221 protein-coding genes, 3 tRNA genes and 6 pseudogenes (2 of these 230 only partly in view) are annotated in these 225186 nt (G+C 64.1%); 114 read left to right on the forward strand and 116 right to left on the reverse strand.

The window, feature by feature from the left end; all coding sequences use genetic code 11:
• Positions 1-68, reverse strand: partial view of a hypothetical protein gene (locus SG26_RS21535; RefSeq protein WP_004590504.1) — the start only. 76 nt of this gene lie to the left of the window's left edge; 68 of the gene's 144 nt are visible here — the first part of the coding sequence; its start codon is at positions 66-68; its stop codon lies beyond the left edge, outside the window.
• Positions 69-202: 134 nt separating this feature from the next.
• On the opposite strand from SG26_RS21535, the gene mutL reads away from it, so the two are divergent.
• The 3 genes from mutL (at position 203) to SG26_RS07240 (ending at position 4678) form a co-directional block, all read left to right on the forward strand.
• Entirely contained in the window at positions 203-2353 is a 2151-nt protein-coding gene (gene mutL / locus SG26_RS07230; RefSeq protein ID WP_050037215.1) for a DNA mismatch repair endonuclease MutL, read from the forward strand.
• 74 nt (positions 2354-2427) lie between these two features.
• Positions 2428-3372 (forward strand): sugar kinase, encoded by a 945-nt coding sequence (locus SG26_RS07235; RefSeq protein ID WP_008307326.1) that lies wholly within the window; start codon positions 2428-2430, stop codon positions 3370-3372.
• Between the two features lie 220 nt (positions 3373-3592).
• Positions 3593-4678 (forward strand): aminomethyltransferase family protein, encoded by a 1086-nt coding sequence (locus SG26_RS07240; protein WP_050037216.1) that lies wholly within the window; start codon positions 3593-3595, stop codon positions 4676-4678.
• Between the two features lie 6 nt (positions 4679-4684).
• Here SG26_RS07240 and SG26_RS07245 read toward each other — a convergent pair whose 3' ends face one another.
• The 5 genes from SG26_RS07245 to SG26_RS07265 form a co-directional block, all read right to left on the reverse strand.
• Complete coding sequence (locus SG26_RS07245) at positions 4685-5287, reverse strand: YigZ family protein (protein ID WP_014041592.1); 603 nt, start codon at positions 5285-5287, stop codon at positions 4685-4687.
• Positions 5288-5345: 58 nt separating this feature from the next.
• A complete protein-coding gene (locus SG26_RS07250) occupies positions 5346-5681 on the reverse strand; it encodes a 2Fe-2S iron-sulfur cluster binding domain-containing protein (protein ID WP_014041593.1) in 336 nt (111 codons plus the stop codon).
• On the reverse strand, positions 5681-6184 hold the full coding sequence (locus SG26_RS07255; RefSeq protein ID WP_005536977.1) for an ACT domain-containing protein: 504 nt from the start codon (positions 6182-6184) through the stop codon (positions 5681-5683). Before SG26_RS07255 ends, SG26_RS07250 begins: the two co-directional genes overlap by 1 nt.
• A gap of 75 nt (positions 6185-6259) precedes the next feature.
• On the reverse strand, positions 6260-6847 hold the full coding sequence (gene hisB / locus SG26_RS07260) for an imidazoleglycerol-phosphate dehydratase HisB (RefSeq protein WP_014041595.1): 588 nt from the start codon (positions 6845-6847) through the stop codon (positions 6260-6262).
• A 58-nt stretch (positions 6848-6905) separates the two neighbouring features.
• Complete coding sequence (locus SG26_RS07265; protein WP_050037217.1) at positions 6906-7667, reverse strand: alpha/beta fold hydrolase; 762 nt, start codon at positions 7665-7667, stop codon at positions 6906-6908.
• Between the two features lie 82 nt (positions 7668-7749).
• Between SG26_RS07265 and SG26_RS07270 the strand changes: the two genes are divergently transcribed.
• Positions 7750-9612, forward strand: coding sequence for a cation:proton antiporter (locus SG26_RS07270; RefSeq protein ID WP_050037218.1), 1863 nt, complete (start codon positions 7750-7752; stop codon positions 9610-9612).
• A 17-nt stretch (positions 9613-9629) separates the two neighbouring features.
• Here SG26_RS07270 and SG26_RS07275 read toward each other — a convergent pair whose 3' ends face one another.
• From SG26_RS07275 to SG26_RS07290, 4 genes are all read right to left on the reverse strand, one after another.
• Complete coding sequence (locus SG26_RS07275) at positions 9630-9821, reverse strand: hypothetical protein (protein WP_050037219.1); 192 nt, start codon at positions 9819-9821, stop codon at positions 9630-9632.
• 429 nt (positions 9822-10250) lie between these two features.
• Positions 10251-13034: an alanine--tRNA ligase gene (gene alaS / locus SG26_RS07280; protein WP_050037220.1), complete on the reverse strand. Its 2784-nt coding sequence runs from the start codon at positions 13032-13034 to the stop codon at positions 10251-10253.
• A gap of 64 nt (positions 13035-13098) precedes the next feature.
• Positions 13099-13728 carry an archaellin/type IV pilin N-terminal domain-containing protein gene (locus SG26_RS07285; protein ID WP_008307313.1) on the reverse strand — a complete coding sequence of 210 codons (630 nt, stop codon included), beginning with the start codon at positions 13726-13728 and terminating at the stop codon, positions 13099-13101.
• Between the two features lie 92 nt (positions 13729-13820).
• A complete protein-coding gene (locus SG26_RS07290) occupies positions 13821-14798 on the reverse strand; it encodes a replication factor C small subunit (protein ID WP_044952085.1) in 978 nt (325 codons plus the stop codon).
• Between the two features lie 78 nt (positions 14799-14876).
• Here SG26_RS07290 and SG26_RS07295 point away from each other — a divergent pair, with 78 nt between their 5' ends.
• The 3 genes from SG26_RS07295 (at position 14877) to SG26_RS07305 (ending at position 16147) form a co-directional block, all read left to right on the forward strand.
• Entirely contained in the window at positions 14877-15077 is a 201-nt protein-coding gene (locus SG26_RS07295) for a ubiquitin-like small modifier protein 2 (protein WP_044952087.1), read from the forward strand.
• Between the two features lie 27 nt (positions 15078-15104).
• Positions 15105-15485 carry a GNAT family N-acetyltransferase gene (locus SG26_RS07300; RefSeq protein ID WP_014041601.1) on the forward strand — a complete coding sequence of 127 codons (381 nt, stop codon included), beginning with the start codon at positions 15105-15107 and terminating at the stop codon, positions 15483-15485.
• A gap of 86 nt (positions 15486-15571) precedes the next feature.
• The gene (locus SG26_RS07305; protein WP_014041602.1) at positions 15572-16147 is read left to right on the forward strand and encodes an RDD family protein; all 576 of its coding nucleotides are present in this window, start codon (positions 15572-15574) and stop codon (positions 16145-16147) included.
• A 2-nt stretch (positions 16148-16149) separates the two neighbouring features.
• Here the strand turns inward: SG26_RS07305 and SG26_RS07310 are convergent, their stop codons facing one another.
• The 3 genes from SG26_RS07310 to larB all read right to left on the reverse strand — a co-directional run bounded on the left by SG26_RS07310 (position 16150) and on the right by larB (position 19014).
• Complete coding sequence (locus SG26_RS07310; protein WP_050037221.1) at positions 16150-17547, reverse strand: phosphoglucomutase/phosphomannomutase family protein; 1398 nt, start codon at positions 17545-17547, stop codon at positions 16150-16152.
• A gap of 138 nt (positions 17548-17685) precedes the next feature.
• Positions 17686-17970 (reverse strand): GIY-YIG nuclease family protein, encoded by a 285-nt coding sequence (locus tag SG26_RS07315; RefSeq protein WP_050007393.1) that lies wholly within the window; start codon positions 17968-17970, stop codon positions 17686-17688.
• Positions 17971-18249: 279 nt separating this feature from the next.
• On the reverse strand, positions 18250-19014 hold the full coding sequence (gene larB / locus SG26_RS07320) for a nickel pincer cofactor biosynthesis protein LarB (RefSeq protein WP_050037222.1): 765 nt from the start codon (positions 19012-19014) through the stop codon (positions 18250-18252).
• A gap of 288 nt (positions 19015-19302) precedes the next feature.
• Here larB and SG26_RS07325 point away from each other — a divergent pair, with 288 nt between their 5' ends.
• Complete coding sequence (locus SG26_RS07325; RefSeq protein ID WP_004517708.1) at positions 19303-19470, forward strand: hypothetical protein; 168 nt, start codon at positions 19303-19305, stop codon at positions 19468-19470.
• 47 nt (positions 19471-19517) lie between these two features.
• Here SG26_RS07325 and rpiA read toward each other — a convergent pair whose 3' ends face one another.
• Complete coding sequence (rpiA, locus tag SG26_RS07330; protein WP_050037223.1) at positions 19518-20204, reverse strand: ribose-5-phosphate isomerase RpiA; 687 nt, start codon at positions 20202-20204, stop codon at positions 19518-19520.
• 58 nt (positions 20205-20262) lie between these two features.
• Here rpiA and SG26_RS07335 point away from each other — a divergent pair, with 58 nt between their 5' ends.
• Positions 20263-20439 (forward strand): hypothetical protein, encoded by a 177-nt coding sequence (locus SG26_RS07335; protein ID WP_228841576.1) that lies wholly within the window; start codon positions 20263-20265, stop codon positions 20437-20439.
• A 118-nt stretch (positions 20440-20557) separates the two neighbouring features.
• Complete coding sequence (gene glmM, locus SG26_RS07340; RefSeq protein ID WP_050037224.1) at positions 20558-21874, forward strand: phosphoglucosamine mutase; 1317 nt, start codon at positions 20558-20560, stop codon at positions 21872-21874.
• Between the two features lie 468 nt (positions 21875-22342).
• Here the strand turns inward: glmM and SG26_RS07345 are convergent, their stop codons facing one another.
• The 7 genes and pseudogenes from SG26_RS07345 to SG26_RS07375 all read right to left on the reverse strand — a co-directional run bounded on the left by SG26_RS07345 (position 22343) and on the right by SG26_RS07375 (position 29688).
• A complete protein-coding gene (locus SG26_RS07345; protein WP_008307296.1) occupies positions 22343-22927 on the reverse strand; it encodes a hypothetical protein in 585 nt (194 codons plus the stop codon).
• A 46-nt stretch (positions 22928-22973) separates the two neighbouring features.
• A pseudogene (locus tag SG26_RS07350) lies at positions 22974-23410 on the reverse strand (DUF2391 domain-containing protein).
• A 264-nt stretch (positions 23411-23674) separates the two neighbouring features.
• Positions 23675-24352: a uracil phosphoribosyltransferase gene (gene upp / locus SG26_RS07355; protein WP_014041610.1), complete on the reverse strand. Its 678-nt coding sequence runs from the start codon at positions 24350-24352 to the stop codon at positions 23675-23677.
• A 40-nt stretch (positions 24353-24392) separates the two neighbouring features.
• On the reverse strand, positions 24393-27212 hold the full coding sequence (locus tag SG26_RS07360) for a TRAP transporter fused permease subunit (RefSeq protein WP_050037225.1): 2820 nt from the start codon (positions 27210-27212) through the stop codon (positions 24393-24395).
• Positions 27209-27697, reverse strand: a complete 489-nt coding sequence (locus SG26_RS07365; protein WP_050037226.1) for a DUF1850 domain-containing protein — start codon at positions 27695-27697, stop codon at positions 27209-27211. Before SG26_RS07365 ends, SG26_RS07360 begins: the two co-directional genes overlap by 4 nt.
• 58 nt (positions 27698-27755) lie before the next feature.
• Positions 27756-28796: a TAXI family TRAP transporter solute-binding subunit gene (locus tag SG26_RS07370; protein WP_050037227.1), complete on the reverse strand. Its 1041-nt coding sequence runs from the start codon at positions 28794-28796 to the stop codon at positions 27756-27758.
• Between the two features lie 199 nt (positions 28797-28995).
• Entirely contained in the window at positions 28996-29688 is a 693-nt protein-coding gene (locus tag SG26_RS07375) for a type 1 glutamine amidotransferase domain-containing protein (RefSeq protein ID WP_014041614.1), read from the reverse strand.
• A 258-nt stretch (positions 29689-29946) separates the two neighbouring features.
• Between SG26_RS07375 and SG26_RS07380 the strand changes: the two genes are divergently transcribed.
• Complete coding sequence (locus tag SG26_RS07380) at positions 29947-30645, forward strand: DUF5828 family protein (RefSeq protein ID WP_014041615.1); 699 nt, start codon at positions 29947-29949, stop codon at positions 30643-30645.
• An 80-nt stretch (positions 30646-30725) separates the two neighbouring features.
• Here SG26_RS07380 and SG26_RS07385 read toward each other — a convergent pair whose 3' ends face one another.
• A complete protein-coding gene (locus SG26_RS07385; protein ID WP_014041616.1) occupies positions 30726-31007 on the reverse strand; it encodes a hypothetical protein in 282 nt (93 codons plus the stop codon).
• Between the two features lie 126 nt (positions 31008-31133).
• On the opposite strand from SG26_RS07385, the gene SG26_RS07390 reads away from it, so the two are divergent.
• The gene (locus tag SG26_RS07390) at positions 31134-32333 is read left to right on the forward strand and encodes an inorganic phosphate transporter (protein ID WP_050037228.1); all 1200 of its coding nucleotides are present in this window, start codon (positions 31134-31136) and stop codon (positions 32331-32333) included.
• 5 nt (positions 32334-32338) lie between these two features.
• Here SG26_RS07390 and SG26_RS07395 read toward each other — a convergent pair whose 3' ends face one another.
• The gene (locus SG26_RS07395; protein ID WP_050007752.1) at positions 32339-32554 is read right to left on the reverse strand and encodes a hypothetical protein; all 216 of its coding nucleotides are present in this window, start codon (positions 32552-32554) and stop codon (positions 32339-32341) included.
• Between the two features lie 176 nt (positions 32555-32730).
• Here SG26_RS07395 and SG26_RS07400 point away from each other — a divergent pair, with 176 nt between their 5' ends.
• Positions 32731-33414, forward strand: a complete 684-nt coding sequence (locus SG26_RS07400) for a hypothetical protein (protein WP_050038255.1) — start codon at positions 32731-32733, stop codon at positions 33412-33414.
• A 55-nt stretch (positions 33415-33469) separates the two neighbouring features.
• Here SG26_RS07400 and SG26_RS07405 read toward each other — a convergent pair whose 3' ends face one another.
• The 3 genes from SG26_RS07405 to SG26_RS07415 all read right to left on the reverse strand — a co-directional run bounded on the left by SG26_RS07405 (position 33470) and on the right by SG26_RS07415 (position 36780).
• A complete protein-coding gene (locus SG26_RS07405) occupies positions 33470-35335 on the reverse strand; it encodes a carbon starvation protein A (protein WP_050037229.1) in 1866 nt (621 codons plus the stop codon).
• Positions 35336-35509: 174 nt separating this feature from the next.
• A complete protein-coding gene (locus SG26_RS07410) occupies positions 35510-36484 on the reverse strand; it encodes a TRC40/GET3/ArsA family transport-energizing ATPase (RefSeq protein ID WP_050037230.1) in 975 nt (324 codons plus the stop codon).
• Positions 36484-36780 (reverse strand): hypothetical protein, encoded by a 297-nt coding sequence (locus tag SG26_RS07415; protein WP_004959670.1) that lies wholly within the window; start codon positions 36778-36780, stop codon positions 36484-36486. The genes SG26_RS07410 and SG26_RS07415 overlap by 1 nt, the downstream gene beginning before the upstream one ends.
• Before the next feature lie 145 nt (positions 36781-36925).
• Here SG26_RS07415 and SG26_RS07420 point away from each other — a divergent pair, with 145 nt between their 5' ends.
• The gene (locus SG26_RS07420) at positions 36926-38212 is read left to right on the forward strand and encodes a GTP-binding protein (protein ID WP_050037231.1); all 1287 of its coding nucleotides are present in this window, start codon (positions 36926-36928) and stop codon (positions 38210-38212) included.
• On the opposite strand, the gene SG26_RS07425 is transcribed toward SG26_RS07420, so the two are convergent.
• From SG26_RS07425 to SG26_RS07435, 3 genes are all read right to left on the reverse strand, one after another.
• The gene (locus tag SG26_RS07425) at positions 38209-38415 is read right to left on the reverse strand and encodes a hypothetical protein (protein WP_014041623.1); all 207 of its coding nucleotides are present in this window, start codon (positions 38413-38415) and stop codon (positions 38209-38211) included. The genes SG26_RS07420 and SG26_RS07425 overlap by 4 nt on opposite strands.
• Before the next feature lie 99 nt (positions 38416-38514).
• Positions 38515-38928, reverse strand: coding sequence for a polyketide cyclase (locus SG26_RS07430; protein ID WP_050007750.1), 414 nt, complete (start codon positions 38926-38928; stop codon positions 38515-38517).
• A 30-nt stretch (positions 38929-38958) separates the two neighbouring features.
• A complete protein-coding gene (locus SG26_RS07435; protein WP_050037232.1) occupies positions 38959-39273 on the reverse strand; it encodes a hypothetical protein in 315 nt (104 codons plus the stop codon).
• Positions 39274-39393: 120 nt separating this feature from the next.
• Here SG26_RS07435 and SG26_RS07440 point away from each other — a divergent pair, with 120 nt between their 5' ends.
• A complete protein-coding gene (locus SG26_RS07440) occupies positions 39394-39606 on the forward strand; it encodes a hypothetical protein (protein WP_050037233.1) in 213 nt (70 codons plus the stop codon).
• 28 nt (positions 39607-39634) lie between these two features.
• On the opposite strand, the gene SG26_RS07445 is transcribed toward SG26_RS07440, so the two are convergent.
• Together SG26_RS07445 and SG26_RS07450 are read right to left on the reverse strand one after the other, a co-directional pair.
• Complete coding sequence (locus SG26_RS07445) at positions 39635-40006, reverse strand: cupin domain-containing protein (RefSeq protein ID WP_050037234.1); 372 nt, start codon at positions 40004-40006, stop codon at positions 39635-39637.
• Positions 40007-40056: 50 nt separating this feature from the next.
• Positions 40057-41445, reverse strand: coding sequence for a hemolysin family protein (locus tag SG26_RS07450; protein WP_014041627.1), 1389 nt, complete (start codon positions 41443-41445; stop codon positions 40057-40059).
• Positions 41446-41543: 98 nt separating this feature from the next.
• Here SG26_RS07450 and SG26_RS07455 point away from each other — a divergent pair, with 98 nt between their 5' ends.
• Genes SG26_RS07455 through SG26_RS07465 form a run of 3 tightly spaced genes read left to right on the forward strand, consistent with a single transcriptional unit; the run spans position 41544 to position 42918 of the window.
• On the forward strand, positions 41544-41822 hold the full coding sequence (locus SG26_RS07455; protein ID WP_014041628.1) for a glutathione S-transferase N-terminal domain-containing protein: 279 nt from the start codon (positions 41544-41546) through the stop codon (positions 41820-41822).
• Positions 41822-42331, forward strand: a complete 510-nt coding sequence (locus SG26_RS07460) for a redoxin domain-containing protein (RefSeq protein WP_050037235.1) — start codon at positions 41822-41824, stop codon at positions 42329-42331. The genes SG26_RS07455 and SG26_RS07460 overlap by 1 nt, the downstream gene beginning before the upstream one ends.
• 2 nt (positions 42332-42333) lie before the next feature.
• On the forward strand, positions 42334-42918 hold the full coding sequence (locus tag SG26_RS07465; RefSeq protein WP_050037236.1) for an L-threonylcarbamoyladenylate synthase: 585 nt from the start codon (positions 42334-42336) through the stop codon (positions 42916-42918).
• A gap of 30 nt (positions 42919-42948) precedes the next feature.
• Here the strand turns inward: SG26_RS07465 and SG26_RS07470 are convergent, their stop codons facing one another.
• Positions 42949-43611: a hypothetical protein gene (locus SG26_RS07470; RefSeq protein ID WP_014041631.1), complete on the reverse strand. Its 663-nt coding sequence runs from the start codon at positions 43609-43611 to the stop codon at positions 42949-42951.
• Between the two features lie 118 nt (positions 43612-43729).
• The gene (locus SG26_RS07475) at positions 43730-44350 is read right to left on the reverse strand and encodes a hypothetical protein (protein WP_050037237.1); all 621 of its coding nucleotides are present in this window, start codon (positions 44348-44350) and stop codon (positions 43730-43732) included.
• Positions 44351-44493: 143 nt separating this feature from the next.
• On the opposite strand from SG26_RS07475, the gene SG26_RS07480 reads away from it, so the two are divergent.
• Together SG26_RS07480 and SG26_RS07485 are read left to right on the forward strand one after the other, a co-directional pair.
• Entirely contained in the window at positions 44494-46581 is a 2088-nt protein-coding gene (locus tag SG26_RS07480; protein ID WP_050037238.1) for a (Fe-S)-binding protein, read from the forward strand.
• 46 nt (positions 46582-46627) lie between these two features.
• Entirely contained in the window at positions 46628-46831 is a 204-nt protein-coding gene (locus SG26_RS07485) for a hypothetical protein (protein WP_023843459.1), read from the forward strand.
• Positions 46832-46845: 14 nt separating this feature from the next.
• Here SG26_RS07485 and SG26_RS07490 read toward each other — a convergent pair whose 3' ends face one another.
• A complete protein-coding gene (locus tag SG26_RS07490; RefSeq protein WP_014041634.1) occupies positions 46846-47592 on the reverse strand; it encodes a TrkA family potassium uptake protein in 747 nt (248 codons plus the stop codon).
• A 399-nt stretch (positions 47593-47991) separates the two neighbouring features.
• Here SG26_RS07490 and SG26_RS07495 point away from each other — a divergent pair, with 399 nt between their 5' ends.
• From SG26_RS07495 to SG26_RS07520, 6 genes are all read left to right on the forward strand, one after another.
• On the forward strand, positions 47992-48729 hold the full coding sequence (locus SG26_RS07495; RefSeq protein WP_050037239.1) for a molybdopterin-binding protein: 738 nt from the start codon (positions 47992-47994) through the stop codon (positions 48727-48729).
• 909 nt (positions 48730-49638) lie between these two features.
• Positions 49639-50631 (forward strand): porphobilinogen synthase, encoded by a 993-nt coding sequence (hemB, locus tag SG26_RS07500; RefSeq protein ID WP_050037240.1) that lies wholly within the window; start codon positions 49639-49641, stop codon positions 50629-50631.
• Between the two features lie 170 nt (positions 50632-50801).
• The gene (locus tag SG26_RS07505; protein WP_050037241.1) at positions 50802-51515 is read left to right on the forward strand and encodes a DUF4129 domain-containing protein; all 714 of its coding nucleotides are present in this window, start codon (positions 50802-50804) and stop codon (positions 51513-51515) included.
• Complete coding sequence (locus SG26_RS07510) at positions 51512-52039, forward strand: hypothetical protein (RefSeq protein WP_023843462.1); 528 nt, start codon at positions 51512-51514, stop codon at positions 52037-52039. The genes SG26_RS07505 and SG26_RS07510 overlap by 4 nt, the downstream gene beginning before the upstream one ends.
• Positions 52036-53292, forward strand: coding sequence for a DUF58 domain-containing protein (locus SG26_RS07515; protein WP_050037242.1), 1257 nt, complete (start codon positions 52036-52038; stop codon positions 53290-53292). The genes SG26_RS07510 and SG26_RS07515 overlap by 4 nt, the downstream gene beginning before the upstream one ends.
• Positions 53289-53771, forward strand: coding sequence for a hypothetical protein (locus tag SG26_RS07520; protein ID WP_050037243.1), 483 nt, complete (start codon positions 53289-53291; stop codon positions 53769-53771). The genes SG26_RS07515 and SG26_RS07520 overlap by 4 nt, the downstream gene beginning before the upstream one ends.
• A gap of 23 nt (positions 53772-53794) precedes the next feature.
• Here SG26_RS07520 and SG26_RS07525 read toward each other — a convergent pair whose 3' ends face one another.
• Positions 53795-55141: an ATP-binding protein gene (locus SG26_RS07525; protein ID WP_050037244.1), complete on the reverse strand. Its 1347-nt coding sequence runs from the start codon at positions 55139-55141 to the stop codon at positions 53795-53797.
• Complete coding sequence (locus SG26_RS07530) at positions 55141-56751, reverse strand: methyl-accepting chemotaxis protein (RefSeq protein WP_050037245.1); 1611 nt, start codon at positions 56749-56751, stop codon at positions 55141-55143. The genes SG26_RS07525 and SG26_RS07530 overlap by 1 nt, the downstream gene beginning before the upstream one ends.
• Positions 56752-57215: 464 nt before the next feature.
• On the opposite strand from SG26_RS07530, the gene SG26_RS07535 reads away from it, so the two are divergent.
• The 6 genes from SG26_RS07535 (at position 57216) to SG26_RS07560 (ending at position 63057) form a co-directional block, all read left to right on the forward strand.
• A complete protein-coding gene (locus SG26_RS07535; protein WP_014041644.1) occupies positions 57216-58544 on the forward strand; it encodes an ammonium transporter in 1329 nt (442 codons plus the stop codon).
• Positions 58537-58902, forward strand: coding sequence for a P-II family nitrogen regulator (locus SG26_RS07540; protein ID WP_004517663.1), 366 nt, complete (start codon positions 58537-58539; stop codon positions 58900-58902). The genes SG26_RS07535 and SG26_RS07540 overlap by 8 nt, the downstream gene beginning before the upstream one ends.
• Positions 58903-58911: 9 nt before the next feature.
• Complete coding sequence (gene lrp, locus SG26_RS07545; RefSeq protein ID WP_050037246.1) at positions 58912-59370, forward strand: HTH-type transcriptional regulator Lrp; 459 nt, start codon at positions 58912-58914, stop codon at positions 59368-59370.
• 119 nt (positions 59371-59489) lie between these two features.
• The gene (locus tag SG26_RS07550) at positions 59490-60848 is read left to right on the forward strand and encodes a substrate-binding protein (RefSeq protein ID WP_050037247.1); all 1359 of its coding nucleotides are present in this window, start codon (positions 59490-59492) and stop codon (positions 60846-60848) included.
• A gap of 40 nt (positions 60849-60888) precedes the next feature.
• Positions 60889-61533: a chemotaxis protein CheC gene (locus tag SG26_RS07555; RefSeq protein WP_014041647.1), complete on the forward strand. Its 645-nt coding sequence runs from the start codon at positions 60889-60891 to the stop codon at positions 61531-61533.
• Between the two features lie 171 nt (positions 61534-61704).
• Complete coding sequence (locus tag SG26_RS07560) at positions 61705-63057, forward strand: substrate-binding protein (RefSeq protein ID WP_050037248.1); 1353 nt, start codon at positions 61705-61707, stop codon at positions 63055-63057.
• A gap of 262 nt (positions 63058-63319) precedes the next feature.
• On the opposite strand, the gene SG26_RS07565 is transcribed toward SG26_RS07560, so the two are convergent.
• The 3 genes from SG26_RS07565 to nasA all read right to left on the reverse strand — a co-directional run bounded on the left by SG26_RS07565 (position 63320) and on the right by nasA (position 69263).
• Positions 63320-65086, reverse strand: a complete 1767-nt coding sequence (locus SG26_RS07565; RefSeq protein WP_050037249.1) for a nitrite/sulfite reductase — start codon at positions 65084-65086, stop codon at positions 63320-63322.
• 428 nt (positions 65087-65514) lie between these two features.
• Complete coding sequence (locus SG26_RS07570; RefSeq protein ID WP_050037250.1) at positions 65515-66837, reverse strand: MFS transporter; 1323 nt, start codon at positions 66835-66837, stop codon at positions 65515-65517.
• Positions 66838-67157: 320 nt separating this feature from the next.
• On the reverse strand, positions 67158-69263 hold the full coding sequence (gene nasA / locus SG26_RS07575) for an assimilatory nitrate reductase NasA (RefSeq protein WP_079980812.1): 2106 nt from the start codon (positions 69261-69263) through the stop codon (positions 67158-67160).
• Positions 69264-69440: 177 nt separating this feature from the next.
• Here nasA and SG26_RS07580 point away from each other — a divergent pair, with 177 nt between their 5' ends.
• Positions 69441-70778 (forward strand): glutamate-1-semialdehyde 2,1-aminomutase, encoded by a 1338-nt coding sequence (locus SG26_RS07580; RefSeq protein WP_014041652.1) that lies wholly within the window; start codon positions 69441-69443, stop codon positions 70776-70778.
• A gap of 1 nt (position 70779) precedes the next feature.
• Positions 70780-71595, forward strand: a complete 816-nt coding sequence (locus SG26_RS07585) for a hypothetical protein (RefSeq protein WP_050037251.1) — start codon at positions 70780-70782, stop codon at positions 71593-71595.
• Positions 71596-71681: 86 nt separating this feature from the next.
• On the opposite strand, the gene SG26_RS07590 is transcribed toward SG26_RS07585, so the two are convergent.
• Positions 71682-72791 (reverse strand): PAS domain S-box protein, encoded by a 1110-nt coding sequence (locus tag SG26_RS07590; protein WP_050037252.1) that lies wholly within the window; start codon positions 72789-72791, stop codon positions 71682-71684.
• A gap of 238 nt (positions 72792-73029) precedes the next feature.
• On the opposite strand from SG26_RS07590, the gene SG26_RS07595 reads away from it, so the two are divergent.
• A complete protein-coding gene (locus SG26_RS07595; RefSeq protein WP_050037253.1) occupies positions 73030-73884 on the forward strand; it encodes a ribose-phosphate diphosphokinase in 855 nt (284 codons plus the stop codon).
• 63 nt (positions 73885-73947) lie between these two features.
• On the opposite strand, the gene ileS is transcribed toward SG26_RS07595, so the two are convergent.
• Positions 73948-77205, reverse strand: coding sequence for an isoleucine--tRNA ligase (gene ileS, locus SG26_RS07600; RefSeq protein ID WP_050037254.1), 3258 nt, complete (start codon positions 77203-77205; stop codon positions 73948-73950).
• A gap of 52 nt (positions 77206-77257) precedes the next feature.
• Complete coding sequence (locus SG26_RS07605) at positions 77258-77449, reverse strand: hypothetical protein (RefSeq protein ID WP_023843467.1); 192 nt, start codon at positions 77447-77449, stop codon at positions 77258-77260.
• 84 nt (positions 77450-77533) lie between these two features.
• On the opposite strand from SG26_RS07605, the gene SG26_RS07610 reads away from it, so the two are divergent.
• From SG26_RS07610 to SG26_RS07620, 3 genes and pseudogenes are all read left to right on the forward strand, one after another.
• Positions 77534-78157 (forward strand): uracil-DNA glycosylase family protein, encoded by a 624-nt coding sequence (locus tag SG26_RS07610; protein ID WP_044952092.1) that lies wholly within the window; start codon positions 77534-77536, stop codon positions 78155-78157.
• A gap of 34 nt (positions 78158-78191) precedes the next feature.
• Positions 78192-78619: pseudogene (locus tag SG26_RS07615) on the forward strand (HIT family protein).
• A 42-nt stretch (positions 78620-78661) separates the two neighbouring features.
• Complete coding sequence (locus SG26_RS07620) at positions 78662-79390, forward strand: ParA family protein (protein WP_050037255.1); 729 nt, start codon at positions 78662-78664, stop codon at positions 79388-79390.
• Here the strand turns inward: SG26_RS07620 and SG26_RS07625 are convergent.
• Entirely contained in the window at positions 79387-79761 is a 375-nt protein-coding gene (locus SG26_RS07625) for a universal stress protein (RefSeq protein WP_050037256.1), read from the reverse strand. The two genes, SG26_RS07620 and SG26_RS07625, sit on opposite strands and share 4 nt — an antisense overlap.
• Positions 79762-80152: 391 nt before the next feature.
• Here SG26_RS07625 and SG26_RS07630 point away from each other — a divergent pair, with 391 nt between their 5' ends.
• Positions 80153-80890: a ribonuclease H-like domain-containing protein gene (locus tag SG26_RS07630; RefSeq protein ID WP_014041661.1), complete on the forward strand. Its 738-nt coding sequence runs from the start codon at positions 80153-80155 to the stop codon at positions 80888-80890.
• 100 nt (positions 80891-80990) lie between these two features.
• Here the strand turns inward: SG26_RS07630 and SG26_RS07635 are convergent, their stop codons facing one another.
• From SG26_RS07635 to SG26_RS07640, 3 genes are all read right to left on the reverse strand, one after another.
• On the reverse strand, positions 80991-81296 hold the full coding sequence (locus SG26_RS07635; RefSeq protein WP_228841578.1) for a hypothetical protein: 306 nt from the start codon (positions 81294-81296) through the stop codon (positions 80991-80993).
• A gap of 149 nt (positions 81297-81445) precedes the next feature.
• The gene (locus tag SG26_RS21540) at positions 81446-81613 is read right to left on the reverse strand and encodes a hypothetical protein (RefSeq protein ID WP_014041663.1); all 168 of its coding nucleotides are present in this window, start codon (positions 81611-81613) and stop codon (positions 81446-81448) included.
• A gap of 120 nt (positions 81614-81733) precedes the next feature.
• Positions 81734-82366 (reverse strand): rhomboid family intramembrane serine protease, encoded by a 633-nt coding sequence (locus SG26_RS07640; protein WP_050037258.1) that lies wholly within the window; start codon positions 82364-82366, stop codon positions 81734-81736.
• 90 nt (positions 82367-82456) lie between these two features.
• Here SG26_RS07640 and SG26_RS07645 point away from each other — a divergent pair, with 90 nt between their 5' ends.
• A complete protein-coding gene (locus SG26_RS07645) occupies positions 82457-82747 on the forward strand; it encodes a hypothetical protein (protein WP_023843470.1) in 291 nt (96 codons plus the stop codon).
• A 6-nt stretch (positions 82748-82753) separates the two neighbouring features.
• On the forward strand, positions 82754-83203 hold the full coding sequence (locus tag SG26_RS07650; protein WP_050037259.1) for a DUF123 domain-containing protein: 450 nt from the start codon (positions 82754-82756) through the stop codon (positions 83201-83203).
• On the opposite strand, the gene leuS is transcribed toward SG26_RS07650, so the two are convergent.
• The 5 genes from leuS to SG26_RS07675 form a co-directional block, all read right to left on the reverse strand.
• On the reverse strand, positions 83204-85879 hold the full coding sequence (gene leuS, locus SG26_RS07655; protein WP_050037260.1) for a leucine--tRNA ligase: 2676 nt from the start codon (positions 85877-85879) through the stop codon (positions 83204-83206).
• A 498-nt stretch (positions 85880-86377) separates the two neighbouring features.
• A complete protein-coding gene (locus SG26_RS07660; RefSeq protein ID WP_050038257.1) occupies positions 86378-87424 on the reverse strand; it encodes an ABC transporter permease in 1047 nt (348 codons plus the stop codon).
• 10 nt (positions 87425-87434) lie between these two features.
• The gene (locus SG26_RS07665) at positions 87435-88715 is read right to left on the reverse strand and encodes an ABC transporter permease (protein WP_050037261.1); all 1281 of its coding nucleotides are present in this window, start codon (positions 88713-88715) and stop codon (positions 87435-87437) included.
• Positions 88712-90268, reverse strand: coding sequence for an ABC transporter ATP-binding protein (locus SG26_RS07670; RefSeq protein WP_008307228.1), 1557 nt, complete (start codon positions 90266-90268; stop codon positions 88712-88714). Before SG26_RS07670 ends, SG26_RS07665 begins: the two co-directional genes overlap by 4 nt.
• Before the next feature lie 174 nt (positions 90269-90442).
• Complete coding sequence (locus SG26_RS07675) at positions 90443-91609, reverse strand: BMP family protein (protein WP_050037262.1); 1167 nt, start codon at positions 91607-91609, stop codon at positions 90443-90445.
• Between the two features lie 157 nt (positions 91610-91766).
• On the opposite strand from SG26_RS07675, the gene SG26_RS07680 reads away from it, so the two are divergent.
• Positions 91767-92960: an inorganic phosphate transporter gene (locus SG26_RS07680; RefSeq protein WP_050037263.1), complete on the forward strand. Its 1194-nt coding sequence runs from the start codon at positions 91767-91769 to the stop codon at positions 92958-92960.
• 30 nt (positions 92961-92990) lie between these two features.
• On the opposite strand, the gene SG26_RS07685 is transcribed toward SG26_RS07680, so the two are convergent.
• Positions 92991-93422, reverse strand: a complete 432-nt coding sequence (locus SG26_RS07685) for a universal stress protein (RefSeq protein WP_014041672.1) — start codon at positions 93420-93422, stop codon at positions 92991-92993.
• A 505-nt stretch (positions 93423-93927) separates the two neighbouring features.
• Here SG26_RS07685 and SG26_RS07695 point away from each other — a divergent pair.
• The 3 genes and pseudogenes from SG26_RS07695 to fer all read left to right on the forward strand — a co-directional run bounded on the left by SG26_RS07695 (position 93928) and on the right by fer (position 96069).
• Positions 93928-94536 carry an IMP cyclohydrolase gene (locus SG26_RS07695; RefSeq protein WP_008307224.1) on the forward strand — a complete coding sequence of 203 codons (609 nt, stop codon included), beginning with the start codon at positions 93928-93930 and terminating at the stop codon, positions 94534-94536.
• Between the two features lie 76 nt (positions 94537-94612).
• Positions 94613-95310: pseudogene (locus SG26_RS07700) on the forward strand (metallophosphoesterase family protein).
• A gap of 90 nt (positions 95311-95400) precedes the next feature.
• Positions 95401-96069 (forward strand): ferredoxin Fer, encoded by a 669-nt coding sequence (fer, locus tag SG26_RS07705; protein ID WP_050037264.1) that lies wholly within the window; start codon positions 95401-95403, stop codon positions 96067-96069.
• A gap of 14 nt (positions 96070-96083) precedes the next feature.
• On the opposite strand, the gene SG26_RS07710 is transcribed toward fer, so the two are convergent.
• Complete coding sequence (locus tag SG26_RS07710) at positions 96084-97259, reverse strand: aspartate kinase (protein ID WP_014041676.1); 1176 nt, start codon at positions 97257-97259, stop codon at positions 96084-96086.
• 201 nt (positions 97260-97460) lie between these two features.
• On the opposite strand from SG26_RS07710, the gene SG26_RS07715 reads away from it, so the two are divergent.
• Entirely contained in the window at positions 97461-97859 is a 399-nt protein-coding gene (locus SG26_RS07715) for a hypothetical protein (RefSeq protein ID WP_050037265.1), read from the forward strand.
• 6 nt (positions 97860-97865) lie between these two features.
• On the opposite strand, the gene SG26_RS07720 is transcribed toward SG26_RS07715, so the two are convergent.
• The 4 genes from SG26_RS07720 to SG26_RS07735 form a co-directional block, all read right to left on the reverse strand.
• Entirely contained in the window at positions 97866-98840 is a 975-nt protein-coding gene (locus SG26_RS07720; RefSeq protein WP_050037266.1) for a YndJ family protein, read from the reverse strand.
• Positions 98837-99511 (reverse strand): DUF4166 domain-containing protein, encoded by a 675-nt coding sequence (locus SG26_RS07725; RefSeq protein WP_050037267.1) that lies wholly within the window; start codon positions 99509-99511, stop codon positions 98837-98839. The genes SG26_RS07720 and SG26_RS07725 overlap by 4 nt, the downstream gene beginning before the upstream one ends.
• A 224-nt stretch (positions 99512-99735) precedes the next feature.
• A complete protein-coding gene (thrC, locus tag SG26_RS07730) occupies positions 99736-101127 on the reverse strand; it encodes a threonine synthase (RefSeq protein ID WP_050037268.1) in 1392 nt (463 codons plus the stop codon).
• Between the two features lie 65 nt (positions 101128-101192).
• Positions 101193-101582 (reverse strand): helix-turn-helix domain-containing protein, encoded by a 390-nt coding sequence (locus tag SG26_RS07735; protein ID WP_004959860.1) that lies wholly within the window; start codon positions 101580-101582, stop codon positions 101193-101195.
• Between the two features lie 443 nt (positions 101583-102025).
• Between SG26_RS07735 and SG26_RS07740 the strand changes: the two genes are divergently transcribed.
• A complete protein-coding gene (locus SG26_RS07740) occupies positions 102026-103003 on the forward strand; it encodes an orotate phosphoribosyltransferase (RefSeq protein WP_050037269.1) in 978 nt (325 codons plus the stop codon).
• Positions 103004-103029: 26 nt separating this feature from the next.
• On the opposite strand, the gene argF is transcribed toward SG26_RS07740, so the two are convergent.
• From argF to SG26_RS07795, 11 genes and pseudogenes are all read right to left on the reverse strand, one after another.
• Positions 103030-103926: an ornithine carbamoyltransferase gene (gene argF, locus SG26_RS07745; protein WP_050037270.1), complete on the reverse strand. Its 897-nt coding sequence runs from the start codon at positions 103924-103926 to the stop codon at positions 103030-103032.
• Between the two features lies 1 nt (position 103927).
• Entirely contained in the window at positions 103928-104989 is a 1062-nt protein-coding gene (locus SG26_RS07750) for a [LysW]-lysine hydrolase (RefSeq protein ID WP_050037271.1), read from the reverse strand.
• A complete protein-coding gene (locus tag SG26_RS07755; RefSeq protein WP_014041685.1) occupies positions 104986-106113 on the reverse strand; it encodes an aspartate aminotransferase family protein in 1128 nt (375 codons plus the stop codon). Before SG26_RS07755 ends, SG26_RS07750 begins: the two co-directional genes overlap by 4 nt.
• Positions 106110-106970, reverse strand: coding sequence for an acetylglutamate/acetylaminoadipate kinase (locus SG26_RS07760; RefSeq protein WP_050037272.1), 861 nt, complete (start codon positions 106968-106970; stop codon positions 106110-106112). Before SG26_RS07760 ends, SG26_RS07755 begins: the two co-directional genes overlap by 4 nt.
• An 18-nt stretch (positions 106971-106988) precedes the next feature.
• Positions 106989-108026, reverse strand: coding sequence for an N-acetyl-gamma-glutamyl-phosphate reductase (argC, locus tag SG26_RS07765; protein ID WP_050037273.1), 1038 nt, complete (start codon positions 108024-108026; stop codon positions 106989-106991).
• A complete protein-coding gene (locus SG26_RS07770; protein WP_004959885.1) occupies positions 108023-109003 on the reverse strand; it encodes a RimK family alpha-L-glutamate ligase in 981 nt (326 codons plus the stop codon). Before SG26_RS07770 ends, argC begins: the two co-directional genes overlap by 4 nt.
• Positions 109004-109087: 84 nt before the next feature.
• Positions 109088-109252 (reverse strand): lysine biosynthesis protein LysW, encoded by a 165-nt coding sequence (gene lysW, locus SG26_RS07775; RefSeq protein WP_004959888.1) that lies wholly within the window; start codon positions 109250-109252, stop codon positions 109088-109090.
• Positions 109253-109417: 165 nt separating this feature from the next.
• Positions 109418-110944, reverse strand: a complete 1527-nt coding sequence (gene argH, locus SG26_RS07780) for an argininosuccinate lyase (RefSeq protein ID WP_050037274.1) — start codon at positions 110942-110944, stop codon at positions 109418-109420.
• 4 nt (positions 110945-110948) lie between these two features.
• Positions 110949-112217, reverse strand: coding sequence for an argininosuccinate synthase (locus SG26_RS07785; protein ID WP_050037275.1), 1269 nt, complete (start codon positions 112215-112217; stop codon positions 110949-110951).
• 397 nt (positions 112218-112614) lie between these two features.
• Positions 112615-113402: pseudogene (locus tag SG26_RS07790) on the reverse strand (hypothetical protein).
• A gap of 137 nt (positions 113403-113539) precedes the next feature.
• The gene (locus SG26_RS07795) at positions 113540-114634 is read right to left on the reverse strand and encodes a hypothetical protein (protein ID WP_050037276.1); all 1095 of its coding nucleotides are present in this window, start codon (positions 114632-114634) and stop codon (positions 113540-113542) included.
• A 157-nt stretch (positions 114635-114791) separates the two neighbouring features.
• Here SG26_RS07795 and SG26_RS07800 point away from each other — a divergent pair, with 157 nt between their 5' ends.
• The 5 genes from SG26_RS07800 (at position 114792) to SG26_RS07820 (ending at position 120643) form a co-directional block, all read left to right on the forward strand.
• Positions 114792-114980 carry a hypothetical protein gene (locus tag SG26_RS07800; protein ID WP_014041693.1) on the forward strand — a complete coding sequence of 63 codons (189 nt, stop codon included), beginning with the start codon at positions 114792-114794 and terminating at the stop codon, positions 114978-114980.
• A 39-nt stretch (positions 114981-115019) separates the two neighbouring features.
• On the forward strand, positions 115020-115529 hold the full coding sequence (locus SG26_RS07805) for a 2'-5' RNA ligase family protein (RefSeq protein ID WP_050037277.1): 510 nt from the start codon (positions 115020-115022) through the stop codon (positions 115527-115529).
• A 188-nt stretch (positions 115530-115717) separates the two neighbouring features.
• On the forward strand, positions 115718-116140 hold the full coding sequence (locus SG26_RS07810; RefSeq protein ID WP_014041695.1) for a PPC domain-containing DNA-binding protein: 423 nt from the start codon (positions 115718-115720) through the stop codon (positions 116138-116140).
• 1 nt (position 116141) lies between these two features.
• Positions 116142-120335, forward strand: a complete 4194-nt coding sequence (locus SG26_RS07815; protein ID WP_050037278.1) for a DNA-directed DNA polymerase II large subunit — start codon at positions 116142-116144, stop codon at positions 120333-120335.
• A gap of 92 nt (positions 120336-120427) precedes the next feature.
• Positions 120428-120643, forward strand: a complete 216-nt coding sequence (locus SG26_RS07820) for a hypothetical protein (RefSeq protein ID WP_050037279.1) — start codon at positions 120428-120430, stop codon at positions 120641-120643.
• A gap of 33 nt (positions 120644-120676) precedes the next feature.
• On the opposite strand, the gene serA is transcribed toward SG26_RS07820, so the two are convergent.
• Together serA and SG26_RS21545 are read right to left on the reverse strand one after the other, a co-directional pair.
• Complete coding sequence (serA, locus tag SG26_RS07825) at positions 120677-122263, reverse strand: phosphoglycerate dehydrogenase (RefSeq protein WP_050037280.1); 1587 nt, start codon at positions 122261-122263, stop codon at positions 120677-120679.
• Positions 122264-122411: 148 nt separating this feature from the next.
• The gene (locus SG26_RS21545; protein WP_014041699.1) at positions 122412-122579 is read right to left on the reverse strand and encodes a hypothetical protein; all 168 of its coding nucleotides are present in this window, start codon (positions 122577-122579) and stop codon (positions 122412-122414) included.
• A gap of 373 nt (positions 122580-122952) precedes the next feature.
• On the opposite strand from SG26_RS21545, the gene SG26_RS07830 reads away from it, so the two are divergent.
• The 4 genes from SG26_RS07830 (at position 122953) to SG26_RS07845 (ending at position 128735) form a co-directional block, all read left to right on the forward strand.
• Positions 122953-123798: a CBS domain-containing protein gene (locus SG26_RS07830; RefSeq protein WP_014041700.1), complete on the forward strand. Its 846-nt coding sequence runs from the start codon at positions 122953-122955 to the stop codon at positions 123796-123798.
• Positions 123795-125531, forward strand: coding sequence for a glycine--tRNA ligase (gene glyS, locus SG26_RS07835; protein WP_050037281.1), 1737 nt, complete (start codon positions 123795-123797; stop codon positions 125529-125531). The genes SG26_RS07830 and glyS overlap by 4 nt, the downstream gene beginning before the upstream one ends.
• Positions 125532-126131 carry a dolichol kinase gene (locus SG26_RS07840; protein ID WP_014041702.1) on the forward strand — a complete coding sequence of 200 codons (600 nt, stop codon included), beginning with the start codon at positions 125532-125534 and terminating at the stop codon, positions 126129-126131. It abuts the gene before it with no gap.
• Positions 126132-126197: 66 nt separating this feature from the next.
• On the forward strand, positions 126198-128735 hold the full coding sequence (locus SG26_RS07845) for a DEAD/DEAH box helicase (protein WP_050037282.1): 2538 nt from the start codon (positions 126198-126200) through the stop codon (positions 128733-128735).
• 6 nt (positions 128736-128741) lie between these two features.
• Here the strand turns inward: SG26_RS07845 and SG26_RS07850 are convergent, their stop codons facing one another.
• Positions 128742-129551, reverse strand: coding sequence for an Sjogren's syndrome/scleroderma autoantigen 1 family protein (locus tag SG26_RS07850; RefSeq protein WP_014041704.1), 810 nt, complete (start codon positions 129549-129551; stop codon positions 128742-128744).
• Positions 129552-129678: 127 nt separating this feature from the next.
• Between SG26_RS07850 and mdh the strand changes: the two genes are divergently transcribed.
• Both mdh and SG26_RS07860 read left to right on the forward strand, forming a co-directional pair.
• Positions 129679-130593, forward strand: coding sequence for a malate dehydrogenase (gene mdh / locus SG26_RS07855; RefSeq protein WP_014041705.1), 915 nt, complete (start codon positions 129679-129681; stop codon positions 130591-130593).
• Positions 130594-130867: 274 nt separating this feature from the next.
• Positions 130868-132130 carry an RNA-guided endonuclease TnpB family protein gene (locus tag SG26_RS07860; RefSeq protein ID WP_050037283.1) on the forward strand — a complete coding sequence of 421 codons (1263 nt, stop codon included), beginning with the start codon at positions 130868-130870 and terminating at the stop codon, positions 132128-132130.
• Positions 132131-132185: 55 nt separating this feature from the next.
• On the opposite strand, the gene SG26_RS21930 is transcribed toward SG26_RS07860, so the two are convergent.
• The 4 genes from SG26_RS21930 to SG26_RS07875 all read right to left on the reverse strand — a co-directional run bounded on the left by SG26_RS21930 (position 132186) and on the right by SG26_RS07875 (position 134159).
• Entirely contained in the window at positions 132186-132311 is a 126-nt protein-coding gene (locus SG26_RS21930; protein ID WP_014041706.1) for a hypothetical protein, read from the reverse strand.
• A 132-nt stretch (positions 132312-132443) separates the two neighbouring features.
• On the reverse strand, positions 132444-133130 hold the full coding sequence (locus SG26_RS07865) for a Zn-ribbon containing protein (protein ID WP_014041707.1): 687 nt from the start codon (positions 133128-133130) through the stop codon (positions 132444-132446).
• Complete coding sequence (locus tag SG26_RS07870) at positions 133130-133513, reverse strand: DUF2073 domain-containing protein (protein ID WP_004517591.1); 384 nt, start codon at positions 133511-133513, stop codon at positions 133130-133132. Before SG26_RS07870 ends, SG26_RS07865 begins: the two co-directional genes overlap by 1 nt.
• A gap of 4 nt (positions 133514-133517) precedes the next feature.
• Complete coding sequence (locus SG26_RS07875; RefSeq protein WP_004590329.1) at positions 133518-134159, reverse strand: Era-like GTP-binding protein; 642 nt, start codon at positions 134157-134159, stop codon at positions 133518-133520.
• A gap of 932 nt (positions 134160-135091) precedes the next feature.
• Here SG26_RS07875 and SG26_RS07880 point away from each other — a divergent pair.
• Entirely contained in the window at positions 135092-136666 is a 1575-nt protein-coding gene (locus tag SG26_RS07880; protein ID WP_050037284.1) for a Cdc6/Cdc18 family protein, read from the forward strand.
• Positions 136667-136735: 69 nt separating this feature from the next.
• Here SG26_RS07880 and SG26_RS07885 read toward each other — a convergent pair whose 3' ends face one another.
• Both SG26_RS07885 and SG26_RS07890 read right to left on the reverse strand, forming a co-directional pair.
• Positions 136736-137389 carry a S26 family signal peptidase gene (locus SG26_RS07885; RefSeq protein WP_050037285.1) on the reverse strand — a complete coding sequence of 218 codons (654 nt, stop codon included), beginning with the start codon at positions 137387-137389 and terminating at the stop codon, positions 136736-136738.
• 128 nt (positions 137390-137517) lie between these two features.
• Positions 137518-138227, reverse strand: a pseudogene (locus SG26_RS07890) (S26 family signal peptidase).
• Between the two features lie 88 nt (positions 138228-138315).
• On the opposite strand from SG26_RS07890, the gene SG26_RS07895 reads away from it, so the two are divergent.
• Positions 138316-139884: a DNA-directed DNA polymerase II small subunit gene (locus SG26_RS07895; protein ID WP_050037286.1), complete on the forward strand. Its 1569-nt coding sequence runs from the start codon at positions 138316-138318 to the stop codon at positions 139882-139884.
• A 380-nt stretch (positions 139885-140264) separates the two neighbouring features.
• Positions 140265-141563, forward strand: coding sequence for an O-acetylhomoserine aminocarboxypropyltransferase/cysteine synthase family protein (locus tag SG26_RS07900; protein ID WP_050037287.1), 1299 nt, complete (start codon positions 140265-140267; stop codon positions 141561-141563).
• Positions 141564-141851: 288 nt separating this feature from the next.
• On the opposite strand, the gene serB is transcribed toward SG26_RS07900, so the two are convergent.
• From serB to SG26_RS07915, 3 genes are all read right to left on the reverse strand, one after another.
• Positions 141852-142484 carry a phosphoserine phosphatase SerB gene (gene serB, locus SG26_RS07905; protein ID WP_014039045.1) on the reverse strand — a complete coding sequence of 211 codons (633 nt, stop codon included), beginning with the start codon at positions 142482-142484 and terminating at the stop codon, positions 141852-141854.
• A 234-nt stretch (positions 142485-142718) separates the two neighbouring features.
• A complete protein-coding gene (locus tag SG26_RS07910; protein WP_050037288.1) occupies positions 142719-144128 on the reverse strand; it encodes an erythromycin esterase family protein in 1410 nt (469 codons plus the stop codon).
• Between the two features lie 212 nt (positions 144129-144340).
• A complete protein-coding gene (locus SG26_RS07915; protein WP_050037289.1) occupies positions 144341-146518 on the reverse strand; it encodes an ATP-dependent DNA helicase in 2178 nt (725 codons plus the stop codon).
• 77 nt (positions 146519-146595) lie between these two features.
• On the opposite strand from SG26_RS07915, the gene SG26_RS07920 reads away from it, so the two are divergent.
• On the forward strand, positions 146596-147348 hold the full coding sequence (locus SG26_RS07920) for a hypothetical protein (protein ID WP_050037290.1): 753 nt from the start codon (positions 146596-146598) through the stop codon (positions 147346-147348).
• Here the strand turns inward: SG26_RS07920 and SG26_RS07925 are convergent.
• On the reverse strand, positions 147327-148298 hold the full coding sequence (locus tag SG26_RS07925) for a cation diffusion facilitator family transporter (RefSeq protein WP_014039049.1): 972 nt from the start codon (positions 148296-148298) through the stop codon (positions 147327-147329). The genes SG26_RS07920 and SG26_RS07925 overlap by 22 nt on opposite strands.
• A gap of 66 nt (positions 148299-148364) precedes the next feature.
• Here SG26_RS07925 and SG26_RS07930 point away from each other — a divergent pair, with 66 nt between their 5' ends.
• Positions 148365-148874, forward strand: a complete 510-nt coding sequence (locus SG26_RS07930; protein ID WP_014039050.1) for a metallophosphoesterase — start codon at positions 148365-148367, stop codon at positions 148872-148874.
• Positions 148875-148932: 58 nt separating this feature from the next.
• On the opposite strand, the gene SG26_RS07935 is transcribed toward SG26_RS07930, so the two are convergent.
• Positions 148933-149616 carry a helix-turn-helix domain-containing protein gene (locus SG26_RS07935; protein ID WP_050037291.1) on the reverse strand — a complete coding sequence of 228 codons (684 nt, stop codon included), beginning with the start codon at positions 149614-149616 and terminating at the stop codon, positions 148933-148935.
• Positions 149617-149775: 159 nt separating this feature from the next.
• On the opposite strand from SG26_RS07935, the gene SG26_RS21935 reads away from it, so the two are divergent.
• The 3 genes from SG26_RS21935 to SG26_RS07945 all read left to right on the forward strand — a co-directional run bounded on the left by SG26_RS21935 (position 149776) and on the right by SG26_RS07945 (position 151500).
• Positions 149776-149901, forward strand: a complete 126-nt coding sequence (locus SG26_RS21935; protein ID WP_004959992.1) for a hypothetical protein — start codon at positions 149776-149778, stop codon at positions 149899-149901.
• A gap of 43 nt (positions 149902-149944) precedes the next feature.
• On the forward strand, positions 149945-151036 hold the full coding sequence (locus tag SG26_RS07940) for an aminopeptidase (protein WP_044951539.1): 1092 nt from the start codon (positions 149945-149947) through the stop codon (positions 151034-151036).
• 89 nt (positions 151037-151125) lie between these two features.
• Positions 151126-151500 (forward strand): YccF domain-containing protein, encoded by a 375-nt coding sequence (locus tag SG26_RS07945; RefSeq protein ID WP_008307173.1) that lies wholly within the window; start codon positions 151126-151128, stop codon positions 151498-151500.
• A gap of 3 nt (positions 151501-151503) precedes the next feature.
• On the opposite strand, the gene SG26_RS07950 is transcribed toward SG26_RS07945, so the two are convergent.
• On the reverse strand, positions 151504-152019 hold the full coding sequence (locus SG26_RS07950; RefSeq protein WP_014039053.1) for a CNNM domain-containing protein: 516 nt from the start codon (positions 152017-152019) through the stop codon (positions 151504-151506).
• Between the two features lie 107 nt (positions 152020-152126).
• Here SG26_RS07950 and SG26_RS07955 point away from each other — a divergent pair, with 107 nt between their 5' ends.
• Complete coding sequence (locus SG26_RS07955; protein ID WP_050037292.1) at positions 152127-152447, forward strand: hypothetical protein; 321 nt, start codon at positions 152127-152129, stop codon at positions 152445-152447.
• Here SG26_RS07955 and SG26_RS07960 read toward each other — a convergent pair whose 3' ends face one another.
• Both SG26_RS07960 and SG26_RS07965 read right to left on the reverse strand, forming a co-directional pair.
• On the reverse strand, positions 152448-153284 hold the full coding sequence (locus SG26_RS07960; RefSeq protein WP_014039055.1) for a hypothetical protein: 837 nt from the start codon (positions 153282-153284) through the stop codon (positions 152448-152450).
• Positions 153285-153385: 101 nt separating this feature from the next.
• Positions 153386-154414, reverse strand: a complete 1029-nt coding sequence (locus SG26_RS07965; protein WP_050037293.1) for a radical SAM protein — start codon at positions 154412-154414, stop codon at positions 153386-153388.
• Positions 154415-154549: 135 nt separating this feature from the next.
• Between SG26_RS07965 and SG26_RS07970 the strand changes: the two genes are divergently transcribed.
• The gene (locus tag SG26_RS07970; protein WP_050037294.1) at positions 154550-155890 is read left to right on the forward strand and encodes an MFS transporter; all 1341 of its coding nucleotides are present in this window, start codon (positions 154550-154552) and stop codon (positions 155888-155890) included.
• Between the two features lie 50 nt (positions 155891-155940).
• Here SG26_RS07970 and SG26_RS07975 read toward each other — a convergent pair.
• Positions 155941-156333 (reverse strand): annotated as a pseudogene (locus tag SG26_RS07975) (zinc ribbon domain-containing protein); the annotation flags it as partial.
• 126 nt (positions 156334-156459) lie between these two features.
• On the opposite strand from SG26_RS07975, the gene SG26_RS07980 reads away from it, so the two are divergent.
• From SG26_RS07980 to SG26_RS08035, 13 genes are all read left to right on the forward strand, one after another.
• Entirely contained in the window at positions 156460-156960 is a 501-nt protein-coding gene (locus SG26_RS07980) for a phosphate-starvation-inducible PsiE family protein (RefSeq protein WP_014039058.1), read from the forward strand.
• 45 nt (positions 156961-157005) lie between these two features.
• Entirely contained in the window at positions 157006-158103 is a 1098-nt protein-coding gene (locus SG26_RS07985; RefSeq protein ID WP_014039059.1) for a DUF373 family protein, read from the forward strand.
• A complete protein-coding gene (locus SG26_RS07990; RefSeq protein ID WP_014039060.1) occupies positions 158103-158399 on the forward strand; it encodes a hypothetical protein in 297 nt (98 codons plus the stop codon). Before SG26_RS07985 ends, SG26_RS07990 begins: the two co-directional genes overlap by 1 nt.
• A 54-nt stretch (positions 158400-158453) precedes the next feature.
• Positions 158454-158558: transfer RNA gene (locus SG26_RS07995), tRNA-Arg, on the forward strand.
• A gap of 794 nt (positions 158559-159352) precedes the next feature.
• The gene (locus SG26_RS20725) at positions 159353-161494 is read left to right on the forward strand and encodes a hypothetical protein (protein ID WP_175055146.1); all 2142 of its coding nucleotides are present in this window, start codon (positions 159353-159355) and stop codon (positions 161492-161494) included.
• A 93-nt stretch (positions 161495-161587) separates the two neighbouring features.
• Positions 161588-161917 carry a hypothetical protein gene (locus SG26_RS08005; RefSeq protein WP_050037296.1) on the forward strand — a complete coding sequence of 110 codons (330 nt, stop codon included), beginning with the start codon at positions 161588-161590 and terminating at the stop codon, positions 161915-161917.
• On the forward strand, positions 161914-162312 hold the full coding sequence (locus SG26_RS08010; protein WP_050037297.1) for a hypothetical protein: 399 nt from the start codon (positions 161914-161916) through the stop codon (positions 162310-162312). Before SG26_RS08005 ends, SG26_RS08010 begins: the two co-directional genes overlap by 4 nt.
• A gap of 39 nt (positions 162313-162351) precedes the next feature.
• Positions 162352-164184 (forward strand): hypothetical protein, encoded by a 1833-nt coding sequence (locus SG26_RS21100; RefSeq protein WP_050037298.1) that lies wholly within the window; start codon positions 162352-162354, stop codon positions 164182-164184.
• Complete coding sequence (locus SG26_RS21105) at positions 164184-164345, forward strand: hypothetical protein (protein ID WP_023843035.1); 162 nt, start codon at positions 164184-164186, stop codon at positions 164343-164345. The genes SG26_RS21100 and SG26_RS21105 overlap by 1 nt, the downstream gene beginning before the upstream one ends.
• 19 nt (positions 164346-164364) lie before the next feature.
• The gene (locus SG26_RS08020; protein ID WP_050037299.1) at positions 164365-164919 is read left to right on the forward strand and encodes a hypothetical protein; all 555 of its coding nucleotides are present in this window, start codon (positions 164365-164367) and stop codon (positions 164917-164919) included.
• Entirely contained in the window at positions 164916-165749 is an 834-nt protein-coding gene (locus SG26_RS08025) for a hypothetical protein (protein ID WP_050037300.1), read from the forward strand. Before SG26_RS08020 ends, SG26_RS08025 begins: the two co-directional genes overlap by 4 nt.
• Positions 165742-166038, forward strand: coding sequence for a hypothetical protein (locus tag SG26_RS08030; RefSeq protein ID WP_050037301.1), 297 nt, complete (start codon positions 165742-165744; stop codon positions 166036-166038). Before SG26_RS08025 ends, SG26_RS08030 begins: the two co-directional genes overlap by 8 nt.
• A complete protein-coding gene (locus SG26_RS08035) occupies positions 166031-167020 on the forward strand; it encodes a hypothetical protein (RefSeq protein ID WP_050037302.1) in 990 nt (329 codons plus the stop codon). The genes SG26_RS08030 and SG26_RS08035 overlap by 8 nt, the downstream gene beginning before the upstream one ends.
• Before the next feature lie 218 nt (positions 167021-167238).
• On the opposite strand, the gene SG26_RS08040 is transcribed toward SG26_RS08035, so the two are convergent.
• Positions 167239-168123 (reverse strand): IS1595-like element ISHja1 family transposase, encoded by an 885-nt coding sequence (locus tag SG26_RS08040; RefSeq protein WP_050038241.1) that lies wholly within the window; start codon positions 168121-168123, stop codon positions 167239-167241.
• Between the two features lie 221 nt (positions 168124-168344).
• On the opposite strand from SG26_RS08040, the gene SG26_RS08045 reads away from it, so the two are divergent.
• The 5 genes from SG26_RS08045 (at position 168345) to SG26_RS21120 (ending at position 171449) form a co-directional block, all read left to right on the forward strand.
• Entirely contained in the window at positions 168345-168806 is a 462-nt protein-coding gene (locus SG26_RS08045; protein WP_050037303.1) for a type IV pilin, read from the forward strand.
• A gap of 129 nt (positions 168807-168935) precedes the next feature.
• The gene (locus SG26_RS08050) at positions 168936-169643 is read left to right on the forward strand and encodes a hypothetical protein (RefSeq protein ID WP_050037304.1); all 708 of its coding nucleotides are present in this window, start codon (positions 168936-168938) and stop codon (positions 169641-169643) included.
• 171 nt (positions 169644-169814) lie between these two features.
• Positions 169815-170486: a hypothetical protein gene (locus SG26_RS21110; RefSeq protein ID WP_154020790.1), complete on the forward strand. Its 672-nt coding sequence runs from the start codon at positions 169815-169817 to the stop codon at positions 170484-170486.
• A gap of 2 nt (positions 170487-170488) precedes the next feature.
• Positions 170489-171127, forward strand: a complete 639-nt coding sequence (locus tag SG26_RS21115) for a hypothetical protein (RefSeq protein ID WP_154020791.1) — start codon at positions 170489-170491, stop codon at positions 171125-171127.
• The gene (locus tag SG26_RS21120; RefSeq protein ID WP_154020792.1) at positions 171117-171449 is read left to right on the forward strand and encodes a hypothetical protein; all 333 of its coding nucleotides are present in this window, start codon (positions 171117-171119) and stop codon (positions 171447-171449) included. Before SG26_RS21115 ends, SG26_RS21120 begins: the two co-directional genes overlap by 11 nt.
• A gap of 37 nt (positions 171450-171486) precedes the next feature.
• Here the strand turns inward: SG26_RS21120 and SG26_RS08055 are convergent, their stop codons facing one another.
• Both SG26_RS08055 and SG26_RS08060 read right to left on the reverse strand, forming a co-directional pair.
• A complete protein-coding gene (locus SG26_RS08055) occupies positions 171487-171780 on the reverse strand; it encodes a hypothetical protein (protein WP_050037305.1) in 294 nt (97 codons plus the stop codon).
• A gap of 12 nt (positions 171781-171792) precedes the next feature.
• Positions 171793-172113 carry a helix-turn-helix transcriptional regulator gene (locus SG26_RS08060; protein ID WP_050037306.1) on the reverse strand — a complete coding sequence of 107 codons (321 nt, stop codon included), beginning with the start codon at positions 172111-172113 and terminating at the stop codon, positions 171793-171795.
• A gap of 342 nt (positions 172114-172455) precedes the next feature.
• Here SG26_RS08060 and SG26_RS08065 point away from each other — a divergent pair, with 342 nt between their 5' ends.
• The gene (locus tag SG26_RS08065; protein ID WP_050038258.1) at positions 172456-173463 is read left to right on the forward strand and encodes a site-specific integrase; all 1008 of its coding nucleotides are present in this window, start codon (positions 172456-172458) and stop codon (positions 173461-173463) included.
• Positions 173464-174117: 654 nt separating this feature from the next.
• Here the strand turns inward: SG26_RS08065 and SG26_RS08070 are convergent.
• Together SG26_RS08070 and SG26_RS08075 are read right to left on the reverse strand one after the other, a co-directional pair.
• Positions 174118-174480: a group 1 truncated hemoglobin gene (locus SG26_RS08070; RefSeq protein ID WP_050037307.1), complete on the reverse strand. Its 363-nt coding sequence runs from the start codon at positions 174478-174480 to the stop codon at positions 174118-174120.
• Positions 174481-174613: 133 nt separating this feature from the next.
• Positions 174614-176077 carry a hypothetical protein gene (locus tag SG26_RS08075; RefSeq protein WP_050037308.1) on the reverse strand — a complete coding sequence of 488 codons (1464 nt, stop codon included), beginning with the start codon at positions 176075-176077 and terminating at the stop codon, positions 174614-174616.
• A 145-nt stretch (positions 176078-176222) separates the two neighbouring features.
• Here SG26_RS08075 and SG26_RS08080 point away from each other — a divergent pair, with 145 nt between their 5' ends.
• On the forward strand, positions 176223-176672 hold the full coding sequence (locus SG26_RS08080; protein ID WP_050037309.1) for a TRAM domain-containing protein: 450 nt from the start codon (positions 176223-176225) through the stop codon (positions 176670-176672).
• A 76-nt stretch (positions 176673-176748) separates the two neighbouring features.
• The gene (locus SG26_RS08085; protein ID WP_050037310.1) at positions 176749-177531 is read left to right on the forward strand and encodes an SDR family oxidoreductase; all 783 of its coding nucleotides are present in this window, start codon (positions 176749-176751) and stop codon (positions 177529-177531) included.
• A gap of 21 nt (positions 177532-177552) precedes the next feature.
• Here SG26_RS08085 and SG26_RS08090 read toward each other — a convergent pair whose 3' ends face one another.
• Together SG26_RS08090 and SG26_RS08095 are read right to left on the reverse strand one after the other, a co-directional pair.
• Entirely contained in the window at positions 177553-178548 is a 996-nt protein-coding gene (locus SG26_RS08090; RefSeq protein ID WP_050037311.1) for a mannose-1-phosphate guanylyltransferase, read from the reverse strand.
• Positions 178549-178630: 82 nt separating this feature from the next.
• On the reverse strand, positions 178631-178915 hold the full coding sequence (locus SG26_RS08095; protein WP_004960042.1) for a hypothetical protein: 285 nt from the start codon (positions 178913-178915) through the stop codon (positions 178631-178633).
• 172 nt (positions 178916-179087) lie between these two features.
• Here SG26_RS08095 and SG26_RS08100 point away from each other — a divergent pair, with 172 nt between their 5' ends.
• Both SG26_RS08100 and SG26_RS08105 read left to right on the forward strand, forming a co-directional pair.
• Positions 179088-180032, forward strand: coding sequence for a replication factor A (locus SG26_RS08100; RefSeq protein WP_050037312.1), 945 nt, complete (start codon positions 179088-179090; stop codon positions 180030-180032).
• Positions 180033-180647 carry an RPA family protein gene (locus SG26_RS08105; RefSeq protein ID WP_014039067.1) on the forward strand — a complete coding sequence of 205 codons (615 nt, stop codon included), beginning with the start codon at positions 180033-180035 and terminating at the stop codon, positions 180645-180647.
• A 46-nt stretch (positions 180648-180693) separates the two neighbouring features.
• Here SG26_RS08105 and SG26_RS08110 read toward each other — a convergent pair whose 3' ends face one another.
• The gene (locus SG26_RS08110) at positions 180694-181122 is read right to left on the reverse strand and encodes a VOC family protein (protein WP_014039068.1); all 429 of its coding nucleotides are present in this window, start codon (positions 181120-181122) and stop codon (positions 180694-180696) included.
• Between the two features lie 133 nt (positions 181123-181255).
• Between SG26_RS08110 and SG26_RS08115 the strand changes: the two genes are divergently transcribed.
• A complete protein-coding gene (locus SG26_RS08115) occupies positions 181256-181690 on the forward strand; it encodes a CopG family transcriptional regulator (protein WP_004515935.1) in 435 nt (144 codons plus the stop codon).
• On the opposite strand, the gene SG26_RS08120 is transcribed toward SG26_RS08115, so the two are convergent.
• A complete protein-coding gene (locus SG26_RS08120) occupies positions 181682-182134 on the reverse strand; it encodes a DUF5814 domain-containing protein (RefSeq protein WP_004590290.1) in 453 nt (150 codons plus the stop codon). The genes SG26_RS08115 and SG26_RS08120 overlap by 9 nt on opposite strands.
• Before the next feature lie 261 nt (positions 182135-182395).
• Here SG26_RS08120 and SG26_RS08125 point away from each other — a divergent pair.
• From SG26_RS08125 to SG26_RS08140, 4 genes are all read left to right on the forward strand, one after another.
• A tRNA-His gene (locus SG26_RS08125) sits at positions 182396-182466 on the forward strand.
• Between the two features lie 106 nt (positions 182467-182572).
• Positions 182573-183421 carry an HNH endonuclease gene (locus SG26_RS20735; RefSeq protein ID WP_079980815.1) on the forward strand — a complete coding sequence of 283 codons (849 nt, stop codon included), beginning with the start codon at positions 182573-182575 and terminating at the stop codon, positions 183419-183421.
• A gap of 43 nt (positions 183422-183464) precedes the next feature.
• Positions 183465-183743: a hypothetical protein gene (locus tag SG26_RS08135; protein ID WP_014039070.1), complete on the forward strand. Its 279-nt coding sequence runs from the start codon at positions 183465-183467 to the stop codon at positions 183741-183743.
• Between the two features lie 82 nt (positions 183744-183825).
• Entirely contained in the window at positions 183826-184473 is a 648-nt protein-coding gene (locus tag SG26_RS08140) for a phosphoribosyltransferase (RefSeq protein ID WP_044951553.1), read from the forward strand.
• 3 nt (positions 184474-184476) lie between these two features.
• On the opposite strand, the gene SG26_RS08145 is transcribed toward SG26_RS08140, so the two are convergent.
• Positions 184477-185682 (reverse strand): CBS domain-containing protein, encoded by a 1206-nt coding sequence (locus SG26_RS08145; RefSeq protein WP_014039072.1) that lies wholly within the window; start codon positions 185680-185682, stop codon positions 184477-184479.
• Positions 185683-185782: 100 nt separating this feature from the next.
• Between SG26_RS08145 and SG26_RS08150 the strand changes: the two genes are divergently transcribed.
• The 3 genes from SG26_RS08150 to SG26_RS08160 all read left to right on the forward strand — a co-directional run bounded on the left by SG26_RS08150 (position 185783) and on the right by SG26_RS08160 (position 190737).
• Positions 185783-186148 carry a cupin domain-containing protein gene (locus tag SG26_RS08150; protein ID WP_050037314.1) on the forward strand — a complete coding sequence of 122 codons (366 nt, stop codon included), beginning with the start codon at positions 185783-185785 and terminating at the stop codon, positions 186146-186148.
• A gap of 286 nt (positions 186149-186434) precedes the next feature.
• Positions 186435-188480 carry a DEAD/DEAH box helicase gene (locus SG26_RS08155; protein ID WP_050037315.1) on the forward strand — a complete coding sequence of 682 codons (2046 nt, stop codon included), beginning with the start codon at positions 186435-186437 and terminating at the stop codon, positions 188478-188480.
• A 79-nt stretch (positions 188481-188559) separates the two neighbouring features.
• Positions 188560-190737, forward strand: a complete 2178-nt coding sequence (locus SG26_RS08160; RefSeq protein ID WP_050037316.1) for a hypothetical protein — start codon at positions 188560-188562, stop codon at positions 190735-190737.
• 36 nt (positions 190738-190773) lie between these two features.
• Here the strand turns inward: SG26_RS08160 and SG26_RS21550 are convergent, their stop codons facing one another.
• A complete protein-coding gene (locus SG26_RS21550) occupies positions 190774-190947 on the reverse strand; it encodes a hypothetical protein (protein ID WP_014039076.1) in 174 nt (57 codons plus the stop codon).
• Positions 190948-191089: 142 nt separating this feature from the next.
• Here SG26_RS21550 and SG26_RS08165 point away from each other — a divergent pair, with 142 nt between their 5' ends.
• Complete coding sequence (locus tag SG26_RS08165; RefSeq protein WP_014039077.1) at positions 191090-192964, forward strand: SLC13 family permease; 1875 nt, start codon at positions 191090-191092, stop codon at positions 192962-192964.
• Between the two features lie 55 nt (positions 192965-193019).
• A tRNA-Pro gene (locus SG26_RS08170) sits at positions 193020-193092 on the forward strand.
• A gap of 184 nt (positions 193093-193276) precedes the next feature.
• Here SG26_RS08170 and SG26_RS08175 read toward each other — a convergent pair.
• A complete protein-coding gene (locus SG26_RS08175) occupies positions 193277-195649 on the reverse strand; it encodes a methyl-accepting chemotaxis protein (RefSeq protein WP_050037317.1) in 2373 nt (790 codons plus the stop codon).
• Positions 195649-196794, reverse strand: a complete 1146-nt coding sequence (locus SG26_RS08180; RefSeq protein ID WP_014039079.1) for a BMP family protein — start codon at positions 196792-196794, stop codon at positions 195649-195651. Before SG26_RS08180 ends, SG26_RS08175 begins: the two co-directional genes overlap by 1 nt.
• 156 nt (positions 196795-196950) lie before the next feature.
• Here SG26_RS08180 and SG26_RS08185 point away from each other — a divergent pair, with 156 nt between their 5' ends.
• From SG26_RS08185 to SG26_RS08210, 6 genes are all read left to right on the forward strand, one after another.
• Positions 196951-200478 carry an LAGLIDADG family homing endonuclease gene (locus SG26_RS08185; protein ID WP_014039080.1) on the forward strand — a complete coding sequence of 1176 codons (3528 nt, stop codon included), beginning with the start codon at positions 196951-196953 and terminating at the stop codon, positions 200476-200478.
• Position 200479: 1 nt separating this feature from the next.
• Positions 200480-200752 carry a hypothetical protein gene (locus tag SG26_RS08190; protein WP_014039081.1) on the forward strand — a complete coding sequence of 91 codons (273 nt, stop codon included), beginning with the start codon at positions 200480-200482 and terminating at the stop codon, positions 200750-200752.
• Positions 200753-200921: 169 nt separating this feature from the next.
• Positions 200922-201257, forward strand: coding sequence for a hypothetical protein (locus tag SG26_RS08195; RefSeq protein WP_008307136.1), 336 nt, complete (start codon positions 200922-200924; stop codon positions 201255-201257).
• The gene (locus SG26_RS08200) at positions 201254-202063 is read left to right on the forward strand and encodes a hypothetical protein (RefSeq protein ID WP_050037318.1); all 810 of its coding nucleotides are present in this window, start codon (positions 201254-201256) and stop codon (positions 202061-202063) included. Before SG26_RS08195 ends, SG26_RS08200 begins: the two co-directional genes overlap by 4 nt.
• Before the next feature lie 32 nt (positions 202064-202095).
• Positions 202096-202863 (forward strand): hypothetical protein, encoded by a 768-nt coding sequence (locus tag SG26_RS08205; RefSeq protein WP_014039083.1) that lies wholly within the window; start codon positions 202096-202098, stop codon positions 202861-202863.
• Positions 202860-203576, forward strand: coding sequence for an AAA family ATPase (locus SG26_RS08210; RefSeq protein WP_050037319.1), 717 nt, complete (start codon positions 202860-202862; stop codon positions 203574-203576). The genes SG26_RS08205 and SG26_RS08210 overlap by 4 nt, the downstream gene beginning before the upstream one ends.
• Here the strand turns inward: SG26_RS08210 and SG26_RS08215 are convergent.
• Entirely contained in the window at positions 203555-204415 is an 861-nt protein-coding gene (locus SG26_RS08215; protein WP_050037320.1) for a transcription initiation factor IIB family protein, read from the reverse strand. The two genes, SG26_RS08210 and SG26_RS08215, sit on opposite strands and share 22 nt — an antisense overlap.
• 170 nt (positions 204416-204585) lie before the next feature.
• On the opposite strand from SG26_RS08215, the gene SG26_RS08220 reads away from it, so the two are divergent.
• Together SG26_RS08220 and SG26_RS08225 are read left to right on the forward strand one after the other, a co-directional pair.
• On the forward strand, positions 204586-205080 hold the full coding sequence (locus SG26_RS08220) for a hypothetical protein (protein WP_014039086.1): 495 nt from the start codon (positions 204586-204588) through the stop codon (positions 205078-205080).
• 254 nt (positions 205081-205334) lie between these two features.
• On the forward strand, positions 205335-206855 hold the full coding sequence (locus tag SG26_RS08225; RefSeq protein WP_014039087.1) for a hypothetical protein: 1521 nt from the start codon (positions 205335-205337) through the stop codon (positions 206853-206855).
• Between the two features lie 82 nt (positions 206856-206937).
• Here the strand turns inward: SG26_RS08225 and SG26_RS08230 are convergent, their stop codons facing one another.
• Both SG26_RS08230 and SG26_RS08235 read right to left on the reverse strand, forming a co-directional pair.
• Positions 206938-207522 (reverse strand): NADPH-dependent FMN reductase, encoded by a 585-nt coding sequence (locus SG26_RS08230; RefSeq protein WP_014039088.1) that lies wholly within the window; start codon positions 207520-207522, stop codon positions 206938-206940.
• A 262-nt stretch (positions 207523-207784) separates the two neighbouring features.
• On the reverse strand, positions 207785-208045 hold the full coding sequence (locus tag SG26_RS08235; RefSeq protein ID WP_023843050.1) for a hypothetical protein: 261 nt from the start codon (positions 208043-208045) through the stop codon (positions 207785-207787).
• A 97-nt stretch (positions 208046-208142) separates the two neighbouring features.
• Between SG26_RS08235 and SG26_RS08240 the strand changes: the two genes are divergently transcribed.
• Positions 208143-208679, forward strand: coding sequence for a Rieske (2Fe-2S) protein (locus SG26_RS08240; protein WP_050037321.1), 537 nt, complete (start codon positions 208143-208145; stop codon positions 208677-208679).
• Between the two features lie 42 nt (positions 208680-208721).
• Here the strand turns inward: SG26_RS08240 and SG26_RS08245 are convergent, their stop codons facing one another.
• From SG26_RS08245 to lrp (SG26_RS08255), 3 genes are all read right to left on the reverse strand, one after another.
• Entirely contained in the window at positions 208722-210209 is a 1488-nt protein-coding gene (locus SG26_RS08245; protein ID WP_050037322.1) for an MATE family efflux transporter, read from the reverse strand.
• Positions 210206-210802: a TetR/AcrR family transcriptional regulator gene (locus SG26_RS08250; RefSeq protein ID WP_014039092.1), complete on the reverse strand. Its 597-nt coding sequence runs from the start codon at positions 210800-210802 to the stop codon at positions 210206-210208. Before SG26_RS08250 ends, SG26_RS08245 begins: the two co-directional genes overlap by 4 nt.
• 140 nt (positions 210803-210942) lie before the next feature.
• Positions 210943-211401, reverse strand: coding sequence for an HTH-type transcriptional regulator Lrp (gene lrp / locus SG26_RS08255; RefSeq protein WP_005536716.1), 459 nt, complete (start codon positions 211399-211401; stop codon positions 210943-210945).
• A 126-nt stretch (positions 211402-211527) separates the two neighbouring features.
• Between lrp (SG26_RS08255) and glnA the strand changes: the two genes are divergently transcribed.
• Positions 211528-212883 carry a type I glutamate--ammonia ligase gene (glnA, locus tag SG26_RS08260; RefSeq protein WP_050037323.1) on the forward strand — a complete coding sequence of 452 codons (1356 nt, stop codon included), beginning with the start codon at positions 211528-211530 and terminating at the stop codon, positions 212881-212883.
• 10 nt (positions 212884-212893) lie between these two features.
• Here glnA and SG26_RS08265 read toward each other — a convergent pair whose 3' ends face one another.
• The 3 genes from SG26_RS08265 to SG26_RS08275 form a co-directional block, all read right to left on the reverse strand.
• Positions 212894-213787, reverse strand: a complete 894-nt coding sequence (locus SG26_RS08265) for a phosphatase PAP2 family protein (RefSeq protein WP_050037324.1) — start codon at positions 213785-213787, stop codon at positions 212894-212896.
• Positions 213784-215019, reverse strand: a complete 1236-nt coding sequence (locus SG26_RS08270) for a YihY/virulence factor BrkB family protein (RefSeq protein WP_050037325.1) — start codon at positions 215017-215019, stop codon at positions 213784-213786. The genes SG26_RS08265 and SG26_RS08270 overlap by 4 nt, the downstream gene beginning before the upstream one ends.
• 78 nt (positions 215020-215097) lie before the next feature.
• Complete coding sequence (locus SG26_RS08275; protein WP_050037326.1) at positions 215098-216534, reverse strand: MATE family efflux transporter; 1437 nt, start codon at positions 216532-216534, stop codon at positions 215098-215100.
• A 94-nt stretch (positions 216535-216628) separates the two neighbouring features.
• Between SG26_RS08275 and SG26_RS08280 the strand changes: the two genes are divergently transcribed.
• Positions 216629-217045 (forward strand): hypothetical protein, encoded by a 417-nt coding sequence (locus SG26_RS08280; protein WP_050037327.1) that lies wholly within the window; start codon positions 216629-216631, stop codon positions 217043-217045.
• A 115-nt stretch (positions 217046-217160) separates the two neighbouring features.
• Here the strand turns inward: SG26_RS08280 and SG26_RS08285 are convergent, their stop codons facing one another.
• Positions 217161-218264, reverse strand: a complete 1104-nt coding sequence (locus SG26_RS08285; protein ID WP_050037328.1) for a tRNA (guanine(26)-N(2))-dimethyltransferase — start codon at positions 218262-218264, stop codon at positions 217161-217163.
• A gap of 48 nt (positions 218265-218312) precedes the next feature.
• A complete protein-coding gene (locus tag SG26_RS08290) occupies positions 218313-219995 on the reverse strand; it encodes a histidine kinase N-terminal 7TM domain-containing protein (protein ID WP_050037329.1) in 1683 nt (560 codons plus the stop codon).
• A 133-nt stretch (positions 219996-220128) separates the two neighbouring features.
• Between SG26_RS08290 and SG26_RS08295 the strand changes: the two genes are divergently transcribed.
• Entirely contained in the window at positions 220129-220482 is a 354-nt protein-coding gene (locus SG26_RS08295; RefSeq protein ID WP_014039100.1) for a hypothetical protein, read from the forward strand.
• A 214-nt stretch (positions 220483-220696) separates the two neighbouring features.
• Here SG26_RS08295 and SG26_RS08300 read toward each other — a convergent pair whose 3' ends face one another.
• From SG26_RS08300 to hisH, 3 genes are read right to left on the reverse strand one after another with little or no spacing between them, the layout of a single operon-like run.
• Positions 220697-221431, reverse strand: a complete 735-nt coding sequence (locus SG26_RS08300; RefSeq protein WP_050037330.1) for an acetoacetate decarboxylase family protein — start codon at positions 221429-221431, stop codon at positions 220697-220699.
• Positions 221428-222273, reverse strand: a complete 846-nt coding sequence (locus SG26_RS08305) for an SDR family oxidoreductase (RefSeq protein ID WP_050037331.1) — start codon at positions 222271-222273, stop codon at positions 221428-221430. The genes SG26_RS08300 and SG26_RS08305 overlap by 4 nt, the downstream gene beginning before the upstream one ends.
• Before the next feature lie 24 nt (positions 222274-222297).
• Positions 222298-222945, reverse strand: a complete 648-nt coding sequence (hisH, locus tag SG26_RS08310) for an imidazole glycerol phosphate synthase subunit HisH (protein WP_008307104.1) — start codon at positions 222943-222945, stop codon at positions 222298-222300.
• 171 nt (positions 222946-223116) lie between these two features.
• Between hisH and SG26_RS08315 the strand changes: the two genes are divergently transcribed.
• Positions 223117-223482 carry a hypothetical protein gene (locus tag SG26_RS08315; protein ID WP_014039103.1) on the forward strand — a complete coding sequence of 122 codons (366 nt, stop codon included), beginning with the start codon at positions 223117-223119 and terminating at the stop codon, positions 223480-223482.
• A 28-nt stretch (positions 223483-223510) separates the two neighbouring features.
• On the opposite strand, the gene SG26_RS08320 is transcribed toward SG26_RS08315, so the two are convergent.
• From SG26_RS08320 to SG26_RS08330, 3 genes are all read right to left on the reverse strand, one after another.
• Positions 223511-224098: a uracil-DNA glycosylase family protein gene (locus tag SG26_RS08320; RefSeq protein WP_050037332.1), complete on the reverse strand. Its 588-nt coding sequence runs from the start codon at positions 224096-224098 to the stop codon at positions 223511-223513.
• A gap of 112 nt (positions 224099-224210) precedes the next feature.
• On the reverse strand, positions 224211-224654 hold the full coding sequence (locus SG26_RS08325; protein WP_079980816.1) for a RidA family protein: 444 nt from the start codon (positions 224652-224654) through the stop codon (positions 224211-224213).
• Positions 224655-224878: 224 nt separating this feature from the next.
• On the reverse strand, positions 224879-225186 hold the 3' portion of the coding sequence (locus tag SG26_RS08330; RefSeq protein ID WP_023843053.1) for a DUF99 family protein. Its footprint extends 244 nt past the window's final position; 308 of the gene's 552 nt are visible here — the last part of the coding sequence; the start codon falls outside the window, past its right edge — the gene reads right to left on this strand; its stop codon occupies positions 224879-224881.

The following is a 225186-nucleotide window of genomic DNA, read 5'->3' on the forward strand; positions in this document are numbered from 1 at the left end:
TCGTCCTCGTCAGTTGCCTCGTCGTCCGCCGTCGCTTCGGTCCAGGAGCGTTCTCTGTGGTGGCACATAGGTCGTCACCATGGGAGGTTCAGGACTGTTTTGTGTTAACTATTTTCATGACAATGCTGATAGGCACGGCGAAGGCAGACAGTATCAAGTCGCTTCGCCCGTTAGCCGGTGGCAATCACATGCGGAGGCACGTATGACCGATATCCAGCGACTCGACGACCGGACCGTCGAACGCATCGCGGCCGGCGAGGTGGTCGAGCGACCGGCCTCCGTCGTCAAGGAACTGGTCGAGAACGCCATCGACGCCGACGCGAGCCGGGTCGACGTGGTTGTGGAAGCTGGCGGAACCGACGGGATTCGCGTCACGGACGACGGCATCGGGATGGACCGAGAAGCCGTCGAAACGGCCGTCGAGGAGCACACCACGTCGAAAATCCGCGACATTGCAGATCTGGAGGGTGGCGTGGGAACACTCGGGTTCCGCGGCGAGGCGCTGCACGCGATCGGGGCGGTCTCACGGCTGACGATCCGGACCAGACCCCGCGGCGGCGACGTGGGAACCGAACTGGTGCTCGAAGGCGGTGACGTCACGTCAGTCAGCCCCGCCGGCTGTCCGGAGGGGACAACGATGGCGGTAGAAGACCTCTTCTATAACGTCCCAGCCCGCCGGAAGTACCTCAAACAAGAGTCGACGGAGTTCGCACACGTCAACACCGTCGTCGCCAGCTACGCGCTGGCTAACCCGGACGTGGCCGTCTCGCTGACCCACGGCGACCGCGAAACGTTTTCGACGACCGGCCAAGGCGACCTGCGCGAGACGGTGATGTCCGTCTACGGCCGGGAAGTCGCCGAGTCGATGATCTCGGTCGGAGCAGGTTCGGAAGCGAACGCGGATGGCGACGAGAGTGATAGTTTCCCTGACGGGCCGCTCGACGGCGTCCACGGCCTCGTCTCGCACCCCGAGACGAACCGCGCCGGCCGCGAGTACCTCTCGACGTACGTCAACGGCCGCTATGTCCGGGCCGGTACCGTTCGCGACGCCGTCGTCGACGCCTACGGGACCCAGATCGCGCCGGACCGCTACCCCTTCGCCGTCCTCTTTCTGGACGTGCCCGCGGGCGACGTGGACGTGAACGTCCATCCCCGCAAAATGGAGGTCCGCTTCGCCGACGACGAGGGTGTTCGCGAGCAGGTCCGGACTGCCGTCGAGGACGCGTTGTTGCGGGAAGGGCTACTGCGCTCGACAGCACCGCGTGGCCGGTCGGCACCCGAGCAGACAGAGATAACGCCGGAATCGAACGGGACGAGCGACAGCGAGCGCGAGCGGTCGAGTCCGGACGGCCGGGACACCGGAGACGAAGCAGCAACGCCGGGACGGACGGATACCACCGCAACGGGCAGCGCTGATGCAACAGCACAGGAGCCGGATACCGAGCCCACAGACCGACCGGACAGCACGCAGACCGAGACAGCGGGTAGCCAGTCCTCCGGCACAGCCCAATCCATTCAATCAGCCGACACGAAACGGCCCTCCGCGACCGGCCCAACGGACGATGCGTCGGGCGAATCCGGGGTGCGCGATCCAGAGGGTAGTGTTTCGAGTGGAAATAGCAATGGTGAGCGCCGTGACGCGTCCGCGGCGGGACGGACAGCCACGGAGAGCGAGGGGCGGAAGTTCACCGGCGGGCAGGAGCAGGCGCGCCTCGGCGACGACCCGGAAGCAACCCACGAGTCGCTGCCCTCGATGCGGATTCTCGGACAGTTAGCCGACACCTACGTCGTCGCGGAGACGGACGACGGCCTCGTGCTGGTCGACCAGCACGCGGCGGACGAGCGGGTCAACTACGAACGGCTGAAGGCCAAGTTCGAGGGCGAAACGACGACGCAGGCACTTGCTAACCCTGTCGAACTGGAACTAACCGCGCGCGAGGCCGAGGTGTTCGACCGGCGCAGCGACGCGCTGGCGAGTCTGGGGTTCCACACGGCGCGCACGGGTGAGCGAAGCGTCGAGGTCCGGACCCTTCCGGGCGTCATCGCCGATGCGGCCGGCCCGGACATCGTCAGGGACGTACTCGGTGCGTTCGTCGCCGGCGACGACGAAGCGGCGGCGACGGTCGAAGCGGCGGCCGACGAACTGCTCGGTGATCTGGCGTGTTACCCCTCGGTGACCGGGAACACATCGCTGACCGAAGGCTCCGTCCGGGAGCTACTCGCCGCGCTGGACGAGTGTGAGAACCCCTACGCGTGTCCCCACGGACGACCGACGGTCATCCACATCGACCGGCAGGAACTGGAAGACCGATTCGAGCGGGATTACCCCGGACACGGCGGTCGGCGGCGATAGCCTGAGAGGGCGGCACCGACACAACAATCGATACAGCCGATTGAACTAAACCTCCGTCTCCCGATGCACGCGGTATGTCACTCGTAACGTTCGGTGAGACCGCTCTGAGATTTGCACCCCCTGACGGACAGCGATTCGAGACGGCCCGCGAGGCGTCGATTCGCGTCGACGGAACCGCGAGCGGCGTTGCGGCAACGGCCGGCCGACTCGGGGCTGACGCACGGTGGCTCTCGAAGATCCCGGACACACCACTCGGGCGGCGCGTCGTCGCGGAACTCCACGAGTTCGGGCTGGAAACGGACATCGTCTGGGCAGACCCGGACGCTGGACGGCAAGGGCTCACGTTCCACGAGGACGCCGACCCGCCCCGTGCCGAGCGGCTGCTACAGGACCGCGGTAACACCGCAATGGCGACGCTGACGCCCGGTGAACTTCCGATGGGCGAGATACAGAACGCCGACGTGGTGTTCACCTCTGGCGCAACCCTCTCACTTTCTGACACAGCCGCCGACACGACCGGGGCGTTACTCAGAGCGGCCGCAGGAATGCGAGCATTCGATCTCGATTTCCATCCGGGGCTATGGGACGCCGAGGACGCCCGCGACGCGCTTGCAGACCTGCTACCGGCCGTCGATACCCTCTTTGCGGCCGAAGAGCAGGTTTCCGCGGTGTTTGACACGACGGGGAGTCCGCGCGAAGTCGTTCACACGCTCGCGACGGAGTACGATCTCACCCGCGTGATTCTCACACGGAGCGAGTACGGCGCGGTGGCCTACCACGACGGCGTCATTCACGAGCAGGATGCCATCGAGACGACCGCCGTCGACGAGTCGGGACAACACGAGGCCTTCATCGGCGCGACGCTCCAGCAACTGGCCGCCGGCGCTGACACGGACGAAGCGCTGCTCCACGGTGTCGCAGCAGCAGCCCTCTCCCGGACACTGTCTGGACCGTTGACACCGCTCGAACCGTCCGAAGTTGAGCGCCTCGTCGATTCACAGCAGTCCAGACGGCCGTAGGTGGCACGTACCGGCCGGCCGTACCGATCTCTGTTTACTCCGCTATTAGCCAGGGACGTCCGCCGTGACGCGGTGACAATTAGACCGTGGACGCGACAGACGGCAGCGGTCAGCGCGTCACCGCCGCCGTGACGATGGCCGCACGGCTTGTAGCCCCTTCCCGCACACACCGACGGCGCTAACGGGACGTTTTTCCCCACGAGGGCCGCATGCCCGTACAATGACTGTTCTCGAGTCCGTTCACGAGGCCCACGGAGCGACATTCAGGGAGGTCGGTGGTCGGCGCGTCGTCGACAACTACGGGCGACCGGAGCGGACCCACCGCGCAGTTCGGAACGTCGTCGGGGCGATGGAGTACGGCTACGGCGTGATTGTCGTCACCGGCGAGGACCGCGTCGACTACGTCGACAACGCCGTCTCGAACCGCGTGCCAGACGATGACGGCGCGGGCTGTTACGCGCTCCTGCTCGACCCCGACGGCCGCGTCGACACGGACATGTACGTGTACAACGCCGGCGAGCGCCTGCTCGTGTTCACACCGCCCCAGAAAGCCGAGGACCTTGCCGCAGAGTGGGCGGACAAGACGTTCATTCAGGACGTCGAGTTCGAGGAGGCGACCGACGACTTCGCCGTCTTCGGCGTCCACGGGCCGAAAGCGACAGAGAAAATCGCCAGCGTTCTCCACCAGACCGGGACCCCGCCCGCGCCGCTGACCTTCGAGCGGGGCGAACTCGGCGACGCCGGCGTCTCCGTCATCCGGACGGACAACCTCGCCGGCGAGGAGAGCTACGACGTGGTCTGTAGCGCTGACGACGCCGAGGCTGTCTTCGACACGCTGGTCAACCGGGGGCTCAACGCCGTCCCCTTCGGCTACCGGACCTGGGAGACGCTGACGTTAGAGGCCGGGACGCCGCTGTTCGACACCGAAATCGAGGGCGCGCTCCCGAACGATCTTGGCCTGCGGAACGCCCTGGACTTCGAGAAGGGCTGTTACGTCGGTCAGGAGGTCGTCTCGCGAATCGAGAACCGCGGCCACCCCACGCAACGTCTGGTCGGCCTCGCCGTCGAGGAATGCCCCGAGTCCGGTGCCGCAGTGTTCGCCGGCGACGAGCACGTCGGCGACGTGACCCGTGCCGGCCAGAGCCCGATGCGGGAAGCCCCGATTGCGCTGGCGAATCTCAGTTGGGAACGGCCCGAAGACGCGCTGACCATCCGCATCGACGGTGAACCGGTCAGCGCACAGCAGGTCGACCTGCCCTTTATCGACGGCTCGGCGCAGTCGGCGCGGTTGCCGACCTACGAGTAGCGGGGGTCACGCCAGTTCGATAGCCGCCCGCCCGCTGGTCGCGCTCCGGATTCGGTCCCGCAGGTCGCTCCCCTCAGCCGTAGGCACCCGAACCTCGAAGACGACTTCGGCCTCGTAGTCAGCTGCAAACTCGACGCCTGCTGATTCAAGCAGGCTCCGAACGCTGCCGGAGTCGTCGTAGGCGACGGTTACGGTGAACTGCTCGTGGGGCACCTCCTCGACCACGCCTGCGTCGTCAACGCCCTCTTTCACCGCTCTGGAGTAGGCACTGGCGAGGCCGCCGACGCCGAGGTTCGTCCCGCCGTAGTAGCGCGTGACGACGGCGACGGCGTTCTCGATATCGCGTTGCTGGAGAACGTTCAGCGCGGGGTCGCCGGCGCTGCCGCTCGGTTCGCCGTCGTCGCTCGAATACTCCCGAAAGGGATCGGATCGCACGCGGTAGGCGGGGACGTTGTGGGTCGCGTCAGCGTACTCCTCGCTGACGGCGTCGACGAACGCCTCGGCGGCTTCGACGGTCGCCGCCGGCGCGACGTGACCGATGAACTCCGAGCCGCGCACTTCGAAGCGCGCCTCGCCGCGGCCCGGAACGGTCAGGTAGCTGTCCGTCACGGCCCGGCGTAGGCCCGGCGGCGGAATAGCGTTTGTCGTTCGCGCTCCCAGCAGTGAGTCAGTCCGTCCTGCCGTCCGGTTGCCGCGACCCCCAGACCCGCTTGTCAAGCAGTTCGACTCTCATTCCGTCCCGAACCCGGAGCTGACAGGAGAGCCGGGGATAGCTAAACCGGTCGGCGAGGTCGTCGTGCCAGTGGTCGGGGTCGGGCGGCTCAGCGAGACGGACGCCGCAGGTGGCACAGATGCCGCGGCCGCCGCAGTTGACCCGTTTCGCGTAGCGACCGTGTGGCGAGAGGTCGGCATCGAGAAGCACGTCCCGGAGGACGGCCCCGCGTTCGGCGGTGAGTTCGTGGGTTTCCCCTCCGGGCGTCTCGACGGTGAGCGTCGCCGGCATCAGGCCAGTTCGATGGTCCGGACGAACGCCAGGCGACGGATTTCGTTGATGAGGTCGCCGGGCAGTTCCTCGTCAGTGATGACGTACAGTTTCGGTTCGTCGGTGAACTCGGGGTCTTCGCTCAGGACCTGGCGGATAGAGATGCCGTGGTCGGCGATAGCCGACGTGACCGTCGAGACGATGCCGGACTCGTCGGCGGCGCGGACGGTGACAGTCACTGCGTGCAGATCGAGCACCGGGGCGAGATCGAGCAGGCTCGGCACGGAGGAGATGTTGCGGAAGATGCGCCGCAGGTCGTCGTCGTCGAGAATCGCGTCCGTCGTCGCGTTGACCACGCGGCGGTCAACGTCGGCCTCGCGGGCGATACCCGTGTTCGGGATTTCGATACCGCCCGAGACGACGCGGCCGTCCTCGTTGACGGAGAACCCTCGCTCCAGCAGCAAACGGATGACATCCTGCTGGCCCGGGGAGTCCTCGAATTTCTGCATAATCTCGTCGAACATACGGAGTGGTGGACGTGGGGCCACTAATCGGTGCCGCCAGCAGCCGAAACGGCGACGGCTTCGCACCGCCGTCGACTACAGCTCGCCTTTCGTGCTCGCCACGTCGGAGCGGCGCTCGTCGATGCGGGTCGCGTCGTCGAGTGCTCGTGCCAGCCCCTTGAACAGCGCCTCGATTTCGTGGTGGGCGTTCTCGCCCTCGACGCCGCAGTGCAGCGTCAGCCCGGCGTTCATCGACAGTGAGCGACAGAAATGCTTCGCCATGTGGCTGGTCATCCCGCCGACCGAACCCTGCGAAAAGTCACCGTCGAACGCGAAGTACGGCCGGCCGGAGATGTCGACGACGACGCTCGCGACGGCCTCGTCCAGCGGGACCTTGCGGTCGGCGAACCGGCGGATGCCGCGCTTGTCGTCCAGCGCCTCGGTGAACGCCTCGCCGAGCGTGATGGCGACGTCCTCGACGGTGTGATGGTCGTCGATGTCTAGATCGCCGTCGCACTGCACGGTCAGGTCGAACAGCCCGTGGGTCGAGAACGAATCGAGCATGTGGTCGAAGAAGCCGATGCCGGTATCGATGGTGCTGTCGCCGTCGCCGTCGACGTCGAGCGTGACCTCGATGTCCGTCTCGGCCGTGGTCCGCGTGACGGCCGCCGTCCGGTCGGTCATACGTATCACCTATCAGGCCGCGTATTTGTGGATTGCGTCCGGCCATCCGGTCCAATAGTTACTCTGTCTGCTCGTCCAGTAGCGCCAGCAATCGGTCGGTCACCGCCGGCGCGTGTTCGACGAAACAGCAGTGGCGACCCTCGACGGCCTCCCCGGTCCCGCGGGGGAGGTCGGCCGCCAGCGACTGCGCGGCGTCCGGCGACACGACGGGGTCGTCCAGCCCGTAGTACACCTCAGCGGGCTGGGTGATCTCGTACAGCGGCGGCGAGTCGAAAGCCGTCATTGCGTTGGCCTGCGCGTCGCGGGCCGCGCCAGTAGCGTCCTCGTCAGCGCGCCAGCCTGCGATCCGCTCCATGAGGTCCGGGTCGTGTTCGCGGAATGCCGGCGAAAACGCTCCTGCAAGCGACGATGGGGCGTCCAGCGCGAGCGCGTCCAGTTCCGCCCGATCCACCGCATCGCCAGATCCCACCGTACAGTACAGCGTCAGCGAGCGGGCGCGGCTGTACTGGTGAGCGTATTCGAGCGCGACCATGCCGCCGAGGCCGGCCCCGACGAGGTGGGCGCTCCCGACGCCGTGGTCGGCCAGCACGGCTTCGAGGTCAGCCGCCAGCGTGTCCGCGTCGTACGGTCCCGCCGGCGCGTCCGACCGGCCGGTTCCGCGGAGGTCCCACACCACCGTCTCGTAGGGACCGGCGACGGCGTCGTAGTGCCAGCCCCAGAGCCACGCCCCGTACCCCACGTCGTTGATGAACACGACGGTGGGGCCGTCGCCGTCGGCTTCGTAGTAGAGGGACACGTCGCGGTTGCGTGCGGTCGGCATTGGCTGTCGGTTCCTTCGCCGGTGGTGTGTCTCTTTCGGTGAGTAGGTCTTTAGCGCTGGCTGTCGAAGGGCCGCCAGTCCCGTGTCAGGAGCAGCATCACTTATCGGCGCTGTCGTGTTGGTCGTGAGTCTGGGTGTCGCCGCGCAACTGGTCGCCGACTGGCTCCAGATCCCGAGCGTCGCGTTCCTGCTGGTCGCCGGCGTCTTCGTCGGCCCGCAGGCCCTCGACCTCGTCGACCCCGCGATATTCGGACAGGCCGGGCTGCAGGCTATCGTCGGCCTCAGCGTCGGTATCATCGTCTTCGAGGGGGCGTTCCACCTTACCGTCGAGCGAGTCCGTGAAGCGTCCAGGGAGGCGCTTGGACTGGTGACAATCGGCGCGTTCGTCTCGCTCGTCGGAACCGCCGTCGCCGTCAAGGTCGTGTTCGGGACGACGTGGCCAGTCGCCGTCCTCGTCGGGAGCCTGCTGATCGCCACCGGGCCGACGGTCATCACGCCGATCATGCAAGTGGTCCCGGTCAGGGACCGGGTCGCCGCCGCCCTGGAGACAGAGGGCATCATCAACGACGTGACCGCAGCCATCCTCGCGGTGGCGACGTTCGAGTTCGTCATCGCGAGCCAGTCCTCGCCGGTAGTCGTCGTCGAGGCGTTCGTCGCCCGGCTGGTCGTGGGCCACATCGTCGGTATCACCGTCGGCGGCGGTATCGCACTCCTGCTCCAGCGGTGGCACCTTTCGGCGGACAACGCCATGCAAAACGCCCGGGCGGTGGTCCTGACCGCAGCGCTGCTGGCGTACGCGCTGGGAAGCATATGGCTCTCGGAGGCCGGCATCGCGGCCGCCGCCGTTGCCGGTATCGTACTGGGGAACGCCGACCTCCCCCACGAAGAGGAGATCGCCGAGTTCAAGGGCGGTATCACGCTGTTTGTCCTCTCGTTCGTCTTCATCGTGTTGGCCGCCCAGCTATCGCTCGGTGACCTGCGTGCACTCGGGATCGGCGGACTCGTCGTCGTCATCGTCGTCGTCACGCTCGTCCGCCCGCTCGGCGTGTTCCTCTCGACGCTGGGTGGCCGACTGACAGTTCGAGAGCGGATGTTCGTCGGCGCGATGGGGCCGCGCGGTATCGTCCCAGCCAGCGTCGCCACGCTGTTCGCCATCGAACTGCGTCCCGAGAACCCGGATGCTGCGACGGTCCTCGTCGGGACTGTCTTTCTCGTCATCTTCGCGACCGTCATGTTTCAAGGCGGGCTGGCCCGTCACTTCGCGCAAGCGCTCGACATCCTTCCCATGCAAACACTCATCGTCGGTGGCGGTCGCGTCGGCCGGGAACTGGCAGTACGATACGAATCACGCGGCGAGGAGGTCGTCCTCATCGACAGCGACGAGGACACGGTCGAGCGGACGCGGGCCGACGGCCATCGCGTCGTCCACGGGGACGCGACGAACGCGCACGTCCTCGAAGAAGCAGGGGCGAACCGGGCGTCCGTTGTCGTCGCTGCGACCGCAGACGACGACGTGAATTTGCTCGTGGCACAGCTGGCGACGACCCGGTTCGACGTCGACACCGTGGTCGCCAGAGCGAACCAGCCGGACAACGTCGAGGCCTTCGAGGACCTTGACGTCGAGACGATATCCGCCGGCTTCGCCGTCGCCGACGCAATCGACGACGCGGTCGAGCGACCAGCGCTGGCCCACTGGCTGTCGGACTCCGGCCGAACAGGGGACGTACTGGAAGTCGAACTCAGCAACGACTCACTGGTCGACCGGACCATAGAGGAAACCGCGGAGAAGCTTCCGAACGGCTGTCTGGTCGCAATGGTAAGCCGTAACGGAACAGACAGAGTCCCCGACAGCGATTTCCGCCTTGCAAGCGGCGATCACCTGACGCTCGTCTGCGAGACCAACGAGGCGATGCGGGACGCCAGACGGCTGTGTCAGGGCGAATAGCGGGCAGCACGTACCGCTCAGCGCAGTTCGTCGAGCGAGACGGTCGCCGAACGGTCCGCGGTAACCCACTCTGTCACGGACTGCTGGCGGTCCGAGGGGAAAATCGTCAGCTCCGAGGGGTTCTCAGGGTCGTCGTACAGGCAGTCCAGTTCGAACTCCGGCGCTTCGTCGAGGTCAGTGTCCGACGGGGGCGTCGTGGTCGTACTCATGGGTCAGGTAGCACGGGTGGCACTGCAGTTTTCACACAGTTCATCGGTAGTACGGCCGCTAGCAGCGGGGACACTGGTCCCACATCGCCAACACGTCCGTTGTGACCGAACGTACTCGGTGTGAGTCCGAATGTGTGCGATGTCACGTTCTCCGCTCATATCTGCTATAGATGGGCAGTTGCTAAAAATACTTTTGGAAACTCATCCAGGTACACCTAATACAACTAAATGTAATTGTATCTCTTGAGCGTATTCGGACCGTTCGGGCAGAATATCGAGCCTTAATCGGACAACTGTCCGAGGTAACCGAGCGTAGAACGGAACCAGCGGCGAGAAAGAACGGGGACGGTTCAGGCGGACGCCGTCCCTGGTTCCCGTGATAGTCGCCGTCCGCAGGTGGTCGATGCGGAAATGATGCAGCAGCCCGTCTCAGACGTTCGCCACAGTTCGCAGTATCTCAGGTGCGTCCTCAAGCGCCTCGTCCAGCGCGTCCGCGTCTGGGCCGCCGCCCTGTGCGAAGTCCGGTGGGCCGCCGCCGCCGCCGCCGACGCGACCGGCGAGTTCGCCGACGACCTCGCCGGCGTCGACGTCGACGCCGTCGGGCACGGAGACGACGAACTGCGCGCCGTCGAGGCCCGATCCGAGCACCGCGATGTTGCCCTGCTCGACGACCGCGTTCGCCTGGGCGCGGAGCTCTTCCATGTCGGCGTCGATGCGCTGGACGACGGCGGTCGCCTCGCCCACGTCAACTTCCTCGCTGTCGCCGCCGCCGCTGGCGCGGGCCTCGGCGAGCTGTTCCTTGAGCTGTTCGATCTCCTTACCGCGGGCCTTCCACTCGTCGAAGAACCGCTCGGCAGTCTCCGGGACGGCATCGGGCGCAACGTCAAGGATATCCGCGGCTTCGGTGAGCGCGTCTTCGGTGCGCTGGGTGGCCTCGATGGCCGCGTTGCCCGCGGCGAAGGTCAGGCGGATGACGCCGTCCTGAATCCGCTCGGTGTTCAGGAGCTTGACAGCCCCGATGTCACCGGTTCGGGCGACGTGGGTGCCACCGCAGGCCTGCACGTCGTCGCCGACGGTGATGAGCCGGATCTGCTCGCCGGCCGGGATGCCGCCCTGGTAGAGGTCGAAGCCGTGGCGCTCCTCGGCCTCGTTGCGGTCGGGCCACTCCTGAGAGACGGCGATGTTGTCCTGTATGATGTCGTTGGCGAGGCGTTCGATCTCCTTGACCTCCTCGCGGCTCACCGACTCGTAGTGGCGGATGTCGATGCGGGCGGAGTCAGTGCCCTTCTGGGCACCGGCCTGTCTGACGTGCTCGCCGAGTACCTGCCGGGCGCTGTGGATGACGATGTGGGTCGCGGTGTGGTGTTGCATCAGGCGCTGGCGGCGGCTCGCATTGACCTGTCCGCGGACGAACTCGCCCTTGCCGGGGTCGTCGTCGCAGGTGTGGACGATGACGTCGCCGTACTGCTGGACGTCGGTCACCTCGGCGGAGACGTCGTCGGTCGACAGCGTCCCCTCGTCCGGCGGCTGGCCGCCGCCTTCGGGGTAGAACATGGTCTGGTCGAGCACCACGTCGTAGTTGTCGTCGTCGCGGTCGAACACCTCAAGCACGACGGCCTCGAACTCGGTCCGCTGCTGGTCTTCGTAGTAGAGCCGGTCGGTCTCGGGCAGTTCTTCGAGCCGGTCCTCGTAGGGCGTCTGTGATTCCTCGGTGGCGGTGTCGTCGCCGCCGTGTCGCTGGGCGACGACCGCGTAGAAGTCGTCGGGCACGTCGACCGCGACGCCTTTCTCGGCGGCGATTTCCTCGACCATGTCCGGCTGAATCCCGTGGGAGTCGTACAGTTCGACCAGTTCCTCGGTCGGGATCGGCTCGCCCTTTTCGGCGTACTCGTCGGCCAGCTGGCGGACGCGCCGGCCACCGCGGTCCAGCGTCTCGCGGTACTTCTCGACCTCGGTGCGGACGATGTCGCGGATGGTGTCGCGGTTCTCGTAGCCCAGCCGCTCGGCCTGCATGTCGACGAGTTCGTCCAGCGGCGCGTCGACGCCGACGCCGTCGACCAGTCGCTTCGTCCGGCGCAGCACCATCCGTGCCAGATAGCCCGTGCCGACGTTCGAGGGGACGATGCCGTCGCCGAGCATGTACGCGAGCGTTCGGCAGTGGTCGGCGATGGCGTAGATGTCCTCGAGCGGTGCCATCAGGTCCCGCATCTCCGCGACCTCGACGCCGACCTCGGCGGCGATGGTGTCGCGTTCGGCCTCGATGTCTTCGGCCTCGTCGATGTCCATCCGGCCCGCGAGCTTCGCGGCTTCGTGGACGATGCGTTCCTCCTCCTCGGTGAGTTCGATGCCGGCGTTGTCCTTGAGGAAGGCGATCATGTCGGGATAGACGGCCTCGTACACCGTCGGTGTCCCCTGGCTCATCCAGGTCCAGCGTTCGAGCCCGTAGCCGGTGTCGACGATGTAGGTGTCCATCGGCGAGTACCGGTTGCCGTCTTTCATCTCGTACTCGCCCTCTGGGTCCTGCTCCATGGACATGAAGACGAGCGTGGCGAGTTCGGCCCCGCGGTAGATGACCTCGATGGCCGGGCCGGCGTTGCCGCCGCCGACCCACGGGTCCTCGATGTAGACGATCTCGTCTAAGTTCGCGCCCATCTCCTCGAACAGTTCGTCGCAGTACCGGACCGTCTCGTCTTTCCAGTACACCTCGCCCTCGTAGGCGTACTGCTCGGGGTCTTCGATGTCCTCGCGCGCGTTGAACGCGTGGTGGGCCATCATCTCGAAGGCCATCGTGTGCCGGCCCGTCTTCCCGACGTTGTCGATGTCCTGCATCCGGATGCAGGGCTGGCTGATGCACAGCGGGTTCGCCGGCGGCGGCGTCGTCCCCGAGGTGACCAGCGGCTGGAAGTCGTAAATCGACGCCTGCGTGAGGAGGACATCGTCGCGCCAGCGGTTGGCTGCCACCGGGTACGGGTCGATGCGCTCGTGGTCACGGTCCTCGAAGAAAGAGAGGAACGCCTCGCGCATCTCCGTCAGCGAGTGGGACTCGTCGAACCCGGGGTTGTCGATGAAGTCGTACTCCGCACACGGCGGCTCGCCGCAGGTCTCGCGCTCGATGCGGGACCAGAACATATCGCCACAGGAGACACACTCCTGGCGGTGGAAGCCCTCCTCTTCGAAGTAATCGAGTTGGTAGGCCTCGTCGAGGTCGCTCATTGGTGTTCAGTTGGCCCACGTTCGCCTAAAACTGTTCCGAAGGGGCCGGCGGTATCCCTGGCCGTCAGAGCGTGACAGAGGATTCCCCGGAGAGCGTCTTCGGCGCGACGACTTCCTCGGTCGTCATCCCGCCGGCTGGCGAGGTAATGCGCAGCGTCGCAGTCTCTCCTTCGGGCAGTTCCTCACCGAATGGCTCAGCGCCAACGGAATTATCGGTCCCCAGGTCGAGCGTGATTCTGAACCGGTCTTCAACGTCGTTCAGCACCGGCTGGGAGCCGTCGTTGTCCTGCACGGTAGAGATAGCGAACCGCCCATCGGGGTTGCCGTCTGCGCCGCCAGCCGCGAGCTGGTAGTACGACCCGCTCGGACCGATCCACTGGACGGTCGTCTTGTCAAGGTCGACGTTGCCTGCCCCCGGTGCCCGCCTGACGACGATGTCAACCACGCCGATCTCGCTGTTGTCGGTGAAGTGGTCCCCGGTAATCCCCACAACCTGAATGCGGTTGGTCGTCGAATCACTGGACTGTTGCCCCGTCGCCTGGGCGGAACTCTGCAGGAACCCCGCAGTATTGATAAGCACGCCCGCCGCGATTGCCGCGACCAGCACCATCGCGATAAACACGATGAGCGTCCCGATCCCGACCTGACCGCGGTCCTCACCCGTCCCCTCCGTAGATGGTCGTAAACGTTGCATTTCAGTTGTTGATACTCTTACTTTCCTTTCATCATAAAGCTCACCCGCCAGTTATCAGGTGTGAAAAGCCGGATCGTAGCGGTAGTACGGCCTTACTCGCCCTGGGCGAGCGAGGCCAGCATCGCTTCGAGTTGCACGCGCTCGTTCGCACCGCGGGTGATCCGGTAGTCGGTTTCGCCGATGCGTTCGAGCACTCGGACTGCCGCTTCGTCGTCGATATCGAACTCCCAGATGGAGCGGTGGAGTTGGTCGATGATGTCACCGCCAGCGATGCCTTCCTCGGTCAGCAGTCTATCGAGGGTCGCCCGCGAGGCGGTGAAGTCGCCGTCCAGCGCCGACTGGACCATCGTCCGGATCTCTTCCGGGCGGGCCGTCGAGGTGATCGCGTACACCGCCGACTCGTCGACCGTGTCGCCGCTGACCGACGCGGCCTGCAGGCCGTTGATGGCTTTCCGCATATCCCCGTCGGCGGCGTAGACGAGCGCGTCCAGTCCGTCCTCGGTCAGTTCGATGTCCTCTTCGGCGGCGATGTTTCGGATTTCCTCGGCGACGGCGTCGTCGGCCAGCGGCGAGAACCGGAAGACCGCACAGCGGGACTGGATGGGGTCGATGATCTGGCTGGAGTAGTTACACGAGAGAATGAATCGGACGTTGTTCGAGAACTGCTCCATCGTCCGGCGCAGCGCCGACTGGGCGTCGCTGGTCAGCGCGTCGGCCTCGTCGAGGAAGATAATGCGGTACTCGACGCCGCCGAAGCTCGTTCGGGCGAAGTTCTTGATTCGGTCCCGGACCACGTCGATACCGCGCTCGTCGGAGGCGTTCAGTTCGAGGAAGTGCTCGCGCCAGTCCTCGCCGTACAGTTCACGGGCGATAGCCGTCGCACACGTCGTCTTCCCCGTCCCCGCGGGGCCGGAAAACAGCATGTGGCTCAGGTCGTTGCGCGAGACGTAGCTTTTGAGTCGCCCGACGATGTTCTCGTGGCCCATCACGTCGTCGAGCGTCTGCGGGCGGTACTTCTCGATCCAGACCTCCTCGCGTCCCGCCCGCGACTCGGACTCGGCCTCACTCATGGACGATGGGAAGCGTGGGCCGGTCTTAAACCCCGCGAGAGTCGACAGTCTCAGGTGCGTCGGCGGAGTAGTCGGTGTATGTACGTCACCGTCGAGATCGCCGGCGAGGACACCCACGAACTGGAGGTGGACGCGGATGCGACCTACGCCGACCTGCTTTCGCCGGTCGACCTGAGCCCCCACGAGGTGTCGGTCCTCGTCGACGGCGAGCACGTTCCGACGGATCAGCCCGTCGAGCACGACCACGTTCGGGTCGTCAGGCTCATCAAAGGCGGCTGAACCGCCAAGCAGCGGCCTCTAACAGATATGCACGTCCGCACAGCGACCGCCGACGAAGTGCCGGCGGTGATGAACGTCCTCGACGGAGCGGTCCTCTCGATAGCCGTGGAAACCGTTCGGGCGGGTGCTGAAGACGACGGTACGCTCGTCGCAGTGTCCGACGATGACCCGGCGGCTGAGCGCGTTCTCGGCGCACTCGTACTCGACGACACTCACATCGAGGCCGTCGCTGTCCGTCGGCGTCGTCGTGGGCAGGGTATCGGGACGGCGCTCGTCGAGGCCGCGCTCGACCGGCGAGATTGTGTCACCGCCGAGTTCGACGCTGACGTTCGGCCGTTCTACGAGGCGCTGGGGTTCACCATCGAGCCGCTGGGCGAACCCGACCGTTTCCGGGGCGAGCGTGCGTAGGCGCGGCAATCGTTCGGCGCGAGATCACAACCGTTGGCACAGCGTCGTAACATTTTTCATATGGTTTCGAGAATGATTTTAAAACGATGTCAGCAACTGTCCCTGAAAACGCGGTCGAAGCGCGGGACGACCGCGTCGTCGCGTACCTCATCGACTTCGCCATTCTGAGCGCTGTCGCGTTCGGACTGTGGCTCGTAACGTTCGTTCTCAATACGGTCCTCTCTGTCGGGGCGATGGCCGCCGCCTCGCCCGAGAGTCCGGGCGCGATGGGCGGCGGCTCGGTGCTGGCTGCGGGACTGCTGGGCATCGTTATCAACTTCGCCCTGTGGCTCGCCATCGGTGCGGTGCTCGTCTATTACTTCGGCTACTACGCCGAGTCCAATGAGACGGTCGGGAAGCGGTCCCAGAACGTCGCGGTCGTCGACGAAAACGGCGCGCCGCCGACCCAGCGTGACCGACTGGTCCGAACGGCCGTGCTGCTGGCTCCGTTCCCGATCATGCTCCTTTTGGGCGGCATTTTCGGCGGATTCGGGTTCCTCTTCGCGCTCGTTCTCATGGGCGGCTGGCTCCTCGTTGAGGCGGCCGTCATGTTCGTCAGCGACGACGCCCAGCGCCTCGGCGACCGCGTGGCCGGCACGTACGTCGTCAGCGCAAGCAAGTGAGGTCAGACCAGCGGTTCGACCAGGTCCCGGCCCGCCTCTAACAGGTCCTCGACGCGCTCCGCACTCGACGCCTCGGCGTAGACGCGGAGCTTCGGCTCCGTTCCGGACGGGCGGACCAGCACCCACGTCCCGTCTTCGAGCCGGATTTTGAACCCGTCGACGGTGTTAATGCCGTCGACAGCGACTCCCGCCAGCGTGTCTGGAAGTGCGGTTTCGAGGTCGGCGAGGACGGACTCCTTGCGGTCGTCCGGACAGTCGACGCTGATACGGTCCTGGTGGATTTCGCCGTGTTCGTCCAGCAATCGGTCGACACGAGCGTCAAGCGGTTCCTCGCGTTCGGCTGCGGCGGCGACCAGCGCCACCAGCACGCCGTCCTTGTTCCGCAGGTGGTCCGGCAGGCCGAAGCCGCCGGACTCCTCGCCGCCGAACAGCGCGTCGTGCTCGGCCATCGCCTCGGCGACCCACTTGAAGCCGACGGCGACCTCGTGGACGGACTGACCGTGGGCCTCGGCGACGCGGTCGACGATGCTGGACGTCGAGACCGTCCGAACCACGTCGCCTGTCCCGTCTTCGAGCAGGAAGTCGTACATCGCGGCGAAAAACAGGTTGGGGTCCAGATAGCCCCGCTCGGGCGTGACGACGCCGATGCGGTCGGCGTCGCCGTCGTTGATGATTCCCAGCGCAGCGTCGCCGTCGCTGACTTCCGCCACCAGTCCCTCGGCGTTCTCCGCCGACGGTTCGGGCGACCCGCCGCCAAAGTCGGGGTCCTGTTCGCAGTTGAGTCGGGTCACGTCAGCGCCGGCGTCGGCGAGGAGGGCGTCGGTGACGCCGCGGCCGCTCCCGTACAGCGCGTCGTAGGCGACCGGGAGGCCGTCGAGGTCGGCGTCGACGAACGACAGCGCGTGCTCGTGGTACGGCCCGATCAGGTCCTCCTCCGTTCGCTCGCCCCACTCGTCCTCGGGCAGCGGGTCGAGCACGGCGAGGTTCTCCTCGAAGGCGGCCGTCCAGTCCGGCAGCGCCGGCGACCCGTCGCCGGGAATGAACTTCACGCCGTTGTACTCCGGGGGATTGTGGCTGGCCGTAATCTGGAGCGCCCCTGCGAGGTCGCGGTCTTTCACCGTCCAGGCGACAATCGGCGTCGGCGTGTCCCGGTCCGGCAAGAGCACGTCGAAGCCGTTCGCGCGCAGGACGTGTGCGAGTTCGTCAGCGAACCCGGGCGAGGTCTCGCGGGCGTCGTATCCGATGGCGACGGTCCCGGTCGCCCCGCGTTCCTGCAGGGTGGTGGCGACGGCCTGTCCCACCATCCGGACCCGCGGCTTCGTGAACACGTCCAGCGTCGCCCGCCAGCCGTCCGTCCCGAAGGCGATCGCACCTGCGTCGACATCCGCGTCGTTGTCCATATCTCGCGGTTCTCAGCCCCTCGACAAAAAATCACGCCCCATCGCAAAACTGTCACTTCACGGCTACCGACGGGAAGAGGTGAGCCTCGGCATCTGAGGCGGTAGCGCTGCTAATTCTTCAGTTGTATCGATAGCGGTTCAGATATCGAAGTCCGCTTCGGCGTCGCTGGATTCGACAAGCCGTTCCTTCTTTGCTCTGGTGTACTGCTTGATCTCGTACTCACGGCTCATCGCTTCGGACTGTGAGTCGAACGACTCGACGTGGATCAGTTCGACCGGGGTTCGGCCGCGCGTGTACTTCGCGCCGTCGCCGGCGTCGTGTTCGCGGACGCGGCGCTCCACATCGGTCGTATAGCCGGTGTAAAACGTGTTGTCGCTACAGCGGAGGACGTACACATGGTAAGGGCTCCGCGCGGTAGTCATCGCACGATGCTGGTGGCCCAGCGGGCCTCACACTTTTTGGGCGCGCTCTCTCGATACCTCGGCAATGCCAGCGTTCGCCGAGCAGTTCGGACACGCCCGGATGTGTCCGCGTTCGTCCGCGAACACTCGGGCGAACTGGTCTGAGACGTGCGCGCCGCAATGATCACATTCAGGCATCGTGTTCGTCGGCGACACCACCGCCGACGTATACGCGTACGCACGTTGTTCCCATAGCTCTTTACCCAAATACTTGGGTATGTCTGCAGTTGGCGTAGATATCTACGTCCGTGCATCGTCGAGCTGTCTGGCGATTAGGCCGGCCTGCGTCCCGGCGGTGAAGCCGGCGTCGATGTTCACGACGGAGAGGGCAGTGCAGGACTGGAGCAACCCCGAGAGGGCCGCCTCGCCCTCACCGCCGTGGCCGTAGCCGGTCGAGACGGGCAATCCGATGACCGGCACGTCCACGAGCCCGGCGATGACCGTCGGGAGCGCGCCTTCGCGACCCGCCGCGACGATGAGCACGTCATGGTCCCGGAACCTATCGACCGCGTCTATCGTCCGGGCGAGGCTCGCGACGCCGACGTCGTCGATACGGGCCACGGTCGCGCCCATCTCCTCGGCGATGAGCGCGGCCTCACCGGCCGGAACGGCGTCGGAGGTCCCGGCCGTGACGATGCCGACTGACGCGTCCAGCGACGGGCGCTCAAAGGCGGGCGTCGTCGCCACCAGCCAGTTCGAGCGGTCGTCCCAGCGAACTGTCGCATCTGGGGCGGTTTCGTCCAACCGCTCCCGAACGGTCGTCGCAGTTGCCGTGTCGAGCCGCGTCACGATAGCCCGCCCCGTCGTTTCGATAGCTGTCACCGCAAGCTCCGCTACTTCCGCCGGCGTCTTCCCATCTGCAAGGACAGCCTCGGGAACACCGGCACGGTCCTCCCGAGAGGCGTCGAACCGACCGGCCCCGCTGGTCGCGTAGCCCGCAAGCGCCGCCTCGGCCTCTACCGGGGAGAGGTCACCCGCCGCAACCGAATCGAGTATGTCGCGCATAGGACCCATTCAGTGATACGGCCACTCCTATCCGTCGGTCCGAGGCGAACGTATCGCCCGTTTCAGGGCCGACCTGTGCGAGCGCGCGTGAGCGACGCTCGGCCGGAGTAACGCAACAATAGCCGTCTAGCACAGCCGAAAGCACGGATTCTGATGGATTACAGAGGACACAAATGCGAATTTATAAGGGGTTATGTGTCGTATAATGCCTCAAACTGCCGGTAATAGGGTCGAGAGCGAACTAATTGGAGAAAGTATATAAGTAACCCCCGTCGATACCTCGTCTGTATGGCAGACCTAATCGTCAAAGCCGCCGTTAAGGAAGAGCTCAACGACATGAACGTAGCGTCCGACTTCTACGACGCACTCGACGAGGAAGTCGAAGAGCTGCTCCAGGACGCAGCCCGCCGAGCCGACGAGAACGACCGGAAGACGGTCCAGCCGCGCGACCTGTAAGGTCGTTTCAAGCAGCGCATTTTTTGACGCACGCCGATCAGCGACAGCTATTCCGATAGCGCTCGGACGGTGACGCCGTCAGTAGTGCCGACGTGGATTTCGTCGGCCATGTCGACGAACAGCCCGTGCTCGACGACGCCGGGGAGTGCGGCGAGGTCGCTGGCGAGCGCGGCGGGGTCGTCGATGGGGCCGAAGTCACAGTCGAGCACGAGGTTCCCGTTGTCGGTGACGACGGGGCCGTCCTTGCGCTCTGCACGGCGAAGTGTCGGGTCGCCACCTAGATCATCGACTGCTCCGGCGACCGTCGAGCGGGCCATCGGAAGTACCTCGACCGGCACCGGCACCGAGAGCGACTCGGCCTCTTTGGTCGGGTCGGCGACGACGAGGAAGCGGTCAGCGCTCGCGTCGACGATCTTCTCCCGGGCGTGGGCTGCTCCGCCACCTTTGACGAGGTTGCCGCCGGCCACCTCGTCGGCCCCGTCGATAGCGAGGTCGACCGACACGTCGTCGAGGTCCGCCAGCGGGATGCCACAGTCCCGGGCCAGCTGACGGGACTGAAATGACGTCGGGACGCCGACGACATCGAGTCCTGCGTCGACCGCTCGCCCGATAGCACGGATAGCGTGGGCCGCTGTCGACCCCGTGCCAAGGCCGACGGCCATGCCGTCCTCGACTGCCTCGGCCGCCGATTCCCCCGCTGCCTGTTTCGCCGCGTCAGAGCCGCCCTGTTTCATGTGCGGTGGGTCGACAGACGCGGACAAAACGTTTGTTCTCCCGGCCGCAAGCGTCAGTATGGCCGACTGCACGTACTGCGGCTGTTCCGTCGAGGCCCACGACCCCGTCTACATCAGCGAGACACCCGACGGGAAGCCGACAACGCAGTTCTGCAACTACGGCTGCCTCTCGGCTCACATCGACGAAGCGGGGCTGACGACCGGGACGGCCTGCGAGTGGGCGCCGACGCAGTAGCGGCGCGGTCTGTGGGTGGTCACCGACACAGCGACGGAGCGAGCGTCAGCACCATCGGTCCACAGTACCTGTCCGATGCCGGATGGATTTTAGGGGCGGCCCGCCCCAGAGAGCAGTAATGACACAGTTCGGAACGAGCGGGATTCGGGGTCCCGTCGGCGAGACAGTCACGGCCGAGGTGGCGCTTTCGGTGGGGCGGGCGCTTGGCATCGACTGCGAGCGGGTGGTCGTGGGCCGGGACCCGCGAGCGAGCGGCGAGTACCTGCAGGCGGCGCTGGTGGCCGGGCTCCGAGAGAGCGGCGTCGACGTGGTCGACCTCGGCGGTGCGGCGACGCCGACTATCGGACGGGCGGTGGCATGGCAGGACGCCGACGCCGGGGTTGCAGTGACGGCGAGCCACAACCCGCCCCAGGACAACGGTATCAAGCTCTGGCAGCCCAGCGGGCAAGCCTTCGACGCGGACCTGCGGGAGACGATTGAACAGCGACTGGACGAGGATGCGTTCCAGCCAGCGGCGTGGGACGAGAGCGGCGACATCGAGTCCCGGGATGCCAGCCAGCGCCACGTCGAGGCGCTGGTCGCGGAAATCGGCGAACTGGACCTCGACAGCCACGTCGTCGTCGATCTGGGCAACGGCGCGGGTCGAGTCAGCGTCGACGCGCTTTCGGCGCTGGGCTGCTCCGTCGAGACGCTCAACGGTCAGCCCGACGGCGCGTTCCCGGGTCGGCCCTCGGAGCCGAAAGCCGAGAACTGCGAGTCACTGGCGACGCTAGTGGCCGAATCAGACGCCGACCTCGGGATCGCACACGACGGCGACGCCGACCGGATGCGGGCGGTTTCGGCCGACGGGACCTTCCTCTCGGGCGACGTGTTGCTGGCCGTGTTCGCCCGTACTGCGGCGTCACCGGGCGAGCGGGTCGCCGTCCCGGTTGATACAAGCCTCGCCGTCGAGGACCACCTCAGCGATATCGACGTGGCCGTCGAGTACACCCCGGTCGGGGACGTGTATGTCGCCGAGGCCGCGAGCGAGGACGGGGTCGCTTTCGGCGGCGAGCCGAGCGGCGCGTGGATCTGGCCCGAGCGAACGCTGTGTCCGGACGGGCCGCTGGCGGCCTGTACCGCCGCAACGCTGGACAGCGAGCGCCCGCTGGGCGACCGCGCCGCCGATGTGCCGGAGTACCCCATCCGCCGGGACAGCGTCGAAACCGCTCAGAAGGAAACGGTGATGGACCGCGTTCGAGAGACGGTGACTGACGCCTACGACGACGTGACGACGCTCGACGGGGTCCGGGTCGACCTCGGCGACGCGTGGTTCCTCCTGCGGGCCAGCGGGACCCAGCCGCTCGTTCGGATCACCGCCGAAGCCCGTGACGCGGACCGTGCTGACGCGGTGTTCGAGGAGGCACGGACACGCCTGACAGATGCATTAGCATAGCCCCTGAAACGCCTGTGCAGTAAAACAGCGGTTGGTAGCGAGTGCAGCCGGCGAGGAAAACGTCCCCGCAACCGTCAGGTCACAGGGCGGCAGTTCCTGACCGGTTCTATCCGCGACGTGTGGACCGGGCCTCACGGACGTCTGCCCCGTCGCGAATCTTGTCCTCGCACTGCGGACAGACCCTGGGCTTTTCGACCCCGTTCGGCGTGAACACACGCGCGTAGTCAGCCGTTACAAAATTACCGCAGTTCTGGCATTCCGGCATACAACCCTGTATGTGGGTCATACCCTCTTAATTGTTGTTGGTCTGGTAAGAGTTGACATACGGGGTGTTGGCGTCGCTGCCGGGTGAAAACACCGTTTCATTCGAGAGGGAGGACGCCATCGGGGTGTTCGATGGGCGAAGTAGTGTCGGCCGGCTGCCACAATTTCATCGAAGGAGCGGCGGATTCAGGAGCGCGTGTCCGGTTACTCCTCGAAGGAACTGGTAATGGTTCCGTCCTCGGACAGTTCGATGACACCGTCGAAGAGTTCCCGGAACGCCGCGACCGTCTCCTCGTCGTGGACCTCGTCGGCGAGGTGGAACATCCCGACAGCGTCGTACTCCGCAAGCAGGTCGAGGATGTCTTCGACGGCCGAGAGCGCGCCGTCCTCGTCGGCGTAGTAGATGAGTTCCGTCAGGGAGTCGAACGTTACGCGGAGTTTCCCGTCGTGTTCCTGCAGGAACGTCTCGGTCTCCGAGACGATGCCGGACAGGTCGTCCGGGGCAGAAACGTACCGAACCCCCTCGGAGCGGCGACGGGTATAGCCGCGTTCGACCGACAGCGTGTCGAGGATGGTCGCCTTCGACTCGTCAACCTCGTAGTACTCCAGTTTCTGCTTGACCTCTCGGGCGGTGGTCCGGGTCGAGATGACGAGCATCGAATCCGTGTCGGTTGCGAGGAAATCCGTGTCGAGTCGGTCCGTCTCGCCGGTACTCGGATGCAGGAGCAGTACCCCCGTGCCACCCGGAACGGTTTCCGGTGCGTTGTCGATAGCCAGCGTATACTCCATATGCACATCAAGGAGAGTGGCACCCAATTAAGTGTGCGGGTCGCGGTCAGAACACGCTGTCCGCCGTCGCAGCCCCGACGACGCTGAAAATCGCACCGACGATGATCGCCTTCAGGGTCGTCAGAGTGACGGCCATCGGCGTCGGGTCCGCCAGAATCCCGCCGTCGACGAGAAACGTGTCCGGGGCGGTCAAAGCTGTCGCGAGGATGGCGACCGAACCGAACGCTACAATCATCAGCGAGACGAACCGGACTGGAATACCGGCCACCTCCGCCTCGGTGTCGATGTCTCGGCCGGCGTCGGCCTTGTACAGCGCCCCGTAGCCGATAGCGAACACGATACCGACGACGACTACCGCGTGATACCAGGACATATTCTCGGCCAGCACCCACACCTCCTCAGTCACGACGAACGGCCCCGCGAGCAGGAACCCCCGACGAGCTGCTGGGCAGTGTCCGCAACGCGGTATCGTCGTCGAACCATACGGGGTTGCCGTGCCGTCAGTACGAAAGCCTCCCGGTCCAGTACCGTCCGACAGGAGCCACGCCCGGTCACCGCGGGGCGGTTCACGGCCGTCACTCTCGTTTCAACTGGACCAAAATTACGCTGCCGTCTGTCGGTTTCCATGTGAAGGAAGGGGGTACAGCAGCTGGGTACAGACGGAAAATCGCGACATCATCGGCTGATTCGGGCCACAGATAAAAACGTTTCGTCCCTCAACCGATAGGTCGAGCGGGCCGCGACCGCTTACGTCGTCCGGAAAGCCCGGTCACCGGCGTCGCCGAGTCCCGGAACGATGAACCCGTCCTCGTCGAGTTCGTCGTCGATAGCGACGCTGATGATGTCTGCGTCCGACTGGGACTCCGAGACGCGGACGATACCCTCCGGCGCGGAAACCGCAGCCAGAACGAGCAGGTTCTCCGGTTCGGTCTTCTCTGAGGTGATGTAGTCGAGCACCGTCGTCATCGTCGACCCGGTCGCAAGCATCGGGTCCGCGATGATGACGGTGTCATCCTCGGTGATTTCGGGCAGTTTGACGTAGTCGACCGAGATGGGGAACTCGCCGTCGTCGTTCATCCCGGCTTCCTCGTCGCGGCTGGCAGAAATGACGCCCTGCCTGGCGCGGGGGAACGCCTTGAGCAGTCCCTCGACGAACGGCGTCGCCGCACGAAGGACGTTGACGATGACCACGTCATCGAGTCCCTTGACGCGTTCGCCCATCATCGTAGTCAGCGGCGTCTGGACCTCCGTGTACTCGGTCTCCATCCGACCGTCGATGATCTCGTAGCCACAGATGCGGCCGAGACGGACCAGTCCCTTCCGGAACGCGACCTGTTCGGTCTCGACGTTTCGTATCCGTGTCAGTTCATCTCGCGCCAGCGCGTGCGTGACGACGGAGGCGTCGCCGCGCTGTTCGATTGGCATATCGTGCCCGTTGACCCCCGATGGGTTAAACGGTTCTCACTCACGCCGGCTCAGCCGTGCCGGACCGTACCGCAGGGTCACCGCCGCGCTGGCGGTTCTTCGCCATGAGGAAGAGGAACAGGGCGAGGCCGACGCCGCGGAGTACAACGTCGAGCAGGACCGTCATCTCGCCGCCGACGATGCCGACGAGTCCGAGGAGGTCGTACACCCCGGACACAGCGAGCGCAGGAGCCATCAACAGGAGCGAACTGAACGCGAACGCTGCCCGCTCGCCACGGGAGACCGGCGCGTACGCGAACCCGATGACTGTCGCGGCCAGTGCGACGACGCCGAGGAAGACGCCGATCACGGGGATGAGAATCTCGGGGATCGCGTAGCCGACATCGAGGAGGTCCGCGGTCCCGACGACCCGGTATTTGTCCCCGATGTCGAGGGTGGCAGCGTCAGGGTTGCGCCGCAACAGGATGATGCCCGGCGTGACGATGAACGCGAACGGGACGATGGCCTTGTTGAGCGACAGCGAGAACGCCTCGATACCGGTCTCGAAGGCATCGGACTTCGCGACGCCCGAGGCAGCGTAGGCGGCCACCGCGACCGGCGGCGTGATGTCGGCGATGACGCCGAAGTAGAGGATAAACAGATGCGCCGCGAGCAGCGGAACGCCGAACTCGGTCAGCGCCGGCGCGAGCAGAGAGACGAGGATGATGTAGGTCACCGTCGTCGGCATCCCCATCCCGAGGATAATCGACGAGAACGCGGTGACGAGCAACAGCAAGACGAGCGACCCGCCGGCGACAGCCGTGATGAGCGAGACGAGGTTCGGACCGAGGCCGGAGACGCTGATGACACCCGGGATGATGCCGGCAGCGGCGACGGCGATAACGACTGGAACGGCGGTTCTGGCCCCGCTCTCCATAGATTTCCCGAGGAAAACACCGAGCTTGTACAGTCCGTTCGAAGCCAACTCTGGACGGCCGATAGCATCGGACGTCGTTTCGGCGGCATCGTCGACGGCATTGTCGAACGACAGCAGCGGCGAGTCGAGTCTGGGCCGGGTAATCAGCGTCAGGACGCCGGCGAGGATGATCAACGTGCCGACATTGCCGAGCGCCGCGGAAAACGCGGCACCAAGCGGTTGTGGGCCGGGCAGTGCAAGCGCCCCTTCCGCTGCCAGGTCTGCCGCGACGAGGCCATCGATGCGGTTGAACAGCGGCGGGAATGCCGTAGTGGCCTGTACGAACCGATTGAACAGGTATCCGAAAATGCCTTGCCCAGTGAAGTACTGCGTGAGCGTCGTCAGCCCGAAGAGGGACGCAAGTGTAATGCCGAGTCGGGCCCGCGTCTCGTCGCTGTAGGCCGCCACAAGTGCGATGAGGGCTCCGATTGCGATGAGCGTAAACCACGCCGAGCGGGCGACAGACAGCCGCTCGATGATGAGGTAGTACAGCAAAAGAACGAGCGGGACGAGGTAGAACCAGCCGCTCCGGAGGTGGCTACGGATGTTCACCAGTTCCGAAGAGTCGAGGCCGCCGATATCCTCCTTGACCGCCTCGAAGTGGACCATCACCCAGACGCCGAAGAAGAAGACGATGGCGGGAATCGTCGCGACGACGATGACGTCGGCGAACGGCGTCGCCGTGTACTGGACGATGAGGAACGCGGCGGCCCCCATCACCGGAGGGAGGATCTGGCCGCCCGAGGAGGCAGAGGCCTCCACGCCCCCGGAGAACTCCGGCGAGTAGCCCGACCGCTTCATCAGCGGAATCGTGAACGCACCGGTCGTCACCGTGTTCGCAATCGAGGACCCGGAGATGGTTCCCATAAATCCGCTGGCGAGAATGGACGCCTTCGCCGGGCCGCCCTTTCGCGTCCCCGTTGCGCCGTACGCGAGGTCGATGAACCACTTCCCCGCGCCGGACATTTCGAGGAACGCGCCAAACAGGATGAAGATGTAGATGAACTGCACGGAGACGGTGACCGGAATCCCGAACACCCCGTTTTCGGTGTTGTACCAGAGGTTCTGGATGATAGAGGCCCAGGACAGTTCCGGGATGGAGAGCACGCCGACGTAGGCTGCGTTCTGTGGAATGAGTACGCCAAAGCGGGCGTAAACGACAAAGGCCGCGACGATGACCATCAGCCAGAGGCTGATGGCCCGGCGGGTCGCTTCGAGGACGAGCAGGACGCCAAGCACACCCAGCACGAACGCGTAGGAGGTATCGGCAAGTGGCCCGAGCAGGCCTGCTATCGGTTCCAGAAAGGTGAACACTTCCTGAATCGGTCGGCCGCGTTCAAGTCCCAGCGCACGCATGCGCTGGATCTCGTCGAAGTCGGTGATGAAGTACGCGGCCGACAGCACCGACAGCGCGATGAAAACGAAATCAGAGGGCGTCACGCGGTCCATCTCGGCGTCCAGAAACGCCCAGGCGAGCGCGTCGCCGATAGCGTGAACGACGCGAGACACCGGATGCTCCGCGCCGAATTTCTCGTCGACCAGCGTCCCGAGCGCGATACAGCGCCGGGAGAGCGGGCCGTCGCCGGTGCTGCCGGGATACAGCAGGAAGGTCAGGATGAGGCCGAAGGAGACGTGGACGGCGTTTATCTGGAGCAGTTGCAGCGACGCGAACACGACCTCGGGGACTTGGTCCGGGTCGCCGACACCCGGAAGCGAAATCGAGAGGTTGAACCCTTTCGCCGCGAGCCACATCTGAAACACCGAAAACGAGATGCCGATGAGCGCGACGAGGACGAGCGCCCAGCCTCTGAGCGAGCGTTTTCGCTCAATCTCCTGCAGTACTTCGTCGACTTCCTCGTCCGATACGGCCTCCCCGCCGTCGTCAGGTCGTGTGTCGTCAGTCATGTGTTGAGCTGGTCTTTCGCAGCACCGAACGCCGAACGCTGGGTCACGTAGAGATGGACCGAGCGGCCGTTGGTGCGGGCTACCAAATCGTAGGTTTCGGCTCCGACGTGAAGTTTATGCCCTGCAACATCACCGGGAGAGACTGTCACACGCGTGTAGTTGCCCGGTGGGTCGAAGACGTACACCCCGTCTTCCCGGGTGACGTTGGCCCCGCTCGGAAGCCCCCAGCCGAACGATTCGAACTCCATGCGGGTCATTTCGAGATGGTCGCCACGGACCGTGTACTCGTCGTAGACGCGCGTTTTTTCAACACTGTGCATATATTCCAGCGCCACGGTCGTCCCGTCCTCGACCGGGACCGTCAGATACTGGTCGCCGGTCTCGGCGTCCGCAACGACCAGTGCACGGCCGCCGGGTAGCGCCGCTACAGTCCCGATGAGGAGGAGGGAAACGAGCACCGCGGTGGCGACGTATCGTCGTCTCATTCCGGTTGCTGGGTAATAGAAGACGGGTAGTGAACGATGCGGATGACGTCAGTCGGCGTTACGCGTCGAAGTAGGTCGCCGCGCCGGGGTGGAGTTCGATGGACATCCCGTCCTGTGCGGAGTCCTTGCTGATGAAGTCCGTCTTGATGGACAGGTCGTCGACGTTGTCGAAGATGGCCGCGGTGACCGCTTCGACCGTCCCTTCGGGCTGCTCAGCGTTCGTCGCAATCATCGCCTGGACGGCGATCGTTTCGACGTCCTCGTCGACACCGGTGTAGGTGCCGCCGGGGATGGTGTCGTCGGCGAACCAGGACGCGTCCTCTTTCGCTGCGTCTCGGTTGTCACCGGAGATAGGGACGATGACGAGGTCGTTCGTGTTCGCGAGGTCCTCGATAGCGCCGACCGGCCAGCCACCGACGACGAACGCGGCGTCGATGTCGCCGTTCCGGAGCTGGTCGGCGGCCTGGGAGAACGAGGCGTTCTGCTCGGTGAAGTCGGAGATGCCGACCGACTCCAGAATCTGGAGCGCGTTGACCTGGGTCCCGCTCCCGAGGTCGCCGGTGTTGATCGTCGCGCCTTCGAGGTCGGAGAGCTGCGTGATGCCCGTGTCCGCGAGGGTGACGACTGTGATCGTTTCGGGGTACAGGGTCGCAACGCCACGGAGGTTCTCGATGGCGTTGTCCTGGAACGCATCGATGCCGGTCCCGTTCTTCGCGAACGAGGCGATGTCGTTCTGGATGAGCGCGAAGTCGGCGTCACCGCTTGCGAGGTTGCCGACGTTTTCGACGCTTGCACCGGTCGACTGGACGTTCAGCGTGAAGTCCGTGTTGTCCTCTACGACCGTCTTGAACTCGTTCGAGAGCGGGAAGTAGGTCCCACCGGTCCCACCGGCGTGCCACGAGAGGCGTGTCTCCGTGTCACCGCCGTCGCCTTCGGTCATGTCGTCGCCCTCAGTCGTCCCACCGTCGCCGTCAGTCATCTCGCCATCGCCTTCGGTCGACCCGCCGTCGCCACCGTCGCCGCCACAACCGGCGAGTGCCGCGACACCTGCAACGCCTGCTGTCTTGAGGAACCGCCTGCGCGTGGAGTTGTTAGTCATACGTATGTCTACGTTGCACGGGGCCTTCAAGAAGGTTAGCTAGTACACAGTCGTTATTTGACTATATCGTGCGATACCGTATGACAACGTATTCTCGGGGACGACGACCGGACGGGATAACTCGACCGGGCGAGATGTCCTTTGTTCGGAGAAATTCGGATTCTTTGACGTGTGTCAGTAGCTGACGTTCCGGACCCCGTTACGCGGACGTCTCGATACCGAGTTCGTCGAGGAGCGTCCGGGCGGCCGCAGCCGACGACGGCGGGCCACGAGCCGTGATGAGGTCGCCGTCGACCGTGACGCTGGTGTCGGCGTCGAGTTCGGCGTCCCAGTCAGCGCCGACAGCCTTCACTTCGTCTTCGACCCAGTACGGGAGCTTCCGGCCGTCGGGGAGCAGGTCGTTCTCGTCGACGATGCCTTCCTCCCAGGCGTTCGGGAAGCCGGTGACCGAGCGGCCGTCGGCGAGGAACTCGCCGTCAGCGTTTCTGGTGAACGCCAGAATCCCGACCGTGTGACAGACGACGAGCGCCTTGCCGTCGTCGCCGGCGACGCTCTCGCGCAGCAGTTCGCGGGCGTGGACGTCCTGCGTGATATCCCACTCCGCGCCGTGGCCGCCGGGGAACACGACGGTGTCGTAGTCCTCGGCGTCAGCCTGGGCCAGCGGAATCGGGTTGTTCAGGCGCTCATCGGTCTCGTGGACCTCCCGAACGTGCTCTGAGAGGTCCTCGCCGACTTCTTCCGGGTCGACGGAGCGCTCGTCAAGCACCGGCGGCTCGCCGGTCGGTGTCGCCACCGTGATATCCAGACCGGCGTCCGAGAGTGTTGTCAGCGGCTCGATACATTCTTCGCCCCAGTACCCGTGTTCGCTTACGACGAATAGTGCGGATGACATCAAACTACCATTCGCGTGCAATCCTTATAAGCAGCCGTTCGGTGTTGAGCGAAGCGGGCCGAGCGGGCGGGTCGCTATGCAGTGGCAGCACGCCGTCTGCGTGCCGATGTCGAGGGCTGGGGAGGAGTAGGGCGGGTAAGTATCATGTCTACCGCCATGGCGGAAACGTTTAACCCTACTGAGCAGCAATCCGCTGTGTACAGATGGACAGCCCACTGCAGCAGGTCCCGCGGCTGTCATAGACCGATCTATTATACCATGGCAGACATCGAAGAGAGCGTTTCAGGATTCAAGACGAAGGGCGGCTGGGTCGACATCGTCGAGCACGGCGAGCGCATCACGCAGGCGCTGAAAGACATCGCTTCGGACGAGGATGTCGACAACGACGCCCTCAGTGAGTTCGACGAGTGGCGACCGAAAAGCCACGAGCGACTGGACGAGGACGTCAACGAGAAAACCGCCGACCAGGCGAGCGTCGACGAAGGCAAAGGAGAGCAAGCGGGGAAAGGCCCCGATGAGGACCTCCAGACCGCCGGGGAAAAGCTCAGCGAGTCCTACGAAAACCTCGACGAGCCCGACGAGGCGATGGAGCGATGGAGCGAGTCCGTCGACTACGTGGCCCGCGCGGCCGACTCCGCCAGCCGGAAGGCCCTGCGGAAGGTCGAGGACACCGTCTACCGCAACGTGATGACACAGATCGCGCCCTACTACTTCGACAACGACCTCATCAGCGCGAACCTCCGCCGCGTCGGCGACGGCGACCGCCCCGAGTACGTCTTCGAGGTCAACGTCAACGACGACGACCTGAAGATGCGCGTCTCCAACAAGCTCGCCGACTTCGAGCAGGCCGTCGACCGCTGGCACGTCGACACCGAGAAGGTCACCGAAGCTGTGGAGGCTGCCGAAGGTGTGGATGCGACAGAGCCGGGCGAGGAGACCGATGCGAAGACGAACTGAGCTCGCCGCCGGGCGAGCGGCACCGGTTTTGGGTCCGAGAGGCGAAAACGAACGAAGCGCAAGCGTGGCCACACAGACGGTCAGATAGCGTCGTCGGGGTCGTGTTTCTCGGCCATCCGCGTCGCTTCGGCCGCGTACTGCGCCCGAAGGTCCTCGTCCTCGACGGAGCCGAGGTTGTCCGGGTCGGCGTCGACGGCGGCCGTCGTCTCCCGCACATCTGAAAACGAGGTCAAAGCGCGCTCCTTGCGGAAGTACTGTTCGCCGTCGGGCGTCGCGTACGTGAGGATGATGAGGTTCTGTTCGTCGTCGGAGTAGGTTCGTTCGACCAGCCAGACGCGAACAGTCTCTTCAGTGGCGGACATACGGGACCGAACCACGCGCTGGCACCTGAACGTTTGCCCGTGACGACCGCGTCGGTGTCGGCAGTCGGCCTCGCGAAGGCGCGCGAACGGTAGGCTCATTGCAGGCCGGGGCAAACGCCGTGACAGATGGTCGCGACGAGTACGATTGCGACGCTTGTTGTCGCGTCAGCCGCGAGTCTGTTCATGGCCTGGGCTATCGGTGCCGGGTCGTCCGGGTCCACTCCGTTCGCGCCGGCCGTCGGAGCGAACGCGATTTCGGTGATGCGGGCCGGGTTTTTCGTCGGCATCCTCGGGCTGGCCGGCGCGGTCCTGCAGGGGGCCAACGTCACGGAGGCTGTCGGGAGCGAACTCGTTCTGTTCCCGAGCGGCGGCGGCCTCTCGGCTATCGCCGCTATCGTCGCCCTCATCACCGCGGCGGTGCTGGTCGCCATCGGGATTTTCACTGGGTACCCCATCGCGACGGCGTTCACCGTCACCGGTGCGGTGGTCGGCGTCGGACTGGCGATGGGCGGCCAGCCGGCGACGGCCAAGTACCTCGAAATCGTCTCGCTGTGGGTCCTGACGCCCTTCGTCGGCGGCGGCATCGCCTTCGGGACGGCGTGGTCGCTCCGACACGAGGCCACGACCGAGGAACGGCTCGTACCGCTGCTGGGCGGGCTGGTCGGTGTGATTCTGGCGAACATCGAGTTCGTGCTCCTCGCGCCGGGCAGCGGGCAGGCGTCGGTCGCCCGCGCCGTCGCACGAGCGGCCGGGACGCCAATATTTCCGTCGATGGTCGTCGTGTCGCTCCTTGCCGGGGTGCTTGCCGGGGGACTGCTGTATCTGGACATCAGAGCGGACGCAGCCGCCGGGCAGCGGCACTTCTTGCTGGTGATGGGTGGACTGGTGGCCTTCTCCGCCGGCGGGAGCCAGGTCGGCCTGGCGCTGGGGCCGCTGGTCCCGCTACTCGGGGAAGGGCCGACGGCAGCCATCCCCATCACCGGAGTCCTGTTGTTCGGCGGACTCGGCCTCCTCATCGGGTCCTGGACGGGCGCGCCGCGGATGATCAAAGCGCTGGCACAGGACTACTCCTCGCTCGGCCCGCGCCGGTCTATCGGCGCGCTGATTCCGAGCTTCATCATCGCGCAGGCAGCCGTCTTCTTCGGTATTCCGGTGTCGTTCAACGAGATTATCGTCTCCGCTATCGTCGGCTCCGGCGCGGCCGCCGGCGGCGGCGAAGTCAGTCGAGAAAAGATGGGCAAGACGGTGCTGGCCTGGATCGGGTCGCTCGCGCTGGCGTTCGGACTGAGCTACGGCCTCTTCTGGATTATCGACGCACTCCTCTGACTCGCTTAGCGACCCCAGACGTAGCGACTCACGGCCTCGTTGACGCGGGTCGAGAGCCGGCCCATCCAGGCCTCAGGCGAGACGCGCTCGATATCCCGCTGGTCGACTTCGATGCGGTCGTCGCCGAAGGGGTCGTGGGGCTGTTCGTCCGCAGTTTCGTCGACGGCGTCGACGACGACGGTCATCGAGCAGCGGCCGCAGGCCTCGGTGTCTTTCGCCATGATTGTTAGTGATTAATTCGGAGGCCAGCGTCAAAAACCTGCCGCGGCGGTCGTGTACGGCCCGTGAACGACCGTCGACTGACCGATGCGCTTAAGACTCCGACACGGTATCGGCATGGTATGAGCTACCGCGGCATGGGATCGGTGCGAACTGAATGCCCACGCGACTCGATACGATGAGCGAAGACTCCGAGTCCGGGTCAGTCAAGGGGCCCCCGAATTACGGTGCGGACGACTGGGAGGACCCCGTCACTGGGGCGGTCCCGAAATCGGAGCTGCCCGACGAAATCATCGAGGAGGTCCCACACTGGACGGACGACCCGTACTTCGACCGGGTGAGCGACCGCCTGATGTACAACTACACGCTGGAGCGGGACCACCGGCTCCGCGGCGAGCGCTGGGGCCTCTACGGCGAGATGCGGATCCTCAATCAGAAACAGTTCTTCCACCCGGCGCTGTCCTACGGCGACCACGAATCAGAGGAGTTCCTCTACGCCCGCCGCGTCGACCGGCCGACGGTCGGCGAACTGAAGCGGCTGGTCGAACTCGGCCACGACCTGGCCGACAAACGGGTCACGCCGAACGAGGAGCACTACCGCACCGACTTCACGTTCGTCCTCGTCGCCGACGAACTGCCCGAGGAAGTCCGGTCGTTCGTCGATGGCCAGCGCGAGCGCACGCTGTTGAAATACGGCTACTACGGCCACTACGAGGTCAACCTTGGCGTCGTCGTTCCGGACGAGCAGGAAGCCGTCGCCGGCGAGGCCGCCGATGTGGTCGAGGCGTTCGTCCTCTGGGAGGACGTGACCCAGCCCGAGGAAGGAGTTCTCTCGCGGCTCGCCAAGCGGTTCTGGAAATGACGCTCGGGTAGCAGTCGCTGTCAGCGCCGAAAAAACGGAGAAGAGATCGGTTGCGTCAGTCGTCGCTCGGTTCGACGGCACCGCCGCCGTAGCTCTCGCGGACGGTGCTGATGTTGTCGTACCCCTTCTTGACCAGCGCCAGAGCGAGGCCGATGAGGGTCAGTGCCAGAAGCGTCTGGATAATCGTTGCGAACAGTTGCACACCGCTCGCACCGCCCACGATAATCGTCTGGTAGATGTTCTGGTAGAACGCGAGCCAGCCGAGGCCGAGCACGGTTATCGCCACCATGACGGCCATCGGTACGCCCGTGGAGTACAGCTGTTTGCTCTTGTCCCAGTTAGCCAGCCAGACCGTCGCGGTCAGCAGTGCGAGCGCGGCCAGCAGCTGGTTCGCACCGCCGAACAGCGCCCACAGGACGACCCACTGGCCGGAGATGACCATCACGTACGCGAGGCCACACTGGATGATCGGGTTCGTGTACCGACCGCGGCCGAGTTCGCCCAGCGTCGAACGGATGCCACCGCCCACGTCGAGGCCAGTCGATGTCTGGCCGGCCGACAGACCGACGATCTCTTCCATCATGTAGCGGCCGAGCCGGACAGCCGTGTCAGTAGACGTAAGCAGGAAGCTCACGAGAACGAGCGCCATGAACGGCGCGCCGAAGGACTGTGGGAGGCCGAGGCTCGTCAGGATGATGCCACCACCCGTCGCGAAGTTCGGCAGCGCCGCGCCAATACCGCCCGCAGGGTCGGGGAAGCCGGCGACCGCGAGCGTCGACAGCGCGACGGCCGCGAGCAGCCCCTCACCGAGCATCCCGCCGTAGCCGATCAGGCGGGCGTCGGTCTCCTTATCGAGTTGCTTCGCCGTCGTCCCGGAGGAGACCAGCGAGTGGAAGCCGCTGATGGTTCCACAGGCGATGGTAATGAAAAGCAGCGGGAACAGCGGGTACAGACCCGCACCCTCGACGCCCCAGAAGCCGTTGAAGGCACCCAGCGAGCTGTCGATGACCAGCGGCTGGCTCGACGAGCCGAGGATGGTCCCGACGATAATGGCGAGCAGCGCGCCGCCGACACCGGTGTACAGCAGGAACGAGGAGAGGTAGTCACGCGGCTGGAGCAACACCCACACCGGGAGCGCGCTGGCGACGGCGGCGTAGGCCATGATGACCGGTATCCACGCCGCAGTGTTGCCGCCCAGCGCGCTCGCGCCAGGCACCCAGGAACCGCTCCCGCCGAGCAACACGATGACGGACATCTCCGCGGTCCGTTCGGCCGTCGGTTCGAACAGGGCAATCGGGAACTGAATCCCAGCGAAGACGCCGGCGAAAACGCCTGCGACGAACAGGACTGTGCCGGGGATGAACGGCCCGTTGAGCTGGTAGAGGTACACGCCGAACGCCAGCGCGAGGGCGATGTAGACCAGCGACGCCGTCACCACCTCGGGATAGGCGTTGAACACGATCCCGACCACCAGCGCGAACACTGCGACGACGAGGATAATCGTCAGGAACGCGAACCACAGCAGCATGTTCTTTCCGCCCTCGCCGACGTACTCACCGACGATGTAGCCGATGGACTTCCCCTCGTGTCGGAGCGAGCCCGACAGCGAGACGAAGTCGTGGACGCTACCCATCAGTGGGTTGCCGATAGCGATCCACAGTAGTGCGGGAACCCACCCCCAGATGGCCCCCGCAGTAATCGGTCCGACAATCGGTGCCCCACCCGCGATACTGGAGTAGTGGTGACCCAGCAATACCGGTTTCTTCGACGGGACGTATTCCTGCCCGTCTTCGTACTTGTGTGCCGGTGTTTCGTTGGCGTTGTCGAGTTCGAGGAACCGCGCGAGGTACTTCGAATACCCCAGGTACCCCACGCTGAACGTCACCAGTACTGCCAGGACGATCCAGATTACCTGTGTCATGTATGTGCATGAATGGTAACCAACATCAAGCTATTAATAGTTATTATATTTTTCTTATATATCTCAAATCCGTCAGAATCCGCTCGGTCACACGGCTTCGACTATCAACGAAAAATCTAATATCTGATTACTTATCGGTTATGCGCGGCCCGCACATGAGCGGCGGCCGGTGGCTCAGACGAACGTCGGTGCCTCGGCGTCCGTCTCGACGTCGAATTCGGCGGCGACATCGTCGAGCAGGTCGCCTTTCACCTCCGCCGTGCGGGTCGTGATTTCCGCGACCAGCGGCGGGTCGAGCGTCTCTCGGACCTCCTGTAGCCGTTCGTTCTCAGTCGCGACGCGGTCTCGGAGATACCGGGCCCCGCGGCCGTCCTCGTCGGGGTCCGGCTCGGGCGTGAGTTTGTTGGCGACGAGGCCCCGAACCGAGAGGTCACGCTCCCGCATCTCGGCGATGGCGCGCCGCGTCTCGTTGACCGAGAGCTGGTCGGGGTTGAGCACGAGGAAGAAGGCGGCGTCGGACTGCAACGCGCCGCCGGCGAACTCGAAGAACTCCTTGCGGTCCTGCAGGCGGGCCAGCACCGGGTCGCCGTCCATCACGCGCCGGGGCTCGTTGCTGCCGATTGCGGCCTTCTCGAAGAGGTCGATGCTCTTCTCGCGTTTGTGCATCAGCCGGTCGATCCACCCTTCGAGGAACTCCGGCAGGCCGAGCAGCCGGAGCGTGCTGCCGGTCGGCGACGTGTCGAAGACGACCCGGTCGTACGGGTCGGCGTTGCGCATCACGTCGACGAAGCGGTCGAACAGCGCCGACTCGTAGGCCCCCGGCGTCTGATGGGCCATCTCTAGCTGTTGGTTGATCTCGTTGACCATCGCCGCCGACACCTGCTCGGAGAGGTCGTTACGGATGCCGTCGAGGTGGCGCTGGGCCTCGGTCTCGGGGTCGATCTCCATCGCGTCGAGACCGTCGATACCCTCGACGGATTCGGGGTCGTCGCTGAAGGGCTGGTCGAACACGTCGGTCACCGAGTGGGCTGGGTCCGTCGAGACGACGAGCGTGTCGAGGCCCGCTCGCGCGGATTTGACGCCGTAGGCACAGGAGACCGTGGTCTTGCCGACCCCGCCCTTGCCGCCGAAGAAGACGAACGGTTCCATCAGAAGTGGTACTGCTGGCCCTTGCGTTCGATGTAGGACCCGCGGTCCCACAGCCGTCGCTCCCAGGCCTCGAAGGTGTCTTCGAGGTACGGCAGCAGTTCGGCGGTGTAGTACGACACCGGCGACGGGATGCCGAAGGCGTCGGGGAAACAGGCCAGCATGAACGCGTCCTCGATGTCCTCGGCCTCCTTCTCGATTTTCTCGTAGGCCGGGTGCGTTATCATGCCGTGGTACAGGCCGCGGGCCCACTCCCGCAGCGTCCGGCGAAAGCGCTCGATTCGGTCGGCCAGTTCCATCGTGGGTCGTGTGTGCGAGAGGCACGGAGTAAAAGCTGTCGCAGTTACCCGTCGATAGTGCCCACGCGCTCTGGCGGGACAGCGGTCGTGTTCGGCTCCCGGAAACGAGGCGCGATTTGAAGGGAGGCGGCCCACAACGGGAGGTATGCGCGACACAATTCCCGTCACGATTCTCTCCGGAAGCCTCGGGGCCGGGAAGACGACACTGCTGAACCACCTGCTGACCGAGGCCGGCGACCGCGACATCGCCGTCCTCGTCAACGACATGGGAACCGTCAACGTCGACGCGGAACTGATCGCCGAGGGATCCGAACTGGACGTCGACGACGGCGTCGCGGAGCTTTCGAACGGCTGTATCTGCTGTGAACTGCAGGACGATCTCGAAACGGCAGTCGTCCGGCTGGCGAACAATCGGGACTTCGACGCGCTGGTCGTCGAGTCCTCTGGCATCTCCGAGCCAGCGCCCGTCGCGCGGCTGTTCACAACCGAATCGCGCGTGGCCGCGCTCTATCGCGTCGACACGCTCGTGACCGTGCTGGATACCCGACTGTTCCTCGACGCATTCGCCGGCGAGACGCCGGCGCGTCGCGGTACTGTAGAAGCGAACGCCGACGGAGATGGCGACGGCGCAGCGGCCGACGACGCCGACCGCCCCCTCTCTGACCTCATGGTCGAACAGGTCGAACTGTCGAACCTCGTTGTGATGAACAAGACGGACCTCTGTACGGACGCGGAGCTCGACGAGGCCGAAGAGTTGGTGCGGGCGCTCCAGCCAGACGCCGAGACTATCCGAACGACCTTCTCACAGGTCGACCCCGACCGGCTGTTTGACCGCGGGCTGTTCGACCAGCACGAAATCAACGACCTGCCGGGCTGGAAGCGGGCGCTGGCCGAGGCCGGGCACAGCCACGGCGGAGATGGCCACGACCACGGTGCCGAGGGCGATGCGGACGACGCCGGCCACGGACACGCCGACCACAAGCACCCCGAGGAGGTGTACGGCGTCACCTCCTTCACCTACCGCCGCCGCCGGCCGTTCCACCCCGACCGACTCGCCGACGCGTTGCGGGACCTCCCGTCAGGTGTCGTCCGCTCGAAGGGCACCGTCTGGCTGGCGGGCACCGAGCGCCGCGTCGTCATCGGCCAGGCCGGCCCTTCGATACGGGCCGAGGCACAGGGACCCTGGATTGCGAGCCTCCCCGAAGTCGAGCGGGACATGTACCGCTCGAACCGGCCGGAACTCGACTGGCACGACGAGCACGGCGACCGACGGACGGAACTGGTGTTCATCGGGACGGACTACGACGAGGACGCCCTTCGGACGGCGCTCGACGACGCGCTGGTGACGGACGAAGAATGGACCGAAAGCGACCCACCCGCGGGTCCATTCCCGTCAGAACAGGGGGATGAAACGGTTATCCGGAGCCCTTAGCAGGCACAGTCACGACCGGCCGCACGCTCGAAGCGCATCTCCTCGCCGCAGTCCGGACAGACCGGTTCGCCCTCCAGTTCGACGTCTCTGATGCGAACGCTGCAGTCGTCACACCAGTACGCCCCCTTGGACCCGTCGTCGGGGCGGGACTTCGCGTCCGACTCTGACGTGAGTGCCTCCTTGACGCTGTCGAGGATGCTCATGATCGTATATTGAAATTACGGCTACTAAACGTACCGTGGTTGTGTGCAGTCGTCTCACGACCAGCGACAATCGTGACGTTCAGTGCTTTTGCAGCCGATTCACGCCCCGGGCACGTCCGCCGCCAGGTCTTCGATGGCCCGCTCCAGCTCGTTGCCGCGCTTCCAGGCGGCGATGCGGTCGGCGAAGGGCAGCGGCAGGTTCAGCGAGACGGTCGACCGCATCGTGAGGCGGGACCCGTTTTCCTCCGGTGTAACGATGACTTGGGTCTCCAGATGGTCGAACGGGCCGACCTCGCCCTCGGCAGTGTACCGGAGGCCGTCCTCCCGGGACTCGAAGCGTAGCGGGACCGACATTCCCGGGCCGGCGGCGGTGACGAGCGTGCCCGTGTCTGTCTCTTCGACGGCCGTTACGGTAAACGTCCCCTCCGCCGCGACGACCGCCTCCGGCGAGAGCGTGCGGTGGACAGCCGGCGGCCGCGCCATCACGAACCGAGAGCGTTCGACCTCGCGCATACCAGTCCACAGACACACCGGGGTAGTAAATCACAGGGCCAGCGGGGCGGAGACGCCGACCAGCAAGACAGCGAAGCCGAGACCGATGTAGATGAGCCGCTGAAATCGGAGTTCCGGGGCTATCTGGACCCAGGGCGGCGGGGCAGTCCAGACAAGCCGGTGATACGCGACGGCGGCGACAGCGACGGTCCCGGCTGTGGCAACGGTCAGGCCGGCCCACACTGGCAGCCCGTACGCGAGGCCATACAGCGGGCCGACGGAGAACAGCAGCATCACCGCCGTCATGGTGCAGACGAGAAACGGGACCGGGTCGACCGGGTCCCCATGACGGTTTTGAACGTTCATACGCCCGTCTTGGGCGCCGAGCGTGTTTAGTTGCGCGACTCGGCCGCCGCCGGCTAGAGCGTGTCGAACTCGCCGGGCACTGCCAAAGAGCTAAGGGGCGTCCCGTCCGTGTTCGTGGGCATGAGCGACGCGAACGGGTTCGAGGAGGGGGCGAGCGGGTCGCAGGGTGACCCGCGGGTACTCATCGCGATGAACGTCGTGCTCTCGACGGTGTTTGCGGCCACTATTGTCTGGGGGCTGAGCGTCATCGGCGCGGCGGAACTCACGGCTATCAACGTCGCGACCGGCGCGATACTGCTGTTCGCACTGACCTACGCTATTACGCTCCAGTAGCCCTCGCAGAGCGACCGCGACGCTCGGCTTACTCGGGGTCGTAGGGATGTACGTCGTCCACCGCGGGCGCGCCGACGACGATCGTCCGCACCGGTTCGGCCGCCGATTCGGGGTTGTGCGCTCGCTGGGGGCTGTCCGGTTCGACGACGAACACCTCGTCTTCGCTGACCTCGTAGGTCTGCTCCGGCGTCTCGACGGCGAGCGTGCCCGAGAGGACGTAGAACAGCTCTTCCTGGTCGTCGTGGTAGTGGTACGCGAGCGGGATGTCCTCGCCGGGGGCGACCTCGTAGACGTTCACGGCCGCGTTTTCGAGGCCGGCCGCGTCACTGATGGAGCGCTGGACACTGGGTCGGTCCGGTGTCGGCTCGATATCGTCGACTGCGAGGTGGTGATAACCCATGTCATCCCTGTCAACAGCGACCGACGTAAAACGACTGCTCCCGCAAGTGCTCAGTCCGTGACCTCTTCGGCGTCGACCGACTCGGTTTCGTCGGTTTCGAGGCGGACAACGCGAGCTTTCATGATACGCGTGTTTTCGACCTGTTCGACGCGGATCTCGACGCCGTCGTAGGTGATGGTCTCACCCTCTTCGACCAGTCGGCCAGCCCGGTTGAAGATGAAGCCGGCGATGGTCTCGAACTCCTCGCCTTCGGGCAGGTCAAGGTCCAGCGCCTCGTTGACCTCCTCGATGTTGACCTCGCCTTTGACCGTGACCGTGTCGTCGTCGACGTACTCGATGGGTTCCTCCTCTTCGCCTTCGAGTATCTCGCCGACAATCTCCTCGGTCAGGTCCTCCATCGTCACCAGCCCCTCGGTGGTGCCGAACTCGTCGATGACGATGACCATGTGGAGGCGCTCGGCCCGCATCTCGGTCAACAGGTCGTCGACGTTCTTCGATTCGGGGACGTGCAGGGTCGGCTCGATGAGGTCTTCGAGGTCCATGTTGCGGGCCACCGCCTCGCCGTAGTTGAGGTCCCGAACGAGGTCCCGGATGTGGATGACGCCGATGACGTTGTCCAGGCTCCCCTCGTAGACGGGGATGCGGGCGTGGCCGCTCTGGATGCACGTCTCCAGGGCTTCCTCGGCAGAAGCCTCCTTGGCGACCGCGGTCATGTCCAGGCGCGGCGTCATCACTTCCTTGGCAATAGTGTCGTTGAACCGCAGCGTGCGCTGGAGCATCTCGCGTTCGTCCTCGTCGAGGACGCCCTCGCGCTCGCCCGTCTCGATGATGTCCTGTATCTCCTCGCGGGTGACGTAGGAGGTCTCGATGGCGGAGCGGCCCCCGGTGATTTTGTTGACGACGCGCGTGAGGTAGTCGAACAGCAGGATAAGCGGGAGCAGCACCTTCTCGGCAGCCTTGAGCGGTTTGGAGATGCGCAGCGCCCACGATTCGGTGTTCTCCACCGCGTAGCTCTTTGGCGCGCTCTCGCCGAACAGCAAAACGACGGCGGTAACGCCAAACGTCGCGATGGCGACAGCCAGCCCCTGACTATCGACGTACATCGCAAGGAGTCCAGTAGCGATGGAAGACATCGCGATATTGACGAGGTTGTTGCCGACGAGAATCGTTACCAGCAGGCGGTGGGGGTCTGATTTGAGTTGTTTGAGCGTCTTCGCACCCGGGACAGCGTCCTCGACGAGCGCTTCCGTCCGGTGTGCAGGCAGCGAGAACATCGCAATTTCTGAGGACGAGAAGAACGCCGAGAGGACGACCAGTGCGACGAGCGTGACAATACCAGCGACGAGCACCGCGTCTTTTGGTATTGGGACGCCGACGATTTCGACGCCCTGCAACATCGCTGTAGACAGCTCAAACGGCGCAGGTGGATCCAGGGCCATCAACGGTCGAAGTTGTAATGGGTGCGGATTAAGGCTTGTCATGAAGGGGTTGTCAGCGAAGCCCTTACCCGGCTTTCACGCGTATCACTCCACAGAGTATGAGCGAGTCCGATATCACGCTGTACCGGTTGCAGGCGTGTCCGTTCTGTGAGCGCGTCGTCCGGAAGCTGGACGCCTACGACCTCGACTACCAGTCGCGGTTCGTCGAGCCGATGCACGCCGACCGCGACGTTGTCAAGCGATTGTCCGGCAAGCGGACCGTGCCGGCTATCGTCGACGAGAACACCGGCGTCACGATGTCCGAGAGCGCGAACATCGTCGCGTATCTGGAGCGGACATACGGCGAGGGTGAGGAGACCGCAGGGGGTGTGGCCTGATGGACCTCGACTTCGATGTCGTCGACCTCGACCCGGTTGACCATCCCGACGAGGGCGACACCGCGCCGGATTTCACACGCCCGCTCGTCAACGACGAGTTCTGGGAGGACGAGTCGCTCTCGTCGCTGTGTGCCGACAGCGACCGGGTCGTCCTCGTGTTCCACGCGATGGACGGCGCGTTCCCGGCGACGTACATCTGGAACGAGATACGCGACCGCGCGTGGCACGAGCAGGCCACCGTCGTCGGCGTCTCCATCTCGACGCCGTACGAGCACAAGCAGTTGCTCGAAGAGCGGGATATCGAGGGGGACTACCGGCTGTTCTCGGACCCGGCCAACGGCGTCGCAGAGCAGTACGACATCGACATGGACCTCGACGGGATGGCCGGAATCGAGGAACCGCGCCCGTCGGTGTTCGTCCTCGATAGCGACCGGACCATCGAATACGCCTGGGTGGCCCAGGAGTGGCCCGACTTCCCCGACTACGACGACGTCGAAGCCCAGCTCTAACGATGGCGACAGTCGACGACGCCGCGGCAGCGGTCCGCGACGGAGAGCTGGTCGTCTATCCCACGGAGACGGTGTACGGCCTCGGCGCGGACGCGCTCAATGCTAATGCCGTCGAGCGTGTGTTCGAGGCGAAAGGTCGCGAGCGCGACAAGCCGGTGTCGATGGCCGTCCCCGATGTCGAGTCCGCCCGCGAGTACACGCACCCAAGCGACCGCGAACTGGCGTTCATGCGCGAGTTCCTCCCCGGCCCGGTCACCGTCGTCGTCGAGCGCCGCGACGCAGTGCCGGACGTGCTGGTCGCCGGCCGGGACCGCGTCGGGGTTCGGGTCCCCGACCACGACCTCGCGCTCGAACTGCTCGCCGAGACCGGGCCGCTAACCGCCACCAGCGCCAACATCTCCGGCAACCCAAGCGCCCGCTCCGTCGACGACCTCGACGCCATCCGGGAGCGCGCCGCCGTCGTGCTCGACGCCGGCGAAACCGACGGCGGGACCGGCTCGACGGTGGTGAACGTCGACACCGGAACGATACACCGCCGCGGCGCACACGCTGACGCCGTCGAGTCGTGGCTCGAAGCCCAAGGCTGACACTCACCGCTGTCCGGGCGATTATCTGCCCTATCGTAGCATCGACCGTAGCGACCGCGTCTTCACCCCGCAGTCGTCGCTGAACTCACAGGGCTCGCACTTCGCGTCGTTGTGTACCCGTCCGGGCGGGCCGTCGATGCTGTCGGCAGTCCGAACCGCCCGACGGTAGACGCCGGCCCGCCGTGCGTTCACCTCGATGCGCCGGATGACGCCGTATGCCGGATACTCGGCGTAGGCGATGTCGATGTCACGCTCGCGCTCCCAAGAGAGCGCCTTCGCGGCGGCGACCAACCGCACGGTCTGGGGCTCCCAGACACCGTCCTCGGGCGGCCGACCGGCGAAGACGAGCGACGGGACCGGACCGTCCCGCCCGGCGACGACCTTGTGTGCGATACCGCGGGCGTCCTTCCCTTCGAGATACGCGTCGGTCGCCGCCGGGGCGACCAGCGCGTCCCAGTCGGCCAGGCGCTCTCGAAGCCCTCTGAGCCGGTCGCGGTACTCGTCCGGACCCACTTCGATGGGGGCTGCCAGCAGGGCGGCGTCGTCGGTCAGCAGCCGCTCGTAATCACGGGCGAGCCGGCGAACCGACTCAATCTCGTCGGGGATTTCGCTCGCCCCGTCGCGGCGGCGGTAGTAGAGCTTCCGGGGGCAGTAGGCGGCCGTTTCTAGCTCTCGGAACGTGTGGGTCGGCATGGCTCTGCGTGGTCGTGTTCCACTACAAGAATGTTCGGCGGGACGGAACGGTCGTGTTTCGGACAGCCAGAAAACCCTGCCATCTCAGCCGACAGCTAGTGTAAAAGAATGCCCAGAGTTACATCGACACGTCAGCGCCGGAATCCAGCGAGTCAATGTCCTCAGTGGCTTCGTCGAGACCGTCTTCGCGGAGGCCGGCAGCGTGCTGTGTCGACAGCCCGGCGTCGGTGAGCACGTCCTCGAACTCGCTCTGGAACCGGTGGGAGACCCGGCGCGCGGCGTCCTGTGCGGCGACGACGCGACGGTAGTGGGCGGCCCAGGACTCGTCGATATCGAACTCGGCCGCGAGTTCGGTGACAGCGGGGTCGGCGTCGGCGACGCGGCGGCGGAACTCGGCCAGGTCGAACGGTGCCTCTGTGTCCTCGTCGCGGAGGAGATGCAGGTCCAGCCGCGCCTCCACCACGTCAGGCTCGTCCGCGCCGATTTCGGCCGCGATGGTCGCGTCGTCGCTCCCCTCGTAGAACAGTCGGACCACTGTTACCAGGGATTCGTCGGCGAGGTCGGTTCGGAACTCGTACCGCTCGCGCATCCGCGCGATGACATCACCGAGTCGGTCCGCGACACCGGCCTCGTCAGTATCGGCCAGGGACCCTCTCGACGCTTCCTGAGACTCCGTCACAGCCCCCTCGTCGGAGACGTCCATGAAGATGTCACGGAGTTCTTCGGTCTTCTCGTCCATCGAACATGAAACTACTTCTCGGGAGTCATATATCTGTCGGATGAGCAACGTAACACGGGGAAACTTTCAACAGGTCACTAATTCTCGCAGGACTGCGGCGGGGCGTGGCAAGATTTAAGCGGACACAAATCGCGTGTTACCGTATGTCATCTATACTCCAGACGACCACGCGCCCGACGTTCTGGCGTATCGGCGACGTGGGGAAAGCGCTGTTCTACTATCTGGCAGCGCTCGCCATCATCGTCTTTCTGTACGGTGTGTACAACCGCGTCACCCGCTATGCCCAGGGCAGCGACGACCCCTTCGACCGCCTGGACGAGTTGCCCCAGCGGACCCTCGCGGCGGCGCAGTTGGCGCTGTCGAACCGGAAGCAGTTGGACCGCGACACCGTCGCCGGCGTGATGCACGCGTTCATCGTCTGGGGCTTTCTGACGCTGCTCATCGGGACGACGATTCTGGGTATCGACATGGACCTCTATCGGCCGCTGACCGGTGAATCCTTCTTCGTCGGCCAGTTCTACCTCTCCTATTCGTTCGTCATGGACGCGATGGGGCTGCTGTTCGTCGTCGGCGTCGGCGTCGCGCTGTGGCGGCGCTACGGCCGCAAGCTCGACCGCCTCCACGACCGCCACACCTCCCGCGAAGACGACCTGTTTCTGGGCGCGCTGTTCGTGCTGGGCGTCGGCGGCTACCTCACCGAGGGCATCCGTATTCTCGGTACCTCGACGGTGCGTGACGTCTCCTTCGAGACGGTGAGCTTCGTCGGCTGGTCGGTCAAGGAAGTGCTCGTCATGGCCGGGATGACACCGGAAATGGCAGCGGGTGCGTACCCGTTCGTCTGGTGGAGCCACTCGCTGGTCGCGCTGTGGTTCGTCGCCTGGATACCCTACGCGAAGCCGTTCCACATGCTCTCGTCGTTTGCCAACCTCGTCGCCCGCGACGAGAAAGCCGGCGTGCGACTACCCGGCGTCCCGGCCGACGCTGACCCCGACGATATCGGACCCAGCGACATCGACGACTTCTCCTGGAAGCAACTGCTCGACCACGACGCCTGTACCAAGTGCGGCCGGTGCTCGTCGGTCTGTCCGGCAAAAGCGTCCGGGCGGCCGCTGGACCCGCGGAACGTCATCCTCGACCTGAAACGCTACCGCGAGGAGCGCGACGCCGGCGGCGAGGACGTGCCTATCATCGCCGACGGCGGCACCTCGGTCATCGACGCCCACACGATGGAGTCCTGCATGTCCTGTATGGCCTGCATGGACGCCTGTCCGGTCGACATCGAACACGTCACGCAGTTCACTGAGATGAACCGCCGGCTCACCGAGGCCGGCGAGATGGATGAACACGTCCAGGACGCGATGATGAACGTGTTCCAGCACGGCAACACCTTCGGCGACCCCGAGCGCGCCCGGCCGGACTGGACCGAGGACCTCGACTTCGAGGTGCCGGACGCCCGCGACGAACCGGTGGAGTACCTCTGGTACGTCGGCGACTACCCGAGCTACGACGAGCGCAACCAGAAGATTGCGCAGGCGCTCGCCACCGTCTTCGAGGCCGCCGACGTGGACTACGGCATCCTCTACGAGGCCGAACAGACCGACGGCAACGACGTGCGCCGCGTCGGCGAGGAAGGGCTCTACGAGATGCTCGTCGAGGACAACGCCGAGGCAATACTGGACTGTGAGTTCCAGTCCATCGTCACGACGGACCCCCACGCCTACAACACGTTCATGAACGAGTACCCCGAGTTCGAGGCCTGTGAGTGGGGCGAAGACGACGTGTTCCACTACACGCAGGTCGTCGCCGACCTCGCAGATGCGGGCGCGCTCGGCCTCTCCGGGACCGAACTGGACTACACTGTCACCTACCACGACCCCTGCCACCTCGGGCGGTACAACGGCGAGTTCGAAGCGCCGCGGGACCTCATCCACGCGACCGGAGCCGACCTCCACGAGATGCCCCGCAACAGGGACGACTCCTTCTGCTGTGGCGGTGGCGGCGGCGGCCTCTGGATGGACCTCGAAGAGGAGAGCAAACCCAGCGAGGAACGCCTGCGCGAGGCCCTCGAAGACACCGAGGCGGGCGCGGCCGTCGAGAAGTTCGTCGTTGCCTGCCCGATGTGCATGACGATGTACGAGGACGGGCGCAAAACCGGCGGCTACGAGGAGGACCTTGAAATCGTCGGGGTCACGGAGCTACTCGCTGAAGCGGTCGGGGAAGCGGGAGTCTGATCGCTCAGATGTGAGTTTTCAAGTAGCTGAAACGAAAAGGCTCACCATGGCCCTCCTCCAGATACCGGGACTACCCGGCGCAACAGAACTTATCCTCATGGTACTCGTACTGGCGGTGTACATCGGACTACCAGCCGCTGGCATGGTACTCGTCTACAACTTTCTCGACGGTAAACGCGGCTACGAGAAGCGGGTTTCCGAACTCGAACGCCGGGTCGAGACACTGGAATCCGAACTATCCGAGGAGTAACGTCTGACCCGTGGTCACAGCCGCTCACACACCTGTTTTCCGCTGACGACTTCGGGGATTATCACTTCATCCGCGCCCACGCGGCGGGCCACGGTCTCGTCCTGTCGGTCGCCGGCCCGAACGATGAGCTGGACAGTGGGCGCAAGCTGGCTCGCCAGCACCGCAATCTGAATATTTGCGTTCGTGTCGTCAATCGCCCCGATGACCGTGTCGGCTCGCTTGATGCCCGCGTCCGTCAGCGCGCCCTCGCGGCTCGCGTCGGCCTCCAGCGCGAGATGGCCGTCGTCGAGCGCCCGTTCGTACTGTTCTGTCTGTTTCTCGATGACGACCACCTGTGCGTCCGTGCCGCCTATCTGCTCCGCGACAGTCTGTCCGAACGTCCCGTAGCCACAGACGACGATGTGGTCGTCCAGTTCCTGAAGTCGTTGCGAAATCTGCATACGTGTAAGTTCCTGCTGAATCTGGCCGCCGAAGGCTGCCGACAGCACTGTTTCACCTATCCACAGTCCAGCGACGACGAGACCGGTCAGCACCACGATGGCGTAGCCTTTGACCAGCGTCGCGGGCCCCTCGTGGGTCTGGAAGTGGAGTTCGATGCTCGTGGGGTCAAGCAGCCAGAACAGGGCGTTGACGACGCCGACGCCACCGAACGTGACGAATCCGAACACACCGGCGGCGACGAGTCCAACGAACGCGAGAACCGGTCTGGAAAGCCGACGGAGCAGCGAGCGGTCCGGCCCTGTGCTATCGCTGTGTTCCATTGCTGTAGCTACCTGCCAAGAGTTGCCGTTACGACACACCGCGACGAGCCCGATAGCGCGACGACGCGGTGTGCTGCCAGCAGCGTCAGTCTGTCAGCGTTCCAGCGGATGTTGTGGACGCTTCGTCGACCGGGCCAGCGCTGTCGCGGTCCGTACTCGGCACGCGACTTCGGTTCGGGTACACCCGTTTGACGCAATCAGCACAATTGGTGACAAGTACCATGATTTTGAATTGCCGGACCCAGTATATGTATGTTACCGAAATATGGCTAGACTAGATATAATGCCATTATACACTATCCATATTCATTCGGTCCGCAGCGGGCCGACGACACCTGAGTCTGTGTCCACCTGCGTCCAGCCAAACGCTTAACGCCGCCAGACACTCACAGCGAGATGATGGAGGTCGCACTGCTCACCGTCGGTGACGAACTGCTCGCTGGCGACACGGAGAACACGAACGCGTCGTGGCTGGGCCGCCAGCTCACGGCCGCCGGCGCAAGCGTCACCCGAGTCCTGACTGTGCCCGACGACGAGGCGGTCATCGCCGACGCCGTGGCGCGGTATCACGACGCTTTCGACGCGGTCATCGTCACCGGTGGCATCGGCGGGACACCCGACGACATAACCAAAGCCGCCGTGGCGCGGGCGTTCGGCCGCGACCTCGTCGTTCCCGACGACGTGCGGGCACACCTCGAAGCGAAGGCCGAGCGGTTCGCTGATGACAACCCCGAGATGGTGGACCGCTACGACATGGACCTGGACCTCGACGCGTGGGCGTCGATCCCCGAGGGCGGGCAGGCGCTGCTGACCGACGAGAGCTTCGCCGCCGGCTGTGTCATCGACCGCGTGTACGTCCTGCCGGGTATCCCCGAGGAACTGAAAGCGATGTACGAGACCGTTGCCGACGAGTTCGACGGCGACCGGACGACGGAGACGATTCACACGCCTGCACCCGAAGGCGCACTGGTCACCCACATCACGGCGGCCCGCGAGCAGTTCGCGGTTGCCGTCGGGAGCTATCCCCGCAAGGACGATGCACCGGGGCGGGTGAAGATTACCGGTGACGACCCGGCAACCGTTGCCGACGCGGCGGCGTGGCTCCGCGAGCGAATCGAGGTCGTCGACATCGAGTGAACTGCTTTCCGGAGATTCCCTCGAAGGCGTCACAGGCTCCTGCTATCTGGTGACTGTCCAGACCGGTGCACGAGGACCCAGTATCTGGTAGCTACTCCTGCGGGTACAGCTGAAGCGGCAATAGATGACACGTCATAAGATGGGATTTCCCACAAGGCATTTGTCAGTTATAAATTATTTCTCTGTATGTACGATCAAAGGGCTCTACTTCTCGCTATTGTCTGTAGCCTTGTGCTCACGGGATGTTCTACACTTTCCGACGGCCCAGCAACGCCGAAATCGGCCGTAGACAGTGGTCAGGAAACCCCAACCATTGGCGCACAAATAAACGTCTCTGAAGCCAAAGAACGCGCACTAAACTCGGAAACGGACTATGTGACTGCTCGGCTTCAGAATGCGAGTTGTCTTGATAGCTGGGATGTCGGTTCATTCACTGTTGGTCCAAAGGTGACCGTCGTAAACCGATCAGATCGTGGTCTCACTGTTCGGGTTAGACGACCATATTCGACGGCAAAGGGCGAAGCAGTGTATGACGCTGAGCACTATGCCCGCTATCTCGTAACCAAAACAGGGACTGAAAGACTGTCCGGTGATACCGTCGCTCCTTGCTGAGTTGCGTATTCTGCACCTATTGGGCGTCAATGCTACCGGTAAGAAATGGATCGGGACAAGCCAGTGTGTGGATGGGAGAGCTTCGCTCAGATTCGTGTGCAGTGCGTGTCCTGACTGTCCAGACTAGCCGGAATATTCAGTTACAGCCTATAATACGGCCAGTTCACCGATGTATTCGTAAATCGGGCCCCGACGACAGAGCGACTACCCCGATATAGGCTTCCGTCTGTCAAAAAAGTGGTTGCGTTTAAGCACACAAACGGTGGGTTCATGCCGGCCACGGTCTGAAATGGCAGTATGAACCTGACACAGCGCCCGCGCCGCCTGCGAACCGACGGCGTGCGACCGCTGGTACGCGAAACGGAGCTCTCTGCGTCGGACCTCATCGCGCCGGTGTTCGTCGACGCGACGACCGACGAGCGAGTCCCAATCGAGACGATGCCGGGTCACGAACGGGTCCCGGTCGGCGAGGCGGTTGAGCGCGTCGAGGAGGTCCTCGAAACCGGCGTCGAAGCGGTGATGCTGTTCGGCGTCCCCGAGTCGAAAGACGAGCGCGGGAGCCGCGCCTGGGCCGAAGACGGCGTCGTGCAGGAAGCCACGCGCCGCATCACGAGTGAGACGGACGCCTACATCATCACGGACGTCTGTCTCTGTGAGTACACCGACCACGGCCACTGCGGTGTCCTCGAAGATGACGCTGCCGAGAACCCGCGGCTGACGGTACGTAACGACGAGACGCTCGATTTGCTGGGGAAAATCGCCGCGAGCCACGCCGCGGCCGGGGCCGACATGGTCGCCCCGTCGGGCATGATCGACGGGATGGTCGGGGCGATTCGGGAGGCGCTGGACGCCCAAGGCGACACCGACGTGCCCGTCATGAGCTACGCCGCGAAGTACGAGTCGGCCTTCTACGGCCCGTTCCGGGACGCCGCGGACGGCGCGCCGGCCTTCGGCGACCGGCGGCACTACCAGATGGACCCCGCGAACGCACGCGAGGCCAGCCGCGAGGTCGACCTCGACGTCGAGCAGGGCGCAGACGTGCTGATGGTCAAGCCCGCCCTGCCGTATCTGGACATCGTCAAGGAGATCCGGGAGTCTTACGACCACCCCGTCGCCGCCTACAACGTCTCCGGCGAGTACGCGATGCTCCACGCCGCCGCCGAGAAGGGCTGGCTCGACCTCGAAGCGGTCGCCTACGAGTCGTTGCTGTCCATCAAACGCGCCGGCGCGGACCTCATTCTGACCTACTTCGCCGAGGACCTCGCTGACGAACTCTATAGTAACAATTGAAACGATTTACACACTGATCGCACTGCAGTCGTGCGATCAGGTGTGCATTGATTTTCAATGGCTACTATAGGCGGGAACAGTCCCCGTGTGTACCCGTTCGAACCGCGCCCATGGGTTCCAGCGAACGGCAGGTCCCTAACCTATTCATGTGACAGGGGCGGAGTGGCCGTATGCAGCGACAGTCCCTCCTCGTGGCGGTTGTCGCCGCGATTGCGCTGCTGTCGTTCAGCGTCGGCGCCGCGAGCCTCGACGCCGCCACCGGGTCCGACCAGGCGGAGATGACCCGTGACGACAGCGAGATCGACAACCCCGACGGACAGGGCCTCAGCGACCCGCCGGGTAGCATCGACCCACCCGAAAGCGAAAACGGCGCTCGCGCGCTGCTGCCGAGTGTCCCCGCCCCGGCAGTCGGTGCGCTCGCCGTCGGCCTCGCAGTGGGTCTGGTCGTCCTCTGGCGGCTGGCCGGTCAGAGCCGGACCATCGACGAGACGGGCGGCGAAACGCCAGCCGTCGCAACAGCGGAGTCCGCGAAGGCCCCCTCGCATAGCGCGGCTGCAATCGACGTACCCCTGACCAACGACGTGTACCGCGCGTGGGCCGCCCTCGAAGATGCGGTGACCGTGGACGACGATGCATCGTCCCCGCAGGACATCGAGGCGGACGCGACGGCTGCCGGTGCCGACCCCGACGCTGTCGCCTCGCTCAGGTCGGTGTTCGAGCGGGTTCGCTACGGCCGAGACCGGCCGGACGCAGATCTGGAATCGCAGGCCCGCGAGGCGCTGGAACGAGCGACCGACGACACGGACGACATCGTGGCGAATCCCGACGAGATGCCTTCTGCGGACAAAGACGCCGACGGGTCCGCCGGGGAGGGCAAGGCGTGACACTGCGCCGGCTCCCGTTGGCACTTGGCCTCGTCGCGACAGCCATCGGCCTCGGCCTCGCCGCGCTCGGCGCGCCGCTGTTGCCCTCGGGCGCTGTCTCGGATCTCCCGATACTCGCGGTGGCCGTCTTCGCTGGCGGTGTCGCGCTCCTCGCGCTCCTGGTTCGCTCCCTCGACAGCGAACGCGGGATGGCGCTGCCGGACACAGACAGCCAGTACGTCACGGTCCCCGGCGACGATATCGACGAGGCGCTTGCTGCTGGAGCCGGACAGGAAGCGATCCGGCGGCGCGTCGAGGGGGTCGCTGTCACCGTCCTCCAGCGCGACGGGCTCTCTCCCGACGAGGCAGCGGACGCGCTCCGGTCCGGCGCGTGGACGGACAGGGAGCCGGCTCGGAAACTGTTCGACGGGACACCGATATCGCTCCGGGCGCGGCTGTCCGGGTGGCTCTCGGGTATCCGTCCGTTCCAGCGGCGCGTCGCCCACGCGACGGCGGAACTCCGACGGCGCGACGAGGAGCGATGAGCGAGGTCCACCGCACCGGCCGCTGGTTCGGGCTGGCCGGGGCCGCACTGGTCGCCGTCGGCGTCGGACTGGTGGGGCAAGTCCCCGCGCTCGTGTTGCTGGGCGGGCTCGGCGTCACGCTGAGCGCGTACGACCGGGTCGCTGTCCCGCCAGCGGCGGACGTGTCGATACAGCGGTCCATCACACCGACAGAACCCGCACTCGGCGAGCGGGTCACCGTGGCGCTCACCGTCCGCAACGACGGATCACGGACGATTCCGGACCTCCGGCTCGCCGACGGCGTGCCGGATTCTGTCCGCGTCGTTGACGGGTCGGCGTCGCTGGGGACGGCGCTGCGGCCCGGCGCATCGACGACGATTACCTACGAGATTACTGGCGGGACCGACCGCTGCGTGTTCGACCCGGCGACGGTCGTCGTCAGGGACGTGGTCGGCGTCGTCGCCCGACGAACGTCCGTCACGACCGAACCCGACACCGTCACCTGGGAACAGCCGACCAGTTCGGCGCTGTTGCCGCTGGTCCCCGCAGTGGCCCGCCGACCCGGGACGGTGCCCGTCGACGAGGGCGGCGAAGGGGTCTCCTTCTACGCGGTCAGGGAGCACCGGTCGAACGACCCGCTCTCCCGCGTCGACTGGAATCAGTACGCCCGCACCGGCGACCTGCGGACCGTCGAGTTCCGCCGCGAGCAATCCGCGACGGTCGTGGTGGTCGTCGACGCCAGAGCAGCCGCCGCGCTCGCGCCGCGTCCGGACGCCGAGACAGCCATCGAGCGGTCGACGATGGCTGCCGTCGCCCTCGTCGAGGGGCTCCCCGAGGACGGCCACGAGGTCGGCGTCGCGGCGTACTCGCCACACGGAGCGTGGCTCGCACCGGGCACGAGCGCCGCGCACCAGCAACAGGCCCGGGACCTGCTCAGGACCGACCGCGCGTTCGCCGCGACATCGGTCACCCGAACACCGGACACAACGAAGCTCATCGCACAACTGCCGACAGCGGCGAACGTCGTCTTCCTCGGGCCGCTGTGTGACGACGACAGCGAGGCGCTGGTCCGTCGACTCGCCGCCAGCGGCCACCCGGTGACGGTCCTGAGTCCCGACCCGACCGCGACGGACACGGCGGGCCACCGGCTGGCACGGCTCGAACGCCGTGAGCGGCTCCGTCGGTTGCGAGCCGCCGGCATCGCCGTCCACGACTGGCCCGCAACTGAGCCGCTGGAACAGGTAACCGAACGGGCCTGGCGGGGTGGCCAATGATACCGCGAACCGGAGCCGTCTGTGGCGGTGCGGCGCTGACGGCGGGCGTCGTGACGCTTTTCGTCGCCGGCATTAGCGCGGTCTCGACCGCTGCCGCCCTCGTCGGCGTTGTGCTGCTCGCCGGCGGGCAACTGATTCAGTCCGGCCGGCTCATCGACGTCGCCAGCGCGTCACTGTTCCTGGCGCTGCTGGTGGCCGCCCTTCAGGGGGCAACGACGACCACGGTGCTGGTCGCCGGCGGCGCGACGGTGCTGGCCTGGACGTTCGCACACGCGGCTATCGACCTCTACGCGGACCTCGGAACAGCGCCCGGAACGCCCGTGGAACTCACCCATGTCGCGGGAACGACAGGGCTTGTCGGGGCGAGCGTCGTGGTGACGACGCTGCTCTTTCAGCTCGACGTGCCGCCGCTGTCACCGCTGGCGCTGGCGAGCGTCGTGCTGGGCGCAATCGCGCTGACCGCGGCGCTCAGGCGCTAGCGTCACAGCGGACGGGACAGCGCTCACTTCCGCGTCGGTGTAACCTCGGATTCCGCGGTGTCAGCCAGTGTGAGAACGTCATCGGCATCGGAGAGCGGGAGCCTGAGCGAGACGGTCGTCCACCCGTCGGCTCGTTCGTACTCGATGCCGCCGCCGGCCGCCTCGGCGACCCACCGAGCGAGCCAGATACCGAGGCCGCTCCCGTGCTGGAGATTGGTGATATCCGCGTCCTCGAACACGACGGCCCGTTCGACGGCGGGGATACCGGGGCCGTCGTCGCGAACGCGGACGAACGCGTCTCCACCGGTCCGCTCGGCCGTAATTCGAACGGCTGTGCCCTCTGGTGTGTGGCTCACCGCGTTCTCGACGAGGTTGTCGAGCGCGTCGTAGACGGCCGTCCCGCCGGTGACAGGGAGTGTCTCGGGGAGTGCTGTTTCGACCGGTGTCTCGGGGCGATAACTGTCGGCGACGGACCGAGCCAGCGCCGCCGCGTCGACCGACTGATCGGATTCGCCGTCGAGCGCGGTCTCGACGCTTCGGGCCTTTTCGCTGACGGCGGCGAGGCGGTCGGCCGCATCGAGGGCGCGAGACGCGGCCAACGAGACGGACGAGTCAGCTGCGTGGGCTCGGACGTATTCAGCCGTCCCGAGCACGACAGAGAGTTCGTTGCGGAGATTGTGCCGCAGGACGCGGTGGAGAACGCGGAGTCGCCGCTTTTGCCGCCGGCTGTCAGTCACATCCGTGTACATCGCGAACCCGCAGCGACGGCCGTCGGTCGTGTCGTACGGGACGCCGCGGTAGATGAACTCGCGGCAGCCGTCGGCTGTTTTCCGGGAGACGACGGCGTAGTTGATTTCGCCCGAGGCCGTCCGCTGGTCGTAGTTAACCGCCTCTTCGACGCGGTCGCCGGGAACGATGTACTCGTTGAGCGGTTCGCCGACGATTTCCTCGCGGTCGTAGCCGAAGGTGTCGACGAACGCGGGGTTGACCGTGCGGACAATCGGGACGAAATTGACGATTTCGAAGCCGACGACCGCGTCCTGGATGAGGTCGAACAAGTACTGAAAGGGGTCGGCCGTCTCGGCCGTTCGACAGAGCGAGCCGACGACGGACCCGTCGGCCGCCGTCGTGAGCTCAACCGGAACTGGACCAGGAAGATCGCTTTGCGGGAGCGTAACCTGGCAGGTTCTGGTCAGCCGGCCCGGCGCGCTGCTGACGGCCTGTCTCGCTGTGGCCAGTGGCTCACGGTCCTCGGCTGCGACCACCGCCTCGACAGGTGTTCCAACAAGTTCGGCAGGCGTCCGCCCAAGCAATGCGGCGAATTCGTCCGTCGCGAACGTGAACCGACCAGTGTCGTCGATGCAGAACATCAGTTGTCTCTGATTCGGAGGAAGGGTGGGCTCGACAGCTGTGAGACCGGTTGTTTCTCACCCACAGTACCACGCGGCGAGGCCGTGAGCGTCAGGTACTCGCGGCCGTCAGTCCGTGCCAGCGTGAGTTCCTGGTCGGCAGCGCCCGAGTAGAACGCCCCGAGCGTGGCCGGGACCGCGTCGTCGTTGATGACGTTGACTACTGTGTCGTGAGGGTCGAAGACGCCGTCGTCGTTCTCGTACCGGGCTTCCCTGGCCGCCTGTTCGCCCATCATCCGTATCTCGCCCTGAATGTTTCCGACGATGACCAGCGGGGCGTCCCGTCTGGTGGCCGTCGTCTCGTTGGCGGCAGCCAGCGAGGTCCGTTCGAGGTCGAACACGTTGTACCGGGCGTCCCAGTTCCCGAACGCATCGAGGATGAACAGGGCGTCGTCGTCGAGTGCGTCCGTGAGCGAGCGGTCGGTCGCCGCGAACGCAGCGGCCAGCGTCGACCGGTCAAGCGACGGGGGCGGCGTCAGCGAGACCGCCCGGCCGGCGGCGACGGCCGTCGCGCACAACTGAGCGATAGCGCCGTCGACCTGCGTCCCGTCAGAGTACCGGAAGACAGCCTGGCCCCCCATGACGAGCCCGCCGCCACAGAGGTCGTCGATACCGTCGATACCGGTCGAGACTGTCGGTGCGTCCGCCAGACGGTCCTGCCGGTCAGCCTCTGCAGCGGCGAGTACGTCGTCAATCTCGTCCAGCATCGCGGTCTGCTCGGAGCGGGCGGCGCGTATCTCCGAGAGGTCGTCTTCGATGGCGGCGGCGCGGTCCGAGACCGTCTCACACCGCTCGGCGACCGCTTCGCTCGTCGTCGCCTGCTCGTCGGTCGCCGCCGAGACAGACGCGATGCCGTCGGCCGTCTCCGCGACGGTATCGGCCACGTCGTCGAGCCGCGCCATCGCCGTGGTGACCTGCTCGGCCCCAGTGTCGATTCCGTCGATGGCCTCGTTGAGCTGTGCAACGGTGTCGTCTGTGGCTTCGCGAACCGCAGCCAGCGTCGTTTCGATTTCCGCAGCCTGCTGCTGGGACTCCTCGGCGAGCCCCTTGATTTCGTCTGCAACGACGGCGAACCCGTCTGTGTCGGTGGTGTCGCTCGCCCGCGCCGCCTCTATCGAGGCGTTCAGCGCGAGCATATTCGTCTGGTCGGCGATACGGTCGATGCCGGCCAGTGCATCGGCAATACGGTCGACCCGGTCCTCCAGGGCGGCCACCTCCGCGGCAACTGCCTGCCCCAGTTCGCGGACCTCGTCCATCGACTCGATGGCGTCGGATGCGGCCTCCCGGCCGTCGTTTGCCGCATCCGTCGCCCGCTGGCTCTGCTCGCTGACCTCGGTCGCGGTCGCAGCGATCTCCTCGATTGTGGCGGAAAGCGACGAGACGTCGTCGGCGATCTGCTGTGCGTCGGTCGCCTGTGCCGTTGCGCGGTCGTCAATCGCCGCGAGTTGCTCGCCGACGGTCGCCGACGCCGCCTGAACGACATCAAGTGCGCCCTGTGCGTTTGCGACCGCTCGCTCCTCTGTCACGGCCGTCGACTGGTCCGGAACGGAGGGATAGTGGTCTGAAGCCATAATCAGCTACTGTCCCTCCGATTCATAGTCGAGTTGTACAGTTTCTCGGGACGTTGTGCCACGAAACGCCACTGTTTTCCGGACATTTATACTGAATCAGAATCTGTATTCGCGAGATATAACCCTGTTGTCGCTGGCAACACCCGCCAGACGGGAGCGCGCGCAAGGGAAAACGGCCTATTTGGCCCCCTCTGGCCGGAACTGGGGGCAACAAACGTCCAAAATTCCAGTGTGCATATACGGACTTTCTTGACGGAGAACAACCTTATATCCATAATATCATACCCTAATCTGGACGGTCGTCTACCATATCCCCTCTAATTTCCGTGTTCATAAAGGCAAACCTTATGTAGTGTTGTTACCAGAGCCTTTCTCGTGAAAGAGTTGAAGAAGTTGAGCCAAAGTGGGGCAAAGTTGGACATGCAGACGGCTGTCGATACGAAAACGAAACAGGTGAGCTAGAAATGAGCTACACTGCACTACAGGTAGATCCGAGCGTACTCGCAGAGGGGGTTAACCTGCTGTGGGTACTGGTGGTATCGTTCCTGATTTTCTTCATGCACGCGGGCTTCGCCATGCTGGAGGCGGGCCAGGTGCGCTCGAAGAACGTCGCGAACCAGCTAACGAAGAACCTCCTGACCTGGTCGGTCGGCGTGACGGTGTTCTTCCTGATCGGCTCGGGGATCAGTGCCCTGGTCGGCGGGAGCGGCTTCTCGCCCGCCTTCGGCGCAGGGGCCGCAAACGACTACGTCGGCTGGCTGTTCGGTGCCGTCTTCGCGATGACGGCGGCGACCATCGTCTCCGGCGCGGTCGCTGGACGGGCCAAGCTCCGTGCGTACATCACGTACACGTTCCTGCTGGCGGCGGTCATCTACCCAGTCGTCACCGGGATCACGTGGGCCGGCGCGTACATCAGCTTCGGCGGCGAGGCGTTCCACGACTTCGCCGGCGGGATGATCGTCCACGGCATGGGCGGCATCGCGGGCCTCACGGCGGCGTACGTCCTCGGCCCACGCATGGGCCGGTACAACGAGGACGGCTCCGCGAACGTCATTCCGGGCCACTCCCTGACGTTCGCCGTTCTGGGAACGCTCATCCTCGCGTTCGGCTGGTACGGCTTCAACGTCGGGACGGCGGCGACCGTCTTCGTCGTTGAGGACGGATCGCTCGCCCTCGGCGCGTTCGCGACGGTCGGCCGCGTCGCGATGACGACGACCATCGCGATGGCCTGCGGTGCGATGGGTGCCGGACTGGTCGCGTGGCTGAAGACCGGGAAGGTCGACACCCTGTACGTGGCAAACGGGCTGCTCGCCGGGCTGGTCGGCATCACGGCGATCCCCGACACCACGACGTGGTGGGGCGCAATCGTCGTCGGCGGCCTCGCGGGCGGACAGCTGCCGGTCGTGTTCAGCTTCATCGAGAACCGGATGAAAATCGACGACGTCTGTGCCGTCTTCCCGGTCCACGGGAGCGCCGGCGTGCTCGGCACGCTGCTGTTCCCGTTCGTCGCCACGTCCGGCACGGTCGGGTCGGTCGTTAACGCCTTTATCGCACAGCTGATCGGCGTCGCCGCCATCGCGGGCTGGACGATTGTCGCAACCGGGGTCGTCTGGTACGCCCTCAAGGCGGCCGGCCAGGCGCGGGTCACGCCCGAACACGAGCAGGAAGGGCTGGACGTCAGCGAACACGGCGTCGAGACCTACCCCGAGTTCGGTGGTGGCGAGAGCGTCGTCGCCGATGGTGGTAAAGTGAGCCCGAGCATGCGTACTGACGGAGGTTCCCAAGATGACTGACGAAACCGACGACTCTGAAATCAAGATGGTAGTCGCAATGGTTCGACCGGACAAACTCGGCGACGTGAAGAAGGCGCTCGCCGAGGTCGGCGCGCCCTCGCTGACAGTGACGAACGTCTCCGGTCGCGGCTCACAGCCCGCAAAGAAGGGGCAGTGGCGCGGCGAGGAGTACGTCGTCGACCTGCACCAGAAGGTCAAAGTCGAGACGGTGGTCGCGGACATCCCCGCGGAGGATGTCGTCGACGCCATCGCCGACGGTGCCCACACCGGCGAGAAAGGTGACGGCAAGATATTCGTCCTCCCCGTGGACAACGCCTACCAGGTCCGAACCGGTAAAGAAGGCCCAGAGGCAGTCTGAGCGGACGAAATGGTCGATGATACCGACAGACAGGTAGTGAACGCACTGCTTCAGGACGGCCGGGCGAGCGCCCGTGACGTCGCCGCCGCGACCGGTATCGCGGCGACCACGGTGTCTCGCCGGATGGACGACCTGGAGGCGACCGGTGTGATCGACGAATACACCGTCGACATCGATTACGGGGCGCTGGGCTACGACGTGACCGCCGTGTTCCAGCTCTCCGTCGAGGGCGACGGGCTCGGACGGGTGGTGGACCGGTTACGGGATCGACGCGAGATGATCGCGGTCTACGAAGTGACCGGCGACCACGACATCGTGGCCGTCGGGAAGTTCACCGACACGCAGTCGATGAACGAGCGGATAAAGACGCTGCTGACCGACGAGGACATCCGGTCTGCCTCGACATCAGTCGTGCTGAACACGGTGTGTGAGCACGAGCAGTTCCCGGTCGACGGAACTGACGCCTGAGGACGACGCCTGTTTTCCGACTGGCAACCACAGCAGTGAGTAGCGTCCCGTATCGGTTTGGAGACCTATTGAGCGATGAAGGAAGGTTTAATTACAGCAGTAGTAATATATTTTTCATCATGGATTGGGATGCTCGGGGGTCAACGGTGACGCGACGGGAGCTACTCGGAGCCGTCGGAGCGAGTTCGCTCGCCGGACTTGCTGGCTGTGGCGGGGGCAGTCGCGCCACGACGCCGACAAGCAGTGCCACAGCGTACGCGAACCAGCCGGTCGACGACGACCAGGTGACGCTTGGCCTCACAGTCCCGCAGTCGGGGTCGTTCTCGCCGCTTGGGACCGGCCAGCAGCGCGGGTTCGAACTGGCCATCGACCACCTCAACGAGGGCGGCGGCTGGGTCGACACCGACGCGTGGCAGGCGCTGTCCGGGGACGGCATTCTCGGCCGGACGGTCGAGAGCGTCATAGCTGACACGGAGTCCAGTTCGAAAACGGCCCGTGACGTGGCAGAGACGCTGGTCGAGCAGGACGGTGCCGTGATGGTCGCCGGCGGCGGGTCGACGAACACAGCCCGGGAGTTGCTCAAGTACTGTCCGACCCGCGGCGTGGTCCACATGCTCGGGTTCGCGCCGGGGACGAACGTTACGGGGATCGGCTGCTCGCGGTACGGGTTTCAGGAGATGCACAACGGTCGGATGGCCGCCAACGCGCTGGCTCCGGTGTTGACCGAGCGGTTCGACGGGCGAACGGAGTTCTACCAGTTGCACGCCAGCTCGGATTTCGGTTTCACGCAGTCCGAGCAGTTCAAGCGCCGGTTCCAGTCGGAGAACTGGAGCGAGATGGGCGCGACGAAGACGCGGGTCGGAACGGAGAACTTCAGGCCGCAGTTGCAGGAGGCCGTGGACACTGACGTCGACGCCATCGTGTTGTCCTACCGCGGGCGCGACGCAGTCACCGCGCTGAACCAGGCGACGGATATAGTCCCGGAAGAGATGGACATCGTCATGCCGATCGTGAGTCGGCAACTGGCCCGCGATGTCGGCGCCGACATGGCCGGTATCGTCGGCACTATTTCGTGGGATTACAGCATCGAGACACCGCTCTCGACGGCGTTCACGGAGGCGTTCGATGCGGCGTACGCCGACGATCAGGTCCGGGTCCCGTCAGACCAGGCTCGACTGGCCTACGCGCAGACGCTCCAGTACGCCGCGGCCGTCGAGCGGGCCGGGACGTTCGAACCGCCGGCCGTCATCCGTGAACTCGAAGGCACCACGTACCAAGCCGGACGCGGCGAGGCGACGTTACGGGCATGCGATCACCAGTCGGTGGGACCTGTTCCCGTCGTCGAAGGATCCAGTCAGGGCCCCGAGGTACTCGACGTCATTCAGCTTTCGACTGACGTCGCGTACGGCTGCGAGGAGTATCCCGCAAGCGAGTGTACTGACCTGGGGCCGTACGAACCCGAGACGGCCGACAGTTGAGGGGCGGTGGCGTTAAGCCGCTCGCGCCGCTCCAGAAGATATGGGCTTGAAAGTGGACGTGCGGAAGCTGGACCTTTTCAATCAGATGGCAAAGGAGGGGTCTGGGACAGTCGCGGAGAACCTCGGGCAGCTGACCGGGCTCGACGCGACAGTTCGGACCTCACAGATCAATTTTCTCGACATTGCGGACGTCAAAACACACATCGGCGACGACAAGGGCGTCGGCATCTACGTCGAACTGAACGAACCGCCCTACGGCTACGTCCTGTTTCTGCTCGAACCAGACGACAGCAAGCAGATGGCCAGCGCGATGATGGGTGGAATGGGTGAGCCAAGCGAGGGCGAGGGGTTCTCCGACATGGAACGGTCGGCGATGCAGGAGATCGGCAACATCATGACCTCCGCGTTCATCGACGGGTGGGCCAACGTGCTGGAGACGACCATCGACATGGGGACACCGAACTTCGTGTTCGGGCCGGCCGACGGCATCGTCGACGAGATGGGCGGCTGGCCGGACTCCGACCTGGTGTTCGTCGTCGACTCGCGTATCACCGTCGACGACGGCGACCTCGGGATGACCGTGTACACGTTCCCCGAACTGGAGGACCTCGTCGCGCTCATCCAGGATATCGACCTCGATACCGACGTCGCAGTAGACACCGAAGCCAGCGACATTCTCGACTGACATCGGTCCCCTATCTCTTCTCCCCCTTTTCCTCGCACGGCCAGGGTGGATGTAATCACCGAGAAGACAGTCTGAAGGCCGTCACTACCAGATACCAGCGCCTTCTATGCTAATTGTTCACTCATTCCTATTGAAAAAAGTATTATATATATTTACCATCAAAAAGCTGGTATGGGATCGGAAAGAGGGGGAGCAGTTGACAGGCGGTCCGTACTACAGATCGCCGGTGGGGTCGGTACCGCAGGGCTCGCCGGGCTGGCAGGGTGCCAGGGCGGGGGGTCGAGAGCCGAAAACACACCGGAGCACCCACCGCTCGGGAACTATCCGGTCGACGGCGATGCGGTCACACTCGGCTTCAACGTGCCACAGTCAGGGACGTACGCCGCCGAAGGGCGCGACGAACTCCGGGGATATGAGCTCGCTGTCACACACCTCAACGAGGGCGGCGGCTGGGTTGGACAGCGCTCCTTTGACGTACTCAGCGGCGACGGCGTGCTCGGAAAGACCGTCGAGTACGTCACTGCAGACACGGAAACGAAGCCGGATGTTGCGACAGCCAACGCAAAGGAAATGATCAAGCAGGACGACGTCATCATGTTCTCCGGTGGCTCGTCCAGTTCCGTTGCTATCGCCCAGCAGGAGGTCGCACAGGCCCAGAAGGTCCCATATATGTGCTGTCTGACCCACTCGAACGACACGACGGGGACGGACTGTGTCCGCTACAGCTTTCGGGAGATGTTCAACGCGTACATGACCGCACAGGCGCTGCTTCCGGTACTCAAGGAACGGTTCGGCCGGGAGGCCCAGTACGTCCAGATCTACGCGGACTACAACTGGGGGCAAACGATGGAGTCGTCGATCCGTGATTTCTTCACCTCAAGTGGCTGGGTCGAACTCACGAGCATCCCGACGCGTCTCGGGACGACGAACTACGAGGAACCGCTCAAACAGGCCCGGGACGCCGGTGCGGAGGTCGTCTTCCTCGACCACTACGGACTCGACGCCGCGAACTCGCTGACAACGGCCCAGGAAATTCTCCCTGACGAGGTGGGGATTGTGGTGCCGCTGTACAACCGCATCGTGGCACAGAACGCCTCGACGGCGCTCGGCGGTGTCGTCGGGACGGTCGCGTGGGACACCAGCGTCTCGTCTGACCTTTCCAATGCGTTCAAGAACGCCTTCACCGCGGAGCACGGGAACGCACAGCGACCCTCCGGCGTGGCCCATCTGGCCTACGCACAGACGCTCCAGTACGCCGCGGCCGTCGAGCGGGCCGGCACGTTCTACCCGCCGTCGGTCATCCGCGAACTGGAGAACCGCGAGTACACCGTCGGGATGGGCAGCCAGACGATGCGGCGCTGTGACCATCAGGCCCAGCGTGGCGTGCCAGTGGTCGAAGGGCTTCCCGAGTCCGAGCAGTCCCTCGGTCGGTTCTACGACCTGCTCAGGGTTACGAAAGCGGTCGGGTACGACTGTGACGGCGGCCCGGCCGCCGAGTGCGAACTCGGAGACTACGGGGACTAGAGCCAGCGCACAGCGACTACTGCGAAACGGAAAATACGGAAAACGGAGAACCGAGCGGGGACTGGACACAAGCAGTCCCCAACTGTCAGAGGCAGACGGACGCGCCCTGAAACGGACACGTCACGTCGGCACATCCGGCTGTTCGGAGCCGGGCCGCGTTACTCCAGTAGCTCCGGTGCCGCGTCGTATGCCACCCCCTTGACCGCGGATTCCGACGGGTCGTCACCGTCGTTGTCGGTCGGGCAGTCTGTCTCAGCCATGGTCAGTCGTCCGCCGAAATCGGCTGGCCCTCGGCGTCGGTCGGGGCGGGGCTCTCGCCGTCGTCGAAGGGATACCACGATTGCTTGCCGTCGGCCAGACACGGGTCGGTGTACCCCTCGACTTCCTCTGGTTCGGCCAGCTCGACGATTGTTTCGTGGCCGGTGGCGTCGACCCACTCCCGGAAGGTCTGCCCCTCCGAGCGAAGCGCGGCGTATGCCTCAACGATGTTGGCGATCATGCCCGGCACCTCGTCAGCAGGGACGCGCTGGCGGACCCACTCGATGAACGTCGGCTCCGCGCCGATACCGCCGCCGACACCGATATCGACGGCTTCGACCATCTGGCCGTCCTTGCGGGCGCGCATCCCCTGTAAGCCGATGTCGGCTGTCATCGCTTGACCGCAGTCAGCCGTACAGCCCGAGAAGTGCATTTTGATGCGGTCAACATCATCGGGCACATCGACGTTGTCACCGAGCCAGCGGAGCAGGCGAGCCATCCGCGCCTTTGTCTCGGTGAGCGCGAGTGAACAGAACTCCGTTCCGGTACAGGCCATCGCCCCCTGAACAAACGGGTTCGGCTCGGGCGAGTGTTTGTCCAGTAGCGGCTCGTTGAGGAGATTCGAAATGTTCCCGTCGGGGACGTCCATGATGAGCGGGTTCTGCCGGCGGGTCAGTCGCACCTCGCCGGAGCCGTAGGCGTCGGCGAGATCCGCGAGTTCGATGGCGTCCTCGGCGGAGAGTCGGCCGACCGGCACCGAGAGGCCGACGTAGTTCTTGTCGTCTTTCTGGTCGTAGACGCCGACGTGGTCGTGGGCACCGTGTTCAGCAGACTTGCCGGCGTTGTACGTGTACTCCCCGCGGAAGTCGGTCCCGGCGGTTTCGAACTCGAAATCAAGCCGTTCGTCGAGTTCCTCCCGGATGGCGTCGGTACCGTGTTCGTCGACGAAAAACCGGGCGCGGTTCTTCGAGCGGTTCGTCCGGTTGCCAACCTCGTGGTAGAACTCGACGAAGGCACGGACCGTCTCGACGGCGTGTTCGGGCCGGATGAACAGGTCGAGCGGACGGGCTTCGCGCGGTTCGCGGCCGCCGAGGCCGCCGCCGACGCGGACGTTGAACCCCTCGACTTCCTCGCCAGCAATGAACTTGTGGGCCGGCTCCAGCCCGATGTCGTTGATGCTGTCCTGGGCACACCCCTGCTTGCACCCCGTCACCGAGATATTGAACTTCCGGGGCATGTTGGCCAGGTCGTTATCGTCGCGGATGGTCTCCTGAATCTCGTCCAGAATCGGGCGGGACTCGACGTACTCCTCGGCCTTGCCGGCGACCGGGCAGCCGGAGATGTTCCGCATCGTGTCCCCGCCCGCCGAGCGCGAGGAGACGCCGACGGCTTCGAGTTTCTCCCAGATCTCCGGGATGTCTTCGAGCTTGAGCCAGTGCAACTGGATGGACTGTCGCGTCGTGAGGTCGATCCAGCCGTTCCCGAACTCGGGGTTCTCGGCCGGTCCCTTCGCGTAGTCCCGAGCGACCTCGCCGATGGCCCGAAGCTGGTCGGGCTCCAGGACGCCGCCGCAGTTGGTCAGCCGCATCATGAAATACGACTCCTGGCCGCCGCGGTGGTGGAACACCCCCCAGAACTTGAACCGCGAGAACCACTTCTCGCGTTCGTCCTCGGGAATCGACTCCCAGCCCTTCTCGGCGAACTCCTCTAACTTCTCCCGTACCTCGTCGCCGTACAGCTCCGCCTTGTACTCCTCCTTTTTATGTGCCATCTTCGCGCGCCCCCGTTCTTAATGGATGTAGTTTTTTATCTCTCATATCTATCTGAATGTCCGCTAATTCACGTCTAAGTACTGAGTTCGATTCCTTATAACGCTATTCGTTAAAGAAATAAAGAATAATAGAGCGTTAGAAAATGGCCGTCCAGAATTATACCGTCTGAGAGGTGTTTAAAGAGGTTATACACTGCCCCGTCGACAGAGATGAAACCGCAGGACGGCAATCGGTTGTCCGGTCGAGTTCGGGACTGTGCGTCGGGGACGCTCCGCGGGCGTGATTCGCCCGACCGGAGCGCGACCCCGTAGAACTGAGGTGTCAGTCGCGCGCGAGCCGAACCGACGAGGGACGCGACACACCGGCCTGTTCAGTGCGTCACGCGTGCGGAAAAGAGAAAGAACGGCTCGTTTGAGAGCGATGAGCGTCAGTCGTCGCCGGAGGCGACGGTGGTGCCTTCCTGCGTGCTTCCGACGAACCCAGCCGTGTTAGCGACTTTCGCGATTTCCGGCTGGAACACCCATGCAGACAGCAACACAATCGGAATCATGGTAACGGCGGCCACGGAGTACCCCAGGTGGAGGTTCGCCAGCCACGGCGCGGAGTAAAACAGCGGGTAGACGATGCCGCCGACGGTGCCGACGCCGCCGACGACGCCCGCGACCGAACCCGAGTCGTTCGGGAACATCGCGGGCACCTGCGCGAAGATAGCGCCCTCGGCCCAGGCACAGCCCGTGCCCACGAGGAAGCCGATGACGACGGCGTTCATCAGGACCCCGGAGAGGCCGGCCAGCGTCATGGCGAACATCATCACCACGATGAAACAGAGCCCGAGGAACGTCCACTGTTCGCGGTACTGGCCCTCGAAAAAGGGCAGGAGGTTCTTCTCCTTGCGGGCCAGCAGGTCGCTGCCGTAGCCGCCAAAGGGCCGGAGCAGGCCGGCGGCAATTGAGAACGTCGCCGCGAAGGTGCTCGCGATGACGAGGTTGTCCTGGTTGAACGCTTCGCGGTAGTAGGTGGCGAGCCACCCGTTCATCGACAGTTCGAGGCCGAAGGACATGATGTACGCGGCGGCGAGGACGACGGTGCCGTAGCGCGTGGCCGTGTGTAGCCAGCCCTTGAAGTTGGTGTCCTCCTTGGTCGCCTGGCGTTTCGCCTCGCTTTTCGCGGCCTCGCCCAGCGTGTAGTAGGCGATTGCGAGGAGGATGGAGACGATGCCGGTGTAGAAGAAGGCGGCCCGCCAGTTCGTCGAGAACAGCGGCCCGTTCCAGCCGGACCCGAACACACGGGGCAGGATGAGCGCCCCGCCGGCGGCACCGGCGTTCCCGACGCCGGCGTAGATGCCCTCCGCCAGGCCGAGGTTCTCCTCTTCGAACCACTCGGCGACGTGCTGGATGCCGATGACGAACGTGATGCCGGCCGTCGCCACGATGAGTCGCAACACGAAGAACACGGAGTAGTCCTGTGCGAAGGCGCTCCCTATCGAGAACACGCCGACGTAGGCCAGTACGATGGCGAAGATGGCCGGCGCACCGAACTTATCCGAGAGCCAGCCGGTGAGCATCCGGCCGAACGGTGCCATCCAGATGGCCGAACTGGCGAGAATACCGATTTCCGCGGTCGAGAGCCCGAACTCCTCTGCCATCGGGCCGGTGAACGGCGCAAAGGAGAACCAGATGAGAAACGAGAAATTGAACCCGATAGTCGCCAGCAACAGCGTCCGGTACTTCGTCATCTTGATCAGTCCCATGCCGACACCTCGGTTACGGACGCGGTATTGTTCACGGTCGATAACGAGACTTTGTTCACCAATCCGCCTTTATTTTGGATGTGTGCCCACATCAGTACATGAAGTCCGAAAGTCCCACCATTTAATAACAGTAACCGTTTACAGAACGGCTATTCTACCCAGCCTGAGTGGATAGACCGCAAATATATCATCGGATATCCCCTGTTTAAGGACATTGAACGCCCAGCGGACGGGGGAATAATTGGACATATTTAGATTACTTCGGACGGCGATGGAGAAGCGCGTGTCGACGAACCGTCGGGGCCGCGCCCGATATCGGCTCAGTCGGCCGTGGCGGGCGGGAGTTCAGCCTCGGCGGCGACGAGGCGGGCGGCACACTGCTTGAAGTTCGGTTCGTCGGACTGGGGGTCGCGGTCCGAAAGCGTCAGCCGGTTCGTTGCCGGGTGGTGAATGGGGAGCCACACCATCCCCTCGGGGACGCCCTCGTCGCGGTCGATGGCGACCGTCGCGGAGCCACGGCGGGTCTCGACGGTCAGCCGGTCGTCGGTAACGAGGCCGCTGTGTTCCTCGACGGTCTCGGGGTGGATGCGGGCCACCAGCGGACCGGCCTCACCCCCGCGGGACCGGACGCCGGTGTTATACCCGTCGGCCTCGCGGGCCGTGGTCAGCGTCAGCGGGTAGTCGTCGTCGGTCGGCTCCGGGAGCGACTCCTGGCGGCCCGTCGAGAACTGTGCGCGGCCGGAGGCGGTGGGGAACGACCACGACTCGTCGTCGTAGTAGCGGTAGCCGCCCGAACTCACCCCGTCGGGCGCGGGCCACCTGACGGCGTGGCTGTCGTCGAGGCGTTCGTAGGTGATGCCCGAGCAGTCGGCGACTGTCCCCTCGGTGAGGGCGGTGAACTCGTCGAAGACGTCCGAGGGGTCCGGCGACGTGCTCTCGAACAGGCCGGGGAACAGCCGCGAGCCGATGGTGGCGATGATGTCCAGATCCGGCCTGACGCCGCTTGGCAGGTCAGTCGCCGACCGGACCCGGGAGATGGTCCGCTCCATGTTCGTCGTCGTCCCGTCGCTCTCGCCCCACGTCGCGGCGGGCAGGACCACGTCGGCAATCTCCGTCGTTTCGGTGTGGAAGGCGTCCTGTACGACGACGAAGGCGTCTTCCAGTGTCTCGCGGACGCTCTCGGCCTCGGGCATCCCGGCAACGGGATTGGTGGCGACGGCCCAGACGGCGTCTGGCTCGCCTTCGAGCATCCCGACAGGGCCGGGGCCGGTGTCGTCGGGGAGGCGGTCGACCGGTACGCCCCAGTGGTCGGCAACGAGGCGGCGGTGGTCCGGATCCTCGAAGGCCCGCTGGCCGGGCCAGGACCCCTTCGAGGAGCAGATGCGGGTCCCCATCGAGTTGGCCTGGCCGGTCAGCGAGAACGGGCCACCACCGGGCCGGAGGTTCCCCGTCGCCAGCGTCAGGTCGATGAGCGCCCGGGCGGTCTCGGTCCCCTGGACGTGCTGATTGATGCCCATGCCCCAGTAGACCAGCGCTTGCTGGTCCATCGCGTCGGCCAGCAGGTCCACCTGGGCCATCTCGACACCGGCCTCGGCTGCCGCGTCGGCGGCGTCGGGCAGGGTCGCGAGCAGGTCGTCGAATCCCTCGGTTGCTGCGTCGACGAACTCGCGGTCGACCCGCCCCGTTTCGACGATGCGGGCGAGGACGGCCCGGGCCAGCGCGAGGTCCTTCCCCGGGTCGGGCGCGACGTGGTGCTCGGAGTTCTCTGCGGTCTCGGAGCGGACGGGGTCGACGACGATGATTTCGACGCCATCCTCGTCAGCAGACTGCTGAATCCAGCGGAACATCACGGGGTGGGCGACCGCCGGGTTCGCCCCCCAGACGACGTGTCGGTCGGCGTCGCTGATGTCGGCGTAGGTACACGGCGGCGCGTCGCTGCCGAAGGCCTGGTAGTAGGCGGTGACGGCGCTCGCCATACACAGCGTCGTGTTGGCGTCGTAGTTCGTCGTGCCGAAGCCCCCGCGGGCGACCTTCCCCAAGGCGTAGGCGGCCTCGTTGGTCTGCTGGCCGCTGCCCAGCACGGCGACGGAGTCGGGGTCCTGCTGGTGGACGGCCTGAAGCCCCTCGACGGCGCGGGCCAGCGCGACGTCCCACTGTGTCTGGCGGAGTTCGCCGTCGCTGCGGACCATCGGCCGGGTGAGCCACTCCCCGTCGGGGGCCTTGCTCTCCCGGAGGCCACGCGCACAGGCGAGTCCCTGACTGACCGGATGGGCGGCGTCGCCACGAACAGCGTCGATACCGTACCCTTCGTCGGCGCCCTGGTGCATGTGGCCACAGCCAACGGCACACCGCATACACGTCGTCGGTACCCAGTCGCTCACAGCCGCCCACGCGCCGTCAAGACGCCCATTTGTCCAGTTTGGCATGATATCGCAGTACGTTCGGATGTCATTATCGTAATTATATAGACGAATACGCACCGTATAACAGTGACTCTTTACGAAATATTTATTTTACCGGTGAACGCATGACATCCGTCCACTAGGTCGGTGGGACCGCGAGCTAACAACAGTTTCTTTCTGACAGCGGTCAAACGGCAGCGTATGAACCACGAGCAGTCGCGAGCGCTGTATGACCGCGCCCTGTCGGTGCTGTCTGGCGGCGTCAACTCCTCCGTGCGAGCGACACGGCCCTACCCGTTCTTCGTCGAGAAAGGGGACGGCGGGCACGTCATCGACGCCGACGGGAACCGATACATCGATTTCGTCATGGGCTATGGTCCGCTGCTGCTGGGCCACAGCCTGCCCGAGCAGGTCCAGTCAGCCATCCAGCGACACGCCGCTGAGGGGCCGATGTACGGCGCGCCCACCGAAGTCGAGGTCGAGCTGGCCGAGTTCGTCACCCGACACGTCCCCAGCGTCGAGATGCTCCGGTTCGTCAACAGCGGGACCGAGGCGACGGTCTCGGCAGTCCGACTGGCTCGTGGCTACACCGGACGGGACAAGATCGTCGTGATGCAGAGTGGCTACCACGGGGCACAGGAGTCCACGCTGGTCGAGGGCGAGGGCGACCACACGGCCCCGTCCAGCCCCGGCATCCCCGAGAGCTTCGCTGAGCACACCCTGACCGTGCCGTTCAACGACGAGGAAGCCGCCCACGAGGTGTTCGAGGAACACGGCGACGACATCGCCGCGGTGCTCACCGAACCTATCCTCGGGAACTACGGCATCGTCCACCCGGTCGAGGGCTACCACGACACGCTCCGGGAACTGTGTGACGACCACGGCTCCCTGCTTATTTTCGACGAGGTCATCACCGGCTTCCGCGTCGGCGGCCTCCAGTGTGCCCAAGGCGCGTTCGACATCGACCCCGACATCACCACGTTCGGGAAGATTGTCGGCGGTGGCTTCCCGGTCGGGGCCATCGGCGGCAAAAGCGAAATCATCGAGCAGTTCACCCCCGCTGGCGATGTGTTCCAGTCCGGAACGTTCTCTGGCCACCCCGTGACGATGGCGGCCGGCCTGGAGACGCTGCGGTATGCGGCTGAACACGACGTATACGACCACGTCAACGAGCTCGGCGACCGGCTCCGAGCGGGACTGCAGGACATCCTCGAAGACCAGGCCCCCGAGTACACCGTCGTCGGCCGGGACTCGATGTTCAAGGTCATCTTCACCCGCGACGGGCCTGATTCCTTCGACGGACATTGCGAGGCTGGCTGCCGGCAGCGGGAGTCCTGTCCACGCTTCGACTACTGTCCGAAGACCGGCCACGACGTGACACAGGCCGAGACCGAGCGGTGGGAGCGCCTGTTCTGGCCTGCGATGAAAGACCAGGGCGTGTTCCTCACGGCGAACCAGTTCGAGTCACAGTTCATCTGTGATGCCCACACAGGTGAAGACATAGAGAATGCGCTCGAAGCATACAAAGAGGCGATATGAGGTGAGCGACGACGACATCGCACTGTCCGAGAAGCGAATGTACGGGGCGAAACGTCCGGAGACCCACGCGTACGTCGCGTCGGGACTGGGCGTCACCCGCGTCGAGACGGCCGGCGGCCAGATCGGGCGGTTCAGCCTGAGCGAACGGTGCAATGCCCGTGATGTGGCCGGCGCAAGCGGCGAAGTCGCGGTCGCCACCGACGAGGACGTGCTCGTGTTGACCGACGACGGCTTCGTTCCGACTGGGTTCGGGCCAGCCACCGCCGTCGGCTACGACGGCGACGGACTGCTCGCAGCCGGCGACGGCCGCGTCGCTCGGTACAGCGGGGAGTGGCGAGATATCGGCGAGGTCGCGGACGTCCGTGCCATCGACGGCGACCGCCTCGCCGCGGCCGAGGGCGTGTACGCCCTCCCGTCGCTCGACCGACTCGGCCTGGTGGACGTGGTCGACATGGCCGGTGACTACGCCGCGACCGAGAGCGGGCTGTACCGCTACGAAGGCGGGAGCACCGACAGCGACGGCGAGTGGACCGAGGTCCGGTCGGGCCGACACTTGGCAGTTGCAAGCGACGGTGAGCAGGTCCATGCCGCCGCGGCGGACGGCCTGTACGAACTGACAGCCGGCGCGTGGGAGCCCTGCACGTTGCCAGCGACCGAGCGCGTCGTCGACGTGACCTACGGCGACGACACCTACGCGATCACCGAGAACGGGACCTTCCTCGTCGCAACCGCGGCCGAGGCGACCGCCGACGGACAGGGCGGCTGGCGACAGCGCTCGCTGGGCGTCCCCGACGTCGTTGGCGTCGCTGTGGCCTGATTCGATCAGTAGTATCTAAGCGGGACTTCGCGGTTCTATCCGGCCTTCATGGCAATAAATCAGTATCGACCGGCGTCCATGCACTCTTACTGCGGTATTTGCTGTCTGTCGGCCTCTTTCAAAATAATGCCGTAGCCACGGAGCGCTCCGGACTCGTCAAAGCTCGCAGAGAGCGTCATGTCTGTCCAGCAGCGCGTGCCGTCCTGACGGATCTGTAACCCTTCGTGGGAGACGGTCCCGTCTGTTTTCGCGGTATCGAGGAGTTGCTCGGGAAGGCCGTTCGCCAGATCAGACTCCTCGAAGAACGTCGAAACGTGCGCTCCGATGATTTCCTCCGCGTTATAGCCAGTGAATTGTTGAGCACCGTCGTTCCAGCGAGTGACGTAGCCCTCATGGTCGAGGGTGAAAAAGGCGTGGTCGTCCATGGCATCGATAAGAACGTCGAACTGAGTGCTCTGTTCCACCAACTGCGTCCGTTCGGGGGTGATGTCCCGCGCCGTACACACGAGTACCCCGTCGTCAGCGTGAGCCAGGCGATGGTTCGTAACGAGCCTGTCGCCGTCTTTCATCAGTCGAACTGTTTCACCCGACCAGTACTCGTTTTCTTTGACCGCTGGGATGATGTCGTTCTCTAGCCGGTCCGCTTCATCGTCGTGGTACAGAATTGTCCAGGGCTCGCCGGCCAGTTCATCCTGCTCGTATCCAAATAGGTCCGCAAAGGCAGGGTTCACATACGAAAACGTCCCGTCCGGGTCGATGAGGCTGATCCCTTCGCTGGCAGTCTTCATCGCCCTGTAGCTACGGTCGATTGTACGGACGGCACGGTAGCGTTCGACAAGGTTCGTGATTCGATTGGCCAGGATCGCGTACTGGTCAGTCCCATGCTCTTTCTGGATGTACTCCGTCACGCCGGCCGTGATAGCTTCGCTCGCGATCTCTTCGCTCCCTTTGCCAGTAAAAAGGATGAACGGCAGGTCAGGAGACTGTTCGCGGACTGCAGCCAGGAACTCCAGCCCGTCCATTACTGGCATATCATAGTCCGAGACGATACAATCGATGTTCTCCGCCCGAAGAATCGCAAGACCGTCAGTACCGTTCGTTGCCGTTTGAACTTCGAGCCGTTCGTTTTCCCGTTCGAGGAACTGGGCGGTCAAATCCGCAAAATCAGGTTCGTCATCTAAATGTAATACCTTCATGATTTTGGAGGGACTGCGCTGTTCGTACTTTGGAATCGAGCAGAGATAAATACCTCATCTAGTTGTAAATAATATTATGAAAATATATCATTGTATCGGAAAATAGGCATGATCACACAAGTTACGTGAGTGTTGTCGCTATGGGTGTCAATTACAATGCACAGTTGTCTGAAGGGAGAGTCAGCCACGATGTCGGGGAATCGAAAAGAGGTTTAGCCCGGACAGCCACCCACCGCACATGATTATCCCCGGGGCGGACACGCAGGCGTTCGCGGCGACCCTCGCCGAGGCGACGGGCGAGCGGCTTGGACGGGTCGAGTACGAACGGTTCCCCGATGGTGAGCACGTCGTCCGGGTCCCCGAAGCAGTCGCTGGCGAGCGTGCCGTCGTCGTCGCATCCACTGTCGACAGCGACGCGCACCTCCAGTTGCTCCAGTTGCAGGACGCGGCCCGCGAAAGCGGCGCGAGTGAGGTCATCACCGTCATCCCGTACATGGGCTACGCCCGTCAGGACGAGGCATTCAAGCCTGGCGAACCGGTCTCCTCGCGGGCGATGGCCCGCGCCATTTCGACGGGAACCGACCGTGTACTGACCGTAAATCCCCACGAACCGGCCGTCTGTGATTTCTTCGACGTGCCAGCCACCAACGTCGACGCGGCGAGTGTTCTCGCCGACCCGCTGCCTGCGGACCTGACGAACCCCCTCTTTCTCTCGCCCGACGAAGGCGCAATCGCCCTCGCGACGACGGTCCGGGACGCGTACGGCGAGGGTGAGACGGACTTCTTCGAGAAGGATCGTGACTACGACACCGGCGACATCGAGATCAGCCCCAGCGACGCGCCGGTCGAGGGCCGTGATGTGGTGCTGGTCGATGATATCATCGCCACGGGGTCGACGATGAGCGAGTCCGTTGGCGTCCTCGACGACCGCGACGCCGAACGGGTGTTCGTCACCTGTATCCACCCGATGCTCGCCAGCAACGCCCTGACGAAGCTCAACAGCGCCGGCGTCGAAGCCGTCTACGGCACGGACACGCTTGAACGCGCCGTCAGCGAGGTCAGCGCCGCACCGGTCGTCGCCGAAGAGCTGTAGACACCGGTGCTGAAACACGAGGGGCAAAAAAACCCCGCTCGTTGTAACGCGACTGCGTGCCGCTTAATCCGACGCCTCAGCCGCGGCGACCGGTGCTATCGCGATTTCCATCTCAATCCCTTCGACGTCCCACGTTTTTCGATGGCCGTCCTCGACGCCGCCGAGTTCGTCAGCCCGAACCTCCTCTTTGATGAGCGCCTCGTGCTCGCGGACCAGCGAATCCACGCGCTCGTCGTCGATTGCCAGGTCCACGACGATGCGCTCCTCGATATCGAGTTCGAGGTCCTTTCGCATCTCTTGCACGCGGCGGATGACCTCGCGGGCGTACCCCTCGCTCTCGATGTCTTCGGTGAGCGCCGTGTCGACGTAGACGACGCCGCCGCCATCGAGCGCAGCGAACTCCGTCCCGGTGACGCCCTCGGGCGTCTCGCGGCGGAACGCGACCATCTCCTCGGTGAGGTCGACGTCCTCACCGAGCGCCTCGCGTACTGTACCTTCGAGGGTATCGAGTGACTGCTCGGCGACGCGGGCCTCGTTGAGCGCGTTCATGACGCGGCCGGCGTCGTCGCCGAAGGCCGGGCCGAGTTCGCTCATGTCGGCCTCGGCGGAGTACTGGAGTTCGCCCCACTCCTCGTCAGCGCCGACGACCTCGACAGCGCGGGCGTTGAGCCGGTCGGCGATGATAGCTTCCTGCGCGCGGACCGCGTCGGCCACGTCGTCGCTGTCCACGTCGACGACGACGCGGGTGACGGGCCACCGGAGCTTGCGCTCGGCCTGCTGGCGGGCGTTCGAGCCCGCCTCCTCGACCTCGCGGACGACCTCGATCTCGCGTTCGAGCGCGGGGTCGTGCAGGTCGGCGTCGACCTCGGGCCAGTCGCACATGTGGACCGTCGGGTGCCCCGAATCACCGGTGAGCGCACCGTACACCTGCTCGGCGACGAAGGGCGTAAACGGGGCGAACAGCGCGGCCACCGATTCCAGCACGCGATAGAGGGTGGCGTAGGCGGCCTGCTTCGAGGCGCTGTCCTCTTCTTCCCACATCCGCTCGCGGACGACCTGAATGTAGAAGCGAGAGACGTCTTCGACGACGAATTCGAGCAGTTCGTCGACCGCCTTGTCGTTCTCGAAGTCGTCCATCGAGTCGGTCATCGCCTCGGTCACGGTCTGAAGCCTGGAGAGGACCCACTCGTCGACGAGTTCGAGGTCATCCCGGACATCCTCGACTGTGGTTTCCTCCGGGTTGAAATCATCCGCACGCATGTACGGCAGCGGGAAGCGCGCGACGTTCCAGAGGATGTTGAGCCGCCGTTGCATCTCGGCGGTCTCCTCCCAGGAGAAGTTCATGTCCTCGCCCTGGGCAGTCACCGACAGCAGGAACAGCCGCATCGGGTCGCGGCCGTGCTTCTCGATGACCTCGTGGGGATCGATGAGGACGCCCTTGGACTTGGACATGCCGCGGCCGTCGGGCATGTTGGCGTAGCCGTGCATCAGCACCTGCTTGTACGGAATCTCACCGGTGGCGGCGGTGCTCATGCCCAGTTGCGACCAGAACCAGCCGCGGGTCTGGTCGTGGGCCTCCATGATGAGGTCGGCGGGCCACAGCTCCTCGAAGTCCTCAGTCTGTTCGGGGTAGTCGACGGTCCCCCACGTCGCCACGGAGGAGTCGAGCCAGACGTCGAACACGTCGCCGACGCGGGTGTAGGTCGTGCCGTCCTCGGTGATGGTGAGGTCGTCGACCGTGCCCTTGTGGAGGTCGACGTTTTCGGGGTCGATGTCCTGGTCGACCCGCTCGGCGAGTTCCTCGCGGTCGCCGACGACGATGGCGTCGTCCATGTCACCGGACCAGTCTTCAGGGAGCCAGATGGGGATCGGGATGCCCCAGTAGCGCTGCCGCGAGACGTTCCAGTCCGGCGCGTCCTCAACGAAGTCCCGGAAGCGGTTGTCTCGCGCCCACTGCGGGTACCACTCGCTGTCCTCGATATTCGCAAGCAGTTCGTCCTTGATGTCGGTCACCGTGATGAACCACTGGTCGGTAACGATACGGACGATGTCGGTGTCACAGCGCCAGCACTGCCCTTCGCGGACGGTGTGGCCAGATTCACTGGAGAGCAGGACGCCGTTCTCGTCGAGGTCGTCGATGACCTCGTCGTTGGCGTCGCGGACGAACGTCCCTGCGTACTTGCCCGCGTCGTCGGTGTAGACGCCGTCGCTCCCGACCGGACAGAAGATTTCGAGGTCGAGTTCCTGTCCGCGCTCGAAGTCCTCCTCACCGTGGCCGGGCGCGGAGTGGACGAGGCCCGTGCGGTCGGCCTCGACGTAGTCGGCGGTGTACACCTGCCCGGAGCCCTCACCCTGCGCGTGGTCCGGCACTTCCTCGGCCAGCGGGTGCTCGTACGCCCAGCCGACCATCTCCTCGCCGGTGAGTTCCTCGACGACCTCGTAGTCGTCGTAGCGGCCGGCCTTCAGCACGTCCTCGACGCAGGCCTCGGCGACGTAGAGCCGTTCGGTGTCACCGTCTTTCTCAGCGTCGACGCCCACGTAGTCGAGGTCACCGTCGACGGCGACGAAGGTGTTGGCGACGATTGTCCAGGGCGTCGTCGTCCAGATGACCAGACTGCCCTCGCGGCTCGCGGTTTCACCGCTCGCTCGTTCCGAGGTCTCGCTCCGCTCGCCCTCGCGGTCCGCCAGAGGGAATTTCACATAAATCGACGGCTTGCCAACGTCGTGGTACTCGACCTCGTTGTTGGCGATGCCGGTCTCACACCGCGGGCACTGATTGATGGAGCGCTGGCCCTGCTCGACCAGCCCGCGCTCGTGGGCCTGCTGGAAGCCCCACCAGGCGGCCTCCATGTACTCGGGGTTGACCGTCTTGTAGGGGTCGTCCCAGTCCATCCAGACGCCGAAGTCCTGAAAGTCCGTCTGGAGGCCTTCGAGTTGCTCCTCGGCGAAGTCTTTGCACTCCTCGATGAAGTTCTCCTCACCGAACTGCTCGATGTCTTTCTTGTTCTCGAAGTCGAGGCGCTCCTCGACTTTCGTCTCGATGGGGAGGCCGTGCATGTCATAGCCCGGCCGGTCAGTGACGTTGTAGCCCTGCATCCGCAGGTAGCGGATGTAACAGTCCTTCAGGGTCTTGTTCCACGTCGTCCCCATGTGGGCCGCGCCGGAGGTGTAGGGCGGCCCGTCAACGAAGAAGTAGTCCTCGCCGTCGGCCCGGTGGGCCTTCGTCTGCTCGTAGGCGTCGACGTCGTCCCAGTACTCGAAGACCCCGTCCTCGACGGCGTCGGGGTTGTACTGGTCGTCGACAGCGGCGAAACGTTCCATACCGGCACATTCGCCGCCTCCAATAAAGGACAATCGGTTGTATGTGTGCTGTTCAGGGCTCGCGCTCACGCTGGAGGAGCAAGCTGACCGTCTCGCCGGTCTTGTCTGTGAGCGGAGCGGCGACATGCCACCCCTCGGCTCCGAGTTCGTTCAGTTGTTCGACCGGCGGCGTGACCTCGCCGCCGAGTCCGGCGATCATGACATCACTGTCAACCTCGATAGTGCGGTACTCGTAGGAGGGCATACAGATGCTGGAGCGGCCACCGGCGATAAACGTCTTGTGGTGGCGACCGCCACGGCTTTGCCGCCGACGGCCGTGCCAGCGCATGTGCCAGCGTTCCCGACCGACGAGCAGCAAAACGCCCTCACAGAGGACTGCCGACGCTGCCCGGAACTCGCCGAGAGCCGGACCTGTATCTCGTGGGGCAACGGCCCGCCGTCGGCCGACCTCGTGGTCATCGGCGAAGCACCGGCTGACGGCGACCCGGAAGCCGAGCAGTGGCGGGGCGGCAACCTGACCGGGATGGCCTACACCTCGCGGCGCTCCGGCCGGAAAATCCGGCAGGTGCTCGCCGACGCCGGGTTCGGCCACGACGACTGCTACTACACCAACGCCGTGAAGTGCCATCCGCCGGAGAACCGCGACCCGACCGACGCGGAGTTGGCGAACTGCCGCCCCTACCTCGTCGAGGAAGTCGAAGCAATCGAGCCAGCGGCGGTGCTGACCACCGGCAAGCACGCGACGAAGACCGTGCTGGCGCTGGACGACGACAGCCTCGACGGGTTTCTCGACAGCGTGCTCGACCCGCTGCAGAGCGAGGCGCTGAGCGTTCCCGTGGTCCCGCTGCTCCACCCCTCGTATCAGGAGGTCTGGCTCTCGCGGCTGGGCTACAGTTACGACGAGTACACGGCGGCCATCGCCGACACGGTCACCAGTGTCGATGACACCTAGAACCTTCTTGTGACCGCCGGACACAGGGACGACCATGAGCGAGGACTGCATCTTCTGCCAGATTGTCGCCGGTGACATCCCGAGCCGAACCGTCTACGAGGACGACACCGTGTTCGCGTTCCTCGATGCAAATCCCCTCTCGCCGGGGCACACGCTCGTCATCCCGAAGGCCCACCACGAACGGCTGAACGACACGCCCGCCGACGTGGCCGGCGAGGTGCTGTCGACCCTGCACGAACTCGTCCCCGCCGTCGAGGCGGCCGTCGACGCCCCGCCAGCACGGTCGCGTTCAACAACGGCGAGGCGGCCGGCCAGGAAGTCCCGCACGTCCACGGCCACATCATCCCGCGGTTCGAAGACGACGGCGGCCGGCCGATCCACGCGCTGGTCAACGACCGTCCTGACCTCTCCGACGACGAACTAGACGACATCGAGGACGATATCGTGGCCGAACAGGCGTAAAATTCCGTATCTTTTTATCGAAAGATAATCCAACAGCGACGCATGGGGGTTCCGACGCTCGCGTTCATAGGGTGTACCGGTGGGGCTGGAACGACCAGGCTGACAGTCGAGACGGCGGCGACGCTGGCCCGGGGTGGGCGGTCCGTCGCCGTCGTCGACGCGGCCTTCGGCACGCAGGGGCTGGCAACGTACGTCGACGGGCGGCTCGACGCCGACGTGACTGCGGTGGCCGTCGGCGACGTGCCGGTCGACAGCGCGCTGTTCGAGTGGGATATCGACGCCGACGGGCGGGTTGCGCTCTGTCCGGCCCACGCGCCGTTCGAGCGCCTCGCGCGAGCGAAGTCAGCCGAGAGCGCACAGACGCTCGAACGGGCTATCGAAGAGGTGGCCGGCCGGTTCGACCACGTCCTGCTCGACGTGCCGCCGATTGCGTCGAATCAGGCCGTCGCCGCTGCCACGACCGCACAGCGGCGGGCGCTCGTGGTGCCGGCCAGCCGGCGCGGCGGCGACCTCCTTCCGAGACAGCAGGGCCGGCTTCGAGACATCGGTGCGCCGGCCACAGCCGTCGTCGCGACGCGTGTCCACGGCGATGACAGCGAACCCGTCGAGGACGCCGCACACACGGTTCCGCACATCGGCGCGGGCGCGCCCAGACCACTTGCGACGGACCCCAACTCCGATGTCGCACCGACCGTCGCCGCGATGGCCGAGGACCTGCTCGATGTCGACCTCGGTCTGACCTTCGAGGACGATGGCCTGTTCTCTCGCTAGGGAAGCGGGAGGACGATGACTGGGCGGTCGACCCGAGCCAGGATTTCCTGGGCCGTCGACCCGACGCCCTCGCTGTCGTCGGTTCCGCGATGGGGACCGATGAGGAGTTCGTCCGGGTCGTGCTCGTCAATAGCCGCCAGTATCTCCGTTACTGGCTCTCCGTCCTTTGTTTCTGTTGCGGGCATGAACGATGCAAGCCGCGACCGGGCGACATTGACTGCGTCGCCCGCGTCGCGCGACGGTGCATCGGGGTCGCGGACGGCGACCACGATGACGTCGTCATCAGCTGCCGGGTCGAGGCGCTTCTGGAGGTAGTCAGCGGCGGCCGCAGTGACGTGGACCGAGTTGGTGGCGAGCAGAAACGTCGTCATGGGCTACTCTGTGGCGTCGCTCGGCTTCGTGCTTTCGCTCGTCAGCAGCGCCCACAACGAAGGGCAACTATACAGGTAGCAATAGAATCGGGGGCGTAGCATACACATAGCGGCTGGCTACTCATATACGGGACTCCTTGCGAAGCCATGCCCCTATCCGAAACCCCGGACCCGGTACGGTTCGTCTGTCCGTTCTGTGAGCGGACGTTCGGCCGGCCCCAGTCAGTGTGTGATAGCTGCGATAGCACAGTCGTCGTCTCCGTGGAAAGTCAATCAGTGTACAACAGCATCCTTCCGATGTGTGGACATTAGGCGGGGTCGGACATGACGCTCCGGTGGCCTGTCACGCGCACCGACGGGCTTACATACAGCCCAACCTGTACCCGAGAGCGTGCGCGTCGAGAACAGTTTCATCGGAACCGACGGCGTCGGGGAGAAGACCGAGCGGTCCATCTGGGAGCAGGGCGTGACTCACTGGGACGAGTTCGAACCGTCCGTCGTCGGCGGCCAGCGCGGCGACCGAATCCAACAGTTCATTGACGAGGGGCGGGACCGCGTGGCCGAGACCGACGTGTCCTACTTCGACCACGCGTTTCCCAGCAGCGAGCGCTGGCGACTGTACGAGACCTTCCGCGAGCGGGCCTGTTTCTTCGACATCGAGACGACCGGACTCGATCAGGACCGCAATCAGGTGACGACGGTGAGCCTCCATCAGGACGGGGAGACGCAGACGCTCATCGCCGGTGACGACCTGACCGCCGAGAACCTCCGGGCCGCCTTCGACGGCGCGGACCTGCTGGTGACGTTCAACGGCAAGCGATTCGACGTGCCCTTCCTCGAAGCGAACTTCGATGTCAATCTCGACCGCCCACATCTGGACCTGATGTACACCTGCAAGAAAATCGGGCTCTCCGGCGGCCTCAAGCAGGTCGAGCAGGACATCGGCATCGAACGGGACCGACCGGACATCTCTGGCCGGGACGCGGTGCGGCTCTGGCGGGAACACGAACAGGGCCGAGACGGTGCACTCGAAACGCTGGTGTCGTACAACCGGGAGGATACAGTGAACCTCAAGACGCTGGCCGAGACAGCCACCGAGCGGCTTGACGAGCAGGTTTTCGTTGGTTGACAAACCGGTCGTGAACCGTCACCATACCCCCATTGTTTCGAGTGGAGTGTGGAAGTGTGACGGAATATCAAATGATCCTGGTGAACCCAGGCGTATCGAGTTATCGACTCCAGAAGGGCGTATGCCCGTGTCCGAGAACGATAGAAGCGACGTGCCAGGCAACAAGTTCGAGGAACAGCGCCGTATCCTGTCCGGTGCCGACGCCGTAGAGCGACGGGAGATACAACAGCGGCAGTAGTACGGCTCCCCAGAACGCGAACGGTCGGACACCGACGAGCGTCACGGTCCAGACTCCGCGGACCGCAAACACGAGCGTGTCGAGGTATCGGCCGGCGTCCGTCGGTCGTAATCTATCGGTGTCGCTCCGTTGGGGCAGCGGGGGGCTATCGCTGCTCGATGACCCCACTGTCACTCACCCTGTCTGGCCTTGGTATCATTGGTCGAAACAACAGTATACCGCACCTAATCGGTGGTTGTTACACATATAGGCGGCCGCTTCGGCGTGTCTATGTATATTCACGTCCACGGTTTCTGTCATGTCTGTTCCAGCAGGAATCACACCGGATTCACCGCGCCCTCACAATCCGGACACGTCGCGAGCATCCGCGGCCAGTCGCCGGCCGTGTCGTACGCGATGACGAGATTCGCTGCGGGAATCCTCACGTCACAGACCGGACACCTCCCCAGCGGTGGGTCGGCCGTTTCTATGTCACTGTCCCACATACACTGCGCTACGCACTCAGTACATATTGTTACCAGGCACCTACGAAGTGTGGGGCCAGTTGTATCAGCAGCGTCCTATCAGAACGGGCGTGGCGAAGCTGTCTCGGAACGACGTGCTGCTCAGTAGTTGGCGGCCTCGGGCGTCTGTGACGAGTCCGTCGGCCGCAGCAGGTGGACGCGCCCGGCAAGGAACCCTAGCAAAAGGCCGGTGAAGTGTGCGATGAGCGCGACGCCAGGGTTTGCGGTCGCGAGGGTGATCGCGGCGGCAACAATGCCGGCCAGCGCCAACTGGACGCGCGGCGCGAGTTCGAAGCCCCCGATGACAGTGTCGGTCAGGCGGTTGGCAGCGAGCAGGTAGCCGAAGAGGGCAAACACCGCGCCGCTGGCCCCGAGCACGGAGACGTGGCTGACCATCCCGGGGACCAGCGGGCCGACGAGACTGGTAATCGAAACCTGTGAGACGCCGGCGAGCGCGCCGGTCGAGACAAAGAAGGCGTGGAACCGGAGCGGCGACGTCCGGCGTTCGAGGACGACACCGGCGAGCGCCACTCCGACGGCGTTTGCGATGAGATGCGACAGGCCAGCATGTGCGTACACGCTGGTGACGAGTGTCCAGGGACGACTGAACAGCGGGGGCGAGAGGGCGAACAGGCTCCGCGGGGCGGTCACCACGCCGACGGCCTGCTGTGCGAGGAACACAGCACCGATGACCGCCAGCGTGACCACGGTTGGGCTTTGTCGCAACGGCTTCATTGTGCCGATATTGTCGCTCTCAACACAAGAAACGCTCGGACAGCCCTCTGTTTCAGAACGCATAGGTGGCATCGTCGCGTTATGTCGCGTATGTCCGAACTGACCGACGCCCTCACCGCGGCGTTCGCAGACGAGACCGATGACGAAATCGCACAGACGGCCGCCGAGAACATCGCCGACTTCGCCGAGGAGTACGACGAGGAGCTGACGAGCGACCGCGTCACCGACCTGCTCGCGGACGCGCCTTACGACGGGTTCGACCGCCAGTTCAACTGGGTCATCGGCGAACTCGCCGCTGAAAATGAGGACTGCACCGACTCCCGGCCGTTCCGTATCGACGGGTTCGGCGAACTCGCCGCTGACCCCGATATCGGGACCTGAGGGGACATGCCTGGCGGAACCTACACGCTGGTTCTCGAACGGGACACCAGCAGGCCAATCGAGGTCGGCGCGCTGGGCGAAATCGAGTTCCCGGCGGGCTGGTACGCCTACACCGGGAGTGCGCTGGGCAGCGGCGGCTTCGGCCGCATTGACCGCCACCGCGCCGTCGCCGCCGGCGACAACGACACCCGGCACTGGCACATCGACTACCTGCTGGGCGACGCGGCGACGACCGTCGACCGGGTCGTCACGACCGAGGCCGACGTCGAGTGCGCCGTCGCCAAACGGGTCGACGGGCCGGCGGCAAAAGGGTTCGACCGCGTCGACGCCTTCGGCTGCTCGGACTGTGACTGCCGCTCGCACCTGATACACCACGAACAGCGGGAGAAGTTGGTCGACGCAGTGACCGGCGCCCACGAGGCCGCCCAGGCGGAAACGGCGGCCGCGACCGAGTAGTCAGGAGATGTGGATCGCGGGCTTGTTTGGTCGCGCCTTGGCCGCGAGGTCGTCGTCGGGTGCGGCCCGCCGGACGACAACGTCACAGCCGAACTCGTCTTCGAACAGCCACGCGGCCTGCTGGAGCGTGTCGAGTTCGCGTTCGCCGTCGATAATCGGTTCCAGTCCCGCGCCGCGGTCGGCCAGCCGGTCGGCGAACTCGGCGGCCGCGTCACCGTGCTGTTTGATGTCGTCGTCGGCCATGATCTCGCCAACGATGGCGTCGCCGGGGTCGGACTCGCGGGCGATCTCGTAGGCGCGGTACTTCCAGTCGGCGGCGACGACGAGTTCGATCTCGTTCGGCGCCTCGATGTCGACGACCTCCGTGATTTCGCGCACGTCGTCGAGGGTCTGCCGGACGACCTGGCGCTCGATGCGGTAGTCGTCCACGTCACGGAGCGGTTCTGGCCACCGGCTCTCGGCGACGAGGCCGTCCTCGTCGAGCAGCTGCCACATCTCCTCGGCGAGGAAGGGGGCGATAGGCGCGACGAGGCCGGCGAGCACCCGCAGGCCGCGACCGTAGGCGAACTGGTAGGGCCGGTCGTAGCCCGCGTAGCGCCCCAGCAGCCGGGCGAACCGCTGTAGCTCGCCGATGACGCGGTGGAACCGGAACCGGTCGTACTCTTCGGTGACGGCCGCGATAGTCCGGTCGATTTCCCGCTCCAGGTACGCGTCGTGGTCGGTGCTTTCGGTCCGTGTCTCGGTTCTGTCAGTGTACTCCGTGACAAGTCGGTACAGCGTCTGCTGGAAGTCGTAGGCCGTCGAGACGTCCTTGACGGTCCACTCGAAGTCCTGGGAGGGGTGGGCCGCCGAGAGGACAAACAGCCGCGTCGTCTCGGCCCCGTACTCGTGGGGCGCGATGTCGTTGCCCTTCGATTTGGACATCTTCTCGCCGCTGTGAAGCACCGTCCCCTGATTGATGAGCCGCTCGACCGGTTCTTCCCGGTCCAGCAGGCCGATGTCCGACAGCGCGCGGGTGAAAAAGCGTATATAGAGGAGGTGCAGCACTGCGTGTTCCTCGCCGCCGACGTACACGTCGACCGGGAGCCACTCGTCGGCGGTTTCCTGGTCGAAGGGGGCATCTTCGAAATGCGGCGACAAGTATCGCAGGAAGTACCACGAGGAGTCGACGAACGTGTCCATCGTGTCCGTCTCTCGCACCGCGTCGGCCCCGCAGTCGGGACACGTCGTCTGCTTCCACTCCTCAGCCGCATCGAGGGGATTGCCGGTCGTCTGGACGTAGTCGGGCAGTTCCACCGGCAGGTCGTCTTCCGGAACCGGGACGTGGCCGCAGTCGTCGCAGTGAACGATGGGAATCGGCGTCCCCCAGTAGCGCTGGCGGGAGATGAGCCAGTCCCGCAGGCGGTAGGTCACTGCGGACTCGGCGGCCTCGTGTTGGCACAGGCGCTCGCGGGCGGCGGAACTGGCGAGACCGTCGTACTCGCCGCTGTCCGTGAGCATCCCGTCACCGGTGTACGGCGCGTGCGGGAGGTCCGTTCCGCTTCCGTCGACCGGTTCGACAGCCTGCTCGACGGGCAGGTCGTGTTCGTCGGCGAAGGCGTGGTCCTGCTCGTTGTGAGCGGGGACGCCCATCACCGTGCCCGTACCCACGTCGTCCAGCACGTACGCCGCGACGTACACCGGCAGTTCCTCGCCGGTGTAGGGGTGGGTCGCGGTGAGGTCCGTCTCGACGCCGCTCATCCCGGCGTCATCCGTGCTCGCCACTGATTCCACGTAGTCGGCGACGGCGTCGTCCGTCTCGGCCAGCGCTCGCGCGAGGTCGTGGCCCGGCGACAGCGCCAGATACGTCGCGCCGTACGCCGTGTCGAGTCGCGTCGTGAACGCCTCGACAGTGTCGTGGTCGTCGTGGTCGACCGAAAAGGCGACGCGAGCACCTTCTTGTCGACCGATCCAGTTGCGCTGGCTGTCCCGAACGCCGTCGGGCCATCCCTCCAGGTCATCCAACCCGCGATACAGCTCCTCGGCGTAGTCGGTGATGGCGAAGAACCACTGGTCGAGGTCGCGTTGCTCGACGCCGGTCCCGCAGCGCCAGCAGACGCCGCCGTGGGTGTGGCTGTGGCCAGTGCCGGCAGTCGTTTCGCCTTCATCAGCTTCCGGCGGCGTTTCGACCTGCGCGTCAGCAAGCACTGTCTCACAGTCCGGACACCAGTTCACCGTCGCCGCGCCGTAGTCGACCAGTCCCTCGTCGTAGAACTGGGTGAACAGCCACTGGTTCCACTGGTAGTACTCGGGGTCACAGGTGGTGACTTCCCGGGACCAGTCGTAGCCAAAGCCCATCTCCCGGAGGTCGGCTTTCATCTGGTCGATACACGTCCGAGTCCAGGACTCGGGGTCCGTGTCCCGCTCGTAGGCCGCGTTCTCCGCCGGCAGGCCGAACGCGTCCCACCCCATCGGGTGAAGCACGTCGTCGCCGGCCATCCGCCGGTACCGAGCAGACGCGTCCGTGATGGCGTAGTTCCGGATGTGTCCCATATGCAACGAGCCAGAGGTATAAGGGAACATCCCCAGCACGTACGTCGGGTCCTCGGCGTCAGTGGGGCATTCAAACACTCCGTCTCGCTCCCAAGCCTGCTGCCAGTACTCTTGAACCCGGGCGTGGTCATATCGGCGCGACATTTGCTACCTCGTCCTGTGCCTGCCGCGCACATGAGTGTTCGGCTAGGATTGGACTATTCTCTTCCAGTGGCTACCAGAAAGTCCCGAGGCGCTGGGCTCCTGCGACTCGCTGCGCTCTCTGCTCACGGCGCGGAACGCCGTTCGCACGTTCCGAGGGACCGCAGGTCCCTCGCTCCTCACTTCGTTGCGGTGCTTGTGTCGTGGTCCGAGAGAGCAGAGCTCTCTCATCATCCCGAAAATCGAAGATTTTCGGACGATCTCGAACGCCCAGCGCCTCGCCCCTTTCATCCCCACCCATAGCCGGTTGGCCAATCCACGCTGGGCGGGACTGAAAGGGGCCGCACCATCGGCGAACCCCGGCGCAGCAAGCACTGGCGCGAACGCAGTGAGTGAAGGGCGCAGCAAGCCGCGGGAGTCGATAGTGCGGGGGCTTTCTGGCTGTTCGCATTTGATCAACTGCTGCGGGCAGAAACAAGTCCAGAGAAGGTTGTGTCTAGCTCATTCCTCGCCGGACTCGTAGTGCTCGCCAGCGGCTTCTGGCAGGCGGGTTTTGCCCACCAAGGCGAGGACGACGATGACGGCGACGAACGGAATGGCCTGGACCAGTGAATCGGGGACGGCGATGACATCGGCTGTCTGGAGGCGCAACTGGACGGCGTCGAGGCCGGCAAACAGCGTCGTCGACAGCAGCGCGCCGACCGGGTTGTAGTTGCCGAACAGATAGGCGACGATGGCGATGAACCCCTTGCCGTTGACCATCGTCGGGCCGTTGCCGGTGAACTGGCCGATGTTGATGGCCAGCGCGGCCCCGCCCATCCCCGAGAGGACGCCGGAGAGGAGGACGGCTGCGTAGCGGACGCGGGACACGTCGACGCCGGCGGTGTCCAGCGCCTTCGGGTTCTCGCCGGCGGCCCGGACCCAGCGGCCGAAGGTGGTGCGGTTCAGCACGTACCACGACGCCGCCACGGCGAGGAACATGATGTACACCGCGGGCGAGGCGTCGAACAGCGCGCCGAAGAACGGGATGTCGGCCAGCGCCGGGACTGTTATCGTATCGAAGGTGCCGACGTTGCTGGTGTTCGGCCCGCCGTAGAACACCTGCGAGGCGAACGGCGCGAGGCCGAGCGCGATGAGCCAGACGGCCAGGCCGGCGATGATCTGGTCGGCGCGGAACTCGATACAGACGACGGCGAACACGGCAGCGAGCAGCGTCGACGCGACGATGCCGATGAGGAACCCGAGCCACAGCGAGCCGGTGGCGTCGGCCCCGAAGATGGCTGCGAAGGCCGAGATGATGAGCAGGCCTTCGAGCCCGATGTTGATGATACCGCTCTTCTCGGCGAAGATGCCGCCAAGCGCGGCCAGCACGATCGGGACCGAGAGCCGTAGCGTCGAGGACAGCGTCGATTTCGAGGCCAGTACCCAGAATATCTGACCGGGCGTCGACGCCGGCGCAAGGAGGCCGAATCCGGCGAGGACGGCCAGTAGGAGGAACGCCGCGGCGGCGATGAACAGCCGGCCTGACATCGACGAGAGTCGCTCCATGGCGCTGTCGTTAGTCATCGGCACCACCTCCCGCGGTCGCGGTGGCCTGTCTGTCGCGCTGTCCCCTTGCGAGCCGCCGACCGATGATACGGAAGAACTCCGGCATCGCGACGAACAGGATGATGAGCCCGCGCAGGACACCGACCAGCTGTGGCGGCACGTTAGTCGCGAACGCCACCACGTTCGAACCGGACTTGAGGACGCCGAACAGGAGCGCGGCGAAGACGGCCCCGATGGGGTTGTTGCCGGCGAGGATGGAGACGGTGATCCCGTCGAAGCCGTAGCTCGGGATGCCAGTCTGGAACTTCCCGAGCGTCATCATCACGAACACGGCCCCGCCGATACCACCGAGTGCACCGGACAGCGTCAGCGACGTCAGGATGGTCCGTGCGGAGTCGACACCGCCGTACTCCGCGGCCGCGGGCTGGATGCCGGCGGTCCGCAGGTCGTAGCCGAAGGCCGTGTGTTCGAGCAGGTAGTAGACGCCGCCGACGAACAGGAGCGCAATCAGGAGCGCGAGCAGCGAGAAGTCCGTCCGCGGGTCGAACAGGATCGAGGGGAACTGTCCCTCGACGGGCAGTGTTCGGGTCTGTGTCGCCTGGCTCGTCGGGTCGGCGAAGTGGTTCCGGACGAGATACAGCGAGACCCGGACAGCGACGAAGTTGAGCATGATAGTGGTAATTACCTCGTTCGCGTCGGCGTAAGCTTTCAACGCGCCGGGTATCGCACCGTAGAGGCCGCCACCGATTGCGCCGGCGAGCAGCCCGAGCGGGATGAACAGAACGAGGGCGATTGTTCCGGAGACCAGCGAGCCGGCCCACAACACCGTCAGTGCGGCCGCCAGCGCGCCGATGATGAGCTGGCCCTGCGTCCCGATGTTGAAGATGCCCGCACGGAAGGCTAAGGCGACCGAGAGTCCGGTGAACACCAGAATCGTCGTCTCCCGAAGCGTCGCCGCGAACTGCGCGTTCAGCGGCGACCAGCCGCCCGTGAAGGGGTCACCCAATGCGCCGAGGAACAGGCGGTTGAACACGTAGAACGGGTCGTAGCACAGCGTCGTGGAACCGAAGGTAAGGACCGGCGACCGGCACGTCGCCATCAGTCCCGCAGCGGTGACGATAATCGTCCCGACGACGAGAGAGAGCAACAGCGCCGAGACGGCGATGAGAATCCGCTCGCCGACGGAAGTCTGGCCCAGCCTGATGAGTCGCTGCCGGTACTGTGACCATCGGTCGTCCGAGGCCGGTGCCGGCGGGTCGTCGCCGTTCCGCGACGGGCCGTCGTCGCTCATTGGTGACCCTCCCCGTTCGCCGCAATGGTCGGGACGGCGTCAGGTTGCTGCCCGGCCATCAGCAGTCCGAGCTGTTCCTCGGTCACGCGCTCGGGGTCGACGATGTCGACGATCTCGCCCTCGTAGACGACGGCGAGACGGTCCGAGAGCGACTGGACCTCGTCGAGGTTCGAGGAGATGAGCAACACGGCCCGTCCTGCTTCGCGGAGCGCGTTGATCTGATCGTGGATGAACTCCATCGACCCTACGTCCACGCCACGGGTGGGGTGGGAGGCGACGACGAGACGCGGGTCCCGGGCGAACTCCCGGCCGACGACGAACTTCTGCTGGTTCCCGCCGGAGAGGGACTTGGCGTGGGCGTTGGCATCCGGCGGCCGAACGTCGTACTCTTCGATTATCTCCTCCGCGTGGTCGCGCGTGTGGTTCCAGTCGATGCGCCCCTTCGAGGTGTAGTCGGCCGCGTGCTGGCTCCCCAGCAGGCCGTTCTCGACGAGGTCGAAGTCCATCACCAGTCCCCGCTCCTGTCGGTCTTCCGGGATGTAGGCCAGCCCGGCCTCGATGCGCTCCCGACGGCTGTCGGTGGTCCGGTCGACGTCGTCGTACGTTATCGTCCCCTCGTCAGGCATCTGGAGCCCGGTGATCGCTTCGACCAGTTCCGACTGGCCGTTCCCGTCGACGCCAGCGATACCGAGTACCTCGCCGGCCCGGACCTCGAGCGAAATCCCGTCGACCGCGCGGACGCCCCGGTCGTCCTCCACGACGAGGTCATCGACGTCGAGGATAGACCGGCCCGGCTCGGCGGGCTCCCGGTCGAGATCCAGCAGCACCTCCCGGCCGACCATCATCTCGGCCAGTTCCTCCCGAGTAATATCGTCGGCGGGTACCGTCCCGACGTTTTTCCCCTCGCGCAGGACGGTGATTTCGTCGGCAGCCTCCATCGCCTCGCCGAGCTTGTGCGTGATGAAGATAATCGTCTTGCCCTGGTCGGTCAGCTCTTCGAGCACGCGAAAGAGGTCCTCGACTTCCTGTGGCGTGAGTACTGCCGTCGGTTCGTCCAGAATCAGGACGTCTGCGCCGCGGTAGAGCGCTTTGAGGATCTCGACGCGCTGCTGGACGCCGACGCCGACGTCTTCGATGCGAGCGTCGGGGTCCACGTCGAACCCGTACCGCTCGGACAGTTCACGGACCTGTTCTCGGGACTGTTCACTGTCAACCGTGAGTCCAAGCCACTTGCGGGGCTCGTTCCCAAGCGTGATGTTTTCGGTGACGGTCATCGGATCGACCAGCATGAAGTGCTGGTGGATCATACCGACACCCTCGTCGATGGCGTCGCGCGGCGAGTCGAACTGCTGTGTCTCGCCGTGCACGTTGACCGTCCCCTCGGTGGGCTGGTAGAGCCCGTAGAGGACGTTCATCAGGGTGGTTTTTCCCGCACCGTTCTCGCCGAGCAGTGCGTGAACCGTCCCCTTCTCAACCGCCAGATCGACGTCGTCATTCGCGACTACCCCCGGAAACCGCTTTGTAATACCATCGAGGTGGACGGCCTGTTCCATACTCTGAGCCGTTACCTTCCCGTTGTTTTAACTTCACGGTTCCACATGTCTGGCAAAAATATGCGGCAACCGCGTGTGTGGCCACGGTGACTCGGACGGATTGTTGTATATTATTTTCGGATAATTCCGACCGCGGGGGCGGAACAGATCGGCAAATCGCTTTAACGATCCGTCTCAGGCGTTGTCGGGGTCAGTCGGAACGCTGATGTCGCCGTCGATGATACTCTGGCGGACCTCGGACACCTCGTCTTTGACGCCCTGTGGGATCTCCGAGCCGAGCTGCTGGCCGTACACCGCTTCGACACCGTTCTGTTCGAGACCGAGCGTGTTCACGGCACCGCCCTCGAAGTTGTCGTTGACGACGGATTCGACCGACGTGTACACCGCGTTGTCGACGCGTTTGACCATACTCGCGAGGATGACGTCACTGAAGTTCTCTTTCGTGACTGACTGATCGCGGTCGACGCCGACTGCGAAGCGCCCCGCCTCCTGCGCCGCACGGAACACGCCGGTTCCGGTGTTGCCGGCCGCGTGGAAGACGATGTCCGCGCCGGATTCGTACATCGAGAGGGCCGCCTCCTGTCCGCCGGAAGGGTCGTTGAAGTCGCCGACGTAGGCCGACTGTACCTCGACGTCCTCCTCCGCGTGCTTGACGCCGGCTTTGTAGCCGGCCTCGAAGCGACCGATGAGGTCACCCTCGACGCCGCCGACGAAACCGACGCTCGCGGAGTCACCCTGCGTGGATCCGGCTCCAGCCGAGAAGTCCTGGCTGGTCAGCTTCGCGGCCATCAGTCCGATGAGGAACGAGCCCTGATGCTCACCGAACACGTACGAGCCGACGTTGTCCGCCTCGACGACGGAGTCGACGATCATGAAGTTCTGGTCCGGGTATTGTTCGGCGGTTTCTGTAAGGGCGTCCGCCTGCAGGAAGCCGATACAGCAGACGAGGTCGTAGTCCGGGTTCGAGGACTGCGCGTACTGCTGCTGGAGGCTGCCGAAGTCCTGTACCGCTTCCGGCTGAGACTCGTCGTATTCGATACTCAGCTCGTCTGCCGCTCGGATAGCGCCGGTCTGAGCCTGGTCGTTGAACGACCCGTCACCGAGCCCGCCCGTCGCGTACACCATTCCGACACGAGCGGCCGGGCCGCTGTCGCCGCCGTCCCCGCCGTCGCTGTCGGTGTCCCCGCCGTCGCCTCCGTCACCGTCCCCGCCATCGCCACCGAGGCATCCGGCTAACCCGATTGCAGTTGCGGTACCAACACTACTGATGAACGTGCGTCTCCGCTGTGACATGTCCCACCAGCGGTGTCGATAGGCGTTAAAGACTTCGGTGTCGCACATTAGCCACATCGGCGACAAATCATGGCAAGGCGGGCCGATCGGCTGTCGATACCGACGCCGCGGACATTTTATGTACTGGGTGTGAACGGCTGGCAATGACAATCTGGTCGCGTTCACACAGCAGCAACTGGCAGGCCCTGACGGGGCCCAGCACGCGGTGACTACCGTCGTCTTCGGGGCGCTGGTCGCCCTCGCGACGCTCACCGGGCTGGTGACGGCCTGGACACTCGGTGCGAACAGCAACTCACCGCCCTTCGCCCCGGCTATCGGCGCGAACGCCATTTCGACGATGCGCGCCGCCTTCATGATCGGCATCCTCGCCGCGCTGGGCGCACTGACCCAGGGTGGGAGTATCTCCGAGACAGTCGGAGCCGGCCTCATCGACGGTGTCGCCATCACATCGCTCGCAGCCATTGCCGGCCTGTTGACCGCGACGGGGTTCATGGCGTTCGGGATCTACTCGGGCTACCCCGTTCCAGCGGCGTTCGCGACGACGGGCGCGATGGTCGGCGTCGGGCTCTCGCTGGGCGGTCAGCCGGTCTTCGACACCTACCGCCGCATCATCACGTTCTGGCTGCTCGTCCCGCCAGTGTCGGGGAGCCTGGCCTATCTCACCGCGACCGTGTTGCGCCGGGACGACATCCCCGAGACGGTCGGCGTCCCGTTACTCGCCGGCGTCGTCGGCGGTATCGTCGCCAACGTCCAGTTGAGTATCATCCCGTCGCCGACCGGCACTGACCAGGGCTCGCTGGCCGGCTTCGCCGCGATGGCCGCCGGAACGGACATCGCGGCTGTCGCCGCGACGCTACTGGTCGCCGCCGGGAGCTTCTACTACATCCGCCGGCAGACCCAGGCCTCCGTCGACAAGGGCATCAAGACCTTTCTCGTCGTTCTCGGCAGCGTCGTCGCCTTCTCCAGTGGCGGCAGTCAGGTCGGCCTCGCGACCGGCCCGCTGGAGAACCTCTACGGCACCGAACTCGGCCTGCCCGGGTTCGTGTTGCTGGCACTCGGTGCGGTGGGCATCCTCGGCGGGGCGTGGATGGGCGCGCCTCGCCTGCTACAGGCGACCTCCCGCGAGTACGCACAGCTGGGCGTCCGGCGCTCAATCGCCGCACTGGTTCCCGGGTTCATCATCGCACAGGCCGCCATCGCGCTGGGCATCCCCATCTCGTTCAACAACATCATCATCTCCGGGGTCATCGGCGGCGGCCTGGCTGGCGGCTCCGCCGGCGTCTCGCGCCGGAAAATTGGCGTGACTGTCGGGTTCTGGCTCATCACACTCGTCACCAGCGTCGTGCTCGGCTACGGCGTGTATCAGGTTCTGGAAGCGGCCCTCGGCAGCCAAGCGTGAAAAGCTCCCGCGTGCTGTCCGGGTCGACGACTACCGGACGACCGTCACCGTCACCGGGGCTTCGCTGACGACCGCCGTCGCAACGGTCCCGAGCAACCGCCTGGCGATCTCGTTTCGCGTCTCGCTGTGACCACCCATCACTACCTGGTCCACGTCGACCTCCTCGACGTAGTCCAGAATCGTTTCGGCTGGATCACCGGTCTCGACGGCTGTCTCGACCTGCCGGCCGACTTCGTTGGCCTGCTGTGACGCCCGGTCGACGAGATTCGCGGCCCGCTCGTCGGCCGCCGCCCGGCGGTCCTCGTCCGGTTCGAGCATCCCGCCTTCGCTCATCCCGGTATCGAGCGGCGCGACGACGTTCAGGACCGTAATCCGACAGTCGAACGTCTCCAGCGCGTACGTCAGCGCCTCGTCAGCCAGCGGTGAGCCGTCCAGCGGGACGAGGACGTGCGTCGGTGCCATATGTTCTCTCTGGCAGGAAGCTACAAGTAGCCACGGGCAAGCCGGCGCTTGCCAGATGTGTGTCAAGCCCGTCCCACATGAGTTCGAACCAGTGGAAGACTCGAGTCCACTAATCACGACGCTGTCGCTCACGGGTTGTTCGCGACAAGAATAGTCCATCCTGGATTCGAACCAGAACCAGACGTGCTCGCTTCGCTGTGCGCGACTGGCGGGGTTCGAATCAGTAATTACGATTTCGCGGCTCGCGAGTTTGCTCGCCACAGAAATAGTCCATCCTGGATTCGAACCAGGGTCGAAGCCCCCAGAAGGCTTCAGGATTGGCCTCTACCCCAATGGACTGTGTGCACTCTACAGTATCGGGTGCCCCTTTGTAAGCGTTGCGCGATTCATCGCCGTATGGCGTATGCCACCAGCCCTCAAATCTGCTCCCCACTCTCACTTCAGGTGGAACCCCGCGGAGCCGAACATCGACAGCGCTTTTTCGGGGTGCCGTGCACACTCGCGTATGTACGTCGGACGATTCGTCGTCGTCAGTCCCGAGGTCGGCGCGTACCGCGTCTCCTCGCGCTCGTTCCCCAACCGCCAGACAGTACAGCGCGACGGCACGGTGACCGTCGAGCCGACGCCGGACGCCCCGGAGACGGACAACCCATACATCTCCTACAACGGCGTCCGCGTCACCGAGCGCGGCGCGGTCGTCGGGAACGGTTCCCACGTCGACCCAATCGCGGAGAAGCTCGAACTCGGCTATCCGGCACGGGACGCTATCGCGGAGCCGCTCCTCTCGCTCGACTTCGAGAAGGACGACTACGACACGCCACGGGTCGCCGGCATCGTCGGCGTCGACGGGGCGGACCCGACGACCAACGCCGACGGGCCGGGAGCGGTCATCGGGACCGTCCGCCGAGACGCGCTGCTGGTCGAGGAGGTCACCGAGCCGACGCTGGTGGCGACCTACGAGGAGAACAGCCCGACGGCGTTCGACCTGGCTGCGACCGAGGCCGGCGAGGTGGCCCGCGAGGTGTACGACCACGAGTACGAGCACGCCGTCTGTTCGGCCGGCGTCGCGGGGTCGGCGGGCGAGTTCGACGTGGCAGTGTACAACGGGGAGTGAGCAGATGGCCACGCAGCGGACACAGATACTGAGCCAGGACCGACACTCAAGACCCCACAGGGGGTAGACACTAGCAATGGAACTCGGCATCCTCTCTGATATCCACGGCAATCGGGTGGCGCTAGCGGCGGTGCTTGCGGATATGCCGCCGGTTGACGGGCTGGTCTGTGCGGGCGACGTGGTCGGCTACAACCCCTGGCACGCCGACTGTGTCGACGCGATGCGGGGGCACACTGACGGGCTCCCCGCAGACGTTCCCTGGCCGACCGAAGAAGTCCCGACGGTGATGGGCAACCACGACAGGGCGGTCGCCGCCGAGACGCCGTTCGCGTTCAACGGGATGGCCCAGGCCGGCGTCGAACACGCCACGGAGCAGTTATCCGACGAGCAGATCGAGTGGCTGGCGGCGCTGCCCGACGAGCGCCGCGTGTGTGACGGCCGGGTAAAACTCGTCCACGGCCACCCGGACGACCCGGACCACTATACGTTCCCCGAGGAATTCGGCCCGGACCTGCTGGGCGACGAGGACGTACTCGTGATGGGGCACACACACCATCAGCACCACGAGGTGTACGAGGACGGCATCGTGATGAACCCCGGAAGCGTGGGCCAGCCCGCGACAAGGACCACCGGGCAGCCTACGCCGTGCTCGACCTCGCGGACCTGACTGTCGAGGAGCACCGCGTGGCCTACGACACGAGCGAGGTCATCGACGCGGTTACCGACGCTGACCTGCCGCGGCAAATCGGCTTCCGGTTGACGCAGGGCCGGTAGCCACAGGGAGTGGACGTCGCCTGTCGCCGGCAGCCTGCAGAAACTGCAGCGGGAGGAGGGAATTTATGTCCGTGACCGCTACCGTGTGGTGTGGAGTCCCCATTCGAGGTCCTCGGAATTCCGCCGGACGCGGACGACGGGGAGATCGTCGATGCGTACCGCGAGCGGGTGAAGGAAGCCCACCCGGACCAGGGCGGCTCGACGGAGGAGTTCCAGGCGGTCAAAGACGCCTACGAGCGACTGCAGAACGGCTACGAGCCCGGGGACCCGCTACCGGACGAGTCACCGACGGGCGAACCCGGGTCCGAGACCGAGCAAGCCCCGCCGGAACCGGACGACCCGCTGGTGGAGTTTCTCAACTTCGAGGTGCTGGAGGACCACGGCTGGGCGCTCGAAGACGAGGATCTGTTCGAGAAAGCCGCCGACGCGAACTTGCGGTCGTCTGATTTCGGGCGGTTCTACGTCGATCCGAACGACACGTTGCTGGAAGCGGCCGAGAAGAACGGCTTTGCGTGGCCCTTTGCTTGCCGCGGCGGCGCGTGTACGAACTGCGCCGTCGCGGTCGTCGAAGGCGAGATGCCGTCGCCGGCGAGCCACATTCTCCCGCCGGACCTCACCGAGAAGGGGATTCGGCTCTCGTGTATCGCCGCACCGGTGTCTGACGACGCGAAAATCGTCTACAACCTGAAACACCTGCCCGAAGTCAGCGAACTCCTGCTGCCCGCGAGCCGGTTCGAGCAGGCCTCCTCAACCGACTAACAAGTACCCAGCGATCAGAATACGTCCTGTACGAGCGAGAGGGCCTGTTCGCGGTCCTCCCACGGGACGAACACGGAGACCGACGTCGCGGACGTAATCACGTCGTAGAGGTGGATGTGCGCGTCGGCCAGCGGTTCGACGACCTGATGGGCGAGCGCCGACTGGCTCGGATCGCCGCCGGTGACACGGATGACGGCGATATCGTCCTCGACGGTGACCGACGAGAGCGTCTCGTCGTCGACGATACGGGCGTGCAGCAGCGCCTCGGCTTCCTCGGCGTCGTCTTCGTCGACGTAGAACGTCAGCGAGTCCATCCCCGAGGAGTTGGCCTCGATATTTATCTCCTCGTCGGCGATAGCGCCTGACAGGTCCGCGAGGATGCCCGGGCTGTTCCGGATAGCGCGGCCGGCAACGGTGACGCAGGCGATTGGCTGTTCCTGCAGGTCGATGAGGTTCTGGAACTCGCCCTCGATGGACGTGCCACCGGAGAGCAGGTCGCCGTGCTGGTAGTGGACGACGCGAACGCCGAGGTCGTCGCTCTTGTATGATAGCGCCGACGGCGCGACCACCTCGGCCCCGCGGAAGGACAGCGAACGGAGCTCGTCGACGGAGATTTTGCCGACGTTCCGAGCGCCTTCGACGACACGCGGGTCCCCGGTCATGACACCCTCGACGTCGGTGACGATGACGACTTCGTCGGCGTCCATGTAGTCGCCCATCATCACGGCGCTCGTGTCGGAGCCGCCGCGGCCGAGCGTCGTCACGTTGCCCTGATAATCTTCGGCGAGGAAGCCGGTGATGACCGGGACGACGTCCTTGAGCTGGCCGGCCAGCGCGTGGGCACGCTTCTGTGTCTCCTCGACGTCGACCTCGCCGTACTCGTCGGTGATGATCGGCCAGTCCTCGCTGCCGGGTTCGAGGAAGACGGCCTCGATACCGCGGGCGGCGAGTGCGCCCTTGAGCATCCGAACGGAGGTCCGTTCGCCCATCGAGACGATTTCGGCGCGGTCCGCGGAGTCGGCGTCGTAGTTGATCTCGTCGAGCAGTTCGTCGGTCGTGTTGCCCATCGCCGAGGCGACGACCGCGACCTCGTGGCCCTGCTGGACGGCCGCAGCAATCGAGTCAGCGGCCCGGTTGATGCGGTCGCCGCTCCCGAGGCTCGTCCCACCGAACTTGGCGACTACGCGCATGCTACCACCGTGTCCATGTGTACGTGAGTCATTGCCCTCGCGTTATCCGTCGCTCGGGATAACTGTGTCCATCTGTTTCCACACCGCACTGTCGGCAGGACCCGACAGAGTCCGTCGCGTGACGACCTATTGCTACGGAAGCGAACGCGACCCGAAGCGTCCGACACACCGTTTATTTGCGTGGGGTTCCCACACATATGCATGGATATCCGCGACGCTATCGAGGACGACGCCGAGCGACTGGCCACCCTCGCTGACGGGCCGCCGGACGTGATGCAGAACCTCGTTCACGACCGCACCGTCCGCGTGGCCGAAGAGGACGACGACATCGTGGGGTTCGTGAGCTTCGACGCCGAGCGTGGGACCGTCCACGTAACGCAACTGGCCGGGTCGAGCGACGCCTGCGAAGTACTCCTGACCGACCCTATCGAGTTCGCGCGCCGGGAACACATGTCCGTGGAGCTACTGCTGCCGGAAGACGAATCAGAAGTCCGGGCCGCCGTCGAGGCGGTTGGGTTCACCTCGACCGGAAACGGCCCCCTGTTCGACGGACAGGAGACGACGCGCTACCGGTTAGAGCCGGAGCGAGCGGAGCACTGACCGGCGTCACTGGACCGAGAGCCGCCACCCGAGCGTCGCACACAGCCCGAACCCGAAGGCGTTGAGCGAGCCGTGGAGCGCGACCATCGTCGAAATCGTCAGACCCAGCGAGCGGCCGGTGAACGTCGACACCCCGTAGCCGAGCGCAAGCGCCATCGAGATCGGGAGCGCCACGGCCGAAATGCCGAGCAAGAGCCCCTGCAGTTGGGGACAGGTGGGGACGACGCGACGCAGGACCACGACGCCGAAGGCCGCGACGGCGACGGTGAAGAGACTCACTGCGACGACCTCCACCAGCGGCGAGAAGGCGATGCCGACCGCGATGAGTGCCGGGCCGACGAGGATGACACCCGCAACGGTTCGGAATCCCCGCGAGCGGTCACCGAGGTGTCGGCCGGTCAGTCCCGCCGCGACCGGGAGGACGAACCCGGCGTAGTGGAAATGGACCGCCGTCAGCCGAATGATGACGCGGTCGAACCAGAACGTCAGGTCGAGATGGGCCAGCAGGAGCGCGATTGCACCAACTGAGACGTAGGCGAAGCCGGCGTCGATAGCCGTCTCCGGGAGCGTCAGGCCGCTTCGAACCCGGGTCCGTGCGAGCGCGGCGAGTCCGAGGAGGCCGGTGACCGCAAGCCACGGCGTTGCGAGCGCGGCGGCCAGCAGTGCTGGTGACGGAACGACCAGCGATACCGCAAACAGGAGTGCACCGACCGACTGGAGCCAGATGGCTGTGGTCGTGAGCCGATTCGCAGGCCCCTGAAACCCCCCGGTCACTGCCGTTCGGAGCGCGAGCGGGACCAGCACGAGCGGTGCGAGTGCAAGCGCCCGCTCGATAGCGGCCAGTTCGCCTGTGACCGTCATCGCCAGCCAGACCACCGCACCAAGCACCGCGCTCAGGTCCGCCACGGCGATGCCCCGGATAGACGGCTTGGCGACACTGCCGAGTGCTGGCTGCCGGGACCCGCCGGCGCGGTCGCTCATCGCGGCGGGAGCCGGTCGAGCCCGCGGACGATGCGTAGCTCGTCGGGCGTCCCGTCGCTGGCAGTCTGGTCCTGCGTGAACGTCCCCCGATAGCCGAGCATGTGACCCACGAGGTCGTTCTCGACGGTCGCGGTGACGTGGTAGCGTTCATCATCCTCGTCGTAGCGGTCACGTACCTCGACATCGGCGGCAAGCGGTCCCGGCAGGGGAACGTAGTGGTTGCCCAGGCGGGCCCACTGTCGGCCGCCGGCGACCACGAGCGCCCCGTCCTCGACCCGCGGGTGGAGTTCGCTGGCGATCCGGCCGTGTGTCCCCAGAAAGTCGAGCAGTCGCTCGGCCTCGGCGTCCCAGACGGTCAGCGAGTCGAACAGGCGGGTGGTGTCGCCGAAGTCGAAGGCGCGGCGGGTCGTCATCGCCTCGTGACCGCCGTCCGTCGTGTAGGCCACCGTCGTCACCGAGAACGGCACGTCCTCGCCGGCTTCGGGAAACAGCATGTTCTGGGTCGTCATCGCGTACAGCGCCGGGAGGACCAGCGTCCCGCGGGTGATGTCCATCTCGCCGCGGCCGACACAGACCGTCCCGTCGTCGGGGCCGAGGCTGTACCGGTCGCGGACCTTCGGATGGAGGTCGGCCGCGGCCTCGCCCAGCGCCCGCTCGTAGACGCCCGTCACAGTCTCACCCGCGCTGGTGGCATCCGCAACGCAATCGACGGTTCGACGGCAGTGCTCAGTCGTACTGCACTTCGCGTCTGTGCGTCCATTGGTTGGCTGTTCCCGGGGAAGATAGATATTTCTACTGGGTAGAAGACGGAAAATACTGAGTAAAGAGCCAGCGCAGTCAGTTTTCGACCAGAAAGTCGGGCAGGGCCTCGCCGTTGGCGGCCCGTTCGCCGACGTTACTTCTTCGAGCGGAGTTTGCGGTAGAGATACGCGACACCGAGACCGCTGGCGACCAGCGCCGGGACCAGCGGCGCGTCGGCGGCCTTCGACGCCTGTCGCCGAACCGTCTGGGCGACCGACGACGGTTCTTCGATGAGGTCCAGCACGGCTTCGGTGCTGTTTTCGACCGGCTCCGGCTCGTTCCCGGCCTCAGCGGCCGCCTCGGGGTCTTTGAGCAGGTGGCCCGTGGTCAGGCAGACGACCGACTCGTCGCTATCGACCTCGCCCTCGCGCCGGAGTTTCCGGAGGCCGGCGACGGAGGCCGCGGAAGCCGGTTCGACGCCGACGCCTTCCCCGGCGATGTCGCGCTGCGCTTCGGTGATCTCTTCGTCAGAGACAGCGACGGCGGTGCCGCCGGTCTCCCGGATGCCCGGCAGCGCCTTCGGCGCGTTGACCGGATTGCCGATGCGGATGGCGGTCGCGCGGGTCTCGACGTCCTCCCAGCGGCGGGTGTCCTCGTATCCATTCTCGATAGCCTCGACCATCGGAGCGGCACCCTCTGCCTGCACGCCGGTGAGTTTGGGCACCTGCTCCTCGGTGATTGCGCCGGCCTTGACGAGTTCGCGGAAGCACTTGTACAGCGCCGCGGTGTTGCCGGCGTTGCCGACCGGCAGGACGATGCGGTCCGGGTACTCGCCGTGGTCGGCGTAGAACTCCTCCATGATCTCCAGCCCGATGGTCTTCTGGCCTTCCAGGCGGAAGGGGTTCAGGGAGTTCAGCAGGTACGCCTCACCGCGCTGTGCGAGGTCCTGCACGATGTCGAGACACTGGTCGAAGTTGCCGTCGACTTCGAGGATGCGCGCGCGATGGAGGCTCGCCTGTGCGATTTTGCCGGCTGCGACCTTCCCGGCAGGCAGGAGCACGAGCGTCTCCATCCCGCCGCGGGCACCATAGGCCGCAAGCGCAGCGGAGGTGTTGCCCGTCGAGGCACAGGCCAGTCGGTCGACGCCGACCTCTTGGGCGACCCGGACACCGACGGTCATGCCGCGGTCCTTGAACGAGCCAGTGGGGTTCATCCCCTCGTGTTTCACGCGGAGCGCGTCCACGCCGATGTCGTCTTTCAGGCGCGGCATCTCGTGCAGCGGCGTGTCACCCTCGGGGAGCGTGACACCCTCTTCGAAGGGCAGGGCAGCGTTGTACCGCCAGACCCCCGAGCCATCGAACTCGTCGAAGGTCGGCAGGTCGTCGTAGCGGACTTCAAGCAGGCCGTCACAGTCGTCGCAGGTGTAGCGAATCTCGTCGAAGGGAGCGAACGTCTCACCACACTCGATGCAGGCCAGCCAGACGCCGTCATCGGCAACCGGCGGCACGTCGTCGGTGAGTTGCAGGTCAGCCATTGTCGGGACCATGCTCCCAGTGGGCAAAAGTCGGACGGTTGTCGGCTATACTGCCAGCGTTCACGGCGCGGCAGCTATCACTCGCTGGGCCTGGCGTCGAACTCGTCGATACGGTGATGAACCGCGACAGTCCACTCGTCGAGGGTCTCGTGCATCAGTTCGCGGGCCTCCGACAGCGGTGTCGCGGTGTACTGGTACACATGGCCGCCGCCGTCGAGCAACCGCCGTTTCCGCGTCGCGAGCCCCTTCTCGCGAAGCGTCGATAGCGACCGGTTGACGTTCGAGCGATCCCGACCGAGTTCGTCAGCGAGTTCTTCGACAGTGCTTGCAGGTGTTTCGAGCAATGTCTGATACGTCCGTACTTCGTGTTCCTGAACGCCGAAAACACAGGCCATCACGTCCGAGAGGTTCGGTTCGTCGTCGACCATCAGCTCGTGGAACTGGTCCGGAGAGGGGTTGACAGACATACCGGTCTGTATTATGCCAACCCGGATAAACTGGGTCGTTACCTCAACCTCACCGCGACGGAGTCTTGACTGTCCGCTTCTATCCGGTTCCGAGCTGTCGGCAGCGGCTCGGGAAACAGACCCCTGTGAACAGTTGTCGAAGATATAGGGATAGTTACTGTTTCAGCTAGAGGGACCAGCTAGCAGGATTCCAACAGCAGCTAGTACTGTGTAAAACAGTACCAAACCTATCGAAAAGGGTGCTGTTTCGGGTGGAGATTGTCCTCATACGAACCAGAGCTGCCACAGATCACCTATATCCGCATAAGAATGTCTCGTCGGAGTACATATCAAAAGCATTAATACTCACTGGCTAATGTCACTTTAAAAAGAAGTAAGCGCATTTCTCCTCGTGGTGTCCGAGCTACGACGAGGATGCTAATACTTCCCGATCCCAGAAACCAATGAACTACAGGAGTTTCGACCACCTCAGTGCTGATACGCAGGAGTGGATCGTCGATCTACCAGACGACCTGGATCTGATCGTCGGAATACCCAGAAGCGGGATGCTAGTGTCAAACTTACTTTCGCTGCATCTCAATCTCCCGATGACGGATATCGACGGGTTGCGGGAGGGCAGACTCCTACAGACGGGGGAACGGTACGACGGTGAGTTCGACCTCTCGGAGTTCTCGACGATACTGGTCGTCGACGACACCGTCTACACCGGGAGCGAAATGACCGATGCGCAGTCGACCATTGACGGGTTTGATCTGTCCGCGGACGTGTACTACGGCGCTGTGTACGTGGACGAGGGGTCCGAGCGGTTCGTCGATACCTACGCCCAGACCCTGCCGTTCCCGAGAGTATTCGAGTGGAACATGATGCACCACGACTTCCTCGTGGACTCCTGTGTCGACCTTGACGGCATCCTCTGTCGTGACCCGACGCCCGAAGAGAACGACGACGGGCCGAAATACCGGGAGTTTATCTCGACTGTCGACCCGATCTGTGTTCCCTCGGTGGAAATCGGGCAGATCGTCACCTGCCGACTGGAGAAGTATCGCAGCGAGACCGCCGCCTGGCTCGACGAGCACGGAATCGAGTACGACGAGCTGGTGATGATGCAGTACCCGGACAAGGCTACGCGGGTCGCCGCGGGCAACCACGGCGAGTACAAGGCCGAGGTGTACGGGTCTTCGGACGCCAAGCTGTTCATCGAGAGCTCACACTCCCAGGCCCGAACGATCGCTATGCAGACGAACAAACCCGTCTACAGCAAGGAGCAAAACCGGATGCTCCAGCAAGGGTATCTGACCCGCGTCGCCAGAAACGGCCGGATGTCCATCGAGGCCGTCAAATCCGACCCGCTCAGGTACGTCGATCAGCTCAGGTCAGATCCAGTTGACTTCGTCAAGCGGGCCTCGTCGGTGTTTCTCTAGGCCACGTTTTCCCGTTCGGGACGGGTCTACGCCTGCTCAGACAGCCACACCAACAACCCCTTCTGAGCGTGCAGGCGGTTCTCTGCCTGCGCCCAGACGATGGCGTTGTCCGACTCGATGGCGTCGTCGGTGACCTCCTCGCCGCGGTGGGCGGGCAGGCAGTGCATGAACGGCCGATCTTCGAGCAGGTCCGTCGTGATCTGGAAGCCCTCGAAGTCTTCGAGTTTCTGGCCGCGCTGGTCCTCCTGGCCCATGCTGACCCACACGTCGGAGTACACCACGTCGGCGTCGGCGACGGCGGCCTCGGGGTCGTGGGTCGTCTCGGGCGCGTTGCCGAAGGCGGCGGCGCGGTCGGCCACGTCATCGGAGATGCCGTAGCCCTCCGGGGTGGCGACAGTGAGGTCCAGTCCGACCATCGCCGCGCCGATGACGAAGGACTGGCAAACGTTGTTGCCGTCGCCGACCCACGCGACGGAGACGTCCTCGAAGTCGCCGAACCGCTCGCGGATGGTCAGCAGGTCGGCGAGCGTCTGGCAGGGGTGGGCGTCGTCGGTCAGCCCGTTGATGACCGGGACCTCGGCGTATTCGGCCAGCTCCTCGGCGTCCGCGTGGTCGAACACGCGGGCCATGATGAAATCGACGTAGCGCCCGAGCGCGCGGGCGGTGTCCTTGACCGGTTCGCCGTGGCCCAGGTGGATGTCGTCGGGACCGAGGAACACGGCGTGGCCGCCCAGTTGCGTCATCCCCGTCTCGAAGGAGACCCGGGTCCGGGTCGACGGCTTCTCGAATATCATGCCGAGCGTCTGCTGGTCGAGCAGGTCGCTTGTACTCCCCTCGCCGTGATTGGCCTTGATGGCCGCGGCGCGGTCGAGGACGGTCGCCAGTTCGTCGGTCGTGAGGTCGTCGACGTCGAGTATGTCCATGTCAGTCCTCCAGCAGGCGTTCGGTCGCGGTTTCCAGCACCGCGACGGAGCGGTCGTATTCGTCGAGCGGGAGGTGCTCGTTCGGTGCGTGATCGAGGTCGGAGTCGCCAGGCCCGTAGGTCACCATCGGACAGTCCCACGCCTTCGCGTAGACGTTCATGTCGCTGGTGCCGGTCTTGCGAAGCAGCGTGGGCTCGCCGCCCTGCTTCCTGATCGCGGCCCGGAACGCCCGGGCGGCGCTGGTCCGGGGGCTCTGCATCACCGGCTCGACCTTGTCGTCCCAGTTGACCGTGCCGTTCTCCAGGAATCCGTCGGCAATCTCCCGGATCTCGTCGGTGCTGTACTCCGGCGGAACCCGCAGTTGGACGTCCATCGTCGCTTCGACGCTCAGCCCGTCGCTGGACGTGCCGCCCTTGAAGTCGACGGGCTTGCAGGTGACGCGTTCGAAGACGGGGTGCCACTCGTCGGTCTCGAACTCGTCGTCGACCGCCGACCACCAGTCGATGGCGTCCTGAATGGCGTTGTTCTCCGGGCGCGAGGAGTGGCCGGACTCGCTGGTGGCGACGTACGTTCCGGCCAGCAGGCCGCGGTAGCCGAGCGTGATGCCCTCCCAGCCGGAGGGTTCGCCGTTGATGACGGCACCGGGTGCTGTCTCACGGTCCTCGACCAGATGGCGAGCGCCCTTCGAGTCGACTTCCTCGCCGACGACGCCGACGAAGGAGGCCCCGGTGCGGACGGCCGCGACGGCCATCGCACACAGCGGCCCCTTCGCGTCGACGCTGCCACGGCCCCACAGCACGTCGCCCTCGTCGGTTTCCTCGACGCGAACCGGGATGTCACCCGGCACGGTGTCGATGTGGGAAGTGAGCAAGACGCCGTCATCGGCTGGCGCGCGGACGTTGCCGACCTCGTCGAGAGACACCTCGCGGTCGTGGGCCTCGAAGAACTCGACCAGCTGTTCGGCCGCGGCTTCCTCGTCGCGGGACACCGACGGCGTGCGAACGATTGCTTCCAGCAGGTCGCGGGCCTCCGTGTCGGCCTCGCGGCTCGCGGCTTCGCTCATCCCACCACCTCCGCCATCGCGTCGACGACGGCGTCGGCGTGGGACTCGTCGATGGTCAACGGCGGAAGCAGGCGGACGACCGTGCGGCCGGCCGGCAGCGCGAGCACTTGGTGGTTCAGCGCGAGTTCCTTCAGGGCCGCGTTCGCGCCGCGGCCGACCTCGACGCCGATCATCAGACCCTCGCCGCGGATGTCCCGCACGTCGTCGCCGATGGCCGCTTCCAGTTCCGTCTGGAGGTAATCGCCCATCGTGGCGGCGTGTTCGGGAAGGTCGTCTTCGAGGACGGTCGAGACGGTCGCGCCGGCGGCCGCCGAGATGACCGGGCCGCCCGAGAACGTCGAGGCGTGGGAGCCGTAGTCCTCGGCGATCCAGTCCCGGCACAGCGTCGCGCCGACGGGAAGGCCGTTGCCGAGCCCCTTCGCCGCGGTTATCATATCGGGTGCGACGGCGGCTCGCTGGGAGTTCCACAGCGCGCCCGTCCGGCCGATTCCGGTCTGGACTTCGTCGAAGATGAGCGCCGCGCCAGCGTCTTCGGTTATCTCCCGCGCGGCTTCGAGGTAGCCGTCCGAGGCCGGGTTGATACCGCCCTCGCCCTGGACGGGTTCGACGATGAACGCGGCGGTGTCCTCGTCGACGGCCTCGTCGAGCGCCTCGCTGTCGTCGTAGGGAACGAACTCCACGTCGCCGATGAGCGGTTCGTAGGGCTTCTTGTACTTGTTCTTCCACGTCGTCGCCAGCGCGCCCATCGTCCGGCCGTGGAAGCCCTGCATCGTCGCGACGATCTTGGAGTCCCCCGTCGCCGACCGGGCGAACTTCAGCGCGGCCTCGTTGGCCTCGGTCCCGGAGTTACAGAGCCAGGTCTTGTCGATGGGGTCCGGTGCGGTGTCGGCGAGCAGGTCGTACAGCGCCGTCCGCTCGGCGTTCGGGTACGACGCCTGGACGTACGTGATCTTCTCTAGCTGCTCGCTGACGGCGCTCTGGACCGCCGGGTGGCCGTGTCCCAGCGGGACACAGGCGTAGGACGCGCCCATGTCTAGATACTCTGTGCCGCTGTCGTCGTAGACGTAGGCACCGTCGCCACGTTCGATCTGGATAGGTTTCTCGTTGAAAACGAATCCGCTCATTGTTCCTCCGTCGCTGTCTGGTCTGTGTCCTGTTCGAGTGCGCTCGCGTGAACGTGGGTTCCGCCGCCGTCAAGCGCCGAGAGAATCGGTGACTCGGCGTTGGCGTCTGCCACCACGACCTCCGATGCGCCGCCGTCGAGCGCCTCCTCGGCGGCCATGATTTTCCGGCCCATGAATCCCTCTGCAGCGTCTTCAAGAGCGTCCCAGTCGCTTGCCGTCTCGACCGATTCGATGAGCGTCGACGGGTCATCGGGGTCCGCGTAAACGCCCTCGACATCAGTGAGGAGCACCAACTGCGCATCGAGTTCGCCGGCGATGGCCGCCGCCGAGCGATCGGCGTCGGTATTCACTGGAATTACCTCACCGTCATCGTCTCCCGCCATGGGTGGCCCAGCCACCGGCGTGTACCCATCGCCGAGCAAGGTCTCCAGCAGGTCGCCGTTGACCTGCTTGATCATGCCCGAGTGGTCGCCGCGGCGAATCTTCTTCTTCCCGTCCTCGACGACCCGCACTGCGGACTTGCGCGGTCCGTAGAGCAGTTTGCCGTCGACGCCGTTGAGCCCGACCGCGTCGACGCCCTCGCTCTGGAGGCCGGCGACGAGCTGGGTGTTGAGGTGCCCGAAGGCCATCTCGAACACCTCCATCGTGGTCTCGTCCGTGAACCGGCCGACGACGCCCGACGGCGTCTCGACGTATTCGGGCTCGACGCCGAGCCGTTCGAGCGTCTCGTCGACTTTGGTGGAGCCGCCGTGAACCACGACGACCCGCTCACCATCGGCCACTAACGATGCCACGTCCGCAAGCGCCCCCGCAGGGTCGACCGCGCGAGCGCCACCGACTTTGATAACGACTGTCATAAGAACTCAGGTCAGGGGTTACGGTGCGCCGACGGGGTGGAGCCCCTGGAACTCCAGCCCCGCCGTCTCTTCGATGCCGAGGGCGACGTTGGCCGCGTGAACGGCCTGGCCCGCCGACCCTTTCATCATGTTGTCGATGGCCGAGAACACGACCAGTCGCTTGTTGCCGGGGTCGAGTTCGAAGCCGACCTCGGCGCGGTTCGTTCCCGCGACCGACTTGGGTTCGGGGTAGCGGTAGACGCCACCGCCGCCCGCGACGAGTTCGACGAAGGGTTCGTCCTCGTACTCGCCGCGGTAGGCTCCCCAGAGGTCGCCCTTCGAGACCGGGCCCTCGGGGAAGACGTGACAGGTCGCGCTCGCGCCGCGAATCATGTCCACCGCGTGGACGGTGAAGGACACGTCGATGCCGAGGAACTGCTGGATCTCGGCCTCGTGGCGGTGTCCCGTCGGCGCGTACGGACGGACGACGCCCGAGCGCTCCGGATGCGAGGATGCCTCGCCGCCGCCGGCTCCGCCCTCGCTTGACCCGACCTTCACGTCGACGACGATCTGCTCGTCACCGGAGAGGATGTCGGCCTCGAACAGCGGGAGCAGGCCCAGGATTGTCGCCGTGGCGTTGCAGCCGCCGGAGGCGATGAGGTCCGCGCCCGCGAGGTTGTCGCGGTTGAGTTCCGGTAGCGCGTACTCGCTCTGGTCAAGCAGTTCCGGGCGTGTGTGGCCGTCGTACCACTCGTCGTACTGGGCCTCCGAATCGAGCCGGAAGTCCGCCGAGAGGTCGACGACAGTGCCGGCCGCCTCCTGGAACGCGTCGATCTGTTCCATCGAGACGCCGTGGGGCGTCGCGGCGAACAGCACGTCAACCGACTCCAGGTCCGACGGCGAGGAGAAGCGCAGGTCCGAGTGGCGAAGGTTCGGGTGCGAGTGCCCGATAGTCTTGTTCTCCTTCGAGCGGCTGGTCGCCTGTGCCAGTTCGAACTCGGGGTGACCGTCGAGGATGCGAAGCAGTTCCCCGCCGGTGAATCCGGAGCCGCCGACGACACTCGCGGTGTACGTCATGCTGTCACCTCGGCGTCAGTCTCGGTCGCCGCTTTCTGTTCGAGCCAGTCGACGACCTTCGCGGGCACGTCCACGTCGGTGACCTCGTTCAAGGCCTTGAACTCGACGGTGTGGTTGACCTCGTGGACCGTGTAGTCCTCGAACTCGCGCGCTCGCGGCTCGCCTTGCTCACGGCTGTCGCCGTTCGCATTCGAGGCGCGTTGCGCCTCGCTCTCGCCGCTCGCGTCTTGGGTGTCGCTTTGCGACACCCCAACCTCCATCAGGTCGATACCGAGCAGCCCGCCCCCGACCGCGTCGGAAGCCTTCTCGACTAGTTCCAGTGCGCGGTCGTCGAGTTCGAACTCGTTGGTCTCAGCGCCCTTGGCAGCGTTGGTGAGCCAGTGGTCCGAGGAGCGGACCATCGCCGCGATGGGCTCGCCGTCGACAGCCAGCACGCGCATGTCGCGGCCGGGCTTTTCAACGAACTCCTGTACGTAGAAGATCTTGTGCTCGTAGTGGCCAAGTGTCTCCTTGTGTTCGAGGATAGCCTCAGCGGCCGAGCGGGAGTCGATCTTCGCCATCAGGCGACCCCACGAGCCGACAACGGGTTTGAGGACGCAGGGGTAGCCGAACTTCTCGATGGATTCCAGCGCGGCGTCCTTCGTGAACGCCACGTCGGTGTTGGGCGTCGGCACGCCCGCGGCCTCTAACGCGAGGCTGTTGTTGACCTTGTCCGCACAGGTGTCGGCGACCTCGGGACCGTTGACGACCGGCACGCCGTAGGCCTCCGCGAACTTCGTCGCGTACACGCTACGACTGGTCGCCAGACAGCGGTCGACGACGATGTCCAGATCCTCGAAGGCCTCGGGGGCCTCGTGGATATTGAACTGCTGTTTGCGAACGTCTATTTTCTCGATCTCGTGGTCGCGCTCGCGCAGTTCCGACAGGAGTAGCTTCTCGTCCCGGCGGATGCGCGAGTAGAGGAGTCCGACTTTCATACTGAGTCCTCCGTGGGTTCGCGGCTCGCAGCGTCGAGCGCCACGGTCACGTACGGCGCCGAGCGCCGCGCCACCGCGAACACCTCACTCACCCCAGTCCTCTTCGAGCTCGGGTGCGCTGTCGAGCTCGACAGGGTCGGCGCCAACGACTTCCAGTTCGGCACCGCAGGTGGCACAGTCAACGATCTCTCCGACTTCGAGGTTGTCGTGCAGGGACACGTCCGCCCCGCACTCGATGCATTCTGCCATTGTAGTTCATCCTGTGACAGGGATCCACTTAAAGCCTTCGAACATATCAGAATAGTTTAACAAGATATACTGCCTTCTAATCGTATCAAAGCTCCAAATCCGCCACGTTTCCGAATCGTGTATCAGAAGTATGGTATAATTGTCCCGCGAGGGGACGGTGGTCGGTCAGACATATCGGTCCACCTCCGTCTGGCGGCGGTCAGCCGCCTGTGAAACCGCTTGCCAGCGGTCAGTCAGTGCCTCGCTGTCGGCGGCGAGTGCGTCTTCGGCTACCGACACCTGCTCGGCGACGGCGTCGGGGGCCGGGCCACCGCGAGAGTCCCGCATCGCGACACTTTCCGCTGGGTCAAGTGCGTCCTCCAGCGCGTCGCGGTCGACGTAGGCTGACAGAGGCTCGCCCAGCACGTCCTCGGCGACGGCCGACAGTGCCTCGTAGTCGGGCGCGTCTTCCTCGGACCCCAGACCGGCGGCGGCCTCGGCAACGACCTCGTGGGCCGTGCGGAACGGCACACCGGCCATCGCCAGCAAGTCCGCCACGCCAGTCGCCGTCGCAAAGCCATCAGTGGCTGCGGCTTCGAGCGTCTCGGCAGGCCAGTCAGCGGTTGCGACCGCGCCCGCGGCGACTGCCACGCTCTCGGTGACGCTGTCGATGGCGTCCCAAGCGTGGCGACCGGCGCGCTGCAGGTCGCGGTTGTACGCCCGGGGCTGGCCCTTCAGATTGGTCAGCAGGCCGTTCAGCCCGGCGACGGCGTCACCCGTCCGACCGCGGACCAGCTCCAGCGTGTCGGGGTTCTTCTTCTGGGGCATGATCGAGGAGGTCGAGGCGTAGTCGTCGTCGAGGGTGACGTGGCCCTTGCTCGCCATCACGACCACGTCCTCGGACAGCCCCGACAGGTTCGTCGCCAGCGTCGCGACAGCGCTGGTCGTCTCGACGAGGAAATCCCGCGTCGCCGAGGCATCCATCGAATTCTCGGCGACGCCCTCGAACCCGAGCAACTCGGCCGTGCGCTCGCGGTCCACGTCGAAGGGCGTCCCGGCGAACGCGGCCGACCCGAGCGGGTTCTGGTTGACGCGCTCGTAGGCATCGAGCAGACGCGCGGTGTCGCGCTGGAGTGCCTGCTCGTAGGACAGCACCCAGTGGGCGACCGTCGTCGGCTGAGCGGGCTGGAGATGCGTGTAGCCCGGCATCACCGTTTCGCGCTCGGCACGAGCCACCTCGATGAGTTGCTCGCGGGCACCGACGACGGTCTCGACGAGGTCCAGAACGTCTTCGCGCAGGCGGTAGCGGATGCAGGCCGCCACCTCGTCGTTGCGCGAGCGAGCGGTGTGCATCTTCCCGCCGTCCGGGCCGACGCGCTCGATGACCGCACTCTCGATGGCTTCGTGGACATCCTCGCCGTCGGGCAGCGCACCGTGGCCCGCGTCTTCCACGTCCGCGAGCGCGGCCAGCACGTCGCCGGCCGTCTCGCGGTCGATGATCTCCTGTTCGGCCAACATCACGACGTGGGCGCGGTCGACGGCCAGGTCGGCCGCGAAGATGCGCTCGTCGTCGGACAGCGAGGAGAGGAACGACCGGGCGGGCCCGCCCGCGAAGCGGTCGCGGCGGACGACCGTCTCGCCGCTTCGGTCGGCGTCGCCCGCTGTGGCCGCGTGGTCCGCGTCCGCCGTCTCGTGGTCCTCGCCGTCGCTCATTCGCTTACTCCTCCGTGTCCTCAGTCGCGGCGTCAGATTGGTCGCCGCTGCCGTCCGTTACGGCAGCGCCCTTCTTCGCGTCGTCGAGGATCTTGTTCGCGAGGCGGGACTGGAAGCCGTGGTACTTCGCAACGCCGGTGGCGTCTTGCTGGGTGATCCCGCCGGAGACGTCCTCCTCGTTGAACGAGGCCGCCGACTCGCTGTAGACGGCGTAGTCGGACTCGCGGGAGACCGGGCGGCAGTGACCGCCTTCGAGTTTGACCGTGACGGTACCGGTGACGCGCTCGTTGGTGTCGTCGATGAACGCTTCGAGCGCCCCCGTCAGCGGCGCGTCGACGAGGCCCTGGTAGGCCTTCTGGGACCACTCCTGATCGACCTGGGCCTTGAACTGGCGCTCCTCCTGCGTGAGGACGAGTCCTTCGAGCGCCTCGTGGGCCGTCAGCAGCACCGTCGCGGCGGGGTGCTCGTAGTTCTCGCGGACTTTCAGCCCGAGCATGCGGTCCTCCATCATGTCCGTGCGACCGATACCGTGGGCACCCGCCTGCTCGTTGAGTTGTTCGATGAGTTCGACCCCGCCGAGTTCCTCGCCGTCAACGGCAACGGGAACGCCGTCTTCAAATTCGACCTCGACGAGTTCGGCATCCTTGTCCGAGGGGTTGTCCGTCCACTTGTAGATGTCGTCGGCTGGAATAGTGCTCGGGTCTTCGAGTTCGGAGCCCTCGATGGAGCGGCTCCAGAGGTTCGTGTCGATCGAGTAGCGACCGCCGTCGCCACCCTCGACGGGCAGGCCCTTCTCGGCGGCGTACTCGTTTTCCCATTCGCGGGTCAGTCCGAGTTCACGGACCGGTGCGATGACATCGAGGTCGGAGTCGCGCCAGACGGACTCGAAGCGGAGTTGGTCGTTGCCCTTGCCGGTACAGCCGTGTGCGACGGCCGAACAGCCCTCCTCTTCGGCGACTGAGAGAATGGCTTTGGCGATGACCGGGCGCGCGAGGGCGGTTCCGAGCGGGTAGCCCTGATAGTCGGCGTTAGCCTTGACGGCCTCCATACAGAGGTCCGCGAACTCCTCGGTGGCGTCGACGACGTGCTGTTCGACGCCCAGCGCTTCGGCGGTCTCCTCGGCCTCCTCGAACTCGTAGTCGGGCTGGCCGACGTCGACGGTGACGCCGATGACCTCGTCGTAGCCGTACTCTTCTTTCAGCAGCGATACGCAGACTGTCGTGTCGAGCCCGCCTGAGAAGGCGAGCGCGACGGTTCCGTTTCCTTCTGGCATGGATGTGTTCTGAATTGGTCCCGTGGTGTGCCTGTCGGTTTCTCGATCGAACAACAGATCGAGTATCCCATCGAACCGACGACGACGGCGTCTAGCGACGAAACGAACCTGTCGAGTGAAGAGTAAGTAGTAGTGGGCCTAGAAACGGCCCGGTCGTCGTCGTGGGGAGAAACGGAGGGACCCCTCGCTGTCCGCAGCGAGCATCGTGGAGCGAGAGGTCCGCGTCATGTACTACCTGCTGTGTGATTCGAGTACTAATAGTTTCCGTGTTCGCAGTGGCGTGTGTATGGTCCCCAGACACATGGACACAGTAGCCATCGCGTCGCCCGTAGCGGCCAGTAGCGACACGCAGACCGCTGTGTGACGAGGTTAAACAGTATCTTCGACTTCTTTTGTGCTATTGGCCAGCGTCGACAGTGTCGGACCCGACATCGGTCGGCGGCTCAGTTTCACCGCCATCGGTGGCCGTCTCGTTGGCCGGCGTGGCATCGATATCGTCTGTCCGTTCACCTGCCTGAGTTCGTTCCCGCTCGACCCCGGGACGGTCGTCTGCCTCGGAGCGGTTCACCGCATCGCCGCCGCGGTCGCCGGCAGCGTCAGGTCGAGCCTGCTGACCAACATTCGGGCCGGCGATACCCTGTGCGATAGCGGCGACTTCCGGACCGCTCAGTTCGCTCGCACGCTGTGAGAGGGTCTTGATTGCCGCCGCGTCGACGCCCTGCCTATCCAGGGCTTCGGCGGGGAGCTGGCTGGCGGTTTCGTTCGTTTCGTTAGCCAGTCGCTGGACGTTCTTCGTTTCGGCGTGGAGCTGTGCAGCCTTCGCCCGGTACTCGCCCTCCCTCATCGAGCCGTTCTCGCGGGCCTCGGCGAGCGCCTGCTTGCGCTGTTGGAGTTCCGCGAGCCGGGCCTCGGAGTCGTTCACCTGGTCGGCGACGACGGACGCCTTCGCGTCGTCAGTGTTCGCCTGCGCGATGCGGACCCCGAACGTCCGGGACTGGACCTCACCGTCAAGTTCGGCTTCCTGCACGCTGACGACGCCCGCCAGCTGTGCGCCGGGGGCGTCGCGTTCTCGTCGGCCTGTTCGGTCACCGTTTCAGTCTCCTGTGCCATCGTCGCGGCGGGCACCGCGGCGAGCGTGCTCACCACGAGCACGACTGCCAGCAATACCGGAGTGGCTCGTCTCATTATAGCCGTTACTTGACCACCGAACACCCTATAAATAGGAGTCAGTGATGCCGGGTTAGCGCCGATTAAGCCGAATTAAAACCGCCCGACAGCAGTGATATGAGACGGCAGATTCCAGTAAACGGTCGGTTCCTTTATCACTGGGTTTCGCCGCCGCTGTCGGCTCCGTCGCTCCCGTCACCCTCCCCACCAGTCACGTCGGTGTCCGGCAGCGTCACCACGTTCTCGCGGCCGATGCGGAACGTCTCGACTTTGTCTTCGTCGCGCAGGCCCCCGATGACCTGACTCGTCTTGGCGTCGGTCCAGTCAAGTTCGCCGGCCACCTGCTGCTGTTTGAGCCGCCCGCCGTTGGATTCGAGCAGTTGCAGGACCTGCTCCTCGTTGCTCAGGAGTTCGGCCGGTGGTGCGCCAGCGTCGGCGTCCGTCACGGCGGCCGGCTCCGCTTCAGACTCGTCCGAGTCGACCATCGACGCCGGCGGTTCGGCCGGCTTACCGCCGCCGAGCACGCCGTACCGCCGAAGGGCATACGCTGCGGCGGCGATACCGACCAGCGCGAGGAGTCCGCCGACGAGGAGTCCGTTCGATTCGTCCTCCCCGTCAGCGGCGTCCCCCGGACTGACGACCACTCGCGGCTCGTTTTCCCCGAACGTCTGCTGGCCGCGCCAAGTGACAGAGGCGTTCTCCCGTTCGTCGGCCTGTGGCGCGACGGAGTCAGCCTGATAGTCCGCCGGCCAGCGCACGGTCAACGAGGTCTCGCTGTCCAGAAACAGCCCCGAGAGCGCGTCGCCGATTTCGATGCGGTCGCCGGAGACGCCGGCGAAGTTCGTCCACTGGAACCGATAGGTGATGACGCCGTACGTCTGGCCGAACGTCTCCTCGCGCGCGCTCACGGTGACGTTCTCGATGGCCATCTCGCGGCCGGTCGTGTTTTCGGCTGCCCCGGCAGTGTCCTGCATCCGGTTCTCGAAGCGGTCCGTGTACGCCGATGGGTTGGCCTGAATATCCGCCCGCAGGTCCTCGAATGCCTGCGTTGCGTTATCGTCGTCAAGTCGAATTCGGTAGGCGACCGTCCAGTCGGCGGTCCCGTCGGGGTCCACGTCAGCAGTCATCACGACCACATCCGCGTCGACGGACTGCTGGCCGAGGCTGCCGAAACCGACTCCGGTCGCTGTCGGTACAAGCAATGCTATCGCGACGAATACGACTACTAGCGTTCCAGCGCTCCGGCCCATCCTACCGCGGCTATCCCCTCAGCAGGTATATCGTTTATTGCCGATTGTGTGAACTGATAGTCAGGGGCCTTACATCCCAGGCAAGTTTGGTGGTTGGACTGGATCGCCTGCCCCCATGGCCACAAGGGGTTTGCCCCGCGAGGGAATCCTATCGAGCATGGACAGAGCCAAACTCGACGTGGACACTCTGCTGAAGATTGTCCTTGTCCTCATTGTGGTCTGGCTAGGGCTCGAAGTGCTCGATACAGCGCTCGGGCTGTTGACCGGCCTGCTCGGCATACTACAGCCGTTCCTCGGCGTGATTCTGATCGTCCTCATCGTCCTGTGGCTGCTCGACCGGCTGTAGGACCGCGCTCTTTTTGCCCACAGCGGACGAGCGCCCACTGTGTACAGCATCAACGTCCCGCTCCCGTCGGCAGTCACGTCGCTGGCGGCCGACCTCGCGGCCGACCTGCCGCTCGCACAGCGGCGGGGACGGGGCGAGCACACGCTGGTCGCCAAGCGACTGGGCGGCGGCGACCACACGGCCTACGCACGGCTGGAAGCGCAGGGACGTGAGGCGCTTCGCGGCCAGTCGGCGTTCGAGGCGCGGATTTCGGGCGTCGAGCAGTTCGAGACGGCCGTGACCGGTCCATCACCGGTGGTGTATCTCGCCGTCGAGAGCCCGGGGCTTGTCGCCCTGCACGAGCGGCTCTGCGAGCGGGTCGACCCGGTCGACGAAATGGAGGGCGACGCGTACGTCCCGCACGTAACCGTCGCCCGCGGCGGGGACCGCGACGCGGCCGCTCGGCTGGTCGAGCGGGACATCGAGCCGATCCGGTGGACCGTCGACGAACTCTCGTTCTACGACGCCGACCGGAACCATCCGGTCAGTCGGGTGTCGCTGCCGGGATAACGCCGGTCGGTCGTCTGTCCCGGCACAATGGCGAACAGGCGGCACGGGTCGGTCCCGGCGCGGTGTGCCGCGCAATCGCTGAGCGCGCCGGGTCGTGGCTACGTCACGGCGGCGGTAATCCCGGCCTCGGATATAAACGGTCGCACCGAAAGCAACGCTTTTGGAGCGGCCTGCCATCGAGTACGTATATGGATTACCGGGAAGTCGACAGTACGTCCGAGTACGTCTGCCGACTGGCACACGGCGCGGACTGGCGGGGCGAAATCGAGGCCTTCGCGGACGAACAGGGCATCGACGCCGGCTTCTTCTACGGGCTCGGGGCGGTCCAAGACGCGGAGCTCATGTTCTACGACCAGGACCGGACCGAGTACGACTCGGTGACCTTCGACGAACCGCTGGAAGTCGCCGCCTGTATGGGCAACATCTCGCAGCTGGACGGGGAGCGGTTCGCCCACACCCACGCCGTTCTCTCACGGCCCGACGGCGAAGCGATTGCCGGCCACCTGAACGCCGGCACCGTCTGGGCGGGCGAACTGTACGTCCGCGGATTCGATACAGAGCTCAAGCGGGAGCACGACGAGCCAACCGACCTGGACCTCTGGAATATCTAAGATGCGAGAGGCCGACGAACAGTACTTCGAAACGCTGGAAACACAACTCGAAGCCGCCTTCGACGTCGCCGAGCGGGCCAAAGAGCGCGGCGGTGACCCGAAGCCGGAGGTCGAGATTCCAACCGCGCGCGACATGGCAGACCGGGTCGAGAACATCCTCGGCATCGACGGCGTTGCCGAGCGGGTTCGAGAGCTGGAGGGGCAGATGTCCCGCGAGGAGGCCGCGCTGGAACTGGTCGAGGACTTCGTCGAAGGGACTGTCGGCGACTACGACAGCCGCGAGGGGAAAGTCGAAGGCGCGGTCCGGACCGCCGTTGCCCTGCTGACCGAGGGCGTCGTCGCCGCACCGATCGAGGGCATCGACCGCGTCGAACTGCTGGAAAACGACGATGGGACGGAGTTCATCAACGTCTACTACGCCGGCCCGATTCGGTCGGCTGGCGGGACCGCGCAGGCGTTGTCGGTGCTGGTCGCCGACTACGCCCGCGCACTGCTGGGCATCGACCAGTACAAGGCCCGCGACGACGAGATCGGGCGCTACGCCGAGGAGATCGATCTCTACGACAAGGACACCGGGCTGCAGTACTCGCCCAAGGAGAAGGAGACGAAGTTCATCGCCGAGCACATGCCGATCATGCTCGACGGCGAGGCGACCGGCGACGAGGAAGTCTCGGGCTATCGGGACCTCGAACGCGTCGACTCGAACTCGCCGCGCGGCGGGATGTGTCTGGTACTGGCCGAGGGGATTGCCCTGAAAGCGCCGAAGATCCAGCGCTACACCCGGAACCTGGACGAGGTCGACTGGCCGTGGCTGCAGGACCTCATCGACGGGACCATCGGCAAAGACGAAGCCGACCAGGCGGACGGCTCGGACGATGCGGACAGCGACGACGGGAGCGAAGGAGCGAACGAGGACAGCGAAGACGAGAGTGACGAGCAGGCCGGACCGCCCCGCGTCGAGCCAGCCGACAAATACCTCCGGGACCTCATTGCCGGCCGGCCAGTGTTCTCTCACCCGTCGAAAGCGGGCGGATTCCGGCTTCGTTACGGGCGGTCACGTAACCATGGCTTCGCGACCGCCGGCGTCCATCCGGCGACGATGCATCTCGTCGACGACTTCCTCGCGACCGGGACCCAGATCAAGACCGAGCGGCCGGGGAAAGCCGCTGGCGTCGTCCCGGTCGACACCATCGAGGGACCCACCGTCCGCCTGGCCAACGGGGACGTGCGCCGCATCGACGATGCCGAGGAGGCGCTGGAAGTGCGCAACGGCGTCGAGAAGATACTCGACCTGGGCGAGTACCTGGTCAACTACGGGGAGTTCGTCGAGAACAACCACCCGCTCGCGCCGGCCTCTTACACTGTCGAGTGGTGGGAGCAGGACCTCAATGCCGCGGGCGCGGACGTGCAGGCGATGCAGGACTCGCCCCACGTCGACCTCGCCGACCCGAGCGCCGAGGAGGCAATCGAGTGGGCGACCGACTACGACGTGCCGTTGCACCCGAAATACACCTACCTCTGGCACGACGTGAGCGTCGACCAGGTGTGCGCGCTCGCCGACGCCGTCGAGGACGCACAGGTCGCACAGGCCGACGGGGCGTACGCCGACCCAGAGGCGGAGGCTGACGACACAGCGGGCGAGACGTACAGCGACGATGGCGCGCTCGTCCTGCCCCGCACCGATGCCGTCCAGCGGACGCTGGAACACCTCCTCGTCGAGCACACCCAAGACGACGACAGGATTACCGTCACCGACTGGGTGCCGCTGGTGCGGACACTCGGGTTCTCCCGCTCGTTAGAGCGGGACTGGACGCCTGCGGACCTCTCCGAGCGCGCCAAGACCTACGGCGAGAGCGAGTCGCTCGACGCAATCGGGGTAGCCGAGGACGCCGAACGCGAAGACGGCCAGAACGCAATCGAGGCAATCAACGAAATCGCGCCGTTTCAGGTCCGGGAGCGAGCCCCGACCCGCATCGGCAACCGGATGGGTCGCCCCGAGAAATCCGAGCGGCGGGACCTCTCGCCGGCCGTCCACACGCTCAGCCCCATCGGCGAGGCCGGTGGGGCACAGCGGGACGTTGCCAAGGCGACGAAACACGCCGACGGGATGAGCGACACGCCCGGCCACGTCGAGGTGGAGATCGCCCGCCGGCGCTGTCCCGACTGCGGAACCGAGACCCACCAGGCGGGCTGTCCCGACTGTGGCGGCACCACCGAACCGGTGTACGTCTGTCCCGACTGCGAGGCCGAGGTCGAACGCGACGAGTCCGGCCGCGCGGAGTGTACGCGCTGTGAGACGCTCGCCTCGCCGACCCAGTACAAGGTACTCGACCTGCAAGAGGCCTACCGCGATGCCCTGCAGAACGTCGGCGAGCGCGAGACAGCCTTCGAGCAACTGAAAGCGGTCAAGGGGCTCACCTCCGAGGAGAAGGTCCCGGAGCCGATGGAGAAAGGTATCCTTCGGGCGAAACACGACGTGTCGGCGTTCAAGGACGGGACAGTGCGCTACGACATGACGGACCTGCCGGTGACGGCGGTCCGGGCCGCGGAACTGGACGTCTCCGCCGAGCGACTCCGCGGCCTGGGCTACACGGAGGACATCCACGGCGACCCGCTGACCCACGACGACCAACTGGTCGAGCTGAAGGTTCAGGACATCGTCCTCTCCGACGGCGCGGCCGAGCACATGCTCCAGACCGCTCGCTTCGTCGACGACCTGCTGGAGCAGTACTACGGGCTGGAGCGGTTCTACGAGTTCGACGACCGCGAGGACCTCGTCGGCGAACTCGTCTTCGGGATGGCCCCCCACACCAGCGCGGCGACGGTCGGGCGCGTGGTCGGCTTCACCTCCGCCGCCGTCGGCTACGCGCACCCGTACTTCCACGCCGCCAAACGCCGGAACTGCTTCCACCCGGACACGCGGCTGTGGTACGAAGACGAGAATGACGACTGGGAGTACGGGACCATCGAGGAACTGGTCGAAAACCGACTGGATGACCCCGACGAGGACGACTTCGGGACGCTCGTTCAAGAGTTAGACGGCGACCTCACCGTGTCGTCGCTGGGCGAGAACGGTCCCTGTCGCCAGCCCGTCGACGCCGTCTCGAAACACCCCGCGCCGGACCACCTCGTCGAGATTTCCGTCGGCGACCGAACCCTCAGGGTTACGCCCGACCACACGATGCTCCGTGCCGGCTCCGATGGGATTGAGGAAATCCCGGCGGGCGACCTGACTGCCGGCGACGACCTCCCCGCCTACGACGGCGGCGAGACGACCACGATGACGGCACGCGGCGAGGCCTCGACGGCAGCCACCGACGGCGCAGCCCCGACGGACACCGTCGAGACTGTCGAGTACGTCGAGAGCAACGTGGACCACGTCTACTGTCTCACGGTCGCCGACACGCACCGCGTTGCCGTCGAAGGAACCTATGTCGGCCAGTGCGACGGCGACGAGGACTGCGTGATGCTCCTGATGGACGGCCTGCTGAACTTCTCGAAGTCCTACCTCCCGAACCAGCGTGGCGGACAGATGGACGCCCCGCTGGTAATGTCCTCGCGCATCGACCCCAGCGAAATCGACGACGAGGCCCACAACATGGACATCATGGAGAGCTATCCCCGGGAGTTCTACGAAGCCACCCGCGAGATGAAAGACCCGACCGAGGTCGAGGACGTGATGAAGATCGCCGAGGAGACACTGGGGACCGACCGCGAGTACACCGAGTTTCGCCACACCCACGACACGGCGAACATCGCCGCCGGGCCGGACCTCTCGGCGTACAAGACGCTCGGGTCGATGGAGGACAAGATGGACGCCCAGCTTGAGATCTCCCGGAAGCTCCGGGCCGTCGTCGAGAGCGACGTGGCCGAGCGCATCATCGAGTACCACTTCCTGCCGGACCTCATCGGGAACCTCCGGGCGTTCTCCCGGCAAGAGACTCGCTGTCTGGACTGCGGCGAGTCGTTCCGCCGCGCGCCCCTGACCGGCGACTGTCGAGAGTGTGGCGGCCGCGTCAACCTCACCGTCCACGAGGGCTCGGTCAACAAGTACATCGACACGGCCATCCGCGTCGCCGACGAGTTCGGAGCCCGCGACTACACGAAACAGCGGCTCAAGATCCTGGAACGGAAAATAGAGTCGGTGTTCGAGAACGACCACAACAAGCAGTCAGGTATCGCGGACTTCATGTGAGCGACAGTAGCACCCGGATTCATCAGGTCGACAGACGGGCGCGTGACGGCCGTCCGACGGGTGTTTTTGCCTGTGGCGGTCCTGTCACGGGTATGGCCTCGTCCCGCGATTCAGCGCCGCCGTTCGACTCCGGGGACCGGTCGGGCTCCCCGTCACCATCGGCCCGACAGACGCCCAGTACGATCTATCAGATACAGATCGCGCTGTTGCGCTCGCAGGTGGCGACACTCGAAACCGCGCTCGAACAGGAGCGCGAACACCGCCAAGCCGTCGTCGACCGGTACGAGCACCTTATCGACGGCAAATAAACTGCGACTGGCTTTCGGAAAATTCCGCTGGTGTTACTCGTCGCCGAGTTCGACGTAGGTCGTCTCGATGATGCGGCTGTCGCCGTTGAGTCGCTCGATGATGTCCTGTGGCGGCTGTTCGTCGAGGTTGTAGACGGACAGGGCCTCCCCGCCGATGGTCTCGCGGCCGTTGAACATCCCGGCGATGTTGATGTCGGCCTCGCCCAGCACGGTCCCGATGAACCCGATAGTGCCGGGCTCGTCGCGATTGCGGACGACCAGCATGTGCCCGTGGGGGACGGCCTCGATGCGGTGGTCGTCGATGCGGACGATACGGGGCTCCTCGCCGCCGAACTGGGTCCCACAGACGGAGACGGATTCCTCGCCGTCGGAGACGGTGACGGTGATGAGGCTCTGGTAGTCCTCGGAAGAGCGGGTCTTGGACTCGGTCACGTCGATACCCCGGTCCTCGGCGATCTGCGGGGCGTTGACGGCGTTGACCTGGAGATCCGACGGGGCGAACACCCCTTTCAGTGCGCTGGCGGTGACGTACTCCACGTCTTCCTCGGCGATGTCGCCAGCGTAGGTGACCTGCACTTCGGACATGTGACCGCCGAACAACTGCACGGCGATGCGACCGGCAGTATCGGCGAGGTCGAGGTACGGCCCGACCTGCTTGAACGTCGCCTCGTCCAGCGACGGCGCGTTCAGGGCGTTAGCGACGGGCTGGCCGTTGGCCGCGGCGATGATCTGGTCGGCCGTGGAGGTGGCCACGTTCTCCTGTGCCGCTTCCGTCGACGCGCCCAAGTGGGGCGTGACGATGATGTCCTCGACGTCCAGCAGCGGGCTGTCGTCCGGCAGCGGTTCCTCGCCGAACACGTCGAGCGCTGCGCCCTTCAGGACGCCGTCCTCGACGGCTTCGGCCAGGGCCGGCTCGTCGATGATGCCGCCGCGGGCACAGTTGACGACGTAGCCGCCTTCGAGTTCGGCGAGCTCTTCCTCGCCGATCATGTTCTCCGTCTCGGGGGTCAGCGGCGTGTGGATGGTGATGAAATCGGACTTGGCGAGACAGTCGTCGAGCTCGTCGACGAGTTCCGCTCCGAACTGGTCAGCGCGCTCCTGGCTGATGTACGGGTCGAACGTGACGATGTCCATGCCCAGGCTGCCGAGTCGCTTGGCGACCTGCTGGCCGACGCGGCCGAAGCCGACGACGCCGAGCGTCTTGTTGTTGACTTCCGTGCCGAGGAACTCGCCTTTGGCCCACTCGCCGCTTTTCAGGCGGTCGTGGGCCTGTGGAATGGAGCGAGCCGTGGCAAACGCCATCGCGACGGAGTGTTCTGCGGCGGCGCGGACGTTGCCCTCGGGGGCGTTGGCGACGATGACGCCGTGGTCCGTGGCGGCGTCGATGTCGATGTTGTCCACGCCGATGCCGGCCCGGCCGACGATGATGAGGTCGGGCGCGGCCGCAAACACTTCCTCGGTGACTTCGGTGCCCGAGCGGACGATGAGCGCGTTCGCGTCGGCCACCGCGTCGAGGAGCGCGTCGCCCTCGACCTCGTAGGCTGTTTCGACATCGTGGCCTGCCTCACGGAGCCGCGTGAGACCGGCATCAGCGATAGGATCCGTGACGAGTACCTTCATACCGAATCGAACTTACTGGGGCGGCATAACGCTTGTTTTCTCCGTCCGAACGACTGCGTGCGGACACTCGGGACGGAGCGCCCGCGCCGCTGATAGGGTATCCTGCTTGGTGGGACCGTCAGCGAAAATCGAACCGACAGACAGCGGCCTATCGCCAGGCCGGGAGCGAGGCAGCGTCCGCGAGCGGGGTTGTGAGATAGGCGTCGTCTCGGGTCACGTCAGCGACGATAAACTGATCCGTTGGACCCTCTTCGACGGATGCCATGATGTCTCCGTCCGCGACCATCTCAACCGGAGCGACAGTATCCGACTCCATGCATGATAATATGTAACAACCATATAAAAACTTAGCGAAACCCATAGAGGGCAGGAGTATGATCCAGAGCCAACTGTCTGACAATAGTTCGTATCCTGTCAGTACTGGGACGAGATGGTTCGTGACCCAATACGGATAGGACCTTATATCTCAACCATTAGAGTCTGTCTCCGCAGTTCTATTCATACCCAGATTCAGAATACCAATATGACAGAAGACGTAGTTGTTTCCGGGGCGGTGCAGTCCCTGGGTTTCCGAGATGGCGTCTGCGCGGTCGCCGGCGATAGCCGATGGCCGCCCGGCGTGCTACCCGGATGCCGAAAACGGACGGATGTTAAGGACTTAGTAGATGCGGGAAGGAAGTTCTGGCAGTATGAACGTCGCAGACGCTATGACGCCACGCTCGGAGGTCGTCACGGTCACCATTCCTGGGACCCGTGATGACGCACTGGAGTACCTCCAGGAGCAGGCCTTCTCGTCGGTCCCGGTCATCAAGGAGACCGACGAGGGCGAGGAGTTCAGAGGGATTATTTCACGCGATGCGCTCATCGAGAGCCCCGACGAAGACCAGCTAGCCCTGCTCGTCGAGGAAGTCCCGGCGATCAGCGAGGACACGTCTATCGAAGCCGCCGCGCAGGTGATGGTCGAGGACGGCGAGCGACGCCTCCCCATCGTCGACGGCCAGCTCAAAGGGATCATCACAGTGACCGACGTGATTCGGTCCATCGCCAACGGCGACGTCGACGGCGACAAGATCGTCGGTGATCTCGCCAACCGCGACATCAACTGCGTGTACGAAGGCACGCCGCTGACCGTCGCCGAACGGGAGCTTTCCCACGCGAACGTCCCATACGGCGTCGTGCTCGGCGACGACGGCGACATGTCGGGGATGCTCACCGAGGTCGACATCATCGCGGTCGCCCGCGTCGTCGAGGGCGAGGACGACACCGGCGACTCCATCGCCAATCAGGACGACGACTGGGCCTGGGAGGGCATCAAAGCCGTCGGCGGTCGGTACATGCCCACCCGCAACGTCGAGCTCCCTGCCGAGCCCGTCCGCGAGTTCATGACCGCCGAGGTCGTGACGGTGAACAAGCGCCGCACCGCCGAGGAGGCGGCCCAGCTGATGATCGAGCACGACATCGAACAGATCCCGCTGCTGTCGGGCGACGAACTCACCGGCATCGTCCGGGACATCGACCTGCTGCGAGGCCTATGAGCGAAGGCGAACGCCTCACCGAGCTGGCCAAGCGTCGCGGCTTCTACTTCCCCTCGTCGAGTGCCTACGGCGGCGCGGCGGGCTTTTGGACCTACGGGCCACAGGGCGCTGCGCTGAAATCGAACATCGAAGACGCCTGGCGGGACCGCTACGTCGTCAAGGAAGGCCATCAAGAGATCTCAGCACCCGACGTGATGCCCGAGCCCGTCTTCGAGGCCTCGGGACACCTCGACGGCTTCGACGACATGATCGTCGAGTGCGGCGAGTGTGGCGCGACCCACCGCGCCGACCACCTCGTCGAGGACAACACGGACATCGAGGAGGCCGAATCCCTCCCCAACGAGGAAGTGATGGACCTCATCGCCGAGCACGGCATCGAATGTCCCTCCTGTCACACGTCCCTGGCCGACCAGCCGGTCGACAACTTCAACCTGATGTTCGAGACCAACATCGGTCCGGGGTCGTCGTCGCCGGGCTATCTCCGGCCGGAGACCGCACAGGGCATCTTCGTGGAGTTCCCGCAGCTCTCGGAGTACGCCCGGAATCAGCTCCCCTTCGGCGTCGCACAAATTGGGAAGGCCTACCGGAACGAGATTTCCCCGCGGAAGTCGCTTGTCCGCGTCCGGGAGTTCACCCAGGCCGAACTGGAGCACTTCGTCGACCCCGAGGAAGACGATCCGCCGCTGGCCGAGGTCGAGGACGTGGTGCTGCCGCTGTACTCCGCCGCAGCACAGGAGAGCGAGGACGGCGGCCAGCGCGAACTCACGGTCCGCGAGGCCGTCGACGAGGGCGTCGTCGAGAGCGAGTGGGTCGCCTACTATCTGGGCGTCTCCAGAGAGTGGTACGAGCGCGTTGGCGTCGACATGGACCGCTTTCGCTACCGTCAGCACCTCGCCGGCGAGCGCGCCCACTACGCCTCCGACTGCTGGGACGCCGAGAGCGAGGTCGACGGCGACTGGATCGAGATCACGGGCTTCGCCTACCGGGGCGACTACGACCTCTCGAAACACGCCGAGCACTCCGGCGAGGACTACACAGTGTTCAAGCAGTACGACGAGCCGATTACCGTCGAGCGCGCGACCGTCGATCCCGACATGAGCTACCTCGGGCCGGAGTTCGGCGGGGACGCCGGCGCGGTCGCCGACGCACTCGAAGCGCTGGCCGAGCGGAATCCTGACGCCTTCGATGACGACGAGGTCACCGTCGAGGTCGACGGCGAGTCCCACACCGTCCCCGTCGAACAGACGAACTTCAGCGTCGACGAGGTCACCGAGAACGGCGAGCACATCCGCCCACACGTCGTCGAACCCTCCTTCGGCGTGGGCCGGATCATCTACACCGTGCTCGCACACGCATACGAGACCGACGAGGTCGACGGCGAGGAGCGGACCTACCTCGACCTCCCGCCGGAGCAGGCCCCGACCACGGTCGGCGTCTTCCCCCTGATGGACAAGGACGGGATGGCTGACCTCGCCACCGATATCGCCGAGGACCTCCGGGCCGCCGGTCTCTCGGTCACCTACGACGACTCCGGTGCCATCGGCCGGCGCTACCGCCGGCAGGACGAGGTCGGCACGCCCTACTGCGTCACCGTGGATTATGAGAGTCTGGAAGACAGCGAGGTCACGGTGCGCGAACGAGACACGACCGAGCAGAAACGCCTCCCCATCGACGGGCTCGCCGACCGGCTCGAACGGCTCGCAACCGGCGATCTGACCTTCGACGACCTGTAGATGGCCGACGAGGTATCCCGGCGGCTCGTCCACGTCACCGGTGCGGCGGTCCCGCTCGCACACCTGCTCCGGCCGGACCTGATTACATGGCGCGTCGTCCAGGGATTCCTGGCTGTGGCGCTGGTCGTGGTGCTGATTCTCGAAGCGGTGCGGCTGACCACCGGACTGGACTGGGTGGTGTACGACCGGCTCACCCGGGAGTACGAGCAGGACAACCCCGCCGGCTACGCGCTGTACATCGTCGGGATCGCCATCGTCGCCTTCGCCGTCGAACTCCCGAGTATGACCGAGACGGTCGCCGTCCCGGCGATGTTGATGCTCGCTATCGGCGACCCCATCAGCGGCCTGCTGGGCTCGGCTGATGCCAGCAACGTCAAACAGGCCTGGGTCCTGCTGGTGATGTTCGGCGTCTGTACGCTACTCGCCGCGCCGTTCGTTCCCCCCGCCGCCGCAGTGCTTGGCGGTATCGCTGCGACGTTCGCCGACGGCGTCAAGCCGCGTATCGCCGGCTACGTCATCGACGACAACTTCTCGATTCCGGTGCTCGGGGCGCTGGCGATGTGGGTCGGCGTCCAGTACCTGCCCGGCTTCGGCCTCTAAGGCCGTCCGTTCACTTTCACCGCGGTATCTGAACCCTTAACCACCGGCGGGACGAACGCGTGGGTAATGGCGACCACCGACGCCGGTGGCGAGCACGTCGAGCGCCCGCTGGTGACGCCGGAGTTCCTGGAGAACCGCCGCTACCAGACCGAACTGGCGGAAACGGCGAGCGGAGACCACACGCTCGTCTGTCTCCCGACCGGGCTGGGCAAGACGACCGTCTCGCTACTGGTGACCGCCGAACGGCTGCACGCCGTCGGCGGGAAAGCGCTCATGCTGGCCCCGACGAAGCCGCTGGTCCAGCAACACGCCGAGTTCTACCGTGAAGCCCTAGATATCGACGACGAAGATGTGGTCGTGTTCACCGGCGAGGTCCGACCCGACGACCGGGCCGCCCTCTGGGAGGACGCCCGCATCGTCATCGCGACGCCGCAGGTCGTCGAGAACGACCTCGTGGGCAACCGCATCTCCCTTGCCGACGTGACCCACTGCACCTTCGACGAGTGCCACCGGGCGACCGGCGACTACGCCTACAACTACATCGCCGACCGCTACCACGCCGACGCCGAGAACCCGCTGGTGACGGGGATGAGCGCCTCCCCCGGCGACGACGAGGAGGCAATACTCGAAGTGTGCGAGAACCTCGGGCTGAACGAGGTCGCGGTGATGACCGAAAACGACGCCGACGTGGCCGAGTACACCCACGACACCAGCGTCGACTGGAACCGCATCGAACTGCCCGATATCGTCGTCGAGATCCGTGACGCAATCAATGAGGTCATCGAGGACCGGCTGGACCAGCTGCGGGAACTCGGCGTCACGAACAAGTCTTCGGCGGACATCTCCGAGCGCGAAATCCAGCAGATTCAGGGCCAGCTTCGGGACCTGATGAACAACGACCAGAGCGAGGGCTACCAGGGGATGAGCTTTCTCGCGGAGGTCCGCAAGCTCCGGACTGCCGTCACGTACGTCGAAACGCAGAGCGTCGAGTCCCTGCGGCGGTACTTCGAGCGGCTGAAGGAGGCCGCCCGCTCCTCGGGCGCGTCGAAGGCCGACCAGCGCCTCGTCAGCGAGCCGAAAGTACGGGAGGCGATGCGGAAGGCCAGCGACTACGACGACCTGCACCCGAAGTTCCGCCAGACGCGAATGCTGCTCGCCGAGACGCTGGGCATCGAGAACGGCGAGCGCGTCATCGTCTTCACCGAGTCCCGCGACACCGCCGAAACGCTCGTCGACTTCCTCTCGGACCACTTCACGACCCAGAAGTTCGTCGGCCAGAGCGACACCGACGGCAGCGAGGGGATGACACAGAGCCAGCAACAGGAGACGCTGGACCGGTTCCGCAACGGCGAGTTCGAAGTGCTCGTCTCGACGTCCGTCGCCGAGGAAGGGCTGGACGTGCCCGAAGTCGACCTGGTGTTGTTCTACGAACCGGTGCCGACCGCGATTCGAGCCATCCAGCGGAAGGGCCGGACCGGCCGACAGGCCGAGGGCCGCGTCGTCGTCCTGCTGGCCGAGGACACCCGCGACGAGGCGTACTTCTGGAAGGCCCGCAACGACCAGAAGCGGATGAAACGCGAGCTGAACGAACTCAAAAGCGTCGCCGGCGAACTGGAGGCCCGCCTCGACCAGACCGGGCTCGACGAGTACGAGGACGGCGAAGGGACCGCTTCGGGTGGAACCAGCGAGGATGAAACCGCCACACAGAGCGGGGATTCCACTCGAAACGAGAGGGGTAGCGGAGCTAACAAGTCAGTCGAGGATGACGATGGCAGTGACGGTCAGGCCGGACTGGACGCCTTCGCAGACGACCCGTCGGAAGCGGCCGAAGTCAACGAGGGCGTGACGGAGACTGACGAGGAAACCACCGGAACGACAGGTGGCGAAGGGAACGCCGGAACAGGGGACGACGAGGGAACGGTCGCCAGCGCCGGACGCGACGACGAGGACGACCCCGTCGAAATCGTCGCCGACCAGCGGGAACTCGACTCGAACATCGCCCGGGACCTCTCGACGCGGGACGGTATCGAGACCCGACTCGAAACGCTGGCCGTCGGCGACTACGTCCTCTCGGACCGCGTGGTCGTCGAGCGCAAGACCGTCGCTGACTTCATGGACACGCTGACCGGCGGCGACCGGTCGATGTTCGAGCAGGTCGGGGACGCCACGCGCAACTACGGTCGGCCCGTCGTCGTCATCGAGGGCGAGGACCTCTTCGGTGCGCGGAACGTCCATCACAAGGCGATCCAGGGCGCGCTCGCGTCGCTCGCGGTCGATTTCGGCGCGAGCGTGCTGCGGACCAGCGACGAGGACGAGACCGCCGACCTGCTGGAAGTCATCGCCGGGCGGGAGCAGGAGGTGGCCGACCGCGAGGTGAGCGTCCACGGCGAGAAACAGTCGAAGACGCTCCCGGAGCAACAGGAGTACGTCGTCGCTTCAATCGCCGAAGTCGGGCCGGTGACCGCGCGCACGCTGCTGGAAGCCTTCGGTAGCGTCGAGGCGGTGATGACCGCCGACAAAGACGACCTGCTGGAGGTGTCCGGCATCGGCGACGTGACCGCCGACCGGATTCGAGAAGTCATCGCCAGCGACTACGACCCGTAGCTCCGCTCAGAACCGCGTCGCGTCCAGCGCTTCCGCCGCTTCTCTCGCTGCCTGCAGATGCTCGCGAGCCTCGCGTGGGTTCTCGGTCGCCGCGGCGCGCTCGGCGAAGCGGTGAACTGTCTCGGCCAGGAGCGCAGACGCCGCATCGAGATTTGCCGCAACGTCACCGGCCCCACCTTCGGATGGCGCGGGCTGTCGAGCGGAAGCGGGGGGGTCCTGTGAACTGTTCCCGGGCTGCCGCTCGGATTCAGTGGTCCGGTCAGCGGGGTTCGGAGCGCCGGTTCGGGCGTTCTGGGCGGGTGAATCGGGCTGGCTCCGGGGTTGTGTGGTCCTATCGCCCCCCGCTTCGGGTGGAGAATGCGATGCGTTCGTCGACGAGTCCGACTGGGATGGTTCCTGAGGTGCGGAGGGAGCAGCGTCCGGTGTGGTCTGCCCGTCCGCCGCTCCGGCTTCGGCTGCAGTCTGGTCCGGCTCGTTGCTGTCGTCGCCGAACTGGACGCGGGCCTCGTCGCTGGGGGCGGCCATCTCGATGTTGTCCCCGTCGCCCGTACTGTCCGCCGTCTCCTCGTCGCCGTCGTCCGTCTCCGCCCCGTCGGCCTGCGCGTCGCGAGCGACCGGCTTCTGACAGGTCGGGCAGAACTCCTGGCCGTCGTAGCGGAAGATGGGGTCGCCACACTCGCTGCAGTGGGCGTTCGTCATCGTCGCGCCCTTCAACAGGAGTTCGCTCATCTGCTCGGTCGCCGCCCGGTTGTCCTCCTCCTGCTCGAATTTCTCGCGGAGTTTCTCGCGTTCGGCTTCCTTGTCGAAGTCGCTCATACGTGTCACAACGCCACGGGGCTGAAAACAGTTTACGGGTGCGAGACGTCGGTACTGGCTGAACGCTGTGCGGCGGAATCGGGGTTTCGACACGTTTAACGTTCGCGCCCGAGCCTTTCCGAATGGTATGACAAAGGTAAGCGTAGTCGGCGCAGCCGGCACAGTCGGCGCAGCCGCAGGGTACAACATCGCGCTCCGTGACATCGCTGACGAAGTCGTTTTCGTCGACATCCCGGACAAGGAAGACGACACGGTCGGGCAGGCCGCCGACACGAACCACGGCATCGCCTACGATTCGAACACGCGTGTCCGCCAGGGCGGCTACGAGGACACCGCCGGCTCGGACGTCGTGGTCATCACGGCCGGGATTCCCCGCCAGCCCGGCCAGACCCGTATCGACCTCGCCGGCGACAACGCGCCGATCATGGAGGACATCCAGTCCTCGCTGGACGAGCACAACGACGACTACGTCTCGCTGACTACCTCGAACCCCGTCGACCTGCTCAACCGCCACCTCTACGAGGCCGGCGACCGCTCGCGCGAGCAGGTCATCGGCTTCGGCGGCCGCCTGGACTCCGCGCGGTTCCGCTACGTGCTGAGCGAGGAGTTCGACGCGCCAGTTCAGAACGTCGAAGGGACAATCCTCGGGGAACACGGCGACGCACAGGTCCCCGTGTTCTCGAAGGTCCGCGTCGACGGCACCGACCCCGAGTTCAGCGACGACGAGAAAGAGCAACTGCTCGGCGACCTGCAGGAATCGGCGATGGATGTCATCGAGCGCAAGGGCGCGACCGAGTGGGGGCCGGCACGCGGCGTCGCGCACATGGTCGAAGCCATCCTCCACGACACCGGCGAAGTGCTACCGGCGTCGGTCAAGCTCGAAGGCGAGTTCGGGCACGAGGACACCGCCTTCGGTGTCCCGGTCCGTCTCGGGAGCAACGGCGTCGAAGAGATCGTCGAGTGGGATCTCGACGACTACGAGCAGGACCTGATGGCCGACGCTGCCGAGAAGCTCTCGGACCAGTACGACAAAATCTCGTAACCCGGCATCGCTCGCAACCGTCGGATTTCGGGACGGCATCCGTCCCGAGCTGTATTTTTCGCCTCGCCAGCGGTGTGAGAGACGTGGCTGTAACTGTGAGTGGCGCTCCCTGACGAACCGTGATCGTTACGGGAAAACGAGGAGAAAGCCTCGCCGTTCACGGCGGGCATGAATCCGACAAATTGGCGTCATGCTACACCCGTAGCTACGGCTGGATATTCCACTATTAGACATCACCCGAACAATTATATAAGTAATAATACTATGCTTACGTGTGTCGAATCAGGTCGTCACTCGGACACTGAAAGCGAGTGTCACTAATCACTCGCAAGTCTCTGACGACCTTGATTCGCATGGCTTCGCCGCCAGCAAACTCTGGAACATCGGGCGATGGACAATCTCTCGTGTTTGGGACGCTATCGACCATATCCCAAGCGCCGACGAACTCTGCTCGCACCTCAAAAATCACGAACGCTACGCGGACCTACATTCTCAGTCCAGTCAACGAGTTCTCCAAGAACTTGGTGAGGCGTTCGTCTCGTGGTACGAGCAGGACGATCCTGACGCGAATCCGCCCGGTTATCGCAAACACGGCGACGAACACCCGCGTTCAACCGTGACGTGGAAAAATAAGGGCTTCAAACTGGATACCGAGTACAACCGCGTTCGTCTCTCAAAGGGCACGAATATGAAGGAGTCTCGGTACGCCGCAGACTACATCCTCTGTGAATACACGATCCAAGCAGACGACCAGACGCTTTCCGATGTTGAAACCGTCCAGACGGTGCGTTCTGTCTGGACTGGCAACCAGTGGGAACTGCATTTCGTCTGCGAAATGCAGATTGAAACGTCGGAGAGTCCCGGCGAGAAGACGGCTGGTGTTGATCTTGGTATCTGCAACACGGCGGCTGTCTCTATCGGTGACGAGACGCTATTGTATCCGGGCAACGCCCTGAAAGAAGATACTCACTACTTCCGTCATGAAGAATACAACACAGAGGGTGAAAACGGCCCGAGCAATGAGGCACAGCGACTTCGACAAAAGAAGTCCCGGCGGCAAGACCATTTCTTGCACGCACTATCGAAAGATATTGTGGAGCAATGCGCCACTCGCAATGTCGGGACGATAGCAATAGGTCATCCGAAAAAGATTCGTGACGACTCTGATTGGGGACGCCACGGGAACAAGCGGCTGCACGATTGGGCGTTTGAAACGCTGTTGAGCCACATTGAATACAAAGCCGAAGAACGCGGCATCAGTATAGAGCGCGTTCCCGAAGGCGGATTAAAAACCTCGAAAACATGCTGTGAGTGTGGCACAGAAGCGGATTCTAACCGTGTTGAGCGCGGGTTGTATGTGTGTTCAGAGTGTGATTTGGTTGCGAACAGTGATCTGAATGCGGCGGAGAATATGCGAGCGACGGTAACTCCGAGTCCGTCACAGGATAGGAGTAACGGCTGTTTGGCACAGCCATCGGTGCGCCTGTTCGATAAATCAACGGGCAGATTACGCCCACAAGAACAGGTTGTCCCGTAGACCACAATATCCCAACGGCAGTCGGGAATCTTCGCCCTTCAGGGCGGAGAGGATGTCAAGCGGGTTCGTCCTGGTCCTCAAGCAAGTCGCTGTCGCGCCCGTCGTCGTCGAGATCAGCACCGAGGAGTGACGCCCACTCTTCGAGGTGTGAATCCGATGTCGAGAGTTCTCGGTGGCTCATGGCGTTATCCGAAGCATCCACGGCATATTATATAATGGTTGTGCCCGCGTTGATACTCAATGGAGTGTGCAGCCGTTCTACGGCGTAATTCGGGCTAACGAATGGGTGAAAGCGGCGATAAGACCGTGTCGGTCACTCGGAACGGATGGTTTCGGGGACCTGAATCGAGTAGTGCCCGTCTTCCTGCAGCGCGATGATGTATTCCTCGCGGTCGTACAGTTCCATCAGGTTCAGTTCGTACTGGCCGGGTTCCAGTACCTTGATCGACTCGAACTGGTCGTTGAGTTCCGCGCGCAGTTCCTCTAGGTCGGGCCGGTCTTCCTGCTCTGGTTCCGCCGGTGGGTCAGGGTCCGCACCGACAGGGCGGAACTGGTGTTCTGCTTCGGACGCCGACGGTGCGTCGGACGGAAGTTCGTCCGGTTCGACGATATCGCCGCGGGCACTAGCCTGGGCTGAATCCTCGGTCGCAGACGTGCGGTCGGGTTCGGTCGACGGCGAGCCGGACGTGTGGGATGGGTCACTCGGCTGTGAGTCAGCCGACCGGTCGGCGTCGAGATGGGACTGTTCGGCGGGACGGTCGCCGTCCGGAGCGGAGCCACTGACGAAGTCACGTACCGAGGCGGCGGTCTTGCCGACGGTACGGGCGACAGTGCTGTCAGGTCCCGGTGGTTCCGGTGGCTCCGCGTCCGGCGTCTCGGAGATGTCGGCCCCCTCGGGCTGATACTGGAACTTGTTCCCGCCGCAGTTGGGACAGCCCGAGAGCATCTCCTTCGACCCGTCGTCGAAGCCACGGCCACAGTCCGTACACTGGTGGGGCATTATTTCCGGGAGACGAGGGCGCTGATGAGCGTTTCGTCCTTGTGGAGCGTCTCTATCTGGTTCGCCGGCCCGATGACTGTCAGCTTCTGGGTCGACTGTTTGCCCATCAGCCGGTCGAGGATGCTGGCGTCGGCGGCCTCGGACTTGGGGTAGGTCTCGATTTCGATGCCGTTGAACTCGTCGGGGCTGATCTCCGTCATCGTGACTTCGATCAGGCGGGACTCCTCGTCCGGGGAGAGTCCCTCTTCGAGGATGACGATGTTGCCGTCACGAACCCCGTCGAGTATCATCCGAATCTTCTCCATCGAGGCCAGTCCGGCCATGCGTTCGCCGCTGATGAGGTCGATCTGGACGCCGTCGTCTGGGTCTTTGACTTCTGCCATTATATCACCCGAAGTACTCCGCGATTTTGTCGTAGACTTCGTCCATGTTGTCTCCCTCGAGCGCCGACAGCGGAATCGTCTCGTGCTGGGGGTAGGCGTTTCGGATGCGCTGGACGGAGGACTCCTCCAGATCGATCTTGTTTGCAAGAATCAACACCGGCAGGTCCTGGCTCTCGATGATGCCGATGAGCATGGTGTTGACCTGCGTGAACGGATCGGTCGCGGAGTCAAGCACGTAAATGACACCGTCGACGTCCTCGCGGAGCCAGTGCATCGCTTCGGCGACGCCCTCGGTCGCTTCGCGGGAGCGACGGACGGCGTCGTCTTTCTCCATGTCGTGTTCGAGGAATTCGGTGTAATCGACCTTCGTCGTCACGCCGGGCGTGTCGACGATGTCGATTGTCACTTTCTTCCCGTCGCGTTCGATCTCGACGTTCTCCTTTCGGCGCGCACGGCGAGTCTCGTGTGGAACGTGACTCTCCGGACCGACGGCGTCGCCAGTCCAGTCCCGTGCGATGCGGTTCGCCAGCGTCGTCTTGCCGGCGTTCGGCGGGCCGTAGATACCGATCCGCTTCGGATCCTCTTCGGAGAACAGCGTCGATGCCGCGCGTGAGATGCTATCTTTGAGGTTTGTTAACAATCCCATCCTATCCTCCCGCCGCCCGGAGTCGTCCGGTATGGCGGCTCTGCCCGTAAAAGATAGGCGAATTCACTTAAGCCTACGTCAGACATTAGTCCTTTTTCTGACATGGGGAGGCATAGCACAGATCAGCGTGTGCGCGTTTCCGCGGATGCAATCGGGACGGGAACTGTTCGGGTGGAGTCCGGTCATCCGAAACCCAGCGATTCGGATTAGGGGTGGACCATCCTAGCCCCCCACCCCTTTGTTTCAGGTGGAACGACAGACATCCCTGGGGAGGGGGTGGAGAATTACCGATCAAATCGGGAGCGGACCAGCTGTTCAAATCGGCGCGACTCGCCATACCGCTAGTTAGAACGGCCTAGACACTAGAAAACTGTATACTACCCTCTACTAGGGATTTGTTTTATCTAGTGCGGCTTTGGTTTATGAGGCAGTGTATTAAATCTTTCCTCTTACTAGAGGACATTTTCGTCACCCTCACCCCCTCCCCCGGGCCTGTTTCCCGTTCCACCGGAAACGAAGGGGTGGGGGGGTTGGCCCGTTACGGTCGCTTTGTCCTACAGGTCCCGTCCTTCCGTGGTACCACCACTCGTGTTCACACAGCGTACCAGCTCCCGGAACCACTCCATGGCTCCCCTTCCCTTCCACTCATACCCCTGCCGTGCCATGCCCGTCTAACCCAGTGAAACTGAAGCTATAGTCCTCTTTACGACAACGGAACCCATGCGGGAGCACTCATAAATATGCCAACATATATGTTTCATGGGTGGTGTACCGAAATATTTAATATCGACTCACGGTACGGTTCATGTGGTTCAACTGGACGCACCGGAGAGCGCTGATGCTCACTAACGACGGTACTGACGCACTCCTCGCTCCCTCTGTTCCGGTGTCTCCAACTCTCTCCACACGAAACGAAGGGGACTCTCTCGACTATGACTGACGAAAGCGACAACTCGGCCCCGGCATCCGACCCGTCGACGACAGAGACGTCGAACGACGCCGACGGGTCCGACGAGCAACTCGATGTCGAAACGGACTCCGGGGCATCGACCGGGCCGTCCGATCTCGACGACGTTATTCTCGACAATCTCGATGCCGGATCCGACGATCCCTCAGACGAGGCGTCCCGCGGCCTGTTCGACGACCTTCTCGAAGGGGAACCCATTTTCGAGAACAAGGAGGTCCTCCGCCCCTCCTACACGCCGCACAAACTCCCCCACCGCGAGGAGCAGATCAACAACATGGCGACGATTCTCGTCACCGCCTTGCGCGGCGATACGCCGTCGAACATCCTCATCTATGGCAAGACTGGAACGGGGAAAACCGCGTCCGCGAAGTTCGTCAGCGAGGAACTCGAAACGACCTCACAGAAGTACGAGGTTCCCTGTGAAGTGGAGTACATCAACTGCGAGGTGACCGACACCCAGTACCGCGTGCTGGCCCAGCTCGCGAACAAGTTCATCGACAAGAACGCCCAGCTCATCGACGACCGCATCGCCGAACTCGAAGATCTCCGATCGCGTGCACGCGAGAACGCGGCTGCACTCGAAGAGACGGCGTTCGATTCCCTCGACGACATCGAAACCGAAATCGAATCGCTGGAAGCCGACAAGGCGGAGTTCGAGGAAGTCCCGATGACGGGGTGGCCGACGGACCGGGTGTACAGCTCATTTTTCGATGCCGTCGACTACCACGAGCGCGTGGTCGTCATCATGCTCGACGAGATCGACAAGCTCGTCGAGAAAAGCGGCGACGACACGCTGTACAACCTCTCCCGGATGAACTCCGAACTGGAGAACTCCCGCGTCTCGATTATGGGCATCTCGAACGACCTGAAATTCACCGACTTCCTCGATCCACGGGTCAAGTCCAGCCTTGGTGAAGAGGAAATCGTCTTCCCCCCCTACGACGCGAATCAGCTTCGGGACATCCTCCAGGCACGCTCGGACGTGGCGTTCAAAGGCGACGCGCTCACTGAGGACGTCATCCCGCTGTGTGCGGCCTTCGCCGCACAGGAACACGGGGACGCACGCCGGGCGCTCGACCTCCTCCGGACGGCCGGCGAACTCGCCGAGCGTGACCAGACGGACAACGTCCTCGAAGACCACGTCCGGCAGGCTCAGGAGAAGATCGAACTCGACCGCGTCGTCGAGGTCGTCCGGACGCTCCCCACGCAGTCGAAGATTGTCCTCTTTGCCATCATCTTGCTGGAAAAGAACGGCGTCCACAACATCAACACCGGCGAGGTGTTCAACATCTACAAGAACCTCTGTGAGGAGATCGACGCCGACATCCTGACACAGCGCCGCGTCACAGACCTCATCTCGGAGCTGGACATGCTCGGCATCGTCAACGCCGTCGTCGTCTCGAAGGGCCGCTACGGGCGCACGAAAGAGATCTCCCTCTCGGTTCCAACCGAAGAGACGGAGGCGGTGCTCCTGTCGGATTCGAGACTCGGCGATATCGACGACGTCCAGCCGTTCGTCCAGGCCCGGTTCGACAACTGACCTGCGAACTGTATTCGCGCTCGACAGCTCGGCCGTTCCAGGTGAAAAAATCCCCTTCGAGTGATACGGCTACCCGGCCGCGGTGCCGTTCACCGCTGTGGGTCCCGTCTCGTCCGTCACCGTTGACCCCGCCTCGTCCGTTACTACACCAGTCGCTCCGGCCTTGTTCCACTGGAGTCGGACCTGTCCCAGCAACGGGACCCGTATCTCTGCCGTACCGACGACCCACCCGGGTTTGACCGGTTCGCTGATGGGGGGAGAGCCGACCTGATCGTATCGGCCGTTTTTGTCGCCCTTGGTGATGAAGCCGGCGTGGTCGGCCGGACAGGAGCTGAGGTCGTCGCAACTGTCCGCACTGCCGATGTAGTCCTTGTTCGCGCGGTCGTACCAGTTCTCGTCCTCCTCGACCCACAGCATCGCTCGGTGGATGATCGGAGTCTGCCGACTGTTGCCGTCGGGCTCGTATACGATAACGTCGCCCGGACGCTGGAACGTCCGATAGCTGTCGTCGTTCGCTGCGGTGACGACACCCCCGTGATCACCCGGGCCGGAGAACCGCTCCTCTTCCATCACGAACACGAGGTCGCCTTCCTTGATATGGGGGTCCATGCTCGGGCTTTCGATAGCGACGAGCGGGGGCCACACACCGCTGACGGCGAACAGCAACACCCCGACGAGCAGGACCGAGCCGGCGCTACTGACGATATCGGCCACGTACATCATCCCTCCCGGCCTCTCGGTTTCGTCTCCATCCGACGACCGACGGTCTGACCCGGCCATTCGTACCACGAATACTCGGAGGCGGCCAATCAACTTTCTGTTGTTGGACCGAACGCTATCTTCCGATTTGCTCAGGCTGCCGCTGGTGCTGTAGCTCCTCCGACCGGTATCGACACCGACGTGTGCCATAGCTGAGACGGTTGGACTCGGACGTATCCGAGACGAGGGATTCGGAAGGTCCCGGTTCCAATGACCCACTCCGGGCGGACAACGGTGCTTGCCCGGTGACCTGATCGTATCTAGTGTTGGTTACTTTGTTGTCACCTTTCGTAATAAACCCAGCATGCGGCGCCGGACAGTTCTGTAGTTCGTCGCAACTGTCCGCGCTCCCGACATACGTCTGGTTCGCGCGGTCGTACCAGTTCTCGCCGGCATCGACCCACAGCATCGACCGGTGGATGATCGGCGTTCGCTGCTCGTTACCGTTGGGTTCGAAGACGATGACGTCCCCGGGCTGCTGAAAGGTCCGATAGCCGGTCTCTGTCCCGGCCGCTGCCGTTACAACGCCGTGACGGGCCGCCTGTCCCGAGAAGCGCTCCGCGTCCATGACGAACACCATATCGCCGGTGTCGATGTGTGGCTCCATGCTCCCGCTTTCGATGGCGACCAGTGGCGGCCACACCCCGCTGACAGCAAACAGGAACGCGCCGACGAGCACCACTGCCCCGACGCTCGTACCGATGTCACGGACGTATAGCGCGAGACGAAACGCAGGGCTGGCCTCCACAGACTCCTCTGTCCCGTCTGGAGGCGTGCTACTGGTCGGTTCGTCCCGGCCCATCCTATCTCGGATTGCCGACAGCGGGGTATCAATCTTGTGACGGCCGTTGGTTCGCTATCCTTTTGACCGCAGACACTGAGTGTGGAACGTGCCTCTGGAGACGCCGGCACGAATCGTCAGCGAACTCGCGAGCCGCGGCTACAACGCGGAGCGCGAGGCAGTGACTCGGATCGCCGACACATCGGACCCATCGGCGACGCTGGAACGTGCACTCGAAACCCTCCCCGACGACGCGCTGAAGCTGACAACAGACCACGTCGACTCCGTGATTGAAGCGACAGAAGCCACCGGGGGATCGCCGAATACCGAACCAAACCCCGGAAACGAAACTACCGGCACTCCACCCAATTCACACCCCTCCGTTTCGACTGGAACAGGTGCAGCCACGTCGACCGAACCGGGTGGGTCCGTTCCACCTGAAACGGGGGGGTCACGGGACGTGGACACATCCCTCCGGGCAATCGAAGTCGCGAACGACATGACCGGCCAGTCTACCGGGACCGGCGAGTACTCGGACTTCGTCTCGGTGTTCCGGGACCGCTACGAGAAACTAGCGAGCAAACTGCGCGGCAGAGTGAACCACCGACCGACTGACGCCATCGAGAACATGGGTGGCGGCAGCGACGCTGCGCTGATCGGGATGGTCTCGGACATCCGCTCGACCGCTAGCGGGCACTGGCTGGTCGAACTGGAAGACACGAACGGGACCTTCCCCTGCCTCGTGATGAAAGACCGCCCTATCGCCGACCTCGTGCAGCAGTTACTCATGGACGAGGTCATCGCCGTCGAGGGGACGCTGGCCGACGACGCCGGCATTCTGTTCGTGGACTCGCTGTACTTCCCGGACGTGCCCCGAACGCACAGCCCTTCGACCGCCGACCGGCACGTTCAGGCGGCGCTCATCTCCGACGTCCACGTCGGGAGCCAGGAGTTCATGGAGGACGCCTGGCACCGCTTCACCGACTGGCTCCACACCTCCGAAGCCGAGAACGTCGAGTATCTGCTCATCGCCGGCGACATGGTCGAGGGCGTCGGTATCTATCCAGAGCAGGACGAGGAACTGGACATCATCGACATCTACGACCAGTACCGCGCGTTCTCGGAGTACCTCAAGGAAGTCCCGGGTGACATGGAGATCCGGATGATTCCGGGCAACCACGACGCCGTTCGGCTGGCCGAGCCCCAGCCCGGCTTCGACGAGGAACTCCGAGATATCATGACCGCCCACGACGCCCAGGTCCACTCCAACCCCTCGCTGGTCACCGTCGAGGGCGTCACAGTGTTGATGTACCACGGCGTTTCGCTGGACGAGGTCATCGCCGAACTCCCCGACGAGGAAGCGAGCTACGAGGAGCCACACAAGGCGATGTATCAGCTCCTGAAAAAGCGCCACGTTGCGCCGCAGTACGGGGGCCACACCCGGCTTGCCCCCGAGGACCGCGACTATCTGGTCATGGAGGAGGTCCCGGACGTGTTCCACACCGGCCACGTCCACAAGCTCGGCTGGGGCGAGTATCACAACGTCGTTGCGCTGAACTCCGGGTGCTGGCAGGCCCAGACCGAGTTCCAGAAGAGCGTCAACATCGACCCCGACGCCGGCTACGCCCCGATTCTGGACCTGGATACGCTTGAGATGACGGTCCGGAAGTTCTCCTAACCCACCTTTTTCCACGGGGCCTCGCGCTCGCCTGCGGCGAGCGCTCAACCCCCGTACAAAAACGTGGGCGAAAAAGGCCGGTCGCTCACTGCGTTCGCGACCGGGGAAACCGGTCGCCAGGCGACCGGTATGCTAACCGCCCGGCACGACCGCAGGCCTGCCCTTCCCCGGGTCGCTTCGGGTGCGACAGTTGTCGCACCACTCGCTCCCGGCCGTCCGCCTGTTTGTACGTTGTCTCGACAGCACCGCCCAGATTGTACCCTGTCGACCCATGGCCGAACCTATTCGGCATTAGTGCGAAGAATCACCGGTATCTCGTAGCAGTGGCGGGGCTGACCGGTGTGGCTGTTATTAAGACCCGTCCGGTGGAAGCGGGGTGTATGAGTGACGACCAAGACCACGGATTCGAAACCGACGCGCTGCACGTCGGGCAGGAAGAGCCGGACGCCGAGACCCGCTCGCGCGCGCCACCGCTGTACCAGACAACATCCTACGTCTTCGAGGACGCCGAGGACGCCGCAAAGCAGTTCGCGCTGGAGAAGCCGGGCCACATCTACTCGCGGCTAATGAACCCCACCGTCGGCATGCTACAGGAACGGCTGGCGGCGCTGGAAGGCGGCGTCGGCGCGGTCGCCACCGCCTCCGGCATGGCGTCGCTGAATCTCGCCACCTTCCTGCTCGCAGACGTCGGCGACAACGTCGTCACGGCGTCGTCGCTGTACGGCGGGACCTACACCTACTACACCCACACGGCGCCCCGCAACGGCGTCGAAACCCGGTTCGTCGACACCCTCGACTACGACGCCTACGCCGAGGCCATCGACGAGAACACCGCCTACGTCCACTGTGAGACCATCGGCAACCCGTCGCTCGTCACGCCCGACTTCGAGCGCCTCGCCGAGATCGCCCACGACCACGGCGTCCCCTTCTTTGTCGACAACACCTTCGCGACGCCGTACCTCTGCAACCCAATCGAACACGGGGCCGACCTCGTCTGGAACTCCACGACGAAGTGGATTCACGGCCACGGCACCACCGTCGGCGGCGTTCTCGTCGACGGTGGCTCCTTCCCGTGGGAGGAACACGCCGATAAATACCCCGAAATCGCCGGCGACAACCCCGCGTACCACGGCGTCAACTTCCGGGAGCGGTTCGACGACGCGGCCTTCACCTACGCCGCCATCGCCCGCGGCCTCCGCGACCTGGGCTGCCAGCAGTCACCCTTCGACGCCTGGCAGACGATGCAGGGCCTGGAGACGCTGCCCGCGCGGATGGACCGCCACTGCGACAACGCCATGGGCGTCGCCGAGTTCCTCGCCGACCACCCCGAGGTCTCGTGGGTCACCTACCCCGGCCTCGAAGACCACGAAACGCACGACACCGCCAGCGAGTACCTCGACGGCGGCTACGGCGGCATGATAACGTTCGGCCTCGACGCGGGCTACGATGCCGCCCGAACGACCGTCGAATCGACGGAGATCGCCTCCCTGCTGGCAAACGTCGGCGATGCGAAGACGCTCATCATCCACCCTGCCTCGACCACCCACCAGCAGCTCACTGACGAGGAGAAGGCCGCCGCCGGCGTCACTGATGACATGGTCCGACTCTCCGTCGGCACCGAATCCGTCGAGGATATCAAAGCCGACCTCGACCAGGCTATCGGTCAGGCAACCAACTAACTGAAGATACAGTATTCTGGATCCAATATCTGGACATCCGTACCAAAGTGACGCAAGAATTCACCTGTTCACTAGGTTTATTACGGGAGAGGATAATGTATTCAATGAACCGTCGCCGGTAGCGAGCACGCGTCGGTTCACGCTCAACCATACTCTGTCATTGGTCCGACAACGAACGCTCGCGTCCGTGGGGAGCGTGCCTCTCCCTGCTTCAATCTCTCATCCGATACTGGTCAGCGGCGAGAACGGCTTCAATGCACAATCCGGAGCGCGAGCGCGGAAACTGCGCTACAGGACGTCTTCGGCTTCCAGCAGGTCGTACAGTTCGTCCATCGTCTCGACCGACGTGTCACACGACGGTGCGACGGCCGGTTTCGGGTCGAAGCCGATAGCCAGGTTCGCGACTTCGAGCATCGGCAGGTCGTTAGCTCCGTCCCCGACCGCGACGGTCGTGTCCCGGTCCTCGCCGGTGACAGCGGTCACAACCTCCATCGCATCGTCTTTGGTCCCGGAGATGAGCGGGCCGCGGACCTCACCGGTGAGTTCTCCGTCTGTCATAACCAGCCGATTGGCGACGATAGCGTCGACTTCGACCCCCTCCGTTTCGAGTGCAGCCTCGACGCCGCGCTCGAACCCGCCGGTGAGGATAGCGACGTAGACGCCGGCGTCCCGCAGAGCTTCGATGATCTCTGCCGCGCCGGGGCGCAGGGCGACCTCGTCGAAGGCGTCCTGTGCCTTCTCCTCGGAGAGGCCTTCGAGGAGCGCACACCGCTGGCGGAGACTTTCGGCGTACTCGATTTCGTTGTTCATCGCGCGCTCTGTGATGTCGGCCATGTCCTCGGCCGTCCCGTTCTGGCTTCCCAGCAGGACCGTCATCTCCGAATCGGAGAGCGTCCCGTCGAAGTCGAAAGCGACTAGCATTGCCCGCGAGTTTCGCGTGGAGGGTTTCAAAACATCCGGTTTCGGCTGGTCAGCCGACAACGCCGAGCGGGTCGTCGACGGGCCACAATAGGCTCTCCGTCTCGCCGCCCTTCTCTCACAGCCCCTTCAGATCCTGATTCGGGAGCGACAGCAGTCGTCGCGAATACGGGACATACTGACGCGAACCTGAATCAGCTGTTGCGCCCGGTTCGTAAAACGATGACTTCGCTGTGGCTACGCTGACTCAGAGAACGCTGCGGGCGAGACATCGCGGATGAAAACGATGCCATCCATCAGTTCACCGGGGGGTTCCGGAATCGCCATCGCACCTTTTTCGGGTGCCTTCGGGGCCGTCACCTGCATCTTCGATGTATTCGCGACCGAGCGGTCGATCGAGTCTCGCTCCCGTACGTCTTCGAAATCAAGGAAAAACTGTGGGTGTGACGCCTCCGCCAGCGTCGCTTCCAGCGTCTTGCCGACTGGGCCACCGAGGTCGAACGTCTCGAACTCGGTTCTCTCGTGGTTTGCCGGCACTGCGAACGAACCCGACCCGAACAGCAGCCCGAGCGAGTAGTAGTCCGAGCCAAACCGTTCAGTCAGGTGCTGCCCCATTCGCGCTCCGTCCTCCGACGCGTCCCCGACGTTTCTCATCGTGTGGTTGGCGTTCCCCATCACGATGGCGCGCTCCGAACCCGTCCACTCACGGAGCCACGCGACGTTGTCGGCCATCGCCGCGTCACGGATTGTTTTACCCTGTGTGTACTCCTCGGCGGCGAGTTTCTCCACGAACCGTACCCCTCGTTCGAGCGTCCAGACGTGGCGCTGCATAAGCCGGAACTCGGTCTCCGAACGCTGTTCCACGTAGCGACTCTCGTGGGTCCGCAGCCGCTCTTCGAGATCCTCGATCAGTGCCATCTGGGAATCGGTCGCGACCGTGGAGGGATCGGTCGCCTGAAACCGCGTCGTCAACGGTTCGAGCGAGTCCTCGATCTCCGCCAGATACTCCGAATCCACGCTATCGAGGTACGACCGGATGGCCCTCGCGTTGATGTGATAGAACTGGGCATCGTACCCCCGCACAACAGCCTGGTCCGCACTGGGTCGCCCGTCGTTGAACTCCCGTAGCCACTGGAACAGCCGGCGGATCTCGTCGGTCTGCCAGAAGTAGAATTCGAGTGACGACAGCGCCGCGTCGAGGTCACCCTCCCCGCCAGTAACGTACGCGTTCACGGAAGCGAAGTCCCCGAGCGTCCCTTCTATCGCCACCAGACGGTAGCCGTGGTCGCTGACCAGTCGCTGAACGAGTTGTCGAGGAATTGTTTTGAACTCCTTCACCCCGTGTGAACTCTCTCCGATCCCGACGATAGGCGTCTCAGCGAGTCGGGTGGCGATATCGTCGAGGCCACTGGACGGGGCTGTCGGCTCGAACGGAACTGCTTGGCTATCGATAGCCCTGACGAGGTCGTTTGTCTCTGTTGCTCCGTCACCGGTCGTATTCGCGCCTGTTGTGCTCCCATTAGCGGTCTCAGTCGTTGATTCGGCGGTGTCAATAGAACTCCCGGAACAGCCCGCTAGCGCACTGGCAGTGACTGCGCCGGCCACCGTGACGAACTCGCGACGTGAGATGTCTGTCGTTGGTTTCATCGCGCTCTCTCGGGATGGCCGGTTCAAAACACCGGAGAATAAAGCCACGAGTAGTTTTCCAAACCCTGCAAACGATCCGACGTATCGACAACTTTATGTTTAAAATGATGTCAAATCTAAAATTATCCCGTGATGAACACAGCGACTGGGGCAGACTCCTCTGTCTGAAGCCTGCTGGAGACGGACTCACGGGAAGCCGTCACAGAGCAGTTCTACGGCTTCGGGGGTGGTCCGTCGTAGGCGTCCATGTCCTGATAGAAGTTCAGCATCGCGAACTTGAGCTTCTCGGGGCCGATATCGACCATCTCGCGGCGTTCCTCCGGGGGGAAGGTTCCGCGAACGGCGTAGTCGTGCATCTCCATCTCGGCGGCTTCGGTGTAGCGCTTGTCCAGCAGGATGCGCGCGCCGAAGTCGTCCGGCGAGCGGACCACGCGACCGAGGGCCTGTCTGGTCTTGCGGACGGTCGGAATTTCGACGGCGTAGCGCCAGCCGGCATCGTCCTCGCCATCGCCGAAGGTCGTGTCGTAGGCGTCCTGCACGGCGTCCATGCGGTCGTCGAGATGGGGGTAGGGAACGCCGACGACCACGACCGTCCGGGCGTCGTCGCCGTCGTAGCTCACGCCCTCGCCGAGCGTCCCCCACAGCGAGGTGTAGAGGACGCCGTTGTCGCCGTCGGTAAAGGCCTCTCGGAGGTCACGCGCCTGCGTGCCCGGTTCGTCCAGGTACCGGGTCGCGCTCACGGCGGTCATGTCGTGGTAGCGCTCGGCCTCGCTGTAGGAGGGACAGAACACGAGTGTGTTGCCGGGCGTGAACCGGACAATGTCTTCGAGTGTGCGGGCGATGCGTTGCTGGGTCTGTGGGTCGTCCCGCTCGCTGGAAAACAGCGCGGGGCCGTCGATGGCGTAGGTTCGGCGGCGGTCCTCGGGGAACTGCGCGCCGTAGGCCATCGTCACCGGGTCGTCGACGCCGACGACGTTCTCGGTCACGTCGAAGGGGCGGAGCGTGGCACTCATCAGCACCGCCGCGTGCAGGTCCTCGAACAGGTCGCGGGTGACTTCTTCGGGGATGCAGGTGTACAGCTCCGCGCGGCCGTACACGTCGTCGGTCGACTCGTCGCGGCGGACGCTGACCACGGGGTACTGGCCGGTCTCGTCGGATTCGTCGAGCCAGTCGGCGATGAAGCCGGCGGCCTGCAGGGTCTGGCACTCCTTTCTGGTGTCCAGCTCACCTTCTTTGAATGCCTTCTGGTAGCGCGCGTCGAGGTCTCGACCGAGTTCCAGCGCGCGGTCCAGTTCCTCGTGGAAGCCGGGGCCGGTGTACCCCTGGAGGAAGGCAAGCGTCAGGTCGTCCTTCCGGTCGTCGTTGGCGATGGTGATGTCGTCCCAGTGCTCGTCGACGGCCGCGCGTGCGCCGAACTCGAAGGAGTCCTCGTAGGCCTCGACGAGCGCGTCCCGGAACGTTTCGATGACGTTGGCCGCGGCGTCCGTTCGGGCGTCCTCCTCGCTGTCGAGTTCTTCCAGCGCCTGGTCGAGCGTGTTCTCGGTGAGCGTCCGCCGGGCGTGGTCGCGGGCAGCCGACTCGACGTTGTGGGCCTCGTCGAAGACGGCGATAATGTCTTCGGGGTCGCGGCCGATCCAGTTGAAGAACTGCTCGCGGATGGTCGGGTCCAGCAGGTGGTGGTAGTTACAGACGACGAGGTCGACGCCGTCCATCCCCTCTTTCAGCAGTTCGTAGCCACACAGCCCCTGCTGGTGGGCGTACTCGTACACATCGTCGGGCGTCCGAACGTCGTCGAACAGCCACGCGTAGAACTCGCTGGTGTCGACAGTGAGGTTCCGGTAGTAGTGGTCGCAGGTCGACCGCTCGGTTTCGATCTCCTCGCGCTCGTCTTGCAGGTCCCGGAGCTCCTCGACGACGGCGTTGCGGGCCTCCATCGCCTCGCTGCTTCCCGCCTGGCCGTCCGAGAGGAGTTCCCCCTCGCGCTGTTCGAGCTCGGCGATGTCGCTCTCGACTTCGACCAGGTCACGGGTCGTGTCCCGCAGCGCCTGACACTCCTCGTAGTCCACGTCAATGTGACACATCGACCCTTTTCCTCGGAAGACGACCGCTCGCAGTCGCTCCTGGTCGGTAATCGCTCTGGCGTCCTCGACGAACTGGCGCATCTGCTGATGGACGTTCGTCGTGATGACGACGGTCTTGCCCGTCTCGCGGGCGTGTTCCAGCGCGGGGACCAGCGAGGCGAGCGTCTTGCCGGTCCCGCAGGCCCCTTCGAACAGCACATCCCGGCCCTCGTCGAGGGCGTCGTATATCGTTCCCATCGCCTCCTGCTGATGGTCGTACGGCTCCTCGAAGGGGAAAAACCGCATGTAGCCGTCGTCCGTCGTTGCCACGTACTCTCGATTGGCCGTTCACCGGCAAAAGGGTTCGGCCCCACAGCTACTTGCCGCGAGCGCCCTTCCTGAAACGTATGTGGCGTGTCACGCTCACTGTCGCCATCGCGCTTCTCGCGGGCTGTTCCGGCCTCTTTTCGGCCGGGTCGACAGCGGACGGCGGCGACCCGGTGACGCCAGCGCCCGTCCCCACTCCCTCGCCGGACGCGACAGTGACAGTCCCGACTAGCAACGGAACCGTCGACGTGGGCCGACTACTGGACCGTCACCAGCAGGCGCTTTCGACCCGGAGCTTCCACCGCCACGTCGAACAGGCGGGGCCACAGAACACGCTCGACGTCTGGGTAGACCGTGAGCGAGAGGTCCAGCGCGTCAGACGTCGGTTCGGTCCGATATCGGACGATGTGATCCTCGCCAACGGGACGGTGTACACCAACGTCCGAGACGATCCTGATACGCCGTACGCCACCACGCCCGCGACACCGAACACCTCGCTGGTCACCTCGACAGCCGGGAGTAATCTGCTCCGACAACTCCTGTCGAATACCGAGTATCGGCAGGTGGATTCCGTCCAGTGGAACGGACGACCGGTCGCTGTTCTGGCCGTGACGGATACGGTCGAGACGCCGATTGGCGAGAACGAGTCCGAAATCGGGCGGTCGCGGCTGTACGTCGACCGACAGGGGGTAATCAGATACGTCGAACACACCGAACGTCGACCGGACCGGCCGGACATCGATACGACAGTGACGGTCACGACCGACACCGAGCGCGTCCCGATTCCGTGGTGGCTCGAAGACAGCGACCCCTACGACTCCGGCTCGATGTAGACTTTCCTGATGTCGCCGTTAGTGTCCTGCATCGCTGATTCGAGGGTCGTTATCTCGTCGTCCATCGACTCAGTATCGAGTGCCGGGTCGAACTGTAGGTCCGCGAAGACGATGACCTCGTTCGGCCCGAAGTAGACCGTCCGGAAGCCGATGATCTCCGTCACGTTCTCGTTCTGCATGATGACGTCACGGAGTCGCTGTTCCTCGTCCGTCGGGAGGCTTTCCCCCAGGAGGAGGCGCTTGTTCTCCCAGGCCAGGGCCAGGGCGAAGCCCATCAGCATAATCCCGATGAGCAGCGCGGAGATCCGGTCGAAAAACGGGTTGCCGGTCTGCTGTTCGAGGAACAGGCCGACCAGCGCGATGACGATGCCTGCCAGCGCGATGGTGTCCTCAGTGAGCGCGGTCAGCGTCGTCACGTCGCTGGTCTTGCGGAACGCCTCGCGGTAGCCCGACCAGTCGTTCCGGTCGATCTGGCGTTTCATTTCGGCGCGGGCCTTTATCAGCGCGTACGTCTCGAACACGAACGCGCCGAGGAGGACGGTGTAGTTGACCCACAGCGGGTCCAGCCACGCCGGCGGCTGGAAGGAGATGAATAGGAACTCGACTGCCTCCCCGGCGTGTCCACCGCCGCCGTGCCCGCCGGCGGTCAGTTGGTTGTAGCCGTGTTTCGCGCTCTCCCAGCCGGCGATGCCGAACAGGAACACGGAGACGAGAAAACTGTAGAAGAACTGCGCCTTGCCGTAGCCAAAGGGGTGGCGACGGTCCCGCTCCCGCTCGCTGAACCGAATCCCGATGAGCAAGAACACCTGGTTTCCGGTGTCTGAGATGCTGTGGTACGTTTCCGACAGCATCGCGGCACTCCCGGTAAGGAGGAAGCCGAAGAACTTCAGAATCGCAATCGCGCCGTTGGCTATCAGTGCGGCGATGACGACTGATTTGCTCCCTGCCATTATTTTTCCGTCACATCCATCACGCAAAATGCTTCTGGATTTATACCTGGCTCCGTTACCGGCGGTATGCTCACTGTCATCTCAGATACGCACGGGACGGACGACCATCGACTGTCAGGTCGGACGCTTGATGCTGTCCGCGAGGCCGACCACGTTCTCCACGCGGGCGATTTCATGACCGAGCGGGTCCTCGATGCTATCGACGCCGAATGCGACGAACTGACCGGCGTCGTCGGGAACAACGATAGACCGGCGGTCCGCGCCCGCCTCCCCGACGTTGCGACCGTCTCCTGGGAGGGGCTGACCATCGTCGTTGTCCACGGCCACGAGCACACCGAAACCGCCCTCGGGATGCTGGCTCGGCAGGAAAACGCCGATATCGTCGTCGTCGGACACTCGCACAAACCCGTACTGACTGATTTCGGCGGCTGGACGCTGGTCAACCCGGGCAGTTACGCGGACCCGCGGCGCTATCAGCCGGCCCACGCGGAACTGGATGTGATGGCCGGTGACGTTCGCGTCCGTCTCCGCTCACCGGATGGCACGCCGATATCGACGACTATCGTCGAACGGTGAGACAGTTACACGGTAACTTTCCGTCAAAAGCTCGCGTCACAGTGAACCGAATCGGCGGCTACTGGCGCATGTACCACAGCGCCGCCATGCCTGCAATGACGAACGCGCCGCCGGCGAAGAACGCCAGTCCCGGCGGAATCACAGCAGCGGCGGCTTCAGCGCCGCCCTGTGCGGCGGTGTCGAGCGCACCCGCAGTGGCCTCGAAGCCGCCGTCCGTCACGGTAGCGTTCTCGGCGTAGAGACTCGGATTCCGGGGGTCAGTGTCCGCACTCCCGGAGGACACTGTCGGGCCACCGAACAGCGACCCAAGTCCGCTCCCGAACACCTGCTGGACCAGCAGACTGGCGAAGCCGATGATCGCGAGCCCGCCGATAATGTTCGCTAGCGCCGCCCGCAGCCCCGACGTCTCCTGTTCGTCGCCGGCACAGATAACGAGTGGCTGGTTGGCCGGCGCGAACACGTCCATCTCGCGCCCCTTCTCTGAGTAGGCCGTATCGACGACCTCGACCGCACCGGCGTTTTTGAGTTTTTTCAGGTGATACTGTGCGTTCTGTAGCGACGTATCCACCCGGTCGGCCAGCTCCGACGGCGGTGCTGGCTCCTTGTTTAGCTCTGACAGTAAGTTGCGCGCTGTCTCTGCCGAGAGTGCCGACAGCACGTCGTCCGCATCATCACTGTCGACACCGATTACTCGGGGTTCGGCGTCCGGGGTCGCCGGGTCCCGAGAGGGCAGCAACGACATGACTATCTGTATGTTCTATGGGATTATGAGTCTTTGCCAAAGCACAGTGATCGTTGTAGCTATCGGTCAAACCCGTATTTTACCCTCCGATATCGACCGGTAGACGCCCGAAGCCGGGTCGCCCGAAAGGACTTTGATGTCGGCTCGACAACCGCCGGTATGGCTGACCTGCTCACCTACGCGCTCCTCGCTGCTGTGCTCCTGTTTTTCTTCTTTATGTATCTGATGCTCCGGCGGACCTTCCAGGGATTCAAAGAAGGGTTCCAGCAGAGCAAGAAGAAGTAGCCGGGAGGGTAACGGTTAGGGGCCGTCGGTGGTGCCTATCTGTATGGACCCACGTATTCGCGAACACGCAGAAGTCATCGTCGACCACTCTATCGACCTGAGCGAAGGCGACAACCTCGTTATCGACGCCCACCCGCAGGCTTCGGACCTCGTCACCGCGCTACACGAGTTCGCCGCTGACCGCGGCGCGAACCCGCTCGTTGTGCAGAACCGCCTCGGCGAGCGGTTCCGGCGCGCCTACCTCCGCAACCGGGACGAGTTCGAGACGCCGAGCCACATCGAGGCGCTGTACGAGGAGATGGACGCGTACATCGCTATCAAGGGCAGCGACAACGTCACCGAGACCAGCGATGTCGACCCCGAAACGACAGCCGCCTACCAGCAGTCCCAGCAGCCACTCTTGAACGAGCGGCTCTCGAAGACCTGGTGTCTCACCCAGTACCCCGCGCCCGCGAACGCCCAGCTCGCCCAGACCTCCACAGAGGGGTACGAGAACTTCGTCTGGGACGCCGTCCTCAAAGACTGGGACGCCGTTCGCGAGCACCAGGCACAGATGGTCGAGATACTCGACCCCGCTGAGGAGGTACGCATTGTCTCGGGAGAGACGACCGACGTGACGATGTCTATCGCCGGCAACGAGACGCTCAACGATTACGGCGAGAAGAACCTGCCCGGCGGTGAGGTGTTCACTGCGCCAGTCTCCGACAGCGTCGAGGGCGAGGTGCTGTTCGACAAGCCGCTGTACCATCAGGGCAGGGAAGTGACCGACGTCTTCCTCCGCTTCGAGGACGGCGAAGTCGTCGAGCACAGCGCCGCCAAGAACGAGGACCTCCTGACAGAGGTGTTGTCGACTGATGACGGTGCGAGCCGACTCGGCGAACTGGGTATCGGAATGAACCGGGATATCGACCAGTTCTCCTACAATATGCTGTTCGATGAAAAGATGGGTGACACCGTTCATATGGCGGTAGGGCGAGCCTACGACGAGACGGTTGGCGAGGACAACGAGCAAAACGAATCGGCCGTCCACGTCGACATGATCGTCGACATGAGCGAGGACTCGTTCATCGAAGTCGACGGCGAAGTCGTGCAGCGGAACGGGACGTTCGTCTTCGAAGACGGGTTCGAAGCGTAACGCCGGACCCACACTGTGTGGCTGGCTCGGTTTCTGTCCTCACACACCGGACAGGAAGCTTATGATGCCGGCCGGGGTAGGTTCCAAGTATGAGTGAACAGCGGTCCCTCCTCGTTCGGGCGGTGTGGTTTCTGCTCGTCGGCTGGTGGGTCACTGGCATCTGGCTCTCGGTCGCGTGGCTACTGAACGTCACGATCATCGGCATCCCGCTGGGCATCAAGATGATAAACAGGGTACCGCTCGTGCTGACGCTCAAGCGACGCGACCGACTCGTCACAGAGACCGACGGTGGCTCGCAACACTCGCTGCTCGTCCGCGCGGTCTGGTTCGTCTTCGTCGGCTGGTGGGCCAGCGGCGTCTGGACCGGCGTCGCGTACGCGCTATCGGTGACGATCATCGGTCTCCCGCTGGCGATCTGGATGTACAACAAACTGCCGTTCGTCGTCTCTCTGTACCAGTACTGACGGTCAGTCCAGGTACGGCTTCTCGATGTCGGTTTCGACGGGAATGAGGGCGTTTATGCGACTGGTAATGCCATCGAACAACGTGATAAGCGGGGAGAGCACGCGCTCGACGATCCGGACCGGCGATGCGACAGTCAGTGCCCATTTCTGTGCGTTGCCGAGGCCGAACGCCTTCGGCACGATCTCGCCGAAGATCAGGATGAGGAAGCTGGTGACGACCGTGGTTGCAACGACCGCCGGTCCCGGGGAGAGATAGCTCGCGACGAGGACAGTGATGATGCTCGAAATCGCGATGTTGACGATGTTGTTGCCGACTAGCAGCGTCACCAACAGGCGGTGTGGGTTGTCGTACAGTTCCTCCAGCACCTTGGCCTGTCGGTCGCCCGTCGCCGCCTGTTGTGCTATCCAGTCCTTCTGTAGCGAGAACACCGCGATTTCCGAGCTCGAAAAGAACGCGCTCAACCCGAGGAGCAAGACCACGGCGAGCCCGCCACCGATTGCCACGATAGGGTCACTCACAGCCTGTCTTCAGCGAGACGGGACAAGAAGGCGTCGACGCGGCCTGACGGCCCGCAAGCCGACGGATGCGGCGAAGGATACTCGACGTTCCAGCCCATTGTTACCGTATGTCGCTCGGCCAGGTGGAACTGGCGTTGCGCGTCATCGCTGGCCTGTTCGTTATCGTCGCGCCGACGCTGCTGTTTCTGGGGCTCTGGTGTGGCCTCGAAGCGATGCGTGACGACGAGCTCATCCAGCAGGTCCACCAGCGCGCCGAGATGCGGGACCAGTCGCCTACCAGAGCCGACTGGCCAGTCGACACGCTCACCGACGACGAGGCGTCACCGCTGTCGGAGACCAATATGTCGGTCGTGACCTGTGGCACCTGCGGTACGCCGAACATGCAAGACGCCTCCTACTGTCAGGAGTGTCTCACAGAACTGGAGTAGTCAGTCTAATCTGTCGCTTTCGCCGACCTGAATCGCTATCGTCGGCTCGGGCCGCTCGGCGCTACAGTCGATGTCCCGCTCGATGGCGTACGTTTTTGGCTCCGTCCGGTTCGGGTCAATCGGCAACTCGGCGGTGACGGCGTAGGACTTCGTCGTCGAAGCGCCGATGGTGTCCTCGTCCCACTGGATATCGGTGTCTACGTACACGCTGTCCTGCGGGTGGTCTGTCGGCCCGACCAGACAGCCCGAAAGCGAGGGGAGGTCTAGCGCTCGCAGGAACGGTGACGGGTTCGATGCGGTAACGGCTCCGATTTCCGCCTCGATGTACGGGTACCTGTCCGGGGTCTCCGGCTCCGGGACCGACACGGTGACGGACTCGTTTGTCTGCACATCGTAGGTCACCCCGCCACTGAGCGCGTCGGCTCCCACGAGCACCCCGCTCACGACGAGCAGGCCGCCGAGCGCGACCGTCGCCGTTCGGCGCGACGGTGTCGGAATCCCTGCCCGGAGCGCGTAGCCGAGCCCGACGAACAGTCCCGCCGACGCGGCGAGCAACAGGAACGTGCCAGTTTCACCCGGCGAATACCGAACAACGACGTAGCCGGCGAACACGACGTAGGTCACGCCACTGAGAGCGAAGGCTACGACGTCAAGCACGTCCCGTTCGAGGGCCACGCCCGCAACGAACAGCGCAACAAAGCCCAGCAACAGCAGCGCCGCTTTCACCGTTATCGAGAGATCAAACACGACGTCCCGGACGAAATACAGGAGCGCCGCCGCGGCGAACAGAATACCGAGTGCGTACAGGAGTTTCCCGCTGTCGATAGCCAGGCGCATGGAGGGTCACCGGCATTTCTCTTAGCTGATAGATAAAGCCACGGCTGGACAGCACAGGCCTGTGTGATGCAGAAACCGGACAGAAAAACAGAACCCTGGTCTCAGTCGTCAGCCGTTGCCCGTCCAGCGTCAGCACCGTTGGACAGCGGCGTCCGCTCGACGACCGTCCCGTCGTAGGTCGGGTACTGCTCGACGATTTCGCCCTTCTCGACGTCACCTTCCTCGACCATCTCCTCCAGCAGCCACCAGGCGAGTTCGACGTGCTCGGATTTGACGGTGTAGTACTCTTCGGGGACGCCGAGGGTTTCAAGCCGAGCCTCGGAGGTCCACGCCTTCCCGTAGACGAGCGTCCCGTCGTCGGTCACGTCGTCGAACGGCCGGCGGATGTTGCGGGCCATCCGCTTGAGCCGCGAGCGGTGCTGGGCGGCGTCTTTGAACACGCTCGTACAGAAGTACACCTTCTCGTGGTCGCCCATCTTCTCCAGGATGTCGTGGGACCCCTCGACGGCGCTCATGTGGTCCTCTTTCAGTTCGAAGCCCTCCTCCTGCATCCGGCGGTAGTTCCCGTCGGACATCTCGAACTCGTTGATGTTACAGAAGTCGGCCGCGCCCTCGTCGAGGAACTCGAGGAACTCCTCCTCGGCGCGGATACCGGGAATCTCGAAGGCGGGTGTCAGCCCCTCCTCGCGGGCGATGTAGAGGATGTCCTCCCACTCGGTCCCGTGGAGGTCGCCCCACTGCTCTAGAGGCGGGTGGAAGCGGATCTCGTCGAGGCCGGCTTCCGAGAGGCGGCGCATGTTCTCGCGGCCGCCGGGGATACCGGTGTAGAGGTGCGTGTGGTGGTCCTCGCCGAATTCGTCTTTCAGCAGTTCCAGATAGTGACAGGTCCGGTCAAGTACTTCCTGGGGTTCGCCGCCCGTGATGGAAGTCCCCAGCGCGCTCATGCGCTTGGCCTCCTCGATGACGTCCGAGTCGTCCTCGACGGGACGCTCGTTGGCGTACATCTGGGTGACGTTCTTGCGGTTTTCCCCGAGGGGACAGTAGAAGCAGTCTCGCTGGTCGCAGTAGCCGTAGACGAACAGCACCATCTTGCCGCCTTTGGCGCACTGTTCGCAGCCCTCGGAAATCATTGTCTCTAGCCACCGCTCCCAGCGGGAAAAAGCGTGCGCATCGGGCCTGGCGTGGGACGGGACGGCATGGACGTGGTCCGAACGGTGCGCACGTTCCCCAGCGCCCTTATCCGGCTTCCCGACGCAGAGGGTTGTATGACAGACACCGGGACCGGAATCACCGGGTCCCGCCGCCGTCGCGGCCTCGCGGTCGTCTTCTTCGTCGTCTTTCTGGACCTGCTGGGCTTCGGCATCATCATCCCCATCCTCCCGTACTACACGCGTACGTTCCCGGGCGGGACGGAGTTCGTCATCGGACTGCTTGCGGCTTCGTACTCCGCGATGCAGTTCGTCTTCGCGCCGCTGCTTGGCTCGCTGTCGGACCGCGTCGGCCGCCGCCCGGTGCTGGTGGTATCGCTGTGTGGGTCCGTCGTCGCGTGGACTGTGTTCGGGCTGGCCGACGCGCTGTGGCTCCTGTTTCTGTCCCGGATGCTGGCCGGCGCGATGGGCGGCAACCTCTCGACGGCGCAGGCCTACGTCGCCGACGTGACGCCGCCGGAGCGCCGGGCCGCCGCCTTGGGTTTCATCGGGGCCGCGTTCGGCCTCGGGTTCATCTTCGGCCCCGGCATCGGCGCGGTGTTGAGCTTCGACGCCACGGTCGCCGCCGTCGCCGGTCTCTTGCCGGCGGCTGTGCCCATCTCTCGGTTCTCGATCCCGAGCTTCGCCGCCGCGGCCGCTAGTCTTGCCGGTGTGTTCGTCGCACTGTTCTTTCTCCCTGAGTCCAGAACCGCGTCCACCTCGACCACGATAGAGCGCACGTCGGGAATCACCCAGCTCCGGACGGCAGTCGCGACCCCAGGCCTCCGGCCGCTGCTCGCGGCCTTCTTCCTCGTCTCGTTTGCCTTCTCCGGGGTTCAGGTGATGTTCGTCCCCTACGTCGCCGACATCTACGGCTACACGGCCGCCCAGAGCGCGCTCCTGTTGACATATATCGGCGTCGTCGCGGTCATCACGCAGGGTGTCCTCGTCGGCCGCCTCTCGGCCCGCTACAGCCCGGTCCGGCTCTCGCTGTTCGGGACCGGGCTGCTTGTCGTCGGCGTCGGCGCGATCCCGGCTTCGCGGGCCATCGGCTCGGTTCTTCCCGACCTGACCGCGCTTGTCCCGTTTCTTACTGCTGACCTGCTTGGCTTGCTTCTCGTGCTGACAGTGCTGCCGCTCGGCAACGGCATCCTCTCGGTGACGCTGACAGCGCTGGTCTCCCAGCAGGCCAGCGCGGCCCTCCAGGGAAGCGCTTTCGGCATCACGCAGGGCGCTGGCAGTCTCGCCCGGACCGTCGGCCCGCCGGTCATGGGGGGACTGTACTTCGCCGTCGGCTACTGGTCGCCCTTCGTCGTCGGGAGCGTACTGTTGCTCCCGGTCCTGTGGCTCGTCGCCAGGCTGGGCACACCCCCGGAATCATTCGAGCCGCGGCCGGCGGACCCGGGCCACGCTAGATAGGGACTGCTGTCAACGACTCTACCCTACTTCGCTCACCTTGACGGGTTCGCTCATTGAGGGTGGGGTTTGTCCGTGGACTCTGCCTCGAACCCGTCAGGGTACGGGGTGTATCCCCGACTTGGCGTCACTGTCCCGGACTTCAGGGCGTATTGACTGACGCCCCTCCCACGCGAGGACTGTTGCTCGCGTCGGAGATACACATCTGCCACGTTCTTGGCAGCGTTGTAGTCAGCGTGATTCTGATTCCCACACTTCTGGCACTCGAACGTATCGCGTGACGGGCGATTCTCGTCGTGGATGAACCCACACTCGGCGCACCGCTTGCTCGTGTTCTTTGGATTCGTCGTATCCACGAACAACCTTTCGGCTTCGGCCTTGTACTCGACGTACTCGCACAGTCGGTCGAACGCCCACTCCGAGTGCCACGCTGCTTCGGACAACCTCTGAACATGATGATCGTTTCCTCCCCATCCTACTGCGCTACTCACTCGCTCCGCTCGTTGCGTTGCTCCTTGAGGACGGGGACTCCACTGGATAAAGTTGAATCGGCTGGGGCCCCTCTCGTCCGTATGGATGACGAGGAGTCCGACCCCGTGGGCGGGCCACTGCCGGCAGCGGAGTCGTTCGACGACAGGGTGCTTGGGGTCAGCGAGTCGCTCATCCGATACGTCGAGGTCGTCGCAGCGCTGGTGCTGGTCCTGCTCTTTGCCATCGGCGTCTTCGACCTGACCCTCCAGATATTCCAAAGCGCGCTCCGCGGCGACATCACCGATCCGCTGGTCGTCGTCGGCTTCATCGACACGGCCCTGCTCCTCTTTATTATCGTCGAGGTGTACCAGACCGTCGTTGCGTACACGCAGGAAAGCGAGACGCGCCGCATCGTCCGTCTGGTGATCTACACGGGTGTCATCGCGATGGTCCGGAAGGCTATCATCTTCCGCACCGGTGAGTACAGCTCCGAACAGGCCGCGCTCACCGCCGCAGCGGCGTACACGCTCATCATTCTGGGGCTCGCCGCGCTGTTGCTCGTCGAGCGGCGGACCCGGGGGACGCTGCCTGAATCAGGGTGAGGCGGTCCCGAAAGAAGTTAAACACAGACGGCGTAGCGCCGGTAGATGCTGCTGGTGCTGTGTATCGACCTCGACGACGACCTCGGCCGTAAGACCGGCATCGAGACGCCAGTCATCGGGCGCGATGCCGTCGTAGATGCAGCGGTGGCGCTGGCCTCGAACGACCCGGAGGACTCCGACGTGAACGTCCTCTTCGAGGGCGTCCACATCTACGACGACATCACCGACGAACCGGTCGAAGTCGCGGCCGTCACCGGTGTCGACGGGAGCGACGTGGCCGCCAACCGGGCGGTCGGCGAGGAGGTCGATACCGTTCTCGCGTCGCTGGCGGCCAGCGAGGACGTGCGGGCGCTCATCGTCACCGACGGCGCACAGGACGAATCGGTGGTCCCTGTCATCCGCTCGCGGGTCCGTATCGACGGCGTCCGCCGCGTCGTCGTCCGCCAGGCCCAGAACCTCGAATCGATGTACTACACCATCAAGCAGGTGCTCGACGATCCGGAGACCCGCGGCACAATTCTGGTCCCGCTTGGCATACTCCTGCTCATCTACCCGCTGACAATCGCCATCGAGGCGCTGGGCTACCCCGGCTCCGCGCTTGGTGTCATTTCCGGCCTGCTTGGGCTCTACATCCTCGCCCGGGGCCTCGGCGCTGAGAAGATACTGGACGAAGCGGTCGAGCGGACGACGTCCGGACTGTACGCCGGGCGCGTGACGATCATCACCTACGTCGTCGCGGCCGCGCTGCTCGCTATCGGCGGCGTCAGCGGCGTTCAGGAACTCGAACGCCAGACCGACCCCGACGCTCTGGAAGTCATCGCGTCGCTGGTTTCGGGAGCGATCCAGTGGTTCGCCGCCGCCGGCATCACCTCCAGCCTCGGCCGCGTGACCGACGAGTACCTCGACGGGAGCTTCCGCTGGCGGTATCTCAACGCCCCCTTCTACGTCCTGTCGATTGCCGCCGTGTTGCACGCCGTCAGCGCCTTCTTCCTCGGGATTCGGGATCTGGAGTACCTTGCGGTGATGCTCACCGGCGGGACCCTGCTTGGTCTGGTCAGCACGCTGGCCTTCGCCGTCGCGGAGGCCCGCTTCGACCACCCCGAACAGCACAATCAAGGCCCCGGCGGTCCCTCGTCCGAGTGATGTACGTCTCCCGTGCCGTCGAGAGCCTGCGTGCGGACCCAATCGAAGGCGAGCCTGTCGAGTTGCTTCTCGAAACGGCTGAGGATGCTGACCCCGACCGTGTCGCCGCGGCCGTGGCGGCCGCCGGCGCGACCGTCGAGCGCCACCTCCAGTTCGACGACCTGCTGGTCTCGACCACGCAGGACGAAATCGACGCCCTCTGTGAGCTGGACGGGCTGACCGCGATTCAGACCGGGAACGTCAACGCCATTACGACGGCTGATGACGTCGAAGAAGACCTCGACCACGGTGACTGACCGGCGATCGCGTTCCGCATTTCTTTTGTCACTACCGGAAGTACACGACAGCGAGGGCACGTAGCTCAGTCCGGATAGAGCGTCGGACTTCTATCTCCGCTGGCGCTGCCATCGGGGGAAGATATCCGACGGTCGTGGGTTCGAATCCCACCGTGCCCGTCCCGAAATCGTCGGTTTCGAACTTCTACGCTCAAATACCGATATATCACGGTTCAGGTCGTCTCTCGACCGCTTACAATTCTCAGCTGAGACTCGTTTTTCGGACTTCGTTCAGCAGTTGAACGGCCCCCTCCGCCTGCTGTCGATTTCCATTGTTCCGGGACGTGAACGGGGTGATGATTCTTGAGTTCCCCCGCTCCTGAGGACTGGCCGTTCCCTCCAAACGAGTTCGTTCGTGCGTCCCGTCTCATAGAGGCAACCGACGACGAAGTTCGTCGAGCTATCGAGCAGATCGAGGACGGTGGTTCTCGATGACCGACTGGGTTTTCGTCGACGAGCTATGTTTCGAGTTAGTCTCTGTTGCGCCGAGCGGTGATACCACGGCATCAGCAATCACACTAACTGAGGCTCACCGACACACTCGAGATGAGGTCTCAGCTGCAATCCTCGATCTCGAAGGAGGTGGTCAGCCGTGACCTCCTGGTCGGAGTACGTTCACTACGCCTGCGATGACTGCGGAGCGATCTGTATCAATCACACCGATACAGACGCTGCTCGGTTCGACCTCTGCTATTCCTGCTTCAATGACATTCCTGAAGCAGTCCTAAACTCCGCCACAAGCGAGCGAGCGGAGGGAGCGGCCCCCTCACATGGGGGTCCGACCGACCGAGAGAGCGCACGCCCCCGAGCGGAGCGACGGGGGCAATCCCAACGCGAAAGCCCGGCCGAAGGCCCGGAACGTGGGGATGCTGTGCGGTCGCTGTCGAACGCTGTCGATTCTTCTGCCAAGTTCGATGAGTGAGGGGCAACCAGCGGCCAGCGACTCTCGGCAAACCAATCAGAATAAGTGTGAAACCGCCGGGAAAGACGCTGAAGCCCAAACTTCTGAATCCGACGAACTTGACCTACCAAGTACTGACGACGTTCTCTGGTCGTTCATCGAGGAGTGTCCCAATCTCGTGGATGTTCCTGTTGCATTCGAGGACGGAACTCCGATCCGAGAGGACTACACTGATTTTTCTACCGAGACCTGGGATTCCGACATTCTCTACTACTGTGGACGCTGTGAGTCGTTTTTCATGCCCGCTACGCAAGACCCAGCAGGTCATGTTTCTGAATCTCATGGCGACGAGATTGACCGACTTTCCCTTTCACCTGCTGATGCAGCTGACTCTTGGGTAGTTCGCAAATCTGTTTCAGGTGAACGAGTTACCGAAATCGAAGGTGTCCCGTGGGCTGTCGCAGTCGAGAACCTACTTGAATCCCATGAACGGACCCGTCAGACAACAATTAACCTCCAATACGGTTGGCCTCGTGATCCCGAATACACGAAATTCAGTTTCTCGGCGTCTGATCGGTGGTCTCCCGATTATCAGCGCGAATTTTATGCACAGTGCCAGGGTTGGCTCCGCGAACTTACCGGTGGTTCACGCCCGTCGGGTGGCGAAACTGAAGCCACGTTCGATAATCCCTCCGTCGCGTTCCTGACTCGTTCGGCTTCCTCTGTCCCTGATGGAACTCGGATTGGTCCTGTCGATCATGCAAATAGGGTCCGTGAGCCATGGCGCGAAGTCTACCAGAAGCTTCGATACGTACTCGACAAGCTCGGTTTCGAGAACAATGAATGGCAGTTCTGGCGCGTTTTAGAGCCACATCCAGGCAGCGGCCAAAACCAGTGCTACGCTCACGAACACTCGATCATTGTCGTCGACGGCAAAATTTCACAGTCTGATTTCGCTCCTGTTATGGAAACCCACGTTTCCGCCACCGAGGGTGCTGGACGTGATGCACACACGAATACTCCGTGTCCCGAACACGCGGATACAGCACCGAACCCGTGGGACGCCGCCGAAGGTGCGTGTGATGACTGCGACACGCCTGTTTCAGTACGTGATCCTGAATCGGTCGAGAACCTCGCGGCCTACGTTGCGGATTACGCTTCTATCGATCCGCTTGACCTGTTCGAACGATCTCCCTACTACATCGCTTGGGCAGCTGCAATGACCGCCGGAAACATCCGAACCGTTTCCCGGTCTGATTCGGCTCGATGGGCGGCTATCGCTGATCGCTGTCGACAGCGGCACGAATCGCCACACTCGGATCTGGAAGGTCAACACGGCGACCGTCTCACTGTTTCCGAGAAAGGGTCTAACACTATCGAGTGCGCTGAATGTGGCTCACCGCATGGTATCGACCAATCTCAGACACTCACAAACCACCGGGTTGATACCTCTCCTGCCGAGTCGTCTGAAATCGTTCCCGACGGTGGCTCGACCGAGCTATGGGACGACTGGGTTGACGCCTGGCGTGCCTGTGAACAGACAACGGCTGATCGGCAGTGCTACCACCCTGATGGGTCGAATCAGTGCCCTCTTTGCGCGGAATATCAGGGTGCTGTAGACGCAACCGTTCCGATACCTGATGACACCTATATCCCTGATGATGCGTTCGAGAACAAGGCTGTCGAATACGTCGAACGGATTGAGCAGAAAGCCCGCCGATACCCGAACGTCGGTGTCGCTGGCTTGCTTGGAATGCTTCAGTCGGAACTACCCGACAAGCATGGTGAAGCACTAATTCGTGGCGTGCTGGCTGGCTTCGACCGTCCCGACTTGGATGATCCGGAACACCGCCCTGATTGGTTGAATCATGAGCGCGTTCCGGAGTGGCGCGTACATTCTATCGAGATTGATGGCGAACTCCACTCGGCCAGCTCCGGTAACGGTGTCACAATGACCGAGATCACGACCGACGTTGAGAGCTGGGACGACTCGAATCAACTTTCAGAAAACCAAACTGGTTTCCAGAATCCACGAATTAATGATAGTTGTCTGTCCTGTGACTCTGGACGCTATCAGTACGAACGGCAAATCACCGATAAGTCTCTATCACTATTCGAGTGTGATTCGTGTGGCGATACTATTCGTGTTTCTTGATCTGCAACTCACCGTATTCTTTGTATTTAAAACTTCACCAGATTCCATCTGGTTCTCCTCTTTTAACTAGTATCTAGTATTTCTGAATGTAGCATGGCTACCAACGAAGCCCCGTCGTTCGATGACCTCGATTCTGTTGAGGTCTCCGACGACGACAACTCGAACGGATGGATTGACCTCGAACCAGGCGAAGAAGTGACCGGCGTCATTACTGCGTTCAACCCGCTGGCGAGCTACAACGGTGTGGCCGAAATCGATGGTCGTCCGATTCGGCTCAACCAGACGATGCGTCGACAGATCATCGCTGGCCTTATCGAAGGTGCGAAGATCGGCGTTCGCAAGTCCGAAGAAACGGAGTCGTTCGAAAACGAGGACGGTGAAGAACAGGAGTACAATCCGCGTGAGGTGCGGGTGAAGCGATGAGCTACCAGCGACGCCTGAGCGACGTGGCCGGAGACTACATGAATATGCGTTCGCTGCCAGCGATGCTCTCGGTAGCGTTCGTGGCGGCAAGTCTCTACCAGTTTGGTGGCATCACAACGGTCGAACTCCCGTGGCTGTCGTACACGCTGACGACCCAGCACTCGCTGCTCGTGTCGCTCGGCACGTACGCAGCGGGATTCGCTTCGAGCGAATCCAAACGCTTCGAGTACTACGGACTCTGGGAGCAAATTGCGATTGTCATAGGCCCGCTCGTCATCCTCGGCAACGAGTTCGTCCCGCAAGTGAACGACTTCCTCCTCAGTCTGGGCGACCCGCTCGGGATGCAGCTGGCGTTCTTCGCTACGGTCGTCTCCTGGGGAGTCGCTGTTCAGTAAACCGATGACACGACGCTATTCTTTCGGAGGTGAACTACGATGAGTCGCGCACGCTCGATCTTGCTAGCTAGCCTGCTCGTCCTGTCGGCAGTCGTTACTGGTGTCGGCCCTGCGCTGGCACAGTCGACAACGGACACCTACGCTCAGGAATTCACAACTGGTCCGCACAAGGTCGAAATCGACCTCTCGAATGTCACCACCGAGACGACGATCTCCGTGATTACTTCCGGGTCACCTGCTGGTGATAACGTCACGATCATGAAGAAGAGTGTTTCAGCCAGCACATCATCAGCACACTTCCGCAACGCTGGTGCGTATGAGACTTTCACCGTTCAGGTCGAAGGTGCTGACGCTGAACCCGGCTTCTCGAAAGGCGGCGTCACTGCTGCATGGACGCCCGGAGATTCCGGAAAGTTCCTCGGAGACACTGGTGGTGACGCCGATTTCAACTACGAACTAAACGAGCAGATCGGTGAATCGGTAATGCCTCAGGTCGTCCAACTCGACCGGACTGGACTGCCGGGCAGTACGAAGGTCGATACCAGTGAAACGGATGCTGCACAGACCAAGGTGGACATCTACCAGTCCGCACAGAACAGTAACGCGGCATCTGAAGGCTTCCACACTACGCTGGACAACTACCTGTCGGATACGAAAACGCAGGCTCGCATCATCGGCAAAAATGCCTACATCAAGGCGCTGAACAGCGGTGCCAGTAAATCCGCCGCCAAGACTGAAGCGAAGCAGGCTGTCGCAGACTACTACGCGACCAAGCAGGTCAACCTCATGAACCAGTACGAGGTCGAGGCCCAGAACTACGATTACCTGCACTCCGTCGCTGCAAACGAGTCAAACATCGCCTCCACACTAGACGGGAACCAAGATACGTTCGTCGGCACGTCCCACACTCACCCGTACGGAGATGGTGGTACTATCGAGTACCAAGGCCTGAACTCGGTTAGCTACACCCTCACGAACGGTAGCAGCCACACGTATCCGGCTCCGAAGGTATTCGTTGATGCCGGTTACGATAGCGGTGACAACATCAATCCCACGCTGACCGCTCACACAGCCCCGAGTTCTGTTGAGTCGTCCGCTGGCTCTGGTCGCTCCAGTGTTCATCTTGAATCGCTGATGATCCGTGCGCCTAACGACAACTATCAGAACCTCAAGATCGTTCGCTGGCAGGAGTTCAACAGGCTGAACTCCGATATCCAAAGCCAGAACAGTGAGGTCCAAGCCGACATGGATACGCTGGCCGAAAACACGTATAGCGCGTACCAAGCTGGCGAAATCAACAACAGCGATCTCGTTGACCCTTACGTGCTGTCGAACCAGCAATCTGCGGGTGAAGACTTCCAGGGCTGGGCCGCCGCACAGCTCACCCTACTCGGCACGAACTCTCCGGAGAACTTCGATCAGATCGGGAGCTTCAACGTCACTACTGAATCCGGTACGCAGTACGAGGGTGTGCTGTTCTCTCAAGAAAATCCAGCCAGCGGTCAGTTCGAGAATGGGACGACCTACAACACGTCTAACATTGGCGGCACGCAGTACGTCGTTACCTCGGATCGCATTGTCGAGTTGGATGGTGAGTTTACTATCGACAGTATCTCCACACAGGACGGCCAGACCGTCCAGAACGTCACTATCCAGAAAACCACCTACGAGACGACTAACGTAACCGAACTCAAGCAACAGTACGAGGATCTGGCACGGAAGCGAGCGGAGATCGAGGCGCGTGAACAGAACCTTCGTGGCTCGGCTGGCGGTGGCCTGCTCGGAGGTTCGTCATCGTCACTCGTGCTGGTACTGATTGGCGTTGGCGCACTCTACGCCGTGAGCCAGCGGCGAACGGGAGGTAACAACTGATGGTCTACTGGCTGGCTCTCAAGCTCGTTCCTCGGGACCTGTGGCTCGTCATAGTCGCACTCGCCGCGCTGCAACTCTCGGGAACCGTCGACGTGATCGGGCCAGCCATTGATTTGGTGTCGTCTTGGCTCCCGGAACCGTCGCTCGACTGGCTCTGGTGACAAACTCGGATTTTCGACTATGAACCCACGTACGCCCATACTCCTCATACTAATCGTCAGCTGTATCGCTCTCGCTGCACCAGCGGCAGCGCAGGAAACAACGAACAAGACGGCGGCCTCGACGAACGTCTCCGCACCTGATGGCGCACCCAGTGATGTCGAACTCGTCGTTGACGAGAACGTGGTGGTCACAGACTACCGCTACCAGGACGGCCAGCTGGTCATCGACTTCTGGTCGGACGAGTACAAGGTCGTCAGTGTTGCTCCGCAGGTTGACGCCGGATCGGAAGCGGGCAGCGTCTCTTTCCGTGCGGCTGTCGTCGACGCGGATACGACGACCACCGTTCGAGTGCCATCCAGCGGTGGTGTGACACTCTGGACTGAGCAGTCCATCGAGCAGCAGCGGTTCCACTACCTCCGCAAGCCCAATTCGTTCATCATCACTGGTCCGTGGAGTGGTGAGGACGTTCGCAACGCTGCCCTCGGCAGTGCGCTCGGTGTCGTGATTGCCGTCCTGTACGAAGCCGTCTCCGCGAAAATCGGGTCGGCCCAGCGAGGTGAGCGACTGGCATGACCGACGACGAGAATAATCCTGATCTCGACCGCGACGAGATGGCGCACAACGCTGACCCTGGCCCGGAACACAGTCGGACTTATCGACTGTTCCGGTGGCTCACGAACAACCTGCTGTTGATCGCGTCGGGTGTCGGTATTGTCCTGTTCGTCATCGCGTCGATTCTCGGCTACGAACTCCCACGAAGCCTGCGTCTGATCGGACTCTGTGCGCTCGTGACCATTCCGCTGGCCGGGCGACCGACGGGCAAGAAAGTCCGGTCGCTGCTCTGGGACCCGAATTACGTCTGGCTCGTCGACATTGACGCCCGTCACACGAAAGGCGGTATCTTTCGGACACCTGGGCAACGGTTCCGCGAGTGGTCCGTCGAGGACGGCCAACTCGACTGGGTGAGTCCCAATCTCGCCTTCGGCAAGAATGTCGACCTCGAAGCCCAGACCGTCGAAGGATGCTGGCGCGGAACCCTCTCCGACCGTGAGCTGATGCGAACGCTCCAGGCCGTCGAAGAGTGTCGCGGCCAGCTCGAAGCTGACGCCAAGCGCGGCTTCGCCATCGAAGCCCAGGCGTTCACCATCATCCGTAACGCCACGCGCAAGGCGATTCTCCATATCGTCTCGACGTTTGAGCGCGGCACCCTTCCAGATGAAGGAGAGGGGTTGACCGACGAGATAGATTCGGCTATCGAACAGTTCGGCCTCGACCGAAAGATCCGCGCTGCCGAGAACGACGAGTCTCCCGAGTCGGACGTCCCGGGCGTCCGCATCGATCTTGACCAGGACCTCGCCGATCTCGCTGGCGCTGGTGACGGAGGTGTTCCCGCTGATGATTGAACTCAATCTAACCCATCGTGAGAAAAGCATCGTCGTGGTAACTGCTGCTGTGACGTTCGTAGCCGGCTTCTGGGCCGGCATCTGGTCGGTACCACCGCAGGCCCTTGACGTGCCACTGGAGGTGACGCAGAACGCTGGAGAACAGATATACGATCCTGCCTATCGTCCTGTTCCCGGTTCCCTGCCTGTCGTCTCAGTTGTCGTCCCGCTGTTCGGCTTCGCATACGCGTTCCGGGATCAGCTCGTCGAGGACAGTTCCGACTCTGTTGAGGTGTCCGCTGATGACTGACAGCGTTGACGAACACCTGCTGACCGCTGCGAAGCTCTACGAACAGGTACAGGGCGAACTTGACGGTGACGAGCGACTGCTACCGCACACGGGTATCGTCGAGGATCGGCAAGACCGCGCGGCGCTGTCGTTCATGGAAACGGCGATGCGAGAAGCCCACCGGTCACCGGTAGGTAGTTCTACGTTCGAGGGCACGGCTCTCGGACAGGCGATCTCCTCGAAGGTCCTGACCGACACGGCGACGGAAGCCGTCGCTGCTGGCAACGGTTCGGTCATGTCTCATATTGTCGGTGTGACCGAACAGGACCTCGACGCCTCGGCGCTGCGGCTCCCGATGATGCTCCTGAACGAGATCGAGAACAACGGCGCTCCGGCGTTCCTCACTGCTGCGGGCAACCCGAACACAGGCAAGACCAACACGGCTATCCTCCTGATCACACTGCGGGCGCTCGACCTCGATGACCTTCTGGTACTCTCGAACGTCCGGACGTGGGAACAGACGGATATTGTTGTCACGTCAGCTCACGATCTCGCCGTGCAGCTGCTCGAACATCGGGACCGACCGAAAGCCATCCTGATCGACGAAGGTTCGACGCACTTCGACGCCAGAACGAACCGCCGTGAGGTGGCTGAACAGTACACGCCGCTGGCGAAACGCTACGCGAAGATCGGCGTTGATATGGAGGCCGTCGTTGTTCACACAGGGAAGGATCTCCATCCCGAGCGCAAGCGCCTCTCGACACTGGCGATGTACAAAGCGGCGAAGAAGAGCGCGGAGTTCTTCGAAACGTGGCCCGCTGATGCTGATGCGCCGACTGACCGACTGTTTGGTGGTAGTCTCGAAGAAATCGAGAAGGTGACAGGCTACGATCCTGATGACGCCGCGCCGTGGGCTTGGAACCTTCGAGCCGGTCTATTTGAGAAAGACGTTGAGTGGACACAACTTCTCGAGCTGCTCCGTGAACGCGGATCTGTTGAATAACACTCCCCTCTGATTTTCTACCAATTGGAACTACATTTGTGAGTGTATCCGCAATCTTGATACACTCCAAGTCCAGACTTATAACTGCGAGACAGTGACCCGTCTCGCTGAAAACGGGATATAGGATCACCGGCTTTGTACTGGTGTTCCGGGCCTGGATAGCCCCCCGATATCCATACGTTTTGCTGATACGCTCTTGTGAAGCACGTTGTTGATTTTCAGAGGGCAGCATCAAGAGCATGTTTGAGCGCTTCGTCACCTGGTTTTCTGTAGAGTTCGCAGCGGAGCTGAAAGGCTCTGAGATACGGTGTTAGCTTGTCCTTTGACACTCCTCGATGGGGCGAGAGCCACCGTCGCGTCAGCGACGCGTGGCTCTCGCAACCGTTGACGTGTACTTCGCCATCAGCGTATTCACCGTCGCCGTGGACGACGTATTCGCGGGAGAATGCGTCGTCTTCTTCGAGCAGCTCGTACGCTCGAAATCCGTCCGTATAGACGGTCAGCAACTCCTCATCGTGGTCAGCAAGCAGGAGTCGAATAGTCGATTCACCAGCGGATTTCGCTGGCACGACGTATCGATCGTCCGAGCCACGATCGACCAGCGTGAACACCGGCGGTTTGTCGCCGTCGTACGAGCCTCGTCCACGCGTGGACAGGCCACGCGAGCGCGACTCCTGGTCGCGCTCGCGGCCTTTGAGACCGGCAGAGACGTACACTTCGTCGATTTCGACCGGTCCAGACAGTGTGATCGAAGGCGCGTCGAGCGCGCTGGCGAAGCGCTCGACGCGCCGTCTCACCGTTCTGTACGAAAGATCGAGCTCCGCCTCGATCTGGCGAATACTCGTGTTGAACCGTAAGAACACGTATATCGTGAAGTACCACTCTTTCAGCGAGAGCTTCGAATGAGCGAAGATCGTGCCGGTCTTGTCGTTGAACGTCCGGCCGCAATTCTTACACAGATACCGCTGATACTCCCGATAGCTGCCGTTTCTGACCGCCAGGTCAGAACGGCAGCGGGGGCACTCGACGCCATCACGCCAGCGAACCTGCTGCAACAGGTCCGCTGCAGCCGATTCCGACACGAACCGGCTTATTGGGAACATATCGGGCACCGCTGGCGCGGTGCCCTTGCCCTCTTCGACTTTCAGCCGCAGCTCTCGCTATCAACAATCTCCTTCGCAAGAGCGTTGCTGATAATTGGTGTTCAAGCCGAGCTTGCAAGCTACAACATAGTCTTGAAAATCTACAGTGCGGCCTTGTAACGCCGGATTTGTTCTGAACAGTCTGAGAGGTTTATACCATTGTCTCTCATGGACTGTTCCGTATGGATCTAACAAACCTGAAAGAATTGCTTACTGACGATGACGCCGTCTCGCCGGTTATCGGTGTCATTCTGATGGTCGCAATCACAGTAATCCTCGCAGCGGTAATCGCATCCTTCGTCCTCGGTCTCGGTGACCAGGCATCCCAACAGACGCCAACAGCGAGTTTCTCGTTCGATTACGAGGCCGATAGCGCAACATCCGGTGACCTAACCATCACGCACGACGGTGGGGACGCTGTCCAGGGCAACGAATTGTATCTTCGCGGCAGTGGTCTTGATACGAGTGGAGAGTGGGCGTCGGACATAAGTGGTAACGCCAGTGCCGATGGTGGGTCAGCGGTTGCTGCTGGTGACGTTGCTGAAGTAGGTGCTGACTCGGACTTCTCCGCACGGATTGTGTACCAGTCGCTCGAAGGTGACAACTCCGCGACACTCGCAGAAGACTCCGGACCCGACGCGTAACTGAGCACCTTTTTTAGATTTTTCGCAGGATAGAACGAATAGCTAAATATACCTCTTAGACAGGCTCTTTCGTCGAAGGCCCTGACCGACACAGCGACCGAGGCCGTCACTGCTGGCAACGGCCCGGTCATGTCCCACATCGTCGGTGTCACTGAACAGGATCTCGACGCGTCGGCGCTGCGGCTGCCGATGATGCTCCTGAACCAGATCGAGAACAACGGCGCTCCGGCGTTCGTCACGGCCGCCGGCAACCCAAACACGGGCAAGACTAACACGGCCATCCTCCTGATCACGCTGCGGGCGCTCGACCTCGATGACCTCCTGGTACTCTCGAACGTCCGGACGTGGGAACAGACGGATATCGTCGTCACGTCGGCCCACGATCTCGCCGTGCAGTTGCTTGAACATCGGGACCGACCGAAGGCCATCCTGATCGACGAAGGCTCGACCCACTTCGACGCACGGACGAACCGCCGAGAGGTGGCCGAGCAGTACACGCCGTTGGCAAAGCGATACGCAAAGATCGGCGTCGACATGGAAGCCGTAGTGGTCCACACTGGGAAGGACCTCCATCCCGAGCGAAAGCGTCTCTCTACGCTGGCGATGTACAAGGCTGCTAAGAAAAGTGCGGAGTTCTTCGAGACGTGGCCTGCTGACGCTGACGCGCCTACTGATCGTTTGTTTGGTGGTAGTCTCGAAGAGATTGAGAAAGCTACTGGCTACGATCCTGATGATGCCGCACCGTGGGCTTGGAACCTCCGGGCTGGTCTATTCGAGAAAGACGTTGAGTGGTCCGACCTTCTCGACTTGCTTCGCGAATGTGGTCCTGTTGAATAATAATCATACTTGATATATAGTTATTTGAACTGCATTTGTGAGTCTGGCCGTAATTTTGATACACGAACTGAAAATACATAATATAAGAGTGGAGTATATGAACCCAAATATGAACAAAAGATTGATTACTGGGCATTCAGTGTTTTCTGTAATTAGCTATTAGACTCGATTATGACTAAACTCAACCCACAGAATATCAGCATCGGATTTATTTTCCCCTACAATCTTCCAGTAGACGAAGGCAACTTAGCTAACTGGCTGACGCAGAGAGATTTCCAATTAGTCGATTCTGAGAATCAAGCCTCTGTTTTTCAAGGAGGCGTTCGAATTGAAGGTGGACCCTTTGCGGTAAATAATCAAATCCAGGTTCTCTATGAACCTGAGGCCGACATATCTGGATTTAGTGATTCATCGTTTATAACGTTCAAAACTACCGAAGATGTGTCATATGATGAAATACATTCCTACGCCGAAGATTTCTTCAATACTTATGAGGGTGCAGATTTTGACACTTTAGGAACTGTTGAGCTCACATACAATGGTATTATAAGAGTTGATAGCGCTTCTCATGACTTCTCTAACTATTTTAACAATAACAAGCTAGAAACTCTCACTGAGCTTGGTCCCTCCGATATTAATGGCACTGCTGCAGTTATAGAACCAAATATAAACAATTCTGAAAACGGATGGTTTAGAATGGTTTTAGATACTGAATCAATCTCAAATCCACACATCTGGAACCTACAATTTCAGTACAGAGTGGATTCATTAGAAGACCTTGACATCGATAAAATAGAAACGACTCTAAAAGAATTTATAGATAGTTCAGGTACTAGTGACTAATTATGGCTGGTGAATTTGATATTAATAGTTCTGGTTCAACAGACACTAGGACCCCTAAGCAACAGAAGCCCACTGGTACAGCCGGCACTCCTCAACCTTCGTTAAGTTCAGAAGATAATAGCGGCTCCGTTATATATCCAGAATATATTCACAAATTAGAAAAACGAATCGATTTAATTGAAAAGTTCCTAATCCACCAATATAAATCTGAGTCAACTGACCAGTTCGATCAGCTGAGGTCATATAAGAAAGGGCCTACTACAGATATTAACACCCCGATTCAAGATCCACTAAACCAGTCTAGCCTTGGTATACTTAACGAGCCTTCTAGACCTCCAACAGTTGGCACGAACGATACTTCTACTACTACTTTTACTGACGAGGAACTATCCACTATTGCAGAGAATGTTCAGTTAGGGAACCTAGAACAACATTGGAATGCTGATTCGAACACTAATATGCAGGAATCAAATCCATCTATCAATAGTTTAATAAGATCGTTATTTTTTGAGAGGCCGGAAGCATCTTTATATAGTGTATCTTTAGGGTTAATGATGGTATCCTTATTCCTTTCCAGCCCTACGATAGCACTCGCAGGCGTTGTAACCTTAATTACTACAATTTTACACTATGCAAGGTGACTGGGTTTCTGAGGTTCTCACTTCTCTAACCTATGCAGACCCACTTACTGCATTAATCATCGTTATTGGTATGCTAGTGGCTCTTACGATGATACTACAAGCGCAAGCCAAAACAATACAAAAACTACTAGGTGTTAGGCATACTTTGGGAAAAATAGTAGTACTATTAACCGCAACTGTTTCATTACTGTTCATTTCCGCAACTAACACTCAGCCTTTTCACATATTCATCATTGGAGTCATATCAGCTATGGGAAGTGCTAGATATTTAGTTGTAAAATTAGAGGAACAAAATGAGCAGATTCCCGACTCAACACGATGATTGATTCACCAACCCACCGACCCACCCACCGGTCGGCCTACTCCATGGCCTTTGGATGCCGTGGATATGGGTACAATTCCACGTCGATCTCGCCCTCAAGGTACTGCTCGCCTTCAGTCGTCAGCTCGACGAAATCCTGATCCTCGGTTAGAAACGCCACCAGATCGGCGTCAGCCAACACTCGACACCGATCTTGTACCTGCGCCTCTGTCGCGTGAATATTGTCACGAATAGCCATCTGTTTCGCTGTCGACACCGAGTCATCCCGAAGGTGTTCCAGTATCCGGTCGTCGATACTTCGTTGCCAGCGGGCGGTCTTTCGAATCGTCATGGTGGAGGGCGATTACACGTCGTTCGTCTCTGCGTCTGCACTCGTCGACGGCTCCGTTGGGCCACTACCGTTGATATAGACGCCTTCCTCGGCGTCGTATTCTTCATCGAGATACGCTTTCCCTTCGTCAGTAATCACATAGGCTCCGTTACCGACGTGAGTTAGAAGCCCATTCTCGGCGAGTTTCTTCATCCGTCGGCCAACCTGAGTTCTCGAAACGCGGACTAACCCGCTATCGTGGACTTCTTTGGGTGTTCCCGTACCCTCGTTCTCTCGCATCCATTCGAGGATACGGTCGTCCCAGACGCTCTGCCACGAACCGGATAAGCGCATTTGAATTACAAATATTACTCGACCCACCTATTTCAGTCCTTACGTGCACTTTCTTACCAACCAATCAGATATAGCTTCCCGATACATTTATGCACTTTCTGGGTAATAGTGTTCTTGCGGGCAGCCCACTGATGGCTCTTAGCCATTCAGAACTGGGCCGTGCTGGAACACGGCCCGAGGGTGGTTCCGTTACCGCATCCATGTCAACAGGAACCGATACGGGGTCTACGCCCCGCACGACGACAGTCGCCTCGCCAGATGAAAAGCCCAGCGTTCGCCCGGCTTCCAGAGGTGGTTCTATTGACTGACCTCGATCCGATCCCGCCCCATGAGGCCGTCGAGATGTTTCACGACGCGATGGTGGACGAACACGCAAAGTCGACTCGGGAGAGCAACAAGCATCGTCTCCAGGCGTTCGTGCAGTTCTGCGACGAGGAAGGCATCGAGAACCTGAACGAACTCACTGGTCGGGACCTCTACAAGTATCGGATCTGGCGACGAGAAGGCCAGGGCGACGGCCGTGACCCTATCAAGACAGTTACTCTCAAGGGCCAACTGGCGACACTCCGCCGCTTCCTCCAGTTTGCTGCTGACATTGACGCGGTCCCGCAGGGGTTCTATGAAAAGTTGACGCTGCCGACGATGACCAACGGCGAGGACGTATCGGAGACCACGCTCGACCCTGAGCGCGCAATTGAGATTCTGGACTATCTCGAAAAGGCCCGTCCCAGCACGCGTGACCACATCATTCTCGCTCTGCTCTGGGAAACCGGTGCGCGTACTGGCGCAATCCGTGGCCTCGACCTCACAGATGTGGACTTGGAAGGCGATCATCCACGGTTCTCCGGGCCCGCCCTACAGTTTGTCCATCGTCCTGAAACAGACACGCCGCTCAAGAACCGAGAGGCAGGAACTCGATGGAACCGAATCAGTGAGAAAACCGCTCGGTACATCGAGGACTACATCGATTTCCACCGGGATGATGTAACCGACGAGTACGGACGAGAACCCCTGCTCACAACATCACACGGTCGACCAGCTGGCAACACGTTCCGAACGACACTGTATCGGATCACCCGTCCCTGCTGGCGCGGTGAGGACTGCCCGCATGACCGCGATCTCGATGAGTGCGAAGCCACGCACATCGACCACGCCAGTAAGTGTCCCTCGGCCCGATCTCCTCACGATGTTCGCAGTGGTCGAGTGACCTACTACCGTCGTGAGGATGTTCCCCGCCGAGTCGTGAAGGATCGACTCAACGCCAGCACAGATATTCTCGACCGTCACTATGACCGGCGTTCTGACCGCGAACAGGCTGAACAGCGAAGCGACTTCCTCCCAGATATTTGAGAACAATGAGTACTAAAATCAACGTTGCGAATTGGCGATATTCAGGTTCCCACCGTGCCCGTGAAGCCGCTGAACGATAGTGAAGCGTGCTGAACCGCAGCACGCAGGGGGATTCGAATCACGCCAGACCGAACGAAGTGAGGCCTGGCCTCGGGTGAGAATCCCACCATCCCGCCATCTCCGAATAAAAGCAACGTAGACAGCCACGCTACACGCCGAGGAGTCACATTCTCAAAACAACCAAGCGCGCCATCGGTCGCATTCCAGCGTCCCCCACAGTTCGCTGCCGGCTGACCGCTCTGAAAATGCCTGTCACCGCCCGTATGTCTCACCAGAACCAGTCTTTAGAATGTCGCAGTGAAGGGTGCACTACTGCCAATACCTAGTCGGCTCGCATGACCTGTCAGAGGCACGGAACCCGACTTGGGGGGATGGTATCAGTTTCGCACCCTCCACAACCATGGTTTTCCCGGCGAGACGTATGAAACAGCGACATTTTCACACCCAGCTATTGTTTTGAAAACACGGGTGAACCATCGGTACTGCTACTACTGGGACTGTGCCTGCTCACAGGGCCAGCCCTACAGCGACACCGAGCTGTTCCGGTCTCCGAACGGCTCCGGCGCTGTGTCTGAATGCGTCCGAACCCCGGTGCTACGCTTCTACGATGTCGTCTTCCATGGCAGCGACCTCAGTGAGAATCGCTTCGACGTCGTCGTCGGGGACGCCGTTCTCCCGGAGCGCGGCTTCGAGGTGGGTCGCGACGTTGGCGAACGCTTCTTCGGTGATTCCCATGCCTTCGTGGGCGGTCTGCATGTCATCGCCGTCGTAGTCGACCGGTCCGCCGGCGACGGCACTGATGAACTGCGCCTGGTGGCTGCGGAGCTGGTCCATGTCGGTCGCTTCGAAGTACGGGTCGAGTACCGGGTCGTCGAGCACCCGGTCGTAGAAGTCCGAGACCACCGCGTCTACCGCGTCGCGACCGCCGATCCGCTCGAAAATGGACTGTGATGCCATTGTCAGGTGACAGGTAAGCGGCCGGCATGACAGTTGTGGAAAAACATATTCGGCACAGAACGCCGCGTTAGCGCTCCGACGCGATGCGTGGCCTAGCGACGCTCTCAAAGTAGGCCAAGCGCTCATCGAAGCGCTACAGCCGTTTGCGCCGTCGCTGCCGACCGACCAGTACCACCGACAGTATGCCGAGCGTCCCGAGCATGGTCCACTCCCCGTGACGGTCGGTGACGGGCCGTGCGGTACCGACGCCGTGCTTGCCCTCGTCGTCGCCGCTGGTCGCTGTGGCCGGGCTGCTATCGACTGACGGCGCGAAATTCGCCTGCCGGTCGGTCGTATCCGCTACGCCGCTTCGCTGCAGGTCACGATCAGTGAGCGCGTCGGTCTGGACTGACGGCGCGGTGTCAGTGACAGCCTGTCGAACGAACGCGTCGAGGTCGTCCCCGGCGACAGCCGACACCGTCTCGGCGAACAGCCTGAGTGTAATTCGCTCGTCTCGCCGAGTCAGCCCGTCGAGGACCGCTTCGAACGTTCGGTTCCCGTCGGTCGCCTGCCGGAGGCGGGCGTCGATAGCCGCGACGACACGCGTTCCCTTGTGGTACTGCGCGCCCGGCCCGTCCCAGCTATCGGGCTGTGTCAGGTCAGCGGTTTCGTGGCGCTCGGTCGTAATCCTCTCATGAAACTGGTCTTTTTCGATACCGCTCGCGCTGTAGGTGAGCGCCGCGGTGTGATAGTCCGCGCTCCCCTCACTGAGCCAGTCCATCGCCGGTGTCGTCTCGAACGTCTCCCGGGTGTGGCGGTACTCGTGGACCCAGACGTTGACCGGGGAACGGACGGGTTCGCCGGCGTTGACGATGACATCCGACTCGCCGTTCGACGGGGAGTACCCGCCCGGTGCGAGTTCGTTCGGCGCGACGAACACGCGGATGTGGTCGTGATCCGTTCCGGCGGTCGAGGCACGCTTCGCGTGACTGATGGAGTCCAAGACGGCGGTTCGGTTGGGTCGCAGGTCCGCAGCCGCCGGGACAACGAGGGTGATTCGGTCCCCGTCGACTGTTCTGAGTTCTGTCTCGTGTGGGCCGATGTAGGCGGCCGTACGCCCGGCGACACCGTTCTGGCCGGGCGCGAGCGCGAGCGACTCGTTCCACGTGGGCCGCGGCCCGACGTGCCAGCGCCAGCGGGCACGCAGTGACACTTCCTGTCTGGCCAGCAGCGTCCAGTTGTCGGTGTCGGCGGTCCGCTGGCCGAACGTCGTCGAGAGTCCGACCGGCACAGTGTAGGTCAACTGTGCTGTCCTCGTATCGCCGCTGAGACGCCAGCGGTCGCCATCGGACTCGAGGCCGTCGGCTCGAAGCACAGTCGTCTCCGCCGGCGTCCGAACTGACAGTCCAGTGACGTGCCGTGGTCGCTCAATCGTCGCGGTCACCCGTACCCGACCGGTCTGGGTCGGCTCCCTGTCGATTGCGTACCGGACATCAATCGAATTATCGCTGTCGCTGGTGCCGATTTGTGCCGGTGGACTCGACTCGACACCGAGGGCGACTGGAGACGTGCAAACCAGAAGCAGGCAAACCAGCCCTGCCGACATCTGCGTTCTCATAGCTCTGGGCGCTGCCGAATGCTACGCGACAACCAGCGAGTGGCAGTAAAGTGTGTGCCGGTGAAAATCTCAAACGTAATAACAGGCTGTGCGGCGCGGAGATGGGGTCGCAAGCGTTTTGCCAGCGGCCACGTTATCCCCTGATATGGCCGATTGTCCGCTCGCAGACGACTGTCCCAAATTCACCGAACGAATCCAGGGGATGGGCTGTACCCACTACGGCGACCGTGGCGGCGCCGAGTGGTGCAATCACTACAACCAGCCGATCTCGGAGCTCAAGAGCCAGCCGGTCAAGATGGGCGAGGAAGTCGCCGTCGACGTCGAGGACATCCACGAGAGCGGTGCCGGCGTCGGTCGGACCGAGGACGGCTTCATCATCATGGTGGACGGCGTGCTCCCGCCGGCCCGCTCGCTGGTCAAGGTGACCAACGTCCACTCGAACCACGCCCGCGCCGAGGAGGTCGAGCGACTGGAGATGGACGAAGAGCTCTCCGAATCCGAAACCGACGAGAGCGACACCGAGACCGACGAGACGGACGACGACCCCGACGACGGCCGGCGTCTCGGGAGCCGGGACAACTTCTGGGGCAGCTAGGACAGTCCGCGGTCGACAGTCATTGGGACAGTTTGCGAGCGGGACTTCTTTGGGACAGTCGGTACTTCTCCCGGACATGGACCTCGAACTCGATGGCAACGCAGCGCTGTGTACCGCCGCGACGAGCGGCCTCGGACTCGCGAGCGCCGAAGCCCTCGCCGCTGAGGGAGCCGACGTGGCCGTCTGTGGCCGAACGCCCGAACACGTCGACGAGGCACGGGACCGGCTCGAATCGGTCGGCGACGGCGATGTACTGGCCGTCGAGGCCGACATCACTGACCCCGACCAGATCGAGGCGCTCGTCGAGGAGACCGTCGACAGCTTCGGCGGCCTCGATCACGTCGTCACCAGCGCCGGTGGCCCCGCCCCCGGACCGTTCATGGAGACGACGGAACGGGACTGGTACGGCGCGTACGACCTGCTGGTGATGAGCGCCGTCTGGACCACCCGGACCGCCTATCCGTATCTCCGGGACTCCGACGACGGTACTATCGTCAACATCACCTCCCGATCCGTCAGGGAGGTCATCGACGACCTGGTGCTCTCGAACGCTGTCCGCCGGGCCGTCATCGGCCTGATGAAGACCCAGGCCCGCGAGTTCGCGCCGGAGGTCCGCGTCAACGCCGTCCTCCCCGGTGCACACGAGACGCCCCGCATCGAGGAACTCGTCGAGGCGGCCGTCGAGCGCGGCGAGTACGATTCCTACGAGGAGGGTATCGAATCCTGGTCCGACGCGCCGCTCCAGCGCGTCGGCCAGCCCGAGGAACTCGGAGACGTGGTGGCGTTCCTCTCGTCGGCCCGCTCCTCCTACGTCACCGGGACGGCCCTGCCCGTCGACGGCGGCGCGATGCGGAGCTAACAGCCCTGGCCGCCGATCCGCTCAGAATCGCTCGTCATCGCGTAGCTCCGACACGACCTCCCGAACGCGCTGAGCCTCGTCTTTCGGGACGACGAGTGTTCGGTTGTCGAAGGACGCCACCACGAGGTCTTCGACGCCGACGGCGCTGACGTGCCCGTCGCTCGCCAGCACGTTCCCATCGGCGTCGATGGTGACCGCCTCCCCCAGCACCGCGTTTCCGTCTTGTTTGTCGAGGATGCGCTCGAAGGCGTCCCACGAGCCCAGGTCGTCCCAGTCCAGCGCCGCCGGGACGACGAAGGCGTTCTCGGCTTCTTCGAGCACAGCGTAGTCGATGCTCACCGGGTCAACAGCGGCAAAGGCGGCGTCATGGTCCCCGTCGTCGAGTCGCTCGACCATGGGTGCAAGCGGCGACGACGCCGCGGCGGACAGGAGGGCCGTCGGCGTCCACGCGAACAGGCCGGCGTTCCAGTAGAACCCCTCCCGGACGTACTCCGTCGCGGTCTCCCGGTCCGGCTTCTCGTGGAACGTTTCGACCGGCGCGAAGCCGTTCTCGGACGGCCCGGGCTTGATGTAGCCGTAGCCGGTCGCCGGCCGGTCGGGCTCAATGCCGACGGTAACAAGCCCCTCGGTTTCCACTGCGACTCGCGCGGCCGTTCGTGCGACCGTCTCGAACGGCCCCGAAATCCGGTGGTCGCTTGGCAGACACAGCAGAACACAATCGCCGACCTGCTCGCGGATGCGGTGGGCCGCATACGCCAGTGCCGGCCCGGTGTCTTTCGGTTCCGGTTCGGTCAACACTGCTGCATTCGGGACGTGCTCCCGGACCCCGTCGGCGAACGAGTCCCGAGTCAGCACGTAGGTCTCGTCGGCCAACCCGACCCGACTGACAGTCTCGGCGAGTAGCGATTCGTCTTCCCCGAAGGAGAGAAACTGTTTGGGGCGGTCGCTCCGACTCGCCGGATACAGGCGCGTGCCGGTGCCGCCGGCCAGGACGAGCGCGACGATTGGTCGCTCCATACTCGGGCTTTGCCCAGCCAGTGCTAAAATGTTGTACTGGCGACCGAGGAGAGTACCAACAGAACCCACTGCCGTCAGCGAGTTACCACGTTTCTATCGTCCCGTCCCTGATGTCTTCGACACAGCCCTGACAGTCCGGACTCTCTGCGTCGTAGCAGACTGGCCGACGCTGCTCGTCCATCGACACCGCGCGGTACTCGGCGTGGCGGCGACAGACGATTCGAGCCCGGCCCTCCTCGTCCCTGGGCAGGCCGGCCTCCGCCGACCGCTTGCCGTTTTTGTAGGCCTTCTTCGCGTCCGAGAGCTGCTGCTCGGCCGACCGCAAGGTATCTCGGATGAACCGTGCGAGTCGGTCGTCGTCGGCCATACTGACCGTTGTGCCCCGCGACAAATCAATCTTCTCGCGTGGCTCTCGCGCCGCGACTGTGGGACCGCAACACCCTCACTCACTTTCACTCCGCTGGGCGAGTGTTTATATCCGAAGGCGACCAAGCGTCGGATGTCTCCCAACGAAAACCAGGCGGAGACAGTGAAAGCCAATGACTGAGTCAGATTTGCGTACCCACGCGACAGAGATACACGAGCAGTTTTCCGACCAGCTAGAGATCGACGTCGACGACGTCGTCAAGCGGCTCGATACGCTGGTGAACGACTATCAGGTCCCAATCAGCGAGGCCCGCCGAAGCGTCGTTAACACGTACCTCGACGAGGCCGGTATGGACCGCGACCAGCTGGGCGGCGGCGACGGCGGCGGCAACGAGCAAGTGAACGTCGCCGATGTCGACGCCCCCGAGGAGTGGGTCGACGTTCGCGCGACGGTCGTCGAACTCTGGGAGCCGCGCGCCGACGCCGTGGCCCAGGTCGGCTTGTTGGGCGACGAGACGGGCACGATCAAGTTCACGAAGTGGTCGAAGTCCGACCTCCCGTCGCTCGAAGAAGGGAAGTCCTACGCCCTGCGCAACGTCGTCACCGACGAGTACCAGGGTCGCTTCTCCGTGAAGCTCAACCGAACGACGACTATCGAGGAACTGGACGAGGCAATTGAGGTCGGCGACGACAGCGTCGAGGCCGAGGGCGCGCTGGTCGACATCCAGTCGGGCTCCGGGCTCATCAAGCGCTGTCCGGAGGACGACTGCACGCGCGTCCTCCAGAACGGCCGCTGTAGCGAACACGGCGAGGTCGAAGGCGAGTTCGACCTCCGAATCAAGGGCGTCCTCGACGACGGCGAGGAGGTCACCGAGGTCATCTTCGACGAGGACGCGACCGAGGAGCTGACCGGCATCGCCCTCGAAGAGGCGAAGGAGATGGCGATGGACGCGCTCGACACCACCGTTGTCGCCGACGAGATGCGACAGAAAATCCTCGGCCGGTATTACCGCGTCCGCGGTCCGACGTTTGGCCGCTACTTGCTCGCCGACGAGCAGGAGCGACTGACCGGGGCCGTGGATGCAGACGAGATTCTCATCAAAGCGAGGTCGATCTAAATGGCGAGTACACCCACCCGCGAGGTCGCACGGCGCGTCTTCGCACGCGAGTTCAACGACGCGAGCTACACGTTCAAGGAATCCGACGACGACCGCGCGCCGGTGTACGTCCTCCTGCCGACCGGCCAGCGCGCCAACCGCGTGTTCCTGGTCGGGACCCTCACCGAAACCGAAGACGTCGGTGAGGACAGCGAGTACTGGCAGGGCCGGGTCGTCGACCCCAACGGCGACACGTTCTTCATGTACGCCGGGCAGTACCAGCCCGACGCGGCGTCGATGCTGCGCGAACTGGAGCCGCCGGCCTACGTCGCTGTCGTCGGCAAGCCACGCACCTACGAGACCGACGAGGGCGAAGTGAACGTCTCGATCCGCCCCGAGTCCATCTCGAAGGTCGACGAAGCGACGCGGGACCGCTGGGTCGTCGAAACGGCCGAGCGAACGCTTGACCGGGTCAAGCGGTACAAGGAAGCCGACATGGAGGACCCGGCCACTGACGAGTATATCTCGATGGCTGACGAGGAGTACGAGCAGTTGTCAATCGAGAACTATCGGCAGTCGGTCGTCGGCGCGCTGGAGAGCCTGCAGGACGAACAGGCCGAAGCCAGCGCGGACTGACCGCGGCACCGTCCTCGATTTTTCGCTGCTGGCAGGTCGACCGGCGCTACGGCTCTAGTAGCTCGATTCGGTTCCCTTCTGGATCGACGACGAACATGATCGTCGTCCCGCTCTCGGTCGTTTGCGGGCCGCTGAGCGTTTCGACATCATCGGGTAGTCGGTCGGCGACCGCATCGAGGTCGTCGACTTCCAGCCCGGGATGGGTCGCTCCCGGTCGATTGAGGTCCGGGTCCGGCATCGCCTCGCCTTCCGGCTCGTAGCTCGCCAGTTCCAGACGCGCGCCGCCGGCGTCGAGGTGCACCAGTTCGGCGCTGGCCCCTTCGATGTCGACGGCGGTGCCGAACGCCTCGTCACCGACCGAGAAGCGCGTCAGCACGTCGAGTCCGAGCACGTCGCGGTAGAACTCGACGGCGCGGTCCAGATCGCTGACGATGATACCGAAGTGGTGAGCGGTCGCGTCGATGTCTGTCGCCATCTCTGCCGGAACCGAGGTCGGCCGGCTGTTAAATCACAGCGGTTCGACTGTCGTCAGAGACGGCCACCAAGGGACCGGTCCGGTAGCGTCTGACAAACGATTAAATACGTTGCTGCTGAAACAGTACATAACTATGGGCAACAAAAACAAGACTATCTCCTTCCGCGTCAGCGAGGACAAATTCGAAACCCTCCGCGAAATCGCCGAGGAACGCGATATCTCGCTGTCCGCAGTTTTTCGTGACTACGTCGACACGCTTGTTTCCCACGACGGTCAGGTGAAGGTCGCGCCGGAACACGAGTTCGAGGACGACGCAACCGAGACCAGTACCGAGAGCTTCCCGCCGAAAGTCGAAGTTCCGAAGAGCTTCGTCCGCGAGCACGAGCGACTCGAACTCGAAGCCGAACACCTCCGCGAACAACTGGAAGAACACAAGCGCTACGTCACGAAGCTCCGCCAGCAACTCGACGAGATGGATCAAGACGAGGTCATTCATCTCGAAGACCTCGATCAGGGCGAAGAGGAAGACGCCTCCTATCGCATCGGCAGCTTCGACGACCTAGAGTAACCGCTGGCGTTTCTGCTGTACGTCCTCGGCGACGTCGTCGCGCCCATCGACATCGGCCAGGGTTTCCACGGCTTCTAACGTTCTGACGGAGTTATCGAGGAAAGAGAGCACGTCGCCCGGATACGCATACAGCATGTAGTCGTCGCTCATCACGTCGACGATTGCGTCCGGCCCCATTCCCTGTTCGCGCAGTTCCAGCAGGTACGAGATGAACTTCCGCTCGGCACAACCACAGTGGGGGTTGGCCTCACAGTCACAGTCGAGGAAGTCCTCAGCGAAATCCAGGACTCGCTCTCTGGAGGCTTCGTCGAGCTTTGCCAACCCCTCGCCCTGAAACAGGATGTCCAGCGTCGCACCCTTGAACGCCCCCTTCGGGAAGCTCGTCTCTAGCTGGGAGGCGAGCTGCTGGTGGTTCTTGACGTAGATTTTGTCCGTGATGGCCACGCGTGCCTCTCTGTACGCGTCGGCTGTGTAAAAGCGTCTCGAAGCAGCCGGTGAGCTATCGTAACAATTGAAATGGTTTACACACTGACCGCATTGCAGGCGTGCGAGCAGGTGTGCACTGATTTTCAATGGCTACTATAGTCGAACTCAACTCCGAACCGACGTGCCACCGCTGTCACGCGCTCTCACGACTCACTGGTTCCCCGATTCGTAACGTATTTCTGTTCCAGCGGAATATCTATGATTGCCTCAATAAGCGTGTCCGGGTTGGGGTAGTGGTATCCTTCAGCCTTGTGGTGGCTGAGACGTGGGTTCAATTCCCGCACCCGGACTGTATCAATTTTCTTATATGTTTTGAACCGAGGACATCAGTACGTTTAGTTTTACTTTCACCCCACTCGGCTCATATTTACTATCTACTACGTTCTTGTCTGCCCTGTGAAAGAGTTTGACTGTCCGACATGTGGTCGGGTATTCGATAGTCGACGTGGTCTTGGGGTGCATCATAGCCGCGTCCACGACGAACGGCTACCGAATAGAGAGTGCAACCATTGTGGAGATTCCTTCTACTGTGAGTCCGCCCGAGCCTACTGTTCGAAGCACTGCCACGATGCCGCTGTATCGTACGAAGGAAAAGCCAATCCGAACTTTTCGGATGCGACAGAGCAGACGAATTGCGAGGTCTGTGGCGCGAAGTTCGAGTATTACCCGTCGGAGAAAGATGGGGTATACTGCTCTGACTGTGTCGAGAACGCGGCGTGGCGCGACCCGCCACAAATTTCTGGAGCTGCACACCACTCGTGGTCCGGTGGCAAACTATCGGTCTCCTGTGACGTTTGCGACGCCCGCATTGAGCGATATCCGAGTCAGATTCAGAGTGAAGTCGTCCTCTGCAGCCGTGACTGCCACGCGGAGTGGCTTTCGGCGGCGTTCACCGGTGACGGGCATCCGAACTGGCGCGGCGGTGGCGTGGGCGAGTACGGACCGGGATGGCGGTCGGTGCGCGAGCAGGCCCTGGCGCGGGACGACCACGCTTGCGTGCTGTGTGGCACTGCTGCCGAGGAACTGGGACGGAACCCGGATGTGCACCACATCGTGCCGGTTCGGCTGTTCGCCGTGATGCCAGCGCTCGCCGTCCGGGACGCACACACGCTTGACAACGTCGTCTCGCTGTGTCCGGGCTGTCACCGTCGAGCCGAGTTCGGTCACGTTTCGCGGGCGGAGTTGCGTTGGCGGGCCGGTATCCCTCGAATAGATACCCCCGTCGCAGGCGGCGCGATGGCGTAACTGGACCGGAATCTACACAATCAGTCCCGCCGCCAGTACGCGTATGTCACCAACTGTCGACGAACTGCGGAACGAGATCCGCGAGGCTGTCGGGCGGTACGAACGCCCGGTCTCGACTGCTTTCACCAAGGAAGCTCTGGCGGCCATCTGCGAAGCTGTCGGGTACGATATCGACACGGACCGACTGCCGTCGAAGCCGCAGATGCGGGCGGGGATTCTCTGGACAATCGGCGAGCGCGAGGACGACGACCCGGCGGACGCGGAACAGCCCTTCCGGAAGGGAGAACTCGAAGCGATTGCCGCGGCGCTGTCCGACGAGTAACGGTGCCCTTCGGCTGGTGCGAGGTTTCCAGTTGACCGTCAGAATGCGGAGCTATTTGCTTCCCGACAGCGAATTAACCAGTATGGCACGCAACCGCTCCCCGACGTTCGAGAACAGGCAAACTGCCGGTCGACGGCTGGGAGAGGCGTTGCGCGAGCGAGATATCGCGGTCGACATCGTCCTCGCGATACCGCGCGGTGGGCTGCCAGTGGGCCGCCCCGTCGCCGACGCGCTCGACGTCCCGCTGGACATCGCGGTCGCAAAGAAGATCGGCGCACCGAACAACCCCGAGTACGCTATCGGCGCCGTCGCCGCGGACGGAGCGGTCTGGCTCAACACCGATGTCATCGAGCAACGCGAGATACCCCGGGACTACGTTGCGAGCACACGAGCGGAGATGGCGGAAGCCGCCCGACAGAAGGCCCAGCGCTACCGCAGTTCGGAGTCGTCGCCGACACTTACCGGGAAGCGAGTCTGCCTCGTCGACGACGGCGTGGCGACGGGCGCGACGGCGCGGGCCTGCATCGAGCAGATCCGACAGGCCGGTCCCGAGCGACTCGTGCTTGCGGTGCCGGTCGCTTCGCCGCGGGCGATTTCGGACCTCGAAGCGCTGGTCGACGAGGTGGTCTGCTTGGAGGTCCCGTCGGCGTTCCGCGCCGTCGGCCAGTACTACGAGCAGTTCGACCAGGTTTCCGACGAGGACGCGATGTCGTATCTCGACGGCGAGTGACCGTTACCGCTCTATCCCTGATTCCGGCCGGACAGTCTCGGTCTCCGTCTCACCGATGGGGGTAAAGTCGCCGCTGGACTTGATAATCGAGAGCGCTGTCATGATGTCTGTCCGGGTGAGTAACCCCTCGAAGGAGTCGTCCTCGTCAGTGACGAGCAGGCGACCGACGGAGTTCTGCTGGAGCGAGGTCAGCGCGTCCATCACATCGGTCTCCGGACTGATTGTGATGATTTCCGTCGTCATCACGTCGCCGACGGTGTAGGCCTCGCGCTCGACCTCCTGAACGGCGCGGGCGTCTTCGAGCGTGACGAGGCCGACGACCTCGCCGCCGCGCTCGACCGGATAGCCGGTGTGACGCTCCTTGAACATCGTCTGGATGAGTTCCCGGACGGACATGTCCTCGGGGACTGTCGTTACGTGGTCCGCCGGCGTCATCACGTCCGCGACGGTGACGCCCTCGAACGCGGCCCGCATCGAGGTCTGGCGGGACTCGCCCGCCGCGCCGATGTAGATGAAGAAGGCCAGGCCGGCGAGGAAGATATTTCCGAGGACGAAGATGCCAAACAGGCCGAGGAAGACGGCGAACACCTTCCCGACTTCGGCGGCGATGGTGGTGGCTCTGGCGTACGACCGCCGGCGGGCCAGCAGCGCGCGCAGGACGCGGCCGCCATCCATCGGGAAGCCGGGGAGCATATTGAACGCCGCCAGTGCGATGTTCATCAGCGCCAGATAGCCGAGGATGAACCGTGCTGATTCGATGGCTGTCGCCGCACCGCTTGGGAGAAGCTGGAACGCGACGAAACAGACAGCGCCGACGGCGATACTGACGATGGGGCCGGCAATAGCGATGACCAGCTCCTGTTTCCAGTCTTCGGGCATCTCGCTGAGCTGGGCGATGCCGCCGAACAGCCAGAGCGTGATGGAGTCAATAGGGAAGCCATAGCGGATAGCGACGAGGGAGTGGCCGAGTTCGTGGAGGACGACGCCGGTGAACAGGCCGAGGGCCGCACCGATGCCGAGTACCCAGACGAGCGCGCCGTCGGTGAGGACGGCCGCGTCCAGCCCGGCGTTCAGCGTCCCGTTCAACAGCTCGGTCGTCTGCTCGATCTGTGTCCCGATAATCCAGGCGAACAGCGGTAGCACGAGGAGAAATGTCAGGTCCAACTGGATCGGGATTCCGAACGCGCTTCCGATGCGGAACCGGCGCATACCCGTCGCTTATCGGGGGACGGTCTTAAGCCCCCTTGGCGGAACTGCCGTGGTAACCGACGCCGGTACGCCTTTGCGGCGCGCCCGCGATGGACCGCACATGAGCGACCCACTGATTCGCCGCGCTGACGACATCGAGTACGAGGCCGTCGACGCAGCCGACGGGCTGGAAAAGGGCGTCCTCATCGGCGAGGAGGGGGGCGGCGGCAACCTCGCAATCCGTCGCTTCACGCTTGCCCCCGGCGGCAGCGTGCCGAAACATACTAACGACATCGAACACGAGCAGTACGTCCTTTCGGGGCGGTATACCGTCGGTATCGAAGGCGAGGAACACGACGTCGAAGCCGGCGACAGCCTCCACATCCCCGCCGGCGCTGTCCACTGGTACCGCAACGACGGCGACGAACCGGGCGCGTTCCTCTGTGCGGTTCCCGCCGGCGACGACGAAATCAAACTGCAAGGGTGACCCGGAGCAACAGTTCACTTCTCCCCGTACTTGGAACAGTGCGGGCCAGACTGCCCTACCCGTCGCTCGTTGGACAAGCCATGCTGGGTGGGACTGAAAGGGGCGGTCGGCTACGCGAACCCCGACGACGCAAGCACTGTACCGAGCGAAGCGAGGGAAGCGCACAGCGAGGCGCGGGAGCGTAGCCGACCGGGGCTTTCCGGCTGTTTAAATCAACTGTCACAGCACCAGTAACACCCACAGCTAGTCCGAACCGCTCAAGTAGCGCAGTCGCCACTAGATAATTGTGTCACAGCAGGCCGCACAGGTAGAGACGCTGTTCCTCCACGAACATGGCGAGGAGTTCCGCGTCGCCGCCCACCGGGACGGCGAGCGGCTCTTCCACGGCATCCTCGAACTCAAGGAGACCGACGCCGGCCCCCGCCCGCGTCGGCTCCGCGTCAAGGACGGGACCAGCGAGGAGCTTCGCTCGCCCGACCAGTTCGTCGACCTCGCCCGCCGTGCGGCCCGCATTCGTATTTCCGAGCAGACTGCTCCGCGTGCACGCGAGCGCATCCGAGAGATGCTCGACGCGTACCAGATCGAGGCCAAGGTCGTCCGGACCTGTCGGCTGTGTGCCTCCGACGGGCGCTACTCGCCGATTACCAGCGAGACGGCTATCGAGACTGACGACGAGACCATCTGCCCGGAGTGCGCTCGCCAGCAGCTCGACCGAGAACTCGCCTACAAAGGAAACATCGGCGGCGACGCTCGCGACCGGCTCGAAGAGCTCCTGCTCGAAGTGCAGGACCTCGACCGCGTGACGAACCTCCTGTCGGGCCAGCTGGACCCGGACCTGACGAAGTTCGACGAGATTTCGGCGACCGTCGACGAGGTCGACCCCGTTCGCGTTGATTCGCTGGACCTCCATCCCGGGATGCAGGAGCATCTCGAATCCCGGTTCGACACGCTCCTGCCGGTCCAGAGCCTCGCCGTCGAGCACGGGGCCACGGAGGGCCGCGACCAGCTGGTCGTGAGCGCGACGGCGACGGGGAAGACGCTCATCGGCGAGATGGCCGGCATCGACCGCGTCCTGAACAACAAGGGCACGATGCTGTTTCTCGTCCCGCTGGTCGCGCTTGCAAACCAGAAATACGAGCAGTTTCAGGACCGCTACGGCGACATGGTCGACGTGTCGCTGCGCGTGGGCGCGAGCCGCATCGCCGACGAGGGCGGACGCTTCGACCCCGAAGCCGATGTCATCGTCGGGACCTACGAGGGAATCGACCACGCGCTCCGGACCGGCAAGGACCTCGGGACGGTCGGTACGGTCGTCATCGACGAGGTCCATACGCTCGGCGAGGACGAGCGAGGCCACCGCCTCGACGGCCTGATTTCCAGACTCAAATACTACTGCGAGTCCGGCGGCGCACCCGACAGCGGCGACACGCAATGGATCTATCTCTCGGCGACGGTCGGCAACCCCGGCCAGCTGGCCGACCAGCTCCGGGCGACGCTCATCGAGTTCGAGGAGCGGCCGGTCCCCATCGAGCGCCACGTCACGTTCGCCGACGGCCGCGAGAAGATCGAGACCGAAAAGAAGCTCGTCAAGCGAGCCTTCGACAACAAGTCGAGCAAGGGGTACCGCGGCCAGACCATCATCTTCACGAACTCCCGACGCCGGTGTCACCAGATTTCACGCAAACTGGAGTACAGCTCCGCGCCGTACCACGCCGGGCTGGACAACCGGAAGCGACAGCGGGTCGAGCGGCAGTTCGCTGATCAGGACCTCGCGGCGGTCGTGACGACGGCGGCGCTGGCGGCGGGGGTCGACTTCCCGGCCTCGCAGGTCATCTTCGACTCGCTTGCGATGGGTATCGAGTGGCTCACCGTTCAGGAGTTCAGCCAGATGCTCGGCCGGGCTGGTCGCCCGGACTACCACGACAAGGGCACCGTCTACATGCTGGTCGAGCCGGACTGTTCGTACCACAACAGCATGGAGATGACCGAGGACGAGGTGGCGTTCAAGCTCCTGAAAGGCGAGATGGAGCCGGTCATCACCCGCTACGACGAGGGCGCGGCCGTCGAGGAGACGCTGGCGAACGTCACCGTCGCCGGCAAGCAGGCCAAGCGGCTCAACGACCGGATGGTCGGCGAGGTCCCGACCAAGCACGCGCTCGGGAAGCTACTGGAGTACGAATTTATCGACGGGCTCTCACCGACGCCGCTCGGCCGAGCCGTGACCCGGCACTTCCTCGCGCCCGACGAGTCGTTCCAGCTGCTCGACGGCATCCGAAAGGGACAGCACCCCTACGAGATCGTCGCCGACATGGAACTGCGCGACGAGCACTGAGCCGCGTTCGTTCCGCAGACCTGTCGGCCGAGTATCCTTTCGGCGTACATTCTTGTAGCGGCACGTACTTCCGGTGTCCATGGGCCTGTTCGATACGATCCGTCGCGCCGTCGGTGGCGATGACTCGTCGACCGACGGGGACGAGCGGGCGGCCGGGGGCGACCCGCCGTCCGACGATGGGCCGGACCTTCTGGATACAGCGACGCTCGACCCGACGACGTTCCGGGAGTACGCCGAGCACGTCGTCGACGGCGCGGACCCGCTGACCTTCGACCCCGACGCGCTTGCCCGCCTCGATACGGCTATCGAGGAGAGCTACGACGGCAAAACCGTCGGCGACGCCGCGAGTGTGACGACCTACACCGAGAACACGGTTCGGTTCGGAAGCTACCTCGGCGAACTCCTCGTGCGGGCGTACGACGGCAAGTGGGTCCAGTCAGACGGTCGATGGGGCGTCGCTGTCGCCGGCCCGGACGATGAGGTGGGTGTCGCGGTGTTCGACGTGGCCGCTCGCTCGTTCGCCGACAAACCGGTGTTTGCGGCCGTCGTGACGCGTCTGGAATCCGACCTGGAACTGGATAGCATACAGAGTACTGACGACGACGGTCTGACAGAGCCGGACGCGGACGAAACCGACGCCGACAGCGTCGTCTCCGAACCGACGCGGGTCGTTAGCCGCGTCGACGATGGACAGGCGGACGAACGCGACGGACCGCCCGAACCGACGGCGACAGATGAGCGAAGTGAGGCAACTGCCGGCGACACCGCTGATACCGATTCGTCCCAGGCCATCGAAACAGAGCCGACCCGAATCGTCCGGCGGGTCGAATCTGAGTCGGAAGGCGAAGACCGGCCGGACGACACCGACCCCACACCAGCCGTCAGTGAGGCCGCTGACGAGCCAGAGAACGAGCCACCGTGGGGCAGTGACGACGCCGACGGTTCGACCGCTGACATCGGCGAGGACGCAGAGCCCGAGACGACCGAGTCAGCGTCAGACGATGCCGGCAGCGAGCCGTCGGCCGCTAAAACCACCGAGGAGGGGTCGACTATCGACTCAAGCGATGCGGAGCCGGCCACCGAACCCGCTGCCGAGCAGTCGGCTGTTGATACTGCCGATGAGCAACCAACGGCCGAAACACCGGCATCGGACTCGACCTTCGACGCCGCTGAAGACGGACCGACTGCTGACACGACTGATGCTGTCGAGACGACGGCCGATGCCGATGATACCGCTGATATGGCCACTGCCGACGAAGCGGCCGCGTACATCGACGAAGCGGAACCGACAGCCGACAGTGCTACAGCGGACCCCTCGGACGAAGCGCCGGCGGCCGAGACACTTCCCGAAGACTCGGCTATCGACACTCGCGACGAGGACCGAACTGTCGACGCGCCCGCGGGAGCAGCAACCGACACATCTGCTGACGAAGCAGTGACCGATACAGCCGACGACGGAGCGGCCGGGACATCGATAGACGACGAATCAAAGCCCGATATCTCGCCGGATGCGTCGTCAGACGTCGCTACAGACGCGGAGGCGGTTTCCGAAACCACGGGTGACGAGTCGCCTGCAGACACCGCTGACGCCGCGGGGGTCGATGACACGCCGGCAGCCGTTGCGGAATCCGACGCCGTGGAACAGTCCGATGATCGTCCCGACACATCGGCTCCTGTCGGGGATGTCGAGGCGTCTGATGCCACTGAGACTGCACCGTCACAGGACGCAACCGCTGACGAGACGCCTGATACGGCGGCCGCTGACGAACGTGAGCAGCCTGCTTCCACCGGCAGCGACTCGACCGCTGGCTCGATGGCCCGCTCGTGGGAACCCGGCACGGTCCGGGCGGACCACGCCGACACCGCCGTCGAGTTCGCCGACTTCTGGGGCGAGCACGACCTCGATTTCTCGCCGGCCTCGCTTTCGCGACTCGACGATCTGGTCGACGCGGAGTGGGACGACGAGCGATTCGCCGAGACGACGTTCGGGAGCGACGACTCCTTCGACGACCGCGCGTTCACCAGTGTCGTGCGGGAACTCGGCGGCTACTTCGGCGAAGTACTCGTCCGGCAACTCGACGGCAAGTGGACCGACGAGACGGACCACGAAGCGGCCGTCGTCGTCGGCGGACCGGGCGGGCAGTTCGCCATCCCCGTCTTCGAGGTCGCGATAACCTCGCTCAGAAAACAGGCGGTGTTCGGCCGGAGCTACGACGCCCTGCTCGAAGACCTGGGTCGTGACGGGCCGACGCGGTGAGCGACGCGACACCGGCCAGGCGGTTTCTCGCTGTTGCTAGTCAGAGATGGGTATGACTGACGTGCTCCCGCATTCGGGACACTCGTCGTGGTCCGTGTAGAGGAGCGTATCACACTCGATACACCGGTGGGTGGCTTCGTCGTCGGACGCGTTCCCGACCTCCTGTTTCAGCTCCTCGACTTTCCGACCGAGATCGTTGAAAAGGCTCATTGTGATCTATTCGGCCCGGACAGGGATAAACGTCGGCCGCCGGGGCAGGGTGTGAGCGGACGCCCCCGTACGCAAACGACCCATGCTTTTGTCACTGGCGGCGCAGGGGCCAGACGTGTCGCTGCCACCTGTCACACCGGGGATGTTGTTCGTCTTCGCGGTTATCGTCGCTGCGCTGGTGCTGTTTGCGACGGAGGCGCTGCCAGTCGACGTGACTGCTATCGCCGTCATGGTCGCGCTGATGCTGGCCGAACCGGTGACGGTGCTCGCGACCGACCTCGGGTTGCTTGCCGAGCCGGTGTACGTGTTACACCAGGCCGGTGACGGGATTTCGCCGCTGGACCGCGGGCTCTCTGGCTTCGCCTCGACGGCGACCATAACGGTGCTGGCGATGTTCATCCTCTCCGACGGCGTCCAGCGGACCGGCATCGTCCAGATTCTCGGCGCGAAAATCGCCTCGCTGACCGGGGACAGCGAAACGAGACAGCTCAGTGCGACCGTCGGGCTGGTCGCGCCTATCTCCGGGTTCATCAACAACACCGCCGCCGTCGCCATCCTCCTGCCGATGGTCACCGACATCGCGCACAAGGGCAAGCTCTCGCCGTCGAAACTGCTGCTGCCGCTGTCCTACGCCTCGATGTTCGGCGGGATGCTGACCCTCATCGGCACCTCGACGAACATCCTCGCCTCGCAGCTCTCGGCGGAACTGCTCGGCCGCCCGTTCAGCATGTTCGAGTTCACCCAGCTCGGCATCATTGTGACCATCGTCGGGACGATCTACCTGCTCACCGTCGGTCGCTATCTGGTCCCGTCGCGTATCCCAGCCGAGGAGGACCTCACCGAGGAGTTCGAGATGGGTGAGTACCTCACCGAGGTCGTCGTCCGCGAGGACTCCCCGCTCATCGGTCAGACCGTCGAGGAGGCCCTCAGGGTATCTGAGTTCGACGTGGACATCGTCCAGCTGGTCCGCGAGAAACGAACGTTCCTCGAACCCTTCGGCCAGAAAACGATTCGGGCCGGCGACGTCTTCGCGATTCGGACGGGCCGGGACACGCTCGTCGACCTCCTCGACGTCGAAGGGCTGGACGTGATTCCCGAAGTCGAGGTCGGTGAGGCAGAACTGGAGGCCGCAAACGAGCGAAAGAACCTCGTCGAGGTCGTCGTCGCTCCCGGCTCCTCGCTCATCGGTGAGACGCTCGTCTCCACGAGCTTCCGCCAGCGCTACGACGCAACCGTGCTGGCACTTCGCCACGGCCAGGAGCTGTACCGCCAGCGGATGGACCACGTCAAACTCCGCATCGGCGATACGCTGCTGGTGCAGGCCACCCCCGACAGCATCGACCGCCTCAACCGCAACAACGACTTCATCGTCGCCCAGGAGGTCGAACGGCCGGACTTCCGCCGGTCGAAGATTCCCGTCGCGGTCGGCATCGTCGCCGCCGTCGTCGGCGTTGCCGCGTTGACTCCGATTCACATCGTCATCTCAGCGCTGGGCGGCGCGCTCGCGATGGTCCTCACCGGCTGTCTCCGCCCGTCGGAACTGTACGACGCCGTCCAGTGGGACGTCGTCTTCCTGCTTGCCGGCGTCATCCCGCTGGGTGTCGCCCTGCAGGAGACCGGCGGCGCTGACCTGCTCGCGGAGCTGTTCGTCATGGGTGCCGGCAGCGTCCTCACCGCCGGGGGCGGCCTCGCCGTCGTCCTCGGGCTGATGTATCTCGTCACGGCGCTGTTGACGAACATCATCTCGAACAACGCCTCCGTTGTGCTGATGATTCCGGTCGCTATCGAAACGGCCCAGCAACTGAATGCCAACGCCTTCGCGTTCGTCCTCGCCGTCACCTTCGCCGCCTCGACGGCCTTTATGACGCCGGTCGGGTACCAGACGAACCTCCTCGTCTACGGTCCCGGTGGATACCGCTTCACTGACTACCTCCGCGTCGGAGCGCCGCTACAGGCCGTCTTCGCCGTCGTGACCACGCTCGGCATCGCGTACTTCTGGGGCCTCGCTCCCGCGTGACACAGCGGCCTCGCAACGAAACCCTTTACTCGCTGTCCGGTCGAGATGTTGATGCGGGATCGTGGGGTAGCTTGGTAACCTTCGGGCCTTGGGTGCCCGCGCCCCTAGTTCAAATCTGGGCGATCCCATCCCTACCACACTCGAAGTGGCCCTTTTGCCGCTTCTACTGTCGTTCCTTCAGATACTCGTTCTGATCGTCCCTCGCAGTCATCGTTCTTCGTAGTCGTACTCGCGTTCCGGCTTCCGCCGACATGCTCACAGCGAATACCCGAGCGATACCGCGAAAAGAAGCCGTAGCGATGGCACGCCGCGCTAGTCGCCAGTCCCGTCGGGGGTGGAACGCGTAGTGCGCTCCTCGCTGGCACCGTCGGCATCGCCGTGGTCGTCTCCCCCGCCACTGGTGTCGAACTGATCGACAGTCGCGGCCAGCGAGTCGGCGCGGTCGCGGAGTTCGTCCGCGCTCTGGGCGATTTCAGCAACGGACGCGGACTGCTCCTCGGCGGCCGCCGATACCTGCTCGGCGTCCTCTGTCACGTTCTGGCTGATCTCGGAAACCCCATCGACGCGGTGGACGACGCTCTGTGTCGCGTCGGCCTGGTCTTCGGTGGCATCCGCAATCTCCTGAATCCCGTCGTTGGCGTCCTCGATTGCCTCGACGGTATCCTCGATGGCGTCGGCAGCCTCGCGGACAGTCTCGACACCGGTGTCGATGTGGTCGCTGGTCGCGCGGATGTCCGTGACAGTCTCGTCGGTCTCCGTCTGCACGGCCGCGATTTCGGCCTCTATCTCTGCGGCCGCCTGTTTCGTCTCCTCCGCGAGGTTCTTGACCTCGTCGGCGACAACGGCGAAGCCCTCGCCGTCCTTGTCGGCACGGGCGGCCTCGATGTTGGCGTTCAGGGCGAGCATATTCGTCTGCTCGGCGATATCCGAGATGAAGTCGACGATCTCGCCGATGTCGTCCATCCGCTCCTGTAGCGCGAGAATCTGGTCGACCGCGTCTGCCGAGCGGGACTCGATTTCCGCCATGTCGTCGATGGCCGACTCGGCGGCTTCCCGGCCCGCTTCGCCACGGTCGACGGCTTCTCTGGCCGTCTCTGCGACCGTCGTCGACGACGCTGCGACTTCCTCGATGCTCGCCGATAGCTGGTCCATCTCGGCGGCGGCCTCCTCGAGGTCGTCGTGCTGTCTGATAGCGCCGTCGGCGATCTCCTGTATGCGGTCACTGACGGTCTGGCTCGTCGTCTCGATTTCCTCGGCCCCGGTTGCGACCTCGATTGTGGCATTCGCGACCTCGTCGGCGAACGCCGCGACCTCGCTGACGGTGGCTTCGAGGCCGTCGAGCATCGCGTTGAACTCCACTGCAACCTCTCGCATCGCTGTCTCCTCAGCGTCCTCGTCGAGTCGCTTCGTGAGGTCACCGTCAGCGATCTCCTGCATCACCGCGCTGTACTCGGTGGCGCGCTCCTGAAGACGCTGGCTCGCTTCCTCTGCCTCTGCCCGTGCATCCTCCGCTTCAGTGCGGAGCTCTTCGGCTTCCGCCCGCGCTGTCTTCGCTTCCTCGACCGCATCCTCCGCTTCTTGAATGCGGTTCTGGAGGGAAATCCGCATGTCGTCGAAGGTGCCGTAGAGGCGGCCGATTTCGTCGGCGCGGTTCGTTGAGAGGTCGACATCGAAGTCGCCGGCCTCGATGCGTTCGGCACGGTCTCGTAGCTTCTTCAGGGGGTCGACCGTGCGTTTCCCGAGCACGAGGCCGACAGCCGACAACGAAACGAGTGCCAGCAGGACAAGCAGTCCGACCGTCTGACCGACCGTATCCCGGACACTGAACGCCTGGGCCGTGTCCAGGCTCGTAACAGTGACCCAGTTGGTGGTCGGGACGGGCGCGAACGCGTACACGCGACCATCGGCAACCGCTGTCACCGGTGCTGCAGTGCCGTTCGCGTCGCGGATCGCCGCGAGGCTCTCACTATGGGTGTCGGCATCGAACTCGCGGTCGATGTTCAACACCGTCTCGTCGTTAGTGTTCAGAATCGTGGTTTCCTTCGTGGAATTGGCATCGCTGAGCCGGTCGACCTGGCTCTGGATGCGCGTGACGACGACGAGGTACGAGCCGTCGCGCTTCGGGACCGAGCTAGCGAACGCCATCACGGGCTCGTCGTTGAGGACCGGTGAGCGGTACGACCGACTACTCGACCACACCTGACTGTTGTTCCCGGGTCCTTCCGGCACTTCGGCGGCCGTCCACGGCGCGTCAAGTTCGGATAGCGACCGCCCCTCCAGCGGGAGTTCCGTGCTGGCGACCACTTCGCCACGAGTATCGTTTACGAGGTGCATACTGACAACATCGTCGGGCAGTAGCTGGTCCTGCAACAGGATGTACGCCGCGGCGCGCCGGTCGCTCCGGAGCGGTTCGCCCTGTGAGACGGAGCGCGTGTGCGTGCGTTGCTGTTCGACCCACGAGCCGATAGAGCCCCCCTCCAGCTGGCTGGTCTCGGCGAGCTGTCCGGTCGTCTGGCGTTCGACGGCTGTGGATGTCGCCTGGAAGGTGAACGCGCCAGCGCCCGCGATGACGAGCAACACGGCAAGGAACGCAACAGCGAACTTCGCAGCGAACCGCTGCCGGACAAACTCGGGAGCGACCCGATCAAGCGCGCTCGCCAGTCCGTCGAGCGGACCGCCCGCCATCAGGCACCACCCGTGTTGGAGCGCTCAGTGGGTACGTCGATGTCGCCGGCGGCGACCTGCTCCCGCGACGTCGACAGCGCCTCCCTGACATCGTCGGGAATTGCCGGTTCGAGGGAGGTGCCATAGACGACGCCGACGCCGTCACTATCCAGCCCGAGAGAGACCACCTCACCAGCGGGAAGGCTGTCCGTGACCGTCGCCGTCGCAGCGTCGTAGACGGCTACGTTCACCCGCTTGACCATGCTCGCGAGCACGACGTCCGCGTACCGGGGATTACTGCGGGACTGGTCCGAGTCAACACCGATTGCGTACCGGCCACTGGCCTGTGCGGCCTGGAAGATGCCGACACCTGCGCCACCCGCTGCGTGGTAGACGATGTCCGCCCCATCGTCGTACATCCCGGCTGCGATGTCGCGGGCGCCCTGCACGTCGTCGAAATTCCCGAGATACTCCGTGAGGACATCGACGTCCGTGTTGGCGTACTCGACGCCGGCTCTGAAGCCGGCCTCGAACTTGTGGATGAGGGGCTGGTCGAGGCCGCCGACGAATCCGACGGTCGTCTCGTCCGGGTTCGTCGAGCCTGCCCCGAGGTCGATATCTCTGGTCGTGAGCAGCCCAGCGAGGTTCCCGGCCTGGAACGATCCCTCGTGTTCGCGGAACACGTAACTCGCCACGTTGTCGGCCTCTACGACAGAGTCGACGATCATGAATTGCTGGTCTGTGTACTCCGGTGCAGTCTCAGACAGCCCCTCGGCCTGCAGGAATCCGATACAGCAGATCAGGTCGTATGGTGGGTTCGTCGAACTCGCCAGTTCGGCCTGTACCTCGGCGAAGCCGGCGACGCTGTTTGGCTCGTGGTTCGTGTATTCGACCCCATCATCGAGCCGCGCGCGCTGAATGCCGCGGTTCGCCGCATCGTTGAACGAGCGGTCATCCAGCCCGCCCAGTGCGTACACCATTCCGACAGTCGCCGCCGCATCGCTCACGCCGATGTCGCTTTCCGTCGCTTGCTGGCTGTCGCCGGTGTCCTCGTCTCCGCTCCCTCCGAAATCCCCGAAGCGGCCTGCACAGCCGGCGAGCGTTGCGGTCGCGGCCGCGCTGCCGCTGGCGAGGAGCCGACGCCTTGTGATTTTTTGATCGCGCACGGTTATTCTACTCTGAGTGAATCAGGTATACCAGCAAAAACTACTGGTCCCAATTCTCGGCACTGATACTAATAGTACCCCAATGCCGCCTCATTTCAGTTCCACCCCGGTTTGCGAACCTTCTTAGGCCAGTGGGCATAACCACTGTCCACTCAAATGGCGACCGCCGAGAACACCGAACTCATCGACCGCTTCGAGGAGTTCTACCGCAACTACTACCGCAACGAGATCGGTGAGCTCGCCCAGAAATATCCGAACGACCAGAAATCGCTGTATATCGACTGGGACGATCTCTATCGCTTCGATCCGGACCTGGCCGACGACTACCGCACCAAGCCCGAGCAGATTCAGGAGTACGCCGAGGAGGCCCTGCGACTGTACGACCTGCCGGTGGACGTGTCGCTCGGACAGGCCCACGTCCGCGTCCGGAACCTCCCCGAGTCGGAGGACATCCGCGACCTGCGCCACGAACACCACGGCAACCTCGTCGCCGTCAGGGGCATCATCCGGAAAGCGACCGACGTGCGCCCGAAGGTCATCGAGGCGGCTTTCGAGTGCCAGCGCTGTGGGACGCTCACGCGCATCCCCCAGACCGCCGGCGACTTCCAGGAACCCCACGACTGCCAGGGCTGTGAACGACAGGGGCCGTTCCGGCTCAACACCGACCAGTCCCAGTTCATCGACGCCCAGAAGCTCCGCGTGCAGGAGTCCCCCGAAGGCCTGCGTGGCGGGGAGACACCCCAGTCCATCGACATCAACATCGAGGACGACATCACAGGCCACGTCACTGCGGGCGATCACGTCCGCGTGACCGGCATCCTCAAGCTCGACCAGCGGGGCAACGACAACGAGAAGTCCCCGATGTTCGACATCTACATGGAGGGCGTCAGCGTCGAAATCGAGGACGAGCAGTTCGAGGACATGGAGATCACCGACGCCGACAAGAAGGAGATCGTCGAACTCTCCAACGAAGCTGACATCTACGACAAGATGGTCGGGGCCATCGCCCCCTCTATCTACGGCTACGAAAAAGAGAAGCTCGCGATGATGCTCCAGCTCTTCTCGGGCGTGACCAAAGAGCTTCCTGACGGATCTCGGATACGTGGAGATCTCCATATGTTGCTGATAGGAGATCCGGGGACGGGGAAATGCGTCCACGGTGACACGCGAGTAACTCTCGCAGACGGCCACGAACGGCCGATACGAGAGGTCGTTGAATCGAACTTAGATGATCCCAAACCAGTCGACGACGGCGTGTGGGACACTGTTGATTTCGATGTCCCGTCACTCCAATCCGATGGAACAGTAGCCACGCAAAACGCGACCAAGGTTTGGAAGCGCAAGGCACCGGAAACACTGTATCGGATACGAACCGCGACCGGTCGTGAACTCGATGTAACACCGTCACATCCACTGTTCGTCCAATCTAACGGGCGGTTTCAGGCCAGGAAAGCCGAGGAATTAGAGAGCGGGACACACGTTGCCGTTCCACGGAAGGTTTCCACAAATGCCCGTAACGAACTGGATGTCACGTTCCGACAATCACAGGCCCACAACAGAATCGACCTTGACCTTCCACCGCAGTGGACACCCGAACTGGCCCGTCTGATCGGTTATATTGTTGCCGAGGGGTACGTCGAGCAACGTCCGGATAACACGGGGTATGTTTCGATAACCAATAACGACCGCGAAGTTCTCGATGACGCGAAATCTGTTCTGGAGACACTGAACCTCAACGTTACGGAACGGAGTTCACACGAGGGGAAGACCACCCGCGAACTGTTGTGTTCTGCCGGCGAGTTCGTGAGCTTCCTCGCATCTCTGGACGAAACGTTGCTCCAGTCCTCGGCGGAGAGACGCGTTCCGCAAGATATCATGCGAGCCAGCGACAACGTTGTCACCGGATTTATTCGAGGCTATATCGAGGGAGAGGGACACGTTTCGACATCACAGCGGGAGATTACTGTTGCTTCGATGAGTAAACCGCTGCTGGAAGATGTTCGAACTCTGCTCGTCACACAAGGAATCACGGCACAACTCCAACCCCGGAACAACGGTAGCTACCGGCTTCGAATCTCCGGAAACTCCTTCCACGACTACGCCGAACAAATCGGATTCATCACAGCGCGAAAGACCGAAGCGTGCCGGCAGTTCGAGGGAACCCACGGAAATACGAACCTTGATATTGTCCCCAATCTGGGTCCGGAACTCCGTCGCATCCGGGAAGCACTTGGACTGACGCAATCCGAGTGCGGCCTCCCGCGTTCGACGTATCAACACTACGAGCGGGGACGCCGAAACCCAAGCCGTGACAGTCTCGAATCGGTTCTCGATGCGTTCCAGGCACGGTTGGCTGAGATGAACAATGACACACCTATCAGCGACACTGCGCGTAGCGACGGCGGCGGAACGGGGTCACTCCGTCAAGACCTGGATTCACTCACTGCATTCGTCGAAGGCGATATGGCATGGGACCGGATCGAATCGATAGAACCTATCGAACACGACGAAAAGTGGGTCTACGACCTCGAAATCGAGGGAACACACAACTATCTCACTAACGGCGTGGTCTCGCATAACTCACAGATGCTGTCATATATCGAGAATATCGCACCACGCTCTGTCTACACCTCCGGCAAAGGGTCGTCGAGCGCGGGGCTCACTGCGGCCGCCGTGCGCGACGACTTCGGCGACGGCCAGCAGTGGACGCTGGAAGCGGGCGCGCTCGTGCTCGCAGACCAGGGCATCGCCGCTATCGACGAACTCGATAAGATGTCTCCGGAAGACCGCTCCGCGATGCACGAAGCGCTGGAACAGCAGCGTATCAGCGTCTCGAAGGCTGGAATCAACGCGACACTCAAATCCCGCTGTTCGCTGCTGGGCGCGGCCAACCCCAAGTACGGCCGCTTCGACCAGTACGAACCCATCGGGGAGCAGATCGACCTCGAACCGGCGCTCATCTCCCGGTTCGACCTCATCTTCACCGTGACGGACAAGCCCGACGAGGAGAAAGACCGGAACCTCGCCGAGCACATCATCCAGACCAACTACGCCGGCGAACTCCACACGCACCGGACGGAAAACCCCACTTCGAATTTCAGCGAGGAGGAGGTCGGGACCGTCACCGAGGAGGTCGCGCCGACAATCGAACCGGACCTCCTCCGGAAGTACGTCGCCTACGCGAAGCGCAACTGCTTCCCGACGATGACCGAGGAGGCAAAGAGCCGTATCGAGGACTTCTACGTCGACCTACGGATGAAGGGACAGGACGAGGACGCGCCGGTGCCCGTCACCGCCCGGAAACTGGAGGCGCTGGTCCGATTGGCCGAGGCCTCTGCACGTATACGCCTCTCTGACACCGTCGACGAAGCCGACGCCGACCGAGCGGTCGACATCGCCCACTACTGCCTGAAGGAGATCGGCGTCGACCCCGAGACCGGCGAGTTCGACGCCGATGTGGTCGAGACCGGCCAGTCAAAGACCCAGCGCGACCGCATCCAGAACATCAAAGGCATCATTTCGGACATCGAAGACGAGTACGACGAGGGCGCACCCGCCGACGTGGTCATCGAACGCGCCGAGGAGGTCGGCATCGACGAGTCGAAGGCCGAACACGAGATCGACAAGCTGAAACAGAAAGGTGAGGTGTACGAGCCCCGGACGGACCACCTCCGGACGACCTGATATGGACCGCATTTCCGCACTCCGCAACATCGAGGAGGCGCTGGCCGAGTTCGAGACAGGGTCGAAGTCACTCAGTGACCTCGAACAGGACGTTCGCGGGACGCTCCGGACCTACGCGACTGAGTTCGAGGGGGACTTGCAGGCCTACCGGGCAAGCGGTGAGGCCGCCGTGGACGGCCTCGTCGTCCTCGCGCCATCCGAGACAGCAGCCCGCGAACGGGTGCAAGACCTCGTCGCGGACGCCGGCGAATTTACCGTTACAGTCGTCGAGTAGGACGTTCTCTAGCACCGCGGGTACTGTCGATGTCTCCATCTGCTGTCCACAGTGTCGACTCCGGAGTCCGACTGCCGCCGCTATCTTTCTGGCCAGTCGTCATATATATTCAATTTAAACCACATTCAATTCAGTAAAATTTTATAGTAATAATAGTAATGTCTACCCAGTGCTACTCGTCGTCACGTACTCCCGGGCGGCACGCACAGACCTGCGGAACGTCTGTCGTGCCCACGAAGACTGTGTCGTTCGGCAGTTCGGGAGAGCAGCGCTGTTCTCCGGAACCGAGTTCGGGGCCTTCCAGGCGCTCCGGCTCCACGAGAAACACGACCTCGACATACAGATCGAACACGTCGAACCGTTCGAGCCGACAGACGTCCCGAAGCACGTCCGCGAGGCGGCCAAACGGTACGAAGCACGCGAGGAACCGGCGACGCCCTACGAGCGGTTCGCGTCGGGGCGTGACCTCCCGGACCCGGACCAACTCCGAGGCGTCGACCTGTGAAGCTCCGCGTCGCTGGAACCACTTACGCGGGCGCTGTCGTCGACCTCCGAGCGCGAGGCGTCGACGGTCGAATCATCGCCGCGAGTATCCGTGGGCGGCGGTGCTTTCCGGCCCTTTCCTGCCCGGAACCACCGGCCGTGTACGCCTACGCCGGATACGTCCACCCGTCGATGGGACTCCGAACGCGGACCGCGCTCGCGGCCGCCGCTCAGTCACGGGGACACGAGACCCCGCAGGACGACGCTATCGCGGAGTGCCGCGCCCAGCTGGCCGAGCTCGAATGTTCGCCGCCGGATCTGCCGGACCCTGTCGAGCCGGTTTCGGAGTCGACCATCGACGGCTTGCAGGAAGCGGTCGCGACCCACCGCGGCCGTCTCACCGCTCGGCAGGCGGTCGGGGCGGACGACGGGGCGGTACAGGCTGACCTCCGGGACGCGGCGACAGAACTGAGCGAACGGGAGACCCGACGGGCTGCCGCCAGAGAGACCCGCGAACTCCGCCGGGAGCGGGCACGCGCCTACCGGGATACGCTGGAGGAGCAGCGACGGCTTGCTGACGAACTGGCGAATCTCCGACGGAGTGCCCGGGCGACCCTCGTCGACCGATGCGCCGATGCGTTCGCTCGGGCCATCGAAGCCGTTCCGGGGCCGGTCCCGGACAGCCCGTTCGACGCCGACCCAGTAACGGCCGCGCTGGCCGTACTCCGGGTCGCCCGGACGCCCGCACCGGTCGTCCTCGGAACGGATCGGTTCAGGTCACCGACGGCTGCGTCGGACTGTCTCGACGCCCCTGTCGTCCGCTGCTGACTTTTAAATCGGAAGGCCGGACCACCACCCCTATGGTTACCTTCGACTGTCGCGCCGAGCGAGTTGACGGCGTGACGCTCGTCACGGCGACCGTCGGCGACGTTACCGAACCGACTCGAATCACTGTTCGGAACTGTCTCGATGGCCCTCTCTGGCCGCCGAGAAAGCAGGGCGTTCCAGAGGCCGGCTGGACCGAGGACGGCTTCGAGGGCATCGTCGGCCCGGGAACGCACGCGCTCGGTTACGCGACGCCGGCCCCACTATCTGACCAGCCGGCAGATCTGGTGCGTGCCGAGCCGACGTCCGATACGACCCCGGCGGACGAGCGACTCGACTCCGCAGATGCCGTCCTCAGGGAACTGGGCGACCCGTCGCCGCCTGTTGATGCTGTGCCTGCAGGCGAGCCATCGCAGGCGGCCGAAGCCGCGAGTCGGCGGTCGAATGAATCCACAGTCGAACAGGAGATGGACCCGCAGCGAGCGACCGTCAAATCGCCAGCCGAGTCGGGGACGCCGATGGGCCTGCGACCGGACCAGCAGCTCCCCGACGCTGTCTCGCAGTGGCTCGAAACCGTTGCTCGACGCGTCGACCGCGCAGAGCGGCTGGCCGAGGCGGACTCGCTGTCGGCGGCGACAGCTGCGGTTCGCGCGGCGGACGGCCTGTCCGGCGTCCGGACGGTCACGACACGCGGCGATACTGACGAGCAGATGCTCCGTGCGTTGGCCCGGCGGGCCGAACGGCTCGCCGACCGACGGGCGGCCGCCACAGTGCCGACCGAGACGCTGTCGCGCCTGGCATGATCTTGGCAGTCACCGGCGGCAAGGGCGGCGTCGGCAAGTCCACTATCGCGTACAATCTCGCGGCGGAACTCAGCGCGCTCGAACGGCCTAACAGCAGGGACTCGCGCTCGAACGCGAACGCTGGGAGCGTCGTCGTCGACGGCGACCTCGGGATGGCGGACCTCCCGTCCAGTCACGGCCCCGACCTGCACGACGTTCTCGCTGACCGCGCCGACCCGCACGAGGCTGTCCGTGAGACCGGCCCCGTGACCCTCGTTCCCTGCGGGCGGACGCTGGCCGGCGCTCGAAGCGCCGACTTGCAAGGCCTCACGGACGTATTCGCCGCGCTGGAGCGGACCTATCGCTGGGTCATCGTAGACTCGCCAGCCGGCCTGCACGCCGACGTGGGTCTGCCCCTCGCAGCCGCCGACGCCGCGATACTCGTCACGACGCCGGAGGGCGCGGCGCTCGCTGACGCCTTCCGGGTCCGAGCGCTGGCCCGTGAACTCGACGCCGGACTCTGTCGGGTCGTCCTCAACCGTGCCGGTCCGAACCCCGCGACCGAGGCCGTCACGGACCGGTTCGGTGCACCGACCGTCGCTGTCCCGGAGAGCGAGCCGCTAGCGACGGCACAGGCCCATGGACAGCCGCTTCGAGAAACAGCGCCGGACACGTCGGCTCGGCGCTCGATTGAATCGCTCGCTGATGCCGTCTATTCCTGTAGCTCGGTGTAGGTTCCCCGTAGCGTGACCGGCGTCACGTCCGCCGTCTCCGCCGCCTCGGCCTGCGTGAGCGCCACGTCCCGTTCCTGGGCCGCGGTGTAGAGACACGCCGCCGCGACGCCGGCCGGATTGCGGCCGCTGACCAGCCCACGGTCCTGTGCCTCGTCGACGAGCCGTTCCGCACGCTGGCGGACCGCCGTCGGCAGGTCCAGTGTCGTCGCGAACCGAGGGACGTACTCGCGTGGGTCAATCGGACCGGTTGGCAGCCCGAGCTCCCTGTTCAGAGCGTCGTAGGCCGCGCGAAGCTCCGACTGAGTCGCCTTGGCGACGGTACAGAGCTCGTCGACGGTTCGGGCGACCCCTTCAGTCCGGCAGGTGGCATAGATAGCTGCGGCCGCGAATCCTTCCAGCGTTCGCCCCTGAAGCAGGTCCTCGTTCTGTGCGGATTCGAACAGCACGCAGGCCCGGTCCCGGATCGCGTCCGAGAGCGACATCGAACTGATGATACGCCGGATCTCGGTGAAGGCGTACACCTTGTTTCGCTCGCGTTTCGAGCTGATCTGTGCGCGGTTGTGCTCGCGGCGGAGGCGGGCGAACTGACGGCGCTTGCGCCCTTTCAGCCGTGTCGACCGGCCGATTTTCGTCGAGAGGCCGCGGTCGTGACGCGACCGTGTCAATGGCGCGCCTGTGCGTGCCCGGTCAGTGTCGTCATCGTCGAACGACCGCCACTCCGGTCCGGGGTCGATGGCGTCCTCGCCGACGACCAGTCCACAGCTGCCACAGACCGACTCGACACCCTGCTGTTTGACCGACCCGTTACACTCCGGACATTGCGTTACCGTCGTGCTCATGTTCCCACCTACGGCTGGGCGAGGGGTTAAAAAACCGATGCAAAGACGGGTTTCCGGGCGGTTTTCGATGCAACTGCCGACCGGTAACCGGTAGGTAGTTATCGGGTTCGACACCCGCGCCTATCGGGATACCGACAGCATTAAATTCCGGCACAAAGAATGAAATTTCAATGACGCTGTCGGATATCGCTGCCGGTGTCGAGGTCACGACCCACCAGCGTGATCGCGGCGTCGCTGCCGTCGACGAGACGGACGCCCCGCTCCCGGAGCGATTGGCCCCGGTGGCCGACGACCTCCCGTGCTCGGCGGCGACAGCGGCGACCGTCGTCGAGGCCTACGCAGCCGGCAAGAGCGTCGGCGATGCGGGCCGCGCCGCCGGTGTTGCGCCTGTGATGGCCGCCAAGACGCTCCATCTCGTCGGTGAGCAAGTGTCACCGGTCGGCCCACAGGGCCGTGAGATAATCGCCGATTGGCTCGCCGGGGACCTCTCTCGCAGCGATGCCATCGCACTCGCTGACGTAACTGAACAGGAGTTTGCCCTGGCGGTGTACATCGAAACGCACGAGCCGTTGCCCGCGGCCCGCGATGCGGTGGAGGGGGCGCTCACAACTGCGGAACGGGACCCGTTAGGGGAGACGATGAGCGACATCGGCGAGCTGCTGTGAGGATGTGTGATTTGCTTTCTCGGCGAGGTCGGGAGTGAGCGACATCGGCGAGCTGCTGTGAGGATGTGTGATCTGCTCTCTCGGCGAGGTCGGGGGTGAGCGACGTCGGCGAGTTGCTGTGAGTGCGTGACTACCGTTCTCTCGCTGAGTTGGGACCGATGCTGGCAAGTCGGTGTCGTGTGTGGAACCCCTGCTCTCGCTTCTCCCGTACTGTCTGGGGCACGCTTAACACCCGTGACTGCAAACCCGGAGTTATGTCGGCTTCGGAACTGGCAGACCGGGTGGCCGAGGTGCTTGCAGCGGACAGCGAGTCGTTCAACGAACGGGCCCGCGAGGAAGCCGAAGCGCTCAAATCCGCGGTCCGGAGCGGGACCTTCGACAACTCGGAGGCGATCGTCGGCATGGAGCTGGAGCTGTATGCCGTCGATGAGCAGACCGACGCGCTCCAGCGGGTCCCGCGTCAGTTGCTCGAACTCATCGGGTTCGAAAAGGAACTCGGCCTGCACAACGCCGAGATGCAGACGAGTCCGCAGCCGCTGAACACCCACGGGCTGGCGGCCCAGCGCAACGAACTGAAGGCGTCGCTGATGCCGGCCCAGCAACGGGTACGCAACGAGGGTATCCGCCTCGTCTCTGATGGCATGTGGACCGTTCCGCCCGCCGGCGAGACGGCCCGGGAGTACCTCTGTGACTGCGTCGAACAGAGCGGCGTCCGCATCGGGACGAACATGTCGGACTCCGTCCGCTATCACACGATGGCCAACACCGACTACCCCTCGGCGTTCGAGATCGATGCGCCACACGTCTCGCTACAGGCCGAGACGGTGATGCCGGAGTCGCTCATCACCTCGATTCAACCCCACTACCAGATTCCCCACGCCCCGGACCTGCCGGAGTATTTCACCTACGCGCTCCGCATCGCCGCGCCGCTGCTGGCACTCGGCGTCAACTCGCCGTTTTTCCCGCCGGACCTCTACGACGACGCGCCCGACCCCGAAATCGTCGCCGGGGCGAACATGGAGAACCGCATCGGCGTCTTCGAGTCGGTCCTCAATCCGCCCGACGGCGACTCGACGCCACCGAAAGTCTGCTTCCCGCCGGATTTCGACTCCGTCGAGGAGGCTATCGACGACATCGTCGCTGACGACACTATCGTCCCGGTCGACCTGCAGTCGGGGACCCGCTTCGACGACGACTTCGTTCACTTCCGGCACAAGCACGGCTCGTACTGGCGATGGGTCAGGCCGGTGTTCGAGGGGCCGACGCGGTCGGCGGCCAACGCCCGCATCGAGTTCCGCCCGCTGGCCGCACAGCCGACCGTCGACGACGCAATCGGGTTCGCGGCCGTTTTCGCCGGCCTGATGGAGAGCCTGCCACAGCTCGAACACCCCATCCGGTCGCTGGACTGGGAGACGGCGAAGCGGAACTTCTACGCCGCCGCTCGGAGCGGCCTCCGGGCGAAAATCGAGTGGATCACCGCTGACGGGGCAACGACGACCAGCACCGAGGAGATATACGGCGAACTGTTCGAGCACGCACGCGAGGGCCTCGAACAGCGCGGCCTCTCGGCGGAGGAAGCCCATGGGTACATCCGGCCGCTACGCGAGCGCGTCGACCGCCGGCTCACGCCCGCGCGCTGGAAACACGACTACGTCCGCCGCCGCGTCGAGGAGAACGTCCCGCTGGCCGAAGCGATCTGGGGGATGCAGGCCACCTACATCCGCCATCAGGAGGAGACGCTGCTGGAGGGCAGTTTCGTCGACTGGTTCGAGTGAGTCATACTGTTGGCTGTACTCCCCTGACGAATATTGCCACCCCGAGCTGGCGACTGTCTTCACGAAGGGACAGTCAACAGTATCAGTCGCCGGTCGCCAGTTCCGACTGTTCTGTTTCTTCGCGTCGGTCCGCAACACCCGTGTACGCGACGACGTTTGAGCCCAGTTCCTCGACGCGCGCTGCGATGTCTTCGTCGGCGATGTGTCCGTCCTCGAAGGCGGCCCACGATTCGGGGATGGCAACGGCTTGCGGAAGCGGCCAGCCCTTCAACTCCAGTACAGAGGCGCGAAGATGCTGTAGCGTCGGCGTGGGGAACCCGCCGCCGGCCACTGCGAGGATACCGACGGTCGCCCCTTCGACGTCGTCAATACTGCAGTAGTCAAGCGCCGTCTTCAGTGGTGAGGCGATGGTGCCGTGATACACGGGAGTTCCGAGGACCAGGGCGTCGGCCTCGCGGACACGGGCGGCGAGTTCCGGACCGTCACCGGAGTCGGCCTCACCCGCGTCGGGGTCGAACAGCGGGAGGTCCCACTCCCGGAGGTCGATGTGCTCGATCGTTGCACCATCCCCCACTGCCGCGTCGAGGGCGCGCTGGACGGCGATTCTGGTTCCGCTGTCGTCGCGGAGGCTTCCGCTGATACCGATAACGTGTGGCGTGTCGTGCATCGTGTGCCTGTTCGTAGCCACCGCTAATTAGTAAGTACTCTGAGAAAAAAGTTTCAGTGCGTATTCTGACAGGAAGTCACGGGTCAGGCCGTAGTGACATCGTGAATCAGTCGCGACAGCTGATATCGATGAACATAGACCGAATTCTATCGGTCACAGCGCTGCCGAGATTCACTGCTGAGGCCGATACGCACCTGTGATTTGACAGCAGTTCACCCGCGCTCCTGGGGGTGCCCTGCCCCACGTCCGTTGCTGCCCGCGACTACTCCTGGTCTTCGTCGCCGCCTTCTGTCTCGTCCATCTCGTCGCCGGTTTCGGAGGCCGCCGTCTCGTCTTCTGTCTCGTCCATCTCCTCGTGTTCGTCGTGTTCGGCGAACTCGACTTCGGCCTCAAGTTCGATTTCGACGCCCTTGCCTTCCAGTTCGGCTTCGAACTCCGCCATGTCTTCGACTTCGGCTTCCAGTTCCGCTGTATCTACCGCTACCTCGACCTCCACTTCGACGGAAACGTCGTCTCGGTCCATACCGACCTTCCGAGGGGCTGACATAACTCAGTTTTGCAACCGGCACGTTGCGACCGACTTCGACATCGCTATGTGTGTCAGCCGCTGACCCATTGCTATGAGCGACCCCGTGGACGTGACCGTTGACACCGACGACGAGTCGGAATCGGTCCGTATCCACGACGACGGTGGCGAGGTCGAAGCCGGCGACGCAACCGTCCGATTCAGTTTTTCCGGCACTGGAGACGATGGGCAGGCGGCTGGGGGCGACGACGAGCAGTCGCCCGACGGCAACGACGACCCGCGCTGCATCGCCGAACTCGACTCGGTGCCGACCGACAGCACGCTCGTGTTCGAGGCGCGCGACGGCCGGCGCGGCGTCAACTGCATCCTGCACCGCTCGGGCGACGCCGTCGCCGCCTGGCGCAACTCCTGTCCCCACCAGCCCGAAGTCCCGCTCGACCCGGGCCGGGGCGCGATTGTGCGGGGCGACCGTCTGGTGTGTCACAAGCACGGCGCGCAGTTCGAACGCGACGACGGCGTCTGCACGCACGGCCCCTGCGCCGGCGACGCCCTCGACAGTATCGAGGTCACGGTTCGGGACGGCGACGTGTACCTCACGGATGAGCGCTTCGAGCGGGCCGAACGGCGCTGAAACGCGATTTTAGAACGTTTTGCGGTTGTCTCGATTGTGCCATCAGTCGTCTGCAATGGCCGGTTCGCTGCCGGCCCGGGGGTCGGCCTCGCGCCACGTCCCGCGGAGGAACCAGGCCGCGGCGAGGCCGGCCGCGAGGACGTTCGAGACGGCGAAGGCCAGCCAGATGCCCTGTTCGGCCAGCGAGTACGCGAAGAGGTCGACGACCTGCGGGCCGAGCCACGCCGGGACCGCAACTGGGCGGGATGCGACCCAGGCGACCGGCAGGCGGATGATTCCCAGCATGGTAACCGCCAGCGCCGCTGCGGTGAGCGTCTTACCGGCCCCGCGGAACCCGCCGGAGTAGGCCCGGACGACGCCGATGAAGCCGAAGGTCGGGGCGACCCACTGGAGGAACTCGGCCCCGATGCGGACGACCTCGGGGTCGTCGCTGAACACGCTGACGACGGCCGGTGCGGCGAAGATCGTGACCACACCCAGCACAGAGAGGATGGCAAACGATACTTTTGCGGCGAAGTGGTTGGCCGTCGCCGCGCGGTCAGGCCGCTCGGCACCGAGGTTCTGGCCGGTCATCGTTTCGACGCCGCGGTCCATCGCGATGGCGGGCATGAACACCAGCGAGAACACGCGGATGCCGACGCCGAAGGCCGCGACCACGGTCACGGAGAACGTCCCGACGATGAACAGCATGGCGTTGACTGACACGGCGCGCCCGGTGCCTTCGACGGAGGCCGGGATGCCCAGCCTGAGCAGTTTCCGGAGGTACTCCAGGTCGGGGGCCATATCACTGAGGTGAATCCGCACGCCGCGCCTGCCCGACAGCAGGATACCGATGCCGACGACCAGCGCTACGGCACGCGAGAAGATGGTCGCGACGGCCGCGCCGACGACGCCCATCTCGGGGAACACCCACCAGCCGAAGATGAGGAACGGGTCGATGACGATGTTCAGCACGACAGTCCCGAACATCACGAGCATCGGCGTGATGGTGTCGCCGGCCCCGCGCATCAGCGAGATGAACACGAAGAAGCCGAACATCGCCGTCAGTCCGAGCGAGACGACCTGCAGGTAGCCCGTCGCGCCCGGCAGTACCTCGCTGGACGCACCCAGCAGTGACAGGAAGTCCTCGACGAAGAAGTAGCCGGTCGCGCCGAGCAGCACGGAGGCCAGCAGCGCGAACGTCACAGTCTGGGAGGCGGCGTACTCGGCCTCGCGATGCTCCTCGGCCCCGGTGTGCTGGGCGACCAGCACGCTGCCTGCCACTGACAGTCCCATTCCAAGCGAGATGAGCAGGAAGATCATCGGGAAGGCAAATGAGATGGCCGCAAGCGCCGTCGTGGAGTACTGCCCCAGCCAGAACGTATCCGCGAGGTTGTACGCCACCTGTAGCAGGTTCGTGATGACGATGGGGAAAGAAAGGAACAGCAGCGGCTTGCCGATGTCGCCGCTGGTCAGGTTCAGTTCCTCTTGCCCCTTGAACAGGTTCCCGAGCCGCGCACCCAGACGGCCCAGTTTCTGCCGGACGCTCACGCTGTGACCTCCTGCTGTCCGTCCAGGAGATGCGTCTCGACGTACTCGGCGAGCATCCGTCGGGTACACTCGACCGGGCGACCGGTCGTGACACGCTCGGTCGCAGCCCCGGTCAGGACGGTGACGATGAACTGGGCGGTCTCCTCGGCGTCGAGGTCGGATTTGAACGTCCCGCCAGTGATACCGTCTTCGAGGATCACTTCGAGTTCGTCGACGAGGTAGTCGTCGAATTTGGTGAGCCGCTCGCGAAAGCCGGGTTCGTAGGGCGCGTGGGCACGGATTTCGAGAATCGCCGTCCCGAACTCTTCGCTCCCGTCGTCCGGCTTGTCCAGCACGGAATCGATGAGCGCCAGCAGGCGCTCGTGTGGGTTCTCGCCGTCGGGGTCTTCGATCCGGTCGACGAACCCGTCATAGAGGTATTCGAGGAACGCACAGAGGAGGTCGTGTTTACTGTCGTAGTGGTAATGGAGGGCAGCTTTGCTCTTGTCCGACTCGTCGGCGATGTCCTGCATCGTCAGATCCGCGTAGCCGTGCGTACACAGCGCACGGTAGGTCGCGTCCATAATATCGTCGGCCGTGTCGCCGTCGTTCATTACGCGTAACTAACTGACTGGTCAGTCAAGAATGCGTCGGTACCGCTTGCGGGTGAGTTCGCATGCCCTGCTATATCGGGCTCAGACTCGCAGGAGCCGTCGCTCTGAGAGCGTTCGGAACGATGGTAGAAGGACGGTCGCTACTCCTTCAGGTCGAGGTCGAACTGCTCGTGTTCGCTTGCGGCGTTGAGCACGACGGAGGTGTTCGACTCCCTGATATCCGGGTCGGTGAGGAGTTCTTTGATCTGGGCGTTCATGCCGTCGGTGTCGGTGAACTTCCCGACCGCGATGACGTCGTAGTCGCCGGTGACCTCGTACACCGATATCATCTGCTTGTGCTCTTCGAGGTCCTCGGTGACTGCCGGGAGCGACGACCCTTCCACCTTGAGCTGGATGATGGCTGTCACGTCGTAACCGAGCTTGTCGTAGTCGACTTTGGGGGTGTACCCGTTGATGATTCCCTCGTCCTCGAGATCGGAGAGGTGGTTTGAGACGGTCGTTACCGACACGTCGAGGTCTTCTCCGAGGCTTCGGAGGCTGGCGCGGCCATCCCCCAGAAGTGCATTCACTAGCTCACGGTCGAGATTTTCGTACGTCATTACATTGGTGGACGCCCCCCAGGGATTAGAATTTTACGAATGTCCAAATGTAAGCGAAAGCGTCGAAACCTTTGCGCAAATCAGCAGGGTTTTAGTAGTAGCACCGTTCCTATCGGGTGTCCAAAGATGACAAGCGAACTTTCAGAGGCGGCACAGGAGGTACTCGACGAGATCGACGAGAAGAACGTCGACTTCCTCCGGCTCCAGTTTACCGACATCCTCGGCACCATCAAGAACGTCTCGATCACAGCCGACCAGGCAGAGAAAGCGTTCACAGAGGGGATCTACTTCGACGGCTCCTCGATCAACGGCTTCGTCCGGATTCAGGAGTCCGACATGCGTCTGGACCCGGACCCCTCGACGTTCTCGGTGCTTCCGTGGAGGGAAAACGTCGAAGGCGGTTCCAGTGCCCGCCTCATCTGTGACGTCATCGACACCTCGACCGGCGAGCCGTTCTCCGGCGACCCGCGTGGCGTCCTGAAGCGTGCTATCGAGCGCGCAAACGACATGGGCTATACGGTCAACGCCGCCCCCGAGCCCGAGTTCTTCCTGTTCGAGGAAGACGAAGAGGGCCGTGCGACGACCAAGACCAACGACGCCGGCGGCTACTTCGACCTCGCGCCAAAGGACCTCGCCTCCGACGTGCGCCGTGACATCATCTACGGCCTCGAAGACATGGGCTTCGACATCGAAGCCTCCCACCACGAGGTCGCCCAGGGCCAGCACGAGATCAACTTCACCTACGACGACGCGCTCTCGACGGCCGACAACGTCGCCACCTTCCGCTCCGTCGTTCGCGCCATCGCGGCCGAGCACGACCTGCACGCGACGTTCATGCCGAAGCCCATCCCGAAGATCAACGGCTCCGGGATGCACACGCACCTCTCGCTGTTCACCGAGGACGGCGAGAACGCGTTCCACGACGAGGACGACGAGTTCAACCTCTCCGAGACGGCAAAGAGCTTCACCGCCGGCATCCTCAAGCACGCGCCGGCTATCACGGCCGTCTCGAACCCGACGGTAAACTCCTACAAGCGCCTGGTCCCGGGCTACGAGGCACCTGTCTACGTCGCCTGGTCCGACCGTAACCGCTCGGCGCTCATCCGCAAGCCGGCCGCCCGAACGCCGGCTGCAAGCCGTATCGAGGCTCGCTTCCCCGACCCGTCGTGTAACCCGTACCTCGCTTTCGCCGCGCTCATCCACGCTGGGCTCGACGGCGTCGAGCAGGACCTCGATTGTGACGACCCTGTCCGCGAGAACATCTACGACTTCGACGAGGAGAAACGCGAGGAGTACGGCATCACCACGCTCCCGTCGAACCTCGGCGAAGCCGTCGAAGCGCTTGAAGACGACGAAGTGATTCAGGACGCTCTCGGCGAGCACGTCTACGAGAACTTCGTCGAGGCCAAGACCCAGGAGCACAAGGAGTATCTGGTCGACGTCTCCGACTGGGAACTCGACCGCTACCTCGAGAAGTTCTAACGGCTGCCACTCACACCTTTTTCGCGAGGCGCTCACCGGCCAGCGGCAGCGTCAGCAAGACGCCGGTCCCGACCGCCGCAAGCAGCGTGACGGCGACCGGCGTCGGGTCTAACCCGAACGTCACCCCGAGCAACGTTCCAACCGAGACAACGCCCAGCAACGCCGTGATACCGACACCGTGCCGGGTCGGTTCCGGGATTGAATCTCCGAGGAGCGCCCAGACCACGGCACCCGCGACAGCGACACCCAGCGCGCCGGCCGAATTGCGGGAAACGCCGGTGACGAACAGCCCTGCCACGGCGATGACGGCCGCGAAGCCGAACACCCGCTCGGGCGTTTTGAGCGCACCGAGGGCGAGCGCGAGGGCCGCACCGGCGATGGCAAAGCCCGCGAGGATGTCGGCGAGGTAGTGGACGCCGAGTACAAGCCGGGAGAGCCCGATGAGGGCGATGATCGTCGCGGCGACGGCGGCGCGCTGCCGACGCGTGCCGACCCGGAGCGCCCACGCGATGCCGCCCCAGACGAGCAGGGAGAGGGTGGCGTGGCCGCTGGGGAAGCCGAACCCCTCTCCGGTCGCCATCGACTCGTAGACGCCCCGCAGCGCCGCCGGGAGCAGTTCGGCGTGGGTGGCCGTACCCGCTCCGGGCGGCCGCGGCAGCGCGAACACGCCCTTCAGTGACACGACGAGCGCGACGGCGACGGCGAGCAGCGCCACGAGCATCGCCGTCCGGTCCCGAGTGAGGCCGCGACCGAGTTTCGGCGTCCACGGGCCGAGCCAGTACAGCAGGCCACAGGCCAGAAACGTGAACCAGAAGTCCCCTAATTGGGTGATGAGGGCGAACAACACGACGACTGCGCCGGGCAGCGCCGACAGCACCTCGGTGACGCCGACAGCCCGTATCACTGTCGCCAGTCGCGCACTCGGTCGACGAGCCGTCCGGGGAGGCCGGTGGCAGTAAGCGTCACACCGACAGCAATCATGATAGCGTAAAGGCCCAGTACCGACAGCCAGATGACCAGCATCGCCAGCACGGCCCAGAGCCCCTTCAGGTAGTAGAACGCGCCGAGGGTCATGATCGTGCCGTACAGCAAGACGATGTAGGGGCCCCACTGTCGGGCGTGGCCGCGGCGCATCCGGCGGCGGACGTACTGCTTGAGGTCCGACCGCACCTCGTCACGGTGGAGTGTCCGGTCCTCGACGTCCTCGCGAAACGACTCGAACTCTTCGCGGAGTTCCTGTAGCTCCTCGTCTGTCAGCGCATCAGTGTCTCGTCCGGTCGGCCCGGTTCCGGCTGGCGGGGGTGTGTCGGTCTCGTCAGCGTCCTCACTCATCGCTTTGCCGGACCGTCGGTGCGATACCTGTTGTAGTTGCCGGTCCGCGAGCGCCGCGTTGACCGCTGCGCCCACGAGTAGCACCTGTCCGGCGAAGTAGAACCACGTCACGAGCAGGAGGACCCCGCCGATGACGCCGTACACCTGGTAGGAGTCGGCCTGCGCCGCGTACACGTTGAACCCTGTTCCGAGCAGCGTCCACCCGGCACCGGCGAACACCGCGCCGGGGACGGCCGCCCGTATCGTCATCTCCTGATCGGGAAACAGGTAGTACAGTGGGAGGAAGGACACCGTTAGTACAGGGATGAGTGCGAGTCCGCCCAGCGCAACCTGGACGCCCAGCACCGTTCCGAGAGCGCCGATGACGCCGAGCCCGCCCAGCGCCACGACGATGCCGCCCAGCGCGGCCAGCCCGTCGACGAGCTCGCCGACAATCGAACCGGGGCCGTCCGTCCCGTAGACGCGGCTGAAGGCCGCGTCAAGCCCGCGGAACACCTTGAGCGCGCTCCAGAGCGTGACGCCGACGCCGAGCACAGTCGCGCCCCCGCGGCCGGCCCCGCTGGTCAGCGCGTCTTCGAGCAGCGTCGATGCCGTCGGCGAGAGCACGTCCCCCGCAGCCGTCACGATTCGCTCGGCAAAGGCCTCCCCGCCCGCCAGCGTGCCGACGACCAGCGTCAGCAACAACAGCGGCAGGAGCGAGACGAACATGTAGTAGGCGATGCCGGCCGCGAGAAAGGAGACCTCCTCCTCTTGGACAGTGCGGACGACATCCCGAGCGACGGAGACAGCGCGTGTGCGATCCACGCGAGCATCTCGGGGTGGAGCCCCAAATATACTGTCGACTGGCTGACGCCAGACCGTCGTTCTGGCCGTCGACACCCGTCAGTCGTCGAGCGCCGCGTCGGGCCGGTAGGACCGGCTCACGACCCGCCACGTCCCCGACCGGAAGCGATAGTAGGTCACTGCCGCGGGAACGGCCGTCTCGACCACGAGCGAGGCGTACAGCGCGAGCTCGCCGAGCGGCGTGACGTAGCCGAGATACGCCAGCGGGAGGGCGAACAGGTACATCCCGGCCAGTTGGGAGTAAAACGGCCAGCGCGTGTCGCCGCTGGCCCGGAGCGGCCCGACCGAGCCGCCGTCGACGCCCCGGAACACGACGCTGGCACACGCGACGGCGACGAACACCGTCACCAGCGGGAGCACTGTGGGGTCCGAGACGAACAGGCGGGCGATGCCCCGCGAGAACGGGAGCAGGGCCGCCGCGACGACGATGTACACGCCGATACTCAGCCGGAGCACCGTCTGCGCCCAGACTGTCGCCTCGGCCTCGTCATCATCGCCCAGCGCCTGCCCGACGAGGCTGCTGGACGCCAGGCTCAGCCCCCAGTTCGGCGTGTCAAGCAGCGCCCGGACGCGGAGCGCCACGACGTAGGCCGACACGACGCCGGGCCCGAACAGGCCGACAATGAACAGCCGGGGGAACTGCGCCCCGGTCCGCGCGAGGTTGGCCCCCACCAGCGGTGTCCCGGTTTCCGCGAGGTCTCGCCCCAGTCCGCGGTCGAGGAAGGGCCGCGACACCGGAACCTGGACCGGAAACGCGCCGATTATCGGCAGGCCACCGCGAGCCAGCCCGACGGTGAACCCAGCCGTGACGAGCACGTTCGCAACGACCGTGCCCAGCGCCGCACCGACGACGCCGAGTCCGAACCCGAATATGAAGACCGCGTTCAACGCGATGTTGACGACCGCGCCGCCGGCCCGCAACAGCATCGGCGTCCAGGCGTCGTCGGCCCCGACGAGCGTCCGGCTGGCGATCAGGTTCAGTGCGGCGAAGGGGACACCGAGGGCGACGACGCGCAGGTACCGGACCCCGTACCCGACGGCTTCGGACCCCGTTCCGACGAGGTCGACGAGCAGCTCGGGGACGACCCAGTACGCCGCCGTCAGCGGGAGTGTCAGCCCCAGCACGACGGCGGCGCTGGTCGTGACGGTGACCGCCAGTTCCTCGTCGGCGTCGGTCCCGTAGCGCTGGGACACCATCCCGATTGTCCCTCCGGCGACCCCGCCGCCCAGCGCGAACACCAGCTCCCAGAACGGGGCAGCGAAGCCGACGCCGGCGATGGCTGTCGGCCCGAGCGCCAGCCCCACCATCGCCACGTCGACCGTCGACTTCGACATCCGGGCCACTCCGGTGACGATGCGGGGCCAGGACAGCTCCGTCGCCCGGCGGACCCGCTCGCGCTCGACGAGGCCGAACCGCGCGAGCAGGCTCCCGACGAGTAGCAGGACGCCACGGACCGGATTGTACGTGGAGGGCACGTGTTCGCCACTGCTTTGCGGTCGAACCCGAAAGGTGTTAAGAAAGGTGAGCCGCCCTCACAGGGTTTATACAGCGCCGCTGCAACGACCGGATATGGATACGGAAGCGGCCATCCGGCACGGGACGATGCAGGTGACCGTCCTGTTGCTCGTCGCGGCCGCACTGGCTATCGGTTTCGGCGTCGCCGGCGTCGGCGCGTCCCTGCCGATTGTCGTGGGCCTGCTGGTACTGACGGCTGTTCTATTCGCCGCCCGACCGGACGAGGACCGATTCGGTCCCGTCGCCGGTGTCGACATGGACGGCATCGTCAAGTCGCTGTGGCTCGCGCCGCTCGTCACGGCCCTACCGCTGCTCGTCCGCCTGTCGGCCACACCCGGAGAGGTACAGGCCATTGGCGGCATGCTCGGCCTCGCGGGGATGGCGAACTACTTCCTGCGGCCGGTGTATCTGCTGGGCTACGACCTCGTCTCCGCGGTTCGAGAGAGCGTTGGCCGGGCGAACGGTCGGTAGTTCGTGTCCAGACGGAGCTATAGTAACAATTGAAACGATTTACACACTGATCGCACTGCCGTCGTGCGATCAGGTGTGCATTGATTTTCAATGGCTACTATAGATTCCCGACCCGCTACTCCGCCGTCGCCTCGCGGATTTCGACCACGTCGGCGTCCGTCTTGAACGTCGTGCCGCCGTAGTGCGTTCGAGAGGCCTCGTAGCCAGTGTCCCGAAGTTTCTCGATGAACTCGTCCATGGCTTCCGCGCCGCGTCCCCAGCGCTTGCAGAGGCGGTGCTGGTCGTAGTGGGTTGGCGTGTCGATCTCCTCGCTGAGCGTCGCCAGCAGTTCTGTCGCCTCGTTGGCGGTGCCCATCTCCTCGGTCACCTGTTCGGACACGGCGTCGGCGAATGCCGGGTCGCAGGTCCGACCGAGCCAGATGGGGCCGGCCGTCTGGAGGTGCTTGTCACAGACCGGACAGTCCTCGGGCGGGTCGGCGATGAGGCCGTAGTCGTGGTCGCGCCAGAGGCAGTGCTGGCAGTGGTGGACGTAGCCGAGTTCGTCGATGCAGTCGTTGGCGACCTTCGCGCCGTGGTCGAACTCCAGGTAGGTCCGGGCGTAGTGTTTCGTCGCGTGGCTGAGAATCGGCCTGGCGGCGATGTCGTAGCGGGCGGCCGTCCGGACCATCGCCGACAGGAGGACGCGCATCCCCATCTCGGCGTGGAACTCGGTGTTGCGCGGGACCGCGCCGTAGGACCGAACGCCGCTCTCGAAGTGTGCGCCACACAGCGGGGCGGTGTCGGTGGCCGTCACACAGAGGAGGTGTTTGGTGCCCTGTACCGCCGCGTCGGCGAAGGGAATCGGCGTGCCGAAGGGGTCGACGTCGACCACGTCGAACGCCTCCGAGTGCATGAGCACGTTCGCGTCCGACCGACGGACCGAGGCGGCAAGGTCGTTGCGTTCGAGATTCTGCTCGCACAGCGCCGTCGCGTCGTCGTCGATGTCACACAGCGTCGTCTCCCAGTCGTTGGCCGCCGCGCGGACGCCCCGGATGCCGCTCGCGGCGGTGGCGTCCAGGTACGTCGACACGCGGGGGGTTCGCTCTCGGTAGGCCCGCAGCGCCGCCACGGTGATGTCGCGGTTCAGCTCCTGGACGGGGTTGAAGAACACGTCCGCGCCCTTCCCCGCATCAGGCTGTTCCGGCACCGTGACCGTCACCCGGCCCTCACTGACGCGCATACTCCCCGGTCCGTGCGTGCGCCGTTAAGTCGTTCGAAGGCTCTCCGCTCACGCCGCTTCGGCGGCCGTCCGTTCCTGTGGCAGCCGAACGGTCACCGTCGTTCCGTCGCTCGTGTCGAAGTTGAGGTCCCCCTCAAGCGTCGTGGTCGTCCAGCGGACGAGCCAGAGGCCGATGCCGCTGCCGTGGTTCAGGTCCGTTTCGCGGCCCCGCTCCAGCACGCCGAGTTCGTGTTCTGGAACGCCAGGGCCGTTGTCGCTGACGGTCAGCACGACATCGTCGCCATCGACCTTCGCACCGACGGTGACGACGGCGTCCGGAACGTGCTGGAGAGCGTTCTCGACGAGATTGGTAAGCAGGATTTCCAGCAGGGCGGGCTGGGTCGTCAGCCGGAGGTCGTCGAGTATCTCAACCGTGACCGAGCCACCGTATTCCTCGCGGGCAGACTCGACGACTCCGGTGGCGAGGTCGGCAAGTGCGACGGATTCCAGGCCCGCGTCGCCAGCACCCGCTTCGGCGAGCGTTCGAGCCTTCTGGCCGGAGTCGACTAAACGACTGACCGACCGCTCGATGGTCGCCGCGTGGTCGGACTGCTCGCCGTCGAGTTCTCCCGCCAGCAACTCCGCCCGGGCCTGGATGACGACGCTCTCGTTGCGGACGTTGTGTCTGAGAAAGCGGTTGAGCACTTCGAGGCGGCGCTCGCGGCGGATCTCGTCTGTGATGTCCTGAAAGACGACTGTGTATCCCAGTTGCGTCCCCGCCTCGTCCCGGAGCGCCGTCTGCCGGACCTTGAACTCCCGGTGTCGACCACCGGCCTCGATGGACGCCCGCGAACTCCCGCCGTCTGTCGCGATGTCGTCACCCGCTAGAAAGCTGTTCAGTGGCTCTGTCAGGCCTTCGCGCTTATCCACGCCCAGCATCCGCTCGGCGGCGGGGTTGAGGTTCACGACCCGTCCCTGTTCGTCGACGATGGCGACCGGCGTGGCGATGTCGTGGATGGCCGCCCGCTCGCCGGCCCGCCGGGTCGCCGGGTGGAACTCGAACATATCGCTCCGGACGAACGCGTACAGGTCAAGGGCGATGTGGGGCAGGAACAGGAGCGTCGTCAGATTCACCGCCGGAACCGGTCCGACGCCGCCGGCCCACAGCAACACCCCGGCGCCGGGCGGTATCGGGCTCAGGCCGACCGCGAGCGCCTCGCGCCGGTACAGCGGGCCGTAGCTGACGACCGTATCGAACACCAGCAGGGTCCCGAAACTGACGAACAGCATCGCGACGATGATCGTGAGCAGCCCCACCGGCAAGACGGCGTAGTCGGCTCCCGCGCTACCGGCGGTCGGCACGACCCGGAATCCCTGCCAGACCACGGTGTGGAGCGGGTTCGTGACGACGAGCGCCGTTCCGGCGAGCGGCAGCACCGCTACGGCCCGGTACCAGCCGCTTTCGAGGACGTTCGTCCGACCGGTGTATCCCAGCGCAAAGGAGAGGAAACAGAAGCCGATCCAGATGATACCCAGCCAGGACACCATCTCCAAGGCAAGGCGCAGTGTCGGGTCGAACACCAGCAGCGCCGCGCCGTAGCTGAAACACCAGCCCGTCTGCGTGACGATGGTCGCGACGAACCACCGCGCGCCCGGCTTGTCCCAGTGCGCCTGGAGCTGGGCCAGCAGATACAGCGACCCGAATCCCGAGGCAAACGAGCCCAGCGCCAGCCACGGGAGGTCGAGGTTCATGCCGGAAGAAACCCGTATTCCGTGTTTATTCTTCCGGGCACAGTACAAGCACTGATAACTCCCTGCTGCGGCTGCGAGCCAGCCGGGACGTGGCTGCTGAAGCCGACGCCGTTTTGTCACCCCTTTCCGTAGCATGGATGTGACCGGAGTCGAGGAGTGGGTGGCCGACCTCGAAGCCGCCGGGGAGCTGACCCCCGACGCAGTGTCGGCTATCGTCGACGTCCACGGCGACCGCGGCCACCAGGCCATCGAGGCTGTCGGCGAGAGCCGCGTCAAGCAGTACCGCGATTTCACCGTCGTCGTGGGCCACGACGACGAGTACATCGTCGAGGACGGCGGCTGTACCTGCGCCGACAGCGAGTACAATCTCGATGCGGACGACCCCGACCAGCTCTGCTGGCACGCCATCGCCGTCCGCGTCGCCGAGGCTATCGACGCCGTCGACGAGCACGATATGTGGTACTCTGAGGTCCGGGAGTTCCTATAGTACCTTTTTACTTCGTCGCCCTTCCTCGCGGCGCGTAGCGCCGCTGCGGGAGGGCTCCTCGCAAAAATCTACGCTAAAAACGACCTTCTCGCTCCCGCTGGTCGCGAGAAGTGAAACCGCGCTCCGTCGGCGCGCGGTATGCTATGCGGTACGGCTTCCTCACCGCTCTGCTACTGCTACCGCTCTGCTCCGTTCCTGCTACCGCACTATCCCGTTACCGCTCCACCGGCCGCCCAGCGCCGTACGTAATCCGCCCTTCCAGCGAGAACCGAAGCACTGACCGGGAGCCGAGGTCGAGTGACCGGAGCGTGTCGGCTCGCTCGTGGTCGCCCAGGTCCACGTCGACGCGGTTGCTCAGCGGCGCGGCCCCCAGTTTCCCCTGGAACTCGATTGGCGTCCGTTCAAGCTGGCCCTCCCGGACCGCGTAGCTCTCGACCGTTTCCCGACGCTCCCATGTCCGGGGCCAGTCGATGCCGACTGTTGCGACACGGTTCCCGTCCTCGACGACCGTCGTCTCGCGGCGGGTCGCGTCGTCGCGGTGCGTGATGTCGGCGACCGTCTTCGGGTAGCCCCAGATCTCGTCGCCGAGGGCGCAAGCAGGCTCGGTCGTCACCGGGAGCGACCAGACGTAACCGCCGACATTGCGCGTCAGCAGTGGAAGCAACGGCGGCCGCCGCCCGTCCGCCGTTGCGCTAATCAGCACCGCGAACTCGTCGTAGGGGGCCATCGCGTCGTCGCCGATGCGGTGGTACTCGACACAGAGGAGCACGACCGCGGCCCGGCGGGCCGTCGCCCGAACCGGCGCAAGCCCGTCGGGTAGCAGTGACTCGGCAACGTCGTATCGCGCCGGGAGCACCGCGCCGGCGACCGTCGCCTCGGTGACCAGCGGCAGCGTCACTTCGTGGCCGGTCGAGAGCCGAACCCGGTCGCCGTCGGACAGGTGTATCATAACCACCGCCCCAGAAGCGCGCTCGCTCGACCGAACCCACGGTGTATCGGGTCCTGCAGTCGCGCCGGGAGCCAGTGGGTCCACCGGACGAACGTGGCGAACTTTCCGACGGGGTAGCGGGCCTTCGGCGGGTCGTCGGTCGCTGCGGCGAGTACCGTCGCCGCGACGGCTTCTGGCGTTGTCGCCAGCGGTCCACCGGTGAGGACCCAGCCGTCCTCCAGCGCCTCGTACGTCCGGTTGTAGGTCGGCGTCCGATCTTCGTCGTTCAGGCTTCCCAGCGCGCTGTCGGCGAAGCCGGTGTCTACCCATGCCGGTTCGACGAGCGAGACGTGGATATTATCCGCTCCGGCGACCTCGATCCGAAGCGCGTCAATCAGCGACTCGACGGCGGCCTTGCCGGCCGAGTACGCGCCGAGTCCGGGCGAGGCGGTGTGGCCCAGCACGCTAGAGACAGTGATGATGCGCCCGCCGTGCTCGCGCATCTCGGGGAGCACTGCCTGTACGAGGCGGTGTGGCCCGTGGACTAGCACGTCGAACTGCTCGCGAACGTCGTCGCTGGCTATGTCTTCGACCGGCCCAGCCACTCCGTAACCGGCGTTGTTCACCAGACAGTCAAGTCGGCCTGTCTCCTCGATGACCTGGTCGACGACGGCTTCGATCTGTGCCTCGTCAGTCACGTCGAGTTCGAGACAGCGACAGCGCTCGCGGATGTCCGCAGGGAACTCCGCTCGAATGTCCGTCGCGTAGACGGTCCAGCCGTCGTCGGCGAACGCCCGCGCCGTCGCCGCTCCGATACCCGATGCTGCCCCGGTGAGCAGGACGACAGAATCTCCTGTAGACATACGAACGAATCCCGAGCCCAGAACTCAGTGGTCGAGGCAGTAGTCGACGAAGTTCCGGAGGATGCGCAGCCCCGTCTCGCCCGATTTCTCCGGGTGGAACTGCGTTCCGAAGACGTTGCCGGCGTCGTTGGCGACAATCGAGGCGAAGTCTGCCCCGTAGTCCGTCGTCGCCACCGTCGCGTTCTCGTCGTCGGGGACGGCGTAGTAGGAGTGGACGAAGTAGGCGTGTTCACCATCAACTCCCTCGACGAGCGGGTGGTCCCGCGTCACGTCGAGTTCGTTCCAGCCCATGTGTGGCACGGTCTGGTCGCGGCTGAACCGGACGTTCTTTCCGGGGATGAGGTCCAGCCCTTCGGCGTCGCCCTGGCCTTCGTGGTCGGCCTCTTCGCTCGTCGTCAGGAGCATCTGCATCCCGAGGCAGATTCCGAACAGGGGCTTGCCGGCCTCGGCCTGTTCGACCAGCGCCTCGCGGAACGGCCCGGCGTTGTCCATCCCTTCGGAGAACGCTCCGACGCCGGGCAGGACGATGCCGTCGGCCGCGTCGAACTCCGCCGGGTCCTCCGAAAGGGAGACCTCTGCGCCGGCGCGTTCGAGCCCGCGCGTGACGCTCCGGAGGTTCCCCAGTCCGTAATCGACGACGACCACGTCCGCGGTCGTCTGTCTGACACTCATACGGGATCGTAGGCGAACAGGGGCTAAGTGACTTCCTGTTCGAACAAACCTTCGGCACGACCACTGTCCGGCGGGAGGTGTCGCTTACAGTCGGACACCCGGACCTGATAAGGATATCAACTATGAAAATAGACCGGCCCAGTTTTATTGACCTACCGCATACGGCCGTTGATGGTTGATCCTACAGACGTTCTGTACGTCGACGGTAACGTTCTCATCGCTGAGTTTCCCGAAGAGATGGAGATGACAGACGAGACATTCGCGAAAGTCAATGAACGGTTCGAGGAACTCGCCTCACAGCCGGCGGTCGATACGCATATCTCGAACCTCCAGATGGAGGCGTCACTGAACGACGACGTATTCACGCGAGCACAGGAGGCCGCCGAGGCGGGCAAGGAGTTCGGTATCACGGACTGGGTCATCGTCTCCGAGGGAATCAAGAAGATGGCGCTCAAGAGCCGGGTCGGCGAGATTCCTGGTGTCGACATTTCGCTGGTCGACACGAAGGCAGAGGCGATGGACATCGCAGCGAAGTAGCGGTTCCGGGCCGCACTACCCGACTATTTTAAAACTCGCCGAGCCGCGACTGTCCGCTCTGGGCGTCGGTGAACTCCGCGGCAGTCGTTATCGCGGCCTCAAACGTCTCCTTCTGGCTGGGGTCGTACAGCGTCGCCGCCGGGTGGACGGAGACGAGCACGCGGCGTGGCTGGCCGGCGATAGCCACGTCGAACACGTCGCCCGCTTCGCCGGTGACGGCGACGTCACGCTCCAGCAGGTGCTCAGCCGGCACTTTCCCGAGCGTGACGACGACCTCGGGGTCGACGCGGTCGATCTCCGTCTCCAGATAGTCGCGGCAGTTCGCGAGTTCACCCGTTCGCGGGTCGCGGTTGTCCGGCGGGCGACAGCGCACACAGTTGGTGATGCGCACGTCGCCGCGGTCGAGGCCGGCCTCGCGCAACGCCTCGTCGAGCACGTCGCCGCTCCGCCCGACGAACGGCTCGCCCTGTTCGTCCTCGTTCGCGCCGGGGGCCTCCCCGACGAACAGCAGGTCCGCGTCCGCGGGGCCGACGCCGTTGACGATTCGCGAGCGCGAGCGGCAGAGGTCGTCACAGCGCTCACAGCCGACGACGTTGAGGCCGTCCATCTGCTCCATGTCCCGTCGTTTGCGCCGGGGGCTCTCAAACGCAGCGGTCCGCCGTCGGGCTTCCGGTCGGAATCCGGTTCCGCTAGCTTCAGCGAAAACAACTGTCCAGATCTGGCAGCGATTACCGCTTTACACCCGTCGCTTCGATCTGCACCGCCGCGTCGTTCGGCAGGTGTGCCACGCCGACGACAGTCCGTGACGGTCGCTGCCCGTCGAAAAACGCCGCGTACGCTTGCTTGACCGCTGGTAGGTGGTCCATCTCCGTGAGGTACACCGTCGTCCGCAGCAGGTCACGCGGTTCGAGACCGGATTCGGCAGCCATGGCACGAATTTGGTCGAGCGCGGCGAGCGTCTGTTCCTGAACGTCGCCGTTGCGAGCCGTTTCCGCGTCGGGGAACTGGCCGTCGAAGAACACGAGTTGGCTGTCCTGCTGGCGCGTGCCGTAGACGCTGTGTTCTGTCGGCTGGTCGCCTTCGTACCGGGTCACGCTACTGTTGATGTTCGTTTGCTCGTTCGTTTCTGCGGGCTCTACAGCATTCCTCGCCTGCGTTCTGCTTTCTGCCATTGTATCTCTACAAACACAGTGCCGGACAATCAGACTATGTTTAGCTATTGCTAAATACAACCTACGATAGGATATTGCTACCGCCTATGTCGTTCAAACCCCCATCTCTAACTTAGTAATAGCTAATGAGTCGTTGGGGTATCTGAAGGACGCGAATTCGGGCCGTCCATTGTACCGATGGGCAATACGATACCGCATCCGGTCGGTCGCTCCCGCTGTGTGAGTCACTCCATTTCGACCAGTCCCCGCGCCGCCAGTCGGGCGACACGGAGTGGTTCAGGACGGCCGCCTTCCGGCGTGAACGCGCGGACGACATCCGCGGCGGCGCTGTCGTCGAGGCCGACGCTCCGGACGTACACCGTCTCGTCGTTCACCGACACCGGTCGGCGCTCCGGCTGGGCACGGTAGGTCGCCAGCCGGTCCTGCACGACATCGGAGTCGTCGAAGGCCTCGCGGATGGCCCCTTCGAGTCCCGGCGAGGACTCGAAGGTGACCGAGACGACCGGCAGGTCGGTGTGGTCGTGAATCTGTT

The sequence above is a fragment of the Haloarcula sp. CBA1115 genome, from assembly GCF_000827835.1.
In the GTDB taxonomy this organism is placed as follows: domain Archaea; phylum Halobacteriota; class Halobacteria; order Halobacteriales; family Haloarculaceae; genus Haloarcula; species Haloarcula hispanica.

Coding starts and splice junctions, on each gene's coding strand:
- SG26_RS21930 (WP_014041706.1), bottom strand. CDS start 132,311: ATGAGCCACCGAGAACTCTCGACATCGGATTCACACCTCGAAGAGTGG.
- SG26_RS07475 (WP_050037237.1), bottom strand. CDS start 44,350: ATGGACGAGAAGACCGAAGAACTCCGTGACATCTTCATGGACGTCTCC.
- SG26_RS07550 (WP_050037247.1), top strand. CDS start 59,490: ATGGATTGGGATGCTCGGGGGTCAACGGTGACGCGACGGGAGCTACTC.
- SG26_RS07490 (WP_014041634.1), bottom strand. CDS start 47,592: ATGGAACACAGCGATAGCACAGGGCCGGACCGCTCGCTGCTCCGTCGG.
- lrp (WP_005536716.1), bottom strand. CDS start 211,401: ATGACGTACGAAAATCTCGACCGTGAGCTAGTGAATGCACTTCTGGGG.
- SG26_RS07440 (WP_050037233.1), top strand. CDS start 39,394: ATGAGCGACGCGAACGGGTTCGAGGAGGGGGCGAGCGGGTCGCAGGGT.
- SG26_RS07405 (WP_050037229.1), bottom strand. CDS start 35,335: ATGACACAGGTAATCTGGATCGTCCTGGCAGTACTGGTGACGTTCAGC.
- SG26_RS08105 (WP_014039067.1), top strand. CDS start 180,033: ATGGCGAGTACACCCACCCGCGAGGTCGCACGGCGCGTCTTCGCACGC.
- hisB (WP_014041595.1), bottom strand. CDS start 6,847: ATGACCGACCGGACGGCGGCCGTCACGCGGACCACGGCCGAGACGGAC.
- SG26_RS07850 (WP_014041704.1), bottom strand. CDS start 129,551: ATGAGCGACTTCGACAAGGAAGCCGAACGCGAGAAACTCCGCGAGAAA.
- SG26_RS07840 (WP_014041702.1), top strand. CDS start 125,532: ATGGCCGACGAGGTATCCCGGCGGCTCGTCCACGTCACCGGTGCGGCG.
- SG26_RS07800 (WP_014041693.1), top strand. CDS start 114,792: ATGGACAGAGCCAAACTCGACGTGGACACTCTGCTGAAGATTGTCCTT.
- SG26_RS07675 (WP_050037262.1), bottom strand. CDS start 91,609: ATGTGCGACACCGAAGTCTTTAACGCCTATCGACACCGCTGGTGGGAC.
- SG26_RS07970 (WP_050037294.1), top strand. CDS start 154,550: ATGACAGACACCGGGACCGGAATCACCGGGTCCCGCCGCCGTCGCGGC.
- SG26_RS21120 (WP_154020792.1), top strand. CDS start 171,117: ATGCAAGGTGACTGGGTTTCTGAGGTTCTCACTTCTCTAACCTATGCA.
- SG26_RS07785 (WP_050037275.1), bottom strand. CDS start 112,217: ATGCCAGAAGGAAACGGAACCGTCGCGCTCGCCTTCTCAGGCGGGCTC.
- SG26_RS08300 (WP_050037330.1), bottom strand. CDS start 221,431: ATGATACACCTGTCCGACGGCGACCGGGTTCGGCTCTCGACCGGCCAC.
- SG26_RS07955 (WP_050037292.1), top strand. CDS start 152,127: ATGTCGCTCGGCCAGGTGGAACTGGCGTTGCGCGTCATCGCTGGCCTG.
- SG26_RS08070 (WP_050037307.1), bottom strand. CDS start 174,480: ATGGCATCACAGTCCATTTTCGAGCGGATCGGCGGTCGCGACGCGGTA.
- SG26_RS07910 (WP_050037288.1), bottom strand. CDS start 144,128: ATGAAACCAACGACAGACATCTCACGTCGCGAGTTCGTCACGGTGGCC.
- SG26_RS07580 (WP_014041652.1), top strand. CDS start 69,441: ATGAACCACGAGCAGTCGCGAGCGCTGTATGACCGCGCCCTGTCGGTG.
- serB (WP_014039045.1), bottom strand. CDS start 142,484: ATGCTAGTCGCTTTCGACTTCGACGGGACGCTCTCCGATTCGGAGATG.
- SG26_RS07295 (WP_044952087.1), top strand. CDS start 14,877: ATGTACGTCACCGTCGAGATCGCCGGCGAGGACACCCACGAACTGGAG.
- SG26_RS08085 (WP_050037310.1), top strand. CDS start 176,749: ATGGACCTCGAACTCGATGGCAACGCAGCGCTGTGTACCGCCGCGACG.
- SG26_RS08010 (WP_050037297.1), top strand. CDS start 161,914: ATGAGCTACCAGCGACGCCTGAGCGACGTGGCCGGAGACTACATGAAT.
- SG26_RS07920 (WP_050037290.1), top strand. CDS start 146,596: ATGTGGCGTGTCACGCTCACTGTCGCCATCGCGCTTCTCGCGGGCTGT.
- SG26_RS07710 (WP_014041676.1), bottom strand. CDS start 97,259: ATGCGCGTAGTCGCCAAGTTCGGTGGGACGAGCCTCGGGAGCGGCGAC.
- SG26_RS07980 (WP_014039058.1), top strand. CDS start 156,460: ATGGATGACGAGGAGTCCGACCCCGTGGGCGGGCCACTGCCGGCAGCG.
- SG26_RS08140 (WP_044951553.1), top strand. CDS start 183,826: ATGGCACGCAACCGCTCCCCGACGTTCGAGAACAGGCAAACTGCCGGT.
- SG26_RS07300 (WP_014041601.1), top strand. CDS start 15,105: ATGCACGTCCGCACAGCGACCGCCGACGAAGTGCCGGCGGTGATGAAC.
- SG26_RS07590 (WP_050037252.1), bottom strand. CDS start 72,791: ATGAAGGTATTACATTTAGATGACGAACCTGATTTTGCGGATTTGACC.
- SG26_RS08150 (WP_050037314.1), top strand. CDS start 185,783: ATGAGCGACCCACTGATTCGCCGCGCTGACGACATCGAGTACGAGGCC.
- SG26_RS08025 (WP_050037300.1), top strand. CDS start 164,916: ATGACCGACGACGAGAATAATCCTGATCTCGACCGCGACGAGATGGCG.
- SG26_RS08175 (WP_050037317.1), bottom strand. CDS start 195,649: ATGGCGGGCGGTCCGCTCGACGGACTGGCGAGCGCGCTTGATCGGGTC.
- lysW (WP_004959888.1), bottom strand. CDS start 109,252: ATGGCAGAATGCATCGAGTGCGGGGCGGACGTGTCCCTGCACGACAAC.
- SG26_RS07625 (WP_050037256.1), bottom strand. CDS start 79,761: ATGACGACGTTTCTGCTCGCCACCAACTCGGTCCACGTCACTGCGGCC.
- SG26_RS07830 (WP_014041700.1), top strand. CDS start 122,953: ATGAACGTCGCAGACGCTATGACGCCACGCTCGGAGGTCGTCACGGTC.
- SG26_RS07885 (WP_050037285.1), bottom strand. CDS start 137,389: ATGATGTACGTGGCCGATATCGTCAGTAGCGCCGGCTCGGTCCTGCTC.
- SG26_RS08315 (WP_014039103.1), top strand. CDS start 223,117: ATGGTTGATCCTACAGACGTTCTGTACGTCGACGGTAACGTTCTCATC.
- mutL (WP_050037215.1), top strand. CDS start 203: ATGACCGATATCCAGCGACTCGACGACCGGACCGTCGAACGCATCGCG.
- SG26_RS07305 (WP_014041602.1), top strand. CDS start 15,572: ATGTCAGCAACTGTCCCTGAAAACGCGGTCGAAGCGCGGGACGACCGC.
- SG26_RS07535 (WP_014041644.1), top strand. CDS start 57,216: ATGAGCTACACTGCACTACAGGTAGATCCGAGCGTACTCGCAGAGGGG.
- SG26_RS21100 (WP_050037298.1), top strand. CDS start 162,352: ATGAGTCGCGCACGCTCGATCTTGCTAGCTAGCCTGCTCGTCCTGTCG.
- SG26_RS08060 (WP_050037306.1), bottom strand. CDS start 172,113: ATGCGCTTATCCGGTTCGTGGCAGAGCGTCTGGGACGACCGTATCCTC.
- SG26_RS08135 (WP_014039070.1), top strand. CDS start 183,465: ATGTCACCAACTGTCGACGAACTGCGGAACGAGATCCGCGAGGCTGTC.
- SG26_RS20725 (WP_175055146.1), top strand. CDS start 159,353: ATGAGTGAGGGGCAACCAGCGGCCAGCGACTCTCGGCAAACCAATCAG.
- SG26_RS08090 (WP_050037311.1), bottom strand. CDS start 178,548: ATGGAGCGACCAATCGTCGCGCTCGTCCTGGCCGGCGGCACCGGCACG.
- SG26_RS07760 (WP_050037272.1), bottom strand. CDS start 106,970: ATGACAGTCGTTATCAAAGTCGGTGGCGCTCGCGCGGTCGACCCTGCG.
- SG26_RS07235 (WP_008307326.1), top strand. CDS start 2,428: ATGTCACTCGTAACGTTCGGTGAGACCGCTCTGAGATTTGCACCCCCT.
- SG26_RS07390 (WP_050037228.1), top strand. CDS start 31,134: ATGGTCGCGACGAGTACGATTGCGACGCTTGTTGTCGCGTCAGCCGCG.
- SG26_RS07605 (WP_023843467.1), bottom strand. CDS start 77,449: ATGCCCTCCTACGAGTACCGCACTATCGAGGTTGACAGTGATGTCATG.
- SG26_RS21115 (WP_154020791.1), top strand. CDS start 170,489: ATGGCTGGTGAATTTGATATTAATAGTTCTGGTTCAACAGACACTAGG.
- SG26_RS07265 (WP_050037217.1), bottom strand. CDS start 7,667: ATGCCGACCGCACGCAACCGCGACGTGTCCCTCTACTACGAAGCCGAC.
- SG26_RS07505 (WP_050037241.1), top strand. CDS start 50,802: ATGCAGCGACAGTCCCTCCTCGTGGCGGTTGTCGCCGCGATTGCGCTG.
- SG26_RS07880 (WP_050037284.1), top strand. CDS start 135,092: ATGACTGACGAAAGCGACAACTCGGCCCCGGCATCCGACCCGTCGACG.
- SG26_RS07740 (WP_050037269.1), top strand. CDS start 102,026: ATGAACTACAGGAGTTTCGACCACCTCAGTGCTGATACGCAGGAGTGG.
- SG26_RS07495 (WP_050037239.1), top strand. CDS start 47,992: ATGGAGGTCGCACTGCTCACCGTCGGTGACGAACTGCTCGCTGGCGAC.
- SG26_RS08185 (WP_014039080.1), top strand. CDS start 196,951: ATGGCGACCGCCGAGAACACCGAACTCATCGACCGCTTCGAGGAGTTC.
- SG26_RS08005 (WP_050037296.1), top strand. CDS start 161,588: ATGGCTACCAACGAAGCCCCGTCGTTCGATGACCTCGATTCTGTTGAG.
- SG26_RS07570 (WP_050037250.1), bottom strand. CDS start 66,837: ATGGGACTGATCAAGATGACGAAGTACCGGACGCTGTTGCTGGCGACT.
- SG26_RS07515 (WP_050037242.1), top strand. CDS start 52,036: ATGAGCGAGGTCCACCGCACCGGCCGCTGGTTCGGGCTGGCCGGGGCC.
- SG26_RS07560 (WP_050037248.1), top strand. CDS start 61,705: ATGGGATCGGAAAGAGGGGGAGCAGTTGACAGGCGGTCCGTACTACAG.
- SG26_RS08290 (WP_050037329.1), bottom strand. CDS start 219,995: ATGAACCTCGACCTCCCGTGGCTGGCGCTGGGCTCGTTTGCCTCGGGA.
- hemB (WP_050037240.1), top strand. CDS start 49,639: ATGAACCTGACACAGCGCCCGCGCCGCCTGCGAACCGACGGCGTGCGA.
- SG26_RS07810 (WP_014041695.1), top strand. CDS start 115,718: ATGGATTACCGGGAAGTCGACAGTACGTCCGAGTACGTCTGCCGACTG.
- argC (WP_050037273.1), bottom strand. CDS start 108,026: ATGACGTACACCGCGAGTGTCGTCGGCGGCTCCGGATTCACCGGCGGG.
- SG26_RS07315 (WP_050007393.1), bottom strand. CDS start 17,970: ATGACTACCGCGCGGAGCCCTTACCATGTGTACGTCCTCCGCTGTAGC.
- rpiA (WP_050037223.1), bottom strand. CDS start 20,204: ATGAAACAGGGCGGCTCTGACGCGGCGAAACAGGCAGCGGGGGAATCG.
- argF (WP_050037270.1), bottom strand. CDS start 103,926: ATGGACATACTCGACGTCGACGACCTCACGACCGACGAACTGGCGACC.
- SG26_RS07820 (WP_050037279.1), top strand. CDS start 120,428: ATGGCCTCGTCCCGCGATTCAGCGCCGCCGTTCGACTCCGGGGACCGG.
- SG26_RS08240 (WP_050037321.1), top strand. CDS start 208,143: ATGAGCGACCCCGTGGACGTGACCGTTGACACCGACGACGAGTCGGAA.
- SG26_RS08285 (WP_050037328.1), bottom strand. CDS start 218,264: ATGCGCGTCAGTGAGGGCCGGGTGACGGTCACGGTGCCGGAACAGCCT.
- SG26_RS07695 (WP_008307224.1), top strand. CDS start 93,928: ATGTACGTCGGACGATTCGTCGTCGTCAGTCCCGAGGTCGGCGCGTAC.
- SG26_RS07940 (WP_044951539.1), top strand. CDS start 149,945: ATGGACCCACGTATTCGCGAACACGCAGAAGTCATCGTCGACCACTCT.
- SG26_RS07250 (WP_014041593.1), bottom strand. CDS start 5,681: ATGCCGGCGACGCTCACCGTCGAGACGCCCGGAGGGGAAACCCACGAA.
- SG26_RS07240 (WP_050037216.1), top strand. CDS start 3,593: ATGACTGTTCTCGAGTCCGTTCACGAGGCCCACGGAGCGACATTCAGG.
- SG26_RS08250 (WP_014039092.1), bottom strand. CDS start 210,802: ATGAACGACGGCGACACGGCCGACGATATTATGGACGCGACCTACCGT.
- SG26_RS21935 (WP_004959992.1), top strand. CDS start 149,776: ATGGCTGACCTGCTCACCTACGCGCTCCTCGCTGCTGTGCTCCTGTTT.
- SG26_RS07395 (WP_050007752.1), bottom strand. CDS start 32,554: ATGGCGAAAGACACCGAGGCCTGCGGCCGCTGCTCGATGACCGTCGTC.
- SG26_RS07815 (WP_050037278.1), top strand. CDS start 116,142: ATGCGAGAGGCCGACGAACAGTACTTCGAAACGCTGGAAACACAACTC.
- larB (WP_050037222.1), bottom strand. CDS start 19,014: ATGCGCGACATACTCGATTCGGTTGCGGCGGGTGACCTCTCCCCGGTA.
- SG26_RS07670 (WP_008307228.1), bottom strand. CDS start 90,268: ATGGAACAGGCCGTCCACCTCGATGGTATTACAAAGCGGTTTCCGGGG.
- SG26_RS07530 (WP_050037245.1), bottom strand. CDS start 56,751: ATGGCTTCAGACCACTATCCCTCCGTTCCGGACCAGTCGACGGCCGTG.
- SG26_RS07370 (WP_050037227.1), bottom strand. CDS start 28,796: ATGACTAACAACTCCACGCGCAGGCGGTTCCTCAAGACAGCAGGCGTT.
- SG26_RS08190 (WP_014039081.1), top strand. CDS start 200,480: ATGGACCGCATTTCCGCACTCCGCAACATCGAGGAGGCGCTGGCCGAG.
- SG26_RS07460 (WP_050037235.1), top strand. CDS start 41,822: ATGGACCTCGACTTCGATGTCGTCGACCTCGACCCGGTTGACCATCCC.
- SG26_RS08040 (WP_050038241.1), bottom strand. CDS start 168,123: ATGTTCCCAATAAGCCGGTTCGTGTCGGAATCGGCTGCAGCGGACCTG.
- SG26_RS07770 (WP_004959885.1), bottom strand. CDS start 109,003: ATGAAAGTCGGACTCCTCTACTCGCGCATCCGCCGGGACGAGAAGCTA.
- SG26_RS07735 (WP_004959860.1), bottom strand. CDS start 101,582: ATGTCTGTCAACCCCTCTCCGGACCAGTTCCACGAGCTGATGGTCGAC.
- SG26_RS07720 (WP_050037266.1), bottom strand. CDS start 98,840: ATGAGCGACCGCGCCGGCGGGTCCCGGCAGCCAGCACTCGGCAGTGTC.
- SG26_RS21550 (WP_014039076.1), bottom strand. CDS start 190,947: ATGAGCCTTTTCAACGATCTCGGTCGGAAAGTCGAGGAGCTGAAACAG.
- SG26_RS07875 (WP_004590329.1), bottom strand. CDS start 134,159: ATGGGATTGTTAACAAACCTCAAAGATAGCATCTCACGCGCGGCATCG.
- SG26_RS21540 (WP_014041663.1), bottom strand. CDS start 81,613: ATGTGGGACAGTGACATAGAAACGGCCGACCCACCGCTGGGGAGGTGT.
- SG26_RS08205 (WP_014039083.1), top strand. CDS start 202,096: ATGGTTACCTTCGACTGTCGCGCCGAGCGAGTTGACGGCGTGACGCTC.
- SG26_RS21105 (WP_023843035.1), top strand. CDS start 164,184: ATGGTCTACTGGCTGGCTCTCAAGCTCGTTCCTCGGGACCTGTGGCTC.
- SG26_RS07595 (WP_050037253.1), top strand. CDS start 73,030: ATGATTATCCCCGGGGCGGACACGCAGGCGTTCGCGGCGACCCTCGCC.
- SG26_RS08115 (WP_004515935.1), top strand. CDS start 181,256: ATGGGCAACAAAAACAAGACTATCTCCTTCCGCGTCAGCGAGGACAAA.
- SG26_RS07990 (WP_014039060.1), top strand. CDS start 158,103: ATGTACGTCTCCCGTGCCGTCGAGAGCCTGCGTGCGGACCCAATCGAA.
- SG26_RS07660 (WP_050038257.1), bottom strand. CDS start 87,424: ATGGAGCGACTCTCGTCGATGTCAGGCCGGCTGTTCATCGCCGCCGCG.
- SG26_RS07255 (WP_005536977.1), bottom strand. CDS start 6,184: ATGTTCGACGAGATTATGCAGAAATTCGAGGACTCCCCGGGCCAGCAG.
- SG26_RS21545 (WP_014041699.1), bottom strand. CDS start 122,579: ATGGAGTCGGATACTGTCGCTCCGGTTGAGATGGTCGCGGACGGAGAC.
- SG26_RS08065 (WP_050038258.1), top strand. CDS start 172,456: ATGTTTCACGACGCGATGGTGGACGAACACGCAAAGTCGACTCGGGAG.
- SG26_RS08045 (WP_050037303.1), top strand. CDS start 168,345: ATGGATCTAACAAACCTGAAAGAATTGCTTACTGACGATGACGCCGTC.
- SG26_RS07900 (WP_050037287.1), top strand. CDS start 140,265: ATGAGTGACGACCAAGACCACGGATTCGAAACCGACGCGCTGCACGTC.
- SG26_RS07945 (WP_008307173.1), top strand. CDS start 151,126: ATGAGTGAACAGCGGTCCCTCCTCGTTCGGGCGGTGTGGTTTCTGCTC.
- SG26_RS07285 (WP_008307313.1), bottom strand. CDS start 13,728: ATGCAACGTTTACGACCATCTACGGAGGGGACGGGTGAGGACCGCGGT.
- SG26_RS07960 (WP_014039055.1), bottom strand. CDS start 153,284: ATGCGCCTGGCTATCGACAGCGGGAAACTCCTGTACGCACTCGGTATT.
- SG26_RS08215 (WP_050037320.1), bottom strand. CDS start 204,415: ATGAGCACGACGGTAACGCAATGTCCGGAGTGTAACGGGTCGGTCAAA.
- SG26_RS08325 (WP_079980816.1), bottom strand. CDS start 224,654: ATGGCAGAAAGCAGAACGCAGGCGAGGAATGCTGTAGAGCCCGCAGAA.
- SG26_RS07335 (WP_228841576.1), top strand. CDS start 20,263: ATGGCCGACTGCACGTACTGCGGCTGTTCCGTCGAGGCCCACGACCCC.
- SG26_RS07645 (WP_023843470.1), top strand. CDS start 82,457: ATGTCCGAACTGACCGACGCCCTCACCGCGGCGTTCGCAGACGAGACC.
- SG26_RS07275 (WP_050037219.1), bottom strand. CDS start 9,821: ATGAGTACGACCACGACGCCCCCGTCGGACACTGACCTCGACGAAGCG.
- SG26_RS07435 (WP_050037232.1), bottom strand. CDS start 39,273: ATGAACGTTCAAAACCGTCATGGGGACCCGGTCGACCCGGTCCCGTTT.
- SG26_RS07375 (WP_014041614.1), bottom strand. CDS start 29,688: ATGTCATCCGCACTATTCGTCGTAAGCGAACACGGGTACTGGGGCGAA.
- SG26_RS07290 (WP_044952085.1), bottom strand. CDS start 14,798: ATGAGTGAGGCCGAGTCCGAGTCGCGGGCGGGACGCGAGGAGGTCTGG.
- SG26_RS07685 (WP_014041672.1), bottom strand. CDS start 93,422: ATGGCACCGACGCACGTCCTCGTCCCGCTGGACGGCTCACCGCTGGCT.
- SG26_RS08225 (WP_014039087.1), top strand. CDS start 205,335: ATGTCGGCTTCGGAACTGGCAGACCGGGTGGCCGAGGTGCTTGCAGCG.
- SG26_RS08280 (WP_050037327.1), top strand. CDS start 216,629: ATGGATACGGAAGCGGCCATCCGGCACGGGACGATGCAGGTGACCGTC.
- SG26_RS07425 (WP_014041623.1), bottom strand. CDS start 38,415: ATGAGCATCCTCGACAGCGTCAAGGAGGCACTCACGTCAGAGTCGGAC.
- SG26_RS07565 (WP_050037249.1), bottom strand. CDS start 65,086: ATGGCACATAAAAAGGAGGAGTACAAGGCGGAGCTGTACGGCGACGAG.
- SG26_RS08080 (WP_050037309.1), top strand. CDS start 176,223: ATGGCCGATTGTCCGCTCGCAGACGACTGTCCCAAATTCACCGAACGA.
- SG26_RS08320 (WP_050037332.1), bottom strand. CDS start 224,098: ATGGAGCAGATGGACGGCCTCAACGTCGTCGGCTGTGAGCGCTGTGAC.
- SG26_RS07400 (WP_050038255.1), top strand. CDS start 32,731: ATGAGCGAAGACTCCGAGTCCGGGTCAGTCAAGGGGCCCCCGAATTAC.
- SG26_RS08030 (WP_050037301.1), top strand. CDS start 165,742: ATGATTGAACTCAATCTAACCCATCGTGAGAAAAGCATCGTCGTGGTA.
- SG26_RS07930 (WP_014039050.1), top strand. CDS start 148,365: ATGCTCACTGTCATCTCAGATACGCACGGGACGGACGACCATCGACTG.
- mdh (WP_014041705.1), top strand. CDS start 129,679: ATGACAAAGGTAAGCGTAGTCGGCGCAGCCGGCACAGTCGGCGCAGCC.
- glnA (WP_050037323.1), top strand. CDS start 211,528: ATGACAAGCGAACTTTCAGAGGCGGCACAGGAGGTACTCGACGAGATC.
- glmM (WP_050037224.1), top strand. CDS start 20,558: ATGACACAGTTCGGAACGAGCGGGATTCGGGGTCCCGTCGGCGAGACA.
- SG26_RS08050 (WP_050037304.1), top strand. CDS start 168,936: ATGTCCCACATCGTCGGTGTCACTGAACAGGATCTCGACGCGTCGGCG.
- SG26_RS07325 (WP_004517708.1), top strand. CDS start 19,303: ATGGCAGACCTAATCGTCAAAGCCGCCGTTAAGGAAGAGCTCAACGAC.
- SG26_RS07935 (WP_050037291.1), bottom strand. CDS start 149,616: ATGTCGTTGCTGCCCTCTCGGGACCCGGCGACCCCGGACGCCGAACCC.
- SG26_RS07450 (WP_014041627.1), bottom strand. CDS start 41,445: ATGGCCCTGGATCCACCTGCGCCGTTTGAGCTGTCTACAGCGATGTTG.
- SG26_RS08230 (WP_014039088.1), bottom strand. CDS start 207,522: ATGCACGACACGCCACACGTTATCGGTATCAGCGGAAGCCTCCGCGAC.
- leuS (WP_050037260.1), bottom strand. CDS start 85,879: ATGTCGCGCCGATATGACCACGCCCGGGTTCAAGAGTACTGGCAGCAG.
- SG26_RS07870 (WP_004517591.1), bottom strand. CDS start 133,513: ATGGCAGAAGTCAAAGACCCAGACGACGGCGTCCAGATCGACCTCATC.
- SG26_RS07345 (WP_008307296.1), bottom strand. CDS start 22,927: ATGGAGTATACGCTGGCTATCGACAACGCACCGGAAACCGTTCCGGGT.
- SG26_RS07620 (WP_050037255.1), top strand. CDS start 78,662: ATGGGGGTTCCGACGCTCGCGTTCATAGGGTGTACCGGTGGGGCTGGA.
- SG26_RS08075 (WP_050037308.1), bottom strand. CDS start 176,077: ATGAGAACGCAGATGTCGGCAGGGCTGGTTTGCCTGCTTCTGGTTTGC.
- SG26_RS07385 (WP_014041616.1), bottom strand. CDS start 31,007: ATGTCCGCCACTGAAGAGACTGTTCGCGTCTGGCTGGTCGAACGAACC.
- SG26_RS07365 (WP_050037226.1), bottom strand. CDS start 27,697: ATGAGACGACGATACGTCGCCACCGCGGTGCTCGTTTCCCTCCTCCTC.
- SG26_RS07455 (WP_014041628.1), top strand. CDS start 41,544: ATGAGCGAGTCCGATATCACGCTGTACCGGTTGCAGGCGTGTCCGTTC.
- SG26_RS08160 (WP_050037316.1), top strand. CDS start 188,560: ATGGGCCTGTTCGATACGATCCGTCGCGCCGTCGGTGGCGATGACTCG.
- lrp (WP_050037246.1), top strand. CDS start 58,912: ATGGTCGATGATACCGACAGACAGGTAGTGAACGCACTGCTTCAGGAC.
- SG26_RS07750 (WP_050037271.1), bottom strand. CDS start 104,989: ATGAGCGAAGCCGCGAGCCGCGAGGCCGACACGGAGGCCCGCGACCTG.
- upp (WP_014041610.1), bottom strand. CDS start 24,352: ATGCCAATCGAACAGCGCGGCGACGCCTCCGTCGTCACGCACGCGCTG.
- ileS (WP_050037254.1), bottom strand. CDS start 77,205: ATGGAACGTTTCGCCGCTGTCGACGACCAGTACAACCCCGACGCCGTC.
- hisH (WP_008307104.1), bottom strand. CDS start 222,945: ATGAGTGTCAGACAGACGACCGCGGACGTGGTCGTCGTCGATTACGGA.
- SG26_RS08035 (WP_050037302.1), top strand. CDS start 166,031: ATGACTGACAGCGTTGACGAACACCTGCTGACCGCTGCGAAGCTCTAC.
- SG26_RS07715 (WP_050037265.1), top strand. CDS start 97,461: ATGGATATCCGCGACGCTATCGAGGACGACGCCGAGCGACTGGCCACC.
- SG26_RS07795 (WP_050037276.1), bottom strand. CDS start 114,634: ATGGGCCGGAGCGCTGGAACGCTAGTAGTCGTATTCGTCGCGATAGCA.
- SG26_RS07540 (WP_004517663.1), top strand. CDS start 58,537: ATGACTGACGAAACCGACGACTCTGAAATCAAGATGGTAGTCGCAATG.
- SG26_RS07420 (WP_050037231.1), top strand. CDS start 36,926: ATGCGCGACACAATTCCCGTCACGATTCTCTCCGGAAGCCTCGGGGCC.
- SG26_RS07525 (WP_050037244.1), bottom strand. CDS start 55,141: ATGTTCTGCATCGACGACACTGGTCGGTTCACGTTCGCGACGGACGAA.
- serA (WP_050037280.1), bottom strand. CDS start 122,263: ATGAAGGTACTCGTCACGGATCCTATCGCTGATGCCGGTCTCACGCGG.
- SG26_RS07465 (WP_050037236.1), top strand. CDS start 42,334: ATGGCGACAGTCGACGACGCCGCGGCAGCGGTCCGCGACGGAGAGCTG.
- SG26_RS07415 (WP_004959670.1), bottom strand. CDS start 36,780: ATGGAACTGGCCGACCGAATCGAGCGCTTTCGCCGGACGCTGCGGGAG.
- SG26_RS07485 (WP_023843459.1), top strand. CDS start 46,628: ATGGCCCTCCTCCAGATACCGGGACTACCCGGCGCAACAGAACTTATC.
- SG26_RS07665 (WP_050037261.1), bottom strand. CDS start 88,715: ATGAGCGACGACGGCCCGTCGCGGAACGGCGACGACCCGCCGGCACCG.
- SG26_RS08210 (WP_050037319.1), top strand. CDS start 202,860: ATGATCTTGGCAGTCACCGGCGGCAAGGGCGGCGTCGGCAAGTCCACT.
- SG26_RS08295 (WP_014039100.1), top strand. CDS start 220,129: ATGGATGTGACCGGAGTCGAGGAGTGGGTGGCCGACCTCGAAGCCGCC.
- SG26_RS07520 (WP_050037243.1), top strand. CDS start 53,289: ATGATACCGCGAACCGGAGCCGTCTGTGGCGGTGCGGCGCTGACGGCG.
- SG26_RS07430 (WP_050007750.1), bottom strand. CDS start 38,928: ATGCGCGAGGTCGAACGCTCTCGGTTCGTGATGGCGCGGCCGCCGGCT.
- SG26_RS07410 (WP_050037230.1), bottom strand. CDS start 36,484: ATGGAACCGTTCGTCTTCTTCGGCGGCAAGGGCGGGGTCGGCAAGACC.
- SG26_RS07865 (WP_014041707.1), bottom strand. CDS start 133,130: ATGCCCCACCAGTGTACGGACTGTGGCCGTGGCTTCGACGACGGGTCG.
- SG26_RS08220 (WP_014039086.1), top strand. CDS start 204,586: ATGACGCTGTCGGATATCGCTGCCGGTGTCGAGGTCACGACCCACCAG.
- SG26_RS07650 (WP_050037259.1), top strand. CDS start 82,754: ATGCCTGGCGGAACCTACACGCTGGTTCTCGAACGGGACACCAGCAGG.
- SG26_RS21110 (WP_154020790.1), top strand. CDS start 169,815: ATGACTAAACTCAACCCACAGAATATCAGCATCGGATTTATTTTCCCC.
- SG26_RS07380 (WP_014041615.1), top strand. CDS start 29,947: ATGGCAGACATCGAAGAGAGCGTTTCAGGATTCAAGACGAAGGGCGGC.
- SG26_RS08100 (WP_050037312.1), top strand. CDS start 179,088: ATGACTGAGTCAGATTTGCGTACCCACGCGACAGAGATACACGAGCAG.
- SG26_RS08110 (WP_014039068.1), bottom strand. CDS start 181,122: ATGGCGACAGACATCGACGCGACCGCTCACCACTTCGGTATCATCGTC.
- SG26_RS07310 (WP_050037221.1), bottom strand. CDS start 17,547: ATGGACAACGACGCGGATGTCGACGCAGGTGCGATCGCCTTCGGGACG.
- SG26_RS08095 (WP_004960042.1), bottom strand. CDS start 178,915: ATGGCCGACGACGACCGACTCGCACGGTTCATCCGAGATACCTTGCGG.
- argH (WP_050037274.1), bottom strand. CDS start 110,944: ATGAGCGACGGCGAGGACCACGAGACGGCGGACGCGGACCACGCGGCC.
- SG26_RS08020 (WP_050037299.1), top strand. CDS start 164,365: ATGAACCCACGTACGCCCATACTCCTCATACTAATCGTCAGCTGTATC.
- SG26_RS08145 (WP_014039072.1), bottom strand. CDS start 185,682: ATGCGCCGGTTCCGCATCGGAAGCGCGTTCGGAATCCCGATCCAGTTG.
- SG26_RS08165 (WP_014039077.1), top strand. CDS start 191,090: ATGTTGTTCGTCTTCGCGGTTATCGTCGCTGCGCTGGTGCTGTTTGCG.
- SG26_RS07640 (WP_050037258.1), bottom strand. CDS start 82,366: ATGAAGCCGTTGCGACAAAGCCCAACCGTGGTCACGCTGGCGGTCATC.
- SG26_RS07470 (WP_014041631.1), bottom strand. CDS start 43,611: ATGCCGACCCACACGTTCCGAGAGCTAGAAACGGCCGCCTACTGCCCC.
- SG26_RS07985 (WP_014039059.1), top strand. CDS start 157,006: ATGCTGCTGGTGCTGTGTATCGACCTCGACGACGACCTCGGCCGTAAG.
- SG26_RS08305 (WP_050037331.1), bottom strand. CDS start 222,273: ATGTCTACAGGAGATTCTGTCGTCCTGCTCACCGGGGCAGCATCGGGT.
- SG26_RS07925 (WP_014039049.1), bottom strand. CDS start 148,298: ATGGCAGGGAGCAAATCAGTCGTCATCGCCGCACTGATAGCCAACGGC.
- SG26_RS07360 (WP_050037225.1), bottom strand. CDS start 27,212: ATGACTGACGACACACGACCTGACGACGGCGGGGAGGCCGTATCGGAC.
- alaS (WP_050037220.1), bottom strand. CDS start 13,034: ATGAGCGACCTCGACGAGGCCTACCAACTCGATTACTTCGAAGAGGAG.
- SG26_RS08235 (WP_023843050.1), bottom strand. CDS start 208,045: ATGGACCGAGACGACGTTTCCGTCGAAGTGGAGGTCGAGGTAGCGGTA.
- SG26_RS07755 (WP_014041685.1), bottom strand. CDS start 106,113: ATGAGCGGATTCGTTTTCAACGAGAAACCTATCCAGATCGAACGTGGC.
- thrC (WP_050037268.1), bottom strand. CDS start 101,127: ATGGTCCCGACAATGGCTGACCTGCAACTCACCGACGACGTGCCGCCG.
- nasA (WP_079980812.1), bottom strand. CDS start 69,263: ATGCCAAACTGGACAAATGGGCGTCTTGACGGCGCGTGGGCGGCTGTG.
- SG26_RS07480 (WP_050037238.1), top strand. CDS start 44,494: ATGTCATCTATACTCCAGACGACCACGCGCCCGACGTTCTGGCGTATC.
- SG26_RS07555 (WP_014041647.1), top strand. CDS start 60,889: ATGGGCTTGAAAGTGGACGTGCGGAAGCTGGACCTTTTCAATCAGATG.
- SG26_RS07445 (WP_050037234.1), bottom strand. CDS start 40,006: ATGGGTTATCACCACCTCGCAGTCGACGATATCGAGCCGACACCGGAC.
- SG26_RS07965 (WP_050037293.1), bottom strand. CDS start 154,414: ATGATTTCCGAGGGCTGCGAACAGTGCGCCAAAGGCGGCAAGATGGTG.
- SG26_RS07845 (WP_050037282.1), top strand. CDS start 126,198: ATGGCGACCACCGACGCCGGTGGCGAGCACGTCGAGCGCCCGCTGGTG.
- glyS (WP_050037281.1), top strand. CDS start 123,795: ATGAGCGAAGGCGAACGCCTCACCGAGCTGGCCAAGCGTCGCGGCTTC.
- SG26_RS08055 (WP_050037305.1), bottom strand. CDS start 171,780: ATGACGATTCGAAAGACCGCCCGCTGGCAACGAAGTATCGACGACCGG.